Here is a 225,031-nt window from a genome sequence, read left to right on the forward strand (position 1 = left end):
TCGAGCGGCTGAAGCATTTCGTCTCGCGCGGGGCCTTCGACATCGAGGGGCTGGGCGCCAAGCAGGTCGAGGCGTTCTTCCGCGACGACCTGCTGCCGGTGAAGGAACCCGCCGACATCTTCACGCTGGAGGCGCGCGATACCGCCAACCCGCTGCAAAAGCTGAAGAACCGCGAAGGCTGGGGGGACCGGTCGGCGGCAAACCTCTTTGCCGCCATCGAAACCCGCCGCCGCATCGGCCTGCACCGGCTGATCTTCGCACTTGGCATCCGGCATGTGGGGGAAACCTCGGCGCAATTGCTGGCCAACCACTACGGTTCCTGGGCCCCGTTCGAGGCGGCGATGACGGCCGCGACCGTGGGCGAGGGACCGGACTGGGCGGAACTGACCGCGATCGACGGGGTGGGCGACGTGCTGGCAGCCTCGGTCGTCACCACCTTCCACCAGGAAGCGGAACGCGCCGCGATCGACGCGTTGGTGGCGCATCTGACGGTGGCAGACAGCACCCGCCGCGCCCCCGTCGACAGCCCGGTGGCCGGCAAGACGGTGGTCTTCACCGGCACACTGGAGAAGATGACCCGCGCCGAAGCAAAGGCAAGGGCCGAGGCGCTGGGGGCCAAGGTCGCAGGCTCGGTTTCGGCGAAAACCGACCTGCTGGTGGCGGGCCCCGGTGCCGGGTCCAAGGCCAAGGCCGCCGCCGCGCTTGGCGTTCCCACCATCGACGAGGACGCATGGATCGCCCTGATCGGCCGGGCATGAGTCGGCCAGAGTTGCTGTTCCCGCTGTTCGCCGAGCTTGAAACGCTGGAGGGCGTCGGGCCCAAGTCGGCCCGCGCCTTTGCGGCACTTGGGGTCGAACGCCCGAAGGACCTGCTGTTCCTGCTGCCCCATTCCGGGGTCGACCGCGCCCGCCGGGCCTCGGTCCGCGACATCGTCCCGCCCGGCACGGTGACGGTCGAGGTCACTGTGGGAAGCCATTTCCCGCCAAAGACCAAGGGCCGCCCCTACCGCGTCATGGTCCGCGACGCGGCGCTGGAGTTTCAGCTGGTGTTCTTCCACGCCCGCGGCGACTACCTGACCAAACTGCTGCCCACCGGGCAGAAGCGGCTGGTCTCGGGGCGGGTGGAGATTTTCGACGGCATCGCCCAGATGGTCCACCCCGACCATGTGCTGCGCCTTGATGAGGCGGGCGAATTGCCGAGCTACGAGCCGGTCTATCCGCTGTCGGCGGGCCTGACGCAAAAGCTGGTGGCGAAGGCCGCGCAATCGGCACTGGCGCGCGCGCCCGACCTGCCGGAATGGATCGACGGCCCGCTGAAGGCCCGCGAAGGCTGGCCGGGCTGGCGCGAGGCGGTGCGGGCCGCCCATGCCCCGGCCAGCGCCGCCGACATCGCCCATACCGCCCCCGCCCGCCAGCGGCTGGCCTATGACGAGTTGTTCGCGCATCAGCTGACCCTTTCGCTGGCCCGCGCCAGCCTGCGCCGCGGCAAGGGCGTCGCCAGCCATGCCACGGGGCGCCTGCAGGCCCTTGTCCTGGCCAGCCTGCCTTATGCCCCCACCGGCGCGCAAAGCCGCGCGCTGGCCGAGATTGCCGCCGACATGGCGCAGCCCCTGCGGATGAACCGGCTGCTGCAGGGCGATGTCGGCTCGGGCAAGACGCTGGTGGCGTTTCTGGCCCTGCTGGTCGGGGTCGAGGCGGGCGGGCAGGGGGTGATGATGGCCCCGACCGAAATCCTCGCCCGGCAGCACATGGAAAGCCTGACACCGCTGGCCGCCGCCGCCGGCATCCGGCTGGAACTGCTGACGGGCCGCGACAAGGGGGCCGACCGCGAGGCCAAGCTGGCCGCGCTGCGCGATGGCCGCACTGCCGTGCTGGTCGGCACCCATGCGGTGTTCCAGAAGGATGTGGCGTTCCACGACCTGCGGCTGGCGGTGGTTGACGAACAGCACCGCTTTGGCGTGGCGCAGCGGATGGAACTGGGCGCCAAGGGCACCGCCGCCGACGTGCTGGTGATGACCGCCACGCCGATTCCGCGCAGCCTGGCGCTGGCGAGCTATGGCGACATGGACGTGTCGGTGCTGGATGAAAAGCCGGCCGGGCGCAAGCCGGTCCGCACCGCCCTGATCTCCACCGCGCGGATCGACGAGGTGGTGGCGCATCTGGCGCAGGCTGTGGCCGAGGGGCGGCAGGCCTACTGGGTCTGCCCGCTGGTCGAGGACAGCGAGGTGCTCGACTATGCCTCGTCCGAGGCCCGCTTCCAGCACCTGCGCGCCGCCCTGGGCGAAGGCGTGGTCGGGCTGGTCCACGGCCAGATGCCGCCCGCCGAGAAGGACGCGGCGATGGCCCGGTTCGTGGCGGGTGTCACCAAGGTGCTGGTGGCCACCACGGTGATCGAGGTCGGGGTCAACGTGCCCAACGCCTCGATCATGGTGATCGAACGGGCCGAGATCTTCGGCCTGTCGCAACTGCACCAGCTGCGCGGGCGGGTCGGGCGCGGGGCGGCGCAATCGACCTGCCTGCTGATGTATCAGCCCCCCCTGGGCGACAGCGGCGAACGCCGCCTGACCATCCTGCGCGAAACCGAAGACGGTTTCCGCATCGCCGAGGAAGACCTTGCGATGCGCGGCGCGGGCGACCTGATCGGCACCGCGCAATCCGGCCTGCCGCGCTTTCGCGTCGCCGACCTTGAACGCCAGTCGGCGCTGATGGAGGTGGCCCAAAGCGACGCCCGCCGCCTGCTTGCCGAAGACCCCACGCTTGAATCGCCCCGGGGCCGCGCCGCCCGCCTGCTGTTGTGGCTGCTGGACCAGGACCGCGCGATCAGGCTGCTCTCGGTCGGCTGACAGGCTCTCCATCCCCTGCTTTCGCATTGGCCCATGGGGGTGATGAGCGCCCGGAAAACCTGCCGGTGGAAGGTTTCAGCGAAGAACGCCTGACCTGCGGTCAGGCTGGGCGGCTGGCCCCCGGTTTTCCCGATGGCCCCATATGTTCGCGATGTTCTTAAAAAGTTCTTTACACGACTCGCGGGAAATGAGAACAATACGGCAACACAAGCAAGGGAAAGTGCCATGATCCGCGAAATCAAGACTGTCCTGACCCGTTCCCGCGCCACGCTGATCGAGGATGCGCTGGGTGTGGCTTCGCTGTTTTCCCTTCTGATCGCCGGGCTCTACCTGCCCGCACTGGTCTGACCGTCACTGCCTGCGATCTGAATCCGGGCGCACCCCTGTCCCCTGGGGTCTGCGTTTCCTGCCTGTCCGACGCCGGGGCTGTCCCGCCCCGCTGCCCAGATCAGACGCCACTTGCCGCCGCCGCCCCATCGGGCTGGCGGCGGTTTTTTTGACGAGGCCGCGATTACGCCCGCCCGGCCGCCGCCATCGCCTCGGCGGTGGCCTCAATCGCCAGCAGGATCGAGGCATGGCGGTTCTTGAACTCGCGCGCGGGCAGCAGCACGGCAAAACCGTCAAACGGCGCGGCGGGAACCGGCCCGCCTTCCTTCAGCATGGCGCGCAGCGCATCGCGCCCGGCCGTGATCTCGTCCAGCGTCAACCCCAGCACCGCCCGCCCCAGCACCGAAGCCGCCGCCTGGCCCAGCGCGCAGGCCTTCACATCCTGCGCAAACTCCGCCACCCGCCCATCCTGCACCGCCAGATCCACCGTCACGGTCGAGCCGCAAAGGGGCGAGCGGCGCCGGATGCTGGCCTGCGGAGCCACCAGCCGCCCGAGATGCGGAATGTCGGCCGCCAGTTCCAGAATGCGCCCGGAATAGAGGTTGATCAGGTCGGTATCGCTCATGCGGCCCTCTGGCTTGCGTGCGGGCCTTTCCTCGGGCCGCCCGACCCCATAGATAGACCCGCAAACGCCCCTTGCAAAGGAGAACACCGTGGCTTTCGACCCCGCCTCGCTCAGCTACGACACCCGTGGCCTGATCCCCGCCATCGCTCAGGATCATGTGACGGGCGAGGTGCTGATGCTGGCCTGGATGAACGCCGAATCGGTGGTGCAGACACTTGCCACCGGGCGCGTCACCTACTGGTCGCGGTCGCGCGCGGCGTTCTGGGTCAAGGGCGAAACCTCGGGCCATGTGCAGCGACTGGTCGAGATGCGCATCGATTGCGACCGCGACTGCCTGCTGGTGCTGGTGGACCAGACCGGCCCGGCCTGCCACACAAACCGCCGGTCGTGCTTTTTCACCGCGGTGCGGGACGGCGCGGAAACGGTGATCCTGCCGCCGATGCGGTGAGCCAAAAGTTTTCCGAAAACTTTTGCAAAATCCTTCAAAGGATTTTGGACAGCACTAAAGACCGACCATTCGCCGCACATCCGCCACAGTGGCCCCTTCGGCACGGTACTTCGCCAGTGCCCGTGCGTCATCGCGCTTGGCCAGCCGCCTGCCTGCGGCATCGCGGATCAGGCGGTGGTGATGATAGTCGGGGGTTGGCAGGCCCAGCAGACGTTGCAGCAGCACATGGATAGGGGTCGCTTCGGCCAGATCCTCGCCCCGGACGACATCGCTGATGCCCTGCGCCGCATCATCGACCACCACCGCCAGATGGTAGGACGTGCCCAGATCGCGGCGGGCCAGCACCACATCCCCGACCCGGGTCTGCATGTCGCGGGACTCCGCCGTGCAGATTGCAGGCGCCGCACCTCCGGTCTCGCGGTAGCCGACGGGCCCGATCACCGCCATCGCCTTGCCCATGTCCAGCCGGATGGCATCTTCGGGCCGGGCCTCGCTCATCGGGCGGCTGCGGCAGGTGCCGGGATACACCGGCCCGTCCGGCCCCGTCGGCACGTCCCCTTCCTGTGGGGCCGAGAATGCGGCCCGGATGTCGGCGCGGCGGCAGCGGCAGGGGAAGGTCAGGCCCATGGCCGCCAGCCGGTCCAACGCCCGCGCATAGGACGCCATGTCGCCCGACTGGCGCAACACCGGCTCGGGCCATGTCAATCCCAGCCAGTGCAGGTCGTCAAAGATCCTCGTTTCCCATTCGGGGCGGCAGCGGGCAAGGTCGATATCCTCGATCCGCAGCAGGAAGGTGCCGCCCGCCGCCCGCGCCATGTCATGGGCCAGCAGCGCCGAAAAGGCATGGCCAAGATGCAGCGGCCCGGTGGGAGAGGGCGCGAAGCGCGTTCTCAATTCTGCCCTGCAACCCATGCGGCAAAGGCTTCTTTCGCCCGGTCGGTATAGGCCTTGTAGCGGTCCTTGCGACCCTTTCTCCCACCCTTCGCCTCGATGGGCGGGAAGAGGCCGAAGTTCACGTTCATCGGCTGGAAGGTCTTCGCCTCTGCCCCGCCGGTGATGTGGGTGACCAGCGCCCCCATTGCCGTTTCGGGCGGCGGCGGCGGCACCTCGCGGCCCTGCAATTCGGATGCCGCCATGCGCCCCGCCAACAGACCCATCGCGGCGGATTCGACATAGCCTTCTACGCCAGTCACCTGCCCGGCGAAGCGGATATTGGGCCGCGAGCGCAGGCGCATCTGTGCATCAAGCAGCGTCGGGGAGTTGAGGAAGGTGTTGCGGTGAATGCCGCCCAGCCGTGCGAACGACGCCTCCTGCAGCCCGGGAATCATTTTGAAAACAGCGGTTTGCGCGCCATATTTCATCTTGGTCTGAAAGCCCACGATATTGTAGAGCGTGCCCAGTTTGTTGTCGCGGCGCAGTTGCACCACGGCATAGGGCTTCATCGGGTTGTGCGGGTTGGTCAGCCCCACCGGCTTCATCGGGCCGAAGCGCAGGGTTTCGCGGCCGCGCTCGGCCATCACCTCGATCGGCAGGCAGCCGTCGAAGTAACCTGCGGTTTCGCCCTCGTGGAATTCGGTCTTTTCGGCTGCCAGCAGGGCATCGATGAACGCCTCATACTCGGCCTTGGTCATCGGGCAGTTCATGTAGGCGGTCTGTTCCTCGACTGTTTCGCCCTTGTCGTAGCGCGACTGCATCCAGGCCACCGACATGTCGACCGTTTCGGCATAGACGATCGGTGCTATGGCATCGAAGAAGGCCAGCGCCGCCGCCCCGGTTTCGGCGCGGATGCTCTCGGCCAGCGCGGTCGAGGTCAGCGGCCCGGTCGCGATGATCCAGTGACCGTCTGAAGGAAGCTCTGTAACTTCTTGTTCGGTAACGGAAATCAGCGGATGCGCCAGCAGCCGTTCGGTGACGGCGGCGGCGAAGGGGTCGCGGTCCACCGCCAGCGCGCCGCCCGCAGGCAAGCGATGCGCTTCTGCCATCGCCATGATCAACCCGCCCGCCGCGCGCATTTCCCAATGCAGCAAGCCCACGGCGTTGCGTTCGTCATCGTCCGAGCGGAACGAGTTGGAACAGACCATTTCGGCCAGATTCCCCGTGCGGTGCGCGAAGGTGCCGACCTTGGGGCGCATCTCGTGGATCACCACGCGCACGCCCTGCTCTGCCGCCTGCCAGGCGGCCTCCGATCCGGCCATGCCGCCGCCGACGATGTGCAATGTCTCTGTCATGGCTTTCGGTCTATCCCGCCCGTCAGGCATTGAAAAGGGCGGCGCGCTGTGCGGCTACGAAGGCCGACGGGTCCGGCCCCGGATCGCGGCCCAGACGCGCGGCGGCGGCGAAGAACCCCGGCGCGGGCAACCCGCCCGCCAGCCGTCCCGCGCAAAGCGCCGCCCGGAAGGGCCGCCCCGCCAAGGCATCCTCGGCCATCGTGGCCTCCAGCGCCGCCGTCAGCCGGGCAATGCTGCCCGGCCCGGGGATTGCCAGCGCGCGGGCCAGCGCGCCGTAGGTCATCGTCTGCCGCCGCGCCGCCAGATCGGCCAGCGCCGCGTCAAGCCCCGGCAGGCTCACGCCTCCTCGTCGCCCTGTTCGGCAACGCGGGCGACCGAGACCACCTCTTCATCCGCGCCGACGTTGAACACCTTCACGCCCCCGGCCGAACGTGACCGGAACGAGATCTGCGCCACCGGCACCCGGATCGACTGGCCGGTGGAGGTTGCCAGCATGATCTGGTCGCTCAACTCCACCGGGAACGAGGCGACCAGCGCCCCGCCGCGCATCGCGCCATCCATCGCCTTGACGCCCATGCCGCCGCGGCCGCGCACCGGATAATCGTGGCTGGACGACAGCTTGCCCGACCCGCCTGCCGTGATCGTCAGGATCAGGTCTTCCGCCGCCGACATCCCGGCATAGCGTTCGGGCGAAAGCTGACCCGCCTCGATGCCGTCTTCCTCGTCGTCCGAGTCGCCGGTCTCCTCCACCGCCCCGGCCACCAGCCGACGCTGCTTCAGATAGGCCGCCCGTTCCGCCGGATCGGCCTCGAAATGCCGGATGATCGCCATCGACACCACGCGGTCGCCGGCACCCAGCCGGATGCCGCGCACCCCCGTTGATCCGCGCGACTTGAACACCCGGATTTCCGTGGTGGGGAAGCGGATCGCCCGGCCGAGGGCGGTCACGAGCATCACGTCGTCATTCTCGTCGGCAATCGCCGCGTTCACGAGGCTGACGCCCTCGGGCAGGTTCATCGCGATCTTGCCGTTGCGCTTGACGTTGGTAAAATCGGACAGATCGTTCTGCCGCACGTCGCCATCGCTGGTGGCAAACACGATCTGCAACGTCTCCCACTCGGCCTCGGGCGCATCCACCGGCATCAGTGCGGCAATCGACACGCCGGATTCGATCGGCAGGATGTTGATCATCGCCTTGCCCTTGGCGGTGCGCCCCGCCAGCGGCAGCCGCCAGGTCTTGAGCTTGTAGACCATGCCGTCGGTGGTGAAGAACAGCAGCGGCGTATGGGTGTTTGCCACGAACAGCGTGGTCACCACGTCGTCTTCCTTGGTCTGCATCGACGACAGGCCCTTGCCGCCGCGCCGCTGGCTGCGGAATTCGGCCAGCGGCGTGCGCTTGATGTAGCCGCCCGAGGTGATGGTCACCACCATGTCCTCGCGCTCGATCAGGTCTTCGTCTTCCATGTCGCCGGCCCAGTCGACGATCTCGGTGCGGCGCGGCACCGCGAACAGCGCCTTCACCTCGCGCAACTCGTCGGAAATGATGGCCATGATCCGGTCGCGGCTGCCCAGAATCTCCAGGTAGTCGCGGATCTTGCCGGCCAGTTCCAGCAACTCGTCGGTGATTTCCTTGACGCCCATCGCGGTCAGGCGCTGCAGGCGCAGGTCCAGAATCGCGCGGGCCTGAAGCTCCGACAGGTTGTAGGTGCCGTCGTCGTTGACCTTGTGGGTCGGGTCGTCGATCAGCTTGATGAAGGGGATGATCTCGCCCGCGGGCCAGCGCCGCGTCATCAGCCGCACACGCGCCTCGGCCGGGTCGGCGGAAGACCGGATGGTCGCCACCACCTCGTCCACATTCGCCACCGCCACCGCCAGACCGCACAGGATATGGCTGCGCTCGCGCGCCCGGCGCAGCTCGTAGGCGGTGCGCCGTGCCACAACTTCCTCGCGGAAGGTGATGAAGTAGCTGAGGAAATCGCGCAACGTCAGCTGTTCCGGCCGCCCGCCGTTCAAGGCCAGCATGTTGCAGCCGAAACTGGTCTGCATCGGGGTAAAGCGCCAGAGCTGGTTCAGCACCACATCGGCCGTGGCATCGCGCTTCAGCTCGATCACCACCCGCACGCCGATCCGGTCGGATTCGTCCTGCACATGGGCGATGCCCTCGATCTTCTTCTCGCGCACCTGTTCCGCGATGATCTCGATCATCCGCGACTTGTTCACCTGATAGGGAATCTCGTCCAGGATGATCGCCCAGCGGTCCTTGCGGATCTCCTCGATCCGGGTCCGGGCCCGGATGATCACCGACCCGCGACCTTCAAGGTAGGCCTTGCGCGCGCCCGAGCGGCCGAGGATCAGCCCGCCGGTCGGAAAGTCCGGCGCGGGGATGATCTCCATCAAGGCCTCGGTCGACATGTCGGGGTTTTCGATCAGCGCCAGCGTGCCGTCGATCACCTCGCCAAGGTTGTGCGGCGGGATGTTGGTCGCCATGCCCACGGCGATGCCGCTGGCGCCGTTGACCAGCATGTTGGGAAAGCGCGCGGGCAGCACCGTGGGCTCGCGGTCCTTGCCATCGTAGTTGTCCTGAAAATCGACGGTTTCCTTGTCGATATCGGCCAGCAGGAACGCGGCGGGCTTGTCCATCCGCACTTCGGTGTAACGCATCGCGGCGGCGCTGTCGCCGTCCATCGAGCCGAAGTTTCCCTGCCCGTCCAACAGCTTGAGGCTCATCGAGAAGGGCTGCGCCATCCGCACCAGCGCGTCGTAGATCGAGGCGTCGCCGTGGGGGTGATATTTCCCCATGGTGTCGCCGACCGGGCGCGCCGACTTGCGGTAGGGCTTGTCATGGGTGTTGTTCGTCTCGTGCATGGCAAACAGCACGCGCCGATGCACCGGCTTCAGCCCGTCGCGCAGATCGGGGATGGCCCGGCTGACGATCACGCTCATCGCGTAGTCGAGATAGGCCGTCTTCATTTCCTCGGCGATGGAAACCTGCGTGCCGTGCGGCACCGGCCGCTCGGGCGTTTCACCATCGTTTTCAGTGTCTTCGGGACGATCGGTCACTTGCGCCGCTCTTTCCAGTCAGGGGTCGAGATATTGTTGACGCGACTATAGACCATCGCGGATATGGGGTGCAATGCCAGAGGGCATCGCCATTCGGCAGCCATCGGGGCGGAGTGACAACACTTTGTTTTTATTGAAAATAAAACCGGATGTGGCAGCATGGGGGAATCAGCATTCAGGAGGCGGACATATGCGGGGAAGCGAAACCGAAAAGATGCTCAAGGGCTACGGGTTGACCACGGCCGAATTCTTCTACCGGATGCCGGATTACCGCAATGTTCTCAACAGCTTCATCTGGCAGGACTACGATCTTGCCCCCGACTACCCCGAACTGTTCAGGTTCATCGAGTTCTGGCAGGGCCAGATCGAGGGGCCGCTGCATTCGGTGCGCTTCACCCACCGCAAGCTGATCGCCCCGGGCGAATGGCGCAACGTGGTGGGCGAGTTCCGCGTCCACTGATTTCATCTTGGCCCAAATATCCTGGGGGTCCGGGGGTGAAACCCCCGGCCTTGCCGCGGTCGCGCCCGCAGGTGGCGATACTTCATCCACTGCATGAACACCGTCGCCCAACAGTCTGATATAACAGCTAGACAAATCCCCGCGTCGGCCGGTCGAACACCTTGCGGCCCATCAGCGATGCCACCAGATCGACCATCAGCCGCGCCGTCCGCCCGCGGTCGTCGAGAAAGGGATTAAGCTCCACCAGGTCGAGCGAGGTCACCAGACCGCTTTCCTGCAGCAGTTCCATCACCAGATGCGCCTCGCGGAAGGTGGTGCCGCCCGGCACGGTGGTGCCGACCGCCGGGGCAATCGACGGGTCGAGGAAATCGACATCCAGCGAAACGTGCAGCATCCCTTCCGCGGCCCGCACCCGGTCGAGGAACGCGCGCAGCGGGGCCACGATGCCGTGTTCGTCCAGCACGCGCATGTCGTTGATCGCAATGTCATGGCGCAGCAGCGCGGCATGTTCGGCCGCATCGACCGAGCGGATGCCGAACAGGCAGATGTGCTGCGCCGGAACCGGGCGCGGGAAGGGCGGGAAGGCGTCGAACCCCGACCGGCCCGCGATATAGGCGACCGGGGTGCCGTGCAGGTTGCCGCTGGCGGTGGTCTCGGGCGTGTGGAAATCGGAATGCGCGTCAAGCCACAGCAGGAAAAGCGGCCGATCCACGCGCGCCGCCTGCGCGGCAGCCCCCGCCACCGAGCCCAACGCCAGCGAATGGTCGCCGCCGAGGATCACCGGAAAGCCCCCCGCCGACAGCGCGTCATCGGTCCGGTCGGCCAGGGCCACCGTCCAGGCCACGGTTTCGGCCAGCGCGTGCACCGCCGGGTTGGCGCAGGCGACCTCGGGCAGGGCGCCCGGCACCACGTCGCCCCAGTCTTCGACCGGATGCCCCAGATCGCGGATCGCCTGCGCGATGCCCGCCACCCGAAAGGCCGCGGGGCCCATCAGGCAGCCCGGGCGGCGCTGGCCGGAATCGATCGGCGCACCGATCAGGATGGTCTTGGGCATACGGGGTCTCCTCGGGTGCAGATCGGGTGCGGACGGGCATCGCCGCATCGCGCCTGCCCGAGGTCGCAGTTGTGCAGGGCTTCGTGCCTGACCGCAACCGCCTGCTCTGCCGTGCCACCTGTTCACGGCCGCGCGACCACGGCACGCAATACCATTGGCCGCGGCGGGCTTTGCGCTTAAGGTGACCGCAACGTGAAGTTTGCAGGATGCCCCCATGATCGTCGAGCTTGGACATTTCGCGCTGGTGCTGGCCTTTGCCGTGGCTCTGGTGCAGGCCACCGTGCCACTGATCGGGGCGCAGAAGCGGTGGGCGGGCTGGATCGCGGTGGCCGAACCGGCCGCGACGACGCAGTTCCTGCTGGTGTGCTTTTCCTTCGCCGCACTGACCTATGCCTTTGTCACATCGGACTTTTCGGTGCAGCTGGTGGTGCTGAATTCGCACACGCTGAAGCCCATGCTCTACAAGGTGTCGGGCGTCTGGGGCAACCATGAGGGCTCGCTGCTGCTCTGGGTGCTGATCCTGGCACTTTTCGGGGCCTGTGCCGCCTGGTTCGGCAACAACCTGCCGCCGACGCTGCGTGCGCGCGTGCTGGCGGTGCAGGGCATGATCGGGGTGGCGTTCATCGCCTTCACGCTGTTCACCTCGAACCCGTTCCTGCGCATCGCCCAGCCGCCGTTCGACGGCAATGACCTGAACCCGCTGCTGCAGGACCCCGGGCTCGCCTTCCACCCGCCGTTCCTCTACCTCGGCTACGTCGGCCTCAGCATGTCGTTCAGCTTCGCCGTTGCGGCGCTGATCGAGGGCCGGGTCGATGCCGCCTGGGGCCGCTGGGTGCGGCCCTGGACGCTGGCCGCCTGGATCTTTCTGACCATCGGCATCGCGATGGGGTCATGGTGGGCCTATTACGAGCTTGGCTGGGGCGGCTTCTGGTTCTGGGATCCGGTCGAGAACGCGTCCTTCATGCCCTGGCTGATCGCCGCCGCCCTGCTGCATTCCGCCATCGTGGTGGAAAAGCGCGAATCGATGAAAAGCTGGACGATCCTGCTGGCGATCCTCGCCTTCGGCTTTTCGCTGATCGGCACCTTCATCGTCCGCTCGGGCGTGATCACATCGGTCCATGCCTTTGCCAACGACCCGGAACGCGGCGTGTTCATCCTGCTGATCCTCGCGGTGTTCATGGGCGGCGCGCTGACACTGTTCGCTGCAAGGGCGGGGGCGATGGAGGCGAAGGGCGTGTTTTCGATGGTCAGCCGCGAATCGGCGCTGGTGGCCAACAACCTGCTGCTGGCTGTGTCGTGCTTCGTGGTGTTCATCGGCACGATCTGGCCGCTGATCGCGGAACTGCTGTGGGACCGCAAGCTGTCGGTCGGCGCGCCGTTCTTCGATGCGGCCTTCTCGCCCTTCATGGTGGCGCTGGCGATGCTGATGCCGCTGGGCGCGTTGCTGCCGTGGAAGCGCGCAAGCCTCTGGCGCGGGATGCAGCCGCTCTGGCCTGTGCTGGTGCTGTCGCTGGCGCTGGGGGCGCTGGTCTGGGCGATGCAGACCGGGCGTTCGGCGCTGGGGCCTGTGGGGGTGATCCTGGGCGTCTGGGTGGTGCTGGGGGCCATGACCGACCTCTGGCTGCGCACCGGGCGCGGGGCCTTCGCGGGCCGTCTGGCGCGCCTGACCCGTCTGCCGCGGGCCGACTGGGGCAAGGCCACCGCGCATTCCGGCATGGGCATCACCATCTTTGCCGTGGCCGCAATGAACGCCTGGGCGTCCGAGGATATCCGCGTGGTGCAGGTTGGCGAAACCTATGCGATGCAGGGCTACGACATCACGCTGGCCGAGGTGAACCAGATCGAGGGGCCGAACTTCGTCTCGACCACCGCCACGATGCAGGTGACGCGCAATGGCCGCGACGTGGCAACGCTGCATCCCGAAAAGCGCGTCTATCCGGTGCAGGGCATGCCCACCACCGAGGCCGCGATCGACTATGGCTTCCTGCGCGACATCTATCTGGTGATCGGCGATCCGCAGGACAATGGCGGCTGGGCGGTGCGCAGCTACATCAAGCCCTTCGCCAACTGGCTGTGGGCCGGGGCGCTGATCATGTCGCTTGGCGGCCTTCTCAGCCTGACGGACCGGCGCTACCGCATCGCGGCGGGTGCGCGCAAACCGGCCGCCAGTGCCGTCGCGGCGGAGTAGGGCGATGCGCAGACTTCCCGCGCTGATTCTGGCCCTGATGCTGTCGGCCAGCCCCGCGCTTGCGGTGCAGCCCGACGAAATTCTGGCCGACCCCGCGCTGGAGGCCCGCGCCCGCAGCCTGTCGCAGGGGCTGCGCTGCCTCGTGTGCCGCAACGAGAACATCGACGACAGCAACGCCGAACTGGCCCGCGACCTGCGTCTGCTGGTGCGCGAGCGGCTGGTCTCGGGCGACAGCGATGCCGAGGCGATGGACTTCATCGTTGCGCGCTACGGCGAATACGTGCTGCTGAACCCGACGACCACCGGCAGCAACCTGCTGCTGTGGGTCGCGGGGCCCGCGATGCTGCTGGGGGGCCTGGGCATCGCCGCCCTTTACCTGCGGCGGCGCGGCAAGGCGGGCGAGGCCGCTGCCCCGGCCCTGACCGCCGCCGAACAGGCCCGCCTCGCGGAAATCATGAAAGAGTGACGCGCCGTTCCGCTTTCGCGGCGCGCTGCCCCGGCTATGCTGGGGCAAATCCGCAGGGGCAGCCATGACCTATCAGACCATAACCCACGCCGAAACCGGCGGCATCGCCGTCATCACCCTGAACCGGCCCGAGGTGATGAACGCGCTGTCCTCGACGATGCGCCTTGAGCTTCGCGAAGCAATCGGCCGGGCCGCGCAATCGGCCCGCGTGCTGGTGCTGACCGGCATGGGCCGCGCCTTCTGCTCGGGGCAGGATCTCGGTGACCCGGCGGCGCTGGCCAGCCTCGATTTCGAGGCGACGCTGCGCGACGAATACGAACCGCTGCTCCATGCCCTTTACGACTGCCCGATCCCGACCATCGCCGCCGTCAACGGCACGGCGGCCGGGGCAGGGGCCAGCATCGCGCTGGCGGCCGATGTGGTGATCGCGGCGCAGTCGGCCAGCTTCATCCAGGCCTTCACCCGGATCGGCCTGATCCCCGATGCTGGCGGCACCTGGTGGCTGCCGCGCCAGATCGGGATGCCCCGCGCGATGGGCGCCGCGCTCTTTGCCGACAAGATAAGTGCCACGCAGGCCGCCGACTGGGGCATGATCTACGAGGCCGTCCCCGACGCGGCTTTCCCCGCCCACTGGCAGGTCCGCGCCGCGCATCTGGCGCAGGGGCCGACCGTGGCCTACCACGCCCTGAAACAGGCGCTGCGCCAGGGCCTTGCCAACGACCTGCCCACCCAGCTTGCGCTGGAGGCCCGCCTGCAAGGCACCTGCGGCGCAAGCCGCGACTTCAGCGAAGGCATCACCGCCTTCTTCGAAAAGCGCCCCCCGCGGTTCGAGGGGCGCTGACCGTCAGACCCCGCGTGACAGCGCCGCCACCCCGGTCCGCGCCATTTCGCGCAGGCCCAGCGGCCGCATCAGCTCGGCAAAGGCGTCGATCTTTTCCGGCGTGCCGGTCATCTCGAACACGAAGGATTCCAGCGTCGAATCCACCACCTTGGCGCGGAAGATCTCGCAAAGCCGCAGCGCCTCGATCCGCGCCTCGCCCTTGCCCGCCACCTTCAGCAGCGCCAGTTCGCGCAGCACGGCCGGCCCTTCCACCGTCAGGTCATGCACTTCATGCACCGGCACCATCCGCGCCAGCTGCGCCTTGATCTGCTCGATCACCTGCGGCGTGCCCGTCGTCACCACGGTGATGCGCGAGCGGTGGCCCAGATGGTCGACCTCGGCCACCGTCAGGCTGTCGATGTTGTAGCCCCGGCCGGAAAACAGCCCGATCACCCGCGCCAGCACTCCGCTTTCGTTGTCCACCAGCACCGCCAGCGTGTGGGTCTCGATCACCTCGGCATTCGGGTCACGCAGGTCATAGGCCGAATGGCTGGTCGACCCTTTCTTTATATTGAGCGGCGACATCGGCCTGCCCCTTTCTTCTTTTCATCTTCTGTTCACAAGTATCCCACGGGGGGGCGCAGCGATCAGAAATCGTCCGGTGGACGATTTCCGCGAAGAACGCCCGGCCCGTGGCCGGGCCGGACTTGGGGGTGTGAAACCCCCGGCGTTGGCAGCAAGACCCGGGTCCGGGGGTGTGAAACCCCCGGCGCCTGCGGCAAGACCAACCCTCAGACCAGCACCGCCCCGCGCGCCCCGATCGCCCCCGCCGTGTCGGCATCGCCCAGCAGCATCTCGTTGTGCGGCTTGCCCGAGGGGATCATCGGAAAGCAGTTCTCGTGCTTTTCCACCAGGCAGTCGAAGATCACCGGCCCGTCATAGGCGATCATCTCCCTGATCGCCTCGTCGAGATCGGCGGGGTCCGACACGCGCAGGCCCTTGCAGCCGAAGGCTTCCGCCAGTTTCACGAAATCGGGCAGGCTTTCCGACCAGCTTTGCGAATAGCGCTCGCCATGCAGCAATTGCTGCCACTGGCGCACCATGCCGAGGCGTTCGTTGTTCAGGATGAACTGCTTGACCGGGGCGCGGAACTGCATCGCGGTGCCCATTTCCTGCATGTTCATCAGCCACGACGCCTCGCCCGCGACGTTGATCACCAGCGCGTCCGGATGCGCAATCTGCACCCCGATCGAGGCGGGCAGGCCGTAGCCCATGGTGCCGAGCCCGCCGGAGGTCATCCAGCGGTTCGGCGCCTCGAAGTTCAGGAACTGCGCCGCCCACATCTGGTGCTGGCCGACCTCGGTGGTGATGTAGCGGTCCATCCCCTTGGTCAGCGCCTCCAGCCGCTGCAGCGCGTGCTGCGGCTTGATCACCTTGTCGGAGTTCTGGAAGTCGAGGCAGTTCACCGCCCGCCAGGCGTCGATCTGCGCCCACCACTTCGCCAGCGCCGCCTTGTTCACCTTGCGGCCGCGCGCCTTCCACAGGCGCAGCGCATCCTCCAGCACATGGCCCACGTCGCCGAGGATCGGCACATCGACCCGGATCACCTTGTTCAGCGACGAGGCGTCGATGTCGATGTGGACCTTGCGCGAGCCGGGGCTGAAATCCTTGATCCGCCCGGTGATCCGGTCGTCAAACCGCGCCCCGACGTTGATCATCAGGTCGCAACCGTGCATGGCGAGGTTGGCCTCGTAAAGCCCGTGCATCCCCAGCATCCCCAGCCACGCCTTGCCCGAGGCCGGGTAGGCGCCCAGCCCCATCAGGGTCGAGGTGATCGGAAAGCCGGTCGCCTCGACGAATTCGCGCAACAGCTGCGCCGCGGCGGGGCCCGAGTTGATGACGCCGCCGCCGGTGTAGAACACCGGGCGCTCGGCGGTTTCCATCATCTCGACCATGCGGGTGATCGCGTCGATGTCGCCCTTCACTCGCGGCTGGTAGTGGCTGACCTTGGCCTTCGGCATCGGGGTGTAGTCGGCGGTGGCGAACTGCACGTCCTTGGGGATGTCGACCAGCACCGGGCCGGGGCGGCCGTGCATCGCGACGTGGAACGCCTGATGAATCACCTCCGACAGCTTCGCCGTGTCCTTGACCAGCCAGTTGTGCTTGGTGCAGGGGCGGGTGATGCCGACGGTATCGGCCTCCTGAAAGCCGTCGGTGCCGATCATGAAGGTCGGCACCTGGCCGGTCAGCACCACCAGCGGAATCGAATCCATCAGCGCATCGACCAGGCCGGTCACGGCGTTGGTCGCCCCCGGACCCGAGGTCACCAGCACGACGCCGACCTTGCCGGTCGAGCGGGCATAGCCCTCGGCGGCATGAACCGCGCCCTGTTCGTGGCGCACCAGAATGTGGCGGATGTCGTTCTGCTGGAAGATCTCGTCATAGATCGGCAGCACGGCACCACCGGGGTAGCCGAAGACCACCTCCACGCCCTGATCCTTCAGGGCCTGAACCACCATCCTTGCGCCGGTCATCGACTGGGTCATCATTTTCTCCATCCGCTGCGCCCTCGCAGCCCTTCACGCAACAAAAAGCCCCCGGAGTTGCTTCGGGGGCGCAGGGAAACCGGTTGGTCAACCGTTACCGGCCCATGCGCCATGCCCCTGCGACGGTTCCTGCGAGGTTCATGACGCGGCCCATTTTTCACGGCTCCTGCTGCAATCGGCGCGACCTTATGGCGGGGGGCGGGGGGCGTCAACGGGAAAAACACGCATAAAGTGTCGCAGCGGGGCTGAAATGCGCAGTTTTCTTTCGCGCCCGCGATGTGCGCCGCAACTTTGCTAAATTCCGCATAGGCGCACAGACCCTGCGCGCGCCCGAGTCGCCCTTGCCCGCGCTTGGCGCTGGACGGGCGCGGAAAACCCCTTACGCTCTGGTCGGCAGGGCGGCGCGGAAAACCCGCGCCCGAACCACGGGACCAGTCATGAAACTCTATTACGCGCCGGGGGCCTGCTCGCTGGCCTCGCACATCATCCTGCACGAGGTCGGCCGCCCCTTCACCATCGAAAGGGTGAACGGCAAGACCAAGGAAACCGAAACCGGCGCCGACTTCCGCGCCATCAACCCGAAGGGTGCGGTGCCCGCGCTGGAAACCGACGGCGGCGAGGTGCTGACCGAAGGGGCCGCCATCCTGCAATTCATCGCTGACAATGGCGACGTGGCCGCGCTTTCGCCGCCGCCTGGCAGCATGGCGCGCGCCCGGCTGCAGGAAATGCTGAACTACATCTCCTCGGAACTGCACAAGTCCTTCTCGCCGCTGTTCCGCCCGGGCCTGACCGACGAAGGCCGTGCCGCGGCACTCGACACCATCGCGGCCAAGCTGGGCTGGCTGGAGCGGACCCTGTCGGACGGGCGGCCCTACCTGACGGGGGATGCCTTCGGCGTGGCGGATGCCTACGGCTTCGTGGTCACCGGCTGGTCGGGGATGCTGAAGGTCGATCTGTCGCCCTTCCCGCACATCCTTGCATGGCGCGCCCGTCTGGCAGATCGCGCCTCGGTGCAGGCGGCGATGCGCGCCGAAGGGCTGGCGGCCTGAAGAAAAGGGGGCGGTGCGCCGCCCCCTACACCATCATCAGCGCGACATAGCCCGCATAGCCCGCCAGCAGCGCCGCCCCCGCCAGCCGGGGCAGGCCGCCGAACACCGCCGCCAGCACCACCAGCCCGACCGATGTGGCAGCGACCCAAGGCATGTCCGCGGCAGCAAATCGCGCCTCGGCCGGGATCGGCGTCACCAGCGCGGTGATGCCCAGAATCCCCAGCAGGTTGAAGATGTTGGACCCGATGATGTTGCCCACCGCGATATCCATCTGCTTGCGCAGCGCTGCCAGCACCGAGGTTGCAAGCTCCGGCAGGCTGGTGCCGACCGCGACGATGGTCAGCCCGATCACCGCCTCGGATATGCCGTAGGTCCGCGCGATGATCGTGGCATTGGTCACCAGAAGGTCCGCCCCCAGCATCAGCACGCCCAGCCCGCCCAAGGTCATCAGCGCCGATTTCCAGATCGGCGCGGGGGGCAGGGCATCGACCTCGGCATCGACCTTGCCAAGCTTGAACGACAGCCAAAGGAAGGCCAGCAGCCCCAACAGCAGCACGCCGCCTTCCAGCCTGGTCACCACGCCCCCCAGCAGCATCACCCAGACCAGCGCGGTGGCGCCCAGCATGATCCCCAGGTCGCGCCAGGAGTCGCGCACCGACATGCGGATCGGCGCGATCACCGCCGCCACGCCGAGGATCAGCAGGATGTTGGCGATGTTCGAGCCCAGCACGTTTCCGATGGCGATCGCGGGCACCCCGTCCAGCGCCGCCCCCAGCGAAACCAGCAGTTCCGGCGTCGAGGTGCCGAAGCCGACGATGGTCAGCCCGATCACCATCGGGCTGATGTTGAAGGCCAGCGCCAGCCGCGACGCCCCCCGCACCAGAAATTCGCCGCCGAAGAAAAGGGCTGCAAGCCCGAGGGTGAACAGCAGATAGGTCAAGACGCACTCCGGATTTTCGGGGCAAGGGCGCAGCAGGCCGTTGCCGGATGTGTCATGAAAGGTCGGGTGCGGCGCCGGTTATGCAAGGGTGGCGCGATCCGAACTTCCTGCCGAATGACGCAAACCATCCGGGGTGTGGCAAAAACCCCACCGTCGCGGCCCGCGGGTCGGGTCAGTCGGGGCAGGTCACTCGATGCGGGGGGGCCGCGCTTCGGGCAGGTTGATCCTGGCGACCTGTTCGGCAATCGGATCGACCGAAAGGGGGTGCAGTTCGGCCCGGTGATCGGTGGAATCGCCAATGTCCTGCCAGCGCCCGCCCTTGTAGATCTCCAGCGCCGAGAAACCGGACTTGTAGCCCATCTTGCGGCTGCCGGGCACCCAGTAGCCCAGATAGACGTAGGGCAGACCGGCCTCGCGCGCGATCTCGATGTGGTCGAGGATCAGGTAGGTGCCAAGGCTCTGCGCCGCAAGGTCGGGGTCGTAGAACGAATAGACCATGCTCAGCCCGTCGTCGAACACGTCGGTCAGGCAGACCGCCGACAGCGGCCGCCCGCGTTCGCCGGGCGCCGCGGGGCGGGTGTATTCGATCACCCGGCTGCGGATCGGGGTTTCCTCGATCATCGCGGCGAATTCGAAGATGTCCATGTCGGCCATGCCGCCGTCGGCGTGGCGGTCATCCAGATAGCGGCGGAACAGCGCATACTGGTCCTCGGTCGCCCAGGGGCTGGTCGCGTTGCGCCGCAGATGGGCATTGCGCCGCAGCACCCGCTTCTGCGTGCGCGTCGTCTCGAAATCCGCCACCCGGATGCGCGCCGAAAGGCAGGCCGAACATTCGGCGCAGGACGGGCGGTAAAGCACGTTCTGCGACCGTCGGAAGCCCTGCTTGGACAGCGTGTCGTTCAGCTTCTGCGCATGTTCGCCCTGCAGCGCGGTAAACAGCTTTCGTTCCAGCCGCCCCTCCAGGTAGGGGCAGGTCTGCGGGGCAGTCACATAGAATTGCGGCGCAATGGGAAGGGTGTGGCGCATGACCAGTCGGGCGGGAAAGGGGATCGGGATCGGACAGAACGGCAGAGTATCAAGCCGCGCGGCATCCGCCAAGAACTGTCTTGCGCCGGGTTGACGCAACCTTGACGCGATCTTTCTGCGTCAGACACGCGCCGCCCGATTGATCGCCACCGTCCCCAGCACAAGATCTGTCAGCCCCTGCGCCCGCGCCCCGGTCAGCATCAGCACCACCGAGACCAGTTGCGGCAGCACCATCGACACCGACACGGTATAGCCCAGCGTATGCAGTATGGCGGTCGGCACGTCGAAACGCGCGCCGCGATTGTCGCGGAACTCGATCGCCATCAGCCGCATCCCCGGCGTGGCCGAAGACCGCGCGATGCTGACGCAGCGATAGACGAAGGACAGGAACAGGTACAGCACCGGCAGGAAGAACAGCCCGGCAAACGCGGTGAATGGCAACACCAGCACGGTCAGCAGCACGATCAGCACGCAGTCGATCACCCAGGCGATGCCGCGCTTCAGCGCCACGTCGGCGTAGAAGTCGGCTTGCAGGTCGGGGTCGGGCAGGTGGGTGGATGGCGACACCATCAAGGCCTCCGGTCAGGAAAGGAGCGGCCCCCGCAATCGGGGGCACGGGTCAGGAAAGGAGCGGCCCCCGCAATCGGGGGCCCGGGTCAGGCAAGGCAGCGGCCCCCGCAATCGGGGGCCGCCCTGGACAGGGTCAGTAGTTCCCGGCGCGCGGCGCGTCCGTGATCGGCGCGGGGGTCGGCGCAGAGCCCGACGCCGGGGCAGCGGCCCGGGCACGGTCTTCCATGAAGCTGTCGAATTCCGACTTGTCCTTGGCATCGCGCAGGCGCTGCAGGAAGGATTCGAACGCGGTCTGTTCTTCTTCAAGACGGCGCAAGGTGTCGGCCTTGTAGGCATCGAAGGCGGCGTTTCCGCTGGAGGTCATGCCATGGCGGAACGTGCCATGTTGGCGGCGGTTGGCACAGGACGAACGGTTGAACATGCGTTTGCTCCAGATCATGTAGGCAAGAAGGGCAAGGCCCAGCGGCCAGAAGGCGATGAAGCCCAGAACCATGGCGGCGATCCAGGCGCCCCTGCCACGGTCATCGAGCCAGGCTTCCGCCCGGCGAAGCCAAGCGACGATACCGCCGGTCGCGGCGGGGGAGGAGAGTGTGGGCATTGCGGCGGTCTCCGGGTTGCAGGATGATGTGAACGTGTTTCACATTTCCAAGATCGGGTCGCCGCGTCCTTTCGTCAAGAGGGATGTTAAAGAAATTCACATGCAGGCGCGCGGAGGTGAAACGTGATGGCAAACCATTGTGAAAGGTGAACTTTCGTAGAAAGTTCGTTCGCCACCGCGCAAACCGTCCGCGATCTTTCTACGAAAGATCCCGCGCTCGACCGGCGATGGTCGGGCATCCAGCCCATGTGGTGCCGGGGCGTGGCACTGCTTAGGCTCAAGTTGCAAGTGCAACACCGCCGCCCTTTTGGGCATAGGATGTTGCGATGGACAGACGAAGCAAGCACCTCAGCAGCGAGGAACGTGGCGTGATACTCGCCGAACATAACCGGGGCAGCAGCCAGCAGGCGATCGGGATGCTTCTTGACCGGTCGGCGAGCACGATTTGCCGGGAACTGGTGCGGGGTCGTCAGGACGATGGCACCTATTGCCCTCAATTGGCGCGGCTGGTTTACGACGTTCGCCGGACGCGATGTCGGCGCGCTCGCAAGCTGATCGAAGGCGACGCGACCCATCGCTTCGTGCACAGCCATCTTGTTCATCGGCGCTGGTCTCCCGAGCAGATTGCGCACAGACTGCGGCTCATGCATCCCGATGACCCTGCTGCCCGCGTCAGCCACGAGACCATCTACGCCGCGATCTATGCCCAGCCGCGTGGCGGCCTGAAGGCGGCAATGATCGAGGCGCTGCGCCAGGCAAAACCTGTGCGCGGGCGGCGGCGCACGACGCTGGCGGGAAGCGCCATGGTCCCGGAAACATTGCGGATTATCAACCGACCTGAGGAAATCGAGGCGCGGCTGGTACCCGGCCACTGGGAAGGTGACTTGATCAAGGGCGCCTTCAATCGTTCCTCGGTGGGCACTTTGGTTGAGCGCAAGACCCGCTTCGTCGTTCTATGCAAAATGAATGGAAATGGGGCCGAGGCGGTTCTCGACAGCTTCACCCGGCAGATGAAGCGGCTGCCAGCAGCGCTTCGCAAAAGCATGACTTATGATCGTGGGTCGGAAATGGCCTGCCACCCGGAACTTGCCCGCCGACTGAAGATCGATATCTGGTTCTGCGATCCGCATGCCCCCTGGCAGCGCGGCAGCAACGAGAACACCAACGGCCTCTTGCGCCAGTTCATGCCCAAAGGCACCGATCTCAGCGATGCCAGCCAAACCTGGCTCAACGACGTCGCAGCCCTGATGAACAACCGCCCCAGAAAAACCCTCGGTTGGAAAACACCCGCCGAAGCCATGGCCGAAGAAATGGCCGCCTTCAATGAAGCCGTTGCACTTGCAATTTGAATCCGCCCTGTGCGCGCCTGCTTGCAGCCGGTCGGCCGCTGTGGTGTTATCGGCGGATGCAGAGCCTGCCTTGCCAGTCCCGCGACCGCGCCGCGCCGCACCAGTGGCATCCGGCGGTGCGCCGGGGCCGGGCGTCGGGGCAGGTCGCATGACCCCCCGGCGGCAGATCGACCTCAATGCCGATCTTGGCGAAGGCTTCGGCCCGTGGCGCATGGGGGATGATGCCGCCCTGCTGGGCATCGTGACCAGTGCCAGCGTCGCGTGCGGCGGCCATGCGGGCGATCCCGACACCATGGTCGAAACCCTGGCGCTGGCCCGCGAGCGCGGGGTCAGCGTCGGCGCCCATCCGGGCTATGCCGACCGGGCGGGCTTCGGCCGCCGGGTGATCCCGATGACCGCCACCGGGATCGAGCGCATGGTCGCGACCCAGATCGGCGCCCTGATGGGGGCGGCGGCGCTGGCCGGGGTGCGGGTGGCCTATGTCAAGGCGCACGGGGCGCTGGCCAATCTGGCCGCCGATGACCGCATGGTTGCCGATGCCATCGCCCGGGCGGTGGCGGCGGTGTCGCGCGATCTGGCGGTGCTGGCCATCTCGGGCACCGCGCAGGAGGCGGCGGCCGGTGCCTGCGGTCTGGCGGTCTATTCCGAGATCTTTGCCGACCGGGCCTATCTGCCCGATGGTCGCCTCGTGCCGCGCGGCGTGCCCGGCGCGGTGATCGGCGGCGAGGCGGCGGTTGACCGGCTGCTGGGCTTTCTCGACAGCGGCCTGATGCCGGTGCTGGCGGGGCCCGCCATTCCGCTGGCCGCCCATTCGGTCTGCCTGCATGGCGACGGCCCCGGTGCCGTAGCCCTTGCGCGGCAGCTGCGGGCCGCCCTGGCCGGGGCGGGCATCGCCGTGGCGCCCTTCGTGGCGGCAGGCTGATGGGGCAGGCGGCGTTTCCCCGTTTCCGGGCCGTGGCGGACCATGCGGTGCTGGCCGAGTTCGGCGACACCATATCCGATGCCGCGCACCGGCAGGTGCTGGACCTCGACGCCGTGCTGGCGGTGACCGGGTTCGACGGCTTTGTCGAATCGGTGCCCGCCTATGCCAGTCTGCTGGTCGATTTCGACCCGCTGCGCACCGATCCGGTCCGGGTCACGCAGGCCTTGCAGGCGATGCTGACCTGCGCCCCTCCGGCCCGGCCCGCGCCCGTCATCCGCGAGGTTGACCTGTGCTACGATGCAGACCTCGGCCCCGATCTGGCAGCGGTCGCGCAGGCCGCGGGCCTGTCGGTCGAAGCCGCCATCGCGGCCCATCTGGCGGGCGACTACCAGGTGTTCATGTATGGCTTCGCGCCGGGCTACGCCTATCTTGCCGGAGTGCCTGCGGCGCTGCGGCTGCCGCGCAAGCCGGTGGCGCGGCGCGGCGTGGCGGCGGGCAGCGTGATCATTGCCGCTGCGCAATGTCTGGTCACCACCCTGACGATGCCGACGGGCTGGTGGATCATCGCCGCCTCGCCGACGCAGGTGCTGCGCGACGACCCGGCGCGGCCTTTCCTGTTCGATGTCGGCGACCGGGTCCGTTTCCGCCGGATCGGCCGGGCGGCGTTCGACGCCGCGCGGCGGGGCTGAGCGGTGGTGCGCCTTGCGATCCTGAAGGCGGGGCCGCTGGTCTCGGTGCAGGACGGCGGGCGACCGGGGATGATGCGCTTCGGTGTGCCCGCCTCGGGGCCGATGGACCGCATGTCGTTCCGCATCGCCAACGCCGCGGTCGGCAATCCCGACACCGCGCCGGCCATCGAGATCTCGCTGGGCGGGCTGACGCTGGAATGCACCGAGGGCTGCGTCACCTTCGCGCTGGCGGGCGGCGGTTTCCGGCTGGGGCTCGGGGCAGACCGGCTGGGGTCGTGGAGCGTCGCCACCCTGCACGCGGGCACCCGGCTGAGCGTCGCGCCCGGCCCCTGGGGCAGCTGGACCTATCTCGCCCTTGCCGGAACGCTGCGCGCGGGGGCGTGGCTGGGAAGTGCGGCGACCCACGCCTTGTCGGGCCTTGGCGGCGGACTGCTGCGGGCGGGCGGCACGGTCGAGATCGACGGGGCCGAACGGCGCGAGGCGCGCTGCGGCCCGATACCCTGCCCGGTCTGGGCCCGGCCGCGCCACAGCGTCGGCGTCGTGCCGGGGCCGCAGGACCGATTCTTTCCGGCCGGGGTGATGGAAACCTTCCTCTCGTCCCGCTTCACCCTGACCGACGCGTCCGACCGGATGGGGGTGCGCCTGTCCGGCCCGAAGCTGCACCCCGGGGCGGCGCTCGACATGCCGTCCGAGGCGATCCTGCGCGGCTCGGTGCAGGTGGCGGGCGACGGCGTGGCGACGGTGCTGCTGGCCGACCATCAGACCACCGGCGGCTACCCCAGGATCGCCACGCTGGTCTCGGGCGACATCGACGGCTTTGCCCAGTTGCGCAGCCGGGATGCCGTGCGGTTTTGCCAGACCGACCCGCAGGCGGCCATCGCTGCCCTGCGGGCCCGCCAGCCTGCGCAAGAGCGGTATCTGGCCGCCCTGCGCCACCCCGGCCGGACGCGGCCATGAGCCGTGACGCCCGGGCCGTGACGATCAGGCCGAGATGAACTGGCGCACGAAGGCGGTCGCGGGCCGGGCGCGGATGTCGGCGGGTTTGCCGACCTGTTCGATCCGGCCCATCGACATCACCACTACCCGGTCGGCAAGCTCCATCGCCTCGTCCTGGTCATGGGTGACGAACACCGTGGTCAGCCCGGTGCTGTCGTGGATCTCGCGCAGGCCCTGCCGCAGTTCCTTGCGAACCCGGGCATCCAGCGCGCCGAAGGGTTCATCCAGCAGCAGCATCCGCGGCTCGATCGCCAGCGCCCGGGCCAGCGCCACGCGCTGGCGCTGGCCGCCCGACAGCTGGCTGGGGTAGCGCGCGGCGATCTGCGGCAACTGGATCAGGTCAAGCAGGCGGGTGACGCGGCGGGTGATCTCCGCCGCCGCCGGGCGGGTCTGGCGCGGGCGGGCGCGCAGGCCGTAGGCGATGTTCTCGAAAACCGTCATGTGGCGGAACAACGCGTAGGACTGGAACACGAAGCCCGCGCGGCGGTCCTGCACCGTCATGCCGGTGGCATCGGCCCCGTCGAACAGCACGCGCCCGGCGCTGGGATATTCGAGCCCGCCGAGAATCCGCAGCAGGGTGGTCTTGCCCGACCCCGAAGGCCCCAGCAGCGCCACCAGCGCCCCCGACGGGATCGACAGGCTGACCGGGTGCAGCGCGGCGGTGCTGCCGAATTCCTTGGAAATCTCGTCGATCTCGATCTGCATGTGGCGTCTCCTTTGCGCGCGCCGGAGCCTCCGGCGGGGATATCTGAGAAAAGAAGAAAGGTCAGCGGCGGTGGTTTGCCGCCAGCTGATCGGCATAGCGCCATTCGAGCAGGGATTTCGCCAGCAGGGTCACCAGCGCCAGCAGCGCCAGCAGTGCGGCCATCGCGAAGGCCGCGACAGAGAGGTATTCGTTGTAGAGCATCTCGATGGTGATCGGCATCGTGGCGGTCTGGCCGCGGATCTTGCCCGACACCACCGCCACAGCGCCGAACTCGCCCATGGCGCGGGCGTTGCACAAGAGAACGCCGTAAAGCAGCGCCCAGCGGATGTTGGGCAGCGTGACCGTCAGGAACATGCGCAACCCGCCCGCCCCGAGGGTCAGCGCCGCCTCTTCCTCGGCCCGGCCCTGTTCGATCATCACCGGGATCAGCTCGCGCGCCACGAAGGGGAACGTCACGAACATCGTGGCAAGGACGATCCCGGGCAGGGCGAAGATGATCGGGAAGCCGTTGGCCACCAGCGCGCCGCCGATCAGGCTGTTGGCCCCGAACAGCAGCACGAGACACAGCCCCGCCACCACCGGCGAGACCGAGAACGGCAGGTCGATCAGGGTGATCAGGAACGCCTTGCCACGGAAGTCGAACTTGGTGATCGCCCAGGCGGCGCAGATGCCGAACAGGGCGTTCAGCGGCAGGGCGATGGCGGTGACCGTCAGGGTCAGCCAGATCGCGGAACGCGCGTCGGCATTGCCAAGCGAGGCCACCGCCTCGACGATGCCGCGCTTCAGCGCCTCTGCGAACACCGCGATCAGTGGCGCGAACAGCAGCAGCGCCAGCACGGCAACCACGGAGGCGATCAGCAGCACCCGGACCAGCGCCGATTCCTGCGTGACCGGCCGCCAGGCCCGGGGTGCGGTCCGGGTTGCGTCAGACATATCCGATTCTCCGGCGGCTCCAGATCTGGACCGCATTGATGGCAAGCAGCATGGTGAAGGAAATGCCCAGCATGGCGATGCCGATGCTGGCCGCGCCGTTGTAGTCGAACTCCTCCAGCCGGATCACGATCAGCAGCGGCGCAATCTCGGTGACCAGCGGAATGTTGCCCGCGATGAAGATCACCGAACCGTATTCGCCGACCGACCGGGCCAGCGCCAGCGCAAAGCCGGTCAGCGCGGCGGGGGCCAGCATCGGGGCCACCACGCGGCGCAGGGTGTAGGCGCGGCTGGCGCCCAGCGTGGCCGAGACTTCCTCGACCTCGCGCTCGATCTCCTCGATCACCGGCTGCACGGTGCGGGTGACGAAGGGCAACCCGACGAAGATCAGCGCGATCAGGATGCCCCATTCGGTGTAGGCGATCTTCAGCCCGGCCTCGCGGGCTATCGAACCCAGCGCCCCGTTCGGCGCGTAAAGCGCCGTCAGCGCGATGCCCGCCACCGCAGTGGGCAGCGCAAAGGGCAGGTCCACCGCCGCATCCAGAATCCGGCGCCCGGGAAAGCGGTAGCGCACCATCACCCAGGCCAGCAGCACCCCGAACACCAGGTTGAACAGCGCCGCCAGCAGCGACACCCTGAACGACAGGAACAGCGCCGCCCCGACGCGCTCGGTGCTGATCACGCGCCAGACCTCGGCAGGGCCGAAGACGGCGCCCTTCATCAGAAGGGCGCCGATCGGAGCAAGCACGATCAGGCTCAGCATGGTCATGGTGACCCCCATGCTGAGCCCGAGACCCGGCATGGGGGAGCGGTTGACGAGCGACCGCATCATTTCGAAACGTAGATCTGGTCGAAGATGCCGCCGTCACCGAAGTGTTCGGGCTGCACCTTGCCCCAGCCGCCGAAACTGTCGATCGTGACCAGATCCAGCGACGGGAAGCGCGCCACATCGGCCGGGTCTGCCGCCGAGGCATCCCAGGCGCGGTAGAAGTGCTTGTAGGCGATGGCCTGACCTTCGGGGGAATACAGGTATTCAAGGTAGGCCGTCGCCAGCGCCCGGTCGTCATCGGTCTTCAGGTTGCCGTCCACCAGCGCCACCGGGGGTTCGGCCAGCACCGAAACCGTCGGCACCACGATGTCGAACTGGTCATCGCCCAGTTCCTTCAGCGCGAGATACGCCTCGTTTTCCCAGGCCAGCAGCACGTCGCCGATGCCGCGCTGCGCGAAGGTGGTGGTCGAGCCGCGCGCCCCCGAATCCAGCACCGGCACGTTCCTGAACAGCTTGCCGACGAATTCCTGCGGGTTCTGGCCGTTCCGTTCGGCCCAGGCCCAGGCCGCGAGGTAGTTCCAGCGCGCCCCTCCGGAGGTTTTCGGGTTCGGCGTGATCACCTCGATCCCGTCGGCCACCAGGTCGTCCCAGTCGGTCAGCCCCTTGGGGTTGCCCTCGCGCACCAGGAACACGATGGTCGAGGTGTAGGGAGAGGAGTTGTGCGGCAGGCGCCCCTGCCAGTCGGCCGGGATCTTGCCCGACTTTTCCGCGATCGCGTTGATGTCCGAGGCCAGCGCCAGCGTCACCACATGGGCATCCAGCCCGTCGATCACCGCCCGGGCCTGCGAGCCAGAGCCGCCGTGCGACACCTGGATGGCGGGGGCGGCATTGCCGAGGCCCGTCCAGTGCTTCGTGAAAGCCTCGTTGAATTCGCGGTAGAGTTCGCGCGTCGGGTCGTAGCTGACATTCAGCAGGGTCTGCGCCTGCACGCCCTGCGGCGCGCCAATGCCCAGCAGCCCCAGCGCAACCGCCGTCACCGCCGCACGCCAGCCCCTGGCCGCCCCGGCCACCGGGTAGCCCACAACGTCCTGCGCGCCGGTCGGGATCACGATGCGCCCGTCGGGCAGGTCGCGCAGATGCAGACCTTGCGCCGTGACCCGGCCTGCGACTGTGATGGTAGCGAACATGGCATTCTCCCTGGAAAGGTGGTGTCCGGCCCGGTGTCCAACACCGGAAGCACGAAGCGAATGGGCGGGTGCGCCGCCCGGAACGGGGTGCGGCAGGGGGTGGGGCTGCGGCGTCATGGCCGCGCCACGCCGGTGGCAGGCTGCATGACGCGCAGCCCGGCGTTGCCTCGGCCGACCCGTGGCACCGCACCGGCCCGGCCCATCGGGCACCCCATCCGCCCTGCGCGGCACATCGGGCCGATCCAGCCGGATGATTGCATTCCGAAGGCGCTGGCCGTGATCATGGTCGGGTCTCCTCCTGTCGCGCCGGACCGGCCGTGGTGGCCATCCGATGCGTCAATAACGACAGCGGAAGTCGAGTATTACAAGAGAATAAACACGTCAAACTTGCTCGTGAATAGAGAATGTTTTTCTGCTGCCCCGCCGCGGATTTCCCGGCGAGGGTTGGTGTATTTCTTATGTTAATAAAATGGTTAGCCCTGCACCGGCGCCGACAGCACCTGATCCGCCACCGGCCCGGACCGCAACAGGTCGGCCAGCGTCAGCGAGTCGATCAGCAGAAGGTAGGACCAGAATACCTCGGCAAAGACCTTGCGGATGCGGCAGCTGTCCTCGTCGGTGCAGTCGTCGCAGCGCTGGTAGGCACGGCGCGACAGGCAGGGCAGGGGGGCGATCGGCCCGTCGATCATCCGCAGCAGTTCCGAAACCGACACCTGCTCGGGCGGCTTGATCAGTTGGTAGCCGCCAGACCGCCCGCGCGTCGAGGCGATGATGCCCGCATTGCGGATCTCCAGCAGAATATGCTCCAGAAACCGCTTCGGCGCGCCCGAGCGTTTGGCGATCTGTTCGATCGTCAGGGCCTCGGGCTGCGCCTTGGCCGCTTCATCGGCAAGCGTCAGCAGAGCCTTCAGCGCGTATTTCATTTTCTGCGTGATCATTGCGCACTGGTAAACCGCAGAACGCCGGGAATCAATGTCGAGATTGCCGGAAATGCCGCGAATCGCCGTGTCGCCGGGGGCGCGACGATATAAACGATCAGTCTTATCGACTTTTGGTATTTTTGTGCCATGCTGCTCGGGCAAGACGGAGGATGCCGCGATGCAGGATCTCGACCTGATCGACCGCAAGATCATCGCAGAACTGATGCGCGATGCCACGCTGCCGGTGGCGCGGATCGCCGACAAGGTCGGGCTGTCGCAGACGCCGTGCTGGAACCGCATCCAGAAACTCGAAGCCCGTGGCGTGATCACGGGCCGCGTCGCGCTGGTCGATCCGGCGCGCATCGGGCTTGGCCTGACGGTCTATGTCGGCATCGAGGCGCCCGATCATTCGGCCGAATGGCGCACCACCTTTGCGGGCATCGTCAATGCCCTGCCGGAAGTGCTCGACGTGCACCGGCTGGCGGGCGGGATGGACTATCTGCTGCGGATCGCGGTGCGCGACATGGATGCCTTCGACGAGTTCTACCGCCACCTGACCGATGCCATCGCCATCCGGAACGTCACCTCGCATTTCGCGATGGAACGCATCAAGGGCACCACCGCCTATCCCGTCGACACCCGGACGCGGTAGGGCCGACCCGACCGGATTCCAGGGCCGCACCTCGCGCCCGGCCCGGGCGATGGCCGCAAGCACCCGAAACGGCGTTTCGGGCACACCCGGAGCGGGCATCGCGTCGCGGCGGTGGCGGCAGGGTCGCGCTCAGCCGAACAGGAAGTCGCCGGCCCCCAGTTGCGCCGCATCCACCAGACCCGTCAGGATCAGCGTGACATCCGCCGCGCCGTCGCCGTCGATGTCCACCAGCACCTGGCTCCCCGACACCCGCGCCTCGCTGTTGTCGGACCCGCCGCTGAAGGCCGCCGTGCCAAGGTAGGTGAACGTGCCGACCGCCGCAGTGGCGAACACCAGACGGTCGCCCTGTTCGGCCGCGCCGCCCACGTCGTTGAAATCGCTGATGGTATCGGTGCCGTCCCGCGAGCCCGCGAAGACGAAGCGGTCCGCCCCCAGCCCGCCGTCCAGCGTGTCGTTGCCCGCGCCGCCCGTCAGCGTGTCGTTCCCCGCGAGGCCGCTCAGCCGGTTGCTGCCGCTGTTGCCGACCAGCGCGTTGGCGAGGTCGTTGCCGGTGCCGGTGATCCCCGACGAGCCCGCGAGTTCCAGCCGCTCGACATTGGCCGACAGCGTGAAGCTGACCGAGGCGCGCACCGTGTCGGTTCCTTCGGCGGCGGCTTCGGTGACCACGTCGGTCGCCACGTCGACGATGTAGAGGTCGCCGCCCGCCCCGCCCGCCATGCTGTCGCTGCCGCTGCCGCCGTCCAGCGTGTCGGCACCGCCGCCGCCCAGCAGGGTGTCGTTGCCGCTGCTGCCCGCCAGCAGGTTCGCCGCCGCGTTGCCGGTCAGCAGGTTGGCCAGAGTATTGCCGGTGCCGTTGATCGCCGCCGCCCCGGTCAGCGTCAGGTTCTCCAGGTTGCTGCCCAGCGTGAAGCTGCACGCGCTGTGCACGCTGTCGGTCCCGCCGTCGGCAAGTTCGGTCGCGGTATCCCCGAGATCGTCGACGATGTAGAGATCGTTGCCTGCACCGCCGGTCATCGCATCGGCGCCGCTGCCGCCGTCCAGCGTGTCGTTGCCCGCGCCGCCCAGCAGGGTGTCGTTGCCCGCCAGCCCCGACAGCAGGTTGGCCGCCTCGTTGCCGGTCAGCAGGTTGGTGAAGACGTTGCCGGTGCCGTCTATCGCCGCCGCGCCGAGCAGCGCCAGATTCTCGAAATAGGTGCCCAGCGTCCTGGTCACCGCGGCCATCACGGTATCCAGCCCCTCGCCGCTGGCCTCGACCACCACATCCAGCGCGGAATCGACGATATAGGTGTCGGACCCGATGCCGCCCACCATGCTGTCGGTGCCGGTGCCGCCATCCAGCGTGTCGTTGCCCGCGAGGCCCGCCAGCAGGTTGTGGCCGCGGTTGGCGATGAACGACCCGCTGCCGCTGTTGCCGGTGATGACGTTGTCCGACGCGTTGCCAGTGCCGCTGCGGTTCCATTCGCCGGTTAGGGTCAGGTTTTCCAGGTTGTCGCCCAGCGTCCAGTCCACCGAGCTGTTGACCAGATCGGTGCCCTGGGCCGCGGCTTCGGTCACCACGTCGGTTTCGATGTCCACCACATAGGTGTCGTCGCCCAGCCCGCCCACCAGCATGTCCGATCCGGTCAGGCCCGACAGCGTGTCGTTGCCCGCCCCGCCGGTCAGCAGGTTGTTGGCACCGTCGCCGGTCAGGGTGTCGGCCAGCGCGCTGCCGATCAGGTTCTCGATCCCGGTCAGGATGTCGCCCTCGGCATCGCCGTCGAACCCGAAGGCCGACACCAGGCTGACCCGGACCCCGACGGCCGAGGCGGCATAGCTCGCGGTGTCGATGCCCGCGCCGCCGGTCAGCGTGTCGCGCCCGGCCCCCCCCGTCAGCAGGTCGTCGCCGTCGCCGCCGATCAGGCGGTTGTCGCCCGTGCTGCCGGTCAGCGTGTCGGCCAGGGCCGAGCCGGTCAGATGCTCGATCCCCGACAGCACGTCGCCCTGCGCATCGCCGCCGGTGCCGGTGGCCAGGCTGACCGCGACGCCCAGCACCGAGTCGCTGTAATCCGCCGTGTCGTTGCCCCCGTTGCCGGTCAGCGTGTCGGCCCCCGCACCGCCGATCAGCACGTTGTCGAAATCGTCGCCGGTCAGCCGGTCGGCCTTGGTCGAGCCGCGCAGGTTCTCGATCAGGATCAGCACGTCGCCCGCCGCATCGCCGGCCGTGCCGGTGCCGGTGGCAAGGCTGACGGTCACCGCCAGCGCCGAGCCCGAATAGTCCGCCATGTCGGTGCCGCTGCCGCCGTCGAGCACATCGCTGCCCGCGCCGCCGACCAGCGTGTCGATGCCGCCTTCGCCGGTCAGCGTGTCGTTGCCCGCCGCTCCGTTCAGCAGGTTGGCATTCTCGTCGCCGGTCAGCTCGTCGGCCAGGGCGGTGCCGGTCAGGTTCTCGATCCCGATCAGCACGTCGCCCGCCGCATCGCCGCCGCTGGCGATGCCAAGCCCCAGATCGACCACCACGGCCGCGGTCGAGCCGGTATAGTCCGCCAGATCGACGCCGTCGCCGCCATCCAGCGTGTCGGCCCCGGCGCCGCCCAGCAGGGTGTCGTCGCCAAGATCGCCTTCCAGCAGGTCGTTGCCCGCCGCGCCGACCAGCCTGTCGTTGCCGCCCATACCCGACAGCGTGTCGTTGCCGGTGCCCCCGGTCATGGTGTCGGCGCCCTCGGTGCCCGCCACCATGCCTGCCGCGATTGCGCCGCCTGACACGGGTGTGGCCGCCGTCAGGCCGCCCGGCACCGTGGCCTGCGTGCCTTCCGTGGGAACCCGGGCCGGTTCGCCCGAAACCGCGCGGCGCGGTTCGGCAAGCGCAACGCCCGTCAGGTCCGGCGGCGGCGACAGCAGACCCGCGGGCCCGGCGCTGGAAAACAGCATGTCGTTGCCGCCCGGCCCGGTTTCAGTGCCGGAAAAGGGGTTGCCGGTCAGACTGCCCGTGTCCAGCGTGCCTTCGATGCGTGCCATTCGTCATCCGCCTTGTGTCGCACCCGGTCCGCGACGGACGGGTCGGTGAAATATCTGCTCCGGTCGCAGCCAGACTTTCTGGCGGGAATGCGGCGCCGATCTTGCCGGGATGTGAAGAATTGCAGACAGATCGAGGGCATTCCCCGCGACCCCGCCGACCGGAAACGCCACGCCCGCCGCAGGGCCCGCGGAAACCGCTTGCAAGCCGCGCCGTCCGCCTGAACCATGGCGCGCGGGCAAGAAGGGGGGGCGTCATGGCAGGCTGGGGCATGTTCGGGCTGGCCTTTGCCGTCTTCCTGCTGTCGCACGCCATCCCGACCCGCCCCGCCGTCAAGGCCCGGCTGAAGGCCGTGGCAGGCCCGCGGGGCTATCTGTTCCTTTACAGCGCGGTGTCGCTGGCGGTGCTGGCCTGGCTGATCGTCGCCGCCGCCCGTGCGCCGTTCGTGCCACTGTGGGATCCGGCGACGTGGCACCGCTGGGCGGCCAATCTGGCGATGCCGCTGGCGATTGCGCTGGCAACGCTTTCGGTCGGGGTGCCGAACCCGCTGTCGTTCGGCGGGCCGGCGGCGGGGTTCCGGCCCGACCGTCCCGGCATCATCGGCCTGACGCGGCATCCGCTTCTCTGGGCGCTGGCGCTCTGGGCCGGGGCGCATCTGCTGGCCAACGGCGATCTGGCCCATGTTCTGCTGTTCGGGTCGTTCACCGGGTTTGCCCTGCTGGGCATGGCGATCATCGACCGGCGCAACCGGCGGCTCATGGGGGCGGCGGAATGGGCGCGGCTGGCGCAGGCGACGGCGGTGCTGCCGCTGGCCGCGCTGCTGTCGGGGCGCTGGCGGCCGGTGCGCGGCCCCTCGGCGCCGCGCCTCCTGCTGGCGGTGGCGATCTGGGCGGCGCTGATCCTGGCGCATCCTTGGGTGATCGGCCTGTCGCCGCTGCCCTGATCCGGCACTCAAGGCTTGACGCCGCCGCCCGCCCGTGGGCTCTGGCGGGCGACCCCGGGCAAGGAGGGCCGCCATGGCCGACGGCAAGACCCTGAACGCGAAGAACCTGCAACGGCTGGGGGCCGAACGGCTGGCCACGCTGCTGCTGGCCGTCGCCACCACGGCGGCGGCGAAGCGCCAGCTTCGCGTGGCCCTTTCCGCCAGCTTCGGCCCGCCCGAGGCCGCGCGCGAGATCCGCAAGCGGCTGGCCGCGATCCGGCAGGGGTCGGGCAAGCTGACCGCCCGGCGCACCGCCGCGCTGGTGGCGGAACTGGGCGCGCACTGGACGGCCTGCCATGACCTGATCGCCCCCGATGCCCCGGCGCTGGCCTTCGATCTGGCATTCGAGATGATGGCGCTGGCCGCCCCGGTCGCCCGCCGCGCCGCAGGCGACGATGCGATGCAGGCGCTGTTCGCCCGCATCCTGCCCGCGCTCCCCGATTTGACGCAGCGCGCGGGCACGTCGCCCGACACACTGGCCGACGCGGTGGCGGGCCTGCTGGAACAGGGCGCCGGCGCGCTCCACGCCGGGCTGATCGACGCGGCGGCCCCGGCGCTGGGGCCGGAAGGGCTGGCCCTGCTGCAACGCCGCCTGCGCGACCTGCGTGCCGCAGCCGGGCAGGCCCATGCCCGGCATCTGGACGCAGGCCTGCGCGCGATTTCCGACCTGACCGACGACCCCGACGCCTATGCCGCGACCCTGACCCCCGCCGACCGGCTGCACCCGGATCTGGGCCTTGCGCTGGCCCGGCGGCTGCACGCGGCCGGCCGGCTTCCCGAAGCGCATGCGGCCCTTGCGGCGGTGGAAGCCACCCGCCCGCGCGGCCTGCCCGTGGCCTTCGTGCTGCTGAAGGCCGACATTCTGGCGGGGCAGGGCGATCTGGCGGCCGCTCAGGCGCTGCGCTGGGCCTCTGCCACCCGCGCCCTGTCGGCCGAAGCCCTGCGCGCCTACCTCAAACCCCTGCCGGATTTCGACGACATGGAGGCCGAGGACAAGGCGCTCGACCTTGTGGCGGCCCACCCCGACCTGACGGCGGCGCTGGCATTCCTGCTGGCCTGGCCCGCCCCCGGCCGGGCGGCGGCGCTGGTGCTGGCCCGCCACGCCGCGCTGGACGGCGACCGCTATGCCGAGCTTTCCCCCGCCGCCGAGGCGCTGGCCGACCGGCACCCGCTGGCCGCGACCCTGATACTGCGCGCGATGATCGGCTTTGCCCTGACCCACGCCCGCAGCGGCCGCTACAAGCACGCCGCCCGGCATCTCGCGACCTGCGACCGGCTGGCGGCGATGATCGGCCCGGGCGACCTGAGCCCCGACCATGCGGCCTATGTGGCGCACCTCCGGGCGCAGCATGGCCGCAAGCACGCCTTCTGGGCGGCGGTGACCGGCTGAACGCGGCGCTGTCTGTCGCAGGCCCCACGCCTTGCCGGAAACCCCCCGCCCGGCGCCGCAGGCGCTGAGGTCAGTCCTTGGCCCGTTCGACGTAGGTGTTGTCCTCGGTCGAGATCACGATGCGGGTGCCCGCGCCGATATGGGGCGGCACCATCACCCGCAGCCCGTTGGAACAGATCGCGGGCTTGTAGGACGACTGCGCCGTCTGCCCCTTCATCACCGGCTCGGTCTCGGTGATCTCGACCGTGACCTTCATCGGCAGCTCGATGGAAATCGCGATGTCCTGATAGGTCTTCAGCCCGACCCGCAGCCCTTCGGTCAGGAACACCTTGCCGTCGCCCACCACATCGGCGGCGACGGTGATCTGCTCGAAGCTGTTCGGCTCCATGAAGTGAAAGCCCTCGCCGTCCTCATAGAGGAAATCATAGCCGCGCTCGTCGACATGGGCGCGCTCGACCTGTTCGGTGGTGCGCCAGCGTTCCGACACCTTCACCCCGTCCGAGATGCGCCGCATGTCGATCTGGGTGGTCGGCGTGCCCTTGCCGGGGTGGAAGTTCTCGGCGGTCAGAACGACATAAAGCCGGCCGTCAAGCTCGACGACGTTCCCCTTGCGCAGGCTGGAGGCGATGACTTTCACGAAAGGCTCCTTGTGATGGGCGGACCCGCGGCGTAGGACATGCGGGTTTTGCTGCCGCACCTAGCGCATCCGATGTCAAATCTCCAGTCGAAAGCAGACCCACCGTGACGCACCCCTCCGATACCGCTTCTCCATGGTGGACACCCCGGATCCACGCCGACCGACGCCCGCTGCTGCTGGCGCGCAACCGCATCCAGGCGGCACTGCGGGGGTGGCTGGCGGATCAGGGCTTCACCGAGGTCGATCCGGCAGCCCTTCAGGTCTCGCCGGGGAACGAGGCGCATCTGCACGGCTTTGCCACCGAAGCCATCGGCAACGACGGCGCGGCGCGGCAGATGTATCTGCACACCTCACCCGAATTTGCGATGAAGAAGCTTCTGGCGGCGGGCGAAACCCGCATCGCGGCCTTCGCCCATGTCTGGCGCAACCGCGAGCGCGGCCCGCTGCACAGCCCCGAATTCACCATGCTGGAATGGTATCGCGCAGGGCAGGGGTATGACGTGTTGATGCGCGACTGCGCCGCGATGCTGGCGGTGGCGGCCGATGCCGCGGGCAGCCGCTCCTTGCGCTGGCGCGACCGGGTCTGCGACCCCTTCGCCACCCCCGAACGGCTGAGCGTGGCCGATGCCTTCACCCGCCATGCCGGGATCGACCTGCTGTCCACTGTCGATGCCGCAGGCTCGCCCGACGCCCCAGCCCTCGCCGCGGCGCTGACCGCAACCGGCGTCCGCGTGGCCCCCGACGACACCTGGTCCGACATGCTGAGCCGCGTGCTGGTGCAGAAGGTCGAGCCCAACCTCGGGCTGGGGCGCATGACCATCCTCGACCGCTATCCGGTGGCCGAGGCGGCACTGGCACGTCCTGCCGCCGACGACCCGCGCGTGGCCGAACGGTTCGAGCTTTACGCCTGCGGGGTGGAACTGGCGAACGGCTTTGGCGAGCTTACCGACCCGGCCGAGCAGCGCCGCCGCTTCGGGCTGGAGATGGACGAGAAGCAGCGGGTCTACGGCCACCGCTACCCGCTGGACGAGGATTTTCTGGCTGCCCTCGGGCAGGTGCCCGCATCCAGCGGCATCGCGTTGGGCTTTGACCGGCTGGTGATGCTGGCCACCGGCGCCCCGCGGATCGACGACGTGATCTGGGCACCGGTGGCGGGTGCCTGACTCGGGCCCGGGTCGTCGGCCGGAAAGCCCCTAGCGGATGCCGAAGAACGCCAGAACCACGAGGACGACGACCACAAGTCCGACGATGTAGATGATGTTGTTCATGGTGCTGGCCCTTCAGATGGTGCTGCACGGGTGTCGCGGCGCCACGCCGCCCCCGCGACCATGCCAACGCTTCAGGCCGCCGCCGGTTCCCTGCGCCCGCGCAGCGCCGCTCAGCGTGCGGCCCCCTGCACCCATGGCACCGCAACCGACAACAGCCGCACCATGGCGGCATCGAACGCCTGCACCAGCGCCATGCTTTCGTCATCGGCGGCCTGCGCCGTCTGCTCGAACCGGCGGGTGGCGATCACGCTGCGGTCGGCGTCGCGCACCATGGTCAGCGTGACCCCGATCCGCACCATCGCGGGCGGCCCGCCCGGCACCGTCGCCTCGGCCTGGAAATCATGCAGGTCCGACAGCAGCAGGTAGTCGGGCACCAGCCCCGCCGTATCGCGCCCCACCAGCCTGAAACCGCCCGCCGATTGCAGCGAGGCCACCAGCAGCGATTGCAGCAGCACCGGCGCCGGGTCCACCCAGCGGCCCTTGGGCAGGTATTGCGCCTGCAGCCGGTTCGGCTTCACCAGAATCCGGTCGGTGGCCAGCGCGCCCCCTGCCTCGGGCACGTCGATCACCAGATGGCGCGAACCGCGCGCCGCCCCGCTGCCCGGCAAGGGCGCCAGCGTATAGGCGTCCAGCGGCGCCGAGGCATCCGACACGGCCGACAGCGCGCCGCAGCCGGACAGCGCCGCCACACAGGCCAGAAGGATCAGGGGGCGGGGAAAGGGGGTCATGACGGCCTCATCTGGTATATTCGGGGGCACGGTTGCCCAGAAGGAAGCGTGCGGGGTCGCGTTCGATCCGCGCGGTCAGGCTGGCAAGCGCCGCCACCAGACGCCCGGCCTCGGTGCTCAGCGCTGTGATCCGGGGCAGGCCCTCGCGGGTAAAGCTGTCAAGCCCCTGCAGCGTGCGGTTGGCGGTCACCAATGCTGTGTCGGCCTTTGCGGCCACGCCGTCAAGCCGCGTGGCAAAGGACGAGATCTGGTCCACCCCCGTCACGAAACTGTCCGAGGTGGTGGCCAGATCGGTCAGCGCCTCGTCCAGCCGTCCGGTCGCCACTTCGACGTTGGTCAGGATGTTGGCGACCTTCTCGCGGTTTTCCGGCCCGGTGAACTGACCCAGATCGCGCAGCAGCGAGATCGCCTCGCGCAGAAGGTCGGGGGCATCCTCGATCAGCCCCTGCACCACCGTGGTCTTCGACGGTATCAGGGCCACGCCGGTCTCGGGGTCGATGTCATAGCGCGGCGCATCGGCCGCGCCGCCCTCCAGCCCGATGAAGGCAACACCCGTCACCCCCTGCGAGGCCAGCGTGGCCTGCGTGCCCTGCCGGACCGGCGTCGCCGCCGCCACCTCGATGCGCACCCGCACCCGCCCGGAATTGCTGGAATCGAGCGCGATGCCGCGCACCTCGCCCACATCGACCCCGTTCAGCCGCACCGGCGCCGCCACCGCCAGCCCCGCCACGCTGTCGAACAGGATGTCGTACTGGGTGTAGGTCCGGTCCACCTGCACCTTGGCCAGCCAGAGAAAGAACCCCAGGCCCGCCAGCATGGCAAAGACGGTAAAGGCCCCGATCAGGACGTAATTTGCGCGTGTTTCCATGGTTCTATCCTGCGTTCTTCATGTTGGCCCCGGCAGCGGTGCCCGCTGCGTGGGCGCGGGGGCCGTGGAAATAGGCATGAACCCAGGGGTCATCGACCTCCAGCATCTCGGCCATGGTGCCGGTGACCAGCACCTTCTTCTGCGCCAGCACCGCGATCCGGTTGCAGGTGGCGTGCAGTGTATCAAGATCATGCGTCACCAGAAACACCGAAAGCCCCAGCGCCTGCTGCAACGACCCGATCAGCGCGTCGAACTCCGACGCGCCGATCGGGTCCAGCCCGGCGGTCGGCTCGTCCAGCAGCAGGATTTCGGGGTCGAGCGCCAGCGCCCGCGCCAGACCCGCGCGCTTGCGCATCCCCCCCGAAAGCTCGGCCGGGTAAAGCGCACCCGCCTTGGCGGGCAGCCCGACCATCGCCAGCTTCAGGTCGGCCAGGCTGCGGCGCACGCCCGCGTCAAGCTCCAGCCGCTCGCGCATCGGGGCCTCGACATTCTCGCGCACCGTCAGGGCGGAAAACAGCGCGCCGTCCTGGAACATCACGCCCCAGCGCCGTTCGGTGGCGCGCAGGTCGGCGTCGGCCGCGTGCAGCACATCGACGCCCAGCACGCGGATGCTGCCCGCCTGCGGCCTTTGCAGGCCGACGATCGACCGCAGCAGCACCGACTTGCCGGTGCCCGACCCGCCCACCACGCCCAGCACCTCGCCCCGGTAAAGGTCGAGGTCCAGCCCGTCATGGATCACCGACCGCCCGAACCGGTTGACCAGCCCGCGCACCTCGATCACCGCCTCGCCCGTGCCGCCGCTGCCCGTGCCGCCATTGCCCGTGCCGCCGTTGCCCATTTCGCCGCTGCCCGCGCCGGTCATATGCCCAGCGCCGCAAAGAAGATCGAGAAGGTGGCATCCGCCAGGATCACCATGAAGATCGCCTGCACCACCGACCGCGAGGTCAGCCGCCCCAGCGAATCGGCGTTGCCCTCGACCTGCATCCCCTGGTAGCAGCCGATCACCCCGATGATCAGCGCAAAGAACGGGGCCTTCACGATGCCCACCAGAAAATGCGACACGTCGGTGTCCAGCAGCCGGGTGCGGAACATCCCCGGCGAGATGCCCAGTTCATACCAGGTCATCATCGCGCCCCCCAGCAGGCCCGCGATATCGGCCAGAAACCCAAGCACCGGCAGCATGATCAACAGCGCCAGCACCCGCGGCAGCACCAGCACCTCGATCGGGTCCAGCCCCAGCGTCCGCATCGCGTCGATCTCCTCGCGCATCTTCATCGACCCGATGGCGGCGGTGAAGGCCGAGGCCGACCGCCCCGCCACGATGATCGCCGTCAGCAGGATGCCCAACTCGCGCAGCACCGAAATCGCGATCAGGTCCACGGCGAACACCTCGGCCCCGAACTGGCGCAACTGGTCCGCACCCTGAAAGGCCAGCACGATCCCGATCAGGAACGCCATCAGCGCCACGATCGGCACCGCGTTCAGCCCGGCCTGCTGCATGTGGAACACCAGCGCCGTCACCCGCAAGCGTGACGGGTGCAGCAGCGTGTGGACCAGCCGCGCGATCACCAGCCCGAAAAAGCCTGTCACCCGCAGCAGCCCCTGCACGAAGGCATGGCTGGCACGGCCCACCCGCTCCAGCGCGTCGGCAACCGGGGCAAAGCGTTTCGGCCTGCCGGGCGGGGCATCGTCGGGCAGGGCATCGCGCACGGTCTCCAGCAGCAGGAGCTGCGCCTCGGTGCCGCCCTGCAACCGCATTCCGCCGCGCCGCTCTGCCGTGACGATCACCCAGGCCCCGGCGGTATCCAGTGCGGTGATGCCCGCCAGATCCAGCGCCGTCACGCCGTCGGCCTCGAGCGCGCGCATCATCGGGTCCAGCGTGCCGATCCGCGCCAGCACGAAATCGCCCTCCAGCCGGGCGGTGCCCGACGCCGCGGTTTCCCCGACATCCTGTCCCGTCGCCGTAGCGGCCGACATGCCTCAGGCGATCCGGCGCAGGCGGGCGCGCGGCCGGGTGCCCCGGCAAACGCCGGAACCGCGGCGGCCGGGCAGGCCGACGGGCAAGGAAAGCTTCGGGCAATTTCGGGACATGTTTCACCTTAAGGCATTCGTGGTCCTGCATCAATGCCCGGCAGCCGCCGAGGTTCCCTCCCGCCGGAATTTGCCCGCGCGCCATGCCAAATTGTCACGCCGAAAGCCGCACCGCATCGGGAACCATGGCCGCCCCGGCCGCGTTTGCTCCGTACACGACCTCGCAACGAAGGAGAAAGCGATGAACTGGGATCAGATCGAAGGCAAGTGGAAGCAGCTCAAGGGCAAGGCCCAGACGCAGTGGGGCAACATCACCAATGACGACTGGGACCGCATCGAAGGCCGCCGTGAAGAGATCGTCGGCCTCGTGCAGGAAAAATACGGCAAGGCCAAGGACGAGGCCGAGCGCGAAGTCGACGACTGGATGAAGACCCAGTAATCCTTCGTCGGCCCGCAGTCACCGCTGCGGGCCGAAACGCTCGTACGTGCCCGTCGGCCCGCAGTCACCGCTGCGGGCCGAGGCGTTTGAAGTTCCGCAGTCACCGCTGCGCGCCGCCGCGCCGGACCCCGCCGGAAGCCCCCGCCAGTGCGGCGCCCGGTTCGGCAGGGGCATATCTTCCCCTGATGCCACGCGGCCCGCAATCTGGTAGCATCCCCCCGCCGCATCCAGCGGACCAAGAGCCCTTCCGATGCCCGCCGCCCCTCCCGAAACCCCTCCTGACGATCCTGTCGGCGCATCCGGCAAATCCGTGTGGCCCGGCCAGACGGCGGAACAGGCGCTCCGCCACATCACGCTGGCCTGCGCAGAGGATTTCGCGCGGCACCTCGCCGCCCTCACCGAAAGCGACGCGCCCGAAGGGCCGCACCGGGCGCGCATCGCGCTCCGGCAACTGCGCACGGCGCTGGCAGGGATGGCCCGGCTGATCAACCGTCCGGCCCGCGCCGCGGTCGAGGCCGAGGCAAGGCGGCTTTTCCGGCTGCTGGGGCACTGGCGCGATGCCGACATCCTGATGCAGCACGACACCACGGCAGCCCTCGCGGCCGACCGTGCGGCCGACCGCGCAGCACGGGCGGCAGCCATCCGCACCGAGGTGCGCGCGGCGCTGGTGCAGGCCGGGGCAGACCGCTTTGCCCCCGCGCTCCGCGCCCGCTTTGCGGGCGACGGCTGGCACCGCCGCGGGCACAAGGCCGCAAGGCGCCGCCGCGCGCCGGTGACCGGCATCGCGCGGCGGGCGCTGCGCCGCGCCTGGAAGCGATGCACCGCCCATCGCGGCGGCATCCGCGCCATGTCGGACGCCGAACGCCATGCCTTCCGCAAGGACGCCAAGGCGCTGCGCTACCTGAGCGATTTCTTCCGGCGGCTCTGGCCGGGCAGGCGGGCAGACCGGTTTCGCGACCGGCTGGAAACCTTGCAGGACGCGCTTGGCATGCTGAACGACCTCGCCACCATCCGCGCCCGCACCACGCCCGGCCACCCCTTGGCGCGCACCGCCCCGGACAAGCGCGCCCGCAAGGCGCTGCGCCGGTCCGAACGCGACTGGCGCAGGCTGCGCAAGGCGGGCGTGCCGGGCGTCTGACGCCCCCCCTGGTCCCCCGCCTTTGCCCACGCGGCCGTTGGCCGCAGCACAATCGCCAATAATCACGAACGATTGATCTGGATCAAGGCCGCAAAGTCCGACAGCGGCAAGAAGAGCACCTCGAAGCCGGTCCCTCCGGCAGCAGGTTTTCCGCCGATTCCACGCCCCCCATGCCCCCGCTTCTTCTGCCCAGGACCACACCCCCGGACCCAGGAAAGGACATCGCGATGAGTGCAGGCCGTCATCCCCAGCCCTGCCGTGCCACCGCTCTGCCTCCGTCCGGAACCGATGCCGCGGATCCGTCCGCCCCCCGGTCCGGGGGCGACCGGCCAATGCCTGGACGGTTCGCCAGCCACCCTTCTTTCCAAGGTGCCCAGACCATGAATACCGTCCGCCTCCATCCCGCGCGTGATGACAGAGCCGATTGCTATGCATTTCTGGGGGCGCAGTTCAGCGATTGCCCCGAACCGGCGCACCTTGCCTGTATGCGCAGCCTGGCCGACGGGGCAGGGGCGGCGGAACCGGGAACCTGCGACGCCGTCCTGACCGCCCTGCTGCCCGAGACCGACATGGCGCTGTTGTCCGCCCGGCTGCAGGCGGAACAGGCCCGTCTGTTCTGCGGTGCGGGCGAAGGCTATACCCCGCCCTTGCCCTGCGAATCCGCCTGGCGCAACGACCGCACGAAATGCACGACCATCCATGCCGTGGCGCAGGCCTATGCCGAGGCGGGTTACTGGCCCGCCCATCTTGCAGGCCCGCTCGATCATCTGGCCGAGCAGCTTCGCTTCATGGCGGCGCTCTGCCAGGCCGAAACCGAGGCGCTGCGGCTTGGCAACGCCCGCGACGCCCGGGTGGCGCGGTCGCGGCAGCGCGATTTCCTCGACAATCATCTGCTGGTCTGGGTGCCGGGCTATTGCCGGCGGCTGGGGATCCAGACGGCAGAGCCGTTCTTTCGCGCCGTTCTGTCCGCCACCGCGCAACTGATCGAGGCCGAGATGCTCTATCACATGCCCGTCGCCCGCCGCGTCGGCGCACGCTGACCCCGCCGCCCCCCGACCAGGCCTGCCCCCGCAAGGCGGCGCCCGCCTGACACCACCCCCACGCCCCCGTGCCGGCCCCCGTGCCGGCCCCCGTGCCGGCCCCCGTGCCGGCCCCCGTGCCGGCCCCCGTGCCGGCCCCCGTGCCGGCCCCCCGTGCCGGCCCCCCGTGCCGGCCCCCGTGCCGGCCCCCGTCCGGCCCCCGTGCCGGCCCCCGTCCGGCCCCCCATGCCGACCCCACCCGAACCACCCCACCCGAACACCCCCCACAACGCCCTGCAGTGACCGCTCTCCGGGCGGCCCCGCCCGCCGCTCTTGCCGGTCCCGGCTGCGGCGCGGCACCGGGTTGCGGGCGGCATCGCCGCGGGTCTCGCGCCAGCGCCGACGGTCTTTCTTCTGCACCGCGGCGCGGGGCTGACGCACGTTAGTGCAGCCAATCCCGGATCGGCATTGATGGAAACAGCGGTTCCCGTGCCGAAGCATGGGAATCGGAAGCCGTCAACACGGCATTCGCGGCCCGTTCGCCTTGTCGCCAAGGACGGTTCCAGCTTCCGCGTCCGGCGTTTTCTGCGCCGGGCTGAATGGCACTTTTCAGACCCCCCGGCCGATCGCTGCCGGGCAAGACCAGACAGACCGTTTCCCGGTCCTGACGACAGTGCCACCACGCCCCGTTTCGGGGCGGCCGGCGGTGGCCGCGGATCATGCCCGGCGTCCGCTCCGCAAAAGCGGATGCAGCGAACGCCCACTTCAAGGAGGCCACACATGCCGGATAGCCATTCTTTCCACCGCCTGCTTGCCACCGAAATGAGGGCGCTGCGCCACTTCGCGATGAGCCTGACGCGCAATGACGCCTCGGCACAGGATCTGGTGCAGGATACCCTGCTGAAGGCCTGGGCCAACCGCGACCGCTTCGAGGACGGCACCCGCCTGCGCGCCTGGCTGTTCACCATCCTGCGCAACACCTTTCTGTCGGACCGCCGCAAGGCCGTGCGCGAGGTCGAGGACATCGACGGCCAGTTCGCCGCCCGCCTGTCGGTCGAACCCTCGCAGGACCATGCTGTTGCCCTGTCCGAACTGTTCGCGGCGATGCAGACCCTGCCTGCCTCGCAGCGCCACGTTCTGATGCTGGTCGGCGGCGAAGGCTATTCGCATGACGAGGCGGCCCTGGCCGCGGGCTGCGCCGTAGGCACGGTGAAAAGCCGCATCAACCGCGCCCGCATCCGCCTTGCCGCGCTGCTGCTCAGCGAAGACGAGGCCGGCCTGCTTGCCGCGGACGCCGCCCCGGTCACCGTGCCCGAAAGCCATGCCGGACGCCGCCTTGCCCTGCGCAGCCCGATGGCGGCGCGCCTGCCGCTTGCCGCCCTCGCGGCGCGTCCCCCGGTCGGGCTGACGGTGCTGGCCGGCGCCACCCGGCCCTGGCCACGGGCGACCCGGCCCGCCGCGGTCGTCGCCTGACGGAACTCCCCGGCACGCCGGGATTATTTCGCAACCGGCGGGAACTGCCCCGACCCGGCGACGTTCTTTTGCCGTGGCCCCCGCCGCTATGGCGCGGGGTGCATCGGTCATTTTCCAGGAGGCTATCATGATCCGTTCCGTTCTCGTCCCCGCCCTTGTCGGGCTGTCGCTGTCCACCGCAGCCTTCGCCGCGCCCGATACCAAGGTGCGCGAGATCAACGTGGACATCGACATTACCGCGCTGACCAATGCGCAGGCCGCGACCCGTTTCGCCAACATGGAAGCCGATCTGGAAAATGCGCTGACCGCGCGCCTGGTCGATCGCATCGCCGAAACCGGCGTGCGGATCAACGTCGACATCTCTGAGGTCGAGCTGAGCAACTCCTACACCGAGAACATGGGCCTCGCCCAGACCCGGCTGGTCGGCAACGTCAACGTTTCCGACGAGACCAACAATTCCAACTACGAATCCTACGAGCTGACCATCAACGTCGAAACCTCGCGGCCGTTCATCCCGGCCGGCGTCGACGTGACCGTTCTGCCGGTGAACAGCGATGTCTATTACTCCGCGATGATCGCCGCCTTTGCCGACGGCGTGGTCAAGAACCTCGACGACTGATCCGCGCCGCGCGCCGCGCCAGTTTCGGCACCCGCCCCGTCCTGCCCCGGCTCCGGCAGGGCGGGGCGGCCTGTTCCGGGCCGCCGGAACCCGGCCAGCGAACGCGACGCACGCCCGGCATCCGCCGCAGGCAGCGACAATCCGCCGATTGCGGCGTGATCGTGGCATTTTGATGCAAAATCAACGATAAATTATGCGAATCACTTTTCCCGCTGTATTCATTGCCGAAATCAGGCGGAGGCAATGCCGTCACCCGGGGCCGGGCAGTGTATTTTAGCGTTTGATAGGAGCATACATGCCTACCCCCTTGCCCCCCGACCCCACCGGACCCTTCGTCCAGACCCTGACCGGAACCGACCTTGCCGATACCCTGACCGGCGGCAGCGGCGCCGACCTGATCCTCGGCGGCAGCGGCGATGATTTCATCCTCGGCAATGCCGGAAACGACCACATCGACGGCGGCCCAGGCAACGACACCCTTCGCGGTGGCCAGAACAACGACACGCTGATCGGCGGCGAGGGCGACGACAGCCTGGTCGGCAACGCGGGCGGCGACCTGCTGTTCGGCGGCACCGGCAACGACTACCTCGAAACCGGCATCATGGCCTCGGTCGCCTATGGCGGCGACGGCAACGACACGATCATCGCGCGCCTGTCGGGCGGGGCCGACCATACGCTGTCGGGCGGGGCAGGGGCCGACCGCTTCGTGCTGATCGACGCCGCCGATCCCAGCGTGTCCGACCTGAGGATCACCGATTTCGAGGCCGGGACCGACCTTCTCACGGTGGACGGCACGGCGCTGGCCACGCTGGTCAACGCGGGCGTCGCGCTGGCGGTCGGGGCGGGCACGCTGCGGCTGGCCCTGCACGGCGGCGATTCCATCACCTTCGACGGCCTGACCACCGAGGCCCTGCTGCGCGAATATGGCCTTTCCGGCAACGACAGCCTGACCGGCAGCAGCGGCGACGACCGCCTGTTCGCGGGCGACGGCAACAACCGGGCCGACGGCGGTGACGGCAACGACCTCGTGAACGGCGGCGACGGCAACGACACCCTGATCGGCGGCGCGGGCGATGACCGCATCGGCACCTTCCGCGGCATCGACCATGCCTGGGGCGGCGACGGCAACGACACGATCTACGGCCATGTCGACGAAGACTTCTTCTACGGCGGCGCGGGCAACGACCTGCTGATCTCGGGCCGCGATTCCACGCTGATGGATGGCGGCGAGGGCGACGACGTGCTCCAGGCCCGGATGGACCGCGCTGCAAGCCACACCCTGACGGGCGGCAGCGGGGCCGACACCTTCGCCTTCCTGCTGCCGACCGTCAGGCGCCTGTCCGACAGCGTGATCACCGATTTCGAGATCGGCACCGATACCGTCACCATCGCCGGGCAGGATGCCTTTGCCTATGCCGCCAGCGTCGGGTTCAGCTTCACCGACACTGACGACGGCGCCCTGCTGGTGCTGGCAAACCGCAGCTCGATCCTGTTTCAGGATATCAGCGTCGCAGACTTCCTGACATGACGGCAGCGCGGGGCGCCGGATAGCCGGGGCCCCGCCGAAACCCGCCTAGCGGGGCTTGCAGAACAGCTCGTAAACCATGCCGATGGCATGAACCACCTTGGGGTCCTGGATCGAGTAGAAGATCGTCTTGCCGTCACGCCGGCAACTGACCAGACCCTCCAGCCGCAGCCGCGCCAGCTGCTGGCTGACGGCCGCCTGCCGCGACGACAGCAGCAGCTCCAGTTCCGTCACCGATTTCTCGCCCGACTGCAGATGGCACAGGATCATCAGCCGCCCCTCGTGCGCCAGCGCCTTGAGAAAGGCCGCCGCCGCCGTGGCCTGCTGCATCATCTCTTCCGCCGTCAGCGTCGTGCATTGTGCAGCGTCGTCTTCCGTCGGATGCTGGTCGAACGTGTCAAGGGACATTGCCCGCCTCCTGCCTCTGGCCGATGAATATCACGGTTCCGCGGCAGATGCGAGCGGCACGCCCCGCCCCGCCCCGCAAGCGGCGATCCTGGCGGGCCGCAGCGGGCGCAGTGCCGCAGAAAGCGGCAGCCCGCAGACCCGCCCCGTTCAGTCCGCCACGAAACCGCCGAAGGCGCCCTGGCTGAACACCAGCGGGCTGCCCGCGCTGCAGGTGGCACGCAGCACCCGCCCGACCACGATCAGATGGTCGCCGCCCTCATGCGTGGCATGTTGCACGCAGTCGAACCGCGCCAGCGCCCCGGCCAGCACCGGCACCCCCTCGGGCGTCACGGCGTGGTCGAGCCCGTCGAACCCGGCCCCGCCGCGCACGAACCGGTTGCACAGCCCGGTCTGCCCGGCCGCGATGACGTGAATGGTGAAATGCCGCGCCTCGGCAAAGACCGCAAAGCGGCCGGAGGCTCGCGCAGGCGACCAAAGCACCAGCGGCGGGTCGAGCGAGACCGAGGCAAAGCTGTTGGCGGTGAAGCCCACCGGCCCCCCGGGCCCGGCGGCGGTGATCACCGTCACGCCGGTGGCAAAGCGGCCCAGCGCATCGCGAAAGGCCCGCGGGTCGTCATGGGGCAGAAAGGGTGTCTCGGTCATCGCGCCTCCATCCGGCATCAGCGCCCCGCGCGGCCCTCTCAGATCACGTCTCGCGCCCCGGCGCCACCCCGCGCCGTGCCGCAGGACCGCAGCACCCCCCCGCCGCGCTTCGACCCGCCACACACGATTTTTCTACGAAAAATCAGGCGCCCGGGCTCTCGGGTTCCGATTTTTCGTAGAAAAATCGCGCGCCCCGGCCGGTCGCGCTGTCACGAAAGTTTCAGATTTCCGTGACCTCCGCGTCGCAGCGGCCTCCTATCACCGCCCCGAACACGAAGGGGTCGCCGATGTTGCTGCAAGTGGAAAACGTGACCCGGATGTTCGGTGCGAAAGCCGCCGTGGACCGGATCGGCTTCACGGTCGATCAGCCCGCATTCGTGGGCATCATCGGCCGTTCGGGGGCGGGGAAATCGACCTTCCTGCGCCTGATGAACCGCCTGACCGACGCGACCTCGGGCCGCATCCTGGTCGATGGCACCGACGTGCTGGCGTTGAAGGGGGCGGAAATGCGCGCCTGGCAGGGCCGCTGCGCGATGATCTTCCAGCAGTTCAATCTGGTGCCGCGGATGGACGTGGCCTCGAACGTCATGCACGGCGTGCTGAACCGCCGGTCCACCCTTGCCACCCTGTTCAACCTCTGGCCGCGCTCCGACATCCTGCGCGCGCTCGACATCCTCGACCGTCTGGGCATCGCCGAGCAGGCCCCCAAGCGGGCCGAGGCGCTGTCGGGCGGCCAGCAGCAGCGCGTCGCCATCGCCCGCGCCCTCATGCAGGACCCCCGCATCATCCTGGCCGATGAACCCATCGCCAGCCTCGACCCGATGAACGCCCAGATCGTGATGGATGCCCTCAAGCGCATCAACGTCGAGGACGGCCGCATGGTGATCGCCAACCTGCACACGCTCGACACCGCGCGGCGCTACTGCGACCGGGTGATCGGGATGCGCGACGGCCGCATCGTGTTCGACGGCACGCCCGCGCAGCTGACCACCGGGGCGGCCCGCGACATCTACGGCGCCGACGCCAGCTTCTCGGAAGCCGCCACCTCCACTTCCATCGACACGCTCGACGACGCCTACGCCGAGACGCTGCTCGCCTGACGTTCCCCGGCCCCCTTGCGGGCCATCCAACACGGAGACCACGATGAAAACGCTGCTTGCCGCCCTTGTTGCCACCACCGCCCTGTCCGGCGCCGCCGTCGCGCAGGAGATCACCCAGTTCAACATCGGCCTCCTGGGCGGCGAGAACGCCCAGGACCGGATGACCTCGAACGAATGCCTGCGCAAATATGCCGAGGAAGCCCTTGGCGTGCCGGTCAAGCTGTTCACCCCCGCCGACTATGACGGCGTGATCCAGGGCCTGCTGGGCGGGACGATCGACATGGCCTGGCTTGGCGCCTCGGCCTATGCCAAGGCCTACCTCACCGACCCGGAATCGGTCGAGCCGGCGCTGGTCAAGACCAACCTCGACGGGTCCTTCACCTATTACTCGATCGGTTTTGCCCGCAAGGACAAGGGCATCGCCAGCCTGGCCGACATGAAGGGCAAGGTCTTCGCCTTCGGCGACCCCAACTCCACCTCGGGCTACCTGATCCCCGCAGTCGAGATTCCGGCCGAGATCGGCGCCACGATGGAGTCGGGCGACTACTTCGGTGAAGTCCGCTTCGTCGGCGGCCATGAACAGACCATCGTTGCCGTCGCCAACGGCGATGTCGATGCCGGCGTCACCTGGGCCGACGGTCAGGGCAACTGGGAAGACGGCTACAACTCGGGCGCGCTGCGCAAGGCGGTCGATTCCGGTCTGGTCGACATGAACGACATCGTCGAGATCTGGAAATCCAAGCCGATCCCGGAAGGCCCGGTCACGCTGCGCAAGTCGCTGCCCGCCGATGTTAAGGCCAAGATGATCGACCTGGTGCAGGGCCTGCACGCCCGCGACAAGGATTGCGCCTATGGCGTGGCCGCGGGCGAGACCGCCGGCTTCTTCCCCGTCACCCATGACGCCTACGAGACGATGATCGCGCTGCGCAAGTCGCAGTCGAACTGATTTCACCAGCATCCGGGCGGGGGGGGCCGCGCGCACCCCCGCCCGTTTCATTGCCCGGAATTCCCCCGCATGACCGACCTGCCTGCCCCCGCCGCCCGCACGGGCCTGCGTGACAGCTATCTGGCCCAGATCCGGCGCAAGCGGATGTATGGCGGCATCCTGATCGTGCTGTTCGTCGCGATCCTGGCCTCGGGGTTCAGGCTGGCCGACGACCGCAACGCGGGCGGCTTCTTCGACGGCCTGCACCAGGTGTTCGACTTCCCGGCCGAGGTGGTCTCGGAGGCCTTCGCCAAGCGCGCCAACCTGCCCGCGCTGGCCTGGGAGTTTCTGCCCTCGCTGATCGAGACGGTGAACATCGCCGCCGTGTCCACCCTGATCGGCGCGATGGCCGGGGCGGTGCTGGCGCTTCTTTCCACCCGCGGCCTTGCCCGCTTCCCCCGCCTGATCCCGCTGTTCCGCCGCAGCATGGACGCGATGCGCGCCATTCCCGAAATCGTCATCGCGCTGGTGCTGATCTACATCCTTGGCGGCGGCCCGGTGCCCGCGATGATCGCCATCGCGATCCACACCACCGGCGCCCTTGGCAAGCTGTTTTCCGAAGTGGCCGAGAATGCCGACCTCAAGCCGGTCGAGGGCCTGACCTCGGTCGGCGCAGGCTGGACACAGCGGATGTGGCTCGGCGTCCTGCCGCAGGTCGCGCCGAACTGGCTCAGCTATGCCCTGCTGCGCTTCGAGATCAACATCCGCGCCTCGTCGATCCTCGGCTTCGTCGGGTCGGGCGGCATCGGCTACGACCTCAAGACCGCGATGCAATGGGGGCAGGGCAGATACGATCAGGTCATCGCGATCTTCCTCTTGCTGTTCTTCACCATCGTGCTCGTCGACCAGATTTCCGGGCACTTCCGCAACCGTCTGGTGAAGGGGCACTGACCATGGCGCTGACCGACAGCACGACCCTGCAGGCCGAGATGACGGCGCGCTTTGCCCGCAAGCGGCTGGTGGCCTTCGCGGTGCCCGGGGTGATCCTGCTTTACCTCGCCTACATCTTCTTCGCCTTCGACCTGCCCGGCCTTGCCGACCGCGCCCGGCTCGACAATGCCCGCATCCTTCTGTCGGATTTCTGGTCCTACAAGACCCACGTCACCCGCGACAACCGCAGCGGCGAGGTGACCGTGGCGATCGAGGGCGAATCCAAGGGCACCTATCCGCCCGGCCGCCTGCCCGACTGGGTGACGCAGACGCCGGAAACCACGGTGATCGACCTCGGCGCCGGGCACCTCGTGGTGTTCGACGCGGCCGGGGCGCATTACACCTTGCCCGGTTACGGCCTGATCGACATCCGCCCGCAGACCGGCGGGCTGGCGCTTTCCCTGCCGCCCGGCCCGGTGCCCGGTTTCATCAACGCCTCCGACACCCGCGTTTCGGTCACGACCGGCCGGGGCCGCTTCAGCATGACCCGCAACCGGACCGAGGTGTTCCGCTACCAGACGGGGTGGGAGCTGTTCTTCTTCACCCTCGACAGCCCGTTCTCGGGCCGGGCCCCGGGCGAGCTTGCCGCCCTTGCCCTCTCGGGTGACCGGCTCGACCCGGCGCGCAGCAACCTCGCGGGCATGGTGCATGATGTCTGGACCAACGCGATGTGGCGGCACGGTGACGTGGTCTGGGCGCTGTTCGAAACCGTGCTGATGGCCTTTCTCGGCACCATGGGCGCGGCGATCATTGCCCTGCCGCTGGCATTCATGGCGGCGCGCAACGTCGGGCGCAGCCTTGCGCTGCGCTTCGGCCTGCGCCGCCTGTTCGACTTCCTGCGCGGGGTTGACGGGCTGATCTGGACCATCATCCTCAGCCGCGCCTTCGGGCCGGGGCCGATGACCGGCGCGCTGGCGATCCTGCTCACCGACACCGGGTCTTTCGGCAAGATGTTCTCCGAGGCGGTGGAAAACATCGACACCGGCCAGGTCGAGGGCATCCAGTCCACCGGCGCCAACGCCCTGCAACGCGCCCGCTTCGGCATCATCCCCCAGATCACCCCGGTCCTGCTCAGCCAGGTGCTCTACTACCTCGAATCCAACACCCGCTCCGCCACGGTGATCGGCGCCATCGTCGGCGGCGGCATCGGCCTCCTGCTGACCCAGGCCATCGCCACCCAGAAGGACTGGGAGGAGGTCAGCTACTACATGATCCTGATCGTGCTGATGGTCATGGCGATGGACACCCTGTCGGGCTGGCTGCGCGCCCGGCTGATCAAGGGCGATGGCGGCGGGCACTAGCGCGGTGCCGGGCAAAAGGTTGACGAAACCTTGACGAAATCCTGAAAGTGACGTTAAATCATAGGCATAGCCTGCCTTTCACGCGTGAAAACCCCGTTGCAGGAAGACCCGATGCCCAGACTTTCCGCCGAAACCCCGTTCTTCCATCCCGATTGCGAGATCACCGGCTCCGACTTCGGCGCCTTCGTGGAAATCGGCCGCGGCGCCCGCGTCGCCCATTCGAGCTTCGAGGACTATTCCTACTGCGACCGCTACGCCGACATCGCCAACACGACGGTCGGCAAGTTCGCCAACATCGCCGCCTTCACCCGGATCGGCCCGACCGACCACCCGATGGGCAACGCCAGCCTCCACCATTTCCTCTACCGCTCCGAGATGTATTGGGACGACGCCGACCCCGACGCCGCCTTCTTCCGCCACCGCCAGTCCCGCCGCGTCACCCTCGGCCCCGACTGCTGGATCGGCCACGGCGCCATCATCCGCCCCGAGGTCACCGTCGGCGCGGGCGCCGTGGTGGGGGCAGGCGCCGTCGTCACCCGCGATGTCGCCCCCTACCAGATCGTGACCGGCATTCCCGCCACCCCGCTCCGCGACCGCTTCCCCCCGCCATCGCCGAACGCCTGCTGGCGATGTCCTGGTGGGACTGGCCGCACGACCGGCTGCGCGCCGCCTTGCCCGCCTTCCGCAGCCTGCCCGCCGAGGCGTTCCTCGACGCATTTGGCGGCTGATCCCGCGCTTTCATCTTTGCCCAAATATCCCCGCCGGAGGCTCCGCCGCCCGACCCCCGCACCGGCTTCCGGCGTTATTCCGCCGCCATCCGCATCGGCTGCGGCTGGCTCAGGAACCGCCGTCCGGCCTCGCCTGCCAGATAGGAAAGCCGCCCGCCGCAGATCGTGGCCTCGACCTCGCGCGTGTCGGCGCGCATCACCACCAGATCGGCGCGCAGGCCGGGGGTCAGGCGGCCGCGGTCGGGCAGGCGCAGGATCTCGGCCGGGTTGGCCGACAGCATCGCCCATGCCTCGGGCAGCGTCGCCAGCCCGCGATCCACCAGCGCCAGCGCGGCCCGCACCAGCGCGGGCACCTGACCGTCCGAGACCAGCGCGTCGCACAGGCCCTCGGCAATCAGGTCGCAGGCCGCCACCGAACCCGCCGGGCCGCGCGCCCCCAGCACGGCCGGCGCGCCGAGGATCACCGGGCTCATCATCGCGTGGGCGGCGGCGGCGGCGCGGCGGGTGGCGGGGAAGGCCGCGATCCGGGCGCCGATCATCGAATAGCGTTCGCGGGTCTCGCCGTCGGGGTCGCCCTTGCTGCCGTAAAGCACGCCCAGCGCATCGAAGGCCTCGGCCAGCGTGCACAGGTGTCGCGGCACGTCGCGGCCGCGGGCGCGGGCGGCGTCGAGCGCGGCCGACAGATCGGACACGTCTTGCCCGAGGCCGGCCGCAAGGGCTGCGAACAGGGCCGGCCGGGCGTGGCGGGTTTCGGCGGCCGCTTCCAGCCGGTCTGCGAACAGCACATAGCCGACCCGGTGCCGCTGCACCGCCGCGATCAGCCGCGCCCCGGACCCGACCAGATGGGTTTCCGCCCGGATCATCACCCGCAGATCGGTCAGCGCCTGCAGGCGGTGGCGGTCAAGCGCCACCAGCAGCGCCTCGGCGGCGTCGGGGCTGCGCAGGCCGCCCTCCCAGCTCCAGCCCTGGGCAAGAAAGGCGGTGGTCAGCCCATGCGCCGCCGCCTCGCGATCCGCCGCCGCAAGCGCCGCGTTCAGCGGCACCGCAGCCCCGGCGCGCGGCGCGATGTGGTGTTCCATCCCGTCGCCGTGCAGGTCGATGATGCCGGGAAGGATCAGGAAGCCGGTCAGATCGACCTCGGGCAGCGGCCCGCGGGTGATCCGGCCATCTGCGATGGCAATCGAGCGGCGCTGCAATTCGCCGTCGCGCAGGATCTCTGCGCCGGTCAGACGCAGCGGGGGCAAGATCGGGGTCATGGGATGTCCCGGTTGTTGGCTGACCCATGGATTACAGGGCATCTGTATCGGCGGTGTGACATCATGACCGGCGGTGGGGTCAATCAGGGCAGACCGTCAGCGTCACGCGGTCGCCCGCGAACCAGGTCAGCCCGTATTCCACCGCCACCCCCGCGGCATCGACATTGACCGCCTCGCTGCGCAGCAGGGCGGCGCCGTCGGGCAGGCGCAGCAGGGCGGCGCGGGTGCCGTGCGCCAGTTCGGCCGTGAGCCGGGTCGAGGCGCGGGTGTAGTCGGCCACCCCGGCCGCCGCCAGCGCCGCCGTGACCGACGGGTTGTCGCGCAGCGCCAGCGGCAAGTCTGGGAAGCGTGCGGCGGGAAACACCGAGCGGAAGGCGGCGATCGGCAGCCCGTCGGCCAGCGAGATCCCTTCGCAGACATGCACGGCCGCCGCCTCGGGCAACCCCAGCGCCTGCGACTCGCGTGCGTCGGCGTGCCGGGTTTCGAGCGCCAGCAACTGCCGCGACGGGCTGCGCCCCGAGGCCAGCAGGTTCTGGTGAAACCGCACCCGTCGCCCGATGGGATAGTCGGTCGGGCGGGCGGCGACAAACACCCCCGCGCCGCGCCGCGCGTGGACCAGCCCCGCCGCCGCGAGATCGGCCAGCGCGGCGCGCACCGTGTGGCGGTTGACGCCGAAGCGGGCGGCCAGCAGCGCCTCGGTCGGCAGGCGGTCGCCCGGGCGGTAGTGACCGGCGGCGATCTCGGCCGTCAGGGTTTCGGCGATGGAGCGCCAGAGGGTCGGGCGGGGCAGGGCGGCCTCCTGTCACGAAAGTTTCACGGGTTCGGGGTTGCGTTGCGGGGGCTGGGGCGCTATGGATTTGTCTAGTTGTATAGATAAATCGACAACCCCGCAAGGTGTCCAGATGACCGCGCCCCCCGATGATGCCGACCGCAAGCACTGGATGGGCCTGCTGGCCCGCGCCCGGCCGGACCGGCTCGCCGCGCTGATGCCCGCCGATCTGCCGCGCCATGCCTTCCTGCGCGCGCCTGAGGTGGGGGCGGTGATGGTGCAGGGCCGCACCGGCGCGGTGGGCGCGCCGTTCAATCTGGGCGAGATGACGGTGACGCGCTGCGCCCTGCGGCTGGAGGATGGCACGGTGGGCCATGCCCATGTCCAGGGCCGCGACCGTGACCACGCCACCCGCGCGGCGCTGATCGACGCGCTGATGCAGGGGCCGCGGGCTTTGGCGCTGCGCCGCGACGTGCTGGAGGTGCTGGCCGCCGAGGAAACTGCCCGCCGCGCCGACCGTGCAGCCAGGGCCGCGGCGACCAGGGTCGAGTTCTTCACGCTGGTCAGGGGAGAGGACGCATGAGGGCGGATGTGCTGGAGGGCGGGTTTGCGCAAGCCCCGCTGGACTCGGCCCGGTCGTTCCGCGTGGCGATGAACGCGCTGGCCCGGCCGGGGCGGATCGGGGTGCTGACCGGCGCGCGGCCGCCCGCGCCGCTGTCGGTGGCGGCGGGGGTGCTGCTGCTGACGCTGGTCGATGGCTCCACGCCGGTCTGGCTGGCGCCCTCGCACGATCTGCCGGATGTGCGCGACTGGCTGGTGTTTCACACCGGTGCGGCCCTGGTAGCCCCGGAGGCTGCGATGTTCGCGCTGGGGCGGTGGGAGGCGCTGCTGCCCCTGGACCGCTTCCCGCTCGGCACGCCGGATTATCCCGACCGGTCCGCCACGCTAATCATCGAATGCGATGCGCTGCGGGCCGAAGGTTGCCGCCTGACCGGGCCGGGGATCAAGGGCGAGGCGCGGCTTTCGCTGCCCGATCCGGCCGCCTTTGCCGCCAACCACGCGCGCTACCCGCTGGGGTTCGATGCTTTCCTGACGGCGGGCGCCCTTGTGGCCGGGCTGCCGCGATCGACCAGAGTGGAGGCGATCTGATGTATGTGGCCGTCAAGGGCGGGGCGCGGGCGATCGAGAACGCGCATGACTTTCTGGCCGAGGAGCGGCGGGGCGACCCTTCTGTGGCCGAACTGACCATCGGCCAGATCCGCGAGCAGTTGCGGCTGGCGGTGAACCGGGTGATGGCGGAAGGGTCGCTGTTCGACCCGGACCTTGCGGCGCTGGCGATCAAGCAGTCGCGCGGCGACCTGATCGAGGCGGTGTTCCTGATCCGGGCCTATCGCACCACGCTGCCGCGTCTGGGGTCGTCGCGCCCGGTCGAGACGGCGGCGATGGCCTGCGTGCGCCGCATCTCGGCCACCTTCAAGGATGCGCCGGGCGGGCAGGTGCTGGGGCCGACCTTCGATTACACCCACCGCCTGCTGGATTTCAAGCTGATGGCCGAGGGCGGTCTGCCAGAGGCGCCGCGCGCGGAACCGCTGGCGGCAAGGGTGCCCCATATCGCGGGCTTCCTGAACCGCGACGGGCTGATCGAGGATCAGCCGCAGTCCGATGCGGTGCCGACAGACCTGACCCGCACCCCGCTGGAACTGCCCGCCGACCGCGCCTTGCGGCTGCAGGCGCTGACGCGGGGGGACGAGGGCTTCATCCTCGGCCTCGCCTATTCCACCCAGCGCGGCTACGGGCGCACCCACGCCTTTGTCGGAGAGTTGCGCATCGGCATGGTGGCGGTGGAGATGGAGATTCCGGAACTGGGCTTCGCGGTCGAGATCGGCGAGGTGGAGCTGACCGAGTGCGAGACGGTGAACCAGTTCAAGGGTTCGAAAACCGAGCCTGCGCAGTTCACAAGGGGCTACGGGCTGGTGTTCGGCCAGTCGGAACGCAAGGCGATTGCCATGGCGCTGGTGGACCGGGCGCTGCGCTGGCAGGAACTGGGCGAGGATTTCGTCGGTGCCCCGGCGCAGGACGAGGAATTCGTGCTGTCCCATTGTGACAACATCCAGGCGACCGGGTTTCTGGAACACATCAAGCTGCCGCATTACGTCGATTTCCAGGCGGAACTGGAACTGGTGCGGCGGCTGCGCGCCGATGCGGCTGCAATGCGGGAGGCTGCGGAATGACGCGTGCCGCCAGTTTCTCACACCATTTCAGGCACTTCCACCACGGGACCGAGGCGACAGGATGACCGAACCGGCCTACAACTTTGCCTATCTCGACGATCAGACCAAGCGGATGATCCGGCGCGCCATCCTCAAGGGGCTGGCGGTGCCGGGCTATCAGGTGCCTTTTGCCAGCCGCGAGATGCCGATGCCCTATGGCTGGGGCACCGGCGGGGTGCAGGTGACGGCTGCGTGCCTCGTGCCGGAAGACGTGCTGAAGGTGATCGACCAGGGCGCCGACGACACCACCAACGCGGTGTCGATCCGCAAGTTCTTCGAAAAGACGGCGGGCGTCGCGGTCACCGAGGCTACGGCTGATGCGACCGTCATCCAGACCCGCCACCGCATCCCCGAAACCCCGCTGACCGAAGACCAGATCCTGGTGTTCCAGGTGCCGATCCCGGAACCCTTGCGCTTTCTGGAACCGCGCGAGACCGAAACCCGGCGGATGCACGCGCTGGAGGATTACGGGCTGATGCATGTCAAGCTTTACGAGGATATCGCGCGACACGGCGAGATTGCGACCTCCTACGCCTATCCGGTGAAGGTCGAGGGGCGCTATGTGATGGACCCCTCACCGATCCCGCGCTTCGACAACCCCAAGCTGGGGGATTGCGCGGCGATCCAGCTGTTCGGCGCGGGGCGCGAAAGCCGGATCCATGCGCTGCCGCCTTACACCCGGGTGGTGAGCCTCGACTTCGAGGACCATCCGTTCACCGCCTCGAAGGCCGACCATGCCTGCGATCTCTGCGCGGCCGAGGACAGCTATCTCGACGAGGTGATCGTGGACGACGACGGCGGGCGGATGTTCGTGTGTTCGGATACCGACTATTGCCGCGGGCGCGTTGCTGCCGGGCATGTCGGGCGGCTGGGTGTTCCGTTCGCCGGCGACGGCGCGTGAGGGAGGGGGCGGAATTGGGTATTTGTGCCAAAGAGAAACCACAGACCGCACCCTTGTTGCAGGTCCGGGGTCTGACGAAACGCTACGGCGCGCGGATCGGCTGTGCGGATGTCTCGTTCGAGCTGTGGCCGGGCGAGGTGATGGGGATCGTCGGCGAAAGCGGGTCGGGGAAATCGACGCTGCTGTCCTGCATGGCGGGGCATCTGGTGCCCGATGCCGGGCAGGTGGTGTTCGACACGTCCGCGGGCCCGCGCGACACGGTGACCATGGCCGAGCCCGAACGGCGGATGCTGGCGCGCACCGACTGGGCCTTCGTGCACCAGAACCCGCGCGACGGGTTGCGCATGGGGGTCTCGGCCGGGGGCAATGTCGGCGAGCGGCTGATGGCGCTGGGGGCGCGGCACTATGGTTCCATCCGGGGGCAGGCGCTGGACTGGCTGGGCCGGGTCGAGATCGACGCCGGGCGGATCGATGACCGGCCGCAGGCGTTTTCGGGCGGGATGCAGCAGCGGCTGCAGATCGCGCGCAATCTGGTGACCGGGCCGCGTCTGGTGTTCATGGATGAACCGACCGGGGGGCTGGACGTGTCGGTGCAGGCGCGTCTGCTGGACCTCTTGCGCGGTCTGGTGCGCGAGATGGGGCTTTCGGCGATCATCGTCACGCATGACCTGGCGGTGGTGCGGCTCTTGGCCGACCGGCTGATGGTGATGAAGGACGGGCGGGTGGTCGAGCAGGGGCTGACCGATCAGGTCTTGGATGATCCGCAGCATGGCTATACCCAGCTTCTGGCCTCCTCTGTCCTGCAGGTGTAGCCATGCTGTTCGCCTATCGCCCCGACGCCGCCGGAAAGCTGGAACGCCTCGGCCCGCAGGACGGGATTGCCGATGCGCTGTGGGTCGATCTTTACCGGCCGTTGCCGGGGCAGGTGGCGCAGGTGGCGGCCTTCGGTGTCGAGGTGCCGACGCTGGCCGAAATGGAGGAAATCGAGATTTCCAACCGGCTCTACCGCGAAAACGGGGTGGACTACATGACCGTTGTGCTGCCCGGCCTGTCGGAAACCAAGGCGGCGATGGCGGGGCCGGTGACCTTCATCCGCAGCCAGACACGGCTGATCACGGTGCGCCACCACGTGCCGCGTCCGTTCGAGACCTACCCCGACCGGGCCGACAAGGTGGGTCCGGGCTGTGCCACGCCCGATCAGGTGTTCCTTGGGCTGATCGAGGAAGTCGTGGGGCGGCTGGCCGATCTGCTGGAGGGCAGCGGCAAGACGCTGGACGAGGTGTCGCGGTCGATCTTCACCGCCTCGCCCGGCCCGCGCCGGCCCGAGCAGTTGCAGGCGACGCTGGAACGCGTCGGGCGCGAGGGCGACCTGCTGGGCCGGGTGAGGCTGGCGCTGCTGACCATCGAGCGGGCGGTGAGCTTTTTCGGGCAGACCATCGCGGAACGTCCGGGCAGCGAGGCGTTGCGTCCAGTGATCAAGGGTCTGATGCGCGACGTGCAGGCGCTGGCGGTGCATGGCGACTTCATCTCAAGCCGGGTTGCGCTGGTGACCGATGCGACGCTGGGCATGATCAACCTCAGTCAGAACCAGACGATCAAGATCGTCTCGGTCGTGGCGGTGGTGTTCCTGCCCCCGACGGTGATCGCCTCGGCCTATGGCATGAACTTCAAGCTGATGCCGGAACTGGAATGGGTTCACGGCTATCCGATGGCAATCGGCCTGATGCTCGCCTCGGCGGTGGGCACCTATCTGTTCTTCAAGTGGCGGAACTGGCTGTGACGGTGGCAAGGGGGCGGCGATGATACGGATCGAGGGGCTGGGGAAAAGCTTCACCCTGCACAATCAGGGTGGCATCGTGCTGCCGGTGATGGCGGGCGCGCATCTTTCGGTGGCGCGCGGCGAATGCGTGGCGCTGGTGGGTGCCTCGGGCGCGGGGAAGTCGACGCTGATGCGGATGGTCTGGGGCAACTATCTGGCAGAGGCCGGGTCGATCATGGTGGGGGATGTCGATGTCGCCCGCGCCGCCCCGCGCGAGATCATCGCGCTCAGGCGCGGGGTGCTGGGCTATGTCAGCCAGTTCCTGCGGGTGGTGCCCCGGGTGCCGACGCGCGATGTGGTGGCCGAACCCCTGCGCGTGCTGGGGATGCCTGCGGATGCGGCGCGGGCGCGGGCGGAAAGCCTGCTGGCGCGGCTGAACATCCCCGAGCGGCTGTGGGGCCTGTCGCCCACCACGTTTTCGGGCGGCGAGCAGCAGCGCGTCAACATCGCGCGCGGCTTTGCCCACCCGTACCCGGCGCTGCTGCTGGACGAGCCGACCGCCAGCCTCGATGCGGTCAACCGCGAGGTGGTGCTGGGGCTGATTGCCGAGGCCAAGGCGCGGGGGGCGGCGATCCTGGGCATCTTCCACGACGCCGAGGCGCGGGCGCGGGTCTGCGACCGCGAGGTAAACGTGACCGGCTTCACGCCCACGCCCGCGCCTTCGCCCACGACCATGGCCGTGGCCTGATGCCGGGGGCGATCCTTGCCGTGGTCGGCCCGTCGGGGGCGGGCAAGGATACGCTGATCGACGCGGCGCGGCGGGTGCGGCCCGATCTGGTGATCGTGCGCCGGGTCATCACCCGGCCGGAGACGGCGGGGGGCGAGCCGTTCGAGGGGGTGACGGCGGAAGAATTCGCCCGGCGCCGCACGGCGGGGGGCTTCGTGCTGGACTGGCAGGCGCATGGGCTGCGCTACGGCATCCCTGTAGGCGTGCTTGCCGATCTTGCGGCGGGGCGGACGGTGATCTTCAACGGCAGCCGGGCGATGCTGGCGCAGGCGGGGGCGGCGTTTCCGGGGCTGGTGGTGATCCATGTCACCGCACCCGTGCCGGTGCTGGCCGCAAGGCTGGCCGCGCGGGGGCGCGAAAGCGCGGAGGACATCGCACGCCGCCTGAGCCGCGCGCCCGAGCCGTTCCCGCCCGGCCTGCCGGTGCGCGAGGTGCAGAACGCGGGCGCGCTGGAAACGGCGGTGGCGGCGTTTCTGGATGCCCTTCAACCGGTCAGGGTGTAGCGGTGCAACAGGTGGAACAGACCGTCTTCGGCCTGCCCGAACAGACACAGGCTGGACACCCGGAAGGGCGCGGGCAGCAGGGGGGCCAGCACGGGGGCGAGCACTTCCACCACCTGATCGGCCTCGGCTTCCGGCAGGTTGCCGGTCAGCGTCAGGTGAAAGCGGAACTCGTCCATCACATAGGGGTAGCCCCAGCGGTCGAGATGCTCGCGCTGGCGCGGGCTAAGCCTTTCGGGGCGGCGGCGGGCAAGCTCGGCATGGGTCGGGACGGCGCGAAAGCCGTCCAGCGCCGCGACCACCCGGGCGGCAAGGTCTGCCAGCGGCGCCGGGTCGCCCAGCGGGGTCAGCGCCACGAAACCGCCCAGCCGGTGCAGCGCCAGTGCAGGGGTGGACACCGGGGCCAGATGCCCGCACAGCGCCAGCATTGCAGCATGAAGGTCGGTCACGTCAGAGCCCCGCGCCAGCCGGAAGGGCGGCTTGACGGTGCCGTGAAAGCCATACTTGCGCGGGGTGGCGGTGATCTCCTCCACAGGGCGGGGCAGGCCGGGAATGTCGGGCTGCACCACCCTCACCCCGGCCTGTGCATCCCAGCCCAGCCAGGCGGCGGTGAAATCGGCCAAGGGCCCCGGATCGGGCGCAAAGTAGATTGCGTAGCGTTCAAATCCCTGCATCTGTGCCTGCCTGTTGTTTTCGCCTGTCTGGGGTGCGTATGTCACATGCCTGTGACAAGACCCTGCCAGACCGCCTGCCTCGATCCGATACGCGCCGAAAGGAATATGCCATGACCGAAATCGTCCTCGCCAACGCAACCCTGATCCTGCCCGGTGAAGTGGTGCATGGCAGCCTGCGTCTTGTCGAGGGGCGGATTGCCGAGATCGGGCAGGGCCGGGCCATTCCGATTGGCGGGGTGGACTGCGAGGGCGATCTGGTGCTGCCCGGTCTGGTGGAACTGCACACCGACAATCTGGAACGCCACATCGAGCCGCGCCCCAAGGTCGACTGGCCGCACGCCTCGGCGATCATCGCGCATGACACCGAGCTTGCGGGCGTCGGCATCACCACGGTGTTCGATGCGCTGCGGGTCGGGTCGGTGATCAGCAAGGCCAAGGGCAACTATGGCGAATATGCCCGCGCGCTGGCCGACGAGATCCTTGATTTGCGGGCACATGGCGCGCTGCGCATCAGCCATTTCCTGCATCTGCGGGCGGAAATCTGTTCCGAGACGCTGGTCGAGGAGATGGCGAAGTTCGGCCCGGTGGACCGGGTCGGGATCGTCTCGCTGATGGATCACACCCCCGGCCAGCGCCAGTTCCGCGACGTGACGCAGCTGAAGAACTACGTATGCGGCAAGCACGGCTATTCCGAGGCCGAGTTTGCCGAGCATGTCTCCGGCCAGCAGGCGCTGTCGGCGCGGATGGGGGCGCTGCACGAGGCGACGGCGGTGGCCGAGGCGCGGCGCTATGGCGCGGTGCTGGCGAGCCACGACGACACCGAGGCCGCGCATGTGGTGCGCTCGGCCGCGCATGGCGCGCATTTCGCCGAGTTTCCGACGACGCAGGAGGCCGCGCAGGCCTGCCGCGACAACGGCATCGCGGTGATGATGGGCGCGCCGAACCTGATCCGGGGCGGCTCGCATTCCGGCAACGTGGCGGCCAAGGCGCTGGCCGAGGCGGGGCTGCTGGACATCGTGTCGTCGGATTACGTGCCCTCGGCGCTGCTGTCGGCGGGGCTGATGCTGGGGGATCTGTGGGGTGACATGCCGCGAGGGGTGGCGACGGTGACGCGCGCGCCGGCCGCCGCGGCGGGGTTGCGCGACCGTGGTTATCTGCACCCCGGCGCGCGGGCCGACGTGATTCGCGTCGCGCGGCTCGGCCCGGCGGCCGTGGTGCGCGGCACCTGGGTGCAGGGCCGCCGCGTCGCCTGACCCTCAAACCGCAAAGGAGCCCGCCATGACCCGCCTCTCCGCCTTCACCGCCCCCGGCCGCTTCTGGCGCGGCAACCTGCACACCCATTCCACCCGGTCGGACGGCGTGTTGTCCCCGGCCGAGGTCTGCCGCCGCTACCGCGCCGAGGGCTACGACTTCCTTGCCTTGACCGACCATTTCATCGGCTGCTACGGCTATCCGCTGGTCGATACCGTGCCGTTCCGGGGCGAGGGTTTCACCACCATCCTTGGCGCCGAACTGCATTCGGGGCCGATGGCGAACGGCGAACTCTGGCACATTCTGGCGGTGGGCCTGCCGCCCGATTTCGCGCCCGGCCATGCGCCCGATTTCTCGGTGGTGGAAGGGATGGAGACCGGCCCCGAGATCGCCGCCCGCGCGGTGGCGGCGGGGGCCTTCGTCGCGGTGGCGCATCCGCAATGGTCGGGGCTGACGCTGGCCGATGCGCGGAGCATCGAGGCGGCCCACGCGGTCGAGATCTACAACCACGGCTGCGCCAACGGTTGCGACCGGCCAGACGGCTTTTCCATTGCCGACCTGTTGCTGACCGAGGGCCGCCGGCTGAGCCTGATCGCCACCGACGACGCGCATTTCTACGAGCCCGACCATTTCGGCGGCTGGGTGATGGTGAAGGCGCCCGAAAATACCCCCGAGGCGCTGCTGGCGGCGCTGAAGGCGGGCGAGTTCTACTCCTCGCAGGGGCCCGAGTTGCGCGACGTGCGGATCGAGGGCGACCGGGTGGTGGTGGAAAGCTCGGCCGTGATGTCGGTGATCATCCAGGGGGCGGGCACGGCGGCGACGGGGTTGCACGGCCATTCGATGACGCGCACCGAGGTGCCGCTGGCCCGGCTGACGCGGTCGGGCTCGCCCTTCCTTCGGGTGTCGGTGATCGATGCGGCGGGCAGGCGGGCCTGGTCGAACCCGGTGTTCTTCTGACAGGGTGGGGTGCGCGCCCCTTGCCCCCTGCCGCCCCGCCTGCTATCCGCGAAATCCTATCGAATTGCTCGGAATAGCGGATTGACCCAACCTGTCCCCCGTCTGATGGTGCAACGCCTGACCCGCGGTTTCGGCGGCGCGCCGGTGGTGGCGGATGTTTCGCTCGACATCGCGCCGGGGCAGGTGATGTGCCTGCTGGGCCCCTCGGGCTGCGGCAAGTCCACCACACTGCGGATGATCGCCGGGGTCGAACGCCCCGAGAACGGCTGCATCGCGATCGACGGCCGGGTGGTCTGCGACGGGGTGACCCATCTGCCGCCCGAGGCGCGCTCGGTCGGGCTGATGTTTCAGGATTTCGCGCTGTTCCCGCATCTGACGGTGGCGCACAATGTGGCCTTCGGGCTGAAGACCGACCGTGCGGCGAAAGCGCGCCGGGTTGATGAACTGCTGGAGCGGGTGAACCTGACCGGCTTCGGTGCCAAGCATCCGCACCAGTTGTCGGGGGGCGAGCAGCAGCGGGTGGCGCTGGCGCGCGCCCTCGCCCCGCGCCCGCGCGTCATGCTGATGGACGAGCCGTTTTCGGGCCTCGACAACCGGCTGCGCGACGGCATCCGCGACACCACGCTGGAGGTGCTGAAGGAGGAAGGCGCCGCCGTGCTGCTGGTGACGCACGAACCCGACGAGGCGATGCGGATGGCCGACCAGATCGCGCTGATGCGCGCCGGGCGGATCGTGCAGCGCGGATCGCCCTACAACGTCTACAACGCGCCGATGGACAAGGCGGCGGCGGCGTTCTTTTCCGACATCAACGTGATCCCCGGCGTTTCGCGCGGGGCGCTGACCGAAACCCCGTTCGGCGCCTTCCTGACCCCGGGCCACCCCGATGGCGGGCGGGTGGAGATCGTGATCCGCCCGCAGCATCTGAAGATCGACTTCGACCGGGGCGGGCGCGGGCCGAACCCCACGCCGCAGGATGGCACGCCCGCGCGTGGCACGGTGATCCGTGCCCGCTATCTGGGCCGGGAAAGCCTGGTGGACTTCGCGATGGACCATGGCGACCTGCGGCTGACAGCCTCGGTGCCCGGCGTGTTTCTGCCCAAGACCGGCACGGTGCTGTGGCTGATGTTCCGCCGCGACCGCTGTTTCGTGTTTCCGGTCGGGCGTTAGGGCGGCTGGTTTCAGCCATGTTCCGCCCGCCCGGGCCCGCTTTGGCGAAAAAACATGTCCTGCGGCGGAATGGGGCTTTGAACTGGCCCTGCGACACAATAAATGACAGACTAGGCAATCGTCAGAGGCTGCACGGGTGCGGCCATTAGGGAGCAACCCATGTTCAACAATATCGGCCCGATGGGCCTGATCCTGATCGCAATCGTCGTGCTGGTGCTGTTCGGGCGCGGCAAGGTAAGCTCGCTGATGGGTGAAGTCGGCAAGGGCATCACCGCCTTCAAGAAGGGTGTCAGCGAAGAGTCGACCACCATCGAAAAGACCGCAGACGTGACGCGCGATGTCACCCCGGTTGCGGACAAAGACAAGGTCTGATGGTCTTGTGCGGATTTGGGCAGGTGACGCATGTTTGACATCGGCTGGTCCGAACTGCTGGTGATCGGGGTCGTGGCACTGATCGTGATCGGGCCGAAGGATCTGCCCGACATGTTCCGCACCATGGGCCGCTTCACCGCCAAGGCACGCGGCATGGCGCGCGAGTTCTCGCGCGCGATGGAGTCGGCGGCCAAGGAGTCGGGCGTCAAGGACGTGGCCGACGATCTGCGCAGCGCCACCTCCTCGAAGAACCTCGGGCTGGATGCGGTCAAGCAGGCCGCGACCAAGTTCGAAGCCTGGGACCCGCTGAAAAAACCCGTCGTGAAGCCCGCAGGCCCGGTTCCGGCGGCTGCCGTTGCGGCAGCGGCCGCGCCCGCGGCCATGGGGCCTGCGACGCAGGCACTGGCCGATGCACAGGCCGCAAGGCGCGCCGAACTGGCCGCGGCGGCCACCCGCGCCGAAATTGCCGCCGACGAAGAGTTTGACGATTTCGACGACGCGCCCGCGAAACCCGCCCCCGGCACGCCGACAACCGGGAAATACGACGCATGAGCAGCGACCACATCGAGGACAGCAGCGCGCCGCTGATCGAGCATCTGACAGAATTGCGCAACCGGATCATGTATTCGATCGGGGCCTTTCTTGTCGGGATGATCCTGTGCTTCACGGTGTGGAACCCGATATTCAACTTTCTGACCCAACCGATCTGCGACGCGCTGGCCCTGCGCGGGCAGGATTGCGGGCTGGTGCTGATCAAGCTGCAGGAAGGTTTCTTCGTCGCGGTGAAGATCTCGTTCATGGGCGGCTTCATGCTGGCCTTTCCGATGATTGCCTACCAGATGTGGCGGTTCGTGGCCCCCGGCCTCTACAAGTCGGAAAAGGGCGCGTTTCTGCCCTTCCTGCTGGCCTCGCCGATCATGTTCGCCATGGGGTCGCTGTTCGCGTTTTATGTCGTTCTGCCGATTGCCTTCGATTTCTTCCTCGGCTTCCAGCAGATGATGGTCACCGACCCCGGGATGATCGACGGCGAGGTGACGCCCGCGCCGGGCACGGCTGGCGTGGTGTTCCAGGGGTCGATGGAGCAGTATCTGGCGCTGACCACCAATTTCATCCTGGCCTTCGGGCTGTGCTTCCAGTTGCCGGTGCTGCTGACGCTGATGGGCAAGGCGGGGCTGGTGTCGTCGCGAGGGCTCAAGGGGATGCGCAAATATGCCATCGTGATGATCCTGATCGTGGCGGCCCTGGTGACGCCGCCCGACGTCATGTCGCAGATGATCCTGTTCCTCGCGATCTACCCGCTGTACGAAGTTTCGATCTTCCTGATCTCGCGCATCGAGAAGAAGCGCGAGGCGCGGCTGCGGGCCGAGGGCCTGTGGGTTGATGACGAGGACGAGGATACCGGCAAGGCATGACTGCGGGCGCCGACCTTGCCCGCATCGCGGCGGCACTGGAACGGCTGAGCCCGGCGCCGATGGCTGCCCCCGATTTCGTGACCGCAGATGCCTTCATCTGGCACACCGCCCCCGACCGGCTGGAGCCGGTGGCAAAGGTGTCGCGGGTCGACCTTGGCCTGCTGGTCGGGGTGAACCGCGCCCGCGACATCCTTCTGGAAAACACGCAGCATTTCGCCCGCGGCCTGCCGGCCAACAACGCCCTGCTCTGGGGCGCGCGCGGGATGGGCAAGTCGAGCCTCGTCAAGGCGGTTCATGCGGCGGTGTGCGGGCAGGGGCTGGCGCTGAAGATCGTGGAACTGAGCCGCGAGGATCTGCCGTCGGTCGGGCGGCTGCTCAAGCACCTGCGCGCATCGGACCAGCGGTTCATCCTGTTCTGCGACGACCTGTCGTTCAGCCATGACGACCAGCACTACAAGTCGCTGAAGGCGGTGCTGGATGGCGGGATCGAGGGGCGGCCGGCCAACGTGATCCTCTATGCCACCTCGAACCGCCGCCATCTGATGCCGCGCGACATGATCGAGAACGAACGCTCGACTGCCATCAGCCCGTCGGAGGCGGTGGAGGAAAAGGTGTCGCTGTCGGACCGCTTCGGGCTGTGGCTGGGCTTCCACCCCTGCACGCAGGACGAGTATCTGGCAATGATCGACGGCTACTGCGCGGCGCATGGCGTGGCGGTGGAGGTAGACGACCTGCGCGCCGCAGCCATCGAATGGCAGGCAACGCGCGGCGCGCGTTCGGGCCGGGTGGCGTGGCAGTTCTTCACCGACCTTGCCGCGCGCCATGGGGTCCGGCTTCAGGACGACGATTTTTCTACGAAAAATCCGCCCCGTGACCCGGCGCAGGTCGGCGGGAAGGGTGATTTTTCGTAGAAAAATCGCGGCCCTCCCTGCTGCGCCTCATTGCAGATAGGGCATCGGGTCGACGGAATCGAAGCCCTTGCGCACCTCGAAATGGAGGAAGGCCGGGTTGGCGGCGCGGATCACCGCCAGGGTCTGGCCGCGCTGGATGGTGGCGCCCTTGGCCACCTTGATGCCGTCGATCCCGGCATAGACCGTCAGCAGGTTGTCGGCATGGCGCAGCACCAGGATCGGCACCTGATCGGTGTCCTTGGTGATGGCGGCCACCGTGCCGTCGGCCGCCGCCTTTACCGGCGTGCCCGGTGCCGCGGCGATGTCGATGCCGTCGTTCTTCTTCTGCACGTAGCCGCGGATGATCTTGCCTTCGACCGGCATGGCGAAGCGCGCTGCCGAAGCGGCCGTTCGGGAGGCGCCAAGGTCGGGCGAGGCGGGGGTGCCGGGGGTCGGGGCGGCGGCGGCCGCGGTCTTTTCGGCGGGCAGCGGCTTGGCGGCCGAGGGCGGCTCGGGCGTGGGCGAGCCGGCGCCGGGCGGGGTGACCGATGCGGTGGGCCGTGCCTCGCCGGGCAGCGCGGTCGGGATCATCAGGAACTGGCCCTCGCGCACCGCGAGATCGGGCCCAAGCCCGTTCCAGTCGGCGAGGGACCGGGCCGAGACGTTGTAGGTCCGGGCGATGGAATAGGCGGTCTCGCCGCGCGCGACCTTGTGGCGGGCGGGTTCGGCCCTGGCGGCCGCGACGGGTTGCGGGCCGGTCTGCCAGCCTGCGGGGGCACTGCTGCTGCTGCTGCTGCCTGACGCGCGGTCGATGGCGCCAGAGGCAATGCTGGTCACGTCGATCCGGTCGGTTGTGATCGGCGAGCCGTAAATGGCCCCGGCGGTGCCTCTGGGCGGTTCGGCCACCCGGCGTGGCAGGGCCAGCACTTCGCCCCCGCGCAGCGGATCACCGACACCCAGCGCGTTGTGCCGTGCCACCTCGGCCGCATCGAGCCCGACCCGGGCCGACAGGCTTGCCACCGTATCACCTTGCCGCGCCAGCGCCACCTGGTAGCCGGGGTAGGACAGCACGCCCCGGTCGTCGGCCCTCGGGCGTTCGGCGGTGGCCTGGCGCGCCGCGTCGGCGGTGTTCAGCGACCCGGCGCGGGACCGCAGGTCCCAATCCATCTCGGATGTCGTGCAGGCCCCGAGCGCGGCCAGTGCCGTGCCGAGCCAGAGGGCGCGCATCCGCGAAACAGTCATTGTCATTGCTCGGCCTCACGTTTCGCCCGGTTCAGTCCGGGGCTGGTCTATTCGGTTCCGATGCCTTCCACGAGAGGCACGAACCGCACGGGTCTAAGCTCTTCGTAGTCGAAGCCACCCTCATTCCGGGTGACCTTGATCAGGCGTTGCACCGTGTCGGACTGGCCGACCGGCAGCACCATGATACCCCCGATCCGCAACTGCGCCAAGAGCGGGCCGGGCGGGTCTTCGGCGGCGGCGGTCACCAGGATGCGGTCGAACGGCGCCTGTTCGGGCAGACCGAAGCTGCCGTCGGCGGCAAAGGCTGTGATGTTGGTCAGGGCGAGGTCGCGAAACACCTCCTGCGCCTCGCGCACCAGACGGCGGTGGCGGTCCACCGTGTAGATGCGGCGGGCAAGCTGGCTGAGGATCGCCGCCTGGTAGCCAGAGCCGGTGCCGACTTCCAGCACCTTGTCGCGCGGGCTGACCTCCAGCGCCTGGGTCATCAGCCCGACCACCGAGGGCTGGCTGATGGTCTGGCCGCAGGCAATCGGCAGCGGCATGTCCTCATAGGCGCGGTCTGCGAACAGGCCGCGCACGAAGCGGCCGCGGTCGATCCGCTCCATCGCGGTCAGCACCCGGCCATCGGTGACCCCGCGCGAGCGCAGGGCGAACAGGAAGCGCATCTTGCGCATGGCGATGTCGTCTGCGTCCGGCGGGTCGCCATCCGTCATCCGAGGCTCGCCTCCAGTTCGGCGAGGCGGTCATGCGCCGTGAGGTCGGCCCGCAGCGGGGTGATCGAGATGTAGCCGTCGAGATTCACCGCCACGTCGGTGCCGGGCAGGGTGGGGGAATGTTGTGGCCCGCCCTTGATCCACAGGAAGCGGCGGCCCGAGGGCGAAATGTGCGGCTCGACCCCGAAAGAGGTGTCGCGGCGGAAGCCCTGGGCCGCGACGCGGTGGCCGCGCACGGCCGCGGCGGGAAGCGGCGGAAAATTCACGTTGTAGAACAGCCGGTAATCGCCACCATCCCACAACCCCTTGTCCAGAAGCGCCCGCACGACTGCCGCCCCATGACTGCGCGACGCCTCGAACGGATCGGCCAGCCCCTCGGTTTCGGGGCCAAGGAACTGCGACAGCGCAATGGCGGGCAGGCCCTGCAAGGCCGCCTCCATCGCGCCGCCGATCGTGCCGGAGTAAAGCACATTCTCTGCCGCGTTGTTCCCCCGGTTCACGCCCGACAGCACCAGATCGGGCCGCGCGCCCTGCAGCACGTCGTAAAGTGCGGCCAGCACGCAGTCGGCCGGGCTGCCCTCGGCGGCAAAGCGGCGCGGCGCCAGTTTCAGGATCATCATCGGGTGGGTGTAGCTGATGCAGTGCCCGACGCCCGACTGCTCGAAGGCCGGCGCCACCGTCCAGACCTCGCCCCCGGGGCCTGCGATCTCGGTCGCGATCTGGGTCAGAACCTCCAGCCCCGGTGCGTTGATGCCGTCGTCATTGGTGATCAGAATGCGCATGGGGACTGCCTTTCGTGCTGACCCCTGATTAGACGAGGCCGGGGCGGGCGTAAAGCGCCGCCCCCCGGCAGGTCGCGCTATTCGGGTGCACTGTCGCCTCAGCGCCGGTCGGGTCGGCGTTCCAGCCTGCGAAACAGCAGCGACAGGCTGAAACACAGCAGGAAATAGAGGCCGGCCGCGGTGATCCAGGCCTCGAAGATCATCCGGGTCGAGGCGACCAGCTCGCCGGTCTTGTAGGTCAGATCCTGCACCGAGATCAGCGAGATGATCGAGCTGTCCTTGACCAGCGAGATGAACTGGTTTGCCAGCGGCGGCGTCACCGACTTCATCGCCTGCGGCAGCACCACGAAGCGCATGGTATCCATCCGCGTCAGGCCCAGCGAAGCGCCGGCCTCGCGCTGGCCGCGCCCGACCGATTCAATCCCCGCCCGGACGATCTCTCCGACAAAGGCGCTTTCGAACAGCGCCAGCACGATCACCCCCGACATCAGTTCGGGAAAGCGCCGCATGTCACCGAAAAACAGCCCCCAGAGGCCCGCCCCTTCCGGGCGGCGGGCGATGCCGCGGGCCCAGCCTTCAAGGCCGGTGGCGGCAATGATCTGTTCCGACAGGAAGAAGTAGAAGATGAACACCACCACCACCGGGGGGATGTTGCGCAGAAGCTCCAGATACGTGCGCGCCAGCATCCGCAGCACGGCATTGCGCGACACCCGCGCGAGGCCGAGGCCGACCCCCAGCACCAGCGCCAGCAGGCCCGCATAAAGGCTGATGCGGATCGTGGTGATCAGCCCTTGCAACAGCAGATTGGGCAGCCAGCGGCCCGTCGTTTCATCCCAGCGCAGGATGTAGTTCGGTATCCGCTCCCACGCCCAGGTGTAGTTCAGCGTGCCCGCGATCCGCAGCCAGACGAAAACCCCCAGCGCCGCAAGGCAGGCCAGGATCAGATAGTCGGCCCAGATCAGCCGTTTGAGGGTGGCGCGCATCGCGGACTCCGGTCGTGCGGGGGCCGGACGGCGCCGGCCCCCCTTGCGTCACTCTGCGACCTGATCCTGCCATTCGACGGTCTTGAACCAGTAGTTGTGCCGGTCTTCCAAGAAGCCGTCACGCCATTTCGCGGCGATCCAGTTGTCGAAGAAGTTCAGCGCGTCGGGGTCGCCCTTGCGCAGCACGAAGGCCTCGGCGGCGCTGTCGTAGTTGGTGTCGAACGGCACATGCAGCACGTCGGGGTGCTTGGCCGCCTCCAGCGCCGGGGTCGGCAGCGAGGCCATGGTGGCATGCGCCTTGCCGTTCAGCACCTCCTGCGTCGCGGCGCCATCCTCGTCGAACAGCAAAAGCTGCGCCTGCGGAAACCGCTGCGCGATCAGCGTGGCCGGCGTGCCGCCGCGCCGTGCGGCAAAGATCACCTCGGGCTTGTTGTAGTCGTCCTCGCTGAACCCTTCGGTCATGGTCTTGTTGGCCATCAGCGTGGTGGCCGAATAGGCATAGGGGTCGGAAAAGTTGACCGTTAGGTTGCGGGCGGGCGTCACCGACATGCCCGAGATGATCACGTCGAACTTGCCCGCGACCAGTGCCGGGATGATGCCGTCCCAGGCGGTGGGCACGAATTCGACATCGACGCCCATATCCTCGGCCAGCTTGCGGCCGACATCAAGCTCGAACCCGATCAATTCGCCCGTCTTGTCGCGCATCGACCACGGCACGAACAGCGACAGCCCGATCTTGATTGCGCCGCGCTGCTGGATGTCGGCAATCGCGCTTTGCTGCGCAAGTGCGGCCTGCGGCAGCGCCAGCAGGGCCGCCATGGCAACGGCAAGCCCCGCTGCAAAAACCCGTCTTTTCAATGTCATGCGTGAACTCCTTGTTGCAGGTTCGAATTGCGGTCAGTCGGCAACCGCGTAGGCGCGTTCCAGCCGGTGGGCCAGAACCGAAAGGGCCAGCGTCACCACCAGATACATCGCGGCGATGGTGAACCAGATCTCGAAGCTCATGTAGGTGTCCGAGATGATGTTTCGACCCATCGTCGTCAGTTCCGCCACCGCGATGACGCTGACGATGGCAGAGCTTTTTACCAGATGGATCGCCTCGCCCGTCATCGGCGGCAAGAGGAACCGCACCGTCTGCGGCAGCACCACATAGGCATGGACCTGAAACGGCGTCAGCCCGATGCTGCGCGCGGCCTCCCATTGCCCGGCGGGCACGGCGTTGATGCCCGCGCGAAAGATCTCGGACATCAGCGCGCCGTGAAAGACGCCAAGGCAGACCACGGCGGCGGTGGTGCGGTCCATGTCGAAGATCGGGCCGAGCACGTAGTAAAAGAGGTAGATCAGCACCAGCAGCGGCGTGTTGCGCACCAGTTCCAGAAACACCACGGCCAGCGCCCGCCCCGTCACCAGCCCCGACAGGCGCAAGAGCGCCACCACCAGCCCCAGCGCCAGCGCCAGCACGAAGGCGAGGCCGGACAGGATCAGCGTCGCCACCAGCCCGACCGGCAGTTCGCCCCATTCGAAACCGGCATCCGTCCGGCGCCAGAAATATTGCGGCACGCGGTGCCATTGCCAATCGTAGTCCATCGCCTGCGCGCCCTGCCAGATCAGGTAGCCGAGGCCCCCCATCACCAGCAGATATTGCAGCAGGCTGCTGGTGCCCGAGGCAAGGCCCCGCCGGTATGCCGCGCCGACAGCCATCAGTGCTCCAGAATCTGGCTGAGGAACAGCGCGAGGCGCGGGCTGGCCGGGGCGGTGAAGAACCGTTCGGGCGCGGCGGTCTCGACAATGCGCCCGCCCTCCATGAACACCATGGTATCGGCCACCTTGCGGGCAAAGCCCATCTCGTGCGTGACGCAGACCATGGTCATGCCGCCCTGCGCAAGATCCACCATCACGTCGAGCACTTCCTTGATCATCTCGGGGTCAAGCGCCGAGGTCGGCTCGTCGAACAGCAGCACCCGGCATTCCATGCACAGTGACCGCGCGATGGCGACGCGCTGCTGCTGGCCGCCCGACAGTTGCGCGGGGTATTTGCCCGCCTGTTCGGGGATGCGCACCAGGTCCAGATAGCGGTGCGCCTGCGCCTCGGCTTGCGTGCGCGACAGCTTGCGCACCCGCATCGGGCCAAGGGTCAGGTTCTGCAATACCGTCAGGTGAGGAAACAGGTTGAACTGCTGGAACACCATTCCGACATGCTGACGCAGGGTGCGCAGGTCGGTGCCCGGCGCGCCGAGTTCCTGCCCCTCGACCATCACCTGACCGGCGTCGTGGCTTTCAAGCCCGTTGATGCAGCGGATCAGGGTCGATTTTCCCGAACCCGAAGGCCCGCACACCACCACGCGCTCGCCCTGCGCCACGTCCAGCGACACGTCGCTCAGCGCCGCAAAGTCGCCGAAGCGTTTGGAGACGTGGCGCAAGGATATGATCGGGCTGTCGGGCATCGGCATCCTGTGGTGGCACGCCCCGGTGCCGATCTCGGGCCCGGGTGCGATGTGATATCTAGCGCGACTGATGCCAAGGCATAAGCTTTTTCAGCAGGATGCAGAGAAAAGCGCGCCGACCGGGAAACGGCGCGGCGCGCGTTGGTCAGGCCGCGACCCAGTTCGCCCCGGCCTGGCCGCGCAGATAGCCGTTCGCCAGCTGCCCGTCGGGGGCTGCCGCGCGGGCCGCAGCCTCCAGCACCGCCGGGTCGCCGTTGCCTTGCAGCGCATCGGCAAAGGCCCGGGTCAGCGCCACCATGTCGCCGGTCTGCGGCGAGAGGCGCAGCGCGGTGATGCCCGCGCCCGCCAGCCGGGCGATGTCGTCCTGCCCGGCAAAGGCGGTGGCGGCCGACAGGGTCTGCACCCCGTTCACCGCAAGGAACTGCTGGCCATCCATGGTATCCACCCGGCGGCCGTCGAGATCGACGTTGCAGACGAACTGGCAGGAATCCTTGGCGCGGTCATGCAGGCGGGCGTGGTAGCAGCGCCCCGAGATCGCCAGCGGCAGGCGGCCAAAGCCCCAGACCTCGACCGAGACACCCAGCCGCGCGCCTTCGGCCGCGAGCCGCGCCACGGCCTCGGGCTGCAATTCGGGCGGCAGGCAGACGCGTTTCGCGCCGCGCGACGCCAGCCAGCCCAGTGTGCCCTCGTTATAGACGTTGATCAGCGGGCTGACGCTGAAGGGCGTGCCGGGGGGCAGATGCGCCAGCGCGGTCAGGTCGGCAATTTCGACCATTGCGCCGGCCTCGGCCAACTCGTCGGTCATCTGGCGCTCGCGCTTCAGCGTGATCAGCGCCAGCGAGGTCAGGATCACCTCTTTCCCCGCCGCGCGCAGCCGTTCCACCGCCAGCGGAATCTCGTGCTGCCAGAAGGGCAGGCGCTTGGAACAGACCAGCTCGCCCAGCACGACGCGGGCGACCGGGGTTTCATCGGCGATGCGGGCGTAGAAGTCGCGGATGCGCGCGGCATCCCAGTAGAACTGGATCGGGCCAAGGGTCAGGTCCATCATGTCACCGCCATTTCTTTGCATAGGCGCCGGTGGTCATCGCCTGACCTTCCGACAGAGCGGCCAGCGCGCCGACCGGCATCGGTTTCCCCGCCTCCAGCGCGTCGATCGCGGCGCGGAAGCTGCGCACCACCTGTGCCACATAGGCCCGGCTGCGCTGCCGCCCCTCGATCTTCAGCGCGCAGACCCCGGCTTTGGCCAGTTGCGGCAGAAGCTCGGTCGCGTTCAGGCTGGCGGGGTCGTCGAACACGTGGCCCGTCTCGCCGTCCGAGGTGAAGCAGCCCTTGCAGAGCGTGGGGTAGGGGGCCGGATCGCCCGCACCGACGCGGTGGATGGTGAAACCCCCCAGCCGCGCCACCAGATCCTGCCCTTCGGTGTCATAGACCACATGGCTCGCGGGCGAGCAGACGCCGTTCATGTTCGGCGACTTGCCGGTGGCATAGGACGACAGCGAACAGCGCCCCTCGGCCATCACGCACAGGCCGCCGAACACGAAGACCTCGGTTTCCACCTCGGTTTCGCGGTTGATCGCGGCAATCTCGGCCACGGTCAGCACGCGCGGCAGGACCACCCGCTTGATGCCAAATTCGGCGGCGTAGAAGTTGATCACGTCGGCATTGGCCGCCGCCGCCTGCACCGACAGGTGGCGGCGCAGGTTGGGGTGATGCGTCGCGGCATGGGCCAGCAGGCCGACATCGGCCAGAATCACCGCATCCGCGCCCGCGCGTTCGGCATCGGCCACCGCGCGGTGCCAGAGTTGTTCGCCCCCGGCGCGCGGGAAGGTGTTGATCGCCACCAGCACCTTGGCGCCGTGGCGGTGGGCATGGGCCACGCCCTCGGCCAGTTCGGCGCGCGAGAAGTTCAGGCCGGGAAAGTTGCGGGCGTTGGTTTCATCGGCAAAGCCGCAATAGATCGCATGTGCCCCCGCCTCGACGGCGGCGCGCATGGCGGCGGGGGTGCCGGCCGGGCAGACGAGTTCCATCAGATCACCTCCGTTGCGCGGGTCAGGGCGACGCCGCTGCGCCGTTCGGCCTGCGCGATCAGCCGTTTCAGCAGCGGGGCCAGCGGGGGCGCCAGCCGCTCGATTTCGCAGGCCAGGTCGATCTCGGCATCATCGACCGCGTTGCGCAGGGCAAGCGCCGCCTCGGTGTCGCCCTCGATCACCACATCGCGCGAGAAGAACAGCGCGTCGCCATCCACCGCGCCATGCACCAGACCCAGCAGCGCCGACAGCTTGCCCGCGATGCGGCAATCCGCGCCGCTGGCATCGCGCTGCACCGAAATGCGCGCCCGCCCGTCGGGCAGGCTCAGCACAAGCACCAGCGGCAGGTCGGTCGGGTCGAGCGCGAAGCGTTTGCCCGCCTGGTCGCCCAGCCGGGTGACAAGGCCGGGATGGCCCTGCAGGATCTTGCGCGTCAGCACGGTCAGCGCCACCGACAGCGGCGGCGTCGGCAAAAGCCGCATCGCCCCGGCGAGGGGTCTGGGGAAGGATGGGAAGTCGGGCATGGGGTCCTTGCCTGTTTTTCGGGGCTGGCCGGTCGCCAAGCATGGCCCCTGCTAGCACCCGTGGCGCGGGGGGGATTTGACATGGGTCAACTCGGGGCAGGCGCGGGGCTGTTAGGGCAGGCGGCAACCAACGAGGTGACGATGCGCAGCCTGCCCCCCTTTCCCGAACTCCGGACCTTTCTCGACTGGTGCGCAGGGCGCGACGATCTGACGACGATTCGCGATCCGGTGTCGCTGCGGCACGAGACCACGGCCGTCGCCAGCCGCGTGCTGCGTGCGGGCGGGCCGGTGCTGCGCTTTGACCATGTGACCGGGCCGCAGGGCCGGGTGGCGATGCCGCTGGTGGCCAACCTGTTCGGCACGCGGGCGCGGGTTGCGGCGGGGCTGGGGCTGGAACCGGCGCAGATCGGGGAATTCGGGGCGTTTCTGGCCGCTTTGCGGGTTCCCGCGCCGGTTGCGGGGATGCGCGACGCCCTGTCGCGCTGGCCGCATCTGCAGGCCGCGCTGAACACCCGCCCCCGCGTGCTGCGCCGCGCCCCGGTGCAGGCCGAGGTGCAGACGGGTGCGGATGTCGATCTGGGGCAGATTCCGGTGCCGGTGTGCTGGCCGGGCGATGCCGGGCCGCTGATCACCTGGCCGGTGGTTCTGACCCGGCCGCGCGGGTCGCTGACCGCCGATGTTTCCACCTACAACGCCGGGGTCTACCGCGCGCAGGTGCTGGACCGCGACCGCCTGATCCTGCGCTGGCTGGCGCATCGCGGGGGTGCGGCGCATCATCGCAGCTGGGCGCAGGCGGGCGAGCCGATGCCGGTGGCGATCGCGCTGGGGGCAGACCCGGCGCTGCTGCTGTCGGCGGCGCTGCCACTGCCCGAGGGCGTGTCGGAGCTGACCTTCTCGGGCGTGCTGCGGGCGTCGCGCACCACGCTGACGCCTGCGCATTCGGTGCCGCTGATGGTGCCCGCCGAGGCCGAGATCATCCTGGAAGGCTGGGTCCACCCCGGCGAGACCGCGCCCGAGGGGCCGTTCGGCGACCATACCGGGTATTACAACTCGGTCGATGTCTTTCCGGTGATGCGGGTCACCGCGATCACCCACCGCCGCGACCCGCTGTATCTTACCACCCACACCGGCCGGCCGCCCGACGAGCCCTCGGTGATCGGCGAGGTGTTCAACGAACTGGCGCTGCCGGTGATCCGCCAGTCGATTCCGGAAGTGCGCGACCTGTGGCTGCCGCCCGCCGCCTGTTCCTACCGCATCGCGGTGGTGCAGATCGACAAGCGCTATCCGGGGCAGGGGCGGCGGGTGATGCTGGCGCTGTGGGGGATGCTGGCGCAGTTTTCCTACACCAAGATGGTGATCGTGGTCGATGAGGACATCGACCCGCGCAACTGGGACGATATCGCCTGGGCGCTTTCGACCCGGATGGACCCGTCGCGCGACGTGGTGCTGCTCGACCGCACGCCGATGGACTACCTCGATTTCGCCTCGCCCGAACCGGGTCTGGCGGGCAAGATCGGGTTCGATGCCACCAACAAGATCGGCGCCGAGACCCACCGCGAATGGGGGCAGGTGATGGCGCAAAGCCCCGAGGCCGAAGCCTTTGCCACGGCGCTGCTGGCCCGCGCGGGGCTGAAGGGATGAGGGTGGTTCTGGGCGTTTCCGGCGCATCGGGGGCGGCGCTGGCCCCGGCGGTGGCGCGGCATCTGGCGCAGGCGGGGGTGCTGGTCGATCTGGTGGTCAGCCGCGCCGCCGCCCGCACCCTGGCCGAGGAGGTCGGGCCGGAGGCGCTGGACGATCTGCGCGGTCTGGTGGACCGGGTGCATGATCTGGCCGATGTCGGCGCGGCCATCGCCTCGGGGTCATACCCGGTGGCCGGGATGATCGTGGCGCCCTGTTCGATGCGCAGCCTTGCCGCGGTGGCGCTGGGGCTGGACGACAACCTGCTGACCCGCGCGGCCTCGGTGCAGCTGAAGGAACGCCGCCCGCTGGTGCTCTTGGCGCGCGAGGCGCCGCTGACGCTGGCACATCTGCGCAACATGGCGCAGGCCACGGAAATGGGCGCGATCATCCTGCCGCCGGTGCCCGCCTTCTACCTGCGCCCGGCCTCGCTGGCCGAGGTGGTGGACCAGATCGCCGCCCGCGCGGTGGACCTGCTGCGGCTGGGACCGCCGCAGGCCCGGGCGTGGATGCCGGACTGACGCGCGGAGCCGATCAATACTTAATATAAAACATCATGTTGAGGCGCGACGTTGAAGTGAAGTCTCAAGAACCCGACGGGCAGTCAGGCCCGGCGCGGAAACGCGTCGCAGCCAGTTCTCGGTGAAGCGCCGCGTCAGGTCGTCTGCGCAATCACATCCGGCACGATGCCCGACCGCGCAATGTAGTCCGCGACATCGCGCCCTGCGAACAGCCCGTGTGCGGTGATCAGGATGGTGCCCATCCCCGCTGCCGCCCCGCCCAGAATGTCGGTGTGCAGCGTGTCGCCGACCATGGCGATGCGGTGGGCCGGAAGGTCGCCCAGCCGGGCGCGGGCATCGGCGAAGCCGTCAGCGAAGGGCTTGCCGAACCAGTGCGGCTGCACCCCCGTCCTGTCGGCCAGATCATGGGCGTAAAGCCCCGGCTCCAGCGACAGCCCGTCCTCGCGCGGGGCGACCAGATCGGGGTTGGCCACCACCAGCGGCCGGGGGCTGCGCGCCAGCGCCTGCGCCAGCCGATCCTGAAGCGCAGGCGTCCAGCGCACAGAGGACAGGAACAGGAACCCCTCGGCCAGATCGAACCCGCGGGCCGTGTCGATCACGTCGAACACCCGGCCCGGAATGTCCGCAAAACCGTCGCCCGCCGCCGCAATTGCCCCCCAGCGCGTGCCCGGCGCAATGGCCGCCAGCCGCGCCGCTGCGACATCGCGCGACGACACCACCTCGTCGGCGGTGAAGTCGAACCCCAGTCGGCGGTATTTCACCAGCGCCTCGGCACGGGTGTAGGAGGCTGCGTTGGTCAGCACCACCAGCCGCTTTCCCATGGCGCGCAGGTCCGCCATCCGTGCCACCGCCCCGGGGATCGGCGTGTCGCCCACGTTCAGCACCCCGAAGGCGTCGAGCACGAAGGCGTCGTAGCGTCCGGCCACCTCTCCCAGATCGCGCGCCTGCACCGAAACAGCGGGGAACGTCGTGGCGGGCAGGCGGGCGCGCACCGCCTCATACCGGGCGAAGGCCCGGTCGGCATCCCAGGTTTCAGACACTGGAGTAGCCCCCTTCGATCATCATCAGCGCGCCATTCACCAGATCGGACGCGGGCGAAGCGAGGTAAAGCGCCATGTCGGCCACCTCGACCGGCTGGCCGAAACGCCGTGCCGGGGTTGCGTTGATCAAGGGTGCGCCTTTTGCCGGGTCGCCCCAGACCTCGGCGCCCATCGGTGTCAGGATCACGGTCGGGCAGATCGCGTTGACCTGCAGGTTGAACCGCGCCCATTCGGCGCAGAGCGACTTTGTCAGGGCGTTCAGACCGCCCTTCGAGGCCGCATAGGCCGCGTGGTCGTCGAGCGCGATCACCCCGGTCTGGCTGGAGATGTTGATGATCTTGCCCCGGCGCTGCGCGATCATCGCCGGGGCCAGCGCCTGCGCCAGCAGGAAGGGCGCGCGCAGGTTGACGGCCATGGTGTCTTGCCAGTCGTCAAGGCTCAGGTCCAGCGCCGGGGCGACGCGGGCGATGCCCGCGGCATTGACCAGAATGTCGATGGTGCCCCATTCGGCCAGTGCCGTGCGCGCGGCGGTCACAGGCCCGTCGCGGCTGGCCAGATCGGCGCTGATCGTCAGGCAGCGCCGCCCGGTGTCCCGCACCGCTTCGGCCGTGGCGGCCAGCCCCGCCGCGTCGCGCGCCACTGCCACGATATCGGCCCCGGCATCGGCAAACACCGCGCAGATCTCGGCCCCGATGCCTTTCGAGGCCCCGGTGACAAGGGCGCGCCGCCCGGTCAGCGCGAAACGGTCCACCCACTGCGGCATGGCTTACTCCAGATTGGTGTGCCGGGCGCGCATCGCGGCGGGGTCGACGTTCAGGTGATCCCGCAAATGCAGGATGAGGATCTCGAACACCAGATACTGCGCGCCTTCATAGAGCGACCCCATCGGCAGGACCGAGGCCTGCGCCGCATCATCCGCCATGGTCTGCGCCGGGATCACCAGCACCAGATCGCAGGCCAGCGGCACCGCCCCCTGCGGCTGCGCGGTGACGCAGACGGTGCGCGCCGCCGCCACGCGCGCCACCCCCACCAAGGCGGCCACGGTCGAGAACGCCCCCGGCCCGGCGCTGACCAGCAGCAGGTCGCCGGGGCCGACTGGCGGGGCGGACATGTCGCCCACCACATGCGCGTCCAGCCCGAGGTGGTAAAGCCGCATCGCCAGCGCGCGCATCATCAGCCCCTCGCGCCCGACGCCATGAGCGACAATTCGGCGGGCCTGCGCCAGTTCGGCAACCAGACCGGCCAGCGCGCCCGGGTCCACCCCGGTGGCGGCGTCAGCCATCTCGCGCGCGGCGCGGGCGACCAGATCGGAGTAGGGGGTCATGCGTCGCCCCCGGTATCGGGCACGGTTTCGGCAATCGCCTGCGCCAGCAGCCCGGTCTGGTCGAACAGATCGAGCACGGTGTAGCGGCTGCGCAGGAAGCGGGCATGGGCGATAGTGGCGCGCAGATGGGGCGGGGTCACGCCGATGTCGGCGGCACGCGCCGGGGCGCCGGCCGCGCGCAATTGTGCGGCCATCGTGGCGGCGGGCAGCAGCTTGCCGCGCAGCCGGACGGCCATGCTGGGCCAGGCGGCGGCGATGCACTCCAGCCGGGCGCGGTGGGCGGCCGGGTCGAGATGCTTGGCGCGGGTTTCCTCGATGGCGCGGTCGGCAATCTCGCCCGGCCCGAAGGCGGCACGGATCTCTGCCGCCTTGGCCGCCATGTCGGGGGCACGCGCCACGATTGCCCCGGCATCAAGCCCGCCCGGCCCTCGCGCCAGCAGCCATTCGTAAAGCCCCAGCGCCGCAACGCAGCCCACCGCAACGCAGGCGCCATGGCTGACTCGCTCGCCGTCCTGCATCAGATCCTCCATTTCCCACAGGTGCGCGATCTGGTGATCGGCGCCCGAGGCGGGGCGGGAGGAGCCGTGCAGTTCCATCGCCAGCCCGACCAGCGTCAGCCCGGTGAACAGGCCCGCGATGGCGGCCGGATCGCCCGCCGCGATGCGGGAAGGCTCTGCCAGCCAGCCCGCCAGCCCGTCCTGCACCATGGGCCAGGCGACGGTATCGACCGGCTCGATTCCCAAGGCGTCGGCCACTATCCAGTCGGCGCCGGCCGGCACCTTGCCCGCCAGATCGCCGTAGCCCCAGCCGGTCATCGCCAGCGGGGCGGCGGCGATCACGTCCAGATCGCCCAGCACCACCTTGGCCGGTCGGCACTGGATGGTCTTCTTGAACCCCCGGTCGGACAGCGGCGCGCCGGCCGAGGTGTAGCCATCCATCGACGCCGCCGTGGCGACGCAGAGGTAGGGGCGGTCCAACCCGAAGGCCGCGTATTTCACCACATCGTTGATCACGCCAGACCCGACGGCAACCGGCGTCGCGTCAGACGCCGCCAGCAGGTCGCGCAGCACATCCCCCAGCGCCACGGTCGGCTTGGGGCGCGGGACGGCGGGCAGGATGTGGCGGGTGGTGGCGATGCCTGCGGCCCGGAGCGCGGCCTCGACCGCCGCCCCGGCTGCGGCCCAGGTATTTTCATCCGCGATCAGCACGGCAGGCCCCGGGCCGAAATGGCGTCGCAGCAGCGCGCCCGCCTGCGCGATCACGCCGCGGCCCACCACGACCTCGGCCACCGTCGATGAGAGCGCCACCGCATCGGTGATGATCCGTGGCGCTGTCATGCCGCGACCCCGCCAGAGGTCAGCCTGCGCCCGTCCGCCCCGAACAGATGCACCCTGGCGGGCGGCAGGCCAAGGCCGATTGCCGCGCCATTTGTCAGGGGCGTGTCGCCCTCGGCGCGCACCACCAGTTTCTGCCCGCCGCGGGTCGTCACATAAAGGTAGGCATCGCCGCCAAGGGTTTCGCGCAGGTTGACCACCGCCGCAAGGTCGCCCCCACCTTCCGGCAGGATCACCAGATGCTCGGGCCGGATGCCCAGACGCACCGCCGACGCGGGCGCGTCAAGGGGCAGGGCGGTCCCGTCGCATGTCAACCGCCCGCCGGCCACCGTCACGTCGAGGAAATTCATGCTCGGCGCCCCGATGAAGCCCGCGACAAATTCGCTGTCGGGGTGGTGGTAAAGGTCAAGCGGGCTGCCGACCTGCTCGATCCGGCCGCGGTTCAGCACCACGATCTTGTCGGCCATGGTCATCGCCTCGACTTGGTCGTGGGTGACGTAGATCATCGTCGCCGCCAGTTCGGTGTGCAGCGCCTCAAGCTCGACGCGCATCTGCACCCGCAGCTTGGCGTCAAGGTTCGACAGCGGCTCGTCGAACAGGAACACGGCGGGTTTCTTGACGATGGCCCGCCCGATCGCCACGCGCTGGCGCTGCCCGCCGGAAAGATGCGCTGGCTTGCGGTCGAGGTAATCGCCCAGTTGCAGCACGCGCGCGGCCTCGGCTATCCGGGCCTTGCGCTCCTCTGCGGGGAAATTGTTGATCTTCATGCCGAAATCCATGTTTTCGCGCACCGTCATGTGCGGGTAAAGCGCGTAGGACTGGAACACCATCGCCACGTCGCGCTCGGATGGTGCCAGATCGCTGACATCGCGCCCGCCGATGCCGATCCCCCCGCCGCTGATCGGCTCAAGCCCGGCGATGCAGCGCAGAAGCGTGGACTTGCCGCAGCCCGAGGGGCCGACGAACACCACGAATTCGCCGTTCGCCACCTCAAGGTCGATGTCGAACAGCGCCTGCTGCGCCCCGTAGAACTTGTTCACGCCGCTGAGCCGGACTTCGGCCATCGTGCTTGCCCCCCGCCGCCCCACGGCAACTTTAGCGTTGACTCGAACCCCGCTTGATACATTTATATGTCAGGCGTTACAAATGGAAGTCAACCGCGAAACGCCGTCATACCTGGGAGGGAAACATGACACTCAAGATGCATGCGAGCACGCTTGCGCTCGCCGCTGCGGCTGCGCTGGCGGCAGGCAGTCCGGCCAGCGCCTGGACGCTGGAGGAAGCCGCCAAACCCTATGCCGGAACCACGGTCGACGTGCTGTTCCTCGACCGGCCGGGCTATGCCGCGGCCAAGGCCATGCTGCCCGAATTCGAGGCCGCGACCGGGATCAAGGTCAACCACACCACGGTTCCCTACGAGAATGCGCTGGGCGAACAGGTCCGCGACTTCGTGGCGGGTGGCGACATCGACGTGGCGCTGATCGACCTGGTGTGGCTGGGCAACTTTGCCGAAAACGGCTGGGTCGTGCCGGTGGACACCTTTACCTCCAACCCCGACCTGGCCGACCCCGAACTGGACATGGCCGATTTCTTCCCGCTGCCGCTGAAGGCGTTCGGGGAATGGAACGGCACGCTTTACGGCCTGCCGTTCGACAACTATTCCGGCCTGCTGTTCTACAATTCGTGCATGTTGAAGGACGCGGGCTTTGACGGCCCGCCCGAAACCTGGGCCGATCTGAAGGACGTTTACGGCCCGGCGCTGACCAAGGACGGCAAATACGCCTTCGCGCTGCAATCCAAGCGCAACGAGACGCAGTCGGCCGACAGCTTTGCCCGGGTGCTGTGGCCGTTCGGCGGGTCTTTCCTGAATGCCGAGTTCAGGTCGAACCTCAATTCGCCGGAAAGCCAGACCGGCCTGCAGTTCCGGCAGGACCTGATGCAATACATGCCCGACGGCATCGTGGCCTATGACCATTCCGAGGCGGTGAACGGGCTTGCGCAGGGTGACGTGGCGATGATCACGGAATGGTCGGCGTTTTATTCCACCCTTGCCAGCCCCGACACCTCGACGCTCGGCGATTGTCTGGCCGTGGCGCCGGAACCCAAGGGCCCGGCCGGGCGCAAGCCCGCACTCGGTGGCTTCAGCCTTGCCGTGGCGGCACAGGCCGATGACGCGGAAAAGGCGGCGGGCTGGCTGTTCATCCAGTGGGTGACATCGAAGGCCAACGCCGGGAAGTATCTGGAGCTTGGTGGCGTGCCCGCGCGGCAGTCGGCCTATGCCGACCCCGCACTGGCCGAGACCTACAAGTTCATCCCCGCGCTGGTCGAAAGCTGGCAGGACGGCGTGCCGGAGTTCCGCCCGCGCTTTGCCGAATGGCCCGCGATCACCGAGATCGTGCAGGAATGGGGCACCAAGATGATGCTGGGCGAGGTCAGCGTCGAAGAGGGCGCAAAGACCATCGGCGAGAAGATGGAGGCTGTGCTGGCCGAGGCCGGTTACTACGACGGCAAGAAGCCGCTGGCACAGTGATCGCGGCCTGATCCAACGCCCCGGCCCGAGCTTTCGGGCCGGGGCGTCCCTTCCTGACCCGGAGCCGCCATGACCCCCAAAGTCAGCCGCCGCACGCTGTTCGCCTTTCTGGGGCCGGCGGTTTTCGCGCTCGCCATCGTCGGCATCGTGCCGCTGGGCTTTGCGCTGTGGAAAAGCCTGCATTTCTTCAACCTGACCAAGATGGCGCAAAGCCGCTTCGTCGGGCTGGACAACTACGCCTTCGTGCTGACCGACCCGGTGTTCTGGCAGGCGATGGGGCGCACCGCCGTGCTGTTTCTGGTGTCGGTGCCGGTGCAGATCGCGGTCGGGCTGACCATCGCGCTGGCGCTGCACCGCCCCGGCCTGACGCTGTTCAAGACCCTGACGCGGCTCGCGCTGGTGCTGCCGATGGCGACCACCTATGCCGTGGTCGGCCTGCTGGCGCAGGTGATGCTGAACCAGAAATACGGGGTGATCAACCAGATGTTCGGCTGGATCGGCATCGACCCGGTGAACTTCATTGGCGACCCGACCAATGCCTTCATCGCGGTGATCTGCTGGGACATCTGGCAGTGGACGCCCTTCGTGGCGCTGGTGCTGCTGGCGGGCCTTGCCACCGTGCCGCCCGAGATCGAGGAGGCGGCGCTGCTGGAAACGAAAAGCCACTGGGTGCTCTTGCGCCATGTGCAGCTGCCCTACCTGATTCCCAGCCTTGTCGCCGTGCTGATCCTGCGCACCGCCGACACGCTGAAGCTGTTCGACATGCCCTTCACCATGACGCGCGGCGGGCCGGGGGCCGCGACCGAGTTCATCGCCATCCTGATCGAGCGGGTCGGCAACCGGCAGTTCGACATCGGCATGGCCTCGGCGCAGTCGATGATCATGCTGGCGGTCACCATCGTTCTGGCGCGGCTTTACATCCGCATCTTCTACCGCGAGGTCTGACCGATGGCCCTTGGCTCTGCCCGCACCCGCAACCTTGCCGCCGAGGCGCTGCTGCTGACGGTGATCTGCCTGTTCTGCATCTTTCCGTTCTACTGGATGGTGACGACGAGCCTCAAGACGCAGGTGGTGGCGCTGCAATCGCCGCCCGCCTGGCTGTTCACGCCGACATTGGCCAATTACTGGGAAGTGCTGTTCGAGGACAAGGTCGGCGTGTCGCTGATCAACTCGATCATCGTGGCGGTCTGCACCACGGCGCTGGCGGTCTGCCTTGGCACGCCCGCCGCCTATGCGCTGGCCCGGTTCGAGTTTCGCGGCAAGACCGATCTGTGGTTCTGGTTCATCACCAACCGCTTCGTCAGCCCGGTGGTGCTGGCCTTTCCGGTGTTCCTGATCAGCCGCGAGTTGGGCCTGCGCGACACCCACCTTGCGCTGATCCTGATGTATCTGACCTTCACGCTGCCGATCGTGATCTGGATCTGCACCGACCAGTTCCGGTCGATCCCCAGGGAGCTGGACGAGGCGGCGATGCTGGAAGGGGCGTCGCAATGGCGGATCTTCCGCTCGATCTGCCTGCCGCTGGCAATGCCGGGGGTGGCGGTATCTTCCATCCTGTCCTTCATTTTCTCGTGGAACGAGCTTCTGTTCGCCTATATCCTCGCCCCCAAGAACGCCAAGACGGCCCCCGCCATGGTGGTGACCTTCATGGAAGGCTATTCGGTGCCCTACGGCAAGATCATGGCCACCTCGACCCTGATCGTTATCCCGGTTCTGGTCTTTGCCCTGATCGCCTCGAAGCATCTGGTGCGGGGGCTGACCATGGGTGCGGTGAAGTAACCCCAGACCGAACGGACCCCGATGCCCCGAGCCCCGAAACTGCCGCAGGTCGATGCCGAGGAACGCTTTCTGGCGCGGGTGGCCTGGGCCTATTACGTCGAGGGGCTGACGCAGGAAAAGGTGGCCGAAAAGCTGGGCGCGACGCGGCTGCGCGTGAACAAGTCGCTGTCCGAGGCGCGGCGCACCGGCCTGGTGCGGATCACCTTCAACACCGCCTTCGCAGCCTGTGCCGAACTGGAACAGGCGCTGGTGGCGCGCTACGGGCTGCGGCAGGCCTATGTCGCCCCGTCGCCGGCCGACCCGAAAGACGTGCAGATGATCGTCGGCGCGGCGCTGGGCAACGTGCTGTCCGAGGTGCTGGCCGACCCGGCGGTGCGGCTGTTCGGCATGTCCTGGGGCAACACGCTGAACATGGCGACCCGCTTTGTCGCAGCACTCGAACGCCCGGATCTGGAGATCATCTCGGTGATGGGCGGCCTGACCCGCGGGTCCGACCTGAACAGTTTCGAGATCACCACAAGGCTTGCCGACCTCTTGGGCGCGCAGCACAGCTATTTCACCGCGCCGCTTTACGCCGGTTCCGCCGCCTCGCGCGACATCATCATGCAGCTCGACGTGTTCCGCGAGGTGCTGGAAAAGCTGCGCACCGTCGATGCCATGGCGATGGCGGCCGGGGACCTCTCGCGCCGCTCGCTCTTGATGCGCGACGGCCTGCCGTCAGACACCACGCTGGAGGAGTTGCGCGAGATGGGCGGCGTGGGCGACATTCTGGGCACGGTGATCGACGCGCAGGGGCGGCCGCTGCCACACCCGATCAACGAACGGGTGATCGGCATCGGGCTGGCCGATCTGGGCCGGATCGGCAACGTCATCCTCGCGGCGGGGGGGGCGCACAAGGTGCCGGTGATCCGCGCCGTGCTGGGCCTTGGGCATATCGACACATTCGTGACCGACGAGGCCACCGCCCGCGCCGTGCTGGCCGGGGATGCGGCATGAGCCTGCACATCGGCATCGACCTTGGCACATCTGGCGTGAAGGCTGTGCTGTTTCAGGATCTGGACCGCGTGCTTGCCGAGGCGGCGCTGCCCATCGCCGTGTCGATCCCGCAGGTGGGGTGGAGCGAGCAGCCCGCCGACCTGTGGGTCGAGGCGGTGTTCGCCTGCCTCGACCGGCTGGCGGCCGACGCCCCGGCTGCCATGGCATCCGTGGCGGGCATCGGGCTGTCTGGGCAGATGCTGGCGGCGCTGCTGCTGGGGGCAGACCTGCGCCCGCTGCGCCCGGCGATCCTGTGGAACGACCAGCGCGCCCTGGCCGAATGCGCCGACCTGCTGGCGCGCTGCCCCGACATCGGGCTGCGCACCAACGGCACGCCCGACCCCGGCATCACCGCGCCGAAACTGCTGTGGCTGCACCGGCACGAGCCGCAGGTGATGGCCGACGCGCGGATGCTGCTCCTGACCAAGGATTATGTCCGCCTCGCGCTGACCGGCGATCTGGCGACCGAACCGACCGACGCCGGCGGCACGCAACTTCTTGATTGCGCAAACGGAAATTGGGATGCCGACCTCTGCGCGCTGGTCGGCTGGAACCCCGACCACCTGCCGCCGCTGGTGCCCTCGTGGCAGGCGGCGGGCACGCTGCGCCCGGCGCTGGCGCAACGCTGGGGCATGGCGCGCGGCGTGCCGGTGGCGGCGGGGGCGGGCGACAACATGGGCTCCACCCTTGGCGCCGGGGCGGCACGGCCGGGCGATGCGGTGCTGACCATCGGCACCTCGGGCGTGGCCTGCATCGTCGATGGCGCGTTCCACCCCGGCCCGCAGCACGCCATCCTGACCAGCGCCCACGCCGCCCCCGACACCTTCCTGTCGATGGGCGTGGTGATGAGCGCCACCGCCTCGCTCGACTGGGCGGCGCGGCTGGGCGGCACCGACGCCGCGACGCTCGCCGCCGAGGCCGGGGCCTTCGCCGCCTCCGGTCGTCTGGCCGATGCGCCGCTGTTCCTGCCCAGCCTGACCGGCATCCGCACGCCGCTGAACCGCCCCGGCGCGCTGGGGCGGATGTCGGGCCTGCATCCGGGTGTCGACCGCGCCATGCTGGGCTATGCCACCATGGAAGGCGTGGCCTTCCAGTTCGCCGACTGCGTCGCGGCGCAGCGCGCGGTCGGGGTCGCGCCCGCGCGGTTCATCGCGGTCGGGGGCGGAACGCGCAGCGCGCTCTGGCTGCGGCTGCTGGCCACGGCGCTGGGGCAGCCGCTGCACCTGCTGCCCCGGTCCGACATCGCGGGGCCGCTGGGGGCGGCACGGCTGGCATCCGTCGCTGCGGGGGCATCCCCCGATTCCCTGCGCGCCCCCCTGCCGGTGCTGGGCCGGATCGAGCCCGACGCGGGGCTTGCCCCTGCCCTTGGCGCCCGCCGCGCCCGCTTTGCCGACCTGCTGCGCGCGGCCGCTCTGGCCGGCAACGGGTCGGGAGCCGGCGGCTGAAGCGCCCTTCGGCGGGTCGGGTCGATGAGCCTCGCTCCCCGCCGAGGCCCGCCCCCCGCCGAGGCCCGCCCCCCGCCGAGGCCCGCCCCCCGCCGAGGCCCGACCCACGCCGAGGCCCGACCCCTGTCGGCACTGCCTTTGCCAACCGTGCCGACCGGGCTCGGGTCGCCGCTGGTCCGGCCATGGCTGCCCGGCCCGACCGTCGCACCCGCGCGCCCTTTGCGCCGAAGCGGAAGTCGCGCGCGGCCCCTGTCCGCCAGCCCCGGCCGGAACGCCGGCATCAGCGAAGGTTCGATGTCGCCGCGAATCCCGAACGCCGGTTCCCGCGCCCCATGCATTCCCCCGGCACGCAAGACGCACGCATTCCAGCCCGCACTGGCCTCGGGCGTGCGCGGGATGCTGATGGGTTGACCGGCCTTGAGGTAGCCCCGTTCGGCAGCGTTTCCCGCCCGCCGGGGCGTCGGCAGGCGGCTTTCAGGGGGTCACCCTGTGATGGGCAAACGGTGGGGCAGGGGTTTCGCGCCTTGCGCATGATCCTGCAAGAACATGGCTTGCAGGAAGCGATTGGCAGCCCGTAGGGGAGTCGAACCCCTCTTACCAGGTTGAAAACCTGGTGTCCTAACCGATAGACGAACGGGCCACGTTCGGCGTGACGCGGTGTCTAGGACAGTGCCAGCCGTTGTGCAAGAGGGAAACGCGCAGTGCGGGGCGGACTGTGGCTGGACCGTTGCAGCGCGGTCAGTCGTCGATCCCGGCACCCATGATGGCGATGGCCTGCTGATAGACGGTCGCGGCATTCCATTGCCGGATCACCTCGAAGTTCGGCTCGCCCTGCTGATAGCCCTGGCCCGGGCGCCAGCCCTTCTGCGCGAGGAAGTTCGCGGTCGATGCCAGCGCGTCGATCTGGTTGTTCAGGTCGATCCGGCCGTCGCCATTGCCGTCGACCCCGTAGGCCAGCACGTTGCCGGGAAGGAACTGGGTGTGGCCGATCTCGCCGTGCTTGGCCCCGACCGAGGCGGCGGTGATCGTGCCGCGGTCCACCAGTTTCAGTGCGGCGATCAGGTGGCCGGTAAAGAACTCGGTCCGGCGGCAGTCGTAGGCCAGGGTTGCGATGGCCGACACCACGTTGCTGTCGCCCATGAACCCGCCAAAGGCGGTTTCCATGCCGTGGATCGCCAGCACCACGCCCGGGGGCACGCCATAGGTCCGCTCCAGCGACCGGTAGAACTCGGGGTTCTTGGCCAGACGCTTGCGGCCCTGCGCGATGATCGTGCTGGAGCCGCGCACTTCCATGAACCTGGCCAGCGTATACTTGAAACTTTTCTGGTTGCGGTCGGCGCCGATGGTCCGGGTGGCGTAGCTTGTTCCCATCAGCGCATCGACGCCGCGTGCGCCAACCCCCGCGGCTGCGGCTTCGCGTGCCATCACGGGTTTCCACGCCTCGTAGCCGCTGCCAGTGTTGCCGCAGGGGGCAGCGAGGGCGGCGATCGGGGCAACCAAAGCCCAGCCCAGCAGGGCGGAATACAGTGTTTTTCTCAGCAACATGAAACCTCTGATCTGAATGCAGTGCCAGTCTAAGCACTTCGCCCAGCCGCACAAGGCGTAAACCCCCCGGAGGCGGGCCCGAACACGGGGTGTTCATCAGGCACCGGCCACGACCACCGCCACCCCGGCATCGGCCAGCGCAACAGCAAGGCTGCCAGATGGCGGCTGGTCGGTGATCAGGGTCATGGCCCGCGACCACGCGCCATAGACCGTCAGCGACGGATTGTCGAACTTGGTGTGATCGGCCAGGATGAAGGTCTGCGCCGTGCGCCGCATCATCGCGCCATAGACCAGCCCGGGGCCGAGGCCCGCATCGTTCGGCCCCTCGGCGGTCAGGCCGCTGGCACCGAGGAACGCCTTGCTGACATGGAACCGGTGCAGGGTCTCGACGGTGTCGGGGCCATGGATCAGCCCCTCGCGCCCGTCGAACTGCCCCGGCAGCATCAGCACCTTGTGGGTGACATTGGCCGCCAGCGCCGCCGCGACCGAGAATGCATGGGTGATCACGGTCAGATGGTCGCGCGAACTGGCCAGCCGCCGGGCGAAATGCAGGGTGGTGGCGCCGCCGCCGATCGCCAGGATGTCGCCCGGGTCCACCCGCTGCACCGCCGCGTCCGCGATGCGGGCGCGTTCGGCCGGCATCAGCCCTTCGCGCACCGCAAGGCCGGGTTCGGGCCGAACCGCCCGCATCGCCCCGCCATAGGTGCGGTTGATCTTGCCGGCCTCGTCAAGGTCTGCCAGGTCGCGCCGGACCGTTTCGGTCGAGACCGACAGCCGCGCCGACAGGTCGTTCACCCGCAAGGTGGGGGTGGCGCGAAGCTCTTCCATGATGCGCGACTGGCGCGCGGATTTGCCAAGGCGGGAATCGGCTCTGGTCATGCTGGTCGGTCCGGAGTTCGTGGCAGGGGTTGTGGCCGGGATGCGGGCGCGGTCGTTCCGTTGGCCAACATGCCACAAACACGGCAGGTTCACAGCCCCGATTCAGCCCGATTGACAGGGGCCGCCTGCCATGCTTCCATCATCGGGTGTTTGAAGTCGGGCAAACCGGCCTGCGGGAGGATGCGATGTTCGACTACGGCCACTTCAGGTTCGAGAACAAGCAGGCGCTTTTCGACACGTCGATCCGCTACTGGAACCCCGACAAGACGAAGTTCTGGCAGAACGCCGGGATCGACCTGGTGATCGGCCGCCGCGAGGGCTACTGCCTTTACGACATGGACGGGCGCCGCCTGATCGACCTGCATCTGAACGGCGGCACCTACAACCTCGGCCATCGCCACCCCGAACTGGTGGAAACGCTGAAGGGCGCGCTGGACTATTTCGACATCGGCAACCACTGGTTTCCCTCGGTCGCCCGCGCGGCGCTTTCCGAGGCGCTGATCCGGGTCACGCCGGGGATGAAATATGTCGTCTATGGCGCGGGTGGCGCGGAAGCGGTTGATATTGCGATAAAATCGGCACGCTATGCCACCAAGCGGCGCAAGATCGTGTCGATCATCAAGGGCTATCATGGCCATGGCGGGCTGTCGGTGGCGACCGGTGACGAACGGTTCAGCAAGATCTTCCTGTCGGATCAGCCCGACACCTTCATCCAGGTGCCGTTCAACGACATCGGCGCGATGGAGCAGGCGCTGAAGGCGGGTGACATCGCGGCGCTGATCATGGAAACGATTCCCGCGACCTATGGCTTTCCCATGCCGAAGGAGGGCTATCTGGCCGCCTGCAAGGCGCTGTGCGAAAGATACGGCGCGCTCTACATCGCCGACGAGGTGCAGACCGGCATGTTGCGGTGCGGTCAGTTGTGGGGATGGCAGACTTACAACATCCAGCCCGACATCATGGTGGCCGCCAAGGGGCTTTCGGGCGGGCTTTACCCGATTTCGGCCTGCCTCGTGAACGAACGGGCCGGCGAGTGGCTGAACGAGGATGGCGCGGCCCACATCTCGACGGCGGGCGGGGCGGAACTGGGCTGCATCGTCGCGCACAAGGTGCTGGAGATGCTGCAGCGCCCGGAAATCATCGCCTCTATGGAGGCGGTGACCGAATTCTTCCGCGACGGCATGGCCGAGATGATGCAGCGCCATTCCGACATCTTCACCGGCGTGCGCCAGCGCGGCGTCGTGCTGGGGCTGGAGTTCAACCATCCGCAGGGCGCGGTCTACGTCAGCCGGGCGCTTTACGAACACGGGGTCTGGGCCATCTTTTCCTCGCTCGACAAGCGGGTGTTGCAGTGGAAGCCGGGCGTGCTGCTGAGCCATGCGATGTGCCAGGAAATCATGGACCGCTTCGACGCCGCGATGCCGCGGGCGCGCGACCTGATCCGCGCCGCAGGCCAGAAGGGAGCCTGAGCGATGACCGATGTGCTGCTGACAGTCCCCGATGCGGTCTACGAACAGGCCAGGCTGAAGATCGAACGCTCGCGCTGGGCATCGGTGCGGTTCCAGAAGCTGGACCGTGCCGCCACGCAGCGCATCGTGCAGGCCGTGGCCGAGGCGGCCCATGGCAAGGCGCAGTTCTACGCCGAATGGGCGGTGCGCGAAACCGGCATGGGCGTGGTGGCGCACAAGCGGCAGAAGAACGAGGCCTGCTCGCGCGGGCTGGCGGAACTGTATGGGGCCGAGGATTTCGTGACGCCGCGGGTCGATGCCGCGCGGAAGATCGTCGAACTGCCGCGCCCGGCCGGGGTGATCTTTGCGCTGATCCCGGTGACCAATCCGGTCGCCACGGTGTATTTCAAGACCATGCTCGCGCTGATGACGCGCAATGCCATCATCCTGAGCCCGCATCCGGGCGCGCGCGAGGTCTGCGCCGACGCGGCCCGGGTGCTGTCTGACGCGGCGCGGGCGGTGGGTGCGCCGGACGGGGTGATCCAGGTGATCGAAGACCCGACGATTCCGCTGATCGAAAGGCTGATCGCGGATGAGCGGGTCGATCTGGTGATCGCGACGGGCGGCCCCGCGGTGGTGAAGGCGGCGTATCGGTCGGGCAACCCGGCCTTCGGGGTCGGGCCGGGCAACGCGCCGGTGCTGGTCGATGACAGTGCCGACCTGAAGCTGGCGGCACGGCGGATCGTGGCGTCGAAATCCTTCGACAACTCGATCCTTTGCACCAGCGAATCCACGCTGCTGGCCTTTGCTTCGGTGGCTGATGCCCTGCTTGCGGCGCTGAAGGCCGAGGGCGCGCATGTCTGCACACCCGCCGAAACCGGCAAGCTGCGCACGCTGCTGTTCAACGGGCAGGGTTTCAACCCCGCGATGATCGGCAAGGATGCCGCGATCATCGCCCGCGAGGCCGGTTTCGCCGCGCCGGGGGCCAGGATCCTGATCACGCCGGTCGATCTGGTGCAGCCCGAGGAAAAGCTGGTGCGCGAAAAGCTGTGCCCGGTGCTGGCCTTCGCCCGGGTGGGCGGCATGGATCAGGCGATCTCCTGCGCACGCTCGATGATGCGGACCGCGGGGCGCGGCCATTCGGCGGCGATCCATTCGCATACCGAGGCGCATGTGATGGCCTTCGCCGCCGCATTGCCCGCGCTGCGCGTCGCGGTGAATGCCGGCTGTTCGCTGGGGTCATCGGGGTTCGAGACCAATCTGGGGCCGTCGATGACCATCGGCACCGGGTTCGCAGGCGGGTCTTCGCTTTCCGACAACCTGACGCCGCATCACCTGCTGCAATTCGCCCGCATCGCCTACAACAAGGACGCCTCTGAAAGCTTCGGAAATTTCAGCGGGATGGACCCGCTGCACCTGCCGCTGGCCGAACCGCGGGCGTTGCCCGCCCTGCGCGACACCGATCTGGAAGACCTGCGCCGCGAATTGCGCAAGATCATCCTCGAGGAGTTGAGCGCGGTTCGCGCGGCATGATCATGGCAACGCTCCGCTCCTTCATCTTTCTGGACCAGTTGCAGCCGCAGACGCTGTGTTCGCTGGGTTCGTGGATCCGGGGGTCGCTGCCGCGCCGCAACATGGCCGCACAGATCATCGAGGTGGCTCCCGGCATCGACATCGAGGCGCTGACCGATGTCGCCCTGAAGGCGGCCAACGTGCAGGGCGGCATTCTGGTGGTCGAACGCCAGTTCGGGTATCTTGAGATCCACGCGCGCGATGTCTCGGCGGTGAAGGCGGCGGCGGCGGCGGTGCTGGCCGTTCTGGGCAAGCGCCCCGACGAGGCGATGCCGCCGAAGATCCTGTCGTCGAAGATCATCAGCCGGATCGACCCGGGCCATGCCTTCCTGATCAACCGCAACAAGGGCGGTTCGATGCTGCTGGCGGGCGAAAGCCTGTTCGTGCTGGAAACCGAACCGGCGGCCTATGCCATCCTCGCCTGCAACGAGGCGGAAAAGGCGGCCAACATCAAGATCGTGGACTATCGGATGATCGGCGCGACCGGGCGGCTGTATTTGTCGGGCACCGAAGCCGAGGTCAGGGCGGCGGCCGGGGCCGCGCATCAGGCATTGGGGGCATAGCATGGCATTGGATGCATCGGTCGATCTGCGGGCACTGGTGCGCGAGGTGCTGCGCGAAACGATGGCGGCACGGGCGGCCCCCGCAGGCGGGGTGCAGGCGGTCAGCATTGCCTGCGACGCCGACCTGCAGGCGTTCCTTGTGCGTCTGGCTGCCCCCGGCACCATCGAGGCGGTGCGGTCGGGGGCGCTGAGATTCACCCTTGCGGCGGGGCAGGCGGGCCATGGCCTTGCCGTTCCCGCCGCCCCGGCCACGGGCGCGATGGAGGGCGTGATTTCCGAACGCCGCCTGCAGGGCATCGCCGCGGGCAGCACGCTGACCCTTGCCGCAGGTGCCGTGCTGACCCCGATGGCCCGGGATGTCGCCCGCCGCCTCGGGCTCAGGATCGAAAGGATGCGATGATGATCAAGGCCACCGTCACCGGGCGGATCTGGTCCACCAAGAAGGTCGCAGAAGTGCCTGCCGGGTCCATCCTGGAAGTGCAGCTCGATGGCACCAGCAGCACGATGCTGGCCTTCGACCCGCTGGGCTGCGGCATCGGCGAAAAGGTCATCGTCGCCACCGGATCGGTCGCGGCCTCGTGGTTCGCGGACAAGTCGCCGCCGATCGACGCGCTGATCATCGGGTCGATCGACGACCCGGCCTGACAAGACCGCCGCAGTTCACCCAACCCCACGTCACCAAGGAGGATACCATGTCTGGCAATGCACTCGGAATGATCGAAACCAGGGGCTATGTCGCGGCGCTGGCTGCGGCGGATGCGATGGTCAAGGCGGCCAACGTCACCATCATCGGGCGCGAGGAGGTCGGTGACGGGCTGGTTGCCGTGGTGATCTCGGGCGATGTCGGCGCGGTGAAGGCGGCTACCGAGGCCGGGGCCGAAGTGGCGGGTCAGGTCGGCACCGTGGTGTCGGTGCATGTGATCCCGCGGCCCCATGCCGACGTGTCGAAGTTCTTCACCTCGGGCAGCGGCAAGTAACGGGCCGGGTGGCAGGGGGCTGATGCCGTGGCAAGCACCGGGACGCAGGCAAGGGGCGACCTGCGGGTCTATCTGACGCTGGAGGACCTGCAACCGCAGTTCGCGGCCTATCTGGGCACGCCGACCCGTGCGCGGGGCTACCCGCCCTTTGCGGGCCAGCACGCGCTGATCATCGAGGTTGCGCCCGGCCTGATGATCGAACGGGTGATCGACCTCGCGCTGAAGGCCGACCCCGATCTGGAACCGGGCATCCTGTTCGTCGAACGCCAGTTCGGCATTCTGGAGATTCACGGCAGCGACAAGGGCCGTCTGCTGCAGGCCGGGCAGGCGATGCTGGCCGGGCTGGGCCTCGATGCCGAAGCGGCGCTGGCGGCGACGATCCTTTACACCGACGTGATCGAGGACATTGCCGATCAGCACGCGGTGATCATCAACCGCAACCGCCAGGCCTCGATGGTGCTGCCGGGCGAGACCCTGCTGATCGCAGAGATGGTTCCGGCGCTTTATGCGGCACTTGCGGCCAATGCGGCGGAAAAAGTTGCGCCGGGTCTGACATTGGTCGATGTGCAGATGATCGGCGCGGCGGGCCGGCTGTACATGTCGGGCAGCACTGCCGATGTGGAAAGGGGCCTGGCCGAAATCGGGCGGGTTCTGGGCGCGATCAGGGGGCGGGCAGGCTGAGGCGGCGGTGGCCGAAAAGGCCGGACGATGGGGAAGCGGAACGTGACGGATTTTGACCATCCTGGCCATGATGCGCAACTGGCGGCCCTGCTGGAGCTTGCCATCGCCGCGACGGGGCATTTCGCCCTGCCGCCCGGACTGGATGTCCGGCTGATCAACCTGTCGGAAAACGCCACCTATGCGGTGCGGGCCACCGACGGGCAACGCTGGGCGCTGCGCATCCACCGCGACGGCTATCACTCGCGCCGGGCCATCGCGTCGGAATTGGCGTGGCTGCAGCATCTGCGCACCAGCGGGGTGGTGGTGACGCCCGCGCCGGTGCCGGGAAAGGATGGCGAGATCATCCAGACCGTCGGACATCCGCGCATGAAGAACCCGCGCCATGTCGTTCTTTCGCAATGGGAAACCGGCACAGAGCCCGGAATCGGCGAAGACCTGTCGCGCCCCTTTGAACATCTGGGCGAGGTGACGGCGCGGATGCACCGCCACACCCGCGACTGGCAGCGCCCCACATGGTTCACCCGGCCGACCTGGAACTTCGAGACCGCGCTGGGCGAGGCCGCGCCCCATTGGGGGCGCTGGCGCGACGGGATCGGGGTCGATGCCGAAAAGGCCGCCCTGTTCGCCCGAACGGTCGATCTGATCGGGCGGCGGCTGGCGGCCTACGGGCAGGACCAGAGCCGCTTCGGGCTGATCCACTGCGACCTGCGGCTGGCCAACCTGCTGATCGACGGCGAAGAGGTCAAGGTGATCGACTTCGACGACTGCGGCTTCAGTTGGTACATGTATGACGCGGCCACGCCGGTGTCGTTCTACGAACACGAACCGCAGGTGCCCGACCTGATCGAAAGCTGGAAGACCGGCTACCGCAAGGTGCTTGATCTGCCCGCCGCCGACGAGGCCGAGATTCCGACCTTTGTCATGCTGCGGCGCCTGCTGCTGGTGGCCTGGATCGGGTCTCATGCCGAAACCGATCTGGCCCGGTCGATGGGCCTGCCCTACACCGAGGGGGCTGCCGGGCTGTGCGACGCCTATCTTTCGGCCATGGGGAGGGGACATGCCTGAACCGGCCAGACCCGCCATCGGCCTGCCACGGCAGCGGGCGGCGCGGGATCTGCGCGACGCCCGCCCTGCGCTGACGGTTGTGGCGCCCGGCCGCCGCGATTTCGGGGCGGTGCGCGACCTTGGCTATGCGCCCAACCCCCATGCGCTGGAAGGGCGGCATCTGGAGGTCGCGCAACTGGTGGCGCTGGGGCTGGCCGACAAGGAAATCGCGCATGTGCTGGCCATCAGCCAGGGCACGGTCAAGGGCCATGTGTCGACGATCCTGCGGCTGCTGGGCCTTTACCGCCGCACCCAGATCTGCCGCTATGTCCACGAGGCCGGGCTGTTCCCGGCGACGTAGGCCCGCCCCCCCCGCCGGGCCACCCCGCCCGGGCCCGCGTCAGGCCTGCGCCAGCGCCTCGAGGCTTTCCGGCAGGATCTGGCCGCCGTCGACGATGATGGTCTGCCCGGTGACATAGCCCGCCTCGCGCGAGGCGAAGTAGAGCGCGGCATGGCCGATGTCGGCCACCGTGCCCAACCGCTTGAGCGGCACAGAGGCCGCCATTGACGCCTGATATTCCGCCCCCATGCCCTCCAGCCCCTCGGTGATGATGTTGCCCGGCATCACGGCGTTGACGGTGATGCCGTATTTCGCCAGCTCGATGCAGGCGGTGCGCATGAAGCCAAGCTGCCCCGCCTTCGAGGCGCCGTAATGCGTCCAGCCGGGGTAGCCGGTCACCGGGCCGGTGATCGACGAGGTGATCACGATCCGCCCCTGATCCGAGGCGCGCAGATGCGGAATGGCCGCCCTCACGCTGTGGAAGGTGCCCTTGAGGTTGGTGTCGATCACCTCGTCCCATTGGTCAGAGGTCATCTCCTCGAGCCGGGCGGGGGGGAAGATGCCCGCATTGGCGCAGAGCACGTCAAGCCCGCCATGCTGTGCCACCACCGCCGCCATCGCCGCCTCCATGCTTTCCAGCGAGGTGACATCGCCCGCAAGGCCGATGGTGCCATGGCCGATCTCGGCGGCAGCGGCCTCGGCCTGATCGCGGTTCCTGGACAGGATGGCGACCCGCGCCCCGGCCTCGGCAAAGACCTGCGCGATGCCCTTGCCGATGCCCTTGCTGCCGCCTGTGACCAGCACGGAACGGCCCTTGAGTGATGCAGACATGAAATCCTCCCCTATTCGTCTGAAACCGCCCGCCGCGCCCGGCGGGTTGCCAGGATCAGGGCATAGCCGCCGACCAGCACCAGCACCGCGACCAGTGTCGAAACCGTGCCCAGCACCGGAACCCCGGGCGTGTAGCCCGCCACCATCTTGGCATAGAGATATTCGGGCACCGTCGTGTCGGCCCCCGTGGTGTAAAGCGACAGCGGAAAGTTGCCCCAGGACAGCAGGAACGCGAACAGCGCGCCCGAGAACAGGCCGGGGAACAGCACCGGCAGCGTCACCTCGCGCAGCACCTGCCAGCGCGTCGCGCCCAGATCATAGGCGGCCTCCTCCAGCGCCGGATCGAAACTGTAGACCTGAATCGAGATCACCAGCGTGACCACCGGCACGATCCACACCAGATGGGCAAAGACCGCCGTCTGCCACGACATCTGCAACCCCAGCGCGTTGAACCACAGCAGAAGCGCAAGCCCCAGCACCGATTGCGGAAAGAAGATCGGCAGCAGGATCAGCTTCTGGTAGGCAGACCGCCCGCGCCAGTCATACCGCGCGAAGGCCAGCGCGCCAAAGAACGCCAGCGTGACCGCCACCACCGTCACGCACAGCGCGATGGTGACGGAAGTGGTCAGCAACTGCCGGATCTCGAACGAGGCAAAGGTCTTGCGCCACCAGTCCAGCCCGTATTTCGCGATCGGGAACTGGAAATAGCGGCTGGCGGTGAAGGACGCCAGCATGATGCAGACCGTCGGAATGTAAAGGAACACCAGCACCGCGAGGGTCCAGGCGGTGATCAGGGCGTGGCGCAGGCGCTGGCCTTTGTCGGACATGGTCTATTTCCGCCCCAGGAACCGGTCGAGATCGAACCGCCACAGCGCCGCCAGCACCAGCCCGCCCACCACCAGCATCAGCAGCACCGACAGGGCCGCCCCCAGCGGCCAGTTCTGCGCGTAGGTGAAGGCAATCTCGATATCCTGCGCCACCGGGATGATGCGCTGCCCGCCCATCACCTTGGCCTCGGTGATCGCACCCACCGCCAGCACGAAGGTCAGCAGGAACCCGATGGTGAAGCCGGGCATCGACAGCGGCAGTTCGATCTCGCGAAACACCTGCCAGCGGGTCGCGCCAAGGTCGCGGGCGGCGTCGCGGGTTTCATTCGGGACCATGCTGATGCCAAGCGTCAGCGGAAACAGCATGAACGGCAGGTAGACATACACCATCCCCAGCAGGATCGCGGTGCGCGTGAACAGGATGCTTTCCAACTCGACGCCGAACATCGACTTCAGCGAACCCAGCAGCACGCCGTTCTTGATCAGGAACAGCACCCAGCCATAAATCCGGATGTTCTCCGACACGAACAGCGGAATGGTGAACAGCAGCGTCAGCAGCGTCGCCCATTTGCCGAACACCCTGACCAGACCGTAGGCCACCGGGTAGCACAGCACCGCCAGCACCAGCACCGTCACCGACGCCAGCGCCAGCGACCACAGGAACGAGACATAGCTCGTGCTCTGGAAGATCGTCACATAGTTGTCGAGGCTTGGCGCGGCCGCGAGCGAGAAGGTGCGGGCCGGCATGAAGCTGAACCAGACCACCGCGACCAGCGGCGCCAGAAAGCCGCAGAGCAGGAACAGCAGCACCGGAAGCGCCGACCGTCCGCCCTGGCTCAGATGCAGGAACTTGCGCATCAGTCCTCCACCAGGATGCTGTCGGCGGCGTCCCAGCCGATGCGTACCTCGTCGTCCAGCGCGCCGGTGAACATCTGCTGGCGCAGTTTCTCGACGACAAACACGCCTTCACCGACCCGGACCTGATACTGGATGCGCGAGCCCAGGGCGTATTCGTTGTAAAGGCGGCCGGTCACAGAGTTGTCGGCCTCGGACCCGGCGGCGATGAAGCGCAGGAACTCCGGGCGGATCACCAGATGGCCGCTGGTGAACCCCGGCGGCATCTTCGGCGGCTTCAGCGCCCCCGGCACGGCGGGCGAGCGCAACAGGCCGCCCGGCCCAAGCTCGACCGCCAGCACGTTCACATCCCCGATGAATTCCGACACGAAGCGCGTGTTCGGCGCGCTGTAGATTTCATGCGGCGAGCCGACCTGCACCAGCTTGCCCGACCGCATCACGCCGATGCGGTCGCTCATCACCATGGCTTCTTCCAGCGAATGGGTGATGTAGACGAAGGTCTTGCCGGTTTCGTGGTGGATGTCTTTCAGCTCCTTTTCCAGCGTCTTGCGCAGCTTGTAATCCAGCGCCGAAAGCGGCTCGTCAAAGAACAGGATCTGCGGGTCGTAGGCCAGGGCGCGGGCCAGCGCCACGCGCTGCCGCTCGCCGCCCGAGCATTTCATCACGTTCTTGCCGTAGTAGGATTGCGGCAGCCGCAGCAGATCCATCAGATCCAGCGCGCGGGCCTTGCGCTTGTCTTTGGCGTCGCCCCGGATCTTCAGCGAGAACTCGATGTTCTCGCCCACCGTGCGATGCGGAAACAGCGCCAGCGACTGGAACACCATGCAGGTCGGGCGCAGGTTGGCGGGCAGGTCGTTGATGCGCTGGCCGCGCAGCAGGATGTCGCCGCTGGTGGCCTGTTCCATCCCGGCCAGCATCCGCAAAAGCGTGGTCTTGCCCGACCCCGAGGGGCCGACAATGGTGAAGAACTCGCCCTCGGCAATTTCAAGGTCGATGTGATCGACGGCTGCGAAGGTGCCGAACCGCTTGGTGACCGATTTCAGCGACAGGATGGAATTGGGTTCGGCCATGGTCGGGAATTGCTTTCGATGCAGTCGGAAAACTGCCCCTGCGACGCGTGCCGCAGGGGCTGCCGGAAAACGCGCCTCCGCCGCGCTAGGCGTCGCGCTTGGCGGCGGTCATGATGTCCAGAAGCTTGTCGTAATCGGGCACGATGTCATATTCGACCGAGCGCGCCATCTCCTCGCCCAGGCTGTCCCACTGGATGGTGTCAAGCTCCTCGGGGGTGAACAGCTTGAAGCACTCGGGGTTGCCCATCTGCGACACCGGGTTGAAGGTGCCTTCGGCAAAGGCCACGGTATGCGCCATCTCCGGCGACTGGACGTATTCGAGGAACTGCTCGGCCAGCGGCGAAAGCTGGGGGTTGTTGACCTGCGAGGTGATCTCGATCCAGGCGATGCCGCCCTTGCCCCCCGCCATCGGCCCGGAATTGGGCGTGATGCCGCGGATTTCGGGATGCCCGTCGGCCCGGGCGGGCGAGGCGGAATAGGTGCCGCCCGTCAGGTGGAAGTCGATCTCGCCCGAGATAATCGCCTGGTTCATCGTGGCGATGTCGCCTACCAGTTTCGCCCCGCCGAACACGCGTTTCGCGGCTTCGGTGAACTTCGCGACCTCGGCGTCGTCATGCATCTTGAACGGGTCGAACCCGGCGATGCAGCAGATGCCGAACACGTTCCAGTCGTCGGATTCCAGGATGCCGTATTTGCCGGCGTTGGCCGGGTCGTTCCACAGGTTCCAGCCCTGATCCTCGGCTGTGGCACGGCTGATCTTGTCGGTGTTGACCACGAAGCTGTAGGGGCCGAACCGCTGCGCCATGCCCAGAAGCTCGGTGCCGCTGTCATCCATCGCCCATTGGTAGGGCGGCTTGAAGTCCGGCATCATCGTTTCGAAATAGGGTTCGAAACGGGCACGGTCCAAGGGCTTGATCAGCCCTTCGGGGTGCATGACCTTGCGCGCCCAGGGGTTGTTGACGTTGATCAGATCCCAGATGTTGGTTTCGCCTGCCCGCAGGCGGTTGATCATCGTGGGGTCGTTGGTCAGCGATTCCGCCTTGACCGTGGCCCCGGTGGAGGACCGGAACGGGTCGAGCACCTGCGCGGAATTGTAGCCTTCCCAGCACAGGATGTTCAGTTCCGTCTCGCGCGCCGCCCATGCCCGTCGCGGGGCAAGGGTGCCACCCGCCGAAAAGGCCGCGGCCATGATCGCCGATTGCTGCATGAAATTGCGGCGTGAAATCTTGCTGCCGTTCACCATGTCTCACTCCATGTCCAGTGTTACATCCACCCGGCTGCCCTTGTTGACAGGGCTTGAGCCGGGCGGTCCCTGTAGAAAGTAAAGGGCATAGGGTGCAGGTTGACAAGCAGGTCGTTCGACTATTTCCCCGCCTCAGGTCCACCGCATGATCGCCGCCAGTTCGGCGCTTTGCATGACGTGGCAGTAGATCATGTTGATCACCTCAAGCTCCTTGTGGTGCAGGTCTTCCGACCCGGCGGCGCAGAGGTCTTCCAGCACGATCACCGCAAAGCTTTCGTCGGCAAGGCTGCGCACCGTCGAGGACACGCACTGGTCGGTGAAGATGCCGGTGCAGATCACCGTCCTGATGCCCAGATTGTGCAGGATCAGCCGCAGGTTGGTGCCGGTCAACGCGGAGTCGGTGGTCTTGGTGATCTCTATCTCGTCTCCCACCGGTTGCAGGTCGGGCACGATCTGCGAGGGATGGCCGCGCCTGGGCAGCAGCAGGTTGTTCCACCCCGGCAGTTTTTGCGACAGCGACCGGTCGCGCCCGTCGTCGGTGTGGCAGGCGATGCGGGCGAAGATGCATTCGATCCCGGCGGCCCGCGCTTGTGCCAGCAGGGCGGCGGTGCGGGGAATGACCTGGGTGTGCATCCGGGTATGGAACGGGGTCCACAGGTCGTATTGTGCCTGTTCCACAGGCGAAAGGGTGGCGCGGTCGGGGCGGGCGAGGTAGGTGTTCTGCACGTCGATCACCAGCAGCGCCGTTTCGGCGGGCCGCAGCACCGGTGTTTCGGGTTCGGGAGCGGTGGCGTAATAGATCGAACGGTAGGCGGTTTTCCAGCTCATGCGCGGCCCCTAGTAGCGGGTGGTGAACAGGCCGCGCTTTTCGTAGATCTCGGCGGCCTCCTCGATGAATGCGGCAATCGCCGGGGCGGCGTGGGTGTCGCGCAGCAGGGCGGCACGGTCGAGCAGATCCTGCTTGCCGCGTGCCCGGCCGGGGCGCAGCAGCTCGTAGGTGCTCATGATCAGATCCTGCGGCACGGCCACCAGTTCCGCCGCGCGGGCGAAGTTGAGCGCCAGTGTCGCGCGGCCCGCATCGGCGGCGATCTCGGCCTGATCGTGCAGGGCCTGCGGCGTGATGCGCAGATCCTCCATCGTCACCTCGCCCGCCAGCACCGCCGCCAGCGTTATCTCGTCCAGCGTCTTGCCGCGTTGGCCCTGCACCCGGTCGGGCCGGGTTTCGGCCAGCGGATAGTCGGCGGTCGTCAGTTTCTTCATGGCCGCTGCCCCGTTTTGGCATCCAGAAACCGAAGGTCGATCTCCTGAGGTTCGGCCCCGTCGGCCGTCAGGCCGGTTTCGATCGCATGGATCAGCGCCACCCGCGCGTGATAGCGCGACCCCATCGCCTCGCCCCGCGTCGGCACCACCACCGGCTCGGGCGCCTCGCCCAGCGCATAGGCGGCGGCGTTGCGGCCAAAGCCCGCGTAATGGTCGAGCGTGGTGATCGGCGCGTTGGAAAACAGCTCCAGATTGTTGTGCGGCAGACGGTCGGCGGCGTGGATCACCGCCGTGCCCTTGGCCTGGATGCCGATGCCGATGCCCGACCCCGACAGCCGCGCCGCCGTCAGCCCCAGAAACGAGGTGTCGGCGGTGTGCCGCATCCGCACCACGCGGGCGCGGAGGCCCCGCGCGGCAATGGCGTCGGTCATCACCCGCAGCACGTCAGACAGCCGGTGCCCCGCCGTGGTCTGATAAAGCTTCACCCCGAAGGCCGGGCTGATGCCGATCACCACCTCGTCCGGCGCGCGGCCGACCTGCGCCACCCCCGTCGCGGGATAGGCAACCCGCCCGGCCTCGGCCTTCTCGAACTGCGCCTCGGCGCGCAGCACCTCGGGCTGGTCGAGCACGTCGCGGATGTCGTTGATTTCCTGCCTGCGGTCCTCGGTCATCCGGTAGCCGCTGCCCGGCCCACAATAATCGTTCGGGTCGTTGATGGCGGATATCACCCGCCCGCCCCGCACCATGGCCGAGGTTTGCAGGTAATCGCCCGACACCCGCAGCTTGACCACCGACAGCAGGTTTTCCGCCTCGTCGATGAACCCGCGCCGCGCCAGCGCCCGGATCACGTCGATCACCGTGATGCCGCGCGCCTTGATCGCCTCGGACATCGGCGCCACCTCGCCGGGGCTGAAGCTGCGGGTTTCGGCCGAGCCAGAGGCCACCACCACCGAGGCCTGCATCGCCGCCGTCGGTTCTGCCAGCCCCAATTCGTCCAGCACCGCCGAAATCGCTGCCACCGCTCGCGTCCGCAGGTCGAGCGCGCGGTGTTCGGCCAGCGGGGTCAGCCCGCCGTCGGCCTCGAAATCGCGCTGCAGCACCAGGTAATCCTCCATCTCCTCGGCGTTGAACAGCGAGGGGTTGAAGGAGTTGTCGTAGGCCGGGATCGAGCCGAAGCCCGAACAGATCAGGTCGGACCCGGCAATCAGATAGGGCAGGATCTTCGCCCCCACCCGGATCTCGGATTCCGACGAGCGCGCGTCGTTGCCGCTGGCACATTCCAGATCGAGCCACACCGCCAGCAGGTTTTCCGCCATCAGCTCGCGCACCCCGCCGGGCACGGTCGCGGTCAGCGGCGCGCCGTCGATGCCGCCGTTCTGGGTGCCCTGCACCCCCATGCCGCGCTGCAGGCACAGGCAGCGCGCCTCGAGATAGAGCAGCGTCTTGGCCTCGTGAAACCCCATCAGCAGTTCCGACCCGGCGCCCGAGGTGCAGCGCATCTTGATCCCGCGCGAGGCATAGGCGGCGGCCAGAAAGCCCTTGGACCACGGCGTGTCGTCGCCGTCGGTGAAGCTTTTCTCGGTGCCATAGACCGAAACCGTCTCGGCATAGGAGGTGAAGCCCGCCATGCCGATCCGCAGTTCTTCCGCCTCTTCGGACGAGCACTGGAACAGCACGCCCCAGCGCCCCACCGCCGCCCCCACGGCACAGGCCACCGCATTCGACCACGCATTGCGCGACACCCGCATGGTGGTCTCGATCTCGTCAAAGCCGTAGGCCACGGCGGTGGCGGCATCGGCGGCCAGTTGCAGCGGGTCGTCCTTGGCGTTGGTGACATGCGCCTGATTGCCCGGCGTCTTGCGGGCACGCATCCTGGAATAGGCGAAGGCGATTTCCAGCGCGTTCAGGCGCGACACCACGTCGGCCAGCTTGGCCGGGGTCAGCCCGCGCGCCAGCCGCACGAGGTCCGCCCGAGGCACGTTCATGTCGACCAGCATCCGCGCGAGCTGCCCCGACTCCATGGCCATCGCCTCGGGCACGATGGCCGGGTCTAGGTGGTGGCGCGCGATGAAGGCGTCGATCATGTCGAAGTCATGCGCCAGCACGCCGTCCATGCTGACGATCCGGCCCGCCTCGATGCCGACGCCCGGTTTGGGGTCGGCCGGGCTGCGGAAGGCGGAAAAGCCGTTGGCCGGGTCTTCGCGGGCAAACTTGTCCAGCCGCAAGGGGCGCGCGTCCCATTCGGCAAAGCGCCGCCAGCGGTTCGGAAGGGCCGGTTCGGTCATCGGGGGTCACTCCTCGGGCGCAGAGTGCGGTCGCCCCGCCGACCCTGTCAATCTGGTCTTTCGGCTGGCGGGTCTCCGGCCCGGCGGCGGTCAGTCCAGGGGGGTCGCGGGCAGGGTCGGCTGCGGCTGGCCCCGCCTGCCCGCGACGATCCGCAGCGCGGCCAGGATCTCGGCACCCAGCGGATGCCGGGTCAGCCGCAGGGCCACAAGCCACCCGACCGCCCCGCCCAGCACGGCCAGCCCGGCATGAAGCCAGTCCATGTCGAACCCCGTGGGCGACACCGCCAGCACGATCACCGGAACGATGGCGGTGCCCAGCGTCAGCAACGCACTTGCCCGGGCGGTATGTGCCATTTCGACCAGGCTCAGCCCGATGGCGCGCCGGATGAACAGCAGCGCGACCAGCATCTGGAACGGGGCGATCACCAGCAGGCTGGCCGCGACCCCGGCAAGCCCGAACATGTTGGCCGCGACGATCATCGCCACGATCGAGGGCGGAATCGAGATCAGGCTGGCGTAAAGCGTATCCTGCACCCGCCCCGCCGCCACGAGCACCGGGTAGGTGAGGAAGGCCGGCGCCAGCGCCATGGTGCCGATGGCGATCAGGCGGACAAGCGGTGCAACCTCGCCCCACTGGCTGCCCAGCAGGATCGCCACCACCGGGTCGGCAAGGATGGCAAGCATGATCAGCATCGGCCACTGGATGGCCGACATCAGCTCGAACCCGCGCAGGTAGCTGGTCTTCAGCGCACCCCCGGCCCGCACCCGCACCGCCATGGCCGGCAGCACAACCGGCTGCAGGGCCGAAACGACGGTCTTGTCCGGCAACTGGCAGACGGTCACCGCACGCGCATACAGGCCGACCGCGTCGAAACCGAGGATCTTGCCGAAGGCGAGCCTTGGCAGCATCTCGTAGGCCATGTTGAGCAGCGTCACCGAACAGGATGCCGCCCCGAACGACAGAAGGCGGCGGATCTGGAACAGCGAGGGGCCATACATCCATAGCCCGGGCCGGAAGCCGAAGGCGACGACAGCGATGATCGCGTTCGAGGCGACATAGCCCCACATGTAGCTCATCGGGCCGAAACCGGCGAACCCCAGCACGATCGTCACGCCGGCATTGGCGACGGCGGCAGTAATGTTGATCACCGCAAGCGCCCGGAACGCCAGATCGCGCCGGAGCAGCGACAGGGCCGGCGTGGCAAAGGGGATCACCAGGATCGAGATCGTCGCGACCTCGATCAGCCGTTGCAGGTCCGGCTCGCCGTAGAACCCGGCGATGCCGGCCGCGCCGAGGTAGAAGGCCAGCCCCATCAGCATCGACAGCACCAGCGTCACGGTAAAGGCGCTGCGCACCACGGCGCGGCTGATCGTGCGTTCCTGCACGATGAAACTGCTGACTCCGAATTCGCGGAAGTTCTCGGCCAGCAGCACGACGGCATTCGCGACGAAGAACAGCCCGGTTTCCGCCGGGGTCAGGATGCGGGCCATCACCATGGTGGTGCCGATCATCAACACCTGCGTCACATAGCGGTCGACGGCCGAGAACAGGACGGATCGCCGGACGCTGCTCATGGCCGGGGCACGCCCGGGCGGCCAAGGCCGACAGCGCCCGCCAGTTTCACCGGCACCCGACGCAGGGTCCAGAGCACCTGGAGATAGTCGATCCCGATCAGCGACAGCGCCCGGTCCAGGGCGAATTCGGCGCGCTGGGCCGGCGTAAGGGCTCGTGCGGTTTCGTCCGGCGGCCAGGCGGTCTTGCGCCGGTAGCGGATGTAGTCGCCCTTGCGCGGGATGCGCGAGCGGAACAGCCAGGGCTTTTCCGACCCGGTGTAGTGCAGGATCGCCGGCCGCCTGCGGGCGGCCACCGTCTCGGACACCTCGCGGGGGAACTGGCGGCGACCGCACAGATACATCCGCGCCTGCAGGTTCCAGCGGCAGTCGAGCAGATGGATCCGGCCCTGAAGCACCGCGTTGATCGCGTCCTGATCGTGGAACACCAGCCTGGCCCCCTGCTGCTCGATGAAGCGGACCAGCCGTTCGGTCGTGCGGTCCGCGCGCCAGCGCGACAGGTCCATCACCAGCACGCCGGAGTTGACGTAAGGATGCCCGGCCGGAAGCCCGATCTCCCGCAGGCGGTCGGGCGAGACCATGGCGGGCAGCAACGGATAGTCCGGCGCCGCGGCAACCAGATCGTCGCCAAGGTCGAGCGACCAGAGCGGGCCGAGGTCATCGACCACCACGGTATCGGAATCGAGGTAGATCAGACGGTCGATGCTTTCGGGCAGGATCTGGGGCGCGAACAGGCGCAGGTAGCATTCCTTCGACAGAAAGCCGTCCACGAAGAAGTCGCTGACCGTGGCCGCCTCGACCCGGTGCAGGGTCAGGCCCAGATTGGCGGCGGCGGCGAAGCTCTGGCGCAGCAGCGTTTCCGCGGCGTCGTCGCGGTCACAGGTGATCAGGTGAACATCCAGAAACGCCCCGCGATTGCTGTCCGCGGCCGACAGGGCCGAAACGGCGACATGGGGAAAATAGCGGGCATTGGCGCAGTACAGGATGCTGAATGTCTGGTCGGGAAGGGGGGGGTGCGTATTCAATGGCTCCTCCGGATGCGGACAGTCCCGCGCGCCCTGCTGCTGACCCATTCGGGCACAAGATATTTCCAGGCATCGACCGACGACCGGAAGGCAAAGCCGCCCTGCAGGGCCAGCGCCGCCCACGTCCGCAGGCGCAGGCCCGGCGGCAGGACCTTCAGCGCCGTCTCGCGGGCTATGGCAAGCTTGCGCGCCGCGGACGGGTCGGTCTGGATGTTCCCGTAGACGAAGGGCGAGAAGCAATCGACATCGTCGGTGGCGGCGGTATCCTCGGGCATCGTGGCGGGGGTGGCCCTGGGGCAGCGCATCGCCCTGGCGTAGACCTCGTGCAGCGCCTCGGTCCACGCAGCGCCGGTGTTGGTCGCCAGGATGTCCTGCCGGGTGCGCTCGCCGATCGCGGCGCGGGCCGCAGGGTCGGAAATCAGCCGGGCAATCCCGGTCTGAAGGCCCGCGGTCGATTGCGTGCGGATCAGCCCGTCGTCCAGGCCCGGCGAGTCCGCCCCCATGATCTCGCAGCCGGGCCCGAAGGGATTGCGGGTGATCAGCGGCAGGCCGTGCAGACCGGCCTCGAACATCGAGGTGATCGACGAGAACGGAAAGGAATCCAGATAGATGTCGGCCGCGTCCAGAAACTGCGCGGTGTCGGGCCGCTCGTCGAAGGTCATGATCCGGCGTGCTATGTCGGGGTCGTCGGCCCCCCAGCCGACCGTGCGCCCCGGCCCGACCGCAACCAGCCAGACCCGCGGATCATGGCGCAGGATCGGCAGCAGGGCATCCGCGTAGCTTTGCCCGCCGACCGGGCGGAACTTCACCGAACGGGCGATGGTCAGGATCACGATGCTGTCTGATGGCAGGCCGAGGCTCTTTCTGGCCAGATCGCGCGACCCCCGCGGCGCCACCGGCTCAAGGCACAGCGGCAGCAGCGCATTGCGGCGTTCGTCGATGCCGCGCCGGGTTTCCGACAGCCGGAAGCCCGAGACGCGGGTGTTCACCACCAGGTCCGAAAACCCGGCGCCAAGCCAGAACAGGTGGTCGGAGTGATTGAGAAAGATCACCGGCGGTCGCCGGCGCATCCCCGCCAGCGCGATGAAGGGTATCACGTCCATGTTGTGGACATGCAGCACGACAAGGTCTGCCTCTGCGATCATGCCCTGAAGCCGCCGCGCCCAGACCAGCAGGCCGCCGACCGCCCGGTTCAGGTGCGCGACGCGGCCCCCGCTGGCGGTCACCGCCTGCGAAAGGGACCCGGGCACCTCGCCCGCCTGTCGGGTCAGGGCCAGCGAATGGCTGTTCGCGGCATCGTGGTCGATCCATCTTGCCATCATCCGCGCGTGGCCGGCCACGACGGCCACCTGTGTGGCGACATGCAGGACCTTCATCGCCCTGCGCGGGTCGGCAGTCTGCGGGGCGCGGCCCTCGCAGGGGGCGGCACGTTCCCCGATTGCCTGAAGCGCCCGTTCGAGCGAGGCCGAGGCGAACAGTCCGGCGTGCCAGAAGGTCGCGTAATTCGCGGCCACCTGTGCGGCTGCGGCGGCCTGCGTGTCGCGCCCGGACGCGACCAGCGCATCCACCCGTTCCAGCAGCCGGTTGAATTCGGCGCGGTGTTCCGTCACAAGCGCGCTGCCCCGGCGGCGCCAGGGCATCAGCACATCGGCGTCGAAAGCCTGATCCGCGGGTCTTCCGGTTGCCTCGATCACTTCCGTTCTTTCCACCTGTGTCGGGCGCTGCCGCGGGACTTTTGCGCCGACCGCATTTTCGGAAGACCGCGACCCCGCGCGCTACGCAATCGGGTGCCATGACCCGCCACAATGGCATAACACGGCCTTCCCGCGGCAGGAAACGCACCTGTTCGGATGATGAATCGCGCGGCATTCCGGCCGGGCGGTGCAGGATCGGCTGGGCGGGGGCGGCCGAGGTCGCATAAGAGGTAGACGCCCTGACCGGCTTCATCCAATCGGAGATCCCTTTTCAAAGCCGATTGACAGACTCGCTTGCGGGCAGTTGACGTGGAACGTGCATTTCCGGACAGGATGAACCGGAACGAAGACCGCATTTTCCTTGACGCATCGCCGGGTTGCAATCTTCAGGCTCGGCATTTCAATCGAGCAGGACAGCCGATGGATACCGGTGAACCCCACGATCCGCATCTTGCCTTGCCCCGCCCGGCGCTTGATGCGCTGGCGGCCTTTGACGGCCCGGTGCTCGTGGATCTTGACGAAACGCTTTATCTGCGGAACTCGACCGAGGATTTCATCGATTCCGCCCGGCCGGGCATTCTGGTGATGCTGGTGCTGAAACTGCTGGAGATCGTGGCCCCGTGGCGCTGGACGGGCGGCCACGAGACGCGCGACGTGTGGCGCGTGCGGCTGGTGGGGGCGCTGTTCCCGTGGGTGTGGCCGGCCTGGCGCGCCCGGTGCCGGCCCCTTGCGGCCGAGCACGGCAATGCGGCGCTGTTATCGGCGCTGGCAACGCGCCAGCCCTTGCCCATCGTCGTGACCGTGGGGTTCCTGCCGGTGGTCACGCCGCTGATCGCGGCCCTCGGGCTTGCCGGGGCGCGGGTCGTGGCAGCCCGCCCTGACCGCTTCAGCGACCGTTCGGAAGGCAAGCTTGCGCTTGCCGCCGGGGCGCTTGGACAAGACCTCGTGCGGCAGAGCATGGTCATCACCGACTCGGTCGCGGACCGCCCGCTGCTGGATGCCTGCGCGCAGCCGCTGCGCGTGATCTGGCCGGAGGCCCGCTACCGCCCGGCCTTCGCCGGGATCTACTACCCCGGGCGATACATCCTGAAGGTCAAGCGCCCGGACGACCGGCTTTACATCGCGCGCAGCATCCTTTGGGAGGATTTCACGCTCTGGGTGCTGTGTTCGGTCTGGGTCGCGGCGCTGCCCGTGGCACATCTGGCGGGGCTGCTGCTGCTGCTGGTGTCTTTCTGGGCGATCTATGAGCGGGGATACGTCGACAACGATCTGGTGGCCGAGCGGTTCGAGGCCAGCCCGACGCTCAGCCGGACCTTCGGCAAGACCGAGGTCGCCACGCCGAGCGTCGAGCCGTGGCTCTGGGCGGCAGGCTGCGGCACTGCGGCCATCGTGGCGCTGCGCTGGCCGCAGGTGCCGGCATGGTCTGATCCGGTGGCATGGGCCGGGGTTCTGCTTGCGACATGGCTCTGGTTCCGGCTTTACAACCGCTTCGACAAGGCAACCCGAGTCTGGCTTTACCTCGGGTTGCAACTGGCACGCAGTGCGGCCTTTCTGGTGCTGGTGCCGGTCGTGGTCCTGGCGCCGGTCGCCATCGCGGCACATGCCTTCGCGAAGTGGCTGCCCTACATCCTGTATCGCGCAGGGCGCGAGACCCGGGACTGGCCCGGCATCCCGACCCACCTGGTCCGGGTACTGTGCTTTGCCGCGCTGGCCCTGGTGCTGGTTGCTGCCGAAGGGCCGCAGGCCGTGTTCCAGGCGTCATCGGTGGCGCTGCTGCTTTTCTTCGCCTTCAAGGCGCGCAGGGAGTTCATGGCTGTCGTGCGGTCTGCACGCCGCATCGACAGATGAGCCATCAGGGCCAGGGGCACGAAGGCTGGCCCGGCTGGCCCGGAAGGGCGGTTCGCGGACGCCGGGCCGCAACCCTGCGGAAGGCGCCCGCGCGCCGCAGGGTCAATGGGGCACCTCTATTAATGCACAATTCCAGAAGGCGCATCGCATTAAATCAATGGGTTACGCCATAGGAAAGCCGAGAATGTCGTATTAATAGAGGTGCCCAATGGTGATCGGGCGCGCCGAAATACAGCCGGTTCAATTTGAATGCGGCCTCGGTCCGGTTTGTCGCCTTCAGCTTCTTCATGATGTTGCGGATGTGAACCTTCACCGTGCTTTCGCACAGGTTCAGATCATAGGCGATCACCTTGTTCGACTTCCCGCAGCGAAGGGCGTCGCAGATGTCGATCTGACGGTTGGTGAAATTCTCTTCCGACAGGGACTTGCGGTGTTGATCGGGCCGTTCGCCGAAAAGATCGCGCAGCGCGATGATGCTGGCCTTGGGAAGAAAGATCCCGCCGGTTGCCGTCAGTCGTGCCGCCTCGACGATATCGTCGATTCCAACCGACGTGGGCATGTACCCCTGAGCCCCGCAATCGAATGCGGCGATCATCTCGCGAATGTCCTCGGACGCGCCGAGGATGACGACGGGCGTCGGCTTTGCCCTTTCCACGGCGGCCCTGATGCTCGCGGCGCAGGCCGGATTGGTCGGTTCCTGCGTTCCGATGTTCAGCAGGATCGTTGCGCGTTCCCGGTCCGAAGACCCGCCCAATGAAAACCACTCTTCGACAGAGCTGCGCCCGACGATCTCGATCCCCCGTTCCTTGTGGGTCATCGAGACATAACGGACGAAGGCTTCCCTCTCCAGGTTCCGGGAATCGACGACCACCATCGTCAATGTTGCAGATTTCGTCGCATTCTGCACCACCGCATGCACTTTGACGGTGTTGTCTCCGCGATCTCTAGGCCCCAACGGGCTGATATTCCTGTGTTCCAAAGGTATCCTCCACTCTCAAATAAAGTTGCTAAGCACGTCGTTACATTAACGGACTCTTAACGGAATTTGAGTTGGACTTCGACTCTAAAATTCCCGGACAAACAATCGGCTTTTAGTTGAAGTATCAAATTGAATGCACGTAATGCGTGTAAGTTCCGAGCTAAAATATCAAAATGACAGTCATATTCTTGCTTTGGATCAGTTTTGAATTGAGGGACTGCGGGGTTCTACAGCTTTAAATGGAAACTGCGTTTCATGCGGCCGTCTTCCCAGGTATAGGGCACCTCTATAAATTGCCCCATCCCCCGCACTTCGGTATGGTGAGACAGTGAACTGGCATTGGGGATGCAACGATGGCGCAGATGGGTTTTTTCGATCTTTCGGACCGTTACGCGAGCCTCGATGCCAAAAGGGATCCGCTGGTCGAAATTGATGCCGTCGTGCCGTGGGAGGAGTTTCGTCCGGCTCTTGAGCGGGTCTGGCGCAAGCCTGTTGCGGATCGCAAGTCCCGCGCGGGGCGCAAGCCGATAGATGCGGTGCTGATGTTCAAGACGCTGGTTCTGAGCGCGCTTTACAACCTGTCGGATGATCAGATCGAATATCAGGTCCGCGACCGGCTTTCCTTTATGCGCTTCCTGGGGTTGGGCCTTGGTGACCGGGTGCCCGACGCCAAGACGGTGTGGCTGTATCGCGATGCGCTGGCGCAGGCCGGCAAGGTGGAGGAGTTGTTCGGGTTGTTTGACGGTCATTTGGCGCGGCGGGGCTACATTGCGCGCGGCGGTCAGATCCTGGACGCCTCCATCGTGCCGGTGCCGCGCAATCACAACACGCGCGATGAAAACGCAACGATCAAGAAGGGCGAGGTCCCCGAGGATTGGGCTGATAAGCCAGCGAAACGGGTGCAAAAGGATGTGGACGCACGTTGGACGAAAAAGCACGGCAAGAGCCACTACGGCTACAAGAACCATGTGAATGTGGACCGCACGCATAAGCTGGTCCGGCGCTACCACGTCACCGACGCCGCTGTGCATGACAGCCAGGCAGTGGATCATCTGCTGATGCAGGGCAACACCGGGTCTGGCGTGTGGGCGGATGCTGCTTATCGGTCCGAGGAGATGGAGGCCAAACTCCGCGCCTTAAAACTGAAAAGCCACATCCACCGCAAGGGCAATCGGGGCAAGCCGCTGACCGACCAGGCCAAGGGCAGCAACCGCACCAAATCCACCGTGCGGGTCCGGGTTGAGCACATCTTCGGCGCGCAGGCCAACGACATGGGCGGCACCCTGGTGCGCACCATCGGCTTGGTGCGGGCGAAGGCCAAAGTCGGCATGAAGAATCTCGCCTACAACATGCGCCGCCTCGGCCAACTGGGTCGCATCAACCCGCACCCAGCCTGAAAACGGTCGGCCAAGGACGCAGATCGCCCCGCGCATCGCTAAAAACGGCCCTGAACCGAAGGTCCGCGAGGCGAAATGGGCGGCAGATCATAAAAACCAAGGCAACAATCGGTCAGCTGAAGGTCGCTGCCGCGCTTCGGGCAGAACCTGCTATGCCGTTGCCGCGAAAACAGTCAAAAATCGAGGTGCCCTATAGGTGATCGCCTTCCTCTGCGCGGGAATGGCCTTTCTGTTGCGAAGGCGGCCACCCCGGCACCGACATGTTGATGCGATCAGCCTCAAAATCACCAATGTCAGGATCAGGAAAAGGTGTTTTCGGCAAGTCTGATCAACTCGGGTTGCTGCTTCGCGCGGGCGGCGCTCTACCTGTGGATGATCTGATTCCGGAAATGCAGGCCGTGGTGGAAAGTTTCGTCCGGAGCCTGCGATATTTGTATGTGATCAAATGGTTGACGAGAAAGCCGGGCACGACTGATTCGGAATGGATCGGCCGACAGGTGCCCCGCCACAGAAAGGTGCAGCGGTGAAACCGGAGCCCCGCGGGGCCTGACACTTCCAGGCTGCCGACCGCAGACAGGGAACGGGGGCGGGCGCGGCCGTTCGGTGGCGGTGCCGGGGAAAGGGGCCCCGGCACGCCGATGTGGCCCTACACGTAGGGACTGCTGGCCAGAACAGGCGCGGCACCGGGATAGACCCGTTCCGGTTCAGCCTCTGCAGCGCGGTTCGTGCCGGAAAGCCGCGCATCAAGGGCGAGGATCGTCCGCTCGAGACCGACCCGCAGCGGCACCAGCGGCTGCCACCCAAGCTCTTTCTGGGCCCGGGTGATATCGGGGCGCCGCTGCCTGGGATCATCCTGCGGCAGGGGCTTGAAGATGATCTCGGAGCGCGAGCCGACAAGCTCGATCACCATCTCGGCCAGCTCGCGCATCGTGAACTCCACGGGGTTGCCGAGGTTGATCGGGCCGGTCACCTCGTCCGCCGTGCCCATCAGGCGCACGAAGCCCCGGATCAGATCGTCAACATAGCAGAACGACCGGGTCTGCGTGCCGTCGCCATACAGGGTGACGGGTTCGTTGCGCAGGGCCTGGACGATGAAGTTCGACACCACGCGCCCGTCCGACGGGTTCATCCGCGGCCCGTAGGTGTTGAAGATCCGCGCGACGCGGATGCTGACGCCGTATTGGCGGTGATAGTCGAAGAACAGTGTCTCGGCGCAGCGCTTGCCCTCGTCATAGCAGGCGCGCGGCCCGATCGGGTTGACGTTGCCCCAATAGGATTCCGGCTGAGGATGCACCGCCGGGTCACCGTAGACTTCGCTGGTGGACGCCTGGAACACCTTGGCCTTGACCCGTTTCGCCAGACCCAGCATGTTTATCGCGCCATGCACCGAGGTCTTGATCGTCTGCACCGGATCGTACTGGTAGTGAACCGGCGAGGCCGGGCAGGCGAGGTTGTAGATCTCGTCCACCTCGACATGGATCGGGATGGTCACGTCGTGCCGGATCAGCTCGAACCGCTTGTTGTCGAGCAGATGCAGGATGTTGTCGCGCGAACCCGTGAAGTAGTTGTCCATGCACAGGACATCATGCCCTTCTGCAAGCAGTTTTTCGCAGAGGAACGACCCGAGAAAGCCTGCCCCCCCCGTGACCAGTATGCGTTTGCGGTCATGCATTTTATGTCCGTCCTTGTGAATGCCGTTTGTTGTCGGGAATGAATCTTCTGTCAGTGGGCGCCGTTCCTGCTCACGACGGCGGAAAAGGTCTTCAAGACGAGGTGGAGGTCGAACCAGACCGAGCGGTTGTCGATGTAGAACCCGTCAAGCTGCTGTTGCAGGTCGATGTCGGCATTGCTGCGTTCCGAGACCTGCCACAGCCCGGTGATCCCCGGCGTGACCGAGCAGCGTTTCCGGCGAAAGACCTTGTCCATCGCATCGAGGTGGTAGAACGGGAACGGCCGCGGGCCGACGATGCCCATGTCGCCAACGATCACGTTCCACAGCTGGGGCAGTTCATCGCAGCTTGAGGAACGCAGGATCGACCCGACACCGGGAAGGATTCTGGGGTCCGACTTCAGCTTGAAATGGGTCTGCCATTCGGCCTGGGCCTCGTGGTCGCGGGCCAGCAGATCCTTCAGCCGCTGTTCGGCATCGCGATACATGGTGCGCAGCTTCAGCACCTGGATGGTCGATCCGTCGCGGCCTTCGCGGGCCTGCCGGTAGAAGACAGGGCCGGGGTCGGCAAGCCGGATCGCCAGACCAGCCAGAAGGATGACCGGCGACAGCAGCACCACGGCCGGCACCGCGATCAGCAGGTCGAGCGCCCGGCGCACGGCCCGGCCGGTGCGGCCCGGGTTCGGGCTGCGCAGGGTCAGGCCGATCCGGCCGTTCAGGCCCGCCGGTTGCAGGCCCGACACCCGCAGGCCGGGAAGGTCGGCCAGCAGGATCACGTCGTCATACTGGCGTTGCAGGGTCGCGAGCCGATCGGGGTCGCCGAGGATTTCCGCGCCTGCCAGCACCGCCGCGTTCTTCTGCCGGGGCTGCGCGATTCCTTCGGGCGCACTGTCGGCAAGGCGCGGATTGATGCCGTAGTGCCAGTTCTTGCGGAAATGGGTTGCCAGGTCCGGCCGGCCCGGCACGTCGACATCCTCGCCCCACAGCCCGGCGCGGCGCAACTGGCGCAGAACAAGCGACCGCAACGGCAGTTGCAGCAGCAGCGCGACCAGCAGGCAGAGCCCGATCTGCACCGCGATACCCCCATCGGCCAGAAAGGCAACGGCCCCCAGCCCGGAAACGGCAAGGGTCGCGGTTGACTGCGTGTTTCGCTTGATGGTGGGCATCGATTTCACGGGATCATGGGCAGTCATTTCGCGTGAAGCTGGGCACTGATTTCGCGGGATCGCGGGCAGGTCTGGTCGGCAAATTGAGGATAGTTGCGCCTTCAGGAATGAAGGGGTGGCTTGATGCCGACAGGACGATTGAACATGCGCCGGATACGAGATGTTTTGCGATTGAAGCTTGGGCAAGGCCTGAGCGAGCGGTCCATTGCCGCTTCCCTCGGTCTGAGCAAGGGGAGCGTCGGAAGCTACACCCAACGGGCGCGTCATGCCGGGCTCACGTGGCCCTTGCCGGAGGGGATCGATGACGACAGCCTTGAACTTCTTTTGTTTCCAGCCCCGCCCACGGTGCCGGACGCGGAGCGGCTTGTGCCCGACTGGGCGGAGATTGACCGCGAGTTGCGCCGCCCTGGGGTGACGCGGATGCTGCTCTGGGAAGAATACCGTGCCGCGCACCCCGGGGGTTTTGCCTATACTTGGTTTTGCACGCATTACGAGGCTTGGAAGGGTCGGGTGCGCCCGACGATGCGCCAGACACATGTGGGCGGCGAGAAGGTGTTCGTCGACTTTGCCGGCGACACCATCGACGTGATCGACCCCACGACCGGCGAAGCGCGGGCCATGAAGCTGTTCGTGGCGGCAATGGGGGCATCGAATCACACCTATGCCGAGGCGGTGGCATCGGAGGGGTTGGAAGATTGGATCCTCGCGCATATCCGGATGTTCGCCTTTCTGGGCGGCGTGCCAAAGGCGGTGGTTCCGGACAATCTGAAGTCCGCCGTGATCAAGGCAGACCGGTTTGATCCGGGGCTGAACCGGACCTATGCCGAGATGGCGGCGCATTATGGCACCGCCGTTCTGCCCGCCCGGCCGCGCAAACCCCGGGACAAGGCGAAGGTGGAAGTGGCTGTCCAAGTGGCACAACGCTGGATTCTGGCGCGGCTGCGGAACCACCGGTTCTTCTCATTGGCCGAGTTGAACGTGGCGATCCGGCGGCTGCTGGACGAGTTGAACATGCGCGTGATGCGCGGCTATGGCGCCAGCCGCGCCGATCTGTTTGCCACTTTGGATCGGCCCAATCTTCAGCCCCTACCGCCCGAACCTTATGTCTTCGCCCGCTGGAAGCGCGCCCGCGTGGCACCCGACTATCACGTTGAGGTCGACAGCTCATGGTATTCCGTGCCCTTCGCGCTGATCAAACAAGAGGTCGATGTTCGCACAAGCGGCCAGACGGTCGAGATATTCCATCGTGGTCAGAGGGTTGCGAGCCACGTGCGCACCCCGGGGCGGCGCAGCCATGTCACCGTGGCCGACCATATGCCATCGGCCCATCGTCGCTTTGCCGAATGGACCCCGGCCAGAATGCTGGCGCAGGCAACCAAGACCGGCCCCGCCGTCGCCGCCTTTTGCGAGATGGTGATGGCTGACCGCCCCCATCCTGAACAGGGGTTCCGCACCTGCCTGGGTGTGCTGGCCTTGGTCAAAACCTATGGGCCGGAGCGCGTTGATGCGGCCTGCCAGCGGGGTGTGACCATCCGGGCCCGCACCGTCACCTCCATTCGTTCGATCCTCAAGACCGGCCTCGATCGCGCCTTCCTGGAAGGCTCCGAAGAGGTCGCCCCCCTCCAGCACGCCAACATTCGTGGCGGCAGCTATTACCATTGAGAAAGGACTAAAATGCTGACCCATCCCACCCACGACCGACTGTTGGCGCTCGGCCTGACCGGCATTGCATCGGCGCTCGAAGAACAACGCAGGTCAACCGCCTTCGACGCCCTCTCGTTCGAAGAGCGTCTCGGCCTGCTGGTCGACCGCGAGGCTGCAGAGCGCGACACCAAGAAACTGGCCTCCCGGCTCAAGTTTGCGGCTCTGCGCCAAGATGCCAGCGTCGAGGATCTGGACCTGCGCAGCCCACGTGGTCTTGACCGCAGTGTCATGGCGCATCTTGCCGATGGCGGCTGGATCGCCCGGCACGAGAACCTGCTGATAACCGGGCCGACCGGTTTGGGCAAAAGCTGGATCGCCTGCGCCCTTGGCCACAAGGCGTGCCGGGATGGGCGGCCCGTCCTCTATCAACGTGCGCCGCGCATGTTCGAGGCCCTTGCTCTGGCCCGTGGCGATGGCCGCCATGAACGCATCCTCAAAACCATCGCCCGCATGGATGTGCTGATCATTGACGATTGGGGCCTCGCCGTCCTCACCGCCCCGGAGCGCCGTGACCTGCTGGAAATCCTCGAAGACCGCCACGGCCGCGCTTCCACCATCGTCACAAGCCAACTCCCCGTTGACCAGTGGCACGAAGCCATCGGCGACCCAACGCTCGCAGATGCCATCCTCGACCGCCTCGTTCACAACGCACACCGCCTCACCCTCTCAGGTGAAAGCCTGCGCAGGCGCTCCGCCGTCACAAAAAAGCTTGACCAAATCGTTCAAGCCTGACTCCATGAAAGCGTCGGCCAGCCTGCCCACGATCCCGTGAAATGACTGCCCAGAATGGCGCGAAACGCGTGCCCACGATCGCGCGAAATCAGCGCCCATTCTCCGCGAAATCCGCACGGTTGACGCCAGAACCCGGCGGCGGAGAAGTTCGTGCTGGTGCAGCCTGTAGCCCGGGTAAAGCGAAACCGCGGCGTAAAGGGCAATCGTCGTCAGCGACGCGAACACCAGGCCCCGCAGGAAGGCCGGGGCAGAGCCGTCCACCGCACCAAGGCCCGCCAGAAGCCCGAAGGCAGCGACCAGGCTTGCCGCGTCGGCTGCGACCAGCGCCGCCCGGCAAAGCTGGCGCCGCAGGGCCGGACGGGTGCGGGATTGCGACGTGTCGGCGTGCTGGGCCGGGAAATGCGCGGGATGCAGCAGATCGCCGATGTTTTCATCAAGATCCTTCAATTGATCCTCCAAGGTCTTGCAGATTTCACCCCGCCGGTGAAGCACCTGTCCGGATTGCGGACCGGGAGTGCGGACGGGGAACCATCGTGCAGCATCGTCATTCGTGAAAAGCGGGTCGGACGTTCAAAGCGGATCATGAAATCTCCAGTCGTTTGTCCCGGCAAACCGGGTGCGGCACCCCCTACTCGGGGTGGGGCGCGGGATCGGGCGCAGGCAGCCCGCCAATCCGGGCGGTCTCGATCGGGAACGCCCGCAGCCCGGTCTTCTGGGCGATCACCAGCCCGATGAAGCTTGGCACCGTGACCATGTAGCGCCGCCACAGCCGCCGGGGTTCGCAGGCAAGGCGGAACAGCCATTCAAAGCCGCTGCGCTGGATGAAACGGGGCGCCTGCGCCTTCATACCCGCGTGAAAGTCGAAGGCGGCGCCGACGCCGATCAGCAGGGCAGGGCGCAGACGGTCGCGCATCCGCGCCATCCACAGCTCTTGCTTCGGCGTGCTGAGCCCGACCCAGACGATATCCGCACCCGAGGCATTGATGCGCCGGGCGACCTCGTCCTGCTCGGCCGGTGTCAGTTCCCGGAAGGGCGGCGACCATGTGCCCACGATCTGCGCGCCGGGAAACTGCCGGGTCAGGGAGTCCGACAGCTTTTCAAGGATGTCGTGGGTCGTGCCATACAGGAAATGCCGGACCCCGGCGGCCCGGCCCTGATCGAAGACCTGCAGCATCAGGTCGGGCCCGTAGACCCGGTCCGCGGTCTTGTGGCCCGCCTGGCGCAGCGACCAGACCAGCGGCATTCCGTCCGGCGTCACCATGAAGGCCTCGTTGTGGATGCGGCGCAGTTCGGCATCCTGCTGGCAGCGGATCACGCCATGGGCATCGCGGATGCAGATGTAGCCCTTTTCGTCGCGCGCAATCGCCCGCAGGATACGGCTGGTCGCCGTTTCAAGGTTTACGGCCGAGATGCGGACCCCGAGCAGGTTCATCCACCCCTGCAACGGCGTCCCGCGGTGCGGGCCCGGCGCACCCGACCAGACATCCGCCCCATCGCCGGTTCGATTCTGCTGCGCCGACATGGATGCTCCTGAAATCACTGTTCGATGTCCTGACTGTAAGGCAGATGAAATCTTCTTTACTATTAACTGTTTGGCGCATCCCGCCCTCGTCGGGCTATCCGGAGGGAGCAGCCGCCCCCGCCCTTAACCCTTTGGGATGGGGGCGGGGGGGGACCATGCCACTTTCGCGCAGAACAGGTCGAAATCCGGTCGGGCGTGTCGGTTTCGGGATGCAGCATTGGCCGGGTCGGCACCGGCTTTGGAAAGCGCAGGCCGATGCATCGCCGGGCAGGAGTGCCGAAAGTTTGGGCAGGCGGGTGCGCCCCAGCCGTCAGGGCCGGGCAGGCCCGTCCGATGCCCGCCGCATTGCGAAAAGGGCCGGCCGCACCTTGGCGGCGGCAAGCCGAGGATCGGGGGCAGGATGGCCGCGAGGGTGCAAGCCCGTGCCCGCAAAGCGGCCGCGCCGGGGCGGACGGGCGCCGCATTCCAGGGGGGGATCAGGGCGAGCCACAGGGTCGTCGCGCCGATCTGCACCGATCTGCACCGATCTGCACGGGGGGCGGCGGGCGGTCAGCGGCAGGTGCCGCGCACAAGAAAGGCACGGCCCCGCCCGGGTCTTGCCCGGACGGGGCCGATGTCTGGCCGGGGAGTCACGCGGTTCTCGCGCCGCGATCCCAGTTGCGCGGTCGCCCGCCGCCAAGCCGACCGCCACTTTTCACCAGCGACTCCAGCAAGGCCGAAACCACTGTCATCTGCATGGCATCGGTCATTTGCGGGAAAAGCGGCAACAGGAGCGAATGGTCGCGCGCCCGTTCGGAATGGCGCAGGTCGTGGCGCTGCGGCAGGTCGCTGTGGGCATTTTCCATGTGGATGCACATCACCCCGCGTCGCGTGGCGATACCGCAGTGCAGCATGTGCTGCATCAGATCAAGCTGGATGATGGTCGGGTCGAGCCTGACACAGTAGCTTTGCCAGTTCGACCTGGCCCACTCGGGTTCCTCGGGTGCCTGCACGCCTTCGACATCGCGCAACAGCCGGGCGTAGGACGCGGCCAGCACGCGGCGACGCGCCAGGATTTCCGGCAGGCGCTTGAGCTGCTCGCGCCCGATCGCCGCCTGCATGTCGGTCATGCGGTAGTTGTAGCCCTGGACCGGATAATCCTCGAAGATCACCAGGTTGCTGCGATGGCGCTGCGCATCCGACACCGACATGCCGTGCTGGCGCCACAGCCGCAGCTTGGCGTCCCAGTCGGGGTTCTGCGTCGTCAGCATTCCGCCTTCGCCGGTGGTGATCACCTTGCGCGGGTGGAACGAGAAGCACACGATGTCGCCATGCGGCCGCCCGATGCTGGTCCACTCGCCGTCGATGCGAATGCTCGCGCCGATCGCGCAGGCCGCATCCTCGATCACGGCAAGGCCGTGCGCGCGGGCAACGGCAAGGATGGCCGGCAGGTCGCAGGGCATCCCGATCTGATGCACGCAGAGGATTGCCCTGGTCTTTGGCGTGATCGCCCGGGCAAGCGCGGCCGGATCCATGTTGAAGCTGTCGGCCTCGATGTCGACGAATACGGGAATGCCGCCGCACTGGCGTATCGCATTGGCCGAGGCGATGAAGGAATGGCTGACCGTCACGACCTCGTCCCCGTCGCCGACCCCCACCGCCAGCAGCGCCAGATGCAGCGCGGTGGTGCAGTTCGACACGGCGCAGGCATGGGCCGCGCCGACCATGTCGGCAAACTCGCGCTCGAAAGCGGCCACCTGCGGGCCTTGCGACAGCCAGCCCGACAACACGGCGGCGCTGGCGGCCTCGGCCTCCTCCCGGCCGACCATGGGCTTGGCGATCGGGATCATTGCGCGGCTCCCGCGAACTGGGCCCGCTCGTTCTGCCACCATGCGATTAGTTCCCTCAACCCCTCGCTTGGGGTGATGCGCGCCTCGAAGCCCAGTTGTTCGCGGGCGGCCGAGGCCGAGGCGAGCCTGCGCGGCACCGGGTTGACCGACCGTTCGGGCAGATGTTCCGGCACGAGGTCGGGCCGCCCCATTTCCGCGCTCATCAGCCGGGCGAGGTCGAGCAGCGAGGTTTCGGTCTGGCTGCCGACGTTGAACACCGCATCGGTGGCCCCGGCCTTGGCCGCAAGGATGTTGGCCCGGGCCACGTCGCGGACATGGATCATGTCCATCGTCTGAAGCCCGTCACCGAAGATCAGCGGCGCCTCGCCGCGCGAGATCCGCTCCATCCAGCGCACCATGACCTCGGTATAGCGGCCGTGGATGTCCATCCGGGGGCCATAGACGTTGAAGTAGCGCAGGGCGACGTAGTTCAGCCCGTACATGTCGTTGAACGACCGAAGCAACCCTTCGCCAAAGGTCTTGGCCGCGCCGTAAAGCGTGCGGTTGCCGTAGGGGTGGTGCGTCTCTTCGGTCGGAAAGCTGGTCGCCATACCGTAGATCGAGGCCGAGGATGCCATCACCACCTTGCGCGTGCCCGATTCCACGCACAGCTGCATCAGGTCGTAGGTCGCATCGACCATCACCGCCATCGCATCGTCGGGGGCGTCGACGCAATGGGTGATGCGCAGCGCCGCCTGGTGGAACACGGTATCGCAGCCCGTCACCAGCTTGCGCATCAGCGCCTTGTCGCGGATGTCGCCGTGGGTCAGCGTCACCCGCCCGCTGGCCAGCGCATCGGCCAGGTTGTCCACCCTTCCGCGCACCATGTTGTCGACGATGACCACCTCGCGGCAGTCCTCGTCCAGCAGCAGATCGACGATGTGCGAGCCGACAAAGCCGGCACCGCCCGTCACCAGCACGCGCTTCCCGCTCAGGACGTTGTTCTTTCCGGTCACGATGTCATCCTTTCAGGCAACCGCCGCGGCGGGTTCCGCGGCATGAAGGTTCACCGCACCGATCACGCGCTGAACGTCGCCGGGGGTGAGTTCGGGGTAGATCGGCAACGACAGCGTCTGCCGCGCGAAGGCTTCCGACACCGGGAAGTCGCCGGGGCCGTAGCCAAGGTCGGAATAGGCCGGTTGCAGATGAACCGGGCGCGGGTAGTGCATGTTGGTTGCAACCCCGGCGTCCTGCAGCCTGGCCTTCAGCGTCTCGCGGTCATCGACCTCGATCACATAGACATGGCAGACATGGTCCTGCCCGAAGGGTCCGGCCGCACGGCGTATCGTTGGCGACAGCCCGCTGTCATAGGCATTGGCCACCCGCCTGCGCCCTTCGTTCCACGACTCGAGCCGCGTCAGCTTCACGTCCAGCGCCGCGGCCTGCAACGCATCCATGCGGAAGTTGAAGCCCTGCATCACATGGTTGTACCTGCCCTTCTGTCCCCAGTCGCGCAGCGACCGGATCTTTTCGGCATGTTCGGAACTGTCGGTCGTGATGGCACCGCCCTCGCCGCAGGCCCCGAGGTTCTTGCCCGGATAGAAGCTGAAGCAGCCGATGTCGCCGAAGGCGCCGGCCTTCTTGCCGCGCCGGGCGCCATGGGCCTGCGCCGCATCCTCGATCACCACCAGCCCGTAATGCCGCGCGATGACGCCGATCGCCTCCATGTCGGCAAGACGGCCGTGGAAATGCACCGGCAGCACGGCCTTGGTGCGCGGCGTGATCGCGGCCTCGATCAGCGAGGGGTCCATCGTCCAGGTCACCGGATCGACATCGACGAAGACCGGCGTGGCCCCGGCGTAAAGGATGGCCGCGACCGTGGCCACGAAGGTGGCCGGAACCGTGATCACCTCGTCCCCCGGTCCGACGCCTGCCGCCAGCAGCGCCAGATGCAGCGCCGAGGTGCCCGAGTTCAGGGCGACGGCGTGTTTCGTGCCGCAATAGCGCGCGAAGTTCTGCTCGAACGAGTCGACCGTTTCGCCCAGAATGTAGTTGCAGCTGCGCAGGGTGGCCAGAACGGCGGTCTCCAGTTCCGGCTGAAGGGTCTGGTATTGCGCACGAAGGTCGAGAAAGGGAATCATGATGCCTCCTTCAAGGCTGCAAGTTCGATCGGTTGGCCACGCATCTGGGTCGAGCGCGAAGCCGCGGCGAGGAGTTCCACCACGCGCAGCCCGCTTGCCCCGTCGGTCAGGGATTTCGCGCCGGTTTCGAGGCAGCGTTTGAATTCCTTCATTTCGGTCTGGAGCGCCTCGGTGGTTGACAGGGCCGGCGCCCACATGTCGCCCAGCCGGTAGGACACCATCTGCTGGTAGGGCGTGTCGCCCACCGTGGCGCCGCGGTCGTAGATCTTGACCTTCTCGCTGGTCTGCATGTCGTCGTAGATCACCATGCGGCGGCTGCCGCCGATCAGCGTCTGGCGCAGCTTGACCGGCGACAGCCAGTTGACGTTCAGATGCGCCATCGACCCGTTGTCGTAATAGATCGACAGGTGCGCCATGTTCTCGGGCCGGTCCTTGAGGAAGCCCGCCGCACTGGCCGAGATCGCGACCGGCGAGGCGTCCAGCAGATAGTCCATGATGGCGAAATCATGCACCGCCAGATCCCAGATCACGTTCACGTCGCGCTGAAACAGGCCGAGGTTGACCCGCGTCGAGTCATAATAATACACGTCGCCGATCTCGCCCGCGTCGATCAGGGCGCGGATCTTCTGCACCGCGCCGGTATAGACGAAGGTGTGATCGACCATCAGCACCAGGTTGCGCCGTTCGGCCTCGCGCACCAGCATGGCGGCCTTGGCGGGCGTTTCGGCCATCGGCTTTTCCACCAGCACGTGCTTGCCGGCCCTGAGCGCCGCCAGCGCCATGTCGAAATGCGTGCTGACCGGCGTTGCGATCATCACCACATCCACCTGCGGGTCTGTGACAAGGTCGTGCCAGTCCGCGGCCAGCCGTGCCGCCGGGTGGCGGCGGCTGGCGCGTTCCCGCGCCGGGGCGAGGGCATCGGCGATCATCTCGACCTGCATCCCGTCGGTTTCCGACGCTGCGCGGGCCAGGTTCGGGCCCCAGTATCCATATCCGATTACACCGACGCGGATCATGACATGCTCGCTGATTTGGGGGCCAGGGCACCATTGCCGATCACGGACAGACCGCCGTCGCGCGACCGCACGTCGCCGATCACCCGCGCGGGCACGCCCGCGACGATGGCATGGTCGGGAACATCGCAGGTCACCACCGCGCCGGCGCCGACCACGGCGCCTTCGCCGATGGTCAGCCCGCACAGGATGGTTGCGTTCGAGCCGATCGAGGCGCCGCGCTTGACCAGGGTATCTTCGGATGTCCAGTCGCCGTCGCGCTGGACAGAGCCATCTTCATTTGTGCTGCGCGGCAGGCGGTCGTTGGTGAACATCACGCCATGGCCGACGAAAACGCCGTCTTCCAGCGTGACGCCGCTGCACAGGAACGAATGCGACGACACCTTGCAACGCGCGCCCACCACGCAACCACGCTGGATCTCCACGAACGGCCCCACACGGCTGCCCTCGCCGATCCGGCACTGGTAGAGGTTCACGAGGTCGGGGTGGGTGATCGTGGCACTTTCTGCAATCTTGCAATTTCTTATCGGCATGGTACCTCCTGAAACGAATTGGCGCGGGGATTCCCAAAAAATCTGTCTGGTGCGAACGGGGTGCGGGACTGAATCGCGTTTCAACTCCACGCCAGAGGCTAGAGCCAAACCGTCGCGCGGGAACCGCATCTTTCTGACAAATGGCCGGCCGCGGGCTTACCCCAAAAGGATGATGCCCGGGTATGCCCTACCGATTCCGGGCCGACACCCGCGCAATTCCTGCATCAAAGAGGCATTCGCAGACCGATGCGGCGGGACGCATACGCCGGAATGGCAATGCGCTGCGGCCGGGCGCCTTTCAGGGTGGCGTTTGCGGTCAAATGGCCGGTCCCTTGCGATTGCGCAACCCGCCCCGGGTTCCTTGCTGCCCGTTGCCAAAGCAGAGGGGCCCGAACCCGGCAATCAGACCCGGCGCAGCAGCCGCGCCGGATTGCCCGCGACGACCGATCCGGGCGCTACGTCGCGCAGCACGTTGGCAGCCATGCCGACCAGACTGCCATCGCCGATCGCAAGCCCGTTCCGGATCGTGCTGCCGCTGCCGATATAGCACGCCCTGCCGACCTTCACGCTGCCGGCAACCACAACCCCCGATCCCAAAAGGGAATAATCGCCGACCACGGCATCGTGATGCACGACCGTCTGCGGCAGGAGCATCACGTGGTTGCCGATCACGGCGTTGGACGTGATGACGACGCCCGGAAAGACCACGGCGCCGTGCCCCAGCAGGCAAAGCCGGGAAACGCGGGCCGCCGGATCGACGATCGTCGCGAAACGGGTGTCGGGCAGCCCGAGGCGTGCGACGATGTCATGCCGGTGCGGGTAACTGCGCTCGGATCCGATCATGCAGACCACCTGCGCATCTGGAAATGCCGCGATGTCGGACATCGGCAGGATCGGCGCATTCTCGACCCTGCGACCATGCAGAGCCGGATTGTCGTCAAGCCATGCCACGATTTCAAAGGACGATTGCAGCGTTTCCAGCGCATCGAGCGCGTTTCCGTTGAAACCGATGACGACCAGCGGCGCTTTCTGCATTTCCGGCATCCCCGAATGTCGCATCTTCAAAAGTTCACGATACTGCATGTCGATTGGGCCATCCAATGAAAACTTTCCCAGAATGGCGATCGGGGTTTAAAATGCGCGACGGTGTATCAGGCATGTCGGGATGCAATCCGGAATGGCCCGCCGATGTTGCAGCGCCTGGCGGTTCTGCGGCGGGGCATCGGGCGGCGATCCGGCGGTTGATCCGGGCCGGACCCACGCCGGCCCTTCCGGCACCGGCCATCCTCGCGATCAAGGATTGCAGGGGCGAAGGCAGTCGAATCTGCCGGTCGGGGCGATGGCGCTGTACGTCCCGAGAATGTGGTTATCTAATTGAATTTTATTAGGGCGTGTTGACGTTCACCGGAGCCGGATGACGGTTGATGCGAGGGAGATAAATGCGCTGAAACTGGTGTCGGTCTTGCAGCATCTTGTTGCTATACCCCTATATTCCTTAAGTTTTCCAAAGAAGTTCTCGATCAGGTGACGCCATTTATAGGTGTCGCAATCGAACTCGGCAGGGAAACGGCGGTTGGATTTGGGCGGGATAACCGCCTCAATCTTGGCCTCCGCCAGCATCTCGCGCAGCCAGTTCGCGTCGAAAGCACGGTCCGCGAGGAGCTTTCCGCAGGATAGCCCTTCGATGAGCGCCGCCGTGCCCCGCAGGTCGTGAGCCTGTCCCGGCAGCAACCGGAAGTCGATCAGGTTTCCGAGTGCGTCTGTCAACGCCATGATCTTGGTAGTTATACCGCCGCGAGAACGCCCAATGGCTTGACTTTGAGTCCCCCTTTTGCGCCCTGACCGTGACGGTGGACTTTGACAATGGTTCCATCAATCATGGTGTATTCGAAGTCGCTATCTTCGGCCAACGCCCTGAACATACAGTAGAAAGCGTCTGCTTTCACCCATCTGCGGAACCGCTTGAATACTGAATTCCACTTGCCGAAGTCTTCTGGCAGGTCGCGCCAGGGGCTGCCCGTGCGGGCAATCCACAGCACCGCCTCAACGAAAAGACGAGGGTCGGGTCCGGTGCGGCCGGGGTCGCATGCGCGGCCAAGACAGTGCGGAGCGATGGTTGCCCACTGGGCATCAGTCAGAGTAGTGCGGATCAAGGTTGCCTCCCATGTTGGCAACCTTGAATCAGTCAGCGGGTGATTTGGGAATCCTCAAACGTCAACAGGCCCTAGTCTTGCACTGATTCTCGGGTTTGAGCCTCAGAACGCGCGTCGGCAGTGCAAATCGCGGGCGCAGGCGCCTTTTGACAGGATTCCCGGCGGATCAAAGCCGCCGCCGCCGATCTTCTTGCGCCCCGTGATGCTGTCCGGCGGCAGTCTTCCAAAAATATTTGGAATCCGCATCTTACCGCCTTCTTCCCGCGGAGATGAAAACGCGTGACAGCGCCTTTCTGGCAGTTTCTTGCCGAGAATATTCAATGCGCGCAGACCGACTCTTGAGTCCGTCATGCAATGCCAATAGGTTCGGGATCAGAAGAAACGAGCAGATAATCCAGCCCTTTGCATCATGTATATGCCAGTCGTTCCTTGGGGCGACAGGTGATCAAACCGGGTCAGGAACCCAAGGATCCGAGAGAATCGACTGCGGTCGCGAGATGCGCGCATGTCGAATTCATGACGGTCGCGATATCATTACGGTTCGTTCTGTCCGTCGGATTTGCGCTGCAAGTCCGTGTCGGCTTCAGGACATTTTTACGAGTGAAGCGCAGAAATGTCTAGAAAACCGAGGAGTCAAACAGTGAACCTGCATGTCCCAACATACCCGCAAGACGATCCCGTCATGATCCTTCCTGCTGCCCGCGCCCGCCTTTCCGACCTTGCCGCGCTCGGCTGGTTGCAGGGGGATCTGGCAGGCCCTGAACTGGCAGCGCAACTGGAGGCGATTCAAGGCGAAACCGAAGCCGACCTCCTGTCCGAAGCGGTTGAGCCCGGCACCAGCCTCGACAACGGGTTTGGCCTGACCGACGGCGCTTCCCCGGGCGGCGAGCCGGAACCGGACGCCGTTTCCGTCCTCGACGACGGCTTCGAGCCGCCGCAATCGGACGGGTGGGCGGACTCGTGGCTTTCGGAGCAGGCGAATGCCGATACCTGGGCCGAGGCGTTCGCCGGATACGGTGACGGCGCCGCTGCGTCCGGCGGCACCATCCGGGGCGCGCAGGTCGCGCCCCCTGCGCAGACCGCGGTTGACGACGGGCAGCCGGCGCTCCGGTCCGCGTTCCTCGACATGCCTGCCACGGCCGATGCCGGCGGCATCACGTTCCTGGCCGCAGACGGCATCGAACTGGCGCAGGCCGATGCCTCGGCCGGGATCAGTGCGGCTGCGGCCGCCGGGCGGACGTTCTACGTCTCGACCAATGGCAGCGACAACGGCGACGGCAGCGCGGGCAACCCGTTCCGCACCATCACCCGCGCGATCGAGAATCTCGGCGCCGGCGACGAGGTGATCGTCAAGGCCGGCACCTACAACGAGTCGCTCAACATCAACCGGGGCGGATCGGCGGACGGCTACGTGACCATCACCTCCGAAACGCCCGGCGGTGCCCTGATCCGGCCGCCCTCGGGGGCGTGGAACGCCATCAGCGTCAACGCCAACTACGTGATTGTCGACGGCTTCGACATCGAAGGCCGGAGCGGCGACGGGATCGAGGCGAACCACGTTCACCACGTCAAGATCCTTAACAACACCATCCACGGCGCGGGCGAATCCGGCATCCAGTTCAACTGGTCCGAGTTCATCACCATCGACGGCAACGAGACCTACGACAACGGGTCAAGCGGCTGGTTTTCGGGTATTTCGATCTACCAGAACCGCAACATCACCGGAGACACCACGACGCCCGGCTTCCGGACCATCGTGAGCAACAACATCTCGCATGACAACGTGACGAAAGCGGGCCAGCACACCGATGGCAACGGGATCATCATCGACGATTTCCAGAGCACCCAGACCGGCGGTTACCCGAGCTACACCTTCCCCACGCTGGTCGAGAACAATCTGGTCTACCAGAATGGCGGCAAGGGCGTGCAGGTCACCTGGAGCGACTATGTCACCGTGCGAAACAACACGGCCTGGCACAACAACCAGGACCCGCTGAACACCGGCACCTGGCGGGGCGAACTGAGCAACTCGCAGTCCAGCAACAACACCTGGGTCAACAACATCGCGGTGGCGGACCGCAGCATCAACAGCAACAACACCGCGATCGACAACACCTCTTACGGCGGTTACGTCAACAACGTCATCTGGGCCAACAACCTGACCTTCAACGGCACGGCCGGCCAGTCGTCGGTCAGGACCGATGGCGGGAACGCCATGCCGAGCGCGGCAAATGGCAACATCCTGGGCGTCGATCCGGGGTTCATGGGGGCGCCGGGCGATTTCCGGCTTGGCATCGGGTCGGCGTCGATCGACCGGGGCACGGCGAACTACGGCCTTTCGGCCTACGATCTGGACGGTTTCCAGCGTGCGGTCGGCAACGTGGACCTTGGCGCCTTTGAAAAGAACTCGGTGAGCGTCGTTCCCCCGCTTCTCGGGACCGCCGGAGATGACAACCTTGTGGGTGGCAGCGGCAACGACACCATTTCGGGGCTGGCAGGCAATGACACGCTGGAAGGCCGCACAGGCGACGACACACTTCTGGGCGGCGACGGCGACGACCGCCTGCAGGGCGATGCGGGCAACGACCTGCTGAGCGGGGGCAACGGCACCGACACGGCAGTCTTTGTCGGCCCGACCGCGACGACGGTCAACCTTGCCGTGACCACCGGGCAGGTCACCGGCCACGGGACCGACACGCTGACCGGCATCGAGAACATCGTGACGGGTTCGGGCAACGACGTGCTGACCGGCGACGCCCAGAACAACCACCTGTCCTCGTTCGGCGGGGATGACAGGCTTTCGGGCGCGGCGGGCGATGACACCCTGCTTGGCGGCAGCGGCAATGACAGCCTCTACGGCGGCGACGGGAACGACCGTCTGGTGGGCGATGTCGGCAACGACCTGCTTGATGGCGGGGCCGGAATCGACATTGCGGTCTTCACGGGCACGGCTGCGGCAACCGTCAACCTGTCCCTCACGACGGCACAGGTCACGGGGCACGGCACCGATACGCTGATCAACGTCGAGAATGTCCGGTCCGGGTCCGGCAACGACCGGCTGACCGGCAGTTCGCTTGCCAACAAGCTTGTCTCGGCAAACGGGAATGACGTGTTGAACGGGGCAGGGGGCGACGACACGCTGCTGGCGGGCGACGGCAACGACGTGCTGAACGGCGGGTCCGGCAACGACCGCCTGTGGGGTGGTGCGGGCGCAGACAGTTTCCAGTTCTGGGCCGGCGGCGGGGCTGACGTGGTCAAGGATTTCGAGGACAACGTCGACACCGTCTGGTTCGATGCGGCGCTTTGGGGCGGCGGAGCCGGCACTCCGGCCAGCATCATCGCCTCGCATGGCGCGATCGTCGGGGGCAATGCGGTGTTCACCTTCGGGGCCCATGTGCTGACCATCGAGGGGGTCACCAACCTGAACGTCCTGCTGGACGACATCTCGATACTCTGACGACCCCGAAAGACCGCCCGGGGCCGACGGTCCGACCTGCGCCGGCCGCCCGGGCGATGCACAACCCTTCAGGGACGACCCGATGCCGGGCCGTCCCTGATGCATTTCGGGCGGGCACATTCCCATCCGGCCTACCCGACGTGGTATTTCCTGAGATCCGCCGAGAACACGCCGGAATCCTTGTAACCGTAAAGCACCTGCCGCCGGGGATTGACCTGGTTGATGGCGACCATCACGTCGTCCTGACAGCAGGCGCGCAGCTTCTCGATGGCAAGTTCTGCGATCTTGCGCGGGGTCTTGCCCCAGCGCACGACCATCAGCGTCCGGTCAAGCATCGCGGCAAGACGCAGGGTTTCCGAGGTGGCCAGCGCGGGCGCGCTGTCGAAGACGACGGTCATGTTGTTTGCCCGGGCATACTCCAGAATGCCTGCAACCTTGCGCAGGTCCGGATAGACATGCGACCCTTGGCGGCCGCGGGCGATGAAGTCGATTCCGGTCTTCTGATCACGGAGGATCACGTCTTCAAGGTTCATCTGCCCGGAAATGAAGTTCGCCAGCCCCGGTTCCTCGCGCGCCCGGAAATTGGTGTGCACACTGCCATGCCGCAGGTCCGCGTCCACCAGCAGCACGCGCGAGCCCATGGCGGCCAGATGCATGGCCAGCGCCAGCGCGATGATGGATTTTCCCTCGTCCGGCACGGCCGAGGTCACCAGGATGCTGGAGGGCGGGCCTGCGGTGCCGTACCGCTCCAGCTGCATCGACACGCCGCGAATGGCATCCTGAAACGTCCCGTCCCGCTGATCGCGGATCCGGTCCGGCAGTCGGCGCCCGACCCGCCTGCGCAACAGCGGAATCAACCCGACCGGCACAACACCCGGAATGCCGCGCAGCTGCTGCTGGCTGCGGATGCTCTGGTCAAGCATCTCGCGCAGGATGGCCAGCGTGATGGCGGCAACCACCGCCGCGACGGCTCCGGCGATCAGGTAGAAGGTCTTGCTGCGGCCGTTTGCCCAGCGGCTCGGCGTGGCGGGCGACAGGATTTCGACCTGCTGAACCGGCATGGTGGCTTCCGCCCGCAGCGCGCGCTGCTGTTCCTCCAGCGCGGTCAGGGCCGCGCCTTCCTGGTCCACCCGGACCTTCATCGCGGCGAAATCGGATTCCGCGACCGTCATGCGCGCCAGGGCATCGCGGGCCGCCGCGATCCCGGCCTGAACCGAGGCTTCTTCCTTCCGCAGGGCCGCAATCCGGGTTGTCTGGGACTGGATGTGCCGGTCAACCTCGGCCGTCATGGATTCTTCGGTTCCGGCGATCGCCTCGCGCTTGTTGACCACGAAGCCGAACTTGTCGCCGTAGGTTTGCAGCATCTTTGCCAGCTCGCGCCTTTGGACCTGCAGTTCGCGCTCAAGCTCGTTGAGCCGGTCCGACCCGATCAGGGCCGCCTTGTCGCTCAGCGTGGCGGCGGCGGTGATGGCGGTCAGGCTGGTTTCGATGTCTGTGCGTTCGCGCTGGATCGCGGTCTGGCGTTCGGTAAGCGAGGTTATCTGGAAGGCCGATTCCGCTTGCGAGGTTGCGTTGTTCTGTCCATTCGCTGCGCGGAAGGCGTCGGCCTCGGCCTCCATCAGGGCAACGCGTCGGCGCTGGTCCTCGATCCGCCCCGATAGCCAATCCTTCGTGGTGCCAAGCTGGGCGCGAAGCTGGGCGTCGCGGGCATCCAGATAGGCCTGGATCATCGCGTTCGGTATCTGCGCCGCCAGTTGCGGGTCGCGCGAGGTGAACGCGATCTCGATCACGTTCGACACGCCGCTGCGCTGCACCGAAACCGCTTCAAGGAAGTGCTGGATCACGATGCTTTCGGGGTCGGTCACCGGTTCCGTGGCCGGGGGGGCGGCCGAAATCCACTGGCGCACGGTCTGCGTGATCTGCGACAGGACGCCCGCGCCTTCTGGCGGGGGGTTGAATTCTTCAAGGCCGGCCAGCTGGAAATCCGCGATCAGCCTTTCCGCAATCGGATACGACCGCAGGCGTTCCACCTCGGTCGCGGGATCGAACCTTCCCTGCTCCGCGCCCGAGACGCCGAGGTTGACCGCCAGCGGCGGCTGGATGAGAAGCCGCGCCTGCGACGTGTATGTGCGCTCGATCTGCAGGATGAAAGGCAGCAGCAAGGCCACCAGCAGGGCTGCCAGGATCGAGATGAACCCGATGCGGCGCCGGATCAGCCGGAACACCGCCAGAACGTCCAGCTCGTCTTCATGCATCTGCGTCGGGGGCGGCGGCGCCTTGCTGATCCGCGAGCGGCCGGACTTGTTGCCGTGATCAAGGGCCGCGGTCATTCTGCACCCACCAGCGATCGGCCGCGCAGGCTGATCTCGTCAAGAACCCGGTCAAGCTGTCCGAAATAGGCGTCGATGCTGTATCGCGACAGGAACAGCGCCCGCCCCTGCGACCCAAGGCGCCGGCGGCCCGCCGGATCGGTGACCAGCCGTTCAAGCGCCCCTGCCAGGGCTTTGGCATCGCCGACCGGCACGAAGCTGCAGGTCACACCGTCGGTCAATGCCTCCTCATGCGCGCCGACGCGTGTCGTCACGACCGCAAGCCCATGCGCCAGCCCCTCGATCACCGCCATGGCCAGCCCCTCTGCATGTGACGGCAGAACCAGGATGTCGGCGCTTGCGCACAGGGCGCGGACATCGGGTTCGGCCAGCCAGCCGGGCATTTCGACCCGGTCGCCAAGATCGAGTGCCGCCGCCATCGCCCGGTATTCCGCAACAGGACCGTCACCGGCCAGAACCGCGCGCCAGTCGCGCCCTGCCAGTTCGGGACTGGCCAGCGCCGTCAGAAGCTCCGGCACGCCCTTGCGCTGGCTGAGCTGCCCCAGAAACAGGATCAGCGGAACATCCCGCCCCTGCGCGGGTTTCGGGCCGGGGTCCGGCACGGCATTGTGCATCACGACCACCTTGTCCCGCGCCACGCCCAGACGCTCGACCACGGTATCCCGGTCGCGCAGCCCCAGCACGATCACCCGGTCGGCGCCGCGGAACATGCGGGCAACCCAGCGTTGCCTGCGGGGCGAACGCCGCGACAGGTCGGCGCCATAGTCGTAATCGTGCAGGTGCAGGATGTGACGGCAGCCCAGCGAGCGTGCCACGAAGGTCAGGATCAGCTTGCGCGCCGTGCTGCCGCGCCCGGCGACATGAATGTGGTGGATGCGTTCGGGTGCCAGCAGCCGGTCGGAGGCCAGGATCGCCATGGCGCCCAGCAGCCGCAGGATGGAACCGGGGATCTGCCAGCGCCGCCCGCGGGTGTCGCAGACCAGATGCCGTTCGCCCCTGCGCGCGGCCTCGTCCACGACATAGCCGACCAGCCGCCCGATGCCGCCGCCGCTTTCGCGCCCGCCCGGGCAGTAGTGGCGCAGGCGGGCGCCCGACCCGTTGTTGCTGGTGTCAGATTTCACTGCGGCCTCCCGGTGCGGTTGACGGATCGCCCGCGGCCCGCTGAAGGCCCGCCGACAGTTTTCCCAAGAGATCTCGCGCCGGTTCTGGCTTCCGCAACAGGCCCCGCAACAGGCCCCGTTTCCGTCCCGGAAACCGGCCCGAGCCTTTCCGGCCCGGCCGAAAAGCAGCCCGGCGGCGCGCGAAGGCAGGACCCTGCGCCGTTTCCCGCTGCCTGTGCCATTTCCATCCTCAAATCCGAAAAACGACATTCATGAATTTCAACATCTTCAGGGCAAAGTCCGGTCCCCGGATGAAGCAACATCCCGATAATGGTGTCCCGCGCCATCCGGGGCAATTGACCTGGCCGCCGCGCTTTCCATCATATCGGATAAGCCCCCCGCCTTCCTTTGGAGGATGCCGCGATACATCCTTTCGGCTTGTGCCCCCACCGTGGCCGGGGCGTTCGGCCCGTTGGCCCAGGCCTCGGCATTGGCGCCCAGCCCTGCCCGCAGGTCGGGGCGGGTCGCCAGCCGCGCAATGGCCTCGGCCAGACGTTCGGGGTCGTTCGGCGGGACGACGAGGCCCATGCCGTTGCCCTCTACCGAGGCCCGCAGTTCACCCACGTCGGTCACCAGCAGCGGCTTGCCGAACGGGGCCGCGACGTTCATCACGCCGCTTTGCGACGCCTCGGTATAGGGCAGCACGACCAGATCGGCGTCGAGAAACAGCTGCGCCACCTCCCGGTCCTCGATGAACCGGTTGCGGATGTCATAGCGGGCCGGGTCGCCCATCAGCGACCGGAACATCCACGGATCGTCGCCGCGCCCGGCGATCACGAACCTGACGCCCGGCACCCGGCGGCCCAGCAGGGCTTCGGCCCGGATCAGGACTTCCAGCCCCTTGTAGGCGAAGATGCGGCCGAACAGCAGGACGGTGAACGTGCCCTCCCGGGTCTGGCGCTTCAGCCCTTCGGTCCGGGCCACCGCGGCGTAGCGGTCGATCACAGGATGGGACAGCACGTGGATGCGCCCGGGCGCCTTGCCGAAGCGGTCGGCGGCAAGCTGCTTCAGGCCCTCGCCATGCACGACGATATCGCCGGACTGGCGCACGATCATGTCGGTGGCCCGGCGCGGTATCATGCCGGTTTCGCGGTCGCCGGGGTGCACCACCACGTCATGCACCGTCGTGACCAGCGGCACCGGCCGCCAGAACGGGGCCGCCAGGTTGAGCCACAGCGTGTTGTTGCTGAGCAGGTGGATCACGCTTGGCCTTTCCGCCCGGATCAGGCGGGTCAGCGCCCCGAGGAACGTCAGATTGGCCAGGCTGCGATGGCGCGGCCAGTCCATCAGCCGGACAGTGACCGCGGGGTCGAACCAGCGGGTCAGCCCGGCATAGCGGCGCCTCGGCACGGCCAGCGTCACCGGAACATGGGCAGCCACCCCGTTCGCGTAGGCGATGGTGTAATCTTCCAGTTCCGTCACGAGCATGAAAACCTTCATCGCCGTCCTTTGGCCTTTCCTTCCGGCATGGGGCAAGACACCGGGTCGGCCCGCACGCGATGCCCGACGCCGCTGGGGTGCGACGCCGGATGCCCGCCACCGGATCGCGCAGCCTGCTTCGCCCGTCCGGCTTTCGGCGGCCCTGCGCATTGGCCGCGCCGCCCCGGGTCAGGTCGGCTGGCTCCGGAAAAAACGGACCGCCGTTGCGACCCGGCGGTCCTTGCTTGATCTGGAAACTTCAACCTGCAATTCGCATTGGGAGCGCGGCCACGGTGAACCGCAATTCGGTACGGGGTCATGTCGGCATCATATCCCGGCCGCCGGTCGGGCAAAGCCTGCCAATGGTGGAAGGTCGGCGCCGCCCCCCGCCCGGAACCGGGGCCGCTTCATCCGAAAGCGGTAATGCCCCCCCATCCGATCAGACGAGGGGCGACGCCGCATTGGCGGGTTTCGCAGAACGCCCTTCGCAGACCAAGGTAGGTGAGGACGAAGGGCGACAAGGTGTGCATTGAAAGCGATGAGGTGATGTATCCGGTCTGTATGCCCCCGACCCCAGGCATGGCCGCCCGTTCTGCCGTCAGGGCCGCGCGGCCGGGCGGCGCGGCTGCGATGCCGTGCCCGCCCCGGAAGGCGCAGCTCACATGACGGTCATCGGACATGCAACGGGCGGCAGGGCTGCGCTGACCTGGCGGACGCTGGAATGGTGGGCGGCCGGAATGATCGTGTTCGTGCAGTCGGGGGCGGTCCTGCCGCTGCTGATGGCGGGGCCGGACGGCGGGCTTGACGACGCGGCGCGGGCAAAGCTCCGGCTGGTGGCGCTGCCGGTCTATCTGGTGGCATTCGCCCTGCTGGCACGGCACCCGCAGCAACTGCTGGTCGCGCTGCGCCGCAACGTGCCGTTTCTGCTGCTGATCGGCCTCGCGTTCCTGTCGGTCATGTGGTCGATCAGCCCGTCGTTCACGCTCAAGAAGGCGGTCGGTCTGGTCCTGACGCTGCAGGTATCCTTCCTGATCGCCATCAGGTTCACGCCGAAACAGTTCCTGCTGCTGGTTGCGACGGTCCTGGGTGTCTGCATGGTGCTCAGCCTTCTTCTGGTCGGCATCGCGCCAAGGCTTGCCTTCATGCCGATGGACGGCGAGCTTCGCGGGGTGTTCATCCACAAGAACGTGCTGGGCTGGGCCACCAGCCTGTCCGTGCTGGTGGCCGTCGTTCTGGTGGTCGACAGTTCCCTCGGCCTGCGCAGGGTGGGGGTGCCGCTGCTGGTGGTCAGTTGCGCCTGCCTGGCTCTGTCGGGCTCGATGACCTCGGTTCTGGCGGTCGCCGCCGCGCTGGTGCTGACGTGGTACTTCCGGCTGTTGACGCGCAGCCACGGGTTCACGCGGATATTGCTGTTCATTGCCTTCCCCCAGATCGCGATCGTGCTGATGTTCCTTCTGGGTGAATATCTTGTCCCGTTTCTGGAGGCGATCGGCAAGGATGCCACCCTGACCGGCAGGGTGCCGCTGTGGCATCTGGCCGATGCCCAGATCGCGCAGCGGCCGATGCTTGGCCACGGGTTCTCGGCGTTCTGGAGCCCGGCAAGCGGCGAGGCGTGGCTGATCCGGGAAAGGATCGGCTGGATGGCGCCCCATGCCCACAGCGGGTATCGCGACACCTTGCTCAGCCTCGGGTTCGTGGGGGCGGGCCTGACGGCATACGTGATCGTCCGCGCCCTGTGTCAGGGGGTGGCGCTGCACCTGTGCGAACCGCGGAACGGCTGGATCTGGCTGAACGTGCTGATCGGGATGTTCCTGATCATGAACCTGTCGGAAACCCTGCTGCTGTCGGCCAACGATTTTCCATGGATCATCTTTGCCGCCGGGCTCATCATGATTTCGCTGCGCTTTCCGGACAGGCCGGGGGGCGGGCGACATGGCCGATGATCCCGGGTCGGGACAGACCGCGGGGCGCAGGGGTCGGGTGGGACAACGCGGGGATGCGATGCTGGTTCTGGTGGTCGGTGCGGGGGTTCTGGGTCTGGCCTGTGCCAGGGCACTGGCGCTGGCCGGGCATGACGTGGTGGTGGCCGAGGCCGCGCGGGCCATCGGTCAGGGCATCTCGTCGCGCAACAGCGAGGTCGTCCATGGCGGGATGTATTACCCCGCCGGTTCGGCCCGTCATCGCCACTGCATTGCGGGGCGGCGCCTGCTTTATGCCTTTTGCGCAAGCCACGCGGTGCCGCACCGGCGCTGCGGCAAGCTCGTGGTGGCGACCACCCCCGAGGAGGAGGCCAAGGTCGCCCGGATCCATGCCACCGGCATCGAAAACGGGGTCGAGGGTCTGCGGCTGATCGACCGGGCGGAAGCGCAGGCGATGGAACCGGCGCTGTCGTGCCGCTCTGCCCTCTGGTCGCCCGAGACAGGCATCGTCGACAGCCATGCCTTCATGCTTGCCCTGTCCGCCGACCTGACCGACGCCGGGGGCGTGATCGCGCTCGACACGCCGGTGCTTGCGGTGGACCGGGATGCGGCAGGCTATTCCGTGACCTTCGGCGGCGCCGAGCCCGGCCGGTTGACGGTTGACGCCCTGGTGAATGCCGCCGGGCTTGGCGCGCAGGCCCTTGCGCGGCGGATGCCATTCTACCCGGAAAACCGCATTCCGCCGCTGGTTCTGGCCAAGGGAAACTACTTTGGCTACAGCCGCCGCCCGCCGTTCTCGCGGCTGGTCTATCCCGCGCCGGTTGATGGCGGGCTGGGGATCCATGCCACGCTCGACATGGCGGGGCGGATGCGCTTCGGCCCGGATGTGGAATGGGTCGACACCGAGGATTACCGCGTCGATCCGCTGCGCGCCGAGGCGTTCTATGCCCGGATCAGAACATATTTTCCCGGCCTGCCCGACGGGTCGCTGGCGCCCGACTATGCCGGGCTGCGCCCCAAGCTGACCGGACCGGGCGTCCCCGCCGCCGATTTCCGGATTGACGGCCCGGAGGCCCACGGGATGCCCGGCCTTGTGCAGCTTTTCGGCATCGAGAGCCCCGGCCTCACAGCCTCGCTGTCGATCGCGGCAGAGGTTGCGTCGGCCTGCTGCCGAAGCCCCGCACCCCGGAACCCGCCGTCAGACGGGCCAGGGATCGGCTGAAAGTCTCGAAAAACCTGGAGGCGGGTACCGGAATCGAACCGGTCTACTCGGATTTGCAATCCGGTGCATAGCCTGCCTGCCCACCCGCCTCATTACCGGAAAATGCCTATACCACGCGCTTTTGCCGTGCAAGATGCTATCGACATTTCCTGGCGGCGGCGGCTGACAAAGGGCGGTCGCTGCGGTAGAACTTCTGCCAGCGTTCCCGTCAGACTGCCTTGTTCCTCCGGGGATTGTCGGCTGATCGACGCGGCGGGGCGGCATCGCGGCTTGTCGGGTTTCGGGGATCCTTCTGACCGGCCGGACCCCGCGGGCTCGCGGCGCGCAGCGGAACCGGCGGACCGTCCGGCCTCGCTCGGCGCAGGCGGGGCGGTGCTGTGCCTGATTCCCGAATTCTGCCAGAACAGGCAGATTGCCTGCCGGCTCGACATCGCGACGCGCGAGACAAGGCCGCGCCGCCCGCGCATCCTGTCGCCGCAAGGTGCTGGATCTGGCGGCGCAACGGGCGGCGGCGCGGCTTACGCTGGGGTAGGCTTTTCAGTAATTGCTTTGTCGGGCCTGCATTGGTAACCAAATATGACCACCCGCGCGGGGAATCGATCCTGCCGCGTCCGGGTCAACAATCGTCCGACCCGGCTGCCGCATCGCCGCAGACCCCGTGCCTGCGGATTGACGCAGGTCCGGTGCCCCGCCATACCGATGGGGAAACCGGTGCTGCTTGCCGGAAAGAGACATACACGGGAGGTCAAACATGAACGGGCTGCTTGCCCTGACGCGCGCCATCGACAAGATGACCGAGATCATCGGCAAGTCCGTCGCCTGGCTCATTCTTGTCGCGGTGCTGGTCAGCGCGACCAACGCGGTGATCCGCAAGGTCTTCAACGTCTCGTCGAATTCCTGGCTGGAATTGCAGTGGTATCTGTTCGGCGCGGCCTTCCTGCTGGCTGCGGCCTATACGCTGCGGCAGAACGAACACATAAGGATCGACATCGTCTACGGCCTGTTCCCGCGCCGCGTGCAGCACTGGATCGACCTTTTCGGGCATGTGTTCTTCCTGATGCCCTTCGTGCTGCTGATGATCTGGTATTTCGTGCCCTACGTTTCGCGGTCGGTGCTTAGCGGCGAGGTGTCGAACAACTCTGGCGGGCTGATCATCTGGCCTGCGAAATCGTTGCTGCTGATCGGTTTCCTGCTGCTGGCGCTGCAGGGCATTTCGGAAATCATCAAGAAGATTGCGGTGATGCGCGGTGTCATTCCCGACCCGACGCCCTTCATCTCGGTTCACGAGGCGGCCGAGCTTGAAGCCAAGGCGCTGGTCGAGGAGATCCGCAAATGATGGAATTCATCGCGCTGAACATGGCGCCGATCATGTTCGCAAGCCTCGTGGCCTTCCTGCTGCTGGGCTATCCGGTGGCTTTCGCGCTGGCGGCCAACGGGCTGTTCTTCTTCTTCATCGGGGTCGAACTGGCGCCGCTGTCGGAAGGCACCATCAACCTTGACTGGCCGTTGCTGACCGCAATGCCGGAACGCTTCTGGGGGGTGATGTCGAACGAGACGCTCCTGGCGATTCCCTTCTTCACCTTCATGGGGATCGTGCTGGAACGATCGGGGATGGCCGAGGACCTGCTTGATACAATCGGGCAGCTGTTCGGCCCGATTCGCGGCGGGCTGGCCTATGCGGTGATCATCGTGGGGGCGCTGCTGGCGGCGACAACCGGGGTGGTTGCGGCCTCGGTCATCGCCATGGGCCTGATTTCGCTGCCGATCATGCTGCGCTACGGCTATGACCGGCGGGTGGCCAGCGGCGTCATCGCGGCCAGCGGCACCCTTGCGCAGATCATCCCGCCGAGCCTGGTGCTGATCGTGCTGGCCGACCAGCTTGGCCGGTCGGTGGGCGACATGTACAAGGCGGCGCTGATCCCCGGCATGATCCTGACCGGGCTTTACATGGCCTATGTGCTGGTGGTCTCGATCATCAGCCCGAAGTCGATGCCCGCTTTGCCGATGGAGGCGCGCACGCTCGGGCACGGCGTGACCTCGCTCGGGGTGGCGCTGCTGGCGGCGATCGGCTTCTCCTATGGCGCGCATCTGTGGCTGTATGAATCGCAAGGCGCCAATGCCGACATCCTGGGTGCAGTTGTCGGCATCGTCGTGATCTACATCGCGGCGATTTCCGACCGGGCGCTGAAGACCAACATCATGTCGCGGCTGGCGCAGCAGGTCATCATCGTGCTGATCCCGCCGCTGGCGCTGATCTTCCTCGTGCTGGGCACCATCTTCCTCGGCATCGCGACGCCGACCGAAGGCGGGGCGATGGGGGCGGTGGGCGCGTTGCTGCTGGCCCTGATGAAGGGGCGGCTGAACTACGGCGTGGTCAGCCAGGCGCTGACCTCGACGACGCGGCTGTCGGCCTTCGTCATGTTCATCCTGCTGGGCGCGCGGGTGTTCTCGCTGACCTTCTACGGGGTCAACGGGCATATATGGGTCGAGCACCTGCTGACTTCGCTGCCCGGCGGCGAGACCGGCTTCCTGATCGCGGTGTCGGTGCTGGTGTTCCTGCTGGCCTTCTTCCTCGATTTCTTCGAGCTGGCCTTCATCATCGTGCCGCTGCTGGCCCCCGCGGCCGAGGCGCTGGGGATCGACCTGATCTGGTTCGGGATCATCCTTGGGGTGAACATGCAGACCTCGTTCATGCACCCGCCATTCGGCTTTGCGCTGTTCTACCTGCGCTCGGTCGCGCCGAAGTCAGCCTTTATCGACAAGGTGACCGGCATCCGCACCGACCCGGTGACCACGGGGCAGATCTACTGGGGGGCTGTGCCCTTCGTGGTGATCCAGATCGTGATGGTGGGGCTGGTGATCGGCTTCCCGCAGATGGTCATGCACTACAAGGGACCGCCGATCGACACCAGCAACGTCACCATCACCCTGCCGCAGATGCCGGGCCTCGGGGGTGGGCTTGGTGGCGGGCTGGGCGGCGGGTTGGGTGGTGGATTGGGCGGCGGGCTTGCCCCGGCACCCGCCCCCTTGCCCGCGCCGGTGCCCGCGCCGGTCAACTAGACCCGCCTGCGCCGGGCAACCAGGCCCGGAGGCCCGACAATCTTCCCGGCGGCGCAGCGATGCGCCGCCGGTTTTCATTTCCCGCCTCCGAAAACGGAAAAGCCCCGGAGCGTCACCGCTCCGGGGCCTTCTGGTCAGGCAACGAATCCCGTCGGGATCAGAGCTTGGCCGCGTTCTGTTGCACCATCATGAAGGTGTCGTAGTTGTATTCCGCGATCTGCGACCAGGTGTAGTGCTCGGACCGGAACGCCTTGATCGAGCCCCACATCTTGGCGAAAGCCGGGTTGTTGGCCTCCATCTCGGCATAGACCTCGTTGGCGGCGTTGAAGCAGGCTTCAAGGATTTCCGGGCTGAACGGGCGCAGCTGGGTGCCCTGGGCCACCAGCGACTTGATGGCGGTCGGGTTCTTGTAGTCGTATTTCTGCAGCATGTCGGCGTCGGCGGCGCGCGACGCGGTCCGCAGCAGCGCCTGATAGGCCGGGGGCAGACCCTCGTAGGCGGCCTTGTTGAACATGAAGTGGACGGTCGGGCCGCCTTCCCACCAGCCGGGGTAGTAGTAGTAGGGCGCGACCTTGAAGAAGCCGAGCTTCTCGTCGTCATAGGGGCCGACCCATTCGGAGGCGTCGATCGTGCCCTTTTCCAGCGCCGGATAGATGTCGCCGCCGGCGATCTGCTGCGGCACGACGCCCAGCTTTTCCATGACCTTGCCGGCAAAGCCGCCGATCCGCATCTTCAGGCCCGTCAGGTCGGCCACGGTGTTGATTTCCTTGCGGAACCAGCCACCCATCTGCACGCCGGTGTTGCCGCCCGGGAAGGCGACGATGTTGTGCTGCGCCAGGAACTCGTTGTACATGTCGATACCGCCGCCGTGGTAGTGCCAGGCATTGATGCCCCGCGCCGACAGCGAGAACGGAATGGCGGCCGCCACGGCCCAGGCCGGGTCCTTGCCCCAGTAGTAGTAGCCGACCGTGTGGCACGCCTCGACGGTGGCGGCGGTCACGGCATCAGCCGCTTGCAGGCCGGGCACCAGTTCGCCCGCGGCGAATACCTGGATGGTGAAATTGCCGTCGGAAGCCTCGGAAACGAATTTCGAGAGGGCTTCCGCACCGCCATAGATCGTGTCGAGCGATTTGGGAAAAGACGAGGTCAGTCGCCAGGTGACCTTGGGGGCCGTCTGGGCAAGGGCCGGAGCGGCCAGGGTTGCGGCAGAGGCCGCCCCGACGCCGGCGACACCGGCTTTTGTCAGGAATGAACGACGATCCATGGAATCCTCCCGTTGATTTTGGATACAGCCCGATTGGTGAATTTTTCTTACCGCGCAGGTGTGCCGATAACCTTGCACGGCTATGCGCGCCTGTCCAGCAGGCAAGGCGAAACATTCTGTCGCGCGTCGCGTGACCCTGCGGCCGCTTCCGGGCCACAGGTGGCGAAGGGACGGCCCATGCCGTGTCTGCGGGTGATTGCCTGCGGAAAAGGCAATGATTCCGTGCCGCTTGCAGGTGCGGCGCGGTGCGGGAATGGCCGGTCCGGACGCCCGACGGGGAACGGGAAATCCCTGTTCTGATCTGGATCAAGGCATGGCAGGATGCACAGGCTAGCGTGGCCGCATACGGCAAGGGATACCCATGGATATCGTTCCCCTCATCGACCGGATCGGCGAGGCCCCGACGGCTGCGCTGTTCGGACTGGCCACCGGCATGGTGTTCGGCATCGCGGCGCAACGCTCGGCCTTCTGCCTGCGCGCGGCGACGGTCGAGTTTGCCCGGGGCATCATGGGCGCGCGCGTCGCGGTGTGGCTGCTGACGTTCTCCACCGCGCTGGTCTGGGTCCAGGGTGCGCAGATGCTGGGCCTGTTCCGTGCCGAAGAGGCGCGGATGATGGCTGTCACCGGGTCGTGGTCGGGGGCGATGATCGGCGGTCTGGTGTTCGGCTCGGGGATGGTGCTGGCGCGCGGCTGCTCGGGGCGCCTGCTGGTGCTGGCGGCCACGGGCAACCTGCGCTCGGTGGTCTCGGGGCTGATCTTCGCGGTGGTGGCGCAGATGAGCCTGCACGGCTGGCTGGCGCCCTTGCGCGACCGCATCGCGCGGCTCTGGGTCACGCCGGGCGGGCGCAATGTCGACCTGCGCGAGGCGCTGGGCCTGCCTGCGCAAAGCGGCATGGTGCTGGGGCTCATGATCGCGGTGCTGGCGCTGTATCTGGCACGCCGCAACCGGATCGGGGCGGGCACGCTGGTCTTCGGGGCCGGGGTCGGCTTTGCCGTGGCGCTGGGATGGGTGCTGACCTTCACGCTGGCACAGGCGAGTTTCGACCCGATGAGCGTGACCTCGGTCACCTTCACCGGGCCTTCGGCCAACACGCTGATGTATTTCCTGACCCCCGACCGGGTGTTCGAATTCGACATCGGTCTGGTGCCCGGGGTATTTCTGGGTGCGTTCCTCGCAGCGGCGTGGAAGGGCGAGTTGAAGTTTCAGGGCTTCGACGGCGAAGGCAGCATGCGCCGGGCGATGGTCGGCGCGGTGATGATGGGCTTTGGCGGGATGCTGGCCGGGGGCTGCTCGATCGGGGCAGGGGTATCGGGCGGGTCGATCTTTGTCGCCACCGCCTGGCTTGCGCTGCTGTGCATGTGGATCGGGGCGGTTCTGACCGATCTGGCGGGGCAGGGTGGCCGCCCCGGCGCGATGCTTGGCCGTGTCTCGGGGAGCGCCTCAAACCTCGTTCACGAACCTGTAGGCGCCATCCGCGCGTTCGGCATGGCCGATGCCGCCGCCGGGCAGGTGAAAGCCGATCAGGCGCATTCCGTGCGACGCGATCTGATCCAGCAGGCCGACCCGCGTTGCGGCGGCCAGCGCGCTGTCCTGATCCGAACCCGAGGCCCAGTCTGGCCGTGAACCGCCCCGGGTTTACCGGAGGGTGGTTTGTTCAATGACTACGCGACCATATCGAGTGAGTTCAGGTTTGCATAGAACGCCTCCTCTGCTTCTGCGGGTGGGATGTATCCGATTGGGCCAAGCAGGCGGCGGTTGTTATACCAATCGATCCATTTCAGCGTTTCCCATTCGACCTCGCGCATTGATTTCCAGGGGCCGATCTGGTTGATGACCTCTGTCTTGAACAGGCCGATGACGCATTCAGCCAAGGCGTTGTCATAGGCATCGCCAACTGTTCCAACGGAAAGGTCGATCTCGGCCTTGGCCAGGCGTTCGGTGTATTTGATCGACAGGTATTGTGATCCGCGGTCCGAATGGTGGACCAAGCTCTTGTTATCCGGCGTCTTTCTTTGCCAGATCGCTTGCTCCAGCGCGTCGAGCACAAACTGGGTCTTCATCGATGTCGAGACGCGCCAACCGACAATACGACGTGCAAAGACGTCGATGACGAAGGCCACGTAGACGGTGCCGGACCATGTGGGCACATAGGTGAAATCTGAAACCCACAGCTTGTTCGGCCGATCCGCCATGAACAGCCGGTTCACCTTGTCGTCCGGGCAAGGCAGAGACGTGTCAGGATTGGTCGTGATGACCTTCTTGCCACGGACCACGCCCCTGATGCCCAGATGGCGCATCAATCGTTCCACGGTGCAGCGGGCGGCGTCTTCACCCTGCCGTCGCAAAACATGCCAGATCTTCCGCGCGCCATAGAGCTTGCGGTTGGCATCCCAGGCCGCGTCGATCTTGAGGCTCAGGGCGGCATCCGATTTGGCCCGGGCCGAGGCCCGGTCAGGATCACGCATGATCGCCCGCCGGTCATAAAAGGTGGAAGGGGCAAACTGCAGTGCCCTGCAGATCGGCTCGACCCCGAATGCCTCTCGGCTTTCCTCAATGAAAGCAGTCATTTGCGAAACGGGCGGTCGAGCTCCGCCTGGGCAAAATACGCTGAAGCTTTGCGCAGAATCTCGTTCGCTTGCCGCAGTTCCCGGTTCTCGCGCTCAAGCTCTTTGATCCGCGCGATCTCAGCGCTGGTAGGTCCCGGCCGTTCGCCACCATCGCGCTGGACCTGTCGCATCCAGACGCGAAGGCTGTCCGTCGAACAGCCCAATTTACCTGCAATCGCCGTCAGCGCCGCAGCCTCGCTCTGATAATCATCGCGGTGTTCCATCGCCAGCCGCACCGCACGCTCGCGGAACTCAGGTGAATACGGCTTCGAGGTCTTCTTCTTTGAGGTCTGTTCCATAACGGGCAATTCTCCGAGAGTTTTGCCCTCCGGTAAACCCGGGGCGGTTCACCGCTCGAACGCCACATGGTGGTTGCCCAGCGCATCGCCGACCACCATCGCAGCGTCGGACCCCGCGCCAAGCTGAAAGGCCATGTGCCCCGGCGTATGGCCGGGGGTCAGGCGGGCCGCGACACCGGGCAGGATTTCCTGCCCGTCGCCGACGAAGGTCACCCGGTCGGCGATGACCGCAAGGCGCCGGGCCGCACCCACGGCAAAGGTGGTTCGGGCCGCGCCGATGGTCGCCACGGTGTTCGGGTCGGTCCAGTAGTCGTACTCTGCCTGCCCGATCAGGAAGGCCGCGTTGGGGAACAGCGGGTCGTCGAATTCGTCGAGCAGCCCCCAGAGGTGGTCGGGGTGGGCGCGGGTGAAGACGACATGGGTGATGTCATCCGCCGTGACCCCCAGCAGGTCCATCGCCTCGGCCAGCTTGCCAGCCGATGGCTGGAAATCGGGGCCGGCGCCCACGTCGAACAGCACGGTGCTGCTGCCGTCGCGCAGCAGGGTGACGTTGCAGGGCGGCTCCAGCCGGTCGGTCGGCAGGCCGTGTTTCGCCATGATCGCCGCCATTTCCGCGGGTGGCATTCCGCCGAGGATGAAATCGCCCGGCAGCACAAGGTGGCCATCGGACAGGGTGTCGATCTGCATCGTGCCCAGCGTCAGGGTCGATCCGGCCCAGAGGCGGCGCGGCAGAAGCGGGGCAAGGCCGGTGGCCAGCGCGGCTTGCAGCAGGTGGCGGCGGGTCAGGGTCATGGCAGTCTCCTTCGGCAGGGTTCGGGCGGGCGCTGTCGCGCCCGCCGCCGGTGGTCAGCCGAAGATGTCGGCGGTGATGCCTGCGTACCAGCCGAGGCTTTCCTCGTAAGTCGCCTTGCGCAGGGCGGCATCCTCGCCCGTCGCGCTGATGAAGCTTTCGACGCTCGCGATCTTTTCCGGCGTCGGCTCGTAGCTGGCGCCGACCTTGACCCCGTCATCGGTCGCGATCAGCGACCAGCAGGTGTTGGAGTATTTCGCCGGGAACACCTTCGATCCGGTCAACTCGCCCCTTATCGCCATTGCCGCCACCTTGGCCTGGCTGTTGGCCGAGAAGCCCGATTTCGGCATGTCGCCCTGCGCCGAGGCATCGCCCAGCACCCAGACCGCCGGATCTGCGCGCGACACCATGCTGGCCGGATCGACCGGTGCCCAGCCCGAGTCGTCGGTGACGCCCGCAAGCGCCGCGATCTTGCCCGCCACCTGGCCGGGGATCACGTTGCAGACATCGACCTTTTCGGCCTCGCCGTCGATCAGCACTTCCATGCTGTCGGGGCGAACCTCGACGGCATTGCCGCCCATGTCGGGGCCGACCCATTCCACCATGCCGGAATAGTGCTTGCCCCAGCCTTCCTCGAACAGCGCCTGTTTGGAGTATTTGTCCTTCGGGTCCAGCACGAGGATCTTGGCGGTCGGGTTCCGCTCTTTCAGCACATGCGCCACCATCGACACCCGCTCGTAGGGGCCGGGCGGGCAGCGGAAGGGGTTGGGCGGGGCCACCATGCAGAAGGTGCCGCCCTGCGGCATCGCCTCGATCTGGGCGCGCAAGAGCTGGGTCTGGGGGCCGGCCTTGTAGGCGTGCGGCATGATTTCCGCAACGTCGAGCGACCAGCCCGGCACGCTGTCGTCCTTGAAGTCGATCCCGGGCGAGAGCACCAGCCTGTCATAGGGAAGCACCTGCCCGCCCGCCAGCGTGACGGTCTTCGCCGCCCGGTCCACGCCCGCCGCCATGTCATGCACCACGGTGATGCCCTCGGCACCAAGCTTGGTGTAGCCGTGCTGCAGGCTTTCAAAGGTGCGGAAGCCGCCGAGGTATAGGTTGGAAAAGAAGCAGGTGGTGTAGGTGGTGTTCGGCTCGATCAGCGTCACATCCAGCGCGCCCTGCGAATCCTTCGCCAGATAGCGCGCGACGGTCGCCCCGCCCGCGCCGCCGCCGATCACCACGACGCGGGGTTTGGTCTGCCCCCAGAGCATCGGGGCCGACAGGGAAGCGGTGGCGGCTGCGGCCGAGCCGAGGAAAAGGCGTCTGTTCAGATGCATGGTGGGTCTCCTCCCTTGGGTGTGTTGGTCCGGTTCCTTTGCGGCTTCCGGTGTGGTCTGCGCGTTTGCTGTCATGCCGCCTATTGCCCCTGCGTGGTGAAGTAGGCGGCCAGGGCGGCGATTTCCTCGTTCGACAGCCGCCCCGCCATCATCTGCATCACCGGATGCGGGCGCAGCTTCTGCTTGTAGGCGTGTAGCGCCACCACGAAATCCTCCGGCGGCCAGCCGGTGATCGAGGGGATGCCCTGATCGCTGCCGTCCGCCTGATGGCAGGTGGCACATTCCGATGAAAGGTAGGCGCCATATTCGGCGTCGCCCTCCAGCGCCAGGATCGCGGGGTCGAGGCCCGGGGTCGTCTTGCGGGCGGTGGGTTCGGCCTCGGGAATGTCGCGCGGGCGGTCGGAGTAGTCGCGCAGGTAGGCCAGCAGGTCGGCGCGGCCGGTGTCATCCGCCAAGCCGGGGTAGTTCATCCGCGTGCCTGAAACCAGCGCCTTGGGATTGGCAAGATAGGGGTCGAGCGTCTCCAGCGTCCAGGTCAGGCCGTCGTTGCCCATCCGGGTCATGGCCTTGGAATACTTGAAGCTTTCGGCCGTGCCCGCCCGTCGCCCGAAGATGCCGTTGAGCTGCGGGCCGACCCGGTTGATCGCGCCTGCGCCGATCTGGTGGCAGGCGGTGCACTGGCGTTCGAACAGGTGCGCACCGCGTTGGGCGTCGCCGATAAGCTCGGCTGCCGCCGGTTGCGCAAGGCATCCGGCGGCAAGGGCAAGGGCGCGCAAGAAGCGGCCTGTCGGCATTTCAGCCCCCGAAGGTTGACAGATAGGCGATCACCGCCGCCCGGTCCTCGGGCTTTTTAAGCCCGACGAAGGACATCTTGTTCTTGGGAACAAAGCCCTTGGGGTCCAGCAGGTAGGCGTCGATGCTGGCGGCATCCCAGACCAGACCATCGGCCGCTGCCTTGGTCATCGCGGGCGAATACTTGAAGCCCTCGACCGTGGCCGCGCTGCGCCCGACGATGCCGTTCATCATCGGCCCGGTGCTGTTCTTGGCCTTGTCGCCGACCTTGTGGCAGGCGGCGCATTTCTTGAACACCTTCTCGCCGGCCGACACCAGGTCCGGGACGGCTGCGGCTGCCGGTTCGGCTGCCGCAGGCGCGGGGGCAGGTTCGGGAGCGGGCGCTTCGGCAACTGGCGTTTCCACGGGGGCCTCTGGCTCCGCTGCCACCACTGGCACCGGGTCATTGTCGTCCTGCGTGTCGGGCGTCACGTCCAGCACCGTGGCATGGGCGGTGATCTCCACCGTTGCCTTGCAGTTTTCCATGCAGGGCGGGGCGCTGAAGGCGGCGAGTTCGGTGGCGTCGCGGTCATCGACGAATAAGCCGTCGGCATTGGGCATCGCCACGTCAAGGAAGGTTTCCTTCGACAGCACGAAGTCATCCTCCACCAGATCGTTGGAATACAGGATGTAAGCCACGATTGCATAAACCCCGTCGGGCGCAAGCGTCTGGGCATTGCCGAACGGCATCGAGCGGTGAACATAGTCCCAGGTCGTTGACAGATACGGCCAGTAGGAGCCGACGGTTTTCAGCGGATCGTCGCGGTTCAGCGTATCCCGCCCGCCCGCGAGTTTCGGCCAGTTGTCGACGCCTTCGGCAAACTCGCCGTGGCAGACCGCGCATTTCTCGGAAAAAACTTCCTCGCCGGTCGCCACGTCGCCCGAGCCTTCGGGCAGGCCAAGACCATCGGGGCGCACGTCCAGATCCCAGGCGGCGATTTCCTCGGGCAGGGCGGGGCGGCCGAGGCCGATCTTTTCCGCCAGCGCCGGGGCGGCGCAGAGCATGGAGGCCAGTGCGAGGCCGATCATCCGTTCAGGAAACTTCGACATTCTCGGCCTCTCCGTTCGCCTTGACCCACCAGGTCTGGATGCAGTTGTTGTGATAGACCGAATTGACGCCGCGCACTTCGCGCAGTTGCGTCTTGGTCGGCTGCACATAGCCCGTGCTGTCGATGGCGCGCGACTGCAGCAGCATCTCTGACCCGTCCCAGACGTGATCGACATAGAAGCGGCGCAGCGCCTTGTCATGCGGCTGCGGCTGAAGCCGGGCCTCTCTCCACGTCTTGCCGCCGTCCAGCGTCACGTCCACCCGGGTAATCGAGCCGCGGCCCGACCAGGCCAGACTGTAGCGCGTCAACCAGCATGTCCGTGACCGTCAACCACGTTGGCCGGTTTTAGGCCGCTGGGTTGGCGTATCTGGAATTGTTTTTCGCTCAGCCTTCTCCTTTGTCCTTGTTGTCGGCGATGGTTGTCGTTGGCGGTCTGCTCAGCGCCTCTTTGTTGGAGGCGGCCGCGCGCTGGCGGAAGCTTTCGGCATTCATCTCCAGGATCGCTGCGTGATGAACCAGCCGGTCGATGGCGGCGACGGTCATCGCCTTGTCCGGGAAGATCTGGTCCCAGCCGCTGAAGGGCTGGTTGGCGGCGATGGCGATGCTGCGGCATTCGTAGCGCCGGGCGATCAGCTCGAAGAGCACGCCTGTCTCGGCCTGATCCTTGTGGGCGTAGGTGATGTCGTCGAGGATGATCAGGTCGAACTTGTCGAGCTTGGCGAGCGCGGCTTCGAGCACCAGATCGCGGCGGGCGGCCTGAAGTCGCTGCACCAGATCGCTGGTCCGGGTATAGAACACGCGGTGTCCCCGCTCGATCAGGGCATGGCCTATCGCGCAGAGAATGTGCGTTTTGCCCGTGCCGGAATTGCCGATGGCGATCAGATTGCCGCCACCCTCCAGCCAGTCGCCGGCCGCCAAGGCCTCGATCCGGGCGCGCGGCAGGGTTGGCAGCGCCTTGAAGTCGAAGGTCGCCAGCGTCTTGCCAGCCGGTAGCTGTGCCTCGTTCATGTGGCGCTGAATGCGGCGCATGTCGCGCTCGGCCAGTTCGTATTCCGCGAGGACGGCCAGAAAGCGGGCAGCGGGCCAGCCTTCGGCATCGGCGCGGGTGGCGATGTCGGCCCAAAGCTTGTGGAAGCTGGGCAGGCGCAGCGCGGTCAGCATGCCTGGCAGCGTGTGGATGTCGATCTCGCGGGAGGTCATGCGCAGGCTCCCAGAAGGGCATCGAAGCTGTCGAGCGAGGGATGGGCGACGGTGACATCTGTCGGCAGCGCCGTTTGCTTCGGGCTCAGGCGGAGCATCAGCAGGTCAGGGTCCGGCACCCGGCCGGCGTCGAGATCGTCCGTCAGGAGATGTGCCAGTTCCGCCTCGCAGGCCCGGTCGTGGGCGATGAACAGCAGGTCGACCATGCGGCGGCAGGCGTCGCGGCGGGGCAGATCACGCTGCAGCACCTTCCAGGCCTCAGCGTATTCGGTTCGCGGGAACAGGCTGTCGCGGTAGATCGAACTCCACAGGGCTTGCGGTTTGCGCCGCAGCGCGTGGATGACGTGATGGTAGTTGATGACATGCACGCGATGGCCGTCGCCGCGACCACGCGCCCTTGTATGGCTGACGACCAGGGTGCTGCCGAGAAAGGCCTCAAGGCGATCGTCGTAAAGGTGGACCCGCAAGCGCTGCCCGATCAGCTGCGACGGGGCGCTGTAGAAGATGCTCTTGACCAGAAAGCCGCTGGTGCGGGTGACCGGAACCACGGTCTCTGTAAAGTCGGTGGTGCGCCGGGACGGCAGGGGCTTCAGATGCGCCTGTTCCGCCTGAACCGCGATCGCCCGCTGCCGGTTGCGCCGTGCCACCAGAATGTCGATGAAGCGGCGGTAGTCCTCAATGCTGGCGAAGTCGCGGCTGCCGCGCAGGATCAGCGCCTGTTCGATGGCCTTCTTCAGGTGCCGGTTCTGGGATTCCACCGCGCCGTTCTCATGAGCTTCCCCGCGGTTGTTGCGACTGGCCTCCATGCCGTAATGGCCGACGAAGGCATTGTAGCGCGTGGTGATATCCTGGCGCTGGTCAGCCGTCAGGTTGCGGAAAGCGGCCGAGAGGCTGTCGGTGCGATGCTCCTGTGGTGCCCCGCCGAGCGACCAGAGCGCCTGCTGCAGGTTCTCGGCCAAGGCCGTGAAGCTCTCCCCGCCCAGGACCACCCCGACATGCTCCCACCGGCTGTAGACCATGACGAAGTGGTAGAGCAGATGCGGGAATAGCTGGCCCGCGATCGTCACCTCCAGCTCCTCGGCATGAGTGAAGTCGGACTGGGCCATGCGGCCCGGCTCCGGCGTCTGGCGGAAGATGATGTCGCGCTCGGGTCCGTTCAGCGCCCGCCACTGCCGCACCCGCCGTTCCAGGGTGCGCCGGATGCGGTCATCGGGGAAGGCCAGCGGGTGCAGGCCCTGAAGGTGGCGCAGCAGGGTGACGGCCTGCAAGGCGCTGTCCCTCTCCAGCAAGGGAAGGATGTCGCCCTCCCAATAACCCTCGAGGGGATCGGCCACCGTGCGCCCGTGAACGATCTTGCGGTTCGAGGGCAGCGTCGGGTTGGCATCGAACCGTCGGGCCGTGCGCTCGCTGAACCCGGCGCGGGCGGCCGACGTGCGCTGACTGTGATATCGGAGGTCGGACATGTATAATCTCAATTGCTGGTCGTTGATGGGTTTGTAGGCCAACCCGGATCCTCCGTTTGACGGCAGAGGAACCCGGCTTACCAACCCGCAGCGACCAGCACCTTCCCCGAAATCACTCAAGCCGGTGGGGCTGCCCTCCAGACGGGCATGCCCGTCTTCCGTTCAGCCCCACCGGCCAAGGTGGTTGCCGGCACCGGCCAAGATGGTTGTCGCGCAACACCAGACCGGTGATCACCACCGGGCCGGGGCCGTGGGTGATCGGGGCTTGCGGGCTGGGGCTGGTGATCACCGATTTGGCATCCATCACCCAGGTGAACTTGCGCGAGGTGCCATCCGCCATGGTGTCGGTGTATTTCGAGGTTTCTTCGCGGCTTTCCCACGGCTGGTCGCCGACTTCGACCCGGCGCAGCCACTTGACCCACATGTTGCCTTCCCACCCCGGCACGCAGAGCCGGACGGGGTAGCCGTGTTCCTTGCGCAGCGCCTCGCCATTGGCCTTGAAGGCCACGAGGCAGTCGTCCATCGCCTTTTCCAGCGGGATCGAGCGGCCGTTCGACGAGGCATCGGCGCCTTCGACATAGACCCACTTGCCCTCGGGCTTGACCCTGGCCTCTTCCAGCAGCAGCCGCAGCGGCACGCCGGTATATTCCATGTTGTGGATCATGCCGTGGGTGAACTGCGAGCCGTTGAGCTGGCTGCCCGCCCATTCCATGCCGGTATTGGCGGCGCATTCCAGGAAATAGACGTGGCTTTCGCGCGGAAAGCGTTCGAGGTCGGCATAGGTGAACACCAGCGGCGTATCGACCAGACCGTTGATCATCAGGCGGTAGTCGGGCTTGGCAAGCTCGATCGCGCCGGAATGGTGCCGCTCGAAAGCACAGCCCTGCGGGGTGATGGTGCCGTCGAGCGCATGGATCGGGGTGAAGTTGATCGACGAGGCGGTCTCGGCCGTAAGCCAGGCCACGTTGCGCCGCACCACGTCCGATTCGAACCTGATCGGCATCCCGTAGGGGACGGCATCGACGCCGTCGCCAAGGGTGGAGGCCCAGTCCTGCACTTCGGTAATCAGCGGGTCGGGGGTGGCGGCGCCTGCGCTGGCTGCGACCAGCGCGCCGCCCGCCGCGAGGCCGGTGCCGAGGAAGCCCCGGCGGGTGGTGCCTTTCATGGGGTCTTGCGTCATGAAACAGCGCTCCTTCATAAAGACAGATCGTAAGGGCGTCAGGCCCCGGTGACGACGACCGAGGTGTTGGGTTCAAGCCGCACGGTGCCGATTTTGGCCAGATGGCTTTCGACCACATCCCAGATCTGCGGCCCCTCTGTGCCCTCGTTGACCGAGGCCCACCCCGCGACGGTGTAGGTTTTCGCGGGCTCGATGGTCTCGCCGGTCTCGATCAGGGTCATGTTGGTGATCCGGCTGCCGATCGGTTTCGACACGTCGATGTGGTAGCCCATGCCGCCAACGCGGACCATGTCGCCGCCCTGCTGGTAATAGGGGTCGGGGTTGAAGAGGTTGTCCGCCACGTCTTCCAGAATGGTCAGGATGGTCTCGCCGGTCATTTCAGTGCGGTAGACCTGCCCGTAGGTCATCGAGGTCGCGTTGTGGATGTCCTCGCGGGTGATGCCTTCGCCTGGAAGGATCGAGGGGCCCCAGCGCACGCCGGGCGACATGGCGATCTGGGCGTCGCGCTCGCTGCGGATCGCGTTGCAGATCAGGTCATCCCAGGTGCCGTTGAAGTTGCCGCGCCGGTAAAGCAGGCTTTCGGTCTGGCCCACCACCTGCTGCAACTGGTCCTTGAACGGCGCGCGCTCGGCGTCGATCAGGGCGGCCATGTCGGCGTCGGGCGTGATCACGTCCGAAAAGACCGGGATCAGCTTGTGGCGGAAGCCCATCATCTTTCCGCCCTGCACATCGAGATCGACGCGCGAGACGAACTTGCCGTTCGACCCCGACGCAATCAGGATGGTCTGGCCGACCAGCACGGGTTCGGGCAGCGCGTCATGGGTGTGGCCGGTCAGGATCACGTCGATGCCGCTGACATGCGCCGCCATCTTGCGGTCGACATCGAAGCCGTTGTGCGACAGGCACACCACCAGATCGACGCCCGCGGCGCGGACCTCGTCGACCATGGCCTGCATCCGCTCCTGCCGGATACCGAACGAATATTCGGGAAACATCCATTTCGGGTTGGCAATCGGCATGTAGGGGAAGGCCTGGCCGATCACCGCGATGCGCAGCCCGCCCTTTTCGAAGATCTTGTAGGGCTCGAACGCCGGTTCGTCCCACTCGGAGTCGAAGATGTTGGCGCCGAGGAAGGGGAAGGGCAGGGACTCGACGATTTCCTTCACCCGGTCGGTGCCGAAGGTCCATTCCCAATGCGAGGTCATGGCTTCGGTGCCAAGCGCGTTCATGATGTTGACCATGTCCTGACCCTTGGTCAGATAGCTGGTCATCGAGCCGTGCCAGGTGTCGCCGCCATCCAGCAGGATGCTGTCGGGGCGCGCGGCACGGATGGATTTCACCACGGTCGCCACCCGGTCCAGCCCGCCCATCTTGCCGTAGGTCCGCGCCAGCGCCACGAAATCCTCGTGGGTCAGGGCATAGGCCTCGGGCGAGCCGGGGGTCAGGTTGAAAAGTTTGATCAGGTCAGCACCGGTGACGTGCGGCGGTTTGCCTTTCGCGTCACCGACGCCAAGGTTGATCTCGGGTTCACGAAACCAGATCGGCTTGGTCTGGGCGTGAATGTCGGTGATGTGGATCAGGGTGACATTTCCGAAATCGTCGAACTGGAGCAACTGGTCCTGGCTCAGCGCCTGCTGGGCCGCCAGCTTCGACCAGTTGCCGATGCCCGACGCCCCCCAGATGGCCGAGGCCGCCACCGATGCCTGCAAGAATTCGCGGCGCGTGATCATTCGGTCTCTCCTTGCCCGGCGGGCGTGCGTGGTCCCGCGCGCATCGGCGCGTCGGGCGGGGCGGGTCTGATGCAAGAGCGGGGGGCGCGCCGGGTCGGGCGCGCGCCCGGACGGTTCAGGGGCGCACCGAGACGCCTTCGACCGAAAGCCCGGCCCCGCGCGAGGCGACGTAAAGCTCCAGCGCGCGGAACTCGGGCGAGCCTGCGGCAAAGGTTTCGGCACGGGTGTCGCGCACGCAGCCGACGAACCGCTGGTGGATCGAGACCACCGCCGCATCCTTCAGCCGGTAGGCCGGAAAGCCGTTGATCTGGCCCTGGCTCAGATGGTCGGCGCGGATCATGTTGCCGTAGTTGGTCTCGTGGCAGTTGGCGCAGGACATCTCGAGCTGGCCGTAGCGGGTGTAGTAGATTTCCTTGCCCTGTTCCCACCAGATCTCGGCGGGGCCGTCGATGGCGACATTCATCACGTCGCCTCGCGACTGCATGGAAATCGCGGCCGTCATGTTCTTCATGTCGTCGCTGTTCCACTTCCAGGCCTCGGCGCCCATGCGGGTGGTGCGGCAGTCGTTGACGAAGTTTTCCAGCGACCACAGGTCGTCACCGGCCGCGTTGATCTTGGGCATCGAGGTCCGCACGCCCTTCATGCTTTCGATATCGTCATGGCACGAGGCGCAGGATTTGCCTTCGCTGCCATCGACCTTGGCCCAGAGGTCTGTGCCCTTGTCGACGAAAACGATCGCCGGGTTGGAAAAGTCGTCCATCTGCATGGTGCGGGTTTCGCTTTCGCGGAACAGCCAGCCCGACAGAACCTCGGGCAGCACGTCCTTGACTGCGGGGCCGGGGGCGGCGCGGGTCACCAGGGTGATTTCCTCGTTCACCACCAGATCGACACCTTCCAGAGCCTCGGCGGTTGCCACGCCTGCGGCCAGAACGGCCATCGCGGTCGCGGCGATCAGTTTGCTGTTGTGACGCAAACGCATTGCAGATCCTCCCTGGGTGGGGCCGCCCGCCCCCGTTGCGGTCTTGGGGCGGTGTGCCTGTTCGGTGACCGTCGCGATCAGGCGATGGTGATCGGCTTGCTGTCTTCGTAGACCGAGCCGTCGTCGTCATACCAGGTGAACCTGAACTCGCCCGCCGCGTCGATCTTCGCGTCGAATTCGAAGTAGGGGTTGGTCGAGACCGCCGGTTCGATGGTGATGTCGATCACGTTCACCCCGTTGAATTCGCAGGTGAAACGGTTGATGATCGAGCGCGGGATCAGGCTGCCGTCGGCGGCCTTGCGCTGCCCCGATTCCATCGGGTGGCTGATCAGGGTCTTGAGCGTCACCACCTCGCCGGCCGCTGCCGACTTGGGGACCTTGACGCGGGGTTTTACGTCTTCTGCCATGGTTCATCTCCTTGGGTTCCTGTCTGACACGGGCGGTTGGCCGCCCCGGTGCCAGGCTCAGCCGCCGCAGCCGCCGATGGTGACTTTCACGGTCGAGGATGCCTGCACGAAGCTGCCGTCGGCCATTTTGGCGATGGCCAGCACGTCCTGCGTCTTGGCAAGGCGGATGCGCGTCGCGGCCATCTGCGACCCGGCCCCGGGGCCGAAGGTGAAGGTGGCGACCGCAGGCGTCGGGTTACCCGTGGCCAGCAGCATGATCGACACAGCGCCGGGCGCGTCGACCGAAACCGGAACGGTGTTGCCGTTCTCGGCGATTTCGGGGGCGGTCAGGGTGATGCCGCCGCTGCCGACAGCCGCGCCGCCGGTGAAGGCCGCGACCGCCTCTTCCACCGCAGCCAGGGCCGGGAAGGGCAGCGCAAGTGCGGCAACCCCGCCGATACCCAGCGCAAGCGCATGACGTCTTGTCAGGTTCATGGTGATCTCCTTCGTCTTTGTCAGCCCCCGCCCGTCACTCTTTGAGCGTCAGGAGGTAGGCAACCACATCTTCGACTTGCTGGGCGGTCAGGATCGGGGGCAGATCGCCCTCGGGTGCCTTGCCGGTATAGGCGGCACCGGGGCGGATGAAGCCTTCGGTCTTGTAGAAGGGCGGCATGACCGTGACCTCGAACGTCTGCTTCGCATTGACGACCATGCCGCGCAGATGGGCCTCGTCATAGCGGTCGGCGGCACCGTCCAGCGTCGGACCGACATTGCCCTGAAACTGCACGTCCGGCATGGCGCTGATCGTGTGGCAGGCCACGCAATTGCCGAGCGCGGCGGTGGTCATCACCGTTGCCCCGGCTGCGGGATCGCCCGGCGCGTCCGACAGCGGCGCCACGACCGAACCTTCGGAGAACGTCACGGCGGCAGGGGCCGTTTCACTGAGTGCGGGCATGACCGCAACTGCAGACGCAAGCACGCCAAGCACAATGATGCGCTTCATTGAAGTCCTCCCTGATGTCTCCCGACTCGCAGTCTATGACACGCCGGCCCGTCCCCGCAACAAAATATTACAATTTTTGCATGTATATTGGCCGTTTCCTGGTGATGCGGCGCAATATGTTGAAAAGAAGCAGGAAAATGGCATGTTTCTCGGGGCGTCAGTCGCCCGCGTTCATTCGCCCGGCCAGATACTTCTGGAAGTGTTCGCCGCTGTCATAGCCGTGATCGCGGACCCAGGTCAGCAGCGCCTCGGTGGTGCCCTTGCCGAAAGATCCCGGCATGGCCACCACGGCGGCCTCGGCGGCGGTCTGGCCTTCGGGCACCTCTTCGGGCAGGAAGATCAGCGTCGGCGTGAACACCACGCCCCAGCGCACCGCCATCGCCTTTTCGGGCAGCACGGTGCCGTCGAAGTCGGTCACCTCGACATCGCCGAACAGGTTCATCTGCACCACGAAAAAGCTTTCGCGTATCAGCGCGTCGATTGCCGGGTCGGGAAAGACCTTCTCGTGCATTTCTGTGCAGTAGATGCAGCCGCGCTGTTCAAAGGTGATCATCAGGCGCTTGCCCTCGGCATTGGCCTCGGCCAGATCGTCGCGCAGATCCTTGAAGGTGTCGCGCAGCCAGTCCGGCTTGTGCAGGCCGTCGTCGCCCAGTTCGGCCGCAAAGGCGGGCAAAGCAAGGGCGATCACGGTGGCGGCGGTGGCGAACAAACGGTGCATGGCAGTCCTCCCCATGGTTATCGGAGCGTGCTGGTGAAGTCGAAGTTGCGGATCATGAAGTCTGCTATGTAGCTGACGGAATTGGTGGCGATCAGTATGGCGAAGACGATCAGCATCACCCCCATGATCTTTTCCACATACCCCAGATACTGCCGGTTGCGCCCGACCCAGCCCAGAAACGGCCTGGCGAACAGGGCGGCCAGCACGAAGGGCAGCGTCATCGCCAGACCGTAAACCAGCAGCAAGGCCGCCCCGCGCCACAGGTCGCCCATGCCCGAGGCGACCATCAGTATCGCCGCCAGCGCCGGGCCGACGCAGGGCGTCCAGCCGAAACCGAAGGCGAGCCCCATGACATAGGCGCCGATCAGGGTCGAGGGTTCTGTCTTGGACTCGATTCGCGCCTCGCGATAGAGGAACGGCACCCGGATCACGCCGAGGAAATGCAGCCCGAACACCAGCAGCACCGCCGCCGCGACGTAGGACAGGGGTTCCTTCCACTGGATGAAGCTGCGCCCCAGCGCCGTGGCGCCCAGCCCCAGCAGCACGAAGATCGTGGTGACCCCCAGCGCGAAGGCGGTGGCAGAAATGACCAGCCGCAGTTGCGCGCCGGGGGCGATGGCGGTGTTGCCGCGCAACTCCTGCATGGAAATCCCGGCCATGTAGCAGAGGTAGAACGGCACCATCGGCAGGATGCAGGGCGAAAGGAACGACAAGAGCCCCGCCAGTGCCGCCCCCCCGAATGTCATGTCGAACATGCCCGTCTCCCCCCGCCGCTGCTGTGGCCTTTCCCGCGGCACCGGGAAGGTGGACGGCTGGCTTGCTTGTTTCGAAATTCACATTACAATGTTTCTATATTTTCCGGCAGGCGTCAATCATGCACCCTATGCGAATCTTTTTCGGCCCCGCCGCGCGGCGTCTGGCCCTGTCGGCGCTTCTGGCGCCGGGCGCGCTGCCGGCGCGGGCCGAGTTGCAGCTCTACATGTTCGAACAGGTTGGCTGCATCTACTGCGAACAGTGGAAGCGCGAGGTGGGCGACGCCTATCCGCTGACCGCCGAGGGGCGGGCCGCGCCGCTGGTGCCGGTGAACATCCGGGCCGACCTGCCTGCGGGGCTGAGCGTGGTCAGCCCGCCGCATTTCACCCCGACCTTCGTGCTGGCACAGGACGGGGTGGAACTCGGGCGGATCGAGGGCTATCCGGGCGAGGCGTTCTTCTGGGGCCTGCTGGGCCAGATGATCGCCGCCGCGCCGGGCGCGACCGTCACGGATTGACCGGCGAAACTGCCCCGGAGCGGCGCTTGCCACTGGCCGGGGCAGGGCCGTCATGCCAAGGTCGGCCGCAACGGGGGCAGCCAGGAGCAGCGAGACATGGCCTGGGACAAAGCCGGGACGGAAGACGAGACCCGCCGCAGGCCCTCGCCCGACGCGATGATGGGCAAGGCCGATGCCGCGTCGAACTTCCTCAAGGCGCTGGCGCACGAGGGGCGGCTGATGATCCTGTTTCACCTGTCCTCGGGCCGCAAGAGCGTCACCGAGCTTGAAACCCTGCTGTCCTCGCGGCAGTCTGCGGTCAGCCAGCAACTGGCGCGGTTGCGGCTGGAAGGGCTGGTCAGTGCCCGGCGGGAAGGGCAGGCGATCTATTATTCGATCCTTGATCCGAAGGTGATCCGCACGATCGACCTGGTGGCCGACATGTTCTGCGAGCCGGGGCAAGACCGGGCGAACGACTGAAAAAGCCCTTCGGCAACCGGGGGGCAAGGGGGGCGCGATGGACGAATTGCCATATGGGGTGCTGGCGGCGGCGGTCGGGCTGATCGGCGGGCTGGTGCTGGGGCTGGCGGCGCGCCTGGGCGATTTCTGCACGCTGGGCGCGATTGAAAGCGCGGTCTACGGCGCCGACCAGCGCCGGGTGCGGCTGTGGGGCATCGTGCTGGGTGTGGCGATTCTGGGCACCTGGATCGGGGATGCGACGGGGCTGGTCGATGTGGGCGCCACCTTCTACCACCAGATCGCGTGGAACCCGCTGGCCAGCATCGCGGGCGGGCTGCTGTTCGGCTATGGCATGGCGCTGGCGGGCAACTGCGGCTTCGGCGCGCTGGTGCGCTTTGGCGGCGGCGACCTGCGGTCGCTGGTGGTGGTGGTGGTGATGGGCATCTTCCGCTTTGTCGCGCTGTCGGGCCCGCTGGCGCCGCTGCGCACCGCGCTGTTCGTGCAGCAGGATGCCATCGGCCCGCAGGGCATGGCCCATGCCTTCACCGCCGCGACCGGTCTGCCCGCGCTGGCCTTCGCGGTGCCGCTGGCGCTGCTGCTGATCGGGGCGGCGCTGGCCCATGCGCCGCTGCGCCGGTCGCGGCGGCAGATCGGCTGGGGCGTGCTGGCGGGGCTGGCGGTGGTGTGGTGCCTTGCGGGCACCACCTGGGTGAACGGGGCGAGCCTCGGGGCGATCTCGGTCGAGGGCCCGTCCTTCACCGCGCCGATCGGGCGAACGCTGATCTTCCTGATGACCTCGACCGCCGGGGGCATCACCTTTTCGGTCGGTTCGGTGCTGGGGGTGATGCTGGGGGCGCTGGCGGGGTCGATGATCCGGGGGATGTTCCGCTGGGAAGCCTGCGAAGACCCGCGCGAACTGGGGCGGCAGGTTTCCGGGGCGGCGATGATGGGGGTGGGCGGCGTCGTGGCGCTGGGCTGTTCGGTCGGGCAGGGGGTCACGGCCTTTGCCACGCTGGCATGGTCCGGCCCGGTGACGCTGGTGGCGATTGTCGCGGGGGCGGTGATCGGGTTGCGGCAACTGATCGGCGGCTTCCAGCCGGAATGACTCAGGCGGCGGGAAAGCGCAGTTCCGCCACCAACCCGCGCCCCAGCGGGCCGGGGTGCAGCGCCAGAGTTCCCTGATAAAGCTGGGCGATTTCCTGTACGATGGCCAGACCGAGCCCCAGCCCCTCGGCATTGGTGCCCCCGCGCGCGAAACGGCGCCCCACGGATGCGCGCAGCGCCTCGGGCAGGCCGGGGCCGTCGTCTTCAACCGACAGGCACACGCTGCCCGGCTCGGCGCGCACCCGCACCGTGACCACCGCGCCGCGCCCGGCATGGGTCAGCGCGTTGTCCAGCAGGTTGCGCAGCGCCTCGGACAGCAGCACCGGCTCGGCGCGGATCCGCGGCGTTGGCCCGCCTTCATATCCCAGATCGACACCCGCCAGCGCGGCGGCGGGCACCCGCTCGGCCGTAAGCTGACGGGCCAGCGCGCCGGGGTCGATGGAGTCGGGCACCGGCAGGCCCGCCGCCGCATCCACCCGCGCCAGCAGCAGAAGTTGCGCCAGTATCCGCTCCGCCTCGGCCAGCGCGGCATCGGCCTTGGCGGTGGCCTCGCGCCCGGCGGCGAGGGTGGGCGCGCGCGAGGCCAGCGCAAGCTGGGTCCGCACCACCGCCAGCGGCGTGCGCAACTGGTGGCTGGCGTTGCCGGTGAAGTTGCGCAGCGCCGCCAGTGCCGTGCCCAGCCGCCCCATGAAGCTGTTCACCGCCTCGACCAGCCCCGCAACCTCTGACGGCGCCTCCTGCCGGATCGGGCGCAGGTCGTCGGGGGAACGCTCTGCGATCACGGCACCCATCCGGTCCAGCGGGCGCAGCGCCAGCGTCACCGCCACCCAGACGATGGCGCCCGCCCCCAGGATCATCCCCGCCAGCCGCAACGCCGAGCGCCACAGGATCGCCCGCGCCAGCGCCACCCGCGCCAGCGTCGATTCCGCCACCGTCACCGTGAACGGGATCGAGGCGATGCCGGTCGAAGCCTGCCGGTGCAGCGTGGCGATGCGGATCGGGTCGCCCGCGAAGACCCCGTCGGCAAAGATCGCGGCAAGGGGCGTCGGGTCGCCGGGGGGCGAGGGCACCACGGCCAGCCGGTCATAGCCGGTCAGGAACTGCCCCGGCGGGCCGTCGACGCGGTAAAACACCCGGTCCTGCGCCGTCGAGGTCAGCATTTCCAGCGCGGAATAGGGGATGTCGGCCTCCAGCCCGCCGGCTTCGTCCACCGTCACCCGCTCGGCAATCGCCAGCGCCGACCCGGCCAGCACCCGGTCCGACACCGAGGTGGCGGTGCGCAGCGCCTCGCGCCAGGTGTCGGCCAGCGCCAGCATCCCCAGCACGGCGGTGGACAGCAACAACCAGCCCAGCAGGCGGCGGCGCAGCGAATAGCCGGTCATCCGGGTTCCGACTTTTCAAGGTAGTAGCCGATGCCGCGTGCGGTGCGCAGGTGCAGCCCGTGCGGCGCCAGACGGCGGCGCAGGCGACTGGCATATTGCTCGATGGCGTTGTCGGACAGGATGTCGTCAAGGGCAGTCAGCGACTGCACGATGGCCTCTTTCGCCACCACCTTGCCCGCGCGCATGAACAGCAGCTCCAGCAGCGCGCGTTCGCGGGCGGGCAGGTCCATCGCCTGACCACCCGCCGCGAACTGGCGCGAGGTCAGATCGAAGCTGACGGCGCCGATGCTGACCGAGGCCGCGCGCAGCCCCGCCTGACGGCGCAGCAGCGAGCGCACCCGCGCCTCGAACTCGCCGATGTCGAAGGGCTTGATCATGTAGTCGTCGGCGCCAAGGTCCAGCCCGCGCACCCGGTCCTCTGGCGCGCCGCGCGCGGTCAGGATCAGCACGGCCGCCTGATCGGCCCGCGCCCGCATGGCGCGCAGCACCGACAGCCCGTCCATCTGGGGCAGGTTCAGATCGAGGATCACCAGATCGAAGGTTTCGGCCGCCGCCAGCGCCTCGGCCGATGCGCCGTCGGCCACCCGGTCCACGGCATAGCCCGCCGCGCTCAGCAGCGTGGCCAGCGCCTCGGCCAGTGCCAGATTGTCCTCGACCAGCAGGATACGCATCGGTCCCCCCTGCGGGCCAGCCTAGCCGCTGCGCGCATGGTTGTGAACCGTGCCCTCTTGGGGCATCGTTGGTCCATGAGGATCACGGGGTTACTGCTTGCCTTCTGTCTGGCCGCCCAACCGGCGGCGGCGGCGGTGTTCCGTTTTGACGCGGCGGGGGCCGAGACGGCCGAGGTGGTGATCTACTCGTCGCTTGACGAACGGCTGGCCGCGCCGCTGATCGCGGGCTTTCAGGCCGAGAATCCGGGCGTCGCGGTGGTCTATGAAGACCTGCTGACCGGCGAGATTTCGGCCCGGATCGTGGCCGAAACCGATGCGGGCGGGCGGACGGCGGATTTCGTGTTCTCGTCGGCGATGGATTTGCAGGTGAAACTGGCAAATGACGGCTATGCCCGCGCCGTGGTGGTGCCCGAAACGGCGGGCTGGCCGCGCTGGGCCAACTGGCGCGACACCGCCTATGCCATGACCTACGAGCCAGCGGTCTTCGTCTATCACAAGCCGAGCTTCCCCGACACGCCGCCCGCCACGAGGATCGGGCTGATCAACTACCTGCGTGCGGCAGGCCCCGCGATGCAGGGGCGCATCGGCACCTATGACATCGAGCGGTCGGCGGTGGGCTATCTGTTCCTTGCCCGCGATCAGGAACATTTTGCCGACATCTGGTCGGTGGTGCAGGCGATGGGGGCGGCGGGGGTGCAGCAGTTCGCCACCAGCCAGGAGATACTGGAGCGGGTATCGGACGGGCGGCTGGTGCTGGGTTACAACATTCTTGGTTCCTACGCCGCCGACTGGGCGCGGAACAACCCGAATGTCGGGCTGCTTCTGCCGCGCGATTTCACGGTGGTGATCTCGCGCGTCGGGCTGGTGCCACGGGCGGCGGCGCGGCCCGATCTGGGGGCGCGGGTGCTGGGGTTCTTCATGTCGCGGGCCGGGCAGACCATTCTGGCCGAACGCCTGCGCCTGCCCGCCGTCAGCCTCGAGGTCTCGGCCGAAGACTCGGCCCGCAGCATGGAGGCGGCGCTGGGGGCACAGTTGCGCCCGGTGGCGGTCAGCCCCGGCCTGCTGGTCTACCTCGATCAGGCCAAGCGGCGGCGGCTGATCGCGCGCTGGCAGGCGGCGCTGGCGGGCGAGTAGCGGTTTCCCCGCAGAATCCTTGCCCGGATGTCAGCTTGGTGACAGCTTGATGTGGTCAAGTTGTCGCAGGGCCGCCTGAGGAGGCAGAGGCCCGCTCAAAGGGGGGACCAAGGCGCGCCGGGCCATTGCCACGGGCTGCGCCCCCATGCCCCCCGCCGGTTTCACGGACCCGCCACATGCGGGCCATCCTGGGAGGGAAACACGATGAGACATTTCATTCTGGCGGGGCTGCTGGCCTCGGCCGTTGCACTGCCGGCCCTTGCGGCCGACTATACCATCATTGCCCCGGCAGGCCCCGGCGGCGGCTGGGACCAGACCGCCCGCACAATGCAGGAGGTGCTGCAGGCCGAAGGCATCTCCTCGTCGGTGCAGGTGCAGAACGTGCCGGGTGCCGGCGGCACCGTGGGCCTTGCGCAGTTCGCATCCTCGGCGGCGGGCGATCCGACGCAGCTGATCGTCGGCGGCTATGTCATGGTCGGTGCGATCCTGACCAACGGCTCGCCGGTGTCGCTGAAGGACGTGACGCCGATTGCCCGGCTGACCGGCGAATACGAGGCGATCGTGGTGCCCACCGCCTCGCCGATCCAGACCATCGGCGAACTGGTCGAGGCGCTGAAGGCCGATCCGGGTGCGGTGTCCTGGGCGGGCGGTTCGGCCGGGGGGGCCGACCACATCACCGTCGGGCTGCTTGCCAAGGCGGCGGGGGTTGACCCGACCAAGATCAACTACGTCGCCTACTCCGGCGGCGGCGAGGCGCTGGCGGCCATTCTGGGCAATCAGGTGACGGCGGGCGTCTCGAGCCTTGGCGAGTTTCTGCCGCAGGTGCAGGCCGGCACCATGCGCCTGCTGGCGGTATCGTCGGCTGACAGGATCGAGGGCGTCGATGCGCCGACCCTGGCGGAAGCGGGCTTTGACGTGGTGCTGCAGAACTGGCGCATGGTCGCCGCAGCACCGGGGCTGACCGATGAACAGAAGGCCGCCATCATGGCCGACATCGAGAAGATGAACGCCTCGGAAGGCTGGACCTCGGCGCTGGCGACCAAGGGCTGGGCCAACACCTGGCTGGCGGGCGCCGATTTCGAGGCGCAACTGGCGACCGACACCGCCGCGACCGAAGGCATCCTGCGGGAAATCGGTCTGGTGAAATGAAACACCTCGCAAACAAGCCGACGCGCCGCCCCGATGGGGCGGCGTTCTTCATCGCGGTCCTGCTGGCCGCCCTTGGCGCGCTGCTGCTGTGGGAGGGGGCCAGACTGCCGCAGGCGGGCGGTTATGCCGGGGTCGGCCCGGCGGGTGTGCCACGCGCCATCGGCTGGTGCCTGCTGGGCCTTGCGGGCTGGACGGTGGCGGCAGGCATTCGCGGCGACTATGAACCGCGCCCGCCGCAGCAGCCCGCCCCGGTGCTGTGGATCGTGGCGGGGCTTGGCGCACAGCTGATCCTCTTGAAGATCGCGGGCTTCGCGATTGCCACCGGCCTGCTGTTCGCCTTTACCGCGCGCGCCTTCGGCAAGCGGCAGCTGTGGTTTTCGATCCCGGTGGGGATCGTGATCTCGCTCGGCATCTACGGCGTGTTCGACCGGCTGCTGAAGCTGAACCTGCCGGCGGGGCCGCTGGAAACCCTGATCTACGGGGGCTGAGATGAGCACGTTCGACTTCCTGCTGCAGGGCCTGACGGTCGCGACCGACCCGGTGATCCTGCTTTATGCGCTGATCGGGGTTCTGCTGGGCACCGCTGTCGGCGTGCTGCCCGGCATCGGGCCCGCGCTGACGGTGGCGCTGCTGTTGCCGGTGACCTACGGGCTTGACCCGGCGGGGTCGCTGATCATGTTCGCGGGCATCTACTACGGCGGGATGTATGGCGGCTCGACCACCTCGATCCTGCTCAACACGCCGGGGGAAAGTGCCTCGATCGTCACCGCGCTGGAGGGCAACAAGATGGCCCGCGCCGGGCGCGGCGGGCCTGCACTGGCAACGGCGGCCATCGGGTCTTTCGTCGCGGGGCTGATCGCCACGCTGCTGCTGGCCTTTCTGGCGCCCCATGTCGTCAAGCTGGCGCTGGTGTTCGGGCCGCGCGAGTATTTCGCGCTGATGGTGCTGGCCTTCGTCACGGTGTCTTCGGCCTTCGGTGACAGCACCTTGCGCGGGCTGACCTCATTGTTTCTGGGGCTGGCGCTGGCCTGCATCGGCATCGACAGCCTGACCGGGCAGGCGCGCCTGTCGTTCGGCGTGCCGCAACTGCTGGACGGGATCGAGGTCACCACGCTGGCCGTCGCAATGTTCGCGGTGGGCGAGGCGCTGTTCGTCGTGGCGCAGGGGCCGGGGGTCGATGACAAGGTTCTGGCGGTGAAAGGCTCGATCTGGATGAGCCGGGCCGACTGGGGGCGGTCGTGGAAGCCCTGGCTGCGCGGCACCGCCATCGGCTTTCCCATCGGGGCGATGCCTGCTGGCGGCGCCGACATTGCCAGCTTCCTGTCCTATGCCACCGAAAAGCGGGCGTCGAACCACCCCGAGCAGTTTGGCCACGGCGCCATCGAGGGCGTCGCCGGGCCCGAGGCCGCAAACAACGCCGCTGCGGCCGGCACGCTGGTGCCGCTGCTGACGCTGGGCCTGCCCACCACGGCCACGGCGGCGATCATGCTCGCGGGGTTCCAGCAGTTCGGGCTGCAACCGGGACCGCTGCTGTTTGCCACCAACCCGACTCTGGTCTGGGGGCTGATTGCCAGCCTGCTGATCGCCAACGTGATGCTGCTGGTGCTGAACCTGCCGCTGATCGGGCTGTGGGTGAAGCTGTTGACCATCCCGCGCCCCTGGCTATACGCGGGCATCCTGACCTTTGCCACGCTGGGCACCATTGGCGCCAACCCGTCGTCGGTCGAACTGGGGATGCTGCTGATCTTCGGCGTGCTGGGCTACATGATGCGGCTTTACGGCTATCCCATCGCGCCGATCGTGGTGGGGCTGATCCTGGGGCCGATGGCCGAACAGCAGTTGCGCCGGGCGCTGGCCATCGCGCAGGGCGACGTGACGACGCTGGTCGCCTCGCCCATCGCGGCCTCGATGCTGGCGCTGGCGGCGCTGGCGCTGATCGTGCCGCTGGTGCTGCGTGCCCGGGGGCGGGGACAGGTGCTGCGCCAGATCGCGGGCGACGAGGACTGATGCACCCGCTGCATGGCGGGAATGCGGGGTTCCGCGTTGTGGCGGCGTGCAAGGAAGGCCACGTTGGTTGGGTCACAGCCGTGGCGCAACCCGAGGCTTACAATGCACGCCGTTCTTTCCCGCCCGCTTTCCATTCTGGCCGAATGTCTCGACTTGCTGACCGCATCGGTCGCGGTTTCTGCCAGCATCCGGTCGCACCACCGCCCGCAGGCGGTCGACCTTGCCCGGCTGGGCATCACCGATTTCAGCGTCCGGCTGTAAGCCTCACACCACCGGCAGGTAGCTGCCGCCCATCGCCACGATCTCGCGGTGCAGGCGCTGTGCCGCGGGGCCAAGCGTCAGGTCGGCGGGCTGCACCAGAAACCAGTTGCGCACCACCGGCAGGCCGGGCGCATCCAGTTGCACGAGGCGGCCGAAGGCCAGCTCGTCGGTGACGGTGTGCAGCGACATGAAGGCGATGCCGAGCCCCGCGATCACCGACTGCTTGATGGTCTCGTTCGAGCCCATCTCGGTCAGGGTCACCGCCTGCCCATCCCCCAGCCGGTCCAGATAGCGCGCCATCAGGATGCGCGTGCCCGAACCTTCCTCGCGCGCGAGGAAGGTCTGCGCCAGCAGATCCGATGCGGCGACGGCCCGCCGTGACGCCAGCGGGTGGTCGGGCGGCGCCACGATGCCGTGCGGGTGGGGGCCAAGCTGGGTGGCATGAACCGCAGGCACCCGCGGCGGCCGCCCCATGATCGCCAGATCGACGCCATGGCGCGCCAGGCCGTCGATCACCGATTCCCGGTTGCCGACCCGCAGCGTGATCTTGATGTCGGGGCATATCTCGCCCAGCCTCCGCACGAGGCGCGGCGCGAAATAGCGCGCGGTCGAGACCACGCCCAGCGTCACCTGACCCACCTTGCCCTCTGACAGCGCCTGGATCTGCTCGGCACATTGCGACAAAATGACATCGATCCGCCGCGCTGCCGTCAGCACCGCCAGCCCGTCCAGCGTCAGGCCGGAGCCTGCTGAATCGGCGCTGCGCTGCAGCAGAACGCGCTGAAAGGCAGCCTCCAAGTTCTTGATCTGGCTATGGATTGCCGGCGGGGTCAGCCCCAGCCGTTCCGCCGCTGCCGTAAGGGAACCGGTTTCGGCAATCGCCGTCAGGCTGCGCAACTGTTTCAGGGTCAGGGTGTCTAGTCGGATCATTAGATTATCCTGAATGCAATTTCAGAACTATTAAATTTCATTTAAGACCGATTCCCGCAAGTGTGCCGCCAAGCTGATGCATGGGAGGTTACAACGTGCAGCACGAAGACACGGCTCTGCCGGTCGCGGGCATACCCGAACAACTCTATACCGTGATGTGCCGGATTGCAGGCATTTCTGCAGAGGTCGCCATGCGTATCGCACGCGGCGGCATCGACGAGGACCTTTCGGGGGCCATGGGCGTCAACTCCGACGGCGACGGCCAGAAGGCGCTCGACGTGATCGCCGACGACGCCTACCGGCTGGCGCTGGCCGATACCGGTGTGCGCTACTACGCCTCGGAAGAACAGGAAACGGTTGTCGAACTGAACCCGGCGGGCACGCTGGCGCTGGCGATCGACCCGCTCGACGGGTCGTCCAACATCAACGCCAACGTGTCGATCGGCACGATCTTCGCAATCTACCCCGTGGCCGACGGCCCCGAGTCCAGCTTCCTGCGGCCCGGCACCGAATTGCTGGCGGGCGGCTATGTGATCTACGGGCCGCAGGTCGCGCTGGTGGTGACATTCGGCGCGGGGGTGCTGAAATACGTGCTCGACCCGCGCGAGCAGGAATGGGTGCTGGTGGAACGCGACATCAGGGTGCCGGACGAGTCGACTGAATTCGCCATCAACGCCTCGAACTACCGGCACTGGCCGTCGCCGATCCGCGCCTATGTCGATGATTGCGTGGCCGGGGCCGAAGGGCCGCGCGGGCGCAACTTCAACATGCGCTGGGTCGCCTCGCTGGTGGCCGAAACCCACCGCATCCTGACGCGCGGCGGCGTGTTCCTGTATCCGCGCGACAACCGCAAGGGGTATGAACACGGCCGCCTGCGGCTGGTCTACGAATGCGCGCCGATTGCCTTCGTCATCACCCAAGGCGGGGGCGGGGCGACCGACGGCACCGACCCGATCCTCAAGGCCGTGCCGGAAAAGCTGCACGGACGCACGCCCTTCATCTTCGGCTCTGCGTCGAAGGTTGCCCGCATCGCCGCCTATCACGATCTTCCCGACCACGAGACATCTGCCCTGTTCGGCAAACGTGGCCTGTTCCGGAGCTGACATATGAGCAAGAAACACCCCATCATTTCGGTTACCGGGTCGTCGGGGGCGGGCACCTCGACCGTGAAGCACACGTTCGACCAGATCTTCCGCCGCGAGAGGATCAACGCCGTGTCGATCGAGGGCGACGCCTTCCATCGCTACAACCGCGCCGACATGAAGCGCGAACTGGATGCACGCTACGCGGCGGGCGACCCGACCTTCTCGCATTTCTCGTATGAGGCCAACGAGCTGGGCGAGCTGGAGCGGGTGTTCCGCGAATATGGCGAAACCGGCAAGGGCCGCAGCCGCCACTATGTCCACGACGCCGCCGAATCCGAGAAATATGGCGTGCCTCCCGGCCATTTCACCGAATGGGCGCCGTTCGAGGATGGCTCGGACCTGCTGTTCTACGAAGGGCTGCACGGGTCGGTGGTCAATGACGAGGTCAACATGGCGAAACTGGTCGACCTCAAGATCGGCGTGGTTCCTGTGATCAACCTCGAATGGATCCAGAAGATCCACCGCGACCGGGCGCAGCGCGGATATTCCACCGAGGCGGTGACCGATGTCATCCTGCGCCGGATGCACGCCTATGTGCACTGCATCACCCCGCAGTTCACCAAGACCGACATCAACTTCCAGCGCGTGCCGGTGGTCGATACCTCGAACCCGTTCGTGGCGCGCTGGATCCCCACCGCCGACGAAAGCCTGGTCGTGATCCGGTTCCGCGAGCCGCGCGGCATCGATTTCCCCTACCTGACCAACATGATCAACGGGTCGTGGATGAGCCGGGCAAACTCGATCGTCGTGCCGGGCAACAAGCTTGACCTGGCGATGCAGCTGATCCTGACCCCGTTGATCGAGCGGCTGGTCCGCGACAGCAAGCGCGCCTGAGGAGGGTGACATGAACGCAGGACTTCCCCCCGCCGACGAGCGCATGATGGCAAACGCCATCCGCGCGCTGGCGATGGATGCGGTGCAGAAGGCGAACTCCGGCCATCCGGGGATGCCGATGGGCATGGCTGACGTGGCGACGGTGCTGTTCAACCGCTTCCTCACGCTTGACCCCGCGGCGCATGACTGGCCCAACCGCGACCGCTTCGTGCTGTCGGCCGGGCATGGCTCGATGCTGATCTATGCGCTGAACCACCTGCTCGGCTATTCCGACATGGGGATGGACCAGCTCCGCGCCTTCCGGCAACTCGGCAGCCGCACCGCAGGCCACCCCGAATATGGTCACGCCATGGGGATCGAAGTCACCACCGGCCCGCTGGGGCAGGGCATCGCCACCGCGGTCGGCATGGCTCTGGCCGAACGGATGGCCGCGGCGCGTTACCCCGACCTGATCGATCACTACACCTACGTCATCGCAGGCGACGGCTGCCTGATGGAAGGCATCAGCCACGAAGCGATTGATCTGGCGGGGCATCTTGGCCTTGGCCGCCTGATCGTGATGTGGGACGACAACAGGATCACCATCGACGGCGACACCGAGCTTTCGACCTCGACCGACCAGCTTGCCCGCTTTGCCGCCTCTGGCTGGCATGTGCTGGCGGTGGACGGTCACACCCCGCAAGAGGTGGCAGACGCCATCGAGGAAGCCCGCGCCGACCCGCGCCCCAGCCTGATCGCCTGCCGCACGGTGATCGGCTTCGGCGCGCCCAACAAGCAGGGCAGCCACGACGTTCACGGCGCACCGCTGGGCGACGCCGAGATTGCCGCCGCCCGCGCCTTCCTCGCCTGGGAACATGCACCGTTCGAGATCCCCGCGTCGGTCTATGCGGCCTGGGGAAAAGTGGCCGCGCGTGGTGCCGAGGCGCGCAAGGCATGGGCCAAATCCCTTGCCGCCTCGCCGTCGCGCGCGGCCTTCGAAACCGCGCTGGCGGGCGACGTGTCGGCGCTGACCACGGCGATGGCCGCCTACAAGGCGCAGTTGCTGGTCGACAAGCCCAAGGTCGCCACGCGCAAGGCCAGCGAAATGGCGCTGGGCGTGGTGAACGCGGCGCTGCCCTTCACGGTGGGCGGCTCGGCCGACCTGACCGGATCGAACCTGACCCGGTCCAAGGGGATGAAATCGGTGACCAAGGCCGATTATTCCGGCACCTACATCCACTACGGCATCCGCGAGCACGGCATGGCAGCGGCAATGAACGGCATAGCACTGCACGGGCTGTTCAAGCCCTATGGCGGCACGTTCATGGCCTTTGCCGACTATTGCCGCCCCGCGATCCGCCTTGCGGCGCTGATGGGGGTGCCGGTGACCTATGTCATGACGCATGACAGCATCGGTCTGGGCGAGGACGGCCCGACGCACCAGCCGGTCGAACATCTGGCAAGCCTGCGGGCGATCCCGAACCTGAACGTCGTCCGCCCCTGCGACGTGGTCGAAACCGCCGAGGCCTGGGAAATGGCGATGGCCTCGACCTGCACGCCGACGCTGCTGGTGCTGTCGCGGCAGAACCTGCCGCTGGTGCGCAGCGACGTGACCGAGAACATGACGGCCAAGGGCGCCTACACCCTGCGCTGGCAGGCCGACCGTGACGTGACGCTGATCGCCACCGGCTCGGAGATCGAGATTGCCCTTTCAGCCGCCGACGCGCTGGCCGAGGCGGGCATCATGGCGTCGGTGGTTTCGGCCCCCTGTTTCGAGGCTTTCGCGCAGCAGCCCGACCCCTACCGCGCCGACGTGCTGGGCGAGGCGCCGCGCATCGGCATCGAGGCCGCCATCCGCCAGGGCTGGGACACGCTCTTGCGCCATACCGATGGCTTTGTCGGCATGACCGGCTTTGGCGCCTCGGCCCCGGCCCCCGCGCTTTACAAGCATTTCAACATCACCGCCGAGGCTGTCACAGAACTGGCCCGGAAACTGACGAGGAAGTAACCCGAATGACTGTGAAAGTTGCCATCAACGGCTTTGGCCGCATCGGTCGGAACGTGCTGCGCGCCATCATCGAATCCGGTCGCACCGACATCGAGGTGATCGCGATCAACGATCTGGGGCCGGTGGAAACCAACGCCCACCTTTTGCGCTTCGACTCGGTGCACGGCCGCTTTCCCGGCACCGTGACCACCGGGGCGGACTGGATCGACGCCGGGCGCGGGCCGATCCGCGTCACCGCGATCCGCGACCCGAAGGACCTGCCGTGGGATGATGTCGACATCGCGATGGAATGCACCGGCATCTTCACCGCCCGCGACAAGGCCGCCTTCCATCTGGCGAATGGCTCAAAACGCGTGCTGGTGTCGGCCCCGGCCGACAATGCCGACAAGACCATCGTGTTCGGGGTCAACCACGACACGCTGACCGCCGCCGATCTGGTGGTTTCGAACGCCTCCTGCACCACCAACTGCCTGTCGCCGGTCGCCAAGGCGCTGCACGACGCCATCGGCATCAAACGCGGCTTCATGACCACGATCCACAGCTATACCGGCGACCAGCCGACGCTGGATACCATGCACAAGGATCTGTATCGTGGCCGTGCCGCCGCGCTGAGCATGATCCCGACCTCCACGGGTGCCGCCAAGGCCGTGGGTCTGGTGCTGCCGGAGTTGAAGGGCAAGCTGGATGGCGTGGCGATCCGGGTGCCGACGCCCAACGTCTCGGTGGTCGATCTGGTGTTCGAGGCCAGCCGCGCCACCAGCGTGGAAGAGGTCAACGCCGCGATCCGCGCCGCTGCTGACGGGCCGATGGCGGGCGTTCTGGGCTACACCGACCAGCCCAACGTCAGCACCGATTTCAACCACGACCCACATTCCTCGGTCTTCCACATGGACCAGACCAAGGTGATGGACGGCACGATGGTGCGGATTCTGAGCTGGTACGACAACGAATGGGGCTTTTCCAACCGCATGGCGGATACCGCCGTCGCGATGGGCAAACTGATCTGAACGGAGGCCGCTATGGCACTGATAACGCTGAGACAACTTCTTGACCACGCGGCAGAGCATTCCTATGGCGTGCCCGCCTTCAACATCAACAACATGGAACAGGGCCTGGCGATCATGGAGGCGGCGAAGGCCGTCGACGCGCCGGTGATCATCCAGGCGTCGCGCGGGGCGCGGTCCTACGCCAACGACATCATGCTGGCGAAGATGATCGAGGCGCTGGCGGCGATCTATCCCGACATTCCGCTGTGCATGCACCAGGACCACGGCAACGACGAGGCCACCTGCATGTCGGCGGTGAAGCATGGCTTCACGTCGGTCATGATGGACGGCAGCCTGATGGGCGATGCCAAGACCCCCGCAAGCTATGACTACAACGTCGAGATCACCGAGCGCGTCGCGTCGATGGCGCATTGGGTGGGCGCGTCGGTCGAGGGCGAACTGGGCGTGCTGGGCAGCCTTGAGACCGGCGAGGGCGAGGCCGAGGACGGCCACGGCGCCGAAGGCAAGCTTGACCACAGCCAGCTGCTGACCGACCCCGATCAGGCGGTGGATTTCGTGACCCGCACCAAGGTCGATGCCCTGGCAATCGCCTGCGGCACCAGCCACGGCGCCTACAAGTTCTCGCGCAAGCCCGATGGCGAGATCCTTGCCATGGGCGTGATCGAGGCGATCCACAAGAAACTGCCCAACACCCATCTGGTGATGCACGGCTCGTCCTCGGTGCCGCAGGAATTGCAGGACATCATCAACGAATTCGGCGGTGCCATGCCGCAGACCTTCGGGGTCCCGGTCGAGGAAATCGTGCGCGGCATCAAGATGGGCGTGCGCAAGGTCAACATCGACACCGACTGCCGCATGGCGATGACCGGCCAGTTCCGCCGCATCGCGATGCAGAACCCGAAGGAGTTCGACCCCCGCAAGTTCCTCAAACCCGCCATGGACGCGATGCGCGATCTGTGCCGGATGCGTCTGGAGGCTTTCGGAACGGCAGGGAATGCCAGCAAGATCAAGGTCATTCCGATGGATGACATGGCGAAACGCTACGCGAGCGGGGCGCTCAATCCTGCGGTTTCCGCCGCGCAGGCTGCATGAAAGGGAGACGTGCAAATGGCTGACGACGCAAAGACGGAAATCAAGGGCAAGGCCCGATACAAGTCGGGCGTGCTGAAATACGCCCAGATGGGCTACTGGGATGCCGATTACGAGCCGAAGGATACCGACATCCTCGCGCTGTTCCGCATCACGCCGCAGGAAGGCGTGGACCCGATCGAGGCCGCCGCCGCCGTGGCGGGCGAGTCTTCGACCGCGACCTGGACCGTGGTCTGGACCGACCGTCTGACGGCCTGCGACCAGTATCGCGGCAAGGCCTACCGGGTCGATCCGGTGCCGGGCACGCCGGGGCAGTATTTCGTCTACATCGCCTATGACCTGATCCTGTTCGAACCGGGCAGCATCGCCAACCTGACCGCCTCGATCATCGGCAACGTGTTCAGCTTCAAGCCGCTGAAGGCGGCCCGGCTGGAGGACATGCGCTTCCCGGTGGCCTACATCAAGACCTACAAGGGCCCCTCGACCGGCATCATCGTGGAACGCGAACGGCTGGACAAGTTCGGCAAGCCGCTGCTGGGCGCCACCACCAAGCCGAAGCTGGGGCTTTCGGGCAAGAACTACGGCCGGGTGGTCTATGAGGGCCTGAAGGGCGGGCTCGACTTCATGAAGGACGACGAGAACATCAACTCGCAGCCCTTCATGCATTACCGCGACCGGTTCCTTTACGTGATGGAGGCGGTGAACCTGGCCTCCGCCCAGACCGGCGAGGTGAAGGGCCACTACCTCAACATCACCGCCGGCACGATGGAGGAGATGTATCGCCGGGCAGAGTTCGCCAAGCAGCTTGGTTCGGTCATCGTGATGGTTGACCTGATCGTGGGCTGGACCGCGATCCAGTCGATTTCGGAATGGTGCCGCAACAACGACATGATCCTGCACATGCACCGCGCAGGCCACGGCACCTACACGCGCCAGAAGAACCACGGGATCTCCTTCCGCGTCATCGCCAAGTGGCTGCGTCTGGCAGGGGTGGACCACCTGCACGCGGGCACCGCGGTGGGCAAGCTGGAAGGCGACCCGATGACCGTGCAGGGCTATTACAACGTGCTGCGCGAACAGAAGAACCTCGTCGACCTGCCGCGCGGCATCTTCTTCGAGCAGGACTGGGGCGACATGCTGAAGGTCATGCCGGTGGCATCCGGCGGCATCCATGCGGGCCAGATGCACCAGTTGCTCGACCTGTTCGGCGACGACGTGGTGCTGCAGTTCGGCGGCGGCACCATCGGGCACCCGATGGGCATCCAGGCCGGGGCGCAGGCCAACCGCGTGGCACTGGAAGCCATGGTGTTTGCCCGCAACGAGGGCCGCAACATCGCGGTCGAGGGGCCGGAGATCCTGCGCTCTGCCGCCAAGTGGTGCAAGCCGCTGGAGGCCGCGCTGGATGTCTGGGGCTCGATCACCTTCAACTACACCTCCACCGACACATCGGACTTCACCCCGATGCCGTCCGTCAGCATGTGAGGAGACATACCATGCGTATCACCCAGGGCTGCTTTTCCTTCCTGCCCGACCTGACCGACGACCAGATCACCACCCAGGTGGAATACTGCCTGCGCAAGGGCTGGGCGATCGGGGTCGAATATTCCTATGACCCGCATCCGCGCAACATCTTCTGGGAGATGTGGGGCCACCCGATGTTCGACCTGCAGGACGCCAAGGGCGTGCTGATGGAACTGGCCGACTGCCGCAAGGCCCATGGCGACGCCTATATCCGCATCAACGCCTTCGACAACACCCGGGCGGTGGAATCGGTTACGATGAGTTTCATCGTCAACCGGCCGGAAAACGAAACGAAGTTCCGCCTGATGCGGACCGAGGTGGACGGGCGCGCGATCCGCTATACCTCGATCACCGGCTGAGCTCCGGCGGAAAGGCCGGGGGGCTGTCTGCCCCCCGGACCCCCCGAGGGTATTTGGACCAATGAGAATGCAGGAAAATGAGGTTGCCATGACGGATGCCGCGCCGATCACCGTGGACCTGCGGGCCGAGTATGAAAACTCGGGCGTGCGCGAGGTGCTGGAGGAGCTGGACCGCGAGATGATCGGGCTGGCCCCGGTCAAGCAGCGCATCCGCGAGACGGCGGCGCTGCTGCTGGTGGACAAGGCGCGCAGGACGCTGGGGCTGGCGCACGAGACGCCGACGCTGCACATGAGCTTCACCGGCAATCCGGGCACCGGCAAGACCACGGTCGCGCTGAAGATGGCGGGGCTGCTGCATCGGCTGGGCTATGTGCGCAAGGGGCATCTGGTCAGCGTGACGCGGGATGATCTGGTCGGGCAATACATCGGCCACACCGCGCCCAAGACCAAGGACGTGCTGAAGAAGGCGATGGGCGGGGTGTTGTTCATCGACGAGGCCTATTACCTGTATCGCCCCGACAACGAACGGGACTACGGGCAGGAGGCGATCGAGATCCTGTTGCAGATCATGGAGAACAACCGCGACGACCTGGTGGTGATCCTGGCGGGCTATGCCGACCGGATGGACAAGTTCTTTGAATCCAACCCCGGCTTCCGGTCGCGCATTGCGCATCACATCGAGTTTCCCGACTATACCGGCGACGAGCTGGAGCAGATCGCCGAGCACATGCTGGCCGACCAGAACTACACCTTCACGCCGGGGGCCAAGGCCGCGCTGGCGGAATACATCGGGCTGCGCCGGGGCCAGCCGCATTTCGCCAACGCCCGCTCGATCCGCAACGCGCTGGACCGGGCGCGGCTGCGGCAGGCGAACCGGCTGTTCAGCGCCGATGCGGGGCCGCTCGACGCGGCGGCCCTGTCGACGATCGAGGAATCCGACATCCGCGCCAGTCGCGTGTTCCGGGGCGGCCTGGACAGCGAGCGCAAGGGAGACTGACATGACCTTCAACCGAGACATGACCTTCAACCGGGCCATCAAGATCGCGCCCTCGATCCTGTCGGCCGACTTCGCCAATTTCGGGCTGGAATGCGAGGCCATCGAGGCGCAGGGCTGCGACTGGGTGCACGTCGACGTGATGGACGGGCATTTCGTGCCCAACATCACCTTCGGCCCGGCGACCTGCGCCGCGATCCGGCCGCACATCAAGGGCGTGATGGACGTGCATCTGATGATCGCGCCGGTCGACCCCTATATCGAGGCCTTCGCACGCGCCGGGGCCGACGTGATCTCGGCGCATCTGGAGGCGGGGCCGCACATCCACCGCACCTTGCAGGCGATCCGCGGCGCGGGCTGCAAGGCGGGGCTGGCGATCAACCCCGGCACCGGCATCGACGCGGTGGCGCATCTCTTGGACATGGTGGACCTGTTCTGCATCATGACGGTGAACCCCGGCTTCGGCGGGCAGAAGTTCATCATGAGCCAGATCGAGAAGGTGCGCTCCTTGCGCGCGATGATCGGTGACCGTCCGATCCATATCGAGATCGACGGCGGCGTGACGCCGGAAACCGCGCCGCTGGTGGCGGCGGCGGGGGCGGATGTGCTGGTGGCGGGGTCGGCGGTGTTCAAGGGCGGCTCGGTCGCCGACCCTGCGCCCTACGGGGCGAACATCCGGGCGATCCGGGCGGCGGCGGAAGCGGCACTTGCTTGAGGCGCTGATCTTCGATGTGGACGGCACGCTGGCCGAGACCGAAGAACTGCACCGCCGTGCGTTCAACGAGACCTTCGCGGCGGCGGGGCTGGGGTGGCACTGGAGCCGGGACGATTACACCGCGCTGCTGACCACCACCGGGGGCAAGGAACGGATGGCGCGGTATGTCACCGAGCAGGGCGGCGACTTGGGCGCGCTGCCGCTGGCTGCACTTCATGCCGACAAGACCGCGCGCTATGTCGCGCTGATGGCCGGGGGGGCGATGGCATTGCGCCCCGGCATCGCGGAGCTGATCGCCGGGGCGCGGGTGGCGGGGCTCAAGCTGGCCGTGGCCACCACCACCAGCCCGGAAAACGTCGATGCGCTGTGCCGGGCGGTGTTCGGGCAGGCGGCGGGGCGGGTGTTCGACGTGATCGCCGCTGGCGACATGGTGGCGGCGAAGAAGCCCGCGCCCGATGTCTACCTGCTGGCGTTGCAGCGGCTGGGGGTCGCGCCCCAGCGTGCCGTGGCGCTGGAGGATTCGCGCAACGGGTTGCGGGCGGCGCTGGCGGCGGGCTTGCCTTGTCTGGTGTCGCCCGGTGTCTATACTGTGGCAGAGGATTTCACTGGTGCTGCGGCAGTCATGCCCTGTTTCACCGAACTGGGCGGGCTGGCGGGGATCACCGCGCGGCTGCCCCAAGGAGCTTGACCATGGCCGAAACTCCCCCCGTCTGCGATTTCGGCTGGAAGGCGCCGGGCTTCACCCTTGCGGGCACCGACGGCCGGACCTGGAGCCTGGATCAGGTCATGGGCCCCAGGGGCCTGCTGGTGATGTTCATCTGCAACCATTGCCCCTATGTGCAGGCGGTGCTGGACCGGATCGTGCGCGACGCGCGCGACCTGCAGGCGGCGGGCATCGGGGTGGCGGCGATATCGTCCAACGACATCGCGGCCTATCCGCAGGACGGCCCCGGCCCGCTGCGCGACCTTGCGCTGCTGCACGATTTCCCGTTCCCCTATCTTTACGACGAAAGCCAGCAGGTGGCGCGCGACTGGGGGGCGGCCTGCACGCCGGACTTCTTCGGCTTCAACGCGCAGGGTGATTTGCAATATCGCGGGCGGCTGGATGCCTCGGGGAAGGTGGCGGTGCCAGGGGCACGGCGCGAGCTGCTGGAGGCGATGCTGCAGGTGGCCGAAACCGGGCAGGGGCCGCGCGACCAGGTGGCCTCGATGGGCTGTTCGATCAAGTGGAAGGACGCCTGATGGCGGTGGTGATCTTCGATCTCGACGGCACGCTGATCGATTCGGCCCCCGACATCCATGCCGCCTCGAACCGGGTGCTGGCCGAAGAAGGCTTTGCCGCGCTGACCCTGCCGCAGGTGCGCAGTTTCATCGGCAAGGGCGTGCCGCATCTGGTGCAGCGCCTGCTGGAGGCTTCGGGCGAAGACCCGGCAGGGCCGCGCTACGCGCCGATGGTGGCAAGCTTCACGGCCGGGTATGAAGATGCGGTCGGGCTGACGCTGGTCTATCCCGGCGTGCGGCAGGCGCTGGCAGAGCTGGCGGGTGCGGGCCACCGGCTGGGAGTCTGCACCAACAAGCCGCTGGCGCCGACCCGGGCGGTGCTGCGCCATCTTGGGATGCTCGACAGCTTCGGGGCGGTGTTCGGCGGCGACAGTCTGGCACAGCGCAAGCCCGACCCGGCACCGCTGCACGCCACGCTTGCGGCCCTGGGGGGGGGGCCTGCGGTCTATGTCGGTGACAGCGAGGTCGATGCTGAAACTGCGGTGAACGCAAGGCTGCCTTTTGCGCTTTACACCGAGGGCTATCGCAAGACGCCGGTGGCGGACCTGCCGCATCAGGCGGCCTTCTCGCATTTCGACGACCTGCCCGCGATCGTGGCGCGGCTGCTGTAGCGGATCAGTTCCCGTCGCCGACCAGCACGAAGGGTGCCCAGGACGAAGGCTGGGCAAAGGCCGCATCCTGCATCAGCGCAAGCGTGGCCAGCCGCAGCGCCTGTGCCCGGCCGAGCCCCGGGTCGGCGGCCAGTCGGCTGACCGCGCCGACGGTCAGCACCGCCGCCGCGTCATCGCGCACCGGCCAGTGCGACACCAGCAACGACCGCGCTCCGGCATGAAGGAACCCGGCAGCAAGGCCGGAAAGCCCCTCGGCCCCCGGCGTGCCGTCGTCTGCGGCGGTGTTGCAGGCCGACAGGATCACCCAGCTGGCCGACAGCGTCAGTTGCGCCGCCTCGGAGGCGGTCAGCAGCCCGTCGTCGGTCGCGTCGGGTGCGCCGGGCGGGGTGAAGGCAAGCGCCGGTTCGGCCAGCCCGGTGATCTCGCCCGCCAGCAGGCCGTGGGTGGCGAAGGCCACCACCTCGGCCCCGGCCAGATCGGGCGCGGATTTCACCGCCCGTTCGGTGGCCCCCGCGCCAAGGTGCAGCGCCGTTTCGGGGGCATCCAGCGCCCGTGCCAGCCCCGACAGCTCGCGTCGGGTGCCGGGCAGGGGGGCCAGGCCGCGCAGGGCGGCCTCCATCGCCCGGCCGCCGGCGAAAAAGGCGCCCACGGCCGCCGGGGTGGTTTCGGTTCCCGCGAAGGCCGGGTCGCCGAAGCCCGCAAGGCGGCTGGCGTGGGCGGCGGCGGGCGGGCGGTCGCGCAGTGCGGCAAGGCTGCCGACGGTGGGCAGGGTGGTGGTGGCGTGCCGGGACAGCAGCCAACCGGTCGCCTGGAGCGCCGCCGGGTCGCTGTCGGACCCTTCGGGCGGGCGCGTCACCAGCACCTGCAGCGGCAGGCTCGACAGCGGTCCGTCGGCCACCACCAGCAGCCGGGCCTTGCCCGCCAGCTGACGATCCAGCGGGGCCAGAAGCCGGGTGAAAAGCATGTGGGCAGCGTTGCGGTCGAAGGCGGGGCTGCGGTGGAAGGCGGGGCCGCCGGGCGCGGGGTCCGGTGCCTCGGCGCTGCGGGCGGGGGCGTTGGGGTCAAGCCGGGCGCGCAGGGCCTGCACCGTTTCGGCCAGCGCCGCTTCGGGCAGGTCGGCGCGGGTCCAGCCGAAACCGCCTGCGGTGACGGCAAAGGCAAAGGTCGCGTCCTGCGTCGTCACGACCAGCAGCAGCGCCTCGTCGGGGGTCAGGCGCGCCTGCACCCCGGCCAGATCCAGCACGCCGGGGCTGACCAGATCGGCATAATTCGGGAACCGCCGGGCCAGATCGGCCTCGGTCGCGGCGATCTGCGCCAGCAGGGCATCGGCATCGGCCAGCGTCGCGGCCGCTTGTGCCTGTGCGCCGGGGCGCGACAGCAGTTCCAGATGGTCGCGGTCCTCGGCCGCCCATTGGTTCACCATATCCTGCTTGTGCCGGGCCAGCAGCGCAAGGTCATCCGATCCGGCGGCAAAGCGGGCCGACATGCGCTGGGTGGTGCGGGCGGCGCGGCTGGCCATCGCCCATTGTGCCGCCTGAAAGGCCGGGTCGATCAGGCCGGCCGGGTCCACCTCCCACGCCGCGGCGGTCACGGCCAGCACCTGGCGGCGCATGTCGGTTTCCTGCGCTGCGGCGATGGTCGCATCGGCGCCCAGCCTTTCGGCTTGCGCGGTGAAGTCCTCCAGCGCCGCCTGCGCCAGCGACAGGGCGGTGGCGGCGTCGCCCGCGCCAAGGGCCAGCCAGGCGGTGGTGAAACCGGCGCGCGCCGCCTCGGGGTGGCCGGGGGGCAGCAGCGCGGCAAGGGCGGCGCGGGACTCCAGCGCGCGGGGCAGGGCGGGCAGGCCCAGCGCGGCCTCGGCCAGGGCCAGACCAAGTGCCGCACGGGCGTGGCGCAGCCCGTCGCCCGCGGCGGCGGCAATCGCCACCGCGCGCCGCAGCGCGGCCGCCGCATTGCCCGCGTCGCCGGCCCGCAGCAGGGTCTCGCCCAGATCGGCAAAGCCGGCCCCGACCTGCGGATGGCCGGCGGGCAGGGCGGCCATCCGCAGGTCCAGTGCCAGCCGCTGCGCGGCAAGGGCGCCCTGCGGGTCATGCTGCCTGCGCAGCGCCAGCCCCAGCCCGTTCAGCACGTCGGCCCGCACCAGACCACCCGTCACCCCCGCCCCGGTCAGCATCGCATCGGCCTGCGTGAACAGCGCCGCCGCCTCGGACAGTCGGCCCTGTTGCAGCAGCATCGCGCCAAGCTTGCCCAGCCGTCGCGCCTGGTCCTGCGGGCCGACCCCCGGCCCCGGCGGCACCGAGGCCGCCCGCGACAGGGCCGTGCGATAGGCCGCCTCGGCATGGTCGGTCCGGCCGGCCCGCGACGACAGCCATCCCAGCGCGGTAAAGGTCGCCACGGCATCGGCATCGTTCATTTCGGACAGCATCGGTTCCAGTTGTCCGATCAGCCCCATCGCACCCGGCAGGTCGCCGGTCCGGGCCGTCAGCACCGCCAGCGCCGCGACATGCGGGATCAGCTGGCTGGGGTCGGCCCCGGGGTCGGCCAGCGTGCTTTCCACCGCCTGCGCCATCAGACTGCGCGCCTCGGCATGGCGTTCCAGATCGCACAGGATCAGCGCCAGCAGCGCCTGGCTGGCGGCGCGTGCCCGGGGTTCGTCGCGGCGCCGGATCAGTGCGGCGCGGGCCAGACTTTCGGCGCGCGGCAGGTTTCCGGCCTCTGTCAGGACCGCGGCAAGGTCGTGCTGGGTGGTGGCGATGGTCAGGGGATTACCCGGGAAGTCGCGCCATGCCGCCGCCATCGCGGCTGACAGCAGGGTTTCCGCCCCCGCCAGATCGCCGCTGCCCTGAAGCGCCTTGCCCTGTTGCGACAGGTCGCGCAGCGTCATGAAGGCGGTTTCCTGCGCTGCGGTCAATGGTTCCTGCGCCGCGGTCATCTCTGCCGCCGCCGGGTTTGCCAGCAATGCAAGCAGGAGTGCCGCGTGTTTCAGAGCCATCGCCTGCGCCCCCCTTCCCCTGCCGAGAGGATAGCCGCAGAGATGAGTCACGCAAGGGGCATGTGGTCCCGGCCCTGCCCGAACCAGGACGCGATCGCCCGGCAGGGCGCGCGCGCCGCGCAGCCTGCGAGCGCCGGACGGGGTGGCGGTGCGGGTCTGCCCGGTGTCGGCGGCGCAGCTTTTTATCGTTGTGCACGGCAGGGTTGTGCCGCCCGGCCCGGCTGTTCGGCCATTCCGGCAAAAAGCGACGGAAATGCAACAGACCGATTGCGGCAAGCCACCGGCGCGACTTAGTATCGGCGCCATGGCAGCACATGAATCTGTCACAAACGAAGAATACAGCAGAAGCTGTTGAACGGGGCCAAGAGGCCCAAGGGAGAATGAACATGACACTGAACAAGGCAACCGCAGCGGTTTCGATGGCCGTGCTGCTGGCCTCGACCGCGCTGGTGAATGCCCAGTCGCTTGCCGAACTTGAAGCCGCCGCCAAGGCGGAAGGCGCGCTGACCACCATTGCGCTGCCGCATGACTGGTGCGGCTATGGCGAGGTGATCGCGGGCTTCAAGGCGAAATATCCCGAAATCACCGTGAACGAGCTGAACCCCGACGCCGGGTCCGCCGACGAGCTGGAAGCCGTCCGCGCCAACAAGGACAACAAGGGCCCGCAGGCGCCCGACGTTCTGGACATCGGCCTTGCCTTCGGGCCGCAGGCGCAGGCCGAAGGGCTGCTGATGCCCTACAAGGTTTCCACCTGGGACGAGATTCCCGACAGCATCAAGGATGCCGACGGCCATTGGTACGGCGACTATTACGGCGTGATGTCCTTCATGGTGAACAAGGACATCATCACCAACACGCCCACCGACTGGGCCGACCTGCTCAAGCCGGAATATGCCAACTCTGTCGCGCTGGCCGGCGATCCGCGCGCCTCGAACCAGGCGATCCTTGGCGTTCTGGCGGCCGGCATGTCCACCGGCGCCGCTGCGGGCACCGCTGCGGGCGAGGCCGGGCTGAACTTCTTTGCCGAGATGAACAAGGCGGGCAACTTCGTGCCGGTCATCGGCAAGGCGGGCACGCTGGCGCAGGGTGCGACCCCGATCGTCGTGATGTGGGATTACAACGCGCTGGCCGCGCGTGACACGCTGGCCGGCAACCCGCCAATCGACGTTGTGGTGCCGGCGTCGGGCGTTCTGGCCGGGGTCTATGTGCAGGCGATCAGCGCCTACGCGCCGCATCCGAACGCGGCGAAGCTCTGGATGGAATACCTTTATTCGGATGAAGGTCAGCTTGGCTGGCTGAAAGGCTACTGCCACCCGGCGCGCTTCAACGCCATGTCCGCCGCGGGCAAGATTCCGCAGGACCTGCTCGATGCCCTGCCGCCGGCCGCCTCCTATGAAGCCGCCTACTTCCCGACGCTGGAAGAACAGGATGCCAACAAGGCCGCCGTCACCGGCGGCTGGGATGCCGTGGTCGGCGCCAACGTCCAGTAACGGCTGAACGGCCAAGTGCCCGCCCCGCGCGCCCTGCGCGGGGCGGACTTTCTGCATGGATACCGGGCAACTGCCCCCCGTCACAGGCCACCGGATGATCGAACCTTCCCCCGCTCGCGGCCGGGCCCGGCGTCAGCCGCCCTATTGGCTTGGCCTCGTGCCCTTCGGCCTGTTCACGCTACTGTTCCTGATCCTGCCGACGATGAAGATCGTGGTCGGTGCGTTCCAGACCCCGGGCGGCGGGTTCACGCTGGACAACCTGCGCGGCCTGAACGACCCCTCGATCCTGTCGTCCTACTGGACCTCGATCAAGCTGAGCCTTGTGACCGCCGCCATCGGCTGCGCGGTCGGCTTTTCGGTGGCCGCCGCCGTGATCCTTGGCGGGTTGCCGCGCTGGATCCGCGGGCCGCTCTTGACCTTTTCGGGAGTTGCGTCGAACTTCGCCGGCGTGCCGCTGGCCTTTGCCTTTCTGGCGACCATCGGCCCGGTCGGCCTTGTCACCGTGCTGCTTCGCACCGAGCTTGGCATCGACCTCCGCGCGATGGGCTTCAACCTGCTGTCGTTCAACGGGCTGGTGATCGTCTACCTGTTCTTCCAGATCCCGCTGATGATCCTGATCATCGCCCCGGCGCTGGACGGGCTGAAGCGCGAATGGCGCGAGGCGGCGAGCATCCTTGGCGCATCCGGCCTGCAATACTGGCGCATGGTGGCGCTGCCGATCCTGTTCCCGTCGCTGCTGGGCACCTTTGCGCTGCTGTTCGCCAATTCCTTCGGCGCCATTGCCACCGCATTCGCGCTGACCGGGCCGCAGCTGAACATCGTGCCGATCAAGCTCTTCGCGCAGATCAGGGGCGACGTGCTGGGCAACCCCAACCTCGGCTATGCGCTGGCCTTCGGGATGATCGTGATCACCGGCGTCGCCAACGGGCTTTACATCTGGTTGCGGGTGCGCAGCGAAAGGTGGCTGAAATGAAGCTCTTGTGGGCATGGGCCGCGCTGTTCGTCGGCCTGCTGTATTTCTTCCTGCCGCTGCTGGGCATGACCGAGTTCTCGCTGAAGATGCGGCGGGGCGAGTATTCCTTCGACGCCTATGCCAAGGTGCTGGCCGACCCGCGGTTTCAGGAAACCTTCAGTTATTCGGTGGTGATGGCGCTGTTCACCATCGTGTTCGGCGTGCTGCTGGTGGTGCCCACCGCCTACTGGGTGCGGCTGAAACTGCCGTGGGCGCGCCCCTATGTCGAGTTCATCACCCTGCTGCCGCTGGTCATTCCGGCGATCGTGATCGTGTTCGGCTACATCCGGCTTTACAACACCTCAAGCTGGCTGCCGCTGACCGGGACGGCGACGGGAACCAACATCCTGCTGATGTTCGGCTATGCCACGCTGGCCTTGCCCTACATGTACCGCGCCGTCGACACCGGGTTGCGCACCATCGACGTGGCCACCCTGACCGAGGCCGCGCAAAGCCTTGGCGCGGGCTGGGTGACGATTCTGGCGCGGGTGATCCTGCCCAACGTGCTGACGGCGGTGCTGTCGGGCGCGTTCCTGACCTTCGCCATCGTGATCGGCGAATTCACCCTTGCCGCCCTGCTCGACCGGCCGGCCTTCGGGCCCTACATGCAGATTCTGGGGGCCAACCGCGCCTATGAACCGGCCGCGCTGGCGGTGATAGCCTTCGGCATCACCTGGGCCTGCATGGGGCTGATCCAGCTGGTCAACCGGTTTTCGAAACACTCACGCGCTCAACGATGATCGGGGCACCTGCCGATGGCCTTTCTTGACATTTCGCATCTGGAGAAATCCTTCGGCCCGACCCGGGTGGTGAAGGATTTCAGCCTTGCCATCGAAAAGGGCGAGTTCGTCTCGCTGCTGGGGCCTTCGGGCTGCGGCAAGACCACGGTGCTGCGCATGGTGGCGGGGTTCGAGACGCCGTCGCAGGGGTCCATCCACATCGAGGGGCGCGACGTGGTGGGCCTGCGCCCGAACCAGCGCAAGATCGGCATGGTGTTTCAGGCCTATGCGCTGTTTCCCAACCTGACGGTGGCGCAGAACGTGGGCTTCGGGTTGAAGGTGGCGGGGGTGGCGCGCGCCGAATCCGACGCGCGCGTGGCGGAAATGCTGGGGCTGATAGGGCTTTCCGAGCTTGGCGCGCGCTACCCGTTCCAGCTTTCCGGCGGCCAGCAGCAGCGCGTGGCCCTCGCGCGCGCTCTGGCGGTCAAGCCGCGGGTGCTGCTGCTGGACGAGCCGCTGTCGGCGCTGGATGCCAAGATCCGCGTCAGCCTGCGGGCCGAGATCCGGGCGATCCAGCAGAAGCTGGGCATCACCACGATCTTCGTGACCCACGATCAGGAAGAGGCGCTGTCGATGTCGGACCGCATCGTGGTGATGAACGGCGGCATGGCCGAACAGGTCGGCGCGCCGTTCGAGATCTACAACCATCCGCGCACCCGCTTTGTCGCCTCGTTCGTCGGCACGCTGAACCAGATCGACGCCGAGGTGACGGCGCCCGCCACCGGCGAGCTGCGCATCGCGGGAGTCGCGGCCAGCCTTGGCCGCCCGATCCCTGCCGGGCGGGCTGCCCTTGCGCTGCGCCCCGAGGCGCTGCGGCTGGGCCGCGAGGAGGGGCGCGAGGTGGTGCTGGCAGGCACGATTGCCGAGGTCGCCTTCATGGGATCGGTGATCCGGGTGCGGGTCGATGTTGCAGGCAACCGGCTGTCGCTCGATCGCTTCAATCGCGCCGACGCGCCGCCGCCCGCCGTGGGCAGCGCCGCCGAGGTCAGCTTTTCGGCGCGCGACCTGATCCTGCTTGACGCCTGAGGCTGCCGGGGCTTGTGCTGCCGCCCCGCACGGGGCAATTCTGGCACAGGGCTCTTGGGAGGGGGAACGCGATGCGGATCGGATATGTCTGCCAGACCGACCGGGGGGCGACCGACCGCCTGCTGTCGGAGGTGGCCGCGCTGCTGAAGGCGGAAGGCGTGGTGCTGGCCGGGGCGGTGCAGGTCAATTCGGGCTGCGCCGACGAACCGCGCTGCGACATGGATCTGGTGGTGCTGCCCGACGGCCCGGTGATCCGCATCAGCCAGTATCTCGGGGCCGACTCGCAGGGGTGCCGGCTGGACGCGGGCGCGCTGGAACAGGCGGTGGGGCTGGCGATGGCGCGCCTGACCGGGGCCGGGCTGCTGGTGGTCAACAAGTTCGGCAAGCACGAATCCGAAGGGCGCGGCTTTCGCGACCTGATCGCCGGGGCGCTGGGGCAGGGCATTCCGGTTCTGGTCGGGGTAAATCCCCGCAGCCTTGCTGCGTTCCGGGCCTTTGCGGGCGACCTGGCCGAACCGCTGCTTGCCGAGCCCGAGGCGCTGTGCCTGTGGTGCCGGGCGGCGCAGGGCGAGATGGCAGCGGGATGATGGACAATCCCGCCCCGCTCATCGTGATCCTGACCGTTTCCGACCGCGCCAGCCGGGGCGAATACGAGGACAGGGGCGGCCCGGCCGCAGAGGACTGGCTGCGCCGGGTGATCGCTTCGCCGGTCAGGATCCGCCGCGAGATCGTGCCCGACGGGCGCGAGGGGGTGGCGGCGGCGTTCCGCGCCTGGGCCGATACCGAGGGGGCGGCGTTGATCCTTGCCACCGGCGGCACCGGCCCCGCGCCGCGCGACCAGACACCCGAGGGCATGGCCGATGTGATCAACATGGAGCTGCCGGGGTTCGGCGAGCTGATGCGGTCGGTCAGCCTGCGCGAGGTGCCGACCGCGATCCTGTCGCGGCAGGGGGCGGGGGTGCGCGGGCAGACGCTGATCATCACGCTGCCCGGCAAGCCTTCGGCGATTGCCACCTGTCTGGATGCGGTGTTCCCGGCGGTGCCCTATTGCCTTGACCTGATCGGGGCGGGGCGGATCGAGACTGACCCGGACCAGTGCAAGGCGTTCCGGCCGAAGGCGTGAATGCGGAGGCGGCGGTGCCTCCGGCGGGGATATTTGGGCAAAGATGAATGGGGTCAGGCCGTTGCGCGGGTGAGGGCAGCGGCGATCAGGGCGGGGACGCCCGCATGTTCGCCGATGGCGGGCAGCAGCCTGCCGGTGAAACCCGCCTCTGCCAGTGCCTCCGGCACGTCGTCCGACACATGGCCCGCACGGAGCGCGAAGAACGGCAGGCACAGGGCGGGGCCGGAGAGGCGGGCGACATCGGCAAGGAGCGGCGCTTCCTCGATGAAACCCGCCGTCACGGCGCGAAAGCGGCCCTGCGCGGCAAGACCTGCCACCACCATTTGCGTGATTACGGCCGAGGCGCGCGACACCTGGCTGCCATGCGCCGCGATCAGCAGCGTGGTGGCGGCCGGGTCGTCGCAGGCGGCCAGCGCGGCTTGCAGCATCAGGCCGGGCAGGGCGGCGTCGCTGCCGAAGGCGGGCAGTTGCCGCGCTTCTGCCGCCCCGGCTGCGGCGAGGCGGCGGGGCAGGGTGGTGCGGGTGAAAAAGCCCTCCGCCATGAAGAACGGGTAGATCAGCGCGCCCGGAAGTTCGGCCGCCGCCGCCTCAAGCGCGCCCGGCGCGGCGAGGGTGGCGCCCTGCACCTGCCAGCCCGGCAGATACGCCGAAACGGCGCGGGCAAGCGCCTGAAGCGCCGCCTCCTGCGGGGCGGGGTCGGCGGGCGCGCCATGCGCCACGATCAGGGCGCGCGTCATGACGGGCGGTCGCTAAGGTATGGGGTCACGGGGGGCGTCCTTGTGGTGCGGCTTTCAACTAGGGCCCTTCCCGGAAATGTCATGCGTCAGCGCCCGCTATCATCGGGCACCAGCGCAATCTGAACCCCCGCCGCCGCCAGCAGGGCGGCAATGTCGGCGGGGGGGGCGGCATCGGTCACCAGCCGGTGAAACGCCGAAGGTGCCGCGACCCGGATCGGGGCGGCGCGGCCGAACTTGGTGGCATCGGCGGCGACAATCGCCTGATCGGCCTGTTCGATGATGGCGCGGGAAAACTCGGCCTCGCGCAGGTCGTGCAGCAGGAAGCCCGCGCGGGCATCGACCGCCGCCGCCGACAGCACCGCGTGCTGCACCCGGAACTGGCGCACGAAGGCCAGCGCCTCGGCCCCGAAGGCGCCGCCGTCGTGGCTGCGCAATTCGCCCCCCGCCATGAACACCCGGTTGGCATTGCGGCTGGCCAGTGCCTGCGCCACCGCCAGCGAATTGGTCACCACCAGCAGCTCGCGGTGCTGGCGCAGCGCCTGTGCGACATAGGCCGTGGTCGAGCCGACATCGAGGAACAGCGACGCCCCGTCAGCGATCATCGCCGCCAGATGCGCAGCAATCCGGCGCTTGGCGGCGGGGTTCTGCACGAAACGCTGGGCAAAGGTCGGCTCCGGCCCCCAGTCGCGCAGGTGCACCCCGCCGTGGACCTTGGTCACCAGCCCCTCGCCCTCCAGCCGCTTGATGGCGCGGCGGATGGTTTCCTCGGTCACGCCGAGATGCCGCGCCAGATCGAGGATTCGCCCCGACCCCGCCGCCTGCAGGATGTCGAGGATTTCGCGCTCGCGCTGACTGCTTGACATTTGGGCGGCTCCGGAACGCGGAATGTGGGGAAGCGGTGTTGGAATGGACAAGCAATGCAGCGGAATGGACTGTATTCCAACATCCGCCCAAATCAAAGCCACAAAAACCCACAAAGCGTTTGACAGGTTCTACCCCCGCCTGCACGATCGTCCGACAGATCGGTCGCAAAAGGACCGGCGCAGCCCTGCCTGCCGGACGGGGTGCCAACGGGAAAGGACTGCCACGATGATTCAGATGAAACCCACGCTGACGGTTGCCGCAGGCGTGCTTGCCCTTGGGGCCGGCATGGCGCTGGCCGAGGTGGAAAGCAACGACCCGATCAAGCTGACGCTGCACGACTGGACCGGCCAGCTCCTGACCACCAACATCATGGCCGCCGTGCTGGAAGAGGCGGGCTATACGGTCGAGCTAGTGCAGGCCGACTATCTGGCGCAGTTCGCCGGGCTGAAGACCGGCGATCTGGATGTGGCGATGGAAATCTGGGAAACCACCGGCCGCGAGGCGATGGACGAGGCGGTGGCGACCGGCAACGTCGTCAACCTCGGCCCCACCGGCATGATGGCGATCGAGGAGTGGTGGTATCCGCTCTACATGAAGGAAAAATGCCCCGGCCTGCCCGACTGGCAGGCGCTGAACGCCTGCGCCGAAGCCTTCGCCACGCCCGAGACCGCGCCGAAGGGCCGCTATCTGGGCGGGCCGGTCACCTGGGGCGGGTTTGACGAGGAACGGGTGGCGGGGCTGGGTCTGAATTTCGAGGTGATCCACGCGGGCACCGACGCCGCGATGTTTGCCGAGCTTGAATCGGCCTATCAGCGGCAAGACCCGATCCTGCTCTGGGTCTATGCGCCTCACTGGGCGCCGCAGAAATACGAGGGCGGGTGGGTCCAGTTCCCCGCCTATGCCCCTGAATGCTACACCGATCCGGCCTGGGGCGGAAACCCGGCTGCGACGCATGACTGCGGCAAGCCGACCGGGCCGATCTGGAAAGTCGCCTGGTCGGGCGTGGCGCAGAAATGGCCGGGTGCTGCCAGGGCGATCGAGGCTTTCACAGTGGACAATGACGCCATGGGCGCGATGATCGCCAAGGTCGATCTGGACGGCGTGGCGATGGATGATGTCGTGGATGAGTGGATGACGGCGAACGAGGCCACATGGAAGGCCTGGATCGGCAAGTGATCCACCCTGGGCGGGCCGCATCCCCTCGGCCCGCCCGTTTGACCGCCCTTCGACCTGGAAGAAATGATGCCTGACCGCCCCGTCAAGCTAGCCTGTCGGCATGTCTGGAAGCTTTACGGCCCCCACCCCGACCGGCTGATTGCCGGCGGGTCGGTGCCTTCGCTGGACGCGATCCGGGCCTCGGGCCATGTCGGCGCGGTTCGCGATGCCAGCCTTGACGTGCGCGCGGGCGAGATATTCGTGATCATGGGACTGTCGGGGTCGGGCAAGTCGACGCTGGTGCGCTGCCTGTCGCGGCTGGTCGAACCCACGGCGGGCGAGATCCTGTTCAACGGGCAGGACCTGCTGAAGGCAAGTGCGCGCGAGATGATCGAGATCCGCCGTCACCGCATGGGCATGGTGTTCCAGCATTTTGCGCTGCTGCCGCATCTGACGGTGCTGCAGAACGTGGCCTTTCCGCTCGAGGTGCAGGGGGTGCCCCGCGCCGTGCGCGAGGCCCGCGCCCGCGAGGTCACGGCGCTGGTCGGATTGCAGGGCCGCGAGGACTATTTCCCCCGCCAGCTTTCGGGCGGCCAGCAGCAGCGCGTCGGCATTGCCCGCAGCCTGGCGGTGGAGCCGGAACTGTGGTTTCTCGATGAACCCTTCTCGGCGCTGGACCCGCTGATCCGGCGCGAGATGCAGGATGAATTCCTGCGCATCCAGACCGCGTTGCAGAAGACCATCGTCTTCATCACGCATGATTTCGACGAGGCGATCCGGCTGGCGGACCGCATTGCCATCATGAAAGACGGCGCATTGGTGCAGATCGCCACGCCCGAGGAGCTGGTGCTGAATCCGGCCGACGACTATGTGGCCGCCTTCACCGCCCATGTCGCCCGCGCCAAGGTGGTGACGCTGGGGCGGATCATGACGCCGGGGGCGGCGCCCGAGGTGGCAGGCGCCTTGCCCGCGACGGCCCGCGTCGAAGCGGTCGCAGACCGGATCGAGGCCGCGGGCCTGCCCCATGCCGTGCTTGACGAGGCAGGTCAAGTGATCGGCCATGTCGGCGCGCGGGCGGTGATCGACGTGCTGCTGGGGCGGGTGCGATGACGCGGCGCTCCGGCCTCTGGCTGGGGTTGCTGGCGTTCAGCCTTGCGCTGGCGGCGCTGTCGGCGCGGCTGCCGGGCTGGGCGCTGCTGCCGCCAGAGGCGTTGCAGGTCGATCTGGCGGGGGCGCTGAGTGCCGGGATGACCTGGCTGGTGGAACGCGCCACCTTCGGACTCTTCACCGTGAAGGAAGCGACACGCGCCTTTGCCGCGATGCTGGAGGCGCCATATGACGCCGCCCGAATCCTGCTCGTCGACGGCATCACCGAAGGCCGGGGGCGGCGGGCGGAAACCATCGTGCCGCCGCTGTCGTGGATAGCGGTCACGGCGGCTGCGGTGGCGCTGGGCATCCATGCCCGCAGTCTGGCGTTGGGGCTGGGGGTCGGGGCGCTGTTCCTTTACCTCGCGGTGTTCGGGCAATGGGCAAGTGCCATGGTCACGCTGGCCTCGATCGCCATCGCGGTGCCGATCGGGGTGGCGGGCGGATTGTGCCTTGGCATCATGGCCTGGGCGTGGCGGCCCTTCGACCGGCTGCTGTCGCCGGTGCTCGACCTGATGCAGACGGTGCCGACCTTCGCCTATCTGGTGCCGATCCTGTTTCTCTACGGCTTCGGCCCGGTGGCGGCGCTGATCGCCACGGTGATCTATGCCATGCCGCCGATGGTTCGCATCACCACGCTGGCCTTGCGCGCGATTCCGGCCGAGATCGTCGAATTTTCCGTGATGGTCGGCTGCACGCCGCTGCAACGCCTGCGCCGGGTGCTGCTGCCCGCCGCGCTGCCCGACCTGATGGTGGGGGTCAATCAGGTGATCATGCTGAGCCTGAACATGGTGATCATCGCCTCGATGATCGGTGCGGGCGGGCTGGGGTTCGACGTGCTGAACGCGCTGCGCCGGCTCGACATCGGCGCGGGCGTCGAGGCGGGGCTGGCGATCACCGCCCTTGCCGTGGCGCTGGACCGGCTGAGCCAGGCATTGGCCGAACGCAGCGGGTTGCGTTCCGTGGTGCGGGGCAACCTGTTGCAGCGGCACCCCAAGACCGTGGCGGTGCTGGCGGTGATCGTGCTGACCGGCCTTGCGGGGCTGGTCTGGCCCTGGGTGCAGACCTACCCGCAGGCGGCCGAGCTTTCGACCAGGGCGTTCTGGTCCGATCTGGTGAGGCACATCAACGTCAACTACTTCGACCAGCTTGAGGCGGTGAAGACCTTCCTGCTGGTCAACCTGCTGTTGCCGGTGAAACGCTTCCTGCTGGCGCTGCCCTGGGTCTGGGTGGTCGGGCTGGTTGTGCTGGCGGGGTGGCAGCTGGGGCGGGCAAGGCTGGCGCTACTGTGCCTGTGCCTGTCGCTGTTCATCGTGACCACCGGGCTCTGGGAACAGGCGATGACCACGCTCTACCTTTGCGGCGTCTCGGTGGTGATCGCCACGCTGATCGGGCTTCCGCTGGGCGTGCTGGCGGCAAGCAATGCCACGGCGGGGCGGGTGATCGGCGGCTTCATCGACACGCTGCAAACCCTGCCGAGCTTCGTCTACCTGATCCCGGTCGTGATGCTGTTCCGGGTCGGCGACTTTTCCGCGATGATCGCTGTGGTGCTCTACGCGCTGGCCCCGGCGGTGCGCTATGTCGCCCACGGGTTGCGCAGCCTGCCGCCCGAACTGGCCGAGGCCGGGGTGGTCTGCGGCTGCACCCGCTGGCAGGTGCTGACCCGCATCCGCCTGCCGATGGCGCTGCCCGACATCCTGCTGGGCCTGAACCAGACCATCCTGCTGGCGTTGTCGATGCTGGTGATCACCGCGCTGGTCGGCACCCGCGACCTGGGGCAGGAGGTCTACATCGCCCTGACCCGCGCCGACACAGGGGCGGGCTTTGTCGCCGGGGTCTCGGTCGCGGCCATTGCCATCATTGCCGACCGGCTGATCGCCGCCGGGGCGGCGCGCGCGAAGGCCCGGCTGGGGCTGGAGGGGGCCACATGACACCGATGCAACGCCTGCTGTCGCTGCCGGTCTGGCAGGGCGAGGTGCGGGCCGAACCCTTGGGCGGCGGCATCACCAACCTGAACTATCTGGTGCAGGACGACGCGCGCCGCGCCGTGGTGCGGATCGGGGATGACATTCCGGTGCACCAGATCATGCGCTTCAACGAACTGGCCGCCAGCCGGGCGGCCCATGCTGCCGGGGTCTCGCCCGCCGTGCTGCATCACGAACCCGGCGCGCTGGTGATCGACTTCGTCGAGGGCCGCACCCTGACCGCCGCAGACCTTTGTCAGGATGCGATGCTTGATCAGGCGCTGGCGCTGATTGTCCGGGCACACCGCGAGATTCCGCGCCACCTGCGCGGCCCGGCGCTGATGTTCTGGGTGTTCCACGTCATCCGCGACTATGCCGCCACGCTGCGCGACGGGGCCAGCCCGCATCTGGCCCTGCTGCCCGACATGCTGGCAGAGGCCGACCGGCTGGAGGCGGCGGTGGGGCCGATCGACCTTGTGTTCGGCCACAACGACCTTTTGCCCGCCAACTTCCTGCACGACGGCGCGCGGCTCTGGCTGATCGACTGGGATTATGCCGGCTTCAACTCGCCGCTGTTCGATCTGGGCGGGCTCGCGGCCAACAACGGGCTGTCCCCGGCGCAGGAGGTGCGGATGCTGGAGACCTATTTCGACCGGCCCTGCGACGCGGGCCTGATGCACCGTTACCGCGCGATGAAGGCCGCAAGCGCGCTGCGCGAAACCTGCTGGTCGATGGTTTCGGAACTGCATTCCGACCTCGATTTCGATTTTTCCACCTACACCCAGACCAACCTCGCCACCTTCCGCGCGGCGCTGGACGGGTTTGAACAAGGCTGAGGATACCATGGCTGACCTTCCCACCACCGCACGAGCCGTCATCATCGGCGGCGGCATCATCGGCTGTTCGACCGCCTATCACATGGGCAAGCTCGGCTGGACCGACACCGTCCTGCTGGAGCGGAAAAAGCTGACCAGCGGCACCACCTTCCATGCGGCGGGGCTGGTGGGGCAGTTAAGAACCTCTGCCAACATCACGCAATTGCTGGGCTATTCCGTTGAGCTCTACAACCGGCTGGCGCAGGAAACCGGCATCGAGACGGGGTGGAAGATGAACGGCGGCCTGCGCCTTGCCTGCAACGCCGAACGCTGGACGGAAGTGAAGCGCCAGGCCACCACCGCCCATTCCTTCGGGCTGGAGATGCACCTGCTGTCACCCCGCGAGGCCCAAGGTCTGTGGCCGCTGATGACCATCGACGATCTGGTGGGGGCGGCGTTCCTGCCCACCGATGGGCAGGCCAACCCGTCCGACATCACCCAGTCGCTGGCCAAGGGCGCGCGGATGGCGGGGGTGAAGATCTTCGAGGATACGCCGGTGATCCGGATCATCGTCGAGAACGGCCGGATTCGCGGCGTCGAGACGCCATCCGGCACCATCGAATGCGAAAAGGTGATCTGCTGCGCCGGACAATGGACGCGGGTGCTGGCGGGGTCGGTCGGGGTCAACGTGCCGCTGGTCTCGGTCGAGCATCAGTACATGATCACCGAGCGGATTCCGGGTGTGACCCCCAACCTCCCCACCCTGCGCGACCCGGACCGGCTGACCTACTGGAAAGAGGATGTCGGCGGGCTGGTGATGGGCGGGTATGAACCCAACCCGGTGGCCTGGGCGACCGGCGGCATCCCCGAAGGCTTCCACCATGAACTGCTGACCTCGAACTTCGACCATTTCGAGCAGTTCATGGATCTGGCGATCGGCCGGGTGCCCGCGCTGGAAACCGCCGGGATCAGGCAGTTGATCAACGGGCCGGAAAGCTTCACCCCCGACGGCAATTTCATCCTGGGCGAGGCGCCGGAGCTGCGCAACTTCTTCGTCGGCGCCGGGTTCAACGCCTTCGGCATCGCGTCGGGCGGCGGGGCGGGCATGGCGCTGGCGGAATGGGCGGCGACGGGGGCGGCACCGTTCGACCTCTGGCCGGTCGATATCCGCCGGTTCGGCCGGGTCCACCAGTCAACCGACTGGGTCCGCACCCGCACGCTGGAGGCTTACGGCAAGCATTACACGATCGCCTGGCCGTCCGAAGAACACAGCTCCGTCCGCCCCACCCGCCGATCACCGCTTTACGCGCATCTGGCAGCACAGGGGGCCTGCTTTGGCGAGAAGCTGGGCTGGGAACGCCCGAACTGGTTCGCCGATACCGCCCGCGGCGAGGTGGCGCGCGACCGCTACAGCTATCAGCGCCCCGGCTGGTGGGACGCGGTGCGGCGCGAACATCAGGCGGCGCGCGAGGCGGCGGTGCTGATCGACCAGACTTCGTTCGCCAAGTTCTGCCTGAAGGGCCCCGATGCCGCCGCCGCCCTGAACCGGATCGCCCAAGTTCGACAGCTGCGGGGCGGTTTTTGGTAGTTTTGGAATCGTCAGGATAGGGAAATCAAGTGGTTAGCTCGCCTCCAAGATGCCTTTTGCAACGTATCTGTAGTTACACGCCATAGCGATAAATCCCCTTTATCTTCAGCGGTTTGTCCTCTATTATGCATTCCATGTTTACGCGCGTCACAGAGTCCGGCGGTCGCCGCTACCTGCAGATTGTCGAGTCGTTCCGCAACGATGCGGGCAAGTCGCGGCTGCGCGTCGTGGCCAATCTCGGTCGGCTGGATGCGTTCAAACCGGGACAGCTCGATGCCCTCATCAACGGGCTGAACCGTGCAGCCGGGCGCGCTGAAAATACGGCGTCGGATGTCATCTACGATGCCTCCCTCGGCTACGGCGACGTCTTCGCCCTTCACGAGCTTTGGAAGGATCTCGGCTTTGATCGCGCCCTGCAGCGCGCCCTGCGATCCGGGCGCAGGGAGATCGACGCTGAGGCCCTGATCCGCGCCATGGTGTTCAATCGGCTCTGCGCCCCGGACAGCAAGCTCGGGTGCCTGCGCTGGCTCGAAACCGTGGCAATGCCCGCGATGCCACAGGGCGTCACCCACCAGCATCTGCTGCGTGCCATGGATGCGCTGATGGACCATGCCGAGACTGTCGAGGGCGCGCTCGCCCGTCAGATCAGGCCCCTCGTGGATCATGATCTGGCCATTGTCTTCTATGATCTGACCACCGTGCGCATCCACGGGGAGGGGAGGGGAGGGTCGACGACGATCTGCGCGCCTTTGGCATGAACAAGGAAACCGGCGGCATCGCCCGCCAGTTCGTCCTCGGCGTCGTGCAGACCGCCGAGGGCCTGCCTCTGATGCATACGGTCCACCCCGGCAATGTGGCTGAAACCAAGACGTTGCAGGCCATGCTCAAAACCGTGCTGCAGCGTTTCCCCATCCAGCGTATCATCTTGGTGGCGGACCGTGGCCTGCTGAGCCTCGACAACATCGGTGAGCTCACCGCCATGGCCGATCATGGCGGCCGCAAGCTCGAGTTCATCTTGGCCGTGCCGGCCCGCCGCTATGGGGAACTCGTCGAGACCTTCCGTGGGTTGGCTTTCGTGGAGGGTCTTGCCGAGGCTGCCTTTGCTGGCCACCGGCTCATCGTGGCTCACGATCCCGACCGGGCAGCGCTGCAATCGGCCAAGCGGCGGGAGCGGATAGCGGAGCTGGAAACCATGGCCGACAAGCTGGTGACACGGCTGGATGCACAGGACGCCGGCGAGACCGCCCGCGGTCGCCGCGCCTCCGACCGGGGCGCCTACAGCCGCTTCACCCGCGCCGTGGCAGAGGCCGAGCTGACCCGCTTCATCAAGGCCGACTATACCGCAGACCGCTTCAGCTGGGCCGTGGACGAGGATGCCATCACCCAGGCAGAGCTCTTCGATGGCAAGCTGGCGCTTCTGACCAACGCTCCCGACCTCACGCCCGCGGAGGCCGTCACCCGCTATAAGAGCCTGGCCGATATCGAACGCGGCTTCCGCGTCCTGAAATCCGATATCGAGATCGCGCCGGTTCATCATCGCCTGCCAGACCGCATCCGCGCCCATGCCTTGATCTGCTTTCTCGCCCTCGTGCTCTACCGCGTCATGCGCATGCGCCTGAAGGCCAAGGGACACGCCGCCAGCCCTCGCACGGCGCTCGACCTGCTGGCTCGCATCCACAGGCATCAAGCCCGTATCGCGGAAAAAACGTTCCAAGGAACCACCACGCCAACCCCGGCGCAACTCGAGCTTTTTGATGCCCTGAGCCTGCCAAAACCCGCCCGATAGGGCCCCGTAGTTACATTTTTGGCTATTACGCCATAATAATATCAATCACTTACGCGTTTAACTGTCGAACTTGGGGGATCGCGGCCGGCAATGTCGATCGTGCGGTGGGCAGCCTGACCTATACCCAGATGCTGAACGACAAGGGCGGGATCGAGGCCGACCTGACGGTGGCCCGCGTGGCCGAGGACGAGTTCTACATCGTCACCGGCACCGGCTTTGCCACCCATGATTTCGACTGGATCGCCCGCAACCTGGCCCAGGACGCCCGCGCCAGCCTGACCGATGTCACGTCCGCGTCGGCCGTGCTGTCGCTGATGGGGCCCGAGGCGCGCGACATCCTGGCCCGCGTCTGCCCCGACGATCTCGGCAACGCGGGCTTCCCCTTCGGCACCGCCCGCCACATCAGCGTCGCCCGTTGCCCGGTGCTGGCGCTGCGGGTGACTTACGTCGGGGAACTGGGGTGGGAACTGCACATGCCCGCCGATGTGGCGGTGACGGTCTATGAGGCGTTGATGGCCGCGGGCCGTGACCTGGGGCTGGTGAATGCGGGCTACCGCGCGCTGGAAACGCTGCGGCTGGAAAAGGGCTACCGCGCCTGGGGCTCGGACATCGGGCCGGACCACACGCCGGTCGAGGCGGGGCTGGCCTGGGCCTGCAAGATGAAATCCGGCATCCCCTTCATGGGGCGCGAGGCGGTGGCGGCCCAGCTGGCGGGCGGGGTGAAGAAGCGGCTGGCGGGGTTTACCGTCGATGACCCCGCGGTGATCCTGCTCGGCCGCGAAACCGTCACCCGCAACGGCGAGCGGGTCGGCTGGCTGTCGACGGGCGGGTTCGGCCACACGATCGGCAAGCCGATCGGCTATGGCTACGTCCGCCATCCCGGCGGGGTGACCGAGGATTTCCTGACCTCGGGGAGCTATGAGCTGGAAGTGGCGTCGGAACGGGTTCCGGCGCGGCTGCATCTGGCGCCGCTTTACGATCCGGGCAATGCGCGGGTCAGGGGGTGAACCGGCGGGGGCCTGCACGGGCGGGACGGGCGGAGCCTCCGGCGGGGATATTTGGGCAAAGATGAAACGGGAAGGGCTGGAGCCGGAGGCTCCGCCGCCGCCGCCGGGGGGGCGACGGAGGAGCCTCCGGCGGGGGTATTTGGGCCAATGAGAAGCGCGAGGGGTGAGGCGGCCGGGCGGGGACGCCGGTAGCGGCCTGGTCAGGCCGAGTACGACCCGTTCTGATGCCAGCGCCAGGCGTCGGCGATCATCATGGCCATGGTGGAGCGGTGCGGTTTCCAGCCAAGTTCGGCCACCGCGCGCGCGCTGCCCGACACCAGCGCCACCGCATCGCCTGCCCGCCGCCCGCCCTCGACCACCGGAACCGGGCGGTTGGTCACGCTGCGCGACGCCTCGATCACCTCGCGCACCGAAAAGCCGGTGCCGGTGCCAAGGCAGAACACCCGCGGTCCCTTGCCCGCCTGCAGCCACTTCAGCCCCAGCACATGCGCCTCGGCCAGATCCATCACATGCACGTAGTCGCGGATGCAGGTGCCGTCGCGGGTCGGGTAGTCGCTGCCGAACACCGTCAGCGCCGGGCGCTTGCCGTCGATCGCATCCAGCATCAGCGGAATCAGGTGGGTTTCGGGTCGGTGATGCTCGCCCACCTCGCCCTCGGGGTCGGCACCCGCCACGTTGAAATAGCGGAAGATCACCGGGCGCAGGCCGTCGGACGCGGCGAAATCGGCCAGGATGTTCTCCACCGCGCGCTTCGATCCGCCATAGGCGTTGATCGGGGTCTGGGCCGTGTCTTCATCCAGCACCACGCCGTCCTGATCGCCGTAGGTGGCGCAGGTCGAGGAGAACACGAAATCAAGGCACCCGGCCGCCACCGCCGCCTCGATCAGCCTCAGGCTGCCCAGCACGTTGTGCCGCCAGTAGCGCCCCGGTTCCTTCATCGCCTCTCCGACCTGGCTGAGGGCGGCGAAGTGCATCACCGCCACCGGCTGCCAGCGGTCAAAAACCGCGTCCAGCCGGGCGCGGTCGTCAAGTTCGCCCTGTTCCAGCGGGCCGAACTTCACCGCATCGCGCCAGCCGGTGATCAGGCTGTCATAGGTGACCGGCAGGAAGCCCGCCGCCTTGAGCACCTTGCACGCGTGCGACCCGATGTAGCCTGCGCCGCCGGTGACCAGAACCGCTGGAGCCGGTGTCATTCCGCCGCCTTCTGCTGGGCTGTCAGTCCTTCGAGGAACTGCGCGAACTCGGCGTGCAGTTCCGGCCGCGCCAGCCCGAAGGCCACCGTCGCCTGCAGGAATCCGGCCTTCGAGCCGCAGTCGTAGCGCTGGCCGCGGAAGCGGAAGCCGTAAACCGGCTGCCCGTCGGCAATCTCGGCCGCGATGGCGTCGGTCAGCTGGATCTCGCCGCCCGCGCCCGCCTTCATCCGGTTGAGGTTCTGCATCACCCGCGGCGTCAGGATGTAGCGCCCGATCACCGCGAGGTTGGAGGGCGCGTCCTCGGCTTTCGGTTTTTCGACCATGCCGCGCGCCACCATGATGCTGCCGCGGTCCTCGGACACGTCGAGCACGCCGTAGGACGACACCCGGTTCATCGGCACTTCCATCGCCGCGACCATGCAGCCGCCGGTATCCTTGTAGGCTTCGACCATCTGCTGCAGGCAGGGCTTGTCGGACGCGATGACATCATCGGTCAGGATCACGGCATAGGGTTCGTTTGCGATCAGGCGGCGGGCGCACCACACGGCATGGCCAAGGCCCAGCGCCTGATGCTGGCGGATGTAGGCGATGGCGCCGCTTTCCATGTTGGTGTCGCGCAGCACGTCCAGCAACTGGGTCTTGCCGCTTCGGCGCAGCGAGGCTTCCAGTTCCGGCGCGTGGTCGAAGTAGTCTTCCAGCGCCCCCTTGCCGCGCGAGGTGACGAAGATGAATTCCTTGATCCCGGCGGCGCGCGCCTCGTCGATCGCATACTGGATCAGCGGCCGATCGACGAGCGTCATGATTTCCTTGGGAATCGACTTTGTGGCCGGCAGGAAGCGGGTTCCAAGACCCGCGACGGGGAAAATGGCTTTGGTGACCTTGCGTTTCATCGTCAATATCCTTGTTGCCCGGCGTCGGCCCGCCCGGCCAATGCCTGCATGACCGCAATATACCGGATAGGGCCAGAGGATGAAGATGAATTGCGCGCGCACGCAAGCATTTTGCTGCGCTGCGTCATGAAAGGGCGCCGGATTCGCCCCGATGCGCCGGAACCGGCCGATCCTTTGCGGTGCCCGGCCCGGTGGTCGCCCCCCGCGCCGACCCGCGCCGGGGCACATGGCGGGCAGGACCGTCTCGGCCGTCATGCAGAAATCCGCGATCGCCGACAACATCTTCGAAGGCTTTGCCGTGACCGGCCTTGCGCCCTGCACTCTCGGCAGCCGGCACTCGAAGCCGCCGGACCCTGGCCCGCCCCGGAGGCCACGGTCCGCCGTCGGTGCAGGCGATGGGAGGCAAGGGCGTGGTGGCCACACCTGCGGGCCGGCTGCTGCTGCGGGCGGTGCAGCGCGACGTGCAGGCCCCCGAGTTGCTGCCCGCGGGCGGCGAGGCGCAGGGCAACCGGCCGGTGCTGCTGGGTCGCGGCTGCACGCAGGTGCAACTCGACCGGTCCTGGCGGCTGTTCGGGAAGGCGGGCCGGGCATCGGCGGCCGCTGGGCTCTGGCCCGACGCCCTTCCGCGCCTTGCGCTTTCACTTTGGCCCAAATATCCCCGCCGGAGGCACCCGCCGCATCCGCCGGCGCCGCCCCGGGTCGTCGCTCTCCCGCCCCGCGGCGGTATCGTGGCGTGCGTCGCCCCGGCGCCGAAAACAAGAAGCCCGCAGGATCAGCCGTTTGCGCGACGCCTGTGCCCCCTGGGCGAGAATGCGAAGCATTGGCATTTGATTTCAACAGCTTGATCGTGCCGCCGGAACTCTGCTATGCGGTGCGGACCTGTGCGGGGGGCCAGCGCAAATGTCGAGGACCATGAAGCTTGCCGTCGGCAGCCTGATCATCGGTTTCATCGTGCTGGGGCTGAAGGCGCTGGCGTGGTGGATGACCGGCTCGATCGCGCTGCTGTCGGATGCGATGGAAAGCACGGTCAACGTCGCCACCGCCGTGGCCGCGCTGATCGCGATCCGCATCGCGGCGCTGCCTGCCGATGCCAACCACCCCTACGGCCACCACAAGGCGGAACTGTTCAGCGCGATCTTCGAGGGCGTGATGATCACCATCGCGGCGCTGCTGATCTTTCACGAAGCCTACAAGGGCATCATGGAACCCAAGGTGCTGGTTGCGCCGCTGGAGGGGCTGCTGGTCAACGGGCTGGCCAGCGTGGTCAACGGCGTCTGGTGCTGGATGCTGATCACGCAAGGCAGGCGGTTCCGGTCGCCCGCGCTGGTGGCGGATGGCAAGCATCTGCTGTCGGATGTGGTGTCGTCGGTCGGGGTGACCCTTGGCGTGCTGCTGGCGATCGTCACCGGCTGGGCGCTGCTCGACCCGATCATGGCGGCGCTGGTGGCGGTGAACATCCTTTGGTCGGGCTGGAAGGTGATGAAAGAGTCGCTAAGCACGCTGCTTGACGAATCCGTGCCGGAAGAAACGCTGAAGAAGGTACGCGAGGTGATTGCCCGGGAAGCGCTCGGCGCTGTCGAGGCGCATGACCTGAGAACCCGCCATGCCGGGCGCGCGACCTTCATCGAGTTTCATCTGGTGATGCCGGGGGCCGCCACGGTGGTCGAGGCGCATGACCTCTGCGACCGGGTCGAGGCGGCGCTGAAGCTGCTGATCGCGGATTGCGTCGTGACGATCCATGTCGAGCCGGAACACAAGGCCAAGCACGAGGGCATCGTGGTGCTGTAGGGATCAGTCCGGCTGCCGGTTCGGCGGCCGCCAGTCCTGCGCCGGTCTGCCCCGCTCCAGAATGCGGAACCCGTCGACCGACACCGCCTGCCAGTCGCCCGCCGTGCCGTCGGGCCACAGGATGCGCGCCTCGGCCGTGGTGGCGGCCCCAAGCCCGAAGTGCCACCAGCCGGTCTGGCCCCCGGCATGGCCGCCGCCCGCCGTCAGTTCGCGCCGCTGCACCAGGCCGCCGCTTCGCACCTCGATCCAGCCGCCGATGGCGTCGCGGTTCGGGGCAGGCTGCTGCGGGCGGATCTGCAGCCAGTGGCCGACATCGGGGGTGACGTTGCGCCATATCTGCGAAGGCGCGTTGCGGTTGACCACCACGAGATCGACCCGGCCATCAAGGTTGAAATCGGCCAGCGCCGCGCCACGGCCGGGGCCCATGCCGGCCACCCCCGCGGCTGCCGCCGCCTCGGTGAAGATGCCGTCCGGGCCCTGCATCAGCAGGTTGTCGGGGTCTTTTTCGGCAAAGTCGGGCATGTCCCAGACGTTGCCCTTGGCGATGAACAGATCGGGTCGGCCGTCGTTGTTCACATCCTCGAACTGGGCGTGCCAGGCGGTGCTGGGGCGGATGTCGCCGCCGGTGTGCGGGCGGTGCGCCGTCACGCCGCGGGCAAAGGCCACGTCGGCATAGGTGGGAATGGGGGCGCCTTCCGTCGGCTTCAGGGTCTGCAGCTTGTTGTCGGCCATGCTGGTCAGGAAATACTCGGGGTAGCCGTCGCCATCAAGATCGCGGCTGGCGATACCCATGCCCCAGATGCGCAGGCGCTGCCAGCCTTCGGCCTCGGTCCACAGGGCAGGCGGCGCGCCGGGGGGCAGGCGCCAGAGCTGCTCCTGCCCGCCCTTGTAGTATTCGCGGTCGTTCGACACCCGCAGCGACGGCGTGCCCGAGCGGTTCCAGTCGGTGAACAGCATCGACAGCGCGCAGTGGCTGGGCGTCAGGGGCAGCGGCGGGGCGAAGCCGACGGTGCCGGGCCGATGCAGCCAGTTGTCGGTGCAAGACCCCCAGGGAAAGCTTTCCTCGCGCCGGTCGATGTAGTTGCCGATGGCAAGCGTGGGCCAGCCTGCGCCCGCCTCCCATGTGGCGGCGAAGGCGGTTGACCAGGCGTCGCCGCCGTCGAAGCCCCAGGCCTCGTTGGCCCGCTCGAACCGGCAGTCGCCAAGGCCGCGCAGCACGATGTTCGCGCCGACCCGCAGCAGCACCAGATCGGTGATGCCGTCGCTGTCGATGTCCAGCGGATATGCGCCCGACACGCTGTCCTGCCCCAGCGCGCCGGGTTCGGCGTCAAAGCGCAAAGGGCCGGCGGAATGGCTCCGGTTGCGGTAAAGCATGGCGGGGGCGGTGCCGCCGGCCAGGGCAAGGTCGGGACGGCCGTCGCCGTCGCAGTCGAAGGCCGCGACCCCGCCGCCGACGATGAATTCCCAGCCGCCCTCGAAGCTGTGCGCGATGCCGGAAGTCGCGGTGTCCTCGACAAAGGCCGGGGCCTGCGCCTGAGCGGGGGTGGCTGCGGCCAGCAGCAGGGCAAGGGCAGGGCGCCTCATCGCCGGGTCTTCAGCGCGTTGACCCAGGCCCCGATGCAGCGGCCCTGATCGAGCCCGCGCTCGATCGCGGCGCGGAAGTGGATGCCGCCGTAAAGGCGCGAGAGTCCCGCCTCCTCGGCTGCCGCCCAGAAGTCGGGGTAGGTGCGCGGGGCCATGCCGTCGTCGGCATGGGTGGCATCAACGAAGGCGAAGCCCGGACCGAAAAGGTCGGTCAGCACCGACGCCGCCGCCCCCGACTGGGTGCTGTGCCCGCTGGGATACTCGGGGAAGGGCGGAGTGATCAGCAGCGGCTCCCACGCCGGGTCGATCACCCGGCGGATGTAGGTCACCGGGCGCAGCAGGTCATGCTCGAACTTGCTGTGCCAGCAGCCGATGAAGGCATCGGCCAGCGCAATGCCAAGGCGCGCCAGCACATCGACGCGTTGCTCGATGTCGGCGCCGTCGCGGATCAGGATCTCGGTCGCGATGCTGATCCAGTGCCCGGGCGGGGTTGGCGACAGCATCGGGTCGTCCGACCAGAAGCGCGCGATCAGGCGCTGTTCGTCGGTCAGGGTGCGGGTAACGGTCACAACCTCCATCGCCTCGGCATGGAAGGCGGACCCCGGGTCTTCGCTGTAGTCGGGCGGGGCGGGCAGCGGGCAGGAAGCCCCGTGCGGCATCGCGAAGGGGCGGTTGTTGCCCCAGCCCGGCAAGAGCGGCACCTGCTGCTGGCGGATCATCGAAGTCGGCACCCAGTGCCCGGGGCCGGGGGTCAGGGCGAAGCTTTCGGGGAAACCCATGTTGGCGACCACCGCGCCGCCATCGTCCTGCGACCATGCCAGAACATGCGCCGCCACCGCCCGGCCCATCGCGGTGCTGCGCGCCACCACGTCGGCGGGAAGCGCCTCGGCCAGCCTTTGCCCCAGCCGCGATTCCATGGCCGCCATGGCGCGCTGGCCGGTCGGGCCGGTGTTGGCGAAATGCGATTGCGCCGCGGCGGCCATGGCGGCGTGCAGCACCAGCGCCTCGTCATAGGCCGCGCCGGGGTCGCGCGCAGGCAGCGGGGTCAGCCCGTTCAACTGGCCCGCCAGCGAGGCCATACTTCCCGACCCTCCCGCCACGGATTCGTAGGCGGTGACGCCGATGTAGCCGAAGGCGCGGGCGGCGACCGGGGGCGACTGGGTCGGGGTGTGGCGCACCAGTTCCAGCACAAGCCGGACCCAGGTCGTCAGCACCTCCTCAGGCGCGTCGGCACGCGCGGGGGCAGGCGCGGCCAGGCACAACGTCAGCGTCACGGCCCATAGGACCAGGATGTGTCGAACGCCGCCCATGCAGACCCTCCCCGGCCTTGCGCCCCGCGAAGGGCGGAGCAGCCCTTGCGGCATGAATGAATGCATGGCGGGTGCGGCGCGCGCAAGGGGCGCGGCAGCGACCGCCGCAGACGCCGGGGCTGGGTGGAGTGAACAGGGGAAGACTCCTAAGGAATATAATAAAAACAATGTACTGTGATGCTATCCTTCCATTCTGCATTAAGGGCGCGAAGATTGTCGGGTTCGGCGCCGGAGGAACGGACTTCGCTTCTATTCTATAAAAAACAGTATTTTGTGCCATCATGTTGAGGCAATTCATGGCCCGCCCTTCAGGCCACGAAATCGGCCGCTTCCGCGCCGGTGATGCGGTGCAGCACCTGCGGGGGAATCGCGAAGATGTGGCGCGGGGTGCCGGCCGCCGCCCAGACCAGCGGAAAGGTCAGCAGCCGCCGGTCGATCCAGACCGGCGGCGCGGTCAGGTGCCCCACGGGGGCCACGCCGCCGATGGCAAATCCGGTCTCGGCGCGGATCTGCGCGGCCTCGGCCGGGCCCAGCGGCTCGCCCGCGAGGGCTGCCGCGAGGCTGGCACAGATCTGGTTGCCGCCCGCCGTCAGGAACAGCCGCAGGCGGCCGCTGCTTTCGCCCCGGAACAGGATCGACTTCACGATCTGGTCCAGCGCGCAACCCGCCGCATCGGCGGCCTGCCGGGCGGTGCGGGTTTCGGTCGCCATCTCGCGCAGATCGACCTCGACTCCGGCCGCTTCAAGCGCCGCGCGCACCCGTTTCAGGCTCTTGCTCACGTCCGACTCCGCATTTTCTGCCTTTATCGGCGGGACATGCGGTCGCGGCAAGCCCTGCGGGGCGTTGACCCTGTGGCGTGGCCCCGCCATGGTGCGCCCATGATGCAGCCTTTCGCCAACCGTCTGACCCGCCAGCCCATCGCCCATGACCGTGCCGCAGCCGACGGGGTGCTGGCAGACTTTGCCGACCTTGCCCCGGACCTCGCCGGGCTGCTGGCCGGAGCGGCGGGGTGCAGCCCCTACCTGCGCGGCCTGATGGCGCGCGAGGCGGTCTGGCTGCGCGAGGCGCTGGCGCAGCCGCCCGAGGCGGCGCTGGCGGTGGTGCTGGGTGCGCTGGACGACGTGCCGGTTGACGGGCTGGGGGTCGCGCTGCGTCTGGCCAAGCGGCGGGTGGCGCTTTTGGCGGCGCTCGCCGATCTGGGCGGTGTCTGGCCGCTGGAAGCGATAACCGGCGCGCTGACCGCGCTGGCCGACCGGGCGGTGGATCTGTGCGTCAGGCGGCTGGTGGCGGAAGAGATCCGCCGCGGCAAGCTGCCCGGCCAGCGCCCCGAGGATGCCGATACCGCCGGGGGCATGGTGGTGCTGGCGATGGGCAAGATGGGGGCGGGCGAGCTGAACTATTCGTCCGACATCGACCTGATCTGCCTGTTCGACGAAAGCCGCTTCGGCACCGACTGGCAAGAGGCGCGGATGGCCTTCATCCGCGTGACCCGCAAGATGACGGCGCTGCTGTCGGACCTGACCGCCGAAGGCTATGTATTCCGCACCGACCTGCGGCTGCGCCCAGATGCCGCCGTGACGCCGGTTTGCCTGTCGATGGCGGCGGCCGAGGGGTATTACGAAAGCGTCGGGCGCACCTGGGAACGGGCGGCGTTCATCAAGGCGCGGCCCTGTGGCGGCGACCTTGCGGCGGGGCAGCGGTTCCTTGGCACCCTGACGCCGTTCGTCTGGCGCAAGCATCTGGATTACGCGGCGATTCAGGATGCCCACGACATGCGGCTGCGCATCCGCGACCATCGCGGGCTGCACGGGCCGGTGGTGATAGAGGGCCACAACATGAAGCTCGGCGTCGGCGGCATCCGCGAGATCGAGTTCTTCACGCAGACCCGCCAGCTGATCGCCGGGGGCCGCGATGCCAGCCTGCGCGACCGCACCACGGTCGGCGGCCTTGCGGCACTGGCGGCGCGCGGCTGGGTGCCGCAGGCCGTGACCGACGAGCTGACCGCGCTCTACCGCGCCCACCGCGAAGTCGAGCATCGCTTGCAGATGGTGGGCGACGCCCAGACCCACCTGATGCCCGGCACCGCCGAGGGCGTGGCGCGCATCGCGCATTTCTGCGGCGAGCCCGACCCGCAGGCGTTCCGCGACGCGCTGCGCGCAAGGCTGGAGCGTGTCGATCAGCTCACCGAAAGCTTCTTCGCCCCGGCCGCCGCAGAGACGGGGCCGGAGCTGACGGCCGCTTCCCGTGCCATCGTCGATGGCTGGAACAGCTATCCGGCGCTGCGGTCCGACCGGGCGGTGGCGATCTTCCAGCGCCTGCGCCCGATGCTGCTGCGTTGCCTTGCCCGCGCCGCCAATCCCGACGAGGCGCTGCTGGCCTTCGACGGCTTCCTGTCGGGGCTGCCCGCGGGGGTGCAGATATTTTCGCTGTTCGAGGCCAACCCGCCGCTGGTCGACCTGATCGTGGACATTGCGGCCACTGCGCCGATGCTGGCGCGCTACCTGTCGCGCAATGCCGACGTGCTGGATGCGGTGATCGGCGGCAGCTTCTTCGCGCCCTGGCCGGGGGCAGCGGCGCTGACTGCGGCGCTGGCGGCCAAGATGGCCGAGGTGCCTGACTACGAACGCAAGCTCGACGCCGCCCGGCGCTGGATGAAGGAATGGCACTTCCGCGTCGGGGTGCATCACCTGCGCGGGCTTATCGAGGCAGTCGAGGCGGGCAAGCTTTATGCCGATCTGGCCGAGGCGGTGGTGGCGGCGGTCTGGCCGGTGGTTGGCGACGAATTTGCCCGCAAGCATGGGCAGGCGCCGGGCCGCGGCGCGGTGGTGCTGGGGATGGGCAGTCTTGGCGCGGGGCGACTGAACGCCGGGTCCGACCTTGACCTGATCGTGATCTATGACGCGGGCGATGCCGAGGCGAGCACGGGCCCGCGCCCGCTTGTTACGCGGCTCTACTTCGCCCGGCTGACGCAGGCGCTGGTGACCGCCCTCACCGCCCCGATGGCCGAGGGGCGGCTTTACGAGGTCGACATGCGGCTGCGCCCCTCGGGCCGTCAGGGCCCGGTCGCCACCGCGATCGGGGCGTTTCGCGACTACCAGCTGGGCGAGGCCTGGACGTGGGAGCATCTGGCCCTGACCCGCGCGCGTGCGTTGGCCGGCGACCCCGGGCTTGCCGATGAAGTCGAACGCTTCCGCCGCGAGGTGTTGACCTGCAAGGGGCAGGTGGAGGCGGTGCTGGCCGATGTAGCGGCGATGCGCGCCCGCCTGCAGGCGTTCAAGCCCGGCAACGGCAGCCTCGACGCCAAGAACGGCCCCGGCCGCCTGATGGACATCGAGCTTCTGGCGCAGACCGCGGCGCTGCGGGCGGGCGATCCGGCACGGCGGGTCGAGGCGCAGTTGCGCTGCGGCGTGCGCCACGGTTTCCTGTCGCAAACGGATGAGACGGCGCTGCTCGACGCCTACAGGCTGTGCTGGCGGTTGCAGGCGGGAACCCGGCTGCTGACCGAGGGCGCGCTCGATCTGGAAAAGCTGGGGTTCGGCGGGTGCAGGTTCCTGCTGCGCGAGACAGGCGAGGCCGATGCAGCGGCGCTGGCGGCGCGGCTCGGGGCGGCGGCGGTGCGGGCGGCGGCGGTGATCGACGCGCGGCTGGGCACAGGGGAAGGGGCGGGCGATGACACTGGATGAGGCGGACCCGAAAGGGCTGGTGCGCGAAAGCTACCGGATCGACGGCATCACCGACCCCGAATGCCGGTCAATCTTCGTCGATTGGGCGCTGAGCCTGCCGGTCGGGCGGCCAGAGGCTGCGGCGCTGGCGGTGCTGATCGAAACCTATGCCGAGGTGACCCCCGGCCACCCGATGAACGCGGTGCTTGCGGCCGGCCTTGGCACCGCCCCGCCACCCCGCCGCCGCGGCGGGCGCGCCTCGCGCGTCGAGGGCGGCTGAGCCTCAGCGCAGCCCGGCCGCCTCGCGGGCCAGCGCGGTGATCCCGGCCCAGTCGCCCTGTTCCATCAGGCCCCGGGGCGCAACCCAGCTGCCGCCGACGCAGAGCACATTGGCCAGCGCCAGATAGTCGCGCGCATTGCCCAGCCCGATGCCGCCGGTCGGGCAGAACATCACCTGCGGCAGAGGCGCGCCGATCGCCTTCAGCGCCGCCGCCCCGCCCGACGCCTCGGCGGGGAAGAACTTCTGCACGGTGTAGCCGCGCTCCAGCAGCGCCATCACCTCGGTCGCGGTGGCGGCACCGGCCAGCAAGGGCAGGCCCTCGTCCTCGCAGGCATCCAGCAGGCGGTCGGTGGCCCCGGGCGAAACCCCGAACATCGCCCCCGCCGCCTTGGCCGCCTTGACATCTGCGGGCGTCAGCAGCGTGCCCGCCCCGACCACGCCGCCCGGCACCTCGGCCATGGCGCGGATCACGTCAAGTGCAACCGGGGTGCGCAAGGTCACCTCCAGCGCGGGCAGGCCCCCGGCCACCAGCGCCTCGGCCAGCGGGCGGGCGTGCGCCAAATTGTCGATCACCAGCACCGGCACGACGGGGGCAAGGCGGCAGATATCGGCCGCGCGGCGGCATTGGTCGGCGGGGGTCATGGGATCAACCTTCATGCGGTGGAGCGGGTGGCAGGGGCGGGAGCCTCCGGCGGGGATATTTGAGCCAAGATGAAAGCACAAGGAAGGTCGCGGGGCGCTGCGCCCTGCCTCGGGCCGCCACTGGCGGGGGAGACAGGGCGCTTTCACCTTGGGCGGTCATCGGCGTCCCCGCCTGTACCGCCCTTGCATCCTGACCCGTGATCCTTTCATCTTGGTTAAAATATCCTCGCCGAAGGCATCAAGGTTCTTCTTTCCATGCTTTGGCCCGAAAATCCCGCCGGAGCAGGCTCAGACCACCACTGCCGCACCTTCGGTTGCGGGGCCAACGGTCTGGCGGAACGCCTCGAACAGCTCGCGGCCAAGGCCGTGGCGGTTGGCCGAAAGGTCGGCCTCGACCGGCTCGCGGTCCTCGAAACCGGGGGTCAGCACCGACAGCGTTCCCGCGTCGGCATCGAGGCGCACCAGATCGCCATCGCGCAGCCGTGCCAGCGGGCCGCCGCAGGCGGCCTCGGGCGAGACGTGGATCGCGGCGGGCACCTTGCCCGAGGCGCCCGACATGCGGCCGTCGGTCACCAGTGCGACACGCAGGCCGCGATCCTGCAGGACGGTCAAGGTTGGGGTCAGCGAGTGCAGTTCCGGCATCCCGTTGGCGCGCGGCCCCTGGAAGCGCACCACCACCACCACGTCCGAGGTGAAGGCCCCGGCCTTGAAGGCGCGCTTCACGTCCTCCTGATCGTGGAAGATCCGGGCGGGGGCTTCGATCACATGCCGGTCGGCGGCGACCGACGAGACCTTGATCACGCCGCGCCCGAGGTTGCCCGACAGTTGCTTCAACCCGCCCGAGGGCGCGAACGGATCGGAAACCGGGCGCAGGATGCGGTCGTTCAGGGTGGTTTCGGCGCCCGCCTGCCAGACCAGCGCGGCGTCGATCAGCTTCGGCTCCAGCCGGTAGTGGCCGATGTCGTCGCCCGCCACGGTGCGGGCGTCGGGGTGCATCAGCCCCGCGTCGAGCAGGGCGCCGATCATGTAGCCCAGCCCGCCCGCGGCGTGGAAATGGTTCACGTCGGCCAGCCCGTTGGGATAGACCTTGGCCATCAGCGGCACCACGTCGGAGATGTCGGCGAAATCCTGCAGGTCGAGCAGGATGCCCGCCGCCCGCGCCATGGCGGGCAGGTGCAGCACGAGGTTGGTCGACCCGCCGGTGGCCATCAGCCCGACGAGGCCGTTCACGAAGGCGCGTTCGTCGAGGATCTCGCCGGCCGGGCGGAAATCGTTGCCAAGCGCCGTGATGGCAGCGGCGCGTTCCACCGCAGCCGTGGTCAGCGCCGCGCGCAGCGGCGTGCCGGGGTTGACGAAGCTGGCGCCGGGCAGATGCAGGCCCATGAACTCCATCAGCATCTGGTTGGTGTTGGCGGTGCCGTAGAAGGTGCAGGTGCCGGGGCCGTGGTAGCTGGCCATCTCGGCCGCCATCAGCGCCTCGCGCCCGACCTCGCCGGTGGCGAAGGCGTTGCGCACCCGCGCCTTTTCGTCGTTGGGCAGACCCGAGGGCATCGGGCCCGCGGGCACGAACACCGCCGGGATGTGGCCGAAAGTGGCGGCTGCGATGATCAGCCCCGGCACGATCTTGTCGCAGACGCCCAGATAGAGCGCCGCGTCGAAGGTGTTGTGGCTGAGCGCCACACCCGCCGCCAGCGCGATCACGTCGCGCGAGAACAGCGACAGTTCCATCCCCGGCTGACCCTGCGTCACGCCATCGCACATCGCGGGCACGCCGCCCGCAACCTGCGCCGTGGCCCCGGCGCGGCGGGCGGCGGTGCGGATCAGGGCGGGGTAATCCTCGTATGGCTGGTGCGCCGACAGCATGTCGTTGTAGGCGGTGACGATGCCGATGTTGGGCAGGCGTGCCGCGGCCAGCGCCGCCTTGTCCTCGGTCATCGCGGCATAGGCATGGGCCTGGTTGCCGCAACTCAGATGCGCGCGGGCCGGGCCTGCCGCCGCCGCGCGGGCGATGCGGTCAAGATAGGGGCCGCGCTGGTCGCGGGAGCGTTCGCGGATGCGGTCGGTCACACGGGCGATGGTGCTGTTCAGCGTCATGGGCAACCTCTCGCCGGGCCTGTCCCGGCAGCGATGGGCGTCGGCTGGTGCTACCACAGGCCGTTAGCGCTAACAACCCCGGACTGTCTGCCGGGCCCTTGCGCAGCGCCGGAAACCGCCGGTGCCGAGGTGCGGGCGGCTTGCCCGGCAATTGTTTCCACCCTGTCAGGGATACCACGGAAATGCGCGGCCGTTTTCTCAATTCAGCCATAATCGGCACGCAAATACCTCGCATGGCAAGGGGGAGAAACCCCCGGAGGATAGGCAGATGAAAAGGTTCCGCAGTCTTGTCGCACTGGGTCTGGCGCTGGGTCTCAGCGCCTGCGGGTCGATGGACCCCGCCAGCCGGGGTGTCGCACCCGATACCCTGAGCATGGCCGCTTCAGGCAAGAACGCACCGCGCACCGTGGTGCTGGCGACCCAGTATCAGGTGGTTGGCATCGAGGTCAGCGTTCCGAAGACCCTGAAGGTTTCGGAAGCCAACATGTATTATCCGATCGCCGACATCGTCTGGCGCGGCGAGCAGCGCGGCGACCGCCATGCGCAGGTCAAGGCGATCTTCGAGGAAAGCCTGGGCTACGGGACCAGAGGCATGACCAAGGGTCCGAAGGTGGTGGTCAATGTGGCCGTGACGCGCTTCCACTGTCTGACCGAGAAGGCCCGCTACACCGTCGGCGGGATGCATTCGCTGCACTTCACCCTGACGGTGCGCGATGCGGCCAGCGGGGCGGTGATCGACGGGCCGCGCAAGATTTGGGCCGATATCCGGGCCTCGGGCGGGTCGAAGGCGATTGCCGAGGATACGGTTGGCCGCACCCAGCGCGTTGTGGTCATCGAAAACCTGGCCGCCACCATCCGGCGCGAGCTTTCGATGCAGCGGCCCGAGCCTGCGCCCGAGCCGGGCATTGTGCCGACCTCGCGGCTGGACAGCGATCTGCGCCTGTCGCCGCTTGCGCTGGCCGACTGACGCGCGGCCCCCTTCCGTCACATCACGCAACGCTGTAGGAGGGGGGCATGACGCCCCCTTCTTCGCATGAGCCCCGCCCCGATGACGCACCGGCAGCCCCCCACGGCCGCCCGGTCGTCCGACTGAAACCCAAGGCCGAGGCCCGGGCGATCCGGCACGGCTTCCCCTGGGTCTATGCCGACGAACTGGTGACCGACCGGCGCACACAGGGGCTGGCCCCCGGTGCGCTGGCGGTGCTGGAAGATGCCGACCGCAGGCCGCAGGCGCTGGTCACGGTCAACACCGCGTCGAAGATCATCTGCCGCGTGCTTGACCGCGACCCCGAGGCGGTGATTGATCAGGCATGGTTCACCCGGCGGCTGGCGCGGGCGCTGGCGCTGCGCGAACGGCTGTTCGATGTGCCCTTCTACCGCGCGGTCCATGCCGAGGCTGACGGGCTGCCCGGCGTGGTGATCGACCGCTTCGGCGACACCGCCGTGGTGCAGCCCAACGCAGCCTGGGCCGAGACGCATCTCGATGCGCTGGTGGCGGCGCTGGTCGATCTGACCGGGGTCACCAATGTCGTGAAGAACGGCACGGGCCGGGCGCGCGGGCTGGAGGGGCTGACCGAGGAAACCGTGCTGCTGCGCGGCCGGGTCGACGCGCCGATCGCGGTGCCGATGAACGGGGCGGTGTATCTGGCCGACGTGATGGGCGGGCAGAAGACCGGCCTGTTCTTCGACCAGCGCCCGAACCACGCCTTTGCCCAGCGTCTGGCCAGGGGCGCGCGGGTGCTGGACATGTTCAGCCACGTCGGCGGGTTTGCGCTGGCGGCCCTTGCGGGTGGGGCGGCGTCGGCGCTGGCGGTCGATGGCTCGGCCCCTGCGCTGGCACTGGCAGAAGCCGGGGCTGCGGCCTCGGGCGTGGCCGACCGCTTTGCCACCCGGCAGGGCGATGCCTTCACCGTGCTGGAGGCATTGGGCGCAGAGGCCGCCCAGTTCGATCTGGTCATCTGCGACCCGCCCGCCTTCGCCCCTGCCAAGCCCGCGCTGGAGGCGGGTCTGCGCGCCTATGAGCGCATTGCCCGGCTGGCGGCACCGCTGGTGGCGCCGGGCGGCTATCTGGTCTTGTGTTCCTGCTCTCATGCCGCGGACCTTTCGGCCTTCCGCAACGCCTGCGCGCGCGGCATCGGGCGCGGCGGGCGGCGGGCGCAGGCGTTGCACACCGGCTTTGCCGGGGCCGACCATCCCATCCTGCCGCAACTGGCGGAGTCGGGCTACCTCAAGGCGCTGTTCTTCCGGCTGGACGGGTGAGGGTCGTCCTCGACGCCTGCGTGCTCTACCCGACCGTGTTGCGCGAGATATTGACCGGCGTGGCGCGGGCCGGGCTGTTCGCGCCTCTGTGGTCGGAGCGCATCCTTGAAGAATGGGCGCGCGCGACCCGCAAGCTCGGGCCGGGTGCCGAGGCGCTGGCGCGGGCCGAAGGGGCGGCGCTGCGCGCGGGTTTTCCGGCGGCGACGATCGCGGCCCAGCCGGGGATCGAGGCCCGCCTGCACCTGCGCGACGAGAACGACATCCACGTACTGGCCGTGGCCATCGCGGGCAGCGCCGATGCCATCCTGACCTTCAACGCCGCCGACTTTCCCCGCCACACGCTCGCCGCCGAAGGCCTTGCCCGCCGCGACCCCGACGGATTCCTGTGGGAATTGTGGTCGCATCACCCCGAAGCCGTGACGGTCGTTATTGAGGCGGTGCGTGCCGAGGCGGGGCGCCTGTCGGGCCAGCCGCAACCTCGCCGACCCTTCCTGCGCCGCGCCAGCCTGCCGCGCCTTGCCCGCGCGATGGACGCTCAGCCGATCTGATTCCAGCGCGCCTCGCGGGCCTCGATGGCGGCGATGCGCTCGGCGGTCCTGGGGTGGCTCAGCAACCAGGCGGGAGTGCCAGCCCCCTTCGCGCCGGTCAGCACCTCGAGCTTGCGGAACAGCGACTTCTGCGGCCCGGTGCCGATGCCCGCCTTGACCAGCAGGGCCGAGGCATAGGCATCGGCCTCCTGCTCGTCGCGTCGCGACAGGCGCGCGGCCAGCGCGGTGGCGATCAGGTTGGCGATCCAGATGCCCAGGCCGGGGATGAAGCGGTTCAGAAGCGCCGACAGCATCATGAACACCGCATTCTGCCCGGTGAAGTCGATCATCCGCCGCCTTGTATGGCCCAGCGCCACATGCCCCAGCTCATGCGCGATCACCGACGAAAGCTCCTCGGCCGTCACCTCGCCCGCGCGGTATTTCTGCACGAACCCCCGGGTCAGGAAGATGCGCCCGTCGGGGGCCGCCAGCCCGTTCACCGGATCGACGTCGAACACGTTCACCTTGATTTCCGGCAGATCGAGCGCCGCAGCCATCCGCCCGGCAAGCCGGGTGAGTTCGGGCTCGCGCAGGGGGCTCGACTGCGCGTCGAGCATCTTTGCGGTCCGCCAGACCGAAAAGCGATACATCGCGAGAGCGTAGAGGATCGGCAGGATCAGGGGGAGGAATTTCAGCATATGTCATATATGGGGTGACGGTGGGGCGCGGCAAAAGTTTTGCTGCAAAACTTTTGCAAAAATCTTGGTGAAGATTTTTGGCGACAGGATCGCGGCCCTTACCGCCCCAGATCCTTGATGCCGCGCACGATGCCGTCCAGCGTCATCGGCACCATGCGGCCATCGAAAATGTCACGGATCAGGCGGATGGTGTGGCCATGATCCCAGAAGCGTTCCGGCGTCGGGTTGATCCAAAGGTGCGACGGCCATTGCGCGCAGGCGCGGTGCAGCCAGACCTGCCCGGCCTCGGCGTTCCAGTGTTCGCTGGCGCCGCCAGGGTGCAGAACCTCGTAGGGCGACATCGAGGCGTCGCCGACGAAGATGCACTTCCAGTCGGGCCCATAGGTGCGCAGCAGGTCGGCCGTGGCGGTCTGGTCATCCCAGCGCCGCGCGTTGTCGCGCCAGACGCCTTCATACAGGCAGTTGTGGAAGTAGAACGGCACCAGATGGCGGAATTCGGATTTCGCGGCGGAGAACAGTTCCGCCATCACCTTGACGTAAGGGTCCATCGAGCCGCCGACGTCAAGAAACAGCAGCACCTTGACCGCATTGCGCCGTTCGGGGCGGGTCTGCACGTCAAGCCAGCCCTGTTCGGCGGTGGCGCGGATGGTGCCGTCGAGGTCAAGCTCTTGTTCGGCGCCGTCGCGGGCCCATTTGCGCAGGCGGCGCAGGGCGACCTTGATGTTGCGGGTGCCAAGCTCGACCGAATCGTCCAGATTTCGGAACTCGCGCTTGTCCCAGACCTTGACGGCGCGCTGGTGGCGGCTTGCGTCCTGGCCGATGCGCACGCCCTCGGGGTTGTAGCCGTAGGCGCCGAACGGGCTGGTGCCTGCCGTTCCCACCCATTTGTTGCCGCCCTGATGGCGGCCCTGCTGTTCGGCCAGCCGCTGGCGCAGGGTTTCCATCAGCTTGTCGAAACCGCCCAGCGCCGCGATCTCGGCCTTTTCCTCGTGCGTCAGGTGCTTTTCCGCCAGCTTCGCCAGCCATTCGGCCGGCAGGTCGATGGCTTCAAGCACCGCCTCGGCCGGGATCGCCTCCAGCCCCCGGAAGCTTTCTGCAAAGGCCCGATCGAAGCGGTCAAGGTGGCGTTCGTCCTTCACCATCGCGGTGCGGGCAAGGTAGTAGAAACCGTCAATGTCGTAGATCACCAGACCCGAGGCCACGCCTTCGAGAAAGGCGAGGTATTCGCGCAGCGAAACCGGCACCCCCGCCTTGCGCAATGTCTGGAAGAACGCCAGGAACACCGCCTATAGCGCGCGTTCGAGGATGATGGTGACAAACAGCCCGAGGATGCCGAAGGCAATGCCATAGGCCGCGCCATATTGCAGCGAATCCAGCGCTTTGCCGCCCATCCTGCGGGCTTGCAGCGCGCCGAACATCGCCCCCAGTCCGATACCCGTGATCACGATCATGCCCGGCCTTCCCCTGCTGCGAACCGGACCGCCTCAGCCCCTGCTGCCGCGCGGGGCCAGCGCAGCGATATCGGCCATGCGTGCCCGCACCTCGGCGTCCGTGCCGAAGCCATAGCGCGCCCAGCCCAGACTGTCGAGCCGCACCGCCCGCGCCTCGGCCCCGCGGCCCGCCAGATCCAGCGCCTCGGCCTTGATCAGCATCAGCGTGGCCAGCAGGGCGGCATTCTCGGCCTCTGCCACCGCCGGGATCGCGGCATCGGCCAGCGCCAGCGCCTGCCCGGCCTGACCGGAAGACAGCGCCAGCGCCGCAAGCTGCATGTCGGCATGGGCGGCGTGGATCTGCCCGCCGGGGAGGCTGCGGTAGATGCGGGCGGCCTCTGCGAAGGTGGCGGCGGCCTCGGTCGCGTCCTGGCCCAGGCTCATCCGCGCCAGCGCGAACAGGCTGAAGCCAAGCCGGGCGTCCTGCCAGCCCTGCGCGCGGGCGATGGCCAGCGCGTGTGCCGCAGCCCGCCGCCGCGCCTCTGCCGAACTGCGCGGCCCGAGGGCGGTTTCCACCGCGGTGATCCACTCACGGGGCGTCGGCTCGTCGGCGGCCGGTCCCGGGCGCTCTCCGGCCGGGTTCAGGCGTGCCAGCAGGCCGGGCAGGGCGGCCGCCACCTGCGCCCGTGTCATGCCGCTGCGCAGTTCGGGCGCATAATGCAGGCGCAACACCAGCATGTCGAAGCCGGTCAGCACCGTGTGGAAGTTGTCGTCGTTGAACACCGAATCCGGCAGGCGGTAAAGGTCGTTCAGCGGCCCCAGCGCCTGCGCGGTTTCCTCGTGCAGGCAATCGCGCACCTCTTGCGGGCTGGTGTCGGAGGGCACGAAGATCGCCACCCGCTCGCGCACGGTCAGGGTCGTCCAGTCGGTGCGTGCCCCGCCGCGCGCGCCGCGGTATTCGGCCCAGGACGAGACGCGCGGCGCCACGAAACAGGCGACATTGGCGAAGGTGGCCTGAATCCGTTCGCGCGGCAGGAATTCGACGGTGATCGAGGCGGGGCCCGTGGTCTGCCGGATGTCGATCCCGGCCTCGGTGCGGAAGCGCTGCACGAGGCGCGCAAGGTCGGCCGCTGCGGTCGGCGGCGCCTGGCCTGCGATGGCCACGGTCACCGGGCCTTCGAACCGGGTGAAGACCGGCAGGATGCGGCCGCTTTCCATCTGGAATTCCAGATCGAGAAAGTCGCGCGCGATCTGGGCGTTGCTGCGGCCGGGGCTGGCGACCCGCGGCGCGCCGAAGCTTTTCATCGCGGGCAGGGCGGTGGTCGCCACGGCATCGTGCGGCCTGCCCATCGAGACCTGCGGGGCAGGCGGCGCCGACGCGCAGGCGGTCAGCGCCAATACGCAGAAAATGGCAAGACGCATGTCAGGTCGCCCGGTTGTATTCGATGAAAGCGGTTTTCACGCCCAACTGATCATAAAGCATCCGGCCGGGGTAGTTGTTTTCGGCCGTCAGCCAGTAGACATCAGGCGCGCCCGCGGCATCGGCCGCCGTGAAGACCGCCTGCATCAGCGCCCGCGCCACACCCTGCCCGCGCGCGGAGGGCACGGTGTAGATGTCTTGCAGATAGCAGACCGGCCCGGTCTTCCAGCAGGTCGGATGATAAAGGAAATGCACCAGCCCCAGCGCCTGCCCGCCGCGTTCCGCGATCCGCCCGTGCATCCCGTCGCCGCCCGCCACGACGCGCGCGAAGGTTGCCCGGTAAACGGCTTCCGGCAGGGTGGTGTGGTAGAAGGCCAGATAGTCCTGCCACATGGCACGCCAGACGGTCACGTCGGCAGCGGTGACGGGTCGAACGACAAGGGTATCCGTCAGGGGCATCGGCACATCCGCAATGTGGCATTGGGTCGATCAAGACAACCGTTCCCGAGTGTCGGCCTCGCGGCAGCTTTGTGTCAAGACTGCGGAAAGGTCGGCATCCGGGTCGGCCGGGCAGGAGGCGGCATCCGGTGCCGCCTCCTGCCCCGCCAGACAGACCCCGAAGCCCGGGCGGGAATGATATCATTGGTTGGATTTAATTACCGAAATCAAAGGCTTGCGGCAGGTTCTTAAAGTGGTCCGCCCTGCCGCCCCCGCGCCATGAAGGCCAGCCGCTCGAACAGATGCACATCCTGTTCGGTCTTCAGCAGCGCGCCATGCAGCCTGGGCAGCGCCGCCCGGCCGTCGGCCCGCAGATCCTCGGGCGAAAGATCCTCCGCCAGCAGGAGCTTCAGCCAGTCCAGCACCTCCGATGTCGATGGCTTCTTCTTCAGCCCCGGCGTCTCGCGGATCTCGTAGAACCGGGTCAGGGCGGCGGTCAGCAGCGCCTCCCTGATGCCGGGAAAATGCACGGCGACGATGCGGCGCAGCACGTCGATGTCGGGAAAGCGGATGAAGTGGAAGAAGCACCGCCGCAGGAAGGCGTCGGGCAGATCCTTCTCGTTGTTCGAGGTGATGATCACCACCGGCCGGTGCGTGGCGCGCACCGTCTCGCCGGTCTCGTAGACGTGGAACTCCATCCGGTCGAGTTCCTGCAGCAGGTCGTTGGGAAACTCGATGTCGGCCTTGTCGACCTCGTCGATCAGCAGCACCACCCGCTCGGGCGCCTCGAACGCCTGCCAGAGCTTGCCCTTGCGGATGTAGTTGGCGACATCCGACACCCGCGCGTCGCCCAACTGGCTGTCGCGCAACCGGCTGACGGCATCGTATTCGTAAAGCCCCTGCTGCGCCTTGGTGGTGGATTTGACGTGCCATTCGAGGATCGGCATCCCCAGCGCCGCTGCCACCTGCCGGGCAAGCTCCGTCTTGCCGGTGCCGGGTTCGCCCTTGACAAGCAGCGGGCGTTGCAGCGTGACGGCGGCGTTGACCGCCATCGTCAGGTCGTCGGTGGCGATGTAGGCGGCTGTCGAGGCGAATTTCATCAGGGCACTTTCACATGGGCTGCGGCGGATGCCGCGTGGCGTCAAGACCCTAGCACAGGGGGAAATCGTCGCAACCCCGCACCAACGGCTAGTGACAAGCCCCTGGCCTTGCGTTAATGCACCGCCATCAGGAGAGCCCCATGACAGAAGCCCACCTGTCGGAGCAATCCGGCCATTTGGAGAGCCAAGCCATGAAAGCAGAGGTCTTTCTGCCCGAAGATTACCGTCCGGCCGAAGACGAGCCGTTCATGAACGAACGCCAGCTTGAATATTTCCGGCGCAAGCTGATGGTCTGGAAACAGGAACTTCTGGACCAATCCGCCGAAACCATCGAAGGCCTGCAGGATTCGGGGCGCAACGTGCCCGACATCGCTGATCGTGCCTCGGAGGAAACGGACCGCGCGCTGGAACTGCGCACCCGCGACCGCCAGCGCAAGCTGGTCAGCAAGATCGACGCGGCGCTGCGCCGGATCGAGAACGCCGAATACGGCTATTGCGAGGTGTCGGGCGAGCCGATCTCGCTGAAGCGGCTCGATGCGCGTCCGATCGCCACGATGACGCTGGAAGCGCAGGAAAAGCACGAGAGGCGCGAAAAGGTCCACCGCGACGACTGAAGGCCGCGACGGCATGACACTTGCGCGACCGGCGGT

The 225,031-nt window shown here is 67.6% G+C and carries 215 protein-coding genes, 2 tRNA genes, 4 pseudogenes and 1 other annotated feature (1 of these 222 cut by a window edge); of the genes and pseudogenes, 110 read left to right on the plus strand and 111 right to left on the minus strand.

Annotated elements, in window-relative coordinates:
* The 3 genes from ligA to RNZ50_10325 all read left to right on the plus strand — a co-directional run.
* Positions 1–758: the 3' end of an NAD-dependent DNA ligase LigA gene (gene ligA, locus RNZ50_10315; protein ID MDT8855397.1), read on the plus strand. It extends 1,363 nt beyond the left edge of the window; the window shows 758 of its 2,121 coding nt (coding positions 1,364–2,121); its start codon lies beyond the left edge, outside the window; the stop codon is at positions 756–758.
* A complete protein-coding gene (gene recG, locus RNZ50_10320) occupies positions 755–2,842 on the plus strand; it encodes an ATP-dependent DNA helicase RecG (GenBank protein MDT8855398.1) in 2,088 nt (695 codons plus the stop codon). Before ligA ends, recG begins: the two co-directional genes overlap by 4 nt.
* Before the next feature lie 225 nt (positions 2,843–3,067).
* On the plus strand, positions 3,068–3,190 hold the full coding sequence (locus RNZ50_10325; GenBank protein ID MDT8855399.1) for a hypothetical protein: 123 nt from the start codon (positions 3,068–3,070) through the stop codon (positions 3,188–3,190).
* Positions 3,191–3,353: 163 nt separating this feature from the next.
* On the opposite strand, the gene RNZ50_10330 is transcribed toward RNZ50_10325, so the two are convergent.
* Complete coding sequence (locus RNZ50_10330) at positions 3,354–3,794, minus strand: iron-sulfur cluster assembly scaffold protein (protein MDT8855400.1); 441 nt, start codon at positions 3,792–3,794, stop codon at positions 3,354–3,356.
* A gap of 88 nt (positions 3,795–3,882) precedes the next feature.
* On the opposite strand from RNZ50_10330, the gene hisI reads away from it, so the two are divergent.
* On the plus strand, positions 3,883–4,242 hold the full coding sequence (hisI, locus tag RNZ50_10335; GenBank protein ID MDT8855401.1) for a phosphoribosyl-AMP cyclohydrolase: 360 nt from the start codon (positions 3,883–3,885) through the stop codon (positions 4,240–4,242).
* A gap of 54 nt (positions 4,243–4,296) precedes the next feature.
* On the opposite strand, the gene gluQRS is transcribed toward hisI, so the two are convergent.
* Genes gluQRS through gyrA form a run of 4 tightly spaced genes read right to left on the minus strand, consistent with a single transcriptional unit; the run spans position 4,297 to position 9,530 of the window.
* Positions 4,297–5,154 (minus strand): tRNA glutamyl-Q(34) synthetase GluQRS, encoded by an 858-nt coding sequence (gene gluQRS / locus RNZ50_10340; protein MDT8855402.1) that lies wholly within the window; start codon positions 5,152–5,154, stop codon positions 4,297–4,299.
* Positions 5,133–6,470, minus strand: a complete 1,338-nt coding sequence (gene trmFO, locus RNZ50_10345) for a methylenetetrahydrofolate--tRNA-(uracil(54)-C(5))-methyltransferase (FADH(2)-oxidizing) TrmFO (protein ID MDT8855403.1) — start codon at positions 6,468–6,470, stop codon at positions 5,133–5,135. Before trmFO ends, gluQRS begins: the two co-directional genes overlap by 22 nt.
* Positions 6,471–6,492: 22 nt before the next feature.
* Positions 6,493–6,810, minus strand: a complete 318-nt coding sequence (locus RNZ50_10350) for a hypothetical protein (GenBank protein MDT8855404.1) — start codon at positions 6,808–6,810, stop codon at positions 6,493–6,495.
* Positions 6,807–9,530: a DNA gyrase subunit A gene (gene gyrA, locus RNZ50_10355; GenBank protein ID MDT8855405.1), complete on the minus strand. Its 2,724-nt coding sequence runs from the start codon at positions 9,528–9,530 to the stop codon at positions 6,807–6,809. The genes RNZ50_10350 and gyrA overlap by 4 nt, the downstream gene beginning before the upstream one ends.
* 190 nt (positions 9,531–9,720) lie before the next feature.
* Between gyrA and RNZ50_10360 the strand changes: the two genes are divergently transcribed.
* Entirely contained in the window at positions 9,721–9,990 is a 270-nt protein-coding gene (locus tag RNZ50_10360; GenBank protein ID MDT8855406.1) for an usg protein, read from the plus strand.
* A 127-nt stretch (positions 9,991–10,117) separates the two neighbouring features.
* Here RNZ50_10360 and rocF read toward each other — a convergent pair whose 3' ends face one another.
* Positions 10,118–11,044 carry an arginase gene (gene rocF / locus RNZ50_10365; protein ID MDT8855407.1) on the minus strand — a complete coding sequence of 309 codons (927 nt, stop codon included), beginning with the start codon at positions 11,042–11,044 and terminating at the stop codon, positions 10,118–10,120.
* 214 nt (positions 11,045–11,258) lie between these two features.
* Between rocF and RNZ50_10370 the strand changes: the two genes are divergently transcribed.
* From RNZ50_10370 to RNZ50_10380, 3 genes are all read left to right on the plus strand, one after another.
* Positions 11,259–13,232, plus strand: coding sequence for a heme lyase CcmF/NrfE family subunit (locus RNZ50_10370; protein ID MDT8855408.1), 1,974 nt, complete (start codon positions 11,259–11,261; stop codon positions 13,230–13,232).
* Between the two features lie 4 nt (positions 13,233–13,236).
* Positions 13,237–13,698 (plus strand): cytochrome c-type biogenesis protein, encoded by a 462-nt coding sequence (locus RNZ50_10375; GenBank protein ID MDT8855409.1) that lies wholly within the window; start codon positions 13,237–13,239, stop codon positions 13,696–13,698.
* 64 nt (positions 13,699–13,762) lie between these two features.
* On the plus strand, positions 13,763–14,539 hold the full coding sequence (locus RNZ50_10380; protein ID MDT8855410.1) for an enoyl-CoA hydratase-related protein: 777 nt from the start codon (positions 13,763–13,765) through the stop codon (positions 14,537–14,539).
* A 3-nt stretch (positions 14,540–14,542) separates the two neighbouring features.
* On the opposite strand, the gene ilvN is transcribed toward RNZ50_10380, so the two are convergent.
* Both ilvN and RNZ50_10390 read right to left on the minus strand, forming a co-directional pair.
* Positions 14,543–15,103: an acetolactate synthase small subunit gene (gene ilvN, locus RNZ50_10385; GenBank protein ID MDT8855411.1), complete on the minus strand. Its 561-nt coding sequence runs from the start codon at positions 15,101–15,103 to the stop codon at positions 14,543–14,545.
* A 206-nt stretch (positions 15,104–15,309) separates the two neighbouring features.
* Positions 15,310–17,064, minus strand: coding sequence for an acetolactate synthase 3 large subunit (locus RNZ50_10390; protein ID MDT8855412.1), 1,755 nt, complete (start codon positions 17,062–17,064; stop codon positions 15,310–15,312).
* Between the two features lie 437 nt (positions 17,065–17,501).
* Between RNZ50_10390 and gstA the strand changes: the two genes are divergently transcribed.
* Entirely contained in the window at positions 17,502–18,113 is a 612-nt protein-coding gene (gstA, locus tag RNZ50_10395; GenBank protein ID MDT8855413.1) for a glutathione transferase GstA, read from the plus strand.
* A 25-nt stretch (positions 18,114–18,138) separates the two neighbouring features.
* Here the strand turns inward: gstA and RNZ50_10400 are convergent, their stop codons facing one another.
* From RNZ50_10400 to RNZ50_10415, 4 genes are all read right to left on the minus strand, one after another.
* The gene (locus tag RNZ50_10400; protein ID MDT8855414.1) at positions 18,139–19,053 is read right to left on the minus strand and encodes a calcium/sodium antiporter; all 915 of its coding nucleotides are present in this window, start codon (positions 19,051–19,053) and stop codon (positions 18,139–18,141) included.
* Between the two features lie 186 nt (positions 19,054–19,239).
* Positions 19,240–20,079: an arginyltransferase gene (locus tag RNZ50_10405; protein MDT8855415.1), complete on the minus strand. Its 840-nt coding sequence runs from the start codon at positions 20,077–20,079 to the stop codon at positions 19,240–19,242.
* A gap of 120 nt (positions 20,080–20,199) precedes the next feature.
* Positions 20,200–20,649, minus strand: coding sequence for an RDD family protein (locus RNZ50_10410; GenBank protein ID MDT8855416.1), 450 nt, complete (start codon positions 20,647–20,649; stop codon positions 20,200–20,202).
* A gap of 133 nt (positions 20,650–20,782) precedes the next feature.
* Positions 20,783–21,247, minus strand: a complete 465-nt coding sequence (locus tag RNZ50_10415) for a DUF2852 domain-containing protein (protein MDT8855417.1) — start codon at positions 21,245–21,247, stop codon at positions 20,783–20,785.
* Positions 21,248–21,573: 326 nt separating this feature from the next.
* On the opposite strand from RNZ50_10415, the gene RNZ50_10420 reads away from it, so the two are divergent.
* The 4 genes from RNZ50_10420 (at position 21,574) to RNZ50_10435 (ending at position 25,164) form a co-directional block, all read left to right on the plus strand.
* On the plus strand, positions 21,574–22,596 hold the full coding sequence (locus RNZ50_10420) for an IS30 family transposase (protein ID MDT8855418.1): 1,023 nt from the start codon (positions 21,574–21,576) through the stop codon (positions 22,594–22,596).
* A 148-nt stretch (positions 22,597–22,744) separates the two neighbouring features.
* Complete coding sequence (locus RNZ50_10425; protein MDT8855419.1) at positions 22,745–23,518, plus strand: 5-oxoprolinase subunit PxpA; 774 nt, start codon at positions 22,745–22,747, stop codon at positions 23,516–23,518.
* On the plus strand, positions 23,518–24,207 hold the full coding sequence (locus RNZ50_10430; GenBank protein MDT8855420.1) for an allophanate hydrolase subunit 1: 690 nt from the start codon (positions 23,518–23,520) through the stop codon (positions 24,205–24,207). The genes RNZ50_10425 and RNZ50_10430 overlap by 1 nt, the downstream gene beginning before the upstream one ends.
* A gap of 6 nt (positions 24,208–24,213) precedes the next feature.
* Positions 24,214–25,164: a biotin-dependent carboxyltransferase family protein gene (locus RNZ50_10435; protein MDT8855421.1), complete on the plus strand. Its 951-nt coding sequence runs from the start codon at positions 24,214–24,216 to the stop codon at positions 25,162–25,164.
* A 24-nt stretch (positions 25,165–25,188) separates the two neighbouring features.
* Here the strand turns inward: RNZ50_10435 and cysA are convergent, their stop codons facing one another.
* From cysA to RNZ50_10465, 6 genes are all read right to left on the minus strand, one after another.
* Positions 25,189–25,908, minus strand: a complete 720-nt coding sequence (gene cysA / locus RNZ50_10440; protein ID MDT8855422.1) for a sulfate ABC transporter ATP-binding protein — start codon at positions 25,906–25,908, stop codon at positions 25,189–25,191.
* A gap of 61 nt (positions 25,909–25,969) precedes the next feature.
* Positions 25,970–26,842 carry a sulfate ABC transporter permease subunit CysW gene (gene cysW / locus RNZ50_10445; protein MDT8855423.1) on the minus strand — a complete coding sequence of 291 codons (873 nt, stop codon included), beginning with the start codon at positions 26,840–26,842 and terminating at the stop codon, positions 25,970–25,972.
* Complete coding sequence (gene cysT, locus RNZ50_10450; GenBank protein MDT8855424.1) at positions 26,835–27,668, minus strand: sulfate ABC transporter permease subunit CysT; 834 nt, start codon at positions 27,666–27,668, stop codon at positions 26,835–26,837. The genes cysW and cysT overlap by 8 nt, the downstream gene beginning before the upstream one ends.
* A complete protein-coding gene (locus tag RNZ50_10455) occupies positions 27,668–28,795 on the minus strand; it encodes a sulfate ABC transporter substrate-binding protein (GenBank protein ID MDT8855425.1) in 1,128 nt (375 codons plus the stop codon). Before RNZ50_10455 ends, cysT begins: the two co-directional genes overlap by 1 nt.
* A gap of 113 nt (positions 28,796–28,908) precedes the next feature.
* Positions 28,909–29,079 carry a hypothetical protein gene (locus tag RNZ50_10460; protein MDT8855426.1) on the minus strand — a complete coding sequence of 57 codons (171 nt, stop codon included), beginning with the start codon at positions 29,077–29,079 and terminating at the stop codon, positions 28,909–28,911.
* 189 nt (positions 29,080–29,268) lie between these two features.
* Positions 29,269–29,733, minus strand: coding sequence for an Rrf2 family transcriptional regulator (locus RNZ50_10465; protein MDT8855427.1), 465 nt, complete (start codon positions 29,731–29,733; stop codon positions 29,269–29,271).
* A gap of 160 nt (positions 29,734–29,893) precedes the next feature.
* On the opposite strand from RNZ50_10465, the gene RNZ50_10470 reads away from it, so the two are divergent.
* Positions 29,894–30,367, plus strand: a complete 474-nt coding sequence (locus RNZ50_10470) for an Lrp/AsnC family transcriptional regulator (protein MDT8855428.1) — start codon at positions 29,894–29,896, stop codon at positions 30,365–30,367.
* A gap of 129 nt (positions 30,368–30,496) precedes the next feature.
* Here the strand turns inward: RNZ50_10470 and RNZ50_10475 are convergent, their stop codons facing one another.
* Positions 30,497–33,361, minus strand: a complete 2,865-nt coding sequence (locus RNZ50_10475) for a calcium-binding protein (protein MDT8855429.1) — start codon at positions 33,359–33,361, stop codon at positions 30,497–30,499.
* 254 nt (positions 33,362–33,615) lie between these two features.
* On the opposite strand from RNZ50_10475, the gene RNZ50_10480 reads away from it, so the two are divergent.
* Entirely contained in the window at positions 33,616–34,302 is a 687-nt protein-coding gene (locus RNZ50_10480; protein MDT8855430.1) for an NnrU family protein, read from the plus strand.
* 73 nt (positions 34,303–34,375) lie between these two features.
* Positions 34,376–35,731: a hypothetical protein gene (locus RNZ50_10485; GenBank protein ID MDT8855431.1), complete on the plus strand. Its 1,356-nt coding sequence runs from the start codon at positions 34,376–34,378 to the stop codon at positions 35,729–35,731.
* Positions 35,732–35,801: 70 nt separating this feature from the next.
* On the opposite strand, the gene efp is transcribed toward RNZ50_10485, so the two are convergent.
* A complete protein-coding gene (gene efp, locus RNZ50_10490; GenBank protein ID MDT8855432.1) occupies positions 35,802–36,368 on the minus strand; it encodes an elongation factor P in 567 nt (188 codons plus the stop codon).
* A 104-nt stretch (positions 36,369–36,472) separates the two neighbouring features.
* Between efp and epmA the strand changes: the two genes are divergently transcribed.
* On the plus strand, positions 36,473–37,531 hold the full coding sequence (gene epmA / locus RNZ50_10495) for an EF-P lysine aminoacylase EpmA (GenBank protein MDT8855433.1): 1,059 nt from the start codon (positions 36,473–36,475) through the stop codon (positions 37,529–37,531).
* A 215-nt stretch (positions 37,532–37,746) separates the two neighbouring features.
* On the opposite strand, the gene RNZ50_10500 is transcribed toward epmA, so the two are convergent.
* Genes RNZ50_10500 through RNZ50_10515 form a run of 4 tightly spaced genes read right to left on the minus strand, consistent with a single transcriptional unit; the run spans position 37,747 to position 41,101 of the window.
* On the minus strand, positions 37,747–38,364 hold the full coding sequence (locus tag RNZ50_10500; protein MDT8855434.1) for an ABC-type transport auxiliary lipoprotein family protein: 618 nt from the start codon (positions 38,362–38,364) through the stop codon (positions 37,747–37,749).
* A 7-nt stretch (positions 38,365–38,371) separates the two neighbouring features.
* Positions 38,372–39,232, minus strand: coding sequence for an MlaD family protein (locus RNZ50_10505; GenBank protein ID MDT8855435.1), 861 nt, complete (start codon positions 39,230–39,232; stop codon positions 38,372–38,374).
* A 4-nt stretch (positions 39,233–39,236) separates the two neighbouring features.
* A complete protein-coding gene (locus tag RNZ50_10510) occupies positions 39,237–40,070 on the minus strand; it encodes an ABC transporter ATP-binding protein (GenBank protein ID MDT8855436.1) in 834 nt (277 codons plus the stop codon).
* A 20-nt stretch (positions 40,071–40,090) separates the two neighbouring features.
* The gene (locus tag RNZ50_10515) at positions 40,091–41,101 is read right to left on the minus strand and encodes an ABC transporter permease (GenBank protein MDT8855437.1); all 1,011 of its coding nucleotides are present in this window, start codon (positions 41,099–41,101) and stop codon (positions 40,091–40,093) included.
* Positions 41,102–41,504: 403 nt separating this feature from the next.
* On the opposite strand from RNZ50_10515, the gene RNZ50_10520 reads away from it, so the two are divergent.
* The 6 genes from RNZ50_10520 to RNZ50_10545 all read left to right on the plus strand — a co-directional run bounded on the left by RNZ50_10520 (position 41,505) and on the right by RNZ50_10545 (position 47,479).
* A complete protein-coding gene (locus RNZ50_10520; GenBank protein MDT8855438.1) occupies positions 41,505–41,702 on the plus strand; it encodes a CsbD family protein in 198 nt (65 codons plus the stop codon).
* 250 nt (positions 41,703–41,952) lie between these two features.
* Complete coding sequence (locus RNZ50_10525) at positions 41,953–42,840, plus strand: CHAD domain-containing protein (protein ID MDT8855439.1); 888 nt, start codon at positions 41,953–41,955, stop codon at positions 42,838–42,840.
* 380 nt (positions 42,841–43,220) lie between these two features.
* The gene (locus tag RNZ50_10530; GenBank protein ID MDT8855440.1) at positions 43,221–43,880 is read left to right on the plus strand and encodes a molecular chaperone TorD family protein; all 660 of its coding nucleotides are present in this window, start codon (positions 43,221–43,223) and stop codon (positions 43,878–43,880) included.
* Positions 43,881–44,639: 759 nt separating this feature from the next.
* Positions 44,640–45,332 carry a sigma-70 family RNA polymerase sigma factor gene (locus RNZ50_10535; protein ID MDT8855441.1) on the plus strand — a complete coding sequence of 231 codons (693 nt, stop codon included), beginning with the start codon at positions 44,640–44,642 and terminating at the stop codon, positions 45,330–45,332.
* A 127-nt stretch (positions 45,333–45,459) separates the two neighbouring features.
* Positions 45,460–45,951 carry a hypothetical protein gene (locus RNZ50_10540; protein MDT8855442.1) on the plus strand — a complete coding sequence of 164 codons (492 nt, stop codon included), beginning with the start codon at positions 45,460–45,462 and terminating at the stop codon, positions 45,949–45,951.
* Between the two features lie 295 nt (positions 45,952–46,246).
* Positions 46,247–47,479 carry a calcium-binding protein gene (locus RNZ50_10545; GenBank protein MDT8855443.1) on the plus strand — a complete coding sequence of 411 codons (1,233 nt, stop codon included), beginning with the start codon at positions 46,247–46,249 and terminating at the stop codon, positions 47,477–47,479.
* A 45-nt stretch (positions 47,480–47,524) separates the two neighbouring features.
* Here RNZ50_10545 and RNZ50_10550 read toward each other — a convergent pair whose 3' ends face one another.
* Entirely contained in the window at positions 47,525–47,884 is a 360-nt protein-coding gene (locus RNZ50_10550; protein ID MDT8855444.1) for a metalloregulator ArsR/SmtB family transcription factor, read from the minus strand.
* Between the two features lie 147 nt (positions 47,885–48,031).
* Complete coding sequence (locus tag RNZ50_10555) at positions 48,032–48,526, minus strand: flavin reductase family protein (protein MDT8855445.1); 495 nt, start codon at positions 48,524–48,526, stop codon at positions 48,032–48,034.
* A gap of 290 nt (positions 48,527–48,816) precedes the next feature.
* On the opposite strand from RNZ50_10555, the gene phnC reads away from it, so the two are divergent.
* The 5 genes and pseudogenes from phnC to RNZ50_10580 all read left to right on the plus strand — a co-directional run bounded on the left by phnC (position 48,817) and on the right by RNZ50_10580 (position 53,570).
* The gene (phnC, locus tag RNZ50_10560) at positions 48,817–49,626 is read left to right on the plus strand and encodes a phosphonate ABC transporter ATP-binding protein (protein ID MDT8855446.1); all 810 of its coding nucleotides are present in this window, start codon (positions 48,817–48,819) and stop codon (positions 49,624–49,626) included.
* 43 nt (positions 49,627–49,669) lie between these two features.
* A complete protein-coding gene (gene phnD, locus RNZ50_10565; protein MDT8855447.1) occupies positions 49,670–50,572 on the plus strand; it encodes a phosphonate ABC transporter substrate-binding protein in 903 nt (300 codons plus the stop codon).
* A gap of 69 nt (positions 50,573–50,641) precedes the next feature.
* Positions 50,642–51,502: a phosphonate ABC transporter, permease protein PhnE gene (phnE, locus tag RNZ50_10570; GenBank protein ID MDT8855448.1), complete on the plus strand. Its 861-nt coding sequence runs from the start codon at positions 50,642–50,644 to the stop codon at positions 51,500–51,502.
* A gap of 2 nt (positions 51,503–51,504) precedes the next feature.
* Entirely contained in the window at positions 51,505–52,842 is a 1,338-nt protein-coding gene (gene phnE / locus RNZ50_10575) for a phosphonate ABC transporter, permease protein PhnE (protein ID MDT8855449.1), read from the plus strand.
* A 111-nt stretch (positions 52,843–52,953) separates the two neighbouring features.
* Positions 52,954–53,570: pseudogene (locus RNZ50_10580) on the plus strand (chloramphenicol acetyltransferase).
* A 74-nt stretch (positions 53,571–53,644) separates the two neighbouring features.
* Here RNZ50_10580 and RNZ50_10585 read toward each other — a convergent pair.
* On the minus strand, positions 53,645–54,826 hold the full coding sequence (locus RNZ50_10585; protein MDT8855450.1) for an alpha-D-ribose 1-methylphosphonate 5-triphosphate diphosphatase: 1,182 nt from the start codon (positions 54,824–54,826) through the stop codon (positions 53,645–53,647).
* A 79-nt stretch (positions 54,827–54,905) separates the two neighbouring features.
* Positions 54,906–55,616, minus strand: coding sequence for a phosphonate metabolism transcriptional regulator PhnF (gene phnF, locus RNZ50_10590; GenBank protein ID MDT8855451.1), 711 nt, complete (start codon positions 55,614–55,616; stop codon positions 54,906–54,908).
* A 112-nt stretch (positions 55,617–55,728) separates the two neighbouring features.
* On the opposite strand from phnF, the gene phnG reads away from it, so the two are divergent.
* The 8 genes from phnG to phnN all read left to right on the plus strand — a co-directional run bounded on the left by phnG (position 55,729) and on the right by phnN (position 61,815).
* Positions 55,729–56,178, plus strand: a complete 450-nt coding sequence (phnG, locus tag RNZ50_10595) for a phosphonate C-P lyase system protein PhnG (GenBank protein ID MDT8855452.1) — start codon at positions 55,729–55,731, stop codon at positions 56,176–56,178.
* Positions 56,175–56,744 carry a phosphonate C-P lyase system protein PhnH gene (phnH, locus tag RNZ50_10600; GenBank protein ID MDT8855453.1) on the plus strand — a complete coding sequence of 190 codons (570 nt, stop codon included), beginning with the start codon at positions 56,175–56,177 and terminating at the stop codon, positions 56,742–56,744. The genes phnG and phnH overlap by 4 nt, the downstream gene beginning before the upstream one ends.
* Positions 56,744–57,826 (plus strand): carbon-phosphorus lyase complex subunit PhnI, encoded by a 1,083-nt coding sequence (locus RNZ50_10605; protein MDT8855454.1) that lies wholly within the window; start codon positions 56,744–56,746, stop codon positions 57,824–57,826. Before phnH ends, RNZ50_10605 begins: the two co-directional genes overlap by 1 nt.
* Before the next feature lie 61 nt (positions 57,827–57,887).
* The gene (locus RNZ50_10610; protein ID MDT8855455.1) at positions 57,888–58,766 is read left to right on the plus strand and encodes an alpha-D-ribose 1-methylphosphonate 5-phosphate C-P-lyase PhnJ; all 879 of its coding nucleotides are present in this window, start codon (positions 57,888–57,890) and stop codon (positions 58,764–58,766) included.
* A 14-nt stretch (positions 58,767–58,780) separates the two neighbouring features.
* A complete protein-coding gene (gene phnK, locus RNZ50_10615) occupies positions 58,781–59,578 on the plus strand; it encodes a phosphonate C-P lyase system protein PhnK (GenBank protein ID MDT8855456.1) in 798 nt (265 codons plus the stop codon).
* A gap of 2 nt (positions 59,579–59,580) precedes the next feature.
* On the plus strand, positions 59,581–60,546 hold the full coding sequence (locus RNZ50_10620; GenBank protein ID MDT8855457.1) for a magnesium transporter CorA family protein: 966 nt from the start codon (positions 59,581–59,583) through the stop codon (positions 60,544–60,546).
* A 19-nt stretch (positions 60,547–60,565) separates the two neighbouring features.
* On the plus strand, positions 60,566–61,273 hold the full coding sequence (phnL, locus tag RNZ50_10625) for a phosphonate C-P lyase system protein PhnL (GenBank protein ID MDT8855458.1): 708 nt from the start codon (positions 60,566–60,568) through the stop codon (positions 61,271–61,273).
* Positions 61,273–61,815, plus strand: a complete 543-nt coding sequence (gene phnN / locus RNZ50_10630) for a phosphonate metabolism protein/1,5-bisphosphokinase (PRPP-forming) PhnN (protein ID MDT8855459.1) — start codon at positions 61,273–61,275, stop codon at positions 61,813–61,815. The genes phnL and phnN overlap by 1 nt, the downstream gene beginning before the upstream one ends.
* Here phnN and RNZ50_10635 read toward each other — a convergent pair.
* Entirely contained in the window at positions 61,797–62,486 is a 690-nt protein-coding gene (locus RNZ50_10635) for a DUF1045 domain-containing protein (protein MDT8855460.1), read from the minus strand. The genes phnN and RNZ50_10635 overlap by 19 nt on opposite strands.
* Before the next feature lie 110 nt (positions 62,487–62,596).
* Here RNZ50_10635 and RNZ50_10640 point away from each other — a divergent pair, with 110 nt between their 5' ends.
* The 7 genes from RNZ50_10640 (at position 62,597) to RNZ50_10670 (ending at position 68,556) form a co-directional block, all read left to right on the plus strand.
* Positions 62,597–63,739, plus strand: a complete 1,143-nt coding sequence (locus RNZ50_10640; protein ID MDT8855461.1) for an alpha-D-ribose 1-methylphosphonate 5-triphosphate diphosphatase — start codon at positions 62,597–62,599, stop codon at positions 63,737–63,739.
* A gap of 25 nt (positions 63,740–63,764) precedes the next feature.
* Positions 63,765–64,694, plus strand: coding sequence for a CehA/McbA family metallohydrolase (locus RNZ50_10645; GenBank protein ID MDT8855462.1), 930 nt, complete (start codon positions 63,765–63,767; stop codon positions 64,692–64,694).
* Between the two features lie 105 nt (positions 64,695–64,799).
* On the plus strand, positions 64,800–65,861 hold the full coding sequence (locus RNZ50_10650; GenBank protein ID MDT8855463.1) for an ABC transporter ATP-binding protein: 1,062 nt from the start codon (positions 64,800–64,802) through the stop codon (positions 65,859–65,861).
* Positions 65,862–66,020: 159 nt separating this feature from the next.
* The gene (tatA, locus tag RNZ50_10655; protein MDT8855464.1) at positions 66,021–66,233 is read left to right on the plus strand and encodes a twin-arginine translocase TatA/TatE family subunit; all 213 of its coding nucleotides are present in this window, start codon (positions 66,021–66,023) and stop codon (positions 66,231–66,233) included.
* Positions 66,234–66,263: 30 nt separating this feature from the next.
* A complete protein-coding gene (tatB, locus tag RNZ50_10660) occupies positions 66,264–66,785 on the plus strand; it encodes a Sec-independent protein translocase protein TatB (GenBank protein MDT8855465.1) in 522 nt (173 codons plus the stop codon).
* Entirely contained in the window at positions 66,773–67,645 is an 873-nt protein-coding gene (gene tatC, locus RNZ50_10665; GenBank protein ID MDT8855466.1) for a twin-arginine translocase subunit TatC, read from the plus strand. The genes tatB and tatC overlap by 13 nt, the downstream gene beginning before the upstream one ends.
* Positions 67,642–68,556 (plus strand): ATP-binding protein, encoded by a 915-nt coding sequence (locus tag RNZ50_10670; GenBank protein ID MDT8855467.1) that lies wholly within the window; start codon positions 67,642–67,644, stop codon positions 68,554–68,556. The genes tatC and RNZ50_10670 overlap by 4 nt, the downstream gene beginning before the upstream one ends.
* 27 nt (positions 68,557–68,583) lie before the next feature.
* On the opposite strand, the gene RNZ50_10675 is transcribed toward RNZ50_10670, so the two are convergent.
* From RNZ50_10675 to RNZ50_10720, 10 genes are all read right to left on the minus strand, one after another.
* Complete coding sequence (locus RNZ50_10675; protein ID MDT8855468.1) at positions 68,584–69,783, minus strand: LysM peptidoglycan-binding domain-containing M23 family metallopeptidase; 1,200 nt, start codon at positions 69,781–69,783, stop codon at positions 68,584–68,586.
* A 41-nt stretch (positions 69,784–69,824) separates the two neighbouring features.
* Entirely contained in the window at positions 69,825–70,490 is a 666-nt protein-coding gene (locus RNZ50_10680; protein ID MDT8855469.1) for a protein-L-isoaspartate(D-aspartate) O-methyltransferase, read from the minus strand.
* A complete protein-coding gene (gene surE, locus RNZ50_10685; GenBank protein ID MDT8855470.1) occupies positions 70,487–71,272 on the minus strand; it encodes a 5'/3'-nucleotidase SurE in 786 nt (261 codons plus the stop codon). The genes RNZ50_10680 and surE overlap by 4 nt, the downstream gene beginning before the upstream one ends.
* 98 nt (positions 71,273–71,370) lie before the next feature.
* On the minus strand, positions 71,371–72,255 hold the full coding sequence (locus RNZ50_10690; protein ID MDT8855471.1) for an amino acid ABC transporter permease: 885 nt from the start codon (positions 72,253–72,255) through the stop codon (positions 71,371–71,373).
* A gap of 48 nt (positions 72,256–72,303) precedes the next feature.
* Positions 72,304–73,119 carry a transporter substrate-binding domain-containing protein gene (locus RNZ50_10695; protein ID MDT8855472.1) on the minus strand — a complete coding sequence of 272 codons (816 nt, stop codon included), beginning with the start codon at positions 73,117–73,119 and terminating at the stop codon, positions 72,304–72,306.
* Positions 73,120–73,152: 33 nt separating this feature from the next.
* Complete coding sequence (locus RNZ50_10700) at positions 73,153–73,956, minus strand: amino acid ABC transporter permease (protein MDT8855473.1); 804 nt, start codon at positions 73,954–73,956, stop codon at positions 73,153–73,155.
* Positions 73,956–74,699 (minus strand): amino acid ABC transporter ATP-binding protein, encoded by a 744-nt coding sequence (locus RNZ50_10705; GenBank protein ID MDT8855474.1) that lies wholly within the window; start codon positions 74,697–74,699, stop codon positions 73,956–73,958. Before RNZ50_10705 ends, RNZ50_10700 begins: the two co-directional genes overlap by 1 nt.
* A 145-nt stretch (positions 74,700–74,844) precedes the next feature.
* Positions 74,845–75,744, minus strand: coding sequence for a U32 family peptidase (locus tag RNZ50_10710; protein MDT8855475.1), 900 nt, complete (start codon positions 75,742–75,744; stop codon positions 74,845–74,847).
* Positions 75,745–75,748: 4 nt separating this feature from the next.
* Positions 75,749–76,726 carry a peptidase U32 family protein gene (locus RNZ50_10715; GenBank protein ID MDT8855476.1) on the minus strand — a complete coding sequence of 326 codons (978 nt, stop codon included), beginning with the start codon at positions 76,724–76,726 and terminating at the stop codon, positions 75,749–75,751.
* Entirely contained in the window at positions 76,726–77,250 is a 525-nt protein-coding gene (locus tag RNZ50_10720) for an SCP2 sterol-binding domain-containing protein (protein ID MDT8855477.1), read from the minus strand. Before RNZ50_10720 ends, RNZ50_10715 begins: the two co-directional genes overlap by 1 nt.
* 141 nt (positions 77,251–77,391) lie before the next feature.
* Here RNZ50_10720 and RNZ50_10725 point away from each other — a divergent pair, with 141 nt between their 5' ends.
* A complete protein-coding gene (locus RNZ50_10725; GenBank protein ID MDT8855478.1) occupies positions 77,392–78,891 on the plus strand; it encodes a UbiD family decarboxylase in 1,500 nt (499 codons plus the stop codon).
* Positions 78,888–79,448 (plus strand): UbiX family flavin prenyltransferase, encoded by a 561-nt coding sequence (locus RNZ50_10730; GenBank protein ID MDT8855479.1) that lies wholly within the window; start codon positions 78,888–78,890, stop codon positions 79,446–79,448. The genes RNZ50_10725 and RNZ50_10730 overlap by 4 nt, the downstream gene beginning before the upstream one ends.
* A 134-nt stretch (positions 79,449–79,582) precedes the next feature.
* Here the strand turns inward: RNZ50_10730 and RNZ50_10735 are convergent, their stop codons facing one another.
* Genes RNZ50_10735 through ugpC form a run of 5 tightly spaced genes read right to left on the minus strand, consistent with a single transcriptional unit; the run spans position 79,583 to position 84,210 of the window.
* The gene (locus tag RNZ50_10735) at positions 79,583–80,488 is read right to left on the minus strand and encodes an HAD hydrolase-like protein (GenBank protein MDT8855480.1); all 906 of its coding nucleotides are present in this window, start codon (positions 80,486–80,488) and stop codon (positions 79,583–79,585) included.
* Entirely contained in the window at positions 80,481–81,251 is a 771-nt protein-coding gene (locus RNZ50_10740) for an SDR family oxidoreductase (protein ID MDT8855481.1), read from the minus strand. Before RNZ50_10740 ends, RNZ50_10735 begins: the two co-directional genes overlap by 8 nt.
* 3 nt (positions 81,252–81,254) lie before the next feature.
* Complete coding sequence (locus tag RNZ50_10745) at positions 81,255–81,812, minus strand: 6-phospho-3-hexuloisomerase (protein ID MDT8855482.1); 558 nt, start codon at positions 81,810–81,812, stop codon at positions 81,255–81,257.
* Complete coding sequence (locus RNZ50_10750; protein ID MDT8855483.1) at positions 81,809–83,149, minus strand: sn-glycerol-1-phosphate dehydrogenase; 1,341 nt, start codon at positions 83,147–83,149, stop codon at positions 81,809–81,811. Before RNZ50_10750 ends, RNZ50_10745 begins: the two co-directional genes overlap by 4 nt.
* On the minus strand, positions 83,146–84,210 hold the full coding sequence (gene ugpC / locus RNZ50_10755) for a sn-glycerol-3-phosphate ABC transporter ATP-binding protein UgpC (protein MDT8855484.1): 1,065 nt from the start codon (positions 84,208–84,210) through the stop codon (positions 83,146–83,148). The genes RNZ50_10750 and ugpC overlap by 4 nt, the downstream gene beginning before the upstream one ends.
* Positions 84,211–84,335: 125 nt before the next feature.
* Between ugpC and RNZ50_10760 the strand changes: the two genes are divergently transcribed.
* The 5 genes from RNZ50_10760 (at position 84,336) to RNZ50_10780 (ending at position 89,935) form a co-directional block, all read left to right on the plus strand.
* Complete coding sequence (locus RNZ50_10760; protein MDT8855485.1) at positions 84,336–85,676, plus strand: sugar ABC transporter substrate-binding protein; 1,341 nt, start codon at positions 84,336–84,338, stop codon at positions 85,674–85,676.
* A gap of 69 nt (positions 85,677–85,745) precedes the next feature.
* Positions 85,746–86,621 (plus strand): sugar ABC transporter permease, encoded by an 876-nt coding sequence (locus tag RNZ50_10765; protein ID MDT8855486.1) that lies wholly within the window; start codon positions 85,746–85,748, stop codon positions 86,619–86,621.
* A 3-nt stretch (positions 86,622–86,624) separates the two neighbouring features.
* Positions 86,625–87,455, plus strand: coding sequence for a carbohydrate ABC transporter permease (locus tag RNZ50_10770; protein MDT8855487.1), 831 nt, complete (start codon positions 86,625–86,627; stop codon positions 87,453–87,455).
* Positions 87,456–87,476: 21 nt separating this feature from the next.
* A complete protein-coding gene (locus RNZ50_10775) occupies positions 87,477–88,451 on the plus strand; it encodes a sugar-binding transcriptional regulator (protein ID MDT8855488.1) in 975 nt (324 codons plus the stop codon).
* Positions 88,448–89,935, plus strand: coding sequence for an FGGY family carbohydrate kinase (locus RNZ50_10780; GenBank protein MDT8855489.1), 1,488 nt, complete (start codon positions 88,448–88,450; stop codon positions 89,933–89,935). The genes RNZ50_10775 and RNZ50_10780 overlap by 4 nt, the downstream gene beginning before the upstream one ends.
* A 565-nt stretch (positions 89,936–90,500) precedes the next feature.
* Here the strand turns inward: RNZ50_10780 and RNZ50_10785 are convergent.
* The 3 genes from RNZ50_10785 to RNZ50_10795 all read right to left on the minus strand — a co-directional run bounded on the left by RNZ50_10785 (position 90,501) and on the right by RNZ50_10795 (position 92,359).
* Positions 90,501–90,575 (minus strand) — tRNA-Glu (locus RNZ50_10785).
* Positions 90,576–90,673: 98 nt separating this feature from the next.
* Positions 90,674–91,480 carry a lytic murein transglycosylase gene (locus tag RNZ50_10790; GenBank protein ID MDT8855490.1) on the minus strand — a complete coding sequence of 269 codons (807 nt, stop codon included), beginning with the start codon at positions 91,478–91,480 and terminating at the stop codon, positions 90,674–90,676.
* 96 nt (positions 91,481–91,576) lie between these two features.
* On the minus strand, positions 91,577–92,359 hold the full coding sequence (locus tag RNZ50_10795; GenBank protein ID MDT8855491.1) for a DeoR/GlpR family DNA-binding transcription regulator: 783 nt from the start codon (positions 92,357–92,359) through the stop codon (positions 91,577–91,579).
* Between the two features lie 185 nt (positions 92,360–92,544).
* Here RNZ50_10795 and RNZ50_10800 point away from each other — a divergent pair, with 185 nt between their 5' ends.
* From RNZ50_10800 to RNZ50_10840, 9 genes are read left to right on the plus strand one after another with little or no spacing between them, the layout of a single operon-like run.
* The gene (locus tag RNZ50_10800) at positions 92,545–93,828 is read left to right on the plus strand and encodes an aminotransferase class III-fold pyridoxal phosphate-dependent enzyme (GenBank protein ID MDT8855492.1); all 1,284 of its coding nucleotides are present in this window, start codon (positions 92,545–92,547) and stop codon (positions 93,826–93,828) included.
* A gap of 3 nt (positions 93,829–93,831) precedes the next feature.
* Positions 93,832–95,340: an aldehyde dehydrogenase family protein gene (locus RNZ50_10805; GenBank protein MDT8855493.1), complete on the plus strand. Its 1,509-nt coding sequence runs from the start codon at positions 93,832–93,834 to the stop codon at positions 95,338–95,340.
* 2 nt (positions 95,341–95,342) lie between these two features.
* Positions 95,343–95,942, plus strand: coding sequence for a BMC domain-containing protein (locus RNZ50_10810; protein ID MDT8855494.1), 600 nt, complete (start codon positions 95,343–95,345; stop codon positions 95,940–95,942).
* A 1-nt stretch (position 95,943) separates the two neighbouring features.
* Positions 95,944–96,342, plus strand: a complete 399-nt coding sequence (locus RNZ50_10815; protein ID MDT8855495.1) for a hypothetical protein — start codon at positions 95,944–95,946, stop codon at positions 96,340–96,342.
* The gene (locus RNZ50_10820; GenBank protein MDT8855496.1) at positions 96,342–96,587 is read left to right on the plus strand and encodes a EutN/CcmL family microcompartment protein; all 246 of its coding nucleotides are present in this window, start codon (positions 96,342–96,344) and stop codon (positions 96,585–96,587) included. The genes RNZ50_10815 and RNZ50_10820 overlap by 1 nt, the downstream gene beginning before the upstream one ends.
* Before the next feature lie 47 nt (positions 96,588–96,634).
* Positions 96,635–96,919 (plus strand): BMC domain-containing protein, encoded by a 285-nt coding sequence (locus RNZ50_10825; GenBank protein ID MDT8855497.1) that lies wholly within the window; start codon positions 96,635–96,637, stop codon positions 96,917–96,919.
* Positions 96,920–96,946: 27 nt separating this feature from the next.
* A complete protein-coding gene (locus RNZ50_10830; GenBank protein ID MDT8855498.1) occupies positions 96,947–97,600 on the plus strand; it encodes a hypothetical protein in 654 nt (217 codons plus the stop codon).
* Positions 97,601–97,642: 42 nt separating this feature from the next.
* Positions 97,643–98,665: a phosphotransferase enzyme family protein gene (locus RNZ50_10835; GenBank protein MDT8855499.1), complete on the plus strand. Its 1,023-nt coding sequence runs from the start codon at positions 97,643–97,645 to the stop codon at positions 98,663–98,665.
* A complete protein-coding gene (locus RNZ50_10840) occupies positions 98,658–99,005 on the plus strand; it encodes a LuxR C-terminal-related transcriptional regulator (protein MDT8855500.1) in 348 nt (115 codons plus the stop codon). Before RNZ50_10835 ends, RNZ50_10840 begins: the two co-directional genes overlap by 8 nt.
* A 39-nt stretch (positions 99,006–99,044) precedes the next feature.
* Here the strand turns inward: RNZ50_10840 and fabG are convergent, their stop codons facing one another.
* The 11 genes from fabG to RNZ50_10895 all read right to left on the minus strand — a co-directional run bounded on the left by fabG (position 99,045) and on the right by RNZ50_10895 (position 111,646).
* Positions 99,045–99,815: a 3-oxoacyl-ACP reductase FabG gene (gene fabG / locus RNZ50_10845; protein MDT8855501.1), complete on the minus strand. Its 771-nt coding sequence runs from the start codon at positions 99,813–99,815 to the stop codon at positions 99,045–99,047.
* 11 nt (positions 99,816–99,826) lie between these two features.
* Positions 99,827–100,642 (minus strand): ABC transporter permease, encoded by an 816-nt coding sequence (locus tag RNZ50_10850; GenBank protein ID MDT8855502.1) that lies wholly within the window; start codon positions 100,640–100,642, stop codon positions 99,827–99,829.
* Between the two features lie 3 nt (positions 100,643–100,645).
* Positions 100,646–101,500: an ABC transporter permease gene (locus RNZ50_10855; GenBank protein MDT8855503.1), complete on the minus strand. Its 855-nt coding sequence runs from the start codon at positions 101,498–101,500 to the stop codon at positions 100,646–100,648.
* On the minus strand, positions 101,500–102,567 hold the full coding sequence (locus RNZ50_10860) for an ABC transporter ATP-binding protein (protein ID MDT8855504.1): 1,068 nt from the start codon (positions 102,565–102,567) through the stop codon (positions 101,500–101,502). Before RNZ50_10860 ends, RNZ50_10855 begins: the two co-directional genes overlap by 1 nt.
* Before the next feature lie 85 nt (positions 102,568–102,652).
* Positions 102,653–103,810: a PotD/PotF family extracellular solute-binding protein gene (locus RNZ50_10865; protein MDT8855505.1), complete on the minus strand. Its 1,158-nt coding sequence runs from the start codon at positions 103,808–103,810 to the stop codon at positions 102,653–102,655.
* A 132-nt stretch (positions 103,811–103,942) separates the two neighbouring features.
* Positions 103,943–104,638: a cysteine hydrolase family protein gene (locus RNZ50_10870; protein ID MDT8855506.1), complete on the minus strand. Its 696-nt coding sequence runs from the start codon at positions 104,636–104,638 to the stop codon at positions 103,943–103,945.
* A 9-nt stretch (positions 104,639–104,647) separates the two neighbouring features.
* Entirely contained in the window at positions 104,648–105,070 is a 423-nt protein-coding gene (locus tag RNZ50_10875) for a diol dehydratase small subunit (protein MDT8855507.1), read from the minus strand.
* Positions 105,067–107,355, minus strand: a complete 2,289-nt coding sequence (locus RNZ50_10880; GenBank protein MDT8855508.1) for a propanediol/glycerol family dehydratase large subunit — start codon at positions 107,353–107,355, stop codon at positions 105,067–105,069. Before RNZ50_10880 ends, RNZ50_10875 begins: the two co-directional genes overlap by 4 nt.
* A 90-nt stretch (positions 107,356–107,445) precedes the next feature.
* Positions 107,446–108,930, minus strand: a complete 1,485-nt coding sequence (locus RNZ50_10885; GenBank protein MDT8855509.1) for a lipopolysaccharide biosynthesis protein — start codon at positions 108,928–108,930, stop codon at positions 107,446–107,448.
* On the minus strand, positions 108,927–109,952 hold the full coding sequence (locus tag RNZ50_10890) for a glycosyltransferase family 8 protein (protein ID MDT8855510.1): 1,026 nt from the start codon (positions 109,950–109,952) through the stop codon (positions 108,927–108,929). Before RNZ50_10890 ends, RNZ50_10885 begins: the two co-directional genes overlap by 4 nt.
* Positions 109,949–111,646 (minus strand): hypothetical protein, encoded by a 1,698-nt coding sequence (locus tag RNZ50_10895; protein ID MDT8855511.1) that lies wholly within the window; start codon positions 111,644–111,646, stop codon positions 109,949–109,951. The genes RNZ50_10890 and RNZ50_10895 overlap by 4 nt, the downstream gene beginning before the upstream one ends.
* Before the next feature lie 420 nt (positions 111,647–112,066).
* On the opposite strand from RNZ50_10895, the gene RNZ50_10900 reads away from it, so the two are divergent.
* A complete protein-coding gene (locus RNZ50_10900) occupies positions 112,067–113,494 on the plus strand; it encodes a haloacid dehalogenase-like hydrolase (protein ID MDT8855512.1) in 1,428 nt (475 codons plus the stop codon).
* A gap of 154 nt (positions 113,495–113,648) precedes the next feature.
* On the opposite strand, the gene RNZ50_10905 is transcribed toward RNZ50_10900, so the two are convergent.
* Positions 113,649–114,473, minus strand: coding sequence for a response regulator transcription factor (locus tag RNZ50_10905; GenBank protein MDT8855513.1), 825 nt, complete (start codon positions 114,471–114,473; stop codon positions 113,649–113,651).
* A gap of 353 nt (positions 114,474–114,826) precedes the next feature.
* Between RNZ50_10905 and RNZ50_10910 the strand changes: the two genes are divergently transcribed.
* Entirely contained in the window at positions 114,827–115,870 is a 1,044-nt protein-coding gene (locus RNZ50_10910; protein ID MDT8855514.1) for an IS5 family transposase, read from the plus strand.
* Between the two features lie 646 nt (positions 115,871–116,516).
* Here the strand turns inward: RNZ50_10910 and RNZ50_10915 are convergent.
* Together RNZ50_10915 and RNZ50_10920 are read right to left on the minus strand one after the other, a co-directional pair.
* The gene (locus tag RNZ50_10915) at positions 116,517–117,542 is read right to left on the minus strand and encodes a UDP-glucuronic acid decarboxylase family protein (GenBank protein ID MDT8855515.1); all 1,026 of its coding nucleotides are present in this window, start codon (positions 117,540–117,542) and stop codon (positions 116,517–116,519) included.
* A gap of 50 nt (positions 117,543–117,592) precedes the next feature.
* Complete coding sequence (locus RNZ50_10920; protein MDT8855516.1) at positions 117,593–118,732, minus strand: sugar transferase; 1,140 nt, start codon at positions 118,730–118,732, stop codon at positions 117,593–117,595.
* A gap of 96 nt (positions 118,733–118,828) precedes the next feature.
* On the opposite strand from RNZ50_10920, the gene istA (RNZ50_10925) reads away from it, so the two are divergent.
* A complete protein-coding gene (istA, locus tag RNZ50_10925) occupies positions 118,829–120,367 on the plus strand; it encodes an IS21 family transposase (GenBank protein MDT8855517.1) in 1,539 nt (512 codons plus the stop codon).
* Between the two features lie 12 nt (positions 120,368–120,379).
* Positions 120,380–121,141, plus strand: coding sequence for an IS21-like element helper ATPase IstB (istB, locus tag RNZ50_10930; protein ID MDT8855518.1), 762 nt, complete (start codon positions 120,380–120,382; stop codon positions 121,139–121,141).
* Here the strand turns inward: istB (RNZ50_10930) and RNZ50_10935 are convergent.
* From RNZ50_10935 to RNZ50_10980, 10 genes are all read right to left on the minus strand, one after another.
* Positions 121,076–121,588, minus strand: a complete 513-nt coding sequence (locus RNZ50_10935; protein ID MDT8855519.1) for a hypothetical protein — start codon at positions 121,586–121,588, stop codon at positions 121,076–121,078. The genes istB (RNZ50_10930) and RNZ50_10935 overlap by 66 nt on opposite strands.
* Before the next feature lie 181 nt (positions 121,589–121,769).
* On the minus strand, positions 121,770–122,663 hold the full coding sequence (locus RNZ50_10940) for a WecB/TagA/CpsF family glycosyltransferase (protein ID MDT8855520.1): 894 nt from the start codon (positions 122,661–122,663) through the stop codon (positions 121,770–121,772).
* 629 nt (positions 122,664–123,292) lie between these two features.
* The gene (locus tag RNZ50_10945) at positions 123,293–124,492 is read right to left on the minus strand and encodes a DegT/DnrJ/EryC1/StrS family aminotransferase (protein MDT8855521.1); all 1,200 of its coding nucleotides are present in this window, start codon (positions 124,490–124,492) and stop codon (positions 123,293–123,295) included.
* Positions 124,489–125,487 (minus strand): NAD-dependent epimerase/dehydratase family protein, encoded by a 999-nt coding sequence (locus tag RNZ50_10950; protein MDT8855522.1) that lies wholly within the window; start codon positions 125,485–125,487, stop codon positions 124,489–124,491. The genes RNZ50_10945 and RNZ50_10950 overlap by 4 nt, the downstream gene beginning before the upstream one ends.
* Before the next feature lie 12 nt (positions 125,488–125,499).
* Positions 125,500–126,612, minus strand: coding sequence for a DegT/DnrJ/EryC1/StrS family aminotransferase (locus tag RNZ50_10955; protein ID MDT8855523.1), 1,113 nt, complete (start codon positions 126,610–126,612; stop codon positions 125,500–125,502).
* Positions 126,609–127,628, minus strand: a complete 1,020-nt coding sequence (locus RNZ50_10960) for a Gfo/Idh/MocA family oxidoreductase (GenBank protein MDT8855524.1) — start codon at positions 127,626–127,628, stop codon at positions 126,609–126,611. Before RNZ50_10960 ends, RNZ50_10955 begins: the two co-directional genes overlap by 4 nt.
* Entirely contained in the window at positions 127,625–128,158 is a 534-nt protein-coding gene (locus tag RNZ50_10965; GenBank protein ID MDT8855525.1) for an acyltransferase, read from the minus strand. Before RNZ50_10965 ends, RNZ50_10960 begins: the two co-directional genes overlap by 4 nt.
* Before the next feature lie 402 nt (positions 128,159–128,560).
* Positions 128,561–129,202 (minus strand): NeuD/PglB/VioB family sugar acetyltransferase, encoded by a 642-nt coding sequence (locus tag RNZ50_10970; protein ID MDT8855526.1) that lies wholly within the window; start codon positions 129,200–129,202, stop codon positions 128,561–128,563.
* A gap of 357 nt (positions 129,203–129,559) precedes the next feature.
* Positions 129,560–130,311, minus strand: a protein-coding gene (locus RNZ50_10975) for an IS5 family transposase (protein ID MDT8855527.1) whose coding sequence is annotated in 2 segments (ribosomal slippage) — positions 129,560–129,981 and positions 129,981–130,311 — 753 coding nt in all. Because the reading frame shifts where the segments join, the coding sequence is not laid out codon by codon here.
* Positions 130,312–130,413: 102 nt separating this feature from the next.
* Complete coding sequence (locus RNZ50_10980; GenBank protein ID MDT8855528.1) at positions 130,414–130,662, minus strand: hypothetical protein; 249 nt, start codon at positions 130,660–130,662, stop codon at positions 130,414–130,416.
* A 331-nt stretch (positions 130,663–130,993) separates the two neighbouring features.
* Between RNZ50_10980 and RNZ50_10985 the strand changes: the two genes are divergently transcribed.
* On the plus strand, positions 130,994–133,768 hold the full coding sequence (locus tag RNZ50_10985; GenBank protein MDT8855529.1) for a right-handed parallel beta-helix repeat-containing protein: 2,775 nt from the start codon (positions 130,994–130,996) through the stop codon (positions 133,766–133,768).
* A gap of 131 nt (positions 133,769–133,899) precedes the next feature.
* Here the strand turns inward: RNZ50_10985 and RNZ50_10990 are convergent, their stop codons facing one another.
* The 3 genes from RNZ50_10990 to RNZ50_11000 form a co-directional block, all read right to left on the minus strand.
* On the minus strand, positions 133,900–136,098 hold the full coding sequence (locus RNZ50_10990; GenBank protein MDT8855530.1) for a hypothetical protein: 2,199 nt from the start codon (positions 136,096–136,098) through the stop codon (positions 133,900–133,902).
* Positions 136,095–137,219, minus strand: a complete 1,125-nt coding sequence (locus RNZ50_10995; GenBank protein ID MDT8855531.1) for a glycosyltransferase family 4 protein — start codon at positions 137,217–137,219, stop codon at positions 136,095–136,097. Before RNZ50_10995 ends, RNZ50_10990 begins: the two co-directional genes overlap by 4 nt.
* A gap of 267 nt (positions 137,220–137,486) precedes the next feature.
* On the minus strand, positions 137,487–138,698 hold the full coding sequence (locus RNZ50_11000; GenBank protein MDT8855532.1) for a glycosyltransferase family 4 protein: 1,212 nt from the start codon (positions 138,696–138,698) through the stop codon (positions 137,487–137,489).
* Between the two features lie 641 nt (positions 138,699–139,339).
* On the opposite strand from RNZ50_11000, the gene RNZ50_11005 reads away from it, so the two are divergent.
* Both RNZ50_11005 and RNZ50_11010 read left to right on the plus strand, forming a co-directional pair.
* On the plus strand, positions 139,340–140,620 hold the full coding sequence (locus RNZ50_11005) for an O-antigen ligase family protein (protein MDT8855533.1): 1,281 nt from the start codon (positions 139,340–139,342) through the stop codon (positions 140,618–140,620).
* Entirely contained in the window at positions 140,610–141,818 is a 1,209-nt protein-coding gene (locus RNZ50_11010; protein MDT8855534.1) for an NAD(P)/FAD-dependent oxidoreductase, read from the plus strand. Before RNZ50_11005 ends, RNZ50_11010 begins: the two co-directional genes overlap by 11 nt.
* A gap of 15 nt (positions 141,819–141,833) precedes the next feature.
* Here the strand turns inward: RNZ50_11010 and RNZ50_11015 are convergent.
* Positions 141,834–141,907 (minus strand) — tRNA-Cys (locus tag RNZ50_11015).
* A 662-nt stretch (positions 141,908–142,569) separates the two neighbouring features.
* Between RNZ50_11015 and RNZ50_11020 the strand changes: the two genes are divergently transcribed.
* Both RNZ50_11020 and RNZ50_11025 read left to right on the plus strand, forming a co-directional pair.
* On the plus strand, positions 142,570–143,154 hold the full coding sequence (locus RNZ50_11020) for a TRAP transporter small permease subunit (protein MDT8855535.1): 585 nt from the start codon (positions 142,570–142,572) through the stop codon (positions 143,152–143,154).
* Positions 143,151–144,878, plus strand: a complete 1,728-nt coding sequence (locus RNZ50_11025) for a TRAP transporter large permease subunit (GenBank protein ID MDT8855536.1) — start codon at positions 143,151–143,153, stop codon at positions 144,876–144,878. Before RNZ50_11020 ends, RNZ50_11025 begins: the two co-directional genes overlap by 4 nt.
* Before the next feature lie 157 nt (positions 144,879–145,035).
* Here the strand turns inward: RNZ50_11025 and RNZ50_11030 are convergent, their stop codons facing one another.
* Positions 145,036–146,142: a TRAP transporter substrate-binding protein gene (locus tag RNZ50_11030; protein MDT8855537.1), complete on the minus strand. Its 1,107-nt coding sequence runs from the start codon at positions 146,140–146,142 to the stop codon at positions 145,036–145,038.
* Between the two features lie 361 nt (positions 146,143–146,503).
* On the opposite strand from RNZ50_11030, the pseudogene RNZ50_11035 reads away from it, so the two are divergent.
* Positions 146,504–147,529, plus strand: a pseudogene (locus tag RNZ50_11035) (YeeE/YedE family protein).
* Positions 147,530–147,804: 275 nt separating this feature from the next.
* On the opposite strand, the gene RNZ50_11040 reads toward RNZ50_11035, so the two are convergent.
* From RNZ50_11040 to RNZ50_11115, 16 genes and pseudogenes are all read right to left on the minus strand, one after another.
* Positions 147,805–149,048, minus strand: a protein-coding gene (locus RNZ50_11040; protein MDT8855538.1) for an IS3 family transposase whose coding sequence is annotated in 2 segments (ribosomal slippage) — positions 147,805–148,745 and positions 148,745–149,048 — 1,245 coding nt in all. Because the reading frame shifts where the segments join, the coding sequence is not laid out codon by codon here.
* Positions 148,636–148,752 (minus strand) — a sequence feature (AL1L pseudoknot). Its footprint overlaps the gene before it by 117 nt.
* Positions 149,049–149,096: 48 nt before the next feature.
* Entirely contained in the window at positions 149,097–149,840 is a 744-nt protein-coding gene (locus RNZ50_11045; protein MDT8855539.1) for an MBL fold metallo-hydrolase, read from the minus strand.
* 54 nt (positions 149,841–149,894) lie between these two features.
* Positions 149,895–151,157, minus strand: coding sequence for an NAD(P)/FAD-dependent oxidoreductase (locus RNZ50_11050; protein MDT8855540.1), 1,263 nt, complete (start codon positions 151,155–151,157; stop codon positions 149,895–149,897).
* An 80-nt stretch (positions 151,158–151,237) separates the two neighbouring features.
* Complete coding sequence (locus tag RNZ50_11055; protein MDT8855541.1) at positions 151,238–151,951, minus strand: c-type cytochrome; 714 nt, start codon at positions 151,949–151,951, stop codon at positions 151,238–151,240.
* Position 151,952: 1 nt separating this feature from the next.
* Positions 151,953–153,038: a c-type cytochrome gene (locus RNZ50_11060; protein MDT8855542.1), complete on the minus strand. Its 1,086-nt coding sequence runs from the start codon at positions 153,036–153,038 to the stop codon at positions 151,953–151,955.
* Positions 153,022–153,330 (minus strand): annotated as a pseudogene (locus RNZ50_11065) (sulfite dehydrogenase). The gene RNZ50_11060 and the pseudogene RNZ50_11065 overlap by 17 nt, the downstream one beginning before the upstream one ends.
* 91 nt (positions 153,331–153,421) lie before the next feature.
* Positions 153,422–154,237 (minus strand): IS21-like element helper ATPase IstB, encoded by an 816-nt coding sequence (gene istB / locus RNZ50_11070; GenBank protein ID MDT8855543.1) that lies wholly within the window; start codon positions 154,235–154,237, stop codon positions 153,422–153,424.
* Positions 154,234–155,742, minus strand: coding sequence for an IS21 family transposase (istA, locus tag RNZ50_11075; protein MDT8855544.1), 1,509 nt, complete (start codon positions 155,740–155,742; stop codon positions 154,234–154,236). Before istA (RNZ50_11075) ends, istB (RNZ50_11070) begins: the two co-directional genes overlap by 4 nt.
* 70 nt (positions 155,743–155,812) lie before the next feature.
* Positions 155,813–156,880 carry a sulfite dehydrogenase gene (soxC, locus tag RNZ50_11080; protein ID MDT8855545.1) on the minus strand — a complete coding sequence of 356 codons (1,068 nt, stop codon included), beginning with the start codon at positions 156,878–156,880 and terminating at the stop codon, positions 155,813–155,815.
* 38 nt (positions 156,881–156,918) lie between these two features.
* On the minus strand, positions 156,919–158,610 hold the full coding sequence (gene soxB, locus RNZ50_11085) for a thiosulfohydrolase SoxB (protein MDT8855546.1): 1,692 nt from the start codon (positions 158,608–158,610) through the stop codon (positions 156,919–156,921).
* 115 nt (positions 158,611–158,725) lie between these two features.
* Complete coding sequence (gene soxA, locus RNZ50_11090; protein ID MDT8855547.1) at positions 158,726–159,589, minus strand: sulfur oxidation c-type cytochrome SoxA; 864 nt, start codon at positions 159,587–159,589, stop codon at positions 158,726–158,728.
* 77 nt (positions 159,590–159,666) lie between these two features.
* Positions 159,667–159,996 carry a thiosulfate oxidation carrier complex protein SoxZ gene (gene soxZ / locus RNZ50_11095; protein ID MDT8855548.1) on the minus strand — a complete coding sequence of 110 codons (330 nt, stop codon included), beginning with the start codon at positions 159,994–159,996 and terminating at the stop codon, positions 159,667–159,669.
* 57 nt (positions 159,997–160,053) lie between these two features.
* Positions 160,054–160,470, minus strand: a complete 417-nt coding sequence (soxY, locus tag RNZ50_11100; GenBank protein ID MDT8855549.1) for a thiosulfate oxidation carrier protein SoxY — start codon at positions 160,468–160,470, stop codon at positions 160,054–160,056.
* Positions 160,471–160,504: 34 nt separating this feature from the next.
* A complete protein-coding gene (gene soxX, locus RNZ50_11105; protein ID MDT8855550.1) occupies positions 160,505–160,978 on the minus strand; it encodes a sulfur oxidation c-type cytochrome SoxX in 474 nt (157 codons plus the stop codon).
* A gap of 157 nt (positions 160,979–161,135) precedes the next feature.
* Positions 161,136–161,696, minus strand: a complete 561-nt coding sequence (locus tag RNZ50_11110) for a thioredoxin family protein (protein ID MDT8855551.1) — start codon at positions 161,694–161,696, stop codon at positions 161,136–161,138.
* Between the two features lie 17 nt (positions 161,697–161,713).
* A complete protein-coding gene (locus tag RNZ50_11115) occupies positions 161,714–162,451 on the minus strand; it encodes a cytochrome c biogenesis protein CcdA (protein ID MDT8855552.1) in 738 nt (245 codons plus the stop codon).
* Between the two features lie 119 nt (positions 162,452–162,570).
* On the opposite strand from RNZ50_11115, the gene RNZ50_11120 reads away from it, so the two are divergent.
* The 3 genes from RNZ50_11120 (at position 162,571) to RNZ50_11130 (ending at position 164,509) form a co-directional block, all read left to right on the plus strand.
* Entirely contained in the window at positions 162,571–162,966 is a 396-nt protein-coding gene (locus tag RNZ50_11120) for a thioredoxin family protein (GenBank protein ID MDT8855553.1), read from the plus strand.
* A gap of 96 nt (positions 162,967–163,062) precedes the next feature.
* Positions 163,063–163,425, plus strand: a complete 363-nt coding sequence (locus tag RNZ50_11125; GenBank protein MDT8855554.1) for a metalloregulator ArsR/SmtB family transcription factor — start codon at positions 163,063–163,065, stop codon at positions 163,423–163,425.
* 37 nt (positions 163,426–163,462) lie between these two features.
* Positions 163,463–164,509 carry a YeeE/YedE family protein gene (locus RNZ50_11130; GenBank protein MDT8855555.1) on the plus strand — a complete coding sequence of 349 codons (1,047 nt, stop codon included), beginning with the start codon at positions 163,463–163,465 and terminating at the stop codon, positions 164,507–164,509.
* A gap of 1 nt (position 164,510) precedes the next feature.
* Here the strand turns inward: RNZ50_11130 and RNZ50_11135 are convergent, their stop codons facing one another.
* The gene (locus tag RNZ50_11135; protein MDT8855556.1) at positions 164,511–165,890 is read right to left on the minus strand and encodes a sensor histidine kinase; all 1,380 of its coding nucleotides are present in this window, start codon (positions 165,888–165,890) and stop codon (positions 164,511–164,513) included.
* A complete protein-coding gene (locus RNZ50_11140; GenBank protein MDT8855557.1) occupies positions 165,887–166,561 on the minus strand; it encodes a response regulator transcription factor in 675 nt (224 codons plus the stop codon). Before RNZ50_11140 ends, RNZ50_11135 begins: the two co-directional genes overlap by 4 nt.
* 75 nt (positions 166,562–166,636) lie before the next feature.
* Here RNZ50_11140 and RNZ50_11145 point away from each other — a divergent pair, with 75 nt between their 5' ends.
* The 5 genes from RNZ50_11145 (at position 166,637) to RNZ50_11165 (ending at position 171,112) form a co-directional block, all read left to right on the plus strand.
* Positions 166,637–167,695 carry an ABC transporter substrate-binding protein gene (locus RNZ50_11145; GenBank protein ID MDT8855558.1) on the plus strand — a complete coding sequence of 353 codons (1,059 nt, stop codon included), beginning with the start codon at positions 166,637–166,639 and terminating at the stop codon, positions 167,693–167,695.
* 204 nt (positions 167,696–167,899) lie between these two features.
* On the plus strand, positions 167,900–168,844 hold the full coding sequence (locus tag RNZ50_11150; GenBank protein ID MDT8855559.1) for a tripartite tricarboxylate transporter substrate binding protein: 945 nt from the start codon (positions 167,900–167,902) through the stop codon (positions 168,842–168,844).
* On the plus strand, positions 168,841–169,332 hold the full coding sequence (locus tag RNZ50_11155) for a tripartite tricarboxylate transporter TctB family protein (protein ID MDT8855560.1): 492 nt from the start codon (positions 168,841–168,843) through the stop codon (positions 169,330–169,332). The genes RNZ50_11150 and RNZ50_11155 overlap by 4 nt, the downstream gene beginning before the upstream one ends.
* Before the next feature lies 1 nt (position 169,333).
* A complete protein-coding gene (locus tag RNZ50_11160) occupies positions 169,334–170,851 on the plus strand; it encodes a tripartite tricarboxylate transporter permease (GenBank protein MDT8855561.1) in 1,518 nt (505 codons plus the stop codon).
* 102 nt (positions 170,852–170,953) lie between these two features.
* Entirely contained in the window at positions 170,954–171,112 is a 159-nt protein-coding gene (locus RNZ50_11165) for a hypothetical protein (protein MDT8855562.1), read from the plus strand.
* 3 nt (positions 171,113–171,115) lie between these two features.
* On the opposite strand, the gene RNZ50_11170 is transcribed toward RNZ50_11165, so the two are convergent.
* Complete coding sequence (locus RNZ50_11170) at positions 171,116–172,042, minus strand: LysR family transcriptional regulator (protein MDT8855563.1); 927 nt, start codon at positions 172,040–172,042, stop codon at positions 171,116–171,118.
* A 155-nt stretch (positions 172,043–172,197) separates the two neighbouring features.
* On the opposite strand from RNZ50_11170, the gene RNZ50_11175 reads away from it, so the two are divergent.
* The 12 genes from RNZ50_11175 to gph all read left to right on the plus strand — a co-directional run bounded on the left by RNZ50_11175 (position 172,198) and on the right by gph (position 183,585).
* Entirely contained in the window at positions 172,198–173,145 is a 948-nt protein-coding gene (locus tag RNZ50_11175) for a class 1 fructose-bisphosphatase (protein ID MDT8855564.1), read from the plus strand.
* A 3-nt stretch (positions 173,146–173,148) separates the two neighbouring features.
* Positions 173,149–174,021 (plus strand): phosphoribulokinase, encoded by an 873-nt coding sequence (locus RNZ50_11180; GenBank protein ID MDT8855565.1) that lies wholly within the window; start codon positions 173,149–173,151, stop codon positions 174,019–174,021.
* A gap of 10 nt (positions 174,022–174,031) precedes the next feature.
* Complete coding sequence (gene tkt / locus RNZ50_11185) at positions 174,032–176,008, plus strand: transketolase (protein MDT8855566.1); 1,977 nt, start codon at positions 174,032–174,034, stop codon at positions 176,006–176,008.
* 5 nt (positions 176,009–176,013) lie between these two features.
* Entirely contained in the window at positions 176,014–177,015 is a 1,002-nt protein-coding gene (gap, locus tag RNZ50_11190; protein MDT8855567.1) for a type I glyceraldehyde-3-phosphate dehydrogenase, read from the plus strand.
* Between the two features lie 12 nt (positions 177,016–177,027).
* On the plus strand, positions 177,028–178,107 hold the full coding sequence (fba, locus tag RNZ50_11195; protein ID MDT8855568.1) for a class II fructose-bisphosphate aldolase: 1,080 nt from the start codon (positions 177,028–177,030) through the stop codon (positions 178,105–178,107).
* Positions 178,108–178,122: 15 nt separating this feature from the next.
* A complete protein-coding gene (locus tag RNZ50_11200; GenBank protein ID MDT8855569.1) occupies positions 178,123–179,586 on the plus strand; it encodes a form I ribulose bisphosphate carboxylase large subunit in 1,464 nt (487 codons plus the stop codon).
* A gap of 11 nt (positions 179,587–179,597) precedes the next feature.
* Positions 179,598–179,984: a ribulose bisphosphate carboxylase small subunit gene (locus tag RNZ50_11205; GenBank protein MDT8855570.1), complete on the plus strand. Its 387-nt coding sequence runs from the start codon at positions 179,598–179,600 to the stop codon at positions 179,982–179,984.
* Positions 179,985–180,072: 88 nt separating this feature from the next.
* The gene (gene cbbX, locus RNZ50_11210; protein ID MDT8855571.1) at positions 180,073–180,981 is read left to right on the plus strand and encodes a CbbX protein; all 909 of its coding nucleotides are present in this window, start codon (positions 180,073–180,075) and stop codon (positions 180,979–180,981) included.
* Between the two features lie 19 nt (positions 180,982–181,000).
* Complete coding sequence (gene rpe / locus RNZ50_11215; protein ID MDT8855572.1) at positions 181,001–181,693, plus strand: ribulose-phosphate 3-epimerase; 693 nt, start codon at positions 181,001–181,003, stop codon at positions 181,691–181,693.
* Positions 181,686–182,381, plus strand: coding sequence for an HAD family hydrolase (locus RNZ50_11220; GenBank protein MDT8855573.1), 696 nt, complete (start codon positions 181,686–181,688; stop codon positions 182,379–182,381). The genes rpe and RNZ50_11220 overlap by 8 nt, the downstream gene beginning before the upstream one ends.
* A gap of 2 nt (positions 182,382–182,383) precedes the next feature.
* Entirely contained in the window at positions 182,384–182,935 is a 552-nt protein-coding gene (locus RNZ50_11225; protein ID MDT8855574.1) for a thioredoxin family protein, read from the plus strand.
* Positions 182,935–183,585 carry a phosphoglycolate phosphatase gene (gene gph / locus RNZ50_11230; GenBank protein MDT8855575.1) on the plus strand — a complete coding sequence of 217 codons (651 nt, stop codon included), beginning with the start codon at positions 182,935–182,937 and terminating at the stop codon, positions 183,583–183,585. The genes RNZ50_11225 and gph overlap by 1 nt, the downstream gene beginning before the upstream one ends.
* 4 nt (positions 183,586–183,589) lie before the next feature.
* Here the strand turns inward: gph and RNZ50_11235 are convergent, their stop codons facing one another.
* Entirely contained in the window at positions 183,590–186,574 is a 2,985-nt protein-coding gene (locus RNZ50_11235) for a CHAT domain-containing tetratricopeptide repeat protein (protein MDT8855576.1), read from the minus strand.
* A gap of 386 nt (positions 186,575–186,960) precedes the next feature.
* Between RNZ50_11235 and RNZ50_11240 the strand changes: the two genes are divergently transcribed.
* From RNZ50_11240 to mog, 6 genes are all read left to right on the plus strand, one after another.
* Positions 186,961–188,064 (plus strand): ABC transporter substrate-binding protein, encoded by a 1,104-nt coding sequence (locus RNZ50_11240; protein ID MDT8855577.1) that lies wholly within the window; start codon positions 186,961–186,963, stop codon positions 188,062–188,064.
* A gap of 94 nt (positions 188,065–188,158) precedes the next feature.
* Positions 188,159–189,037, plus strand: a complete 879-nt coding sequence (locus tag RNZ50_11245; protein ID MDT8855578.1) for an ABC transporter permease subunit — start codon at positions 188,159–188,161, stop codon at positions 189,035–189,037.
* A complete protein-coding gene (locus RNZ50_11250) occupies positions 189,034–189,816 on the plus strand; it encodes an ABC transporter permease (GenBank protein ID MDT8855579.1) in 783 nt (260 codons plus the stop codon). The genes RNZ50_11245 and RNZ50_11250 overlap by 4 nt, the downstream gene beginning before the upstream one ends.
* Before the next feature lie 15 nt (positions 189,817–189,831).
* On the plus strand, positions 189,832–190,881 hold the full coding sequence (locus RNZ50_11255; protein MDT8855580.1) for an ABC transporter ATP-binding protein: 1,050 nt from the start codon (positions 189,832–189,834) through the stop codon (positions 190,879–190,881).
* Between the two features lie 71 nt (positions 190,882–190,952).
* Entirely contained in the window at positions 190,953–191,468 is a 516-nt protein-coding gene (locus tag RNZ50_11260) for a DUF2478 domain-containing protein (GenBank protein MDT8855581.1), read from the plus strand.
* Positions 191,465–192,004, plus strand: coding sequence for a molybdopterin adenylyltransferase (mog, locus tag RNZ50_11265; GenBank protein MDT8855582.1), 540 nt, complete (start codon positions 191,465–191,467; stop codon positions 192,002–192,004). Before RNZ50_11260 ends, mog begins: the two co-directional genes overlap by 4 nt.
* A 53-nt stretch (positions 192,005–192,057) precedes the next feature.
* On the opposite strand, the gene RNZ50_11270 is transcribed toward mog, so the two are convergent.
* Together RNZ50_11270 and RNZ50_11275 are read right to left on the minus strand one after the other, a co-directional pair.
* Entirely contained in the window at positions 192,058–192,741 is a 684-nt protein-coding gene (locus tag RNZ50_11270; protein ID MDT8855583.1) for a CbiX/SirB N-terminal domain-containing protein, read from the minus strand.
* An 86-nt stretch (positions 192,742–192,827) separates the two neighbouring features.
* Positions 192,828–193,604 (minus strand): DeoR/GlpR family DNA-binding transcription regulator, encoded by a 777-nt coding sequence (locus RNZ50_11275; GenBank protein MDT8855584.1) that lies wholly within the window; start codon positions 193,602–193,604, stop codon positions 192,828–192,830.
* A gap of 226 nt (positions 193,605–193,830) precedes the next feature.
* Here RNZ50_11275 and RNZ50_11280 point away from each other — a divergent pair, with 226 nt between their 5' ends.
* From RNZ50_11280 to RNZ50_11310, 7 genes and pseudogenes are all read left to right on the plus strand, one after another.
* Positions 193,831–194,781, plus strand: a complete 951-nt coding sequence (locus RNZ50_11280) for an ABC transporter substrate-binding protein (GenBank protein MDT8855585.1) — start codon at positions 193,831–193,833, stop codon at positions 194,779–194,781.
* A gap of 66 nt (positions 194,782–194,847) precedes the next feature.
* Positions 194,848–195,870, plus strand: a complete 1,023-nt coding sequence (locus RNZ50_11285) for a betaine/proline/choline family ABC transporter ATP-binding protein (GenBank protein ID MDT8855586.1) — start codon at positions 194,848–194,850, stop codon at positions 195,868–195,870.
* Positions 195,867–197,837 (plus strand): ABC transporter permease subunit, encoded by a 1,971-nt coding sequence (locus RNZ50_11290; GenBank protein MDT8855587.1) that lies wholly within the window; start codon positions 195,867–195,869, stop codon positions 197,835–197,837. The genes RNZ50_11285 and RNZ50_11290 overlap by 4 nt, the downstream gene beginning before the upstream one ends.
* Complete coding sequence (locus tag RNZ50_11295; protein MDT8855588.1) at positions 197,834–198,706, plus strand: phosphotransferase; 873 nt, start codon at positions 197,834–197,836, stop codon at positions 198,704–198,706. The genes RNZ50_11290 and RNZ50_11295 overlap by 4 nt, the downstream gene beginning before the upstream one ends.
* Positions 198,707–198,713: 7 nt before the next feature.
* Positions 198,714–200,273 (plus strand): FAD-dependent oxidoreductase, encoded by a 1,560-nt coding sequence (locus RNZ50_11300; GenBank protein ID MDT8855589.1) that lies wholly within the window; start codon positions 198,714–198,716, stop codon positions 200,271–200,273.
* Between the two features lie 113 nt (positions 200,274–200,386).
* Positions 200,387–202,059, plus strand: a pseudogene (locus RNZ50_11305) (IS1634 family transposase).
* Between the two features lie 77 nt (positions 202,060–202,136).
* Positions 202,137–203,066, plus strand: a complete 930-nt coding sequence (locus RNZ50_11310) for an aminomethyltransferase family protein (GenBank protein ID MDT8855590.1) — start codon at positions 202,137–202,139, stop codon at positions 203,064–203,066.
* 200 nt (positions 203,067–203,266) lie between these two features.
* On the opposite strand, the gene galE is transcribed toward RNZ50_11310, so the two are convergent.
* Together galE and galU are read right to left on the minus strand one after the other, a co-directional pair.
* On the minus strand, positions 203,267–204,259 hold the full coding sequence (galE, locus tag RNZ50_11315; protein ID MDT8855591.1) for a UDP-glucose 4-epimerase GalE: 993 nt from the start codon (positions 204,257–204,259) through the stop codon (positions 203,267–203,269).
* Entirely contained in the window at positions 204,256–205,149 is an 894-nt protein-coding gene (galU, locus tag RNZ50_11320) for a UTP--glucose-1-phosphate uridylyltransferase GalU (protein MDT8855592.1), read from the minus strand. Before galU ends, galE begins: the two co-directional genes overlap by 4 nt.
* A 395-nt stretch (positions 205,150–205,544) precedes the next feature.
* Here galU and RNZ50_11325 point away from each other — a divergent pair, with 395 nt between their 5' ends.
* Positions 205,545–205,994, plus strand: coding sequence for a hypothetical protein (locus RNZ50_11325; GenBank protein MDT8855593.1), 450 nt, complete (start codon positions 205,545–205,547; stop codon positions 205,992–205,994).
* A 55-nt stretch (positions 205,995–206,049) separates the two neighbouring features.
* Positions 206,050–206,937 carry a cation diffusion facilitator family transporter gene (locus RNZ50_11330; GenBank protein MDT8855594.1) on the plus strand — a complete coding sequence of 296 codons (888 nt, stop codon included), beginning with the start codon at positions 206,050–206,052 and terminating at the stop codon, positions 206,935–206,937.
* 3 nt (positions 206,938–206,940) lie between these two features.
* Here RNZ50_11330 and RNZ50_11335 read toward each other — a convergent pair whose 3' ends face one another.
* The 3 genes from RNZ50_11335 to RNZ50_11345 all read right to left on the minus strand — a co-directional run bounded on the left by RNZ50_11335 (position 206,941) and on the right by RNZ50_11345 (position 210,610).
* Positions 206,941–208,521 (minus strand): CRTAC1 family protein, encoded by a 1,581-nt coding sequence (locus RNZ50_11335; GenBank protein ID MDT8855595.1) that lies wholly within the window; start codon positions 208,519–208,521, stop codon positions 206,941–206,943.
* Positions 208,518–209,831 (minus strand): vanadium-dependent haloperoxidase, encoded by a 1,314-nt coding sequence (locus RNZ50_11340; protein ID MDT8855596.1) that lies wholly within the window; start codon positions 209,829–209,831, stop codon positions 208,518–208,520. Before RNZ50_11340 ends, RNZ50_11335 begins: the two co-directional genes overlap by 4 nt.
* Positions 209,832–210,139: 308 nt before the next feature.
* Entirely contained in the window at positions 210,140–210,610 is a 471-nt protein-coding gene (locus tag RNZ50_11345) for a YbaK/EbsC family protein (protein MDT8855597.1), read from the minus strand.
* Between the two features lie 102 nt (positions 210,611–210,712).
* Here RNZ50_11345 and RNZ50_11350 point away from each other — a divergent pair, with 102 nt between their 5' ends.
* Both RNZ50_11350 and RNZ50_11355 read left to right on the plus strand, forming a co-directional pair.
* Positions 210,713–213,514: a glutamine-synthetase adenylyltransferase gene (locus RNZ50_11350; protein MDT8855598.1), complete on the plus strand. Its 2,802-nt coding sequence runs from the start codon at positions 210,713–210,715 to the stop codon at positions 213,512–213,514.
* Complete coding sequence (locus tag RNZ50_11355; protein ID MDT8855599.1) at positions 213,501–213,773, plus strand: hypothetical protein; 273 nt, start codon at positions 213,501–213,503, stop codon at positions 213,771–213,773. The genes RNZ50_11350 and RNZ50_11355 overlap by 14 nt, the downstream gene beginning before the upstream one ends.
* A gap of 3 nt (positions 213,774–213,776) precedes the next feature.
* Here the strand turns inward: RNZ50_11355 and RNZ50_11360 are convergent, their stop codons facing one another.
* Together RNZ50_11360 and edd are read right to left on the minus strand one after the other, a co-directional pair.
* On the minus strand, positions 213,777–214,415 hold the full coding sequence (locus RNZ50_11360; protein ID MDT8855600.1) for a bifunctional 4-hydroxy-2-oxoglutarate aldolase/2-dehydro-3-deoxy-phosphogluconate aldolase: 639 nt from the start codon (positions 214,413–214,415) through the stop codon (positions 213,777–213,779).
* Between the two features lie 288 nt (positions 214,416–214,703).
* Positions 214,704–216,509, minus strand: coding sequence for a phosphogluconate dehydratase (gene edd / locus RNZ50_11365; protein ID MDT8855601.1), 1,806 nt, complete (start codon positions 216,507–216,509; stop codon positions 214,704–214,706).
* Positions 216,510–216,777: 268 nt separating this feature from the next.
* Here edd and RNZ50_11370 point away from each other — a divergent pair, with 268 nt between their 5' ends.
* From RNZ50_11370 to RNZ50_11380, 3 genes are read left to right on the plus strand one after another with little or no spacing between them, the layout of a single operon-like run.
* Positions 216,778–217,476, plus strand: coding sequence for a DUF6778 family protein (locus RNZ50_11370; GenBank protein MDT8855602.1), 699 nt, complete (start codon positions 216,778–216,780; stop codon positions 217,474–217,476).
* A 47-nt stretch (positions 217,477–217,523) separates the two neighbouring features.
* On the plus strand, positions 217,524–218,768 hold the full coding sequence (locus RNZ50_11375; GenBank protein MDT8855603.1) for a class I SAM-dependent methyltransferase: 1,245 nt from the start codon (positions 217,524–217,526) through the stop codon (positions 218,766–218,768).
* Complete coding sequence (locus tag RNZ50_11380; GenBank protein MDT8855604.1) at positions 218,765–219,316, plus strand: PIN domain-containing protein; 552 nt, start codon at positions 218,765–218,767, stop codon at positions 219,314–219,316. The genes RNZ50_11375 and RNZ50_11380 overlap by 4 nt, the downstream gene beginning before the upstream one ends.
* Here the strand turns inward: RNZ50_11380 and RNZ50_11385 are convergent.
* The 6 genes from RNZ50_11385 to RNZ50_11410 all read right to left on the minus strand — a co-directional run bounded on the left by RNZ50_11385 (position 219,304) and on the right by RNZ50_11410 (position 224,381).
* Complete coding sequence (locus tag RNZ50_11385; GenBank protein ID MDT8855605.1) at positions 219,304–219,993, minus strand: M48 family metallopeptidase; 690 nt, start codon at positions 219,991–219,993, stop codon at positions 219,304–219,306. The two genes, RNZ50_11380 and RNZ50_11385, sit on opposite strands and share 13 nt — an antisense overlap.
* 98 nt (positions 219,994–220,091) lie before the next feature.
* Positions 220,092–221,276 (minus strand): VWA domain-containing protein, encoded by a 1,185-nt coding sequence (locus tag RNZ50_11390; GenBank protein ID MDT8855606.1) that lies wholly within the window; start codon positions 221,274–221,276, stop codon positions 220,092–220,094.
* 3 nt (positions 221,277–221,279) lie between these two features.
* Positions 221,280–221,444, minus strand: coding sequence for a hypothetical protein (locus RNZ50_11395; GenBank protein MDT8855607.1), 165 nt, complete (start codon positions 221,442–221,444; stop codon positions 221,280–221,282).
* A 33-nt stretch (positions 221,445–221,477) separates the two neighbouring features.
* Complete coding sequence (locus RNZ50_11400; GenBank protein ID MDT8855608.1) at positions 221,478–222,845, minus strand: DUF2927 domain-containing protein; 1,368 nt, start codon at positions 222,843–222,845, stop codon at positions 221,478–221,480.
* 1 nt (position 222,846) lies between these two features.
* Positions 222,847–223,296 (minus strand): GNAT family N-acetyltransferase, encoded by a 450-nt coding sequence (locus RNZ50_11405; GenBank protein MDT8855609.1) that lies wholly within the window; start codon positions 223,294–223,296, stop codon positions 222,847–222,849.
* Between the two features lie 233 nt (positions 223,297–223,529).
* Entirely contained in the window at positions 223,530–224,381 is an 852-nt protein-coding gene (locus RNZ50_11410; GenBank protein ID MDT8855610.1) for a MoxR family ATPase, read from the minus strand.
* Positions 224,382–224,572: 191 nt separating this feature from the next.
* On the opposite strand from RNZ50_11410, the gene dksA reads away from it, so the two are divergent.
* Entirely contained in the window at positions 224,573–224,995 is a 423-nt protein-coding gene (gene dksA, locus RNZ50_11415) for an RNA polymerase-binding protein DksA (GenBank protein ID MDT8855611.1), read from the plus strand.
* The last annotated feature ends 36 nt before the right edge of the window (positions 224,996–225,031 follow it).

This window comes from Paracoccaceae bacterium Fryx2, assembly GCA_032334235.1.
Classification (GTDB): domain Bacteria; phylum Pseudomonadota; class Alphaproteobacteria; order Rhodobacterales; family Rhodobacteraceae; genus JAVSGI01.

Coding starts and splice junctions, on each gene's coding strand:
- RNZ50_10880 (MDT8855508.1), bottom strand. CDS start 107,355: ATGACCGAACCGGCCCTTCCGAACCGCTGGCGGCGCTTTGCCGAATGG.
- RNZ50_10675 (MDT8855468.1), bottom strand. CDS start 69,783: ATGACAATGACTGTTTCGCGGATGCGCGCCCTCTGGCTCGGCACGGCA.
- soxB (MDT8855546.1), bottom strand. CDS start 158,610: ATGATCACGCGCCGCGAATTCTTGCAGGCATCGGTGGCGGCCTCGGCC.
- RNZ50_10390 (MDT8855412.1), bottom strand. CDS start 17,064: ATGACCCAGTCGATGACCGGCGCAAGGATGGTGGTTCAGGCCCTGAAG.
- RNZ50_10635 (MDT8855460.1), bottom strand. CDS start 62,486: ATGCAGGGATTTGAACGCTACGCAATCTACTTTGCGCCCGATCCGGGG.
- RNZ50_11010 (MDT8855534.1), top strand. CDS start 140,610: ATGGCCGATGATCCCGGGTCGGGACAGACCGCGGGGCGCAGGGGTCGG.
- RNZ50_10775 (MDT8855488.1), top strand. CDS start 87,477: ATGCCCCGAGCCCCGAAACTGCCGCAGGTCGATGCCGAGGAACGCTTT.
- istB (MDT8855518.1), top strand. CDS start 120,380: ATGCTGACCCATCCCACCCACGACCGACTGTTGGCGCTCGGCCTGACC.
- fabG (MDT8855501.1), bottom strand. CDS start 99,815: ATGTCTGCATCACTCAAGGGCCGTTCCGTGCTGGTCACAGGCGGCAGC.
- RNZ50_11360 (MDT8855600.1), bottom strand. CDS start 214,415: ATGACCCCCGCCGACCAATGCCGCCGCGCGGCCGATATCTGCCGCCTT.
- RNZ50_11385 (MDT8855605.1), bottom strand. CDS start 219,993: ATGCTGAAATTCCTCCCCCTGATCCTGCCGATCCTCTACGCTCTCGCG.
- RNZ50_10540 (MDT8855442.1), top strand. CDS start 45,460: ATGATCCGTTCCGTTCTCGTCCCCGCCCTTGTCGGGCTGTCGCTGTCC.
- RNZ50_11295 (MDT8855588.1), top strand. CDS start 197,834: ATGACACCGATGCAACGCCTGCTGTCGCTGCCGGTCTGGCAGGGCGAG.
- RNZ50_10680 (MDT8855469.1), bottom strand. CDS start 70,490: ATGACGGATGGCGACCCGCCGGACGCAGACGACATCGCCATGCGCAAG.
- RNZ50_10805 (MDT8855493.1), top strand. CDS start 93,832: ATGACCGATGTGCTGCTGACAGTCCCCGATGCGGTCTACGAACAGGCC.
- RNZ50_11280 (MDT8855585.1), top strand. CDS start 193,831: ATGATTCAGATGAAACCCACGCTGACGGTTGCCGCAGGCGTGCTTGCC.
- RNZ50_11020 (MDT8855535.1), top strand. CDS start 142,570: ATGAACGGGCTGCTTGCCCTGACGCGCGCCATCGACAAGATGACCGAG.
- gluQRS (MDT8855402.1), bottom strand. CDS start 5,154: ATGGGTTGCAGGGCAGAATTGAGAACGCGCTTCGCGCCCTCTCCCACC.
- RNZ50_11275 (MDT8855584.1), bottom strand. CDS start 193,604: ATGTCAAGCAGTCAGCGCGAGCGCGAAATCCTCGACATCCTGCAGGCG.
- RNZ50_10505 (MDT8855435.1), bottom strand. CDS start 39,232: ATGGAAACACGCGCAAATTACGTCCTGATCGGGGCCTTTACCGTCTTT.
- gap (MDT8855567.1), top strand. CDS start 176,014: ATGACTGTGAAAGTTGCCATCAACGGCTTTGGCCGCATCGGTCGGAAC.
- edd (MDT8855601.1), bottom strand. CDS start 216,509: ATGACGCTGAACAGCACCATCGCCCGTGTGACCGACCGCATCCGCGAA.
- phnG (MDT8855452.1), top strand. CDS start 55,729: ATGACCGCGCCCCCCGATGATGCCGACCGCAAGCACTGGATGGGCCTG.
- RNZ50_10480 (MDT8855430.1), top strand. CDS start 33,616: ATGGCAGGCTGGGGCATGTTCGGGCTGGCCTTTGCCGTCTTCCTGCTG.
- RNZ50_10380 (MDT8855410.1), top strand. CDS start 13,763: ATGACCTATCAGACCATAACCCACGCCGAAACCGGCGGCATCGCCGTC.
- RNZ50_11250 (MDT8855579.1), top strand. CDS start 189,034: ATGAAGCTCTTGTGGGCATGGGCCGCGCTGTTCGTCGGCCTGCTGTAT.
- phnD (MDT8855447.1), top strand. CDS start 49,670: ATGAAAACGCTGCTTGCCGCCCTTGTTGCCACCACCGCCCTGTCCGGC.
- trmFO (MDT8855403.1), bottom strand. CDS start 6,470: ATGACAGAGACATTGCACATCGTCGGCGGCGGCATGGCCGGATCGGAG.
- RNZ50_11140 (MDT8855557.1), bottom strand. CDS start 166,561: ATGCGTATCCTGCTGGTCGAGGACAATCTGGCACTGGCCGAGGCGCTG.
- RNZ50_10645 (MDT8855462.1), top strand. CDS start 63,765: ATGACCCGCCTCTCCGCCTTCACCGCCCCCGGCCGCTTCTGGCGCGGC.
- RNZ50_11205 (MDT8855570.1), top strand. CDS start 179,598: ATGCGTATCACCCAGGGCTGCTTTTCCTTCCTGCCCGACCTGACCGAC.
- RNZ50_10990 (MDT8855530.1), bottom strand. CDS start 136,098: ATGACCGCGGCCCTTGATCACGGCAACAAGTCCGGCCGCTCGCGGATC.
- surE (MDT8855470.1), bottom strand. CDS start 71,272: ATGCGCATTCTGATCACCAATGACGACGGCATCAACGCACCGGGGCTG.
- RNZ50_10790 (MDT8855490.1), bottom strand. CDS start 91,480: ATGTTGCTGAGAAAAACACTGTATTCCGCCCTGCTGGGCTGGGCTTTG.
- RNZ50_10730 (MDT8855479.1), top strand. CDS start 78,888: ATGAGGGTGGTTCTGGGCGTTTCCGGCGCATCGGGGGCGGCGCTGGCC.
- RNZ50_11375 (MDT8855603.1), top strand. CDS start 217,524: ATGACGCCCCCTTCTTCGCATGAGCCCCGCCCCGATGACGCACCGGCA.
- RNZ50_11120 (MDT8855553.1), top strand. CDS start 162,571: ATGCACCCTATGCGAATCTTTTTCGGCCCCGCCGCGCGGCGTCTGGCC.
- dksA (MDT8855611.1), top strand. CDS start 224,573: ATGAAAGCAGAGGTCTTTCTGCCCGAAGATTACCGTCCGGCCGAAGAC.
- RNZ50_11270 (MDT8855583.1), bottom strand. CDS start 192,741: ATGACGCGCGCCCTGATCGTGGCGCATGGCGCGCCCGCCGACCCCGCC.
- RNZ50_11055 (MDT8855541.1), bottom strand. CDS start 151,951: ATGCCGACAGGCCGCTTCTTGCGCGCCCTTGCCCTTGCCGCCGGATGC.
- RNZ50_10865 (MDT8855505.1), bottom strand. CDS start 103,810: ATGGTGAACGGCAGCAAGATTTCACGCCGCAATTTCATGCAGCAATCG.
- phnH (MDT8855453.1), top strand. CDS start 56,175: ATGAGGGCGGATGTGCTGGAGGGCGGGTTTGCGCAAGCCCCGCTGGAC.
- RNZ50_10780 (MDT8855489.1), top strand. CDS start 88,448: ATGAGCCTGCACATCGGCATCGACCTTGGCACATCTGGCGTGAAGGCT.
- fba (MDT8855568.1), top strand. CDS start 177,028: ATGGCACTGATAACGCTGAGACAACTTCTTGACCACGCGGCAGAGCAT.
- RNZ50_10460 (MDT8855426.1), bottom strand. CDS start 29,079: ATGATCACGGCCAGCGCCTTCGGAATGCAATCATCCGGCTGGATCGGC.
- RNZ50_10585 (MDT8855450.1), bottom strand. CDS start 54,826: ATGACCCCGATCTTGCCCCCGCTGCGTCTGACCGGCGCAGAGATCCTG.
- RNZ50_10690 (MDT8855471.1), bottom strand. CDS start 72,255: ATGCGCGCCACCCTCAAACGGCTGATCTGGGCCGACTATCTGATCCTG.
- cysA (MDT8855422.1), bottom strand. CDS start 25,908: ATGCAGATCGAGATCGACGAGATTTCCAAGGAATTCGGCAGCACCGCC.
- recG (MDT8855398.1), top strand. CDS start 755: ATGAGTCGGCCAGAGTTGCTGTTCCCGCTGTTCGCCGAGCTTGAAACG.
- RNZ50_11110 (MDT8855551.1), bottom strand. CDS start 161,696: ATGCACCGTTTGTTCGCCACCGCCGCCACCGTGATCGCCCTTGCTTTG.
- RNZ50_11255 (MDT8855580.1), top strand. CDS start 189,832: ATGGCCTTTCTTGACATTTCGCATCTGGAGAAATCCTTCGGCCCGACC.
- RNZ50_10370 (MDT8855408.1), top strand. CDS start 11,259: ATGATCGTCGAGCTTGGACATTTCGCGCTGGTGCTGGCCTTTGCCGTG.
- RNZ50_11180 (MDT8855565.1), top strand. CDS start 173,149: ATGAGCAAGAAACACCCCATCATTTCGGTTACCGGGTCGTCGGGGGCG.
- RNZ50_10405 (MDT8855415.1), bottom strand. CDS start 20,079: ATGCGCCACACCCTTCCCATTGCGCCGCAATTCTATGTGACTGCCCCG.
- RNZ50_11225 (MDT8855574.1), top strand. CDS start 182,384: ATGGCCGAAACTCCCCCCGTCTGCGATTTCGGCTGGAAGGCGCCGGGC.
- RNZ50_10360 (MDT8855406.1), top strand. CDS start 9,721: ATGCGGGGAAGCGAAACCGAAAAGATGCTCAAGGGCTACGGGTTGACC.
- RNZ50_11145 (MDT8855558.1), top strand. CDS start 166,637: ATGAGGATCACGGGGTTACTGCTTGCCTTCTGTCTGGCCGCCCAACCG.
- RNZ50_10515 (MDT8855437.1), bottom strand. CDS start 41,101: ATGATGCGCGCGCTCGAGGCCGACGGCGTGACGGCGCTGGATCTGGCG.
- RNZ50_10430 (MDT8855420.1), top strand. CDS start 23,518: ATGGGGCAGGCGGCGTTTCCCCGTTTCCGGGCCGTGGCGGACCATGCG.
- RNZ50_11325 (MDT8855593.1), top strand. CDS start 205,545: ATGGGAGGCAAGGGCGTGGTGGCCACACCTGCGGGCCGGCTGCTGCTG.
- RNZ50_10765 (MDT8855486.1), top strand. CDS start 85,746: ATGACCCCCAAAGTCAGCCGCCGCACGCTGTTCGCCTTTCTGGGGCCG.
- RNZ50_11170 (MDT8855563.1), bottom strand. CDS start 172,042: ATGATCCGACTAGACACCCTGACCCTGAAACAGTTGCGCAGCCTGACG.
- RNZ50_10985 (MDT8855529.1), top strand. CDS start 130,994: ATGATCCTTCCTGCTGCCCGCGCCCGCCTTTCCGACCTTGCCGCGCTC.
- RNZ50_10500 (MDT8855434.1), bottom strand. CDS start 38,364: ATGACCCCCTTTCCCCGCCCCCTGATCCTTCTGGCCTGTGTGGCGGCG.
- RNZ50_10330 (MDT8855400.1), bottom strand. CDS start 3,794: ATGAGCGATACCGACCTGATCAACCTCTATTCCGGGCGCATTCTGGAA.
- RNZ50_10425 (MDT8855419.1), top strand. CDS start 22,745: ATGACCCCCCGGCGGCAGATCGACCTCAATGCCGATCTTGGCGAAGGC.
- soxZ (MDT8855548.1), bottom strand. CDS start 159,996: ATGGCAGAAGACGTAAAACCCCGCGTCAAGGTCCCCAAGTCGGCAGCG.
- RNZ50_11245 (MDT8855578.1), top strand. CDS start 188,159: ATGATCGAACCTTCCCCCGCTCGCGGCCGGGCCCGGCGTCAGCCGCCC.
- tatB (MDT8855465.1), top strand. CDS start 66,264: ATGTTTGACATCGGCTGGTCCGAACTGCTGGTGATCGGGGTCGTGGCA.
- RNZ50_11125 (MDT8855554.1), top strand. CDS start 163,063: ATGGCCTGGGACAAAGCCGGGACGGAAGACGAGACCCGCCGCAGGCCC.
- RNZ50_11165 (MDT8855562.1), top strand. CDS start 170,954: ATGCACGCCGTTCTTTCCCGCCCGCTTTCCATTCTGGCCGAATGTCTC.
- RNZ50_11400 (MDT8855608.1), bottom strand. CDS start 222,845: ATGCGTCTTGCCATTTTCTGCGTATTGGCGCTGACCGCCTGCGCGTCG.
- ugpC (MDT8855484.1), bottom strand. CDS start 84,210: ATGGCCGAAGTCCGGCTCAGCGGCGTGAACAAGTTCTACGGGGCGCAG.
- RNZ50_10465 (MDT8855427.1), bottom strand. CDS start 29,733: ATGATCACGCAGAAAATGAAATACGCGCTGAAGGCTCTGCTGACGCTT.
- RNZ50_10740 (MDT8855481.1), bottom strand. CDS start 81,251: ATGCCGCAGTGGGTGGACCGTTTCGCGCTGACCGGGCGGCGCGCCCTT.
- RNZ50_11260 (MDT8855581.1), top strand. CDS start 190,953: ATGCGGATCGGATATGTCTGCCAGACCGACCGGGGGGCGACCGACCGC.
- RNZ50_11115 (MDT8855552.1), bottom strand. CDS start 162,451: ATGTTCGACATGACATTCGGGGGGGCGGCACTGGCGGGGCTCTTGTCG.
- RNZ50_10650 (MDT8855463.1), top strand. CDS start 64,800: ATGGTGCAACGCCTGACCCGCGGTTTCGGCGGCGCGCCGGTGGTGGCG.
- RNZ50_10530 (MDT8855440.1), top strand. CDS start 43,221: ATGAATACCGTCCGCCTCCATCCCGCGCGTGATGACAGAGCCGATTGC.
- istA (MDT8855517.1), top strand. CDS start 118,829: ATGCCGACAGGACGATTGAACATGCGCCGGATACGAGATGTTTTGCGA.
- RNZ50_10640 (MDT8855461.1), top strand. CDS start 62,597: ATGACCGAAATCGTCCTCGCCAACGCAACCCTGATCCTGCCCGGTGAA.
- RNZ50_10900 (MDT8855512.1), top strand. CDS start 112,067: ATGGATACCGGTGAACCCCACGATCCGCATCTTGCCTTGCCCCGCCCG.
- RNZ50_10710 (MDT8855475.1), bottom strand. CDS start 75,744: ATGGACCTGACCCTTGGCCCGATCCAGTTCTACTGGGATGCCGCGCGC.
- RNZ50_10720 (MDT8855477.1), bottom strand. CDS start 77,250: ATGCCCGACTTCCCATCCTTCCCCAGACCCCTCGCCGGGGCGATGCGG.
- RNZ50_11155 (MDT8855560.1), top strand. CDS start 168,841: ATGAAACACCTCGCAAACAAGCCGACGCGCCGCCCCGATGGGGCGGCG.
- RNZ50_10760 (MDT8855485.1), top strand. CDS start 84,336: ATGACACTCAAGATGCATGCGAGCACGCTTGCGCTCGCCGCTGCGGCT.
- RNZ50_10960 (MDT8855524.1), bottom strand. CDS start 127,628: ATGATCCGCGTCGGTGTAATCGGATATGGATACTGGGGCCCGAACCTG.
- RNZ50_11175 (MDT8855564.1), top strand. CDS start 172,198: ATGTGCCGGATTGCAGGCATTTCTGCAGAGGTCGCCATGCGTATCGCA.
- RNZ50_11285 (MDT8855586.1), top strand. CDS start 194,848: ATGCCTGACCGCCCCGTCAAGCTAGCCTGTCGGCATGTCTGGAAGCTT.
- RNZ50_10550 (MDT8855444.1), bottom strand. CDS start 47,884: ATGTCCCTTGACACGTTCGACCAGCATCCGACGGAAGACGACGCTGCA.
- RNZ50_11200 (MDT8855569.1), top strand. CDS start 178,123: ATGGCTGACGACGCAAAGACGGAAATCAAGGGCAAGGCCCGATACAAG.
- RNZ50_10955 (MDT8855523.1), bottom strand. CDS start 126,612: ATGATTCCCTTTCTCGACCTTCGTGCGCAATACCAGACCCTTCAGCCG.
- istB (MDT8855543.1), bottom strand. CDS start 154,237: ATGACCTCCCGCGAGATCGACATCCACACGCTGCCAGGCATGCTGACC.
- tatA (MDT8855464.1), top strand. CDS start 66,021: ATGTTCAACAATATCGGCCCGATGGGCCTGATCCTGATCGCAATCGTC.
- galU (MDT8855592.1), bottom strand. CDS start 205,149: ATGAAACGCAAGGTCACCAAAGCCATTTTCCCCGTCGCGGGTCTTGGA.
- RNZ50_11000 (MDT8855532.1), bottom strand. CDS start 138,698: ATGAAGGTTTTCATGCTCGTGACGGAACTGGAAGATTACACCATCGCC.
- RNZ50_10605 (MDT8855454.1), top strand. CDS start 56,744: ATGTATGTGGCCGTCAAGGGCGGGGCGCGGGCGATCGAGAACGCGCAT.
- RNZ50_10860 (MDT8855504.1), bottom strand. CDS start 102,567: ATGGCCGAACCCAATTCCATCCTGTCGCTGAAATCGGTCACCAAGCGG.
- RNZ50_10915 (MDT8855515.1), bottom strand. CDS start 117,542: ATGCATGACCGCAAACGCATACTGGTCACGGGGGGGGCAGGCTTTCTC.
- RNZ50_10855 (MDT8855503.1), bottom strand. CDS start 101,500: ATGCGCAAGTTCCTGCATCTGAGCCAGGGCGGACGGTCGGCGCTTCCG.
- phnN (MDT8855459.1), top strand. CDS start 61,273: ATGCCGGGGGCGATCCTTGCCGTGGTCGGCCCGTCGGGGGCGGGCAAG.
- RNZ50_10695 (MDT8855472.1), bottom strand. CDS start 73,119: ATGACATTGAAAAGACGGGTTTTTGCAGCGGGGCTTGCCGTTGCCATG.
- RNZ50_10745 (MDT8855482.1), bottom strand. CDS start 81,812: ATGACCCCCTACTCCGATCTGGTCGCCCGCGCCGCGCGCGAGATGGCT.
- phnE (MDT8855448.1), top strand. CDS start 50,642: ATGACCGACCTGCCTGCCCCCGCCGCCCGCACGGGCCTGCGTGACAGC.
- gph (MDT8855575.1), top strand. CDS start 182,935: ATGGCGGTGGTGATCTTCGATCTCGACGGCACGCTGATCGATTCGGCC.
- RNZ50_10470 (MDT8855428.1), top strand. CDS start 29,894: ATGCAGGATCTCGACCTGATCGACCGCAAGATCATCGCAGAACTGATG.
- RNZ50_10725 (MDT8855478.1), top strand. CDS start 77,392: ATGCGCAGCCTGCCCCCCTTTCCCGAACTCCGGACCTTTCTCGACTGG.
- RNZ50_11025 (MDT8855536.1), top strand. CDS start 143,151: ATGATGGAATTCATCGCGCTGAACATGGCGCCGATCATGTTCGCAAGC.
- RNZ50_10920 (MDT8855516.1), bottom strand. CDS start 118,732: ATGACTGCCCATGATCCCGTGAAATCGATGCCCACCATCAAGCGAAAC.
- RNZ50_10700 (MDT8855473.1), bottom strand. CDS start 73,956: ATGGCTGTCGGCGCGGCATACCGGCGGGGCCTTGCCTCGGGCACCAGC.
- RNZ50_11410 (MDT8855610.1), bottom strand. CDS start 224,381: ATGAAATTCGCCTCGACAGCCGCCTACATCGCCACCGACGACCTGACG.
- RNZ50_11350 (MDT8855598.1), top strand. CDS start 210,713: ATGCAGCCTTTCGCCAACCGTCTGACCCGCCAGCCCATCGCCCATGAC.
- RNZ50_10850 (MDT8855502.1), bottom strand. CDS start 100,642: ATGTCCGACAAAGGCCAGCGCCTGCGCCACGCCCTGATCACCGCCTGG.
- cysW (MDT8855423.1), bottom strand. CDS start 26,842: ATGTCTGACGCAACCCGGACCGCACCCCGGGCCTGGCGGCCGGTCACG.
- RNZ50_10965 (MDT8855525.1), bottom strand. CDS start 128,158: ATGCCGATAAGAAATTGCAAGATTGCAGAAAGTGCCACGATCACCCAC.
- soxC (MDT8855545.1), bottom strand. CDS start 156,880: ATGACGCAAGACCCCATGAAAGGCACCACCCGCCGGGGCTTCCTCGGC.
- RNZ50_11130 (MDT8855555.1), top strand. CDS start 163,463: ATGGACGAATTGCCATATGGGGTGCTGGCGGCGGCGGTCGGGCTGATC.
- RNZ50_10475 (MDT8855429.1), bottom strand. CDS start 33,361: ATGGCACGCATCGAAGGCACGCTGGACACGGGCAGTCTGACCGGCAAC.
- RNZ50_10485 (MDT8855431.1), top strand. CDS start 34,376: ATGGCCGACGGCAAGACCCTGAACGCGAAGAACCTGCAACGGCTGGGG.
- RNZ50_10980 (MDT8855528.1), bottom strand. CDS start 130,662: ATGACGGACTCAAGAGTCGGTCTGCGCGCATTGAATATTCTCGGCAAG.
- RNZ50_10840 (MDT8855500.1), top strand. CDS start 98,658: ATGCCTGAACCGGCCAGACCCGCCATCGGCCTGCCACGGCAGCGGGCG.
- rocF (MDT8855407.1), bottom strand. CDS start 11,044: ATGCCCAAGACCATCCTGATCGGTGCGCCGATCGATTCCGGCCAGCGC.
- galE (MDT8855591.1), bottom strand. CDS start 204,259: ATGACACCGGCTCCAGCGGTTCTGGTCACCGGCGGCGCAGGCTACATC.
- RNZ50_11005 (MDT8855533.1), top strand. CDS start 139,340: ATGACGGTCATCGGACATGCAACGGGCGGCAGGGCTGCGCTGACCTGG.
- RNZ50_10325 (MDT8855399.1), top strand. CDS start 3,068: ATGATCCGCGAAATCAAGACTGTCCTGACCCGTTCCCGCGCCACGCTG.
- RNZ50_11150 (MDT8855559.1), top strand. CDS start 167,900: ATGAGACATTTCATTCTGGCGGGGCTGCTGGCCTCGGCCGTTGCACTG.
- RNZ50_11235 (MDT8855576.1), bottom strand. CDS start 186,574: ATGGCTCTGAAACACGCGGCACTCCTGCTTGCATTGCTGGCAAACCCG.
- RNZ50_11030 (MDT8855537.1), bottom strand. CDS start 146,142: ATGGATCGTCGTTCATTCCTGACAAAAGCCGGTGTCGCCGGCGTCGGG.
- RNZ50_11050 (MDT8855540.1), bottom strand. CDS start 151,157: ATGCATCTGAACAGACGCCTTTTCCTCGGCTCGGCCGCAGCCGCCACC.
- RNZ50_10940 (MDT8855520.1), bottom strand. CDS start 122,663: ATGTCGGCGCAGCAGAATCGAACCGGCGATGGGGCGGATGTCTGGTCG.
- RNZ50_10795 (MDT8855491.1), bottom strand. CDS start 92,359: ATGACCAGAGCCGATTCCCGCCTTGGCAAATCCGCGCGCCAGTCGCGC.
- RNZ50_11355 (MDT8855599.1), top strand. CDS start 213,501: ATGACACTGGATGAGGCGGACCCGAAAGGGCTGGTGCGCGAAAGCTAC.
- RNZ50_11045 (MDT8855539.1), bottom strand. CDS start 149,840: ATGACCCTGACCCGCCGCCACCTGCTGCAAGCCGCGCTGGCCACCGGC.
- RNZ50_11240 (MDT8855577.1), top strand. CDS start 186,961: ATGACACTGAACAAGGCAACCGCAGCGGTTTCGATGGCCGTGCTGCTG.
- RNZ50_11335 (MDT8855595.1), bottom strand. CDS start 208,521: ATGAGGCGCCCTGCCCTTGCCCTGCTGCTGGCCGCAGCCACCCCCGCT.
- RNZ50_10910 (MDT8855514.1), top strand. CDS start 114,827: ATGGCGCAGATGGGTTTTTTCGATCTTTCGGACCGTTACGCGAGCCTC.
- soxY (MDT8855549.1), bottom strand. CDS start 160,470: ATGAACCTGACAAGACGTCATGCGCTTGCGCTGGGTATCGGCGGGGTT.
- soxA (MDT8855547.1), bottom strand. CDS start 159,589: ATGCGTTTGCGTCACAACAGCAAACTGATCGCCGCGACCGCGATGGCC.
- cysT (MDT8855424.1), bottom strand. CDS start 27,668: ATGCGGTCGCTCGTCAACCGCTCCCCCATGCCGGGTCTCGGGCTCAGC.
- RNZ50_10535 (MDT8855441.1), top strand. CDS start 44,640: ATGCCGGATAGCCATTCTTTCCACCGCCTGCTTGCCACCGAAATGAGG.
- RNZ50_11135 (MDT8855556.1), bottom strand. CDS start 165,890: ATGACCGGCTATTCGCTGCGCCGCCGCCTGCTGGGCTGGTTGTTGCTG.
- RNZ50_10455 (MDT8855425.1), bottom strand. CDS start 28,795: ATGTTCGCTACCATCACAGTCGCAGGCCGGGTCACGGCGCAAGGTCTG.
- RNZ50_10970 (MDT8855526.1), bottom strand. CDS start 129,202: ATGCCGGAAATGCAGAAAGCGCCGCTGGTCGTCATCGGTTTCAACGGA.
- RNZ50_11395 (MDT8855607.1), bottom strand. CDS start 221,444: ATGATCGTGATCACGGGTATCGGACTGGGGGCGATGTTCGGCGCGCTG.
- RNZ50_10810 (MDT8855494.1), top strand. CDS start 95,343: ATGGCAACGCTCCGCTCCTTCATCTTTCTGGACCAGTTGCAGCCGCAG.
- RNZ50_11160 (MDT8855561.1), top strand. CDS start 169,334: ATGAGCACGTTCGACTTCCTGCTGCAGGGCCTGACGGTCGCGACCGAC.
- RNZ50_10770 (MDT8855487.1), top strand. CDS start 86,625: ATGGCCCTTGGCTCTGCCCGCACCCGCAACCTTGCCGCCGAGGCGCTG.
- phnL (MDT8855458.1), top strand. CDS start 60,566: ATGATACGGATCGAGGGGCTGGGGAAAAGCTTCACCCTGCACAATCAG.
- RNZ50_10555 (MDT8855445.1), bottom strand. CDS start 48,526: ATGACCGAGACACCCTTTCTGCCCCATGACGACCCGCGGGCCTTTCGC.
- RNZ50_10750 (MDT8855483.1), bottom strand. CDS start 83,149: ATGACAGCGCCACGGATCATCACCGATGCGGTGGCGCTCTCATCGACG.
- RNZ50_10620 (MDT8855457.1), top strand. CDS start 59,581: ATGCTGTTCGCCTATCGCCCCGACGCCGCCGGAAAGCTGGAACGCCTC.
- RNZ50_11060 (MDT8855542.1), bottom strand. CDS start 153,038: ATGTCGAAGTTTCCTGAACGGATGATCGGCCTCGCACTGGCCTCCATG.
- cbbX (MDT8855571.1), top strand. CDS start 180,073: ATGACGGATGCCGCGCCGATCACCGTGGACCTGCGGGCCGAGTATGAA.
- gstA (MDT8855413.1), top strand. CDS start 17,502: ATGAAACTCTATTACGCGCCGGGGGCCTGCTCGCTGGCCTCGCACATC.
- soxX (MDT8855550.1), bottom strand. CDS start 160,978: ATGAAGCGCATCATTGTGCTTGGCGTGCTTGCGTCTGCAGTTGCGGTC.
- RNZ50_10545 (MDT8855443.1), top strand. CDS start 46,247: ATGCCTACCCCCTTGCCCCCCGACCCCACCGGACCCTTCGTCCAGACC.
- RNZ50_10815 (MDT8855495.1), top strand. CDS start 95,944: ATGGCATTGGATGCATCGGTCGATCTGCGGGCACTGGTGCGCGAGGTG.
- RNZ50_10415 (MDT8855417.1), bottom strand. CDS start 21,247: ATGCCCACACTCTCCTCCCCCGCCGCGACCGGCGGTATCGTCGCTTGG.
- RNZ50_10885 (MDT8855509.1), bottom strand. CDS start 108,930: ATGAGCAGCGTCCGGCGATCCGTCCTGTTCTCGGCCGTCGACCGCTAT.
- RNZ50_10410 (MDT8855416.1), bottom strand. CDS start 20,649: ATGGTGTCGCCATCCACCCACCTGCCCGACCCCGACCTGCAAGCCGAC.
- rpe (MDT8855572.1), top strand. CDS start 181,001: ATGACCTTCAACCGGGCCATCAAGATCGCGCCCTCGATCCTGTCGGCC.
- RNZ50_10510 (MDT8855436.1), bottom strand. CDS start 40,070: ATGGGCAACGGCGGCACGGGCAATGGCGGCACGGGCAGCGGCGGCACG.
- RNZ50_10715 (MDT8855476.1), bottom strand. CDS start 76,726: ATGGAACTCGTCTGCCCGGCCGGCACCCCCGCCGCCATGCGCGCCGCC.
- RNZ50_10825 (MDT8855497.1), top strand. CDS start 96,635: ATGTCTGGCAATGCACTCGGAATGATCGAAACCAGGGGCTATGTCGCG.
- RNZ50_10375 (MDT8855409.1), top strand. CDS start 13,237: ATGCGCAGACTTCCCGCGCTGATTCTGGCCCTGATGCTGTCGGCCAGC.
- RNZ50_11340 (MDT8855596.1), bottom strand. CDS start 209,831: ATGGGCGGCGTTCGACACATCCTGGTCCTATGGGCCGTGACGCTGACG.
- RNZ50_10820 (MDT8855496.1), top strand. CDS start 96,342: ATGATCAAGGCCACCGTCACCGGGCGGATCTGGTCCACCAAGAAGGTC.
- ilvN (MDT8855411.1), bottom strand. CDS start 15,103: ATGTCGCCGCTCAATATAAAGAAAGGGTCGACCAGCCATTCGGCCTAT.
- RNZ50_11290 (MDT8855587.1), top strand. CDS start 195,867: ATGACGCGGCGCTCCGGCCTCTGGCTGGGGTTGCTGGCGTTCAGCCTT.
- phnE (MDT8855449.1), top strand. CDS start 51,505: ATGGCGCTGACCGACAGCACGACCCTGCAGGCCGAGATGACGGCGCGC.
- RNZ50_11300 (MDT8855589.1), top strand. CDS start 198,714: ATGGCTGACCTTCCCACCACCGCACGAGCCGTCATCATCGGCGGCGGC.
- RNZ50_10705 (MDT8855474.1), bottom strand. CDS start 74,699: ATGCCCGACAGCCCGATCATATCCTTGCGCCACGTCTCCAAACGCTTC.
- RNZ50_10610 (MDT8855455.1), top strand. CDS start 57,888: ATGACCGAACCGGCCTACAACTTTGCCTATCTCGACGATCAGACCAAG.
- RNZ50_10420 (MDT8855418.1), top strand. CDS start 21,574: ATGGACAGACGAAGCAAGCACCTCAGCAGCGAGGAACGTGGCGTGATA.
- mog (MDT8855582.1), top strand. CDS start 191,465: ATGATGGACAATCCCGCCCCGCTCATCGTGATCCTGACCGTTTCCGAC.
- tkt (MDT8855566.1), top strand. CDS start 174,032: ATGAACGCAGGACTTCCCCCCGCCGACGAGCGCATGATGGCAAACGCC.
- RNZ50_10875 (MDT8855507.1), bottom strand. CDS start 105,070: ATGAAGAAACTGACGACCGCCGACTATCCGCTGGCCGAAACCCGGCCC.
- RNZ50_11330 (MDT8855594.1), top strand. CDS start 206,050: ATGTCGAGGACCATGAAGCTTGCCGTCGGCAGCCTGATCATCGGTTTC.
- RNZ50_10945 (MDT8855521.1), bottom strand. CDS start 124,492: ATGATCCCGATCGCCAAGCCCATGGTCGGCCGGGAGGAGGCCGAGGCC.
- RNZ50_10670 (MDT8855467.1), top strand. CDS start 67,642: ATGACTGCGGGCGCCGACCTTGCCCGCATCGCGGCGGCACTGGAACGG.
- RNZ50_10870 (MDT8855506.1), bottom strand. CDS start 104,638: ATGAGCTGGAAAACCGCCTACCGTTCGATCTATTACGCCACCGCTCCC.
- RNZ50_10520 (MDT8855438.1), top strand. CDS start 41,505: ATGAACTGGGATCAGATCGAAGGCAAGTGGAAGCAGCTCAAGGGCAAG.
- RNZ50_11370 (MDT8855602.1), top strand. CDS start 216,778: ATGAAAAGGTTCCGCAGTCTTGTCGCACTGGGTCTGGCGCTGGGTCTC.
- RNZ50_10800 (MDT8855492.1), top strand. CDS start 92,545: ATGTTCGACTACGGCCACTTCAGGTTCGAGAACAAGCAGGCGCTTTTC.
- RNZ50_10525 (MDT8855439.1), top strand. CDS start 41,953: ATGCCCGCCGCCCCTCCCGAAACCCCTCCTGACGATCCTGTCGGCGCA.